A 228,050-nucleotide genomic window follows, 5' to 3' on the forward strand; every position below is an offset into this window, starting at 1 on the left:
ATCGGTGATCGCAATGTCACCACCGTGCCATGGCCGCTCGCCCCTCAGAGCAAGCGCCGTTCTCTCTCCAAAACTTTTTGCAGAACCTTCAGCACACTATCCTAGGCGCGAGTACCGTCTTCGCCGGCGTCTCAAGCCAGTCGACCACACGTTTGCGGTGCTCTAAGGGGGAAATCAATGAGATTGACGATTATTTGTGCGGCAATTGTGATGGCCGTATCCACCGCCGCCGTTGCACACGAGAAAAAGAGGGTGGTCAGTACACCAGTAACGTCGTGCTGCGCCGACCTGTCGGGCAGCACGATCAAGAAAAACAGGGAAACAAAATTGGACTGCAGTTCAACCGGAACTGTCTCCAGCGCGATTTCGAAAGACAAATCGGAGCCGCGCCTGGGATATGAAACGGTTAATCCTGCAATCATATCGATCTATTAGCTGAGGAAATACCAGGCAGGTCTATCGGCGCTCAGGCTTCGGGAGCAGGGCCTGGACCGACTCGCGGCCATTGCCTGCGGACCATATTCAAGCATCGATCAAGTCGGACGCCGCCGCGAAATCAGCCGTTAATCGCTTGGTGGCGGCGCTCGGCCTCGTTGCGCATGCCTGCGCTCAATGTTTGATGCGGTCACGCATTGCGTACCAAAGCATGCCGAGCACATAGAGCGGGCCGCGCAGCGTCGTGCCGCCGGGGAACGGCAGCGGGCTTAGGGTCGAAAACAGATCGAGCCGCGAAGCATCACCGGTGATCGCCTCAGCGAGCAGCTTGCCCGACAGCGTCGACAGGATCACCCCCTTGCCCGAATAGCCATGCGCAAAATAGACGTCGCCATAGCGACCGACATGCGGCAGGCGCGATGTCGTCACCGAGACCAGCCCGCCCCAGGCGTGATCGATGTGGCGGCCGCGCAATTGCGGAAAGGTGTTTTCCATGTGCGGCCGCACGAAGCCGGCAATGTCGGCGGGCGGCGACGGCGTATAGCGCTCGCCGCCGCCGAACAGCAGGCGTCCATCCGCCGACAGCCGGTAGTAATTGACGACGAAGCGCGTGTCGGAGACGGCCACATTGCTTGGGATGACGTCGCTCGTGTCGCCCAGCGGCTCGGTGGCGATGATGTAGTTGCCGACCGGCATGATGCGGCTGTTGACGCGCGGCTCAAGCCCGTGGAGCAGCGCATCGCCGGCCAGTACGACATGCCTGGCCCGCACCGAGCCTTTGGCCGTCGAAACCCGGGGGGAAGGTTCCCGCTCCAGCCGCAGCGCCACCGAATTCTCGTGGATGGTGACGCCCGCCGCAGCCGCGGCGCGAGCAAGACCGAGCGTGTAGTTCAGCGGATGCATATGGCCACCGAGCTTCTCGTACATCGCGCCGTGATAAGGTGTGTTCACCATTCCGCGCGCCTGCGCTGCCGACAGCATCTCGACATCATGAAAGTTCATCACCGTAGAAAGGCACTCGGCCTCTTCTTCGAGGTCGCGCAGGTCGGAACCGTTGACCGCACCGGCCAGATGGCCGGTGAGCCTGAGGTCGCAATCGATGGCATGGCGCTCGATCAGACCGAGCACGAGGGCCCGCGCCTCGAAGGCGAGATCGAACAGCGCCCTCCCCCGTTCCGGCCCATATAGCTTGACCAGCCCCTTGGCGCCCTTGCGCAGGCCGGGGATCATCTGGCCGCCATTGCGCCCCGACGCCCCCCAGCCGATCTTGCCGCCTTCGAGCAGCACCACCTTCAGGCCGCGTTCGGCTGCATGAAAGGCTGCGGAGAGGCCGGTACAACCGCCGCCGACCACCACCAGATCGGCGTCGACGTCGCCCTGCAGCGCCGGATGGTCCGGAGCCGGATTGGCCGTCGCGACATAGTAAGATTTGCCGATATCCAGGCCGGAGTTGAAGCCCCCAGAATTGAAGCTCATCATCACACCTTGAGCAGCAGATGGTCGCGTTCCCAAGAGGTGACGACGCTCTGGAAAAGGTCGAGCTCAACGCTCTTGACGCGCAAATAGGTCTGGAAGAAATCCTCGCCGAGCACCGCCCGAACCGGATCGCACGCAGCGAAGCGGTCGAGCGCCTCTTCCATGGTTTTGGGCAGCGTGCTCCTGCTGCGATAGGCATTGCCCGACGCTTCCGTCGAACGAGCGATCTTCTCCTCGACGCCGAGATAACCGCAAAGCAGCGAGCCGGCTATCGCCAGATAGGGATTGGCATCGGCGCCGGGCAGCCGATTTTCCACGCGCCGCTCGCCGGCCGGCACACGCAGGCCGCAGGAGCGGTTGTCGTGCGACCACTCGATGTTGGCGGGTGCACTGTGGTTCGGCCGGATGCGGCGGAACGAATTCACGTTCGGCGCAAACAGCGGCATCACCTCGGGAATGTATTTCTGCAGGCCGCCGATGAAATGCCCGAACATCTCGGTGTCGGCGCCGTCACGCCCGGCAAACAGCGTGTTGCCCGCCTCGTCGACGACAGACATGTGGAGATGCATTGAGCTGCCGGCTTGTGCGGCTATCGGTTTGGCCATGAAGGTCGCCTGCATGCCACCTTCCTGCGCGGCCTGGCGCGTCATTCGCTTGAACAGCAACACCTTGTCTGCCAGCGGCAGCGCGTCGCCATGCAGGAAATTGATCTCCAGTTGGGCCGTGCCCGATTCATGGATGAGCGTGTCGAGCGGCAGTCCGGCTGCCGCAGCATAGTCATAGAGGCGCCGGATCACCGGCTCGAATTGCTCCAGTGCCGCCATGTCATAGGGATGCTGCACGCTTTCGGAGCGGCCATTGCGCCCGACCGGCGCCGTCACCGGCCTGTCGGGATCGGGATTGGGCGCGGTGAGATAAAATTCAAGCTCCGGCGCCACCACCGCCCGCCAGCCGCGCTGGCGATATAGATCGAGCACCGCCCGCAACACGTGCCGCGGCGAAGCCATCCACGGCCGGTCGTGCATGTGGAACGCATCGGCGAAGACATAGGCCTTGCCTGGCCCGCCACCGGGCGCCAGACAGAGTGTTGCGAGATCCGGCACCATCCGCATGTCGGGGTCCTGGTAGGCGAACCCCTCGTCGACGGAACCGGAATAGCGGCCGTCGATGCTGACCAGGAACGCGCTGCTCGGCAGATAAAGTGCTCGGTCCTCGATCGCCTTGAGGAACTTGGCCGCTGGCAGGGCCTTGCCGCGCAGCACGCCGTTCATGTCGGGCACCAGGCACTCGACCTCGCTGACAGCGTGAGCGGCCAACCAGTCTTTCGGGTCGTTGGTGCCGTTCATGGTCGAGGCATCCGTTGTTGTGGTGTCAAGCATCAGGTCGGGTCCTTGCGAGAGCGAGAATGGCTTCGGCAGCCACGTCCGTTCCGGGTGTCAGCGCCATATGCACTGCATTCTCCCGGAGGCGTGCGCGCATTGCAGCATCGGCCATCAGGCCAAGAATGCTTCGCTCCAATTCGTCTTCCGTCCAGCCATCGCGGCTGATGTGGCGCCCGACGCCGGTTTCCTCGGCACGTTGCGCATTGTCATGCCCGTCCCAGCAATAGGGCATGACCAGCGACGGCACACCGAAACGCAGTGCTTCGCAAAAGCTGTTGTTGCCGCCATGATGAATGAAGAGGTCGCATTTCGCCACGACGGAAGGCTGTGGAAACCAGGCGTCGAGATAGACATTGTCCGGAACGGCCCGATAGCTGTCGCGCAGACCTCCGGCATTGACAATGAAGCGGGCCGGCAGCCTGTCGAAAACGGCGAGCATGCGCTGGATCAGGCCTACATCCATGGCGCCAAGACTACCGAAACTGACATAAACCAGCGGTCCGCCATTGCGCGGAAAGACCGGTACGTCGAACGGCCCTTCCGAGCGGACGCAGCCTTCGAGATAGACGAAGCTGGCAGGGTCGAGCGGCTCGGCGCGCTGCCTTCGCACAATCGTTGGGGTCAGCAGCAGATTGAGGGCGGGCGAAGGTTCTAGAAAAAGACCTGTTGGCAAGGGCGCAAGACCGGCGTCGGTCCGAAGCCGATTGAAGCGGTCATGGGCCGGAGCGACCGCTGCCAGGTAGCGCGCCTCGAACACCGCGCGGCTCGGGTCGTCGGCGGCGAGACCGGACAGATAGGGTGGCACATTGGCATCGGGAAGCTCGGTTTCGGCGCAGGAGACGACGCGCACCCACGGGCAGCCGGCTGTCGCCAATGCCGGGAACATGACGACGTTGTCGAGCACCACGGCGTCCGGCTTCAGCCGCGCCAGCAATTGGCGCAGCGGCGCCTCGGCGTTGACCGCAGTGTCTACGATTGCTTGCCAGGTCGGGGCAACGTAGGTTTCGAGCTGATCGATGGGGCTCAGCCTGAAATGCGGCAGATGACGGCGCACGAAGGCCTGCCAGTAGCTCTGGCGTTCGCTGTCGGTCAACGGATCGTCAGTAGGCAACTGGTATTCCTGAAACCCATAGTCGGCGAACACGCCAGAAAAGCCGGCATGGCAGATGAACACCGGACGGGCGCCACGAGCGCGCAGGGCCTGCGCTATGCCAACGCAATTCAGCGCAGCGCCGAAGCTCGCTTCCGGAAACAGTGCGATGGTCGGGCTGCCTTTGCGCATGATCCTCGTTATTCCGGCCGGCTGATCATGCCGAACAGCGCGGGCGCCCCGCGACTGGCCGCCTGCGGTCGCTGGCTGCGGGAAAGCCGCAGATGGACCCGAAGCAGATCGGCTGCAACCTCGTACTGCTGGCTCTCCAGATGGTCGAGTATGGTCAGATGCTCGCGCAATGATTGCTTCAGCCGGAAGACATTGACGCCGGCATACGTTCCCGGCAGCCGGCGCAGCCTGAGATGATCGGCCAACGCCTCGGCGACGAAGCGGTTGGCGGAGCCACCGGCGATCATCCCGTGAAAATCGATGTCCAGCCGTTGGAACTCTCTGGAATCGAATGCCGCGTCGGGCAGAGCCAGCAGCATTTCCATGCCCTGTCGCAAGGCTGCCGCGCGCGTCCCATCCAGCCGGAACCCAGGCGCCAGAAGGGCGGCGGGTTCCAGCAACAGCCGGAATTCATAGCTCTCCCCTTGTGCGCCAGGATCGTCCGGCACCCTCCTGAAAAGCCAGGACTGCCCCGGCGCGCGGTCCAGAAGATTTTCCTCGGCCAGTTTCTTCAGCGATTTTAGTACCGTCCTGCGCTCGGCATTATACCGTCGCATCAGCGCGCCGACGGTGACCGTCTGGTCCAGCCGGCGCGCCGAGCGGTCTCGCAGGATCATGTCGGCAAGTTCATCCTCCTCGGCGCTCGGCAGGTCGGCGGCGACGGTCGCCTGGCTCGTGAGGTCTACGGCCAAGCGATAGCCGGACTCAGCCTCCCATTGAACTACGCCTTTTTCAGTGAGCAGACGCAGCGCGGCCCGCACCGGAGTTCGGGATACGTTGCAGAGCGAAGCGATCTGCTGCTCCGGGAGATGAGCGCCGGGTTCAAAGCCGCGTTTCCGGGCCACATCGAGAATGCGCTGTGCAAGGTCGAGATGGTTGGTGCGGGGACGTCGAGCTGCAACTTGCATGGCAATTCTCATGAAGGACTTGGCGGCTGAGGTTTGGCCGATTGCCCTTGCGGATGCGATCGGCCGGGATTCACCGTAGTTGACAAATTATGGATTGACGTACTTTTTTCTGCAATAGTACTGTGAGATCAATCGGCAATAAAAGACCGGGGAACAGGATCAAAGCGGCTACGGCTGCAAGCGCTGGTCCGACGACTAAGTTCGATGATCAACCAGAATGGGAGTCTGTCATGACCACCACCACCCTGCGGCACCGTCCGTTAAGGAAATCCTTGATCGCACTTGGCCTTGGCCTGGCGCTGTCAGCGCCGGCGGCTGCCTCCGACCTCGTTATCTCCAACTGGGACGGCTACATGGCGCCGGATGCCATGAAAGCTTTCAAGGCGGCGACCGGTGTCTCCGGTGAAGTCGTGGTTCACGCCACTAACGAGGAGATCATGGGCAAGCTCGTCGCGTCCGGCGGCAAGGGCTATGACGTGGTCTTCGTCTCCTCGCCCTTCGCCGAAGTGCTGAACAAGCTCGGCCTGATCGAGGCGATCGACCATGCCAATATCCCTAACCTCGCCAATCTCTATCCCGAGGCGGCGAAGCTGCCGCACGACGCCGGCAACAATTTTTCCGTGCCCTACACTTGGGGCACCACCGGCCTTTGCTACCGTTCGGATCTGGTGAAGGCGGAGCCGGTGAGCTGGAACGACCTTCTCGCCCCGTCCGATGCGCTCAAGGGCAAGACGACGATGCTGGCGACCGACCGCTGGCTGCTTGCCGCCGGCCAACTCGCCAAGGGCTATTCGGTGAACGAGACCGATCCGGCAAAGCTCGGCGAAGTCAAGGACCTGCTGATCTCGGCCAAGAAGACCTTGCTGGCCTATGACGACACGACCTTTTATTCAAAGCTGGTCTCGGGCGAGGCGCTGATGGTTCAGGCCTGGGATGGCTGGTGCAATTACGGGATCGCCGAGAATCCACAAATTAAATACACCATACCGAAAGAAGGCTCGGATCTCTGGGTCGATACGATGGTCGTGATGAAGGCATCGGCCAACAAGGACGCCGCCTTCCAGTTCATCAACTTCATGCTGGACGCCAAGAACCACGCCTGGGCGGCCCAGAACATCGACTACAAGGTACCGAACAAGCCGGCTATGGAAAGCCTGCCGGCGGATTTTCTCGCCAAATTTCCCAATATGAGCATGCCGGTGGCAGAGTTGGTCAAGTTCGAGCAGTTGCGCGATGTCGGCGATGCCCAACGCGACTACTCGAAGATCGTCAGCGAAATCAAGGCTGCGCAATAACCGACATCAAAATCAGAGATCTCGGTCGACGGCGGGGTTTTCGCCGCCGACCGTTGAATGCGGTACCGCAATCTTGTCCCAAACAAGACTTCGCTCATCCTTGCTGATGACGCCGGCGCTGGCCTGGCTCACCGCCTTGATGGTCGTGCCATGCGCGCTGGTGCTGGCGCTCGCCTTCTTCCGGCGCGGCATCTATGGCGGCATCGATTACACTTTCACACTGGAGAATTTCGGGCTGGTGTTCGACCCGCTCTATGCCGGCATCTTCATCAATTCGGCGCGCATTGCCGGCACGGCAACCCTGGTCGCGGTGGTGATCGGCTATGCCGCCGCCTATGCGATCGCGGCAGCACCCCGGCAACTGCAGCCGGTGTTTCTGTTCTTTGCCGTCTTGCCCTTCTGGTCCAACTACCTGATCCGTACCTATGCCTGGATCGTGCTGCTCAACCGCGAAGGGCTGATCACACAACTGCTACGCTGGTTCGGCTACACCGGCGAGCCGCCGTCGATGCTTTATACCGAAGGCGCCGTCATCGCCGGTCTGGTCTACAACTATCTGCCCTTCGTCATCCTGGCCTGCTACGCGCCGCTGTCGCGGCTCAATCCGGAGCTCGCAGAGGCCTCGCGCGATCTCGGCGCGTCGGCCGTGACCACATTTCGCCGGGTCATACTGCCGCTGACCGTGCCCGGCATTGCCGCCGGGGCGGTTTTCGTCTTCGTGCTGTCGATCGGCAATTTCGTCACGCCGGCGCTGCTCGGCGGCGGCCGTTTCCAGATGATCGGCAATCTCGTCTACGACCAGTTCCTCACGGCTAATGACTGGCCCTTCGGTGCGGCACTGGCAATGGTGCTGATCGCCATCATGCTGCTGGTGCTGACGGCGCAGGCCCTGGCTGCTGATCGCGCCTCGGGCCGTACCGCCGAAGCGAGAGGAGGCGCCGATGGCTGAGCGCTCCCTCGCCACGAGGCGCGCGCTCTGGCTCGTGCTTTCACTGGTCCTGGCCTTCCTCTACATCCCGATCGCCGTGCTGGTGGCGCTGTCGTTCAACCAAGGCGGGCTGCCGACCGTCTGGTCGGGCTTTTCGCTGAAATGGTATGTCTCGCTAATCGGAAACGCCGCAATCCTTTCTGCCGCGCTCAACACACTGATCGTGGCGCTTGTCTCGACCGCCATCGCCACGCTGCTCGGCACGCTGCTGGCGATCGGCGTCGAAATACGCCAGCAATACGGCAAAGGTCTCGAGGCGCTGATCTTTGCGCCGATGATCATTCCCGACATCGTGCTGGCGATCGCGCTGCTCAGCTTCTTCTCGATGCTTGATCTCACCTTGGGCCTGCACACCATCATCCTCGCCCATGTCGTCTTCAATCTCGCCTTCGTCTGCTCCGTGGTGCGCGCGCGGCTGAAAAGCTTCGACTGGTCGATCGTCGAGGCCTCTGCCGATCTCGGTGCTTCCGCGCTCACGACATTTCGGCGGGTGACGTTGCCGGTGATCCTGCCTGCCGTCGTCGCCGGCGCGCTGCTCGCCTTCACCCTTTCGGTCGACGAATTCATCATCGCCTTCTTCACCGCCGGCGCCGGCCGCGCTTCGACCACGCTGCCGATGCAGATCTATTCGATGATTCGCTTCGGCGTCACGCCGGAGATCAATGCCTTGGCGACTATCGTCATGGCGGTCTCAATCACTGCGCTGACCCTGTCGCAGCGGCTCAACCGTGGGGTGATCGGCCAATGAACGAGCCCCGCACGCTGCTGGCGATCGACGACGTGTCGAAGAAGTTCGGCCGGGTGACGGCGGTCGACGGCGTTTCGCTGGATATCCGCGAGAACGAGTTCTTCGCCTTGCTTGGACCTTCGGGCTGCGGCAAGACAACGCTGCTGCGCATGCTGGCCGGCTTTGAGACGCCCAATGACGGGCGCATCCTGCTCGACGGCCGCGACATCGCCAGGACCCCGCCCAATAAGCGGCCCGTCAATCTGATGTTCCAGTCCTATGCGCTGTTTCCGCATATGAGCGTCAGGGCCAATGTTTCCTACGGCCTCGAAATGGAACGCTTGCCTGCAAAGGAAATCCGCTCCCGTGTCGACGCCATTTTGGCGACGACCGAACTCGTTGCCTTCGCCGACCGCAAGCCAGAGCAATTGTCCGGCGGGCAGAAGCAGCGCGTCGCGCTTGCCCGAGCGCTGGTCAAGCGACCACGGCTGCTTCTGCTCGACGAGCCTCTCGGTGCGCTCGACAAGAAATTGCGCGGGGCCATGCAACTGGAGCTGAAGCGGCTGCAGCACGAGGTCGGCATCACCTTCGTCATCGTCACCCATGACCAGGAGGAATCGCTCGTCATGGCCGACCGTATGGCAGTGCTCAGGGACGGCAAGCTGCTGCAATGCGATACACCCCATGCGGTCTACGAGCATCCGGGGGACCGTTTCGTCGCCGACTTCATCGGCGTCATGAATTTCGTACCGGGCAAAGCCGCCGGCGACGGCGTGCTGGCAAGCAACGGCGTGCGGATCGCCGGCGATGTTCCCGCAACACTTTCGCCCGGCGCTGCGGCGGTAGCTTCAGTGCGGCCCGAACGCATCCGGCTGTTCCCGTCGGCAGAAACGGCCAACCGTATCTTCGGCGCGGTCGAGGCGCTGGCCTATCAGGGACTCGATCTGCAGTTGCACGTCCGCACCGCCCTGTCGCCAAAGCCGTTCCTGGTGCGCGTCACCGCCGACGCCGCCGACCGCCGCCCGGTCTCGTCGGGCGATACAGTCGAGCTCGGCTGGGATGCGGCTGACGTCAGAATTTTCGCAGATTGATCGAAGGAGAACCTCTCATGGCGCAAAAGACGATCGCGTTCTTTCCGGAGGCCGCCTATGGCCCCGCGCTCAATTCCGTCGGCATAGCCCAGGCGATCGAGGCGCGCGGCCACAGAGCGGTGTTCCTGTCGGACCCCGGTTTCGTCGACGTCTACAAGGGCTACGGCTTCGAGGCTCATCCGGTGAACCTGTCCGAGCCGATGCCGCCGGAACAGATGGCCAAGTTCTGGGAAGACTTCATCAACGGCCACATCCCGAACTTCCGCAAATCGCCCTACGACCAGGTCGACAATTACGTGAAGGATTGCTGGACGGCGATCGTCAACAGCGCCAAATGGGCTGAGAAGGATCTGCCTGGCGTGCTTGCGACGATCAAGCCTGATGTCATCTGCGTCGACAACGTCATCCTGTTCTCGGCAATCAAGCAGTATGGCAAGCCCTGGGTGCGCGTCATCTCCTGCTCGGAAAACGAGATCGAGGACGAGGACATCCCGCCACATCTGTCCGGCTGCGGCGAGAACGACCACGCCTGCCATCGGCGTTACCGCGACCATTTCAACGCCGTCATCAAGCCGATCCATGACGACTTCAATGCGTTTTTGAAAGCGAACAACGAAGCGCCGTATCCGATCGGCCAGTTCTTCGAGGCCTCGCCGTACCTCAATCTGCTGCTCTATCCCGAGGCGGCGAAGTTCAAGCGCCGCTATCTGCTCGACCCGGCAAAATTCCAATATCTGGAAGGCTGCGTGCGGCAGGAGAAGCCCTACACCGTGCCGGTTTTTGCGAAGAATAATGACGGGCCGCTGCTCTATGTTTCCTTCGGCAGCCTTGGCGCCGGCGATGTCGATCTGCTGAAGCGCATCGTCGCAACGTTGGGCAAGACGCGCTACCGGGCGCTGGTCAATGTCGGCGGCTACAAGGAGCAGTACGCGCAAGTGCCCGAAAACGTCATCGTCGAGAGCTGGTTCCCGCAGCCCTCGGTCATCCCGCAGGTCGATGCGGTGATCCATCATGGCGGCAACAACTCGTTCACTGAGTGCCTGTATTTCGGCAAGCCGGCGATCATCATGCCCTACGTCTGGGACGGCCACGACAATGCGGCGCGGGTCGAGGAGACCGGCCACGGCTTCGGCATGCCGCGCTACGACTGGAGCGACGCCGAGCTCATCGCCAGGATCGAAACCTGCCTGACCGACCCGGCAATCAAGGCCAAGCTGGCCAAGACGTCGGCCCAGATGCAGTCGCAGAACGGCCCGGAGAAAGCGGCTGCTTTGCTGGAGAAATTGCTGTGATCTCAGCCCCACACCTCCACCAAGCCTCGACCCGCACCGACCTCGTCGACTGGGGCACCCAGCCCGACGCGCTGGAAGGCGCTTCGCACTCCACCGGCAGGCTGGTGCACAAGGGGCCGAACAACCAGCCGGAATCCGGCATCTGGGTCTGCACACCCGGTCGCTGGCGGCTGGCGATTCCGCGCGACGAATTGTGCCATTTCGTTGCCGGCCGCGCGACCTACAGATCGGACGACGGCGAGGTGATCGAGGTATCCGCCGCCACGGTTGTCATGTTCCCGGCCGGTTGGACCGGCGAATGCACCGTCCACGAGACCATCCGCAACGTTTACATGCTGGCCTAAAGCCGGCCACTGGAGCTCCCGACATGCCGACACCGATCATGAAATCGCCGCTCGCCCTCACCGACCTGGTCGACTGGGGCGTCATCCCCACCCTGATCGAGGGCGAATCCCACACTTCCGGCAAGCTGCTGCACAAGGGGCCGGAGGGCCGCTCCGAATGCGGACTGTGGGTCTGCACGCCGGGCAAATGGCGCTGCCACGTCACCCGCGACGAGTTCTGCCATTTCCTCGAGGGACGCTGCACCTATGTCCACGAATCCGGCGAGGTGATAGAGATCGAACCGGACACCGCAGCGTTCTTTCCGCAGGACTGGAAGGGCGTCTGCACCGTCCACGAGACCATCAAGAAAGTTTACATGATCCGCTGAACCTTCTCGATAATTCTACCCTACCGGACACCTGACGCCGTTTTCTCCGCTTCCGATGCTCACGGACTTTAATGTCCGCTCCGCTTCGGTTCTCGAAAACCACGCCGCCTGTCTCGGCAGGGTGAATTCTCAAAAAGGCTCCGTGCACACGGGAGGACAGAATGGACTTTTCACCTGACCGGCCGACCTTCTTCGTCAATCCGGATTATCGGCCAATGACCGGTGCGGCAAAACCGGTGATCGATCCGGCGACGCTCGAAACCGTCGGCGCGATCACCGCAGCCAGCGACGGCGAGATCGACGCCGTGCTCACCGCAGCGACCAAGGCGCAAACGGCCTGGAAAAAGCTCGACGCCAAGAGCCGTGCCCGGCATCTGCACGCCGTCGCGAACGCCATCGAAGCGGCCGACTTCACGCGCTGCGCCGAGCTGATGGTGCACGAGATGGGCAAACCCTATCCGGAGGCGATCGGCGAGATCGCCAATTGCGCGCCGATCTTCCGCTATTACGCCGAAATGGCGCGTGACGACGCCGGCAAGATCGCCGGCACGACGCAGGCCGGTTCGTTCCAGTATGCCTGCTACGAGCCCTACGGCACGTCGGTGCACATCATGCCTTACAATTTTCCGATCCTGTTGATGTGCTGGACCGTCGCCGCCTCGCTTGCCGCCGGCAATGCCTGCGTGATCAAGCCCGCCGAAGCGACAACATTGTCGACGCTGGATTATATGACCGTGTTCCGCTCCCTGCCGGAGGGCCTGGTTTCCTGCATGCCAGGCGGAGCAGCAACGGCGCAGGCGCTGATCGCCTCGGACCGCACGCATGCGGTTGCTTTCACCGGTTCGGTCGCCGCCGGCAAGGCTGTCGCCGTCGCATGTGCAGAGCGCATGAAGCCTTGCGTCATCGAGGCCGGCGGCAGCGATCCCCTGATCATCAGCCAACACGCCCCACTGGACGTGGCGGCTGCCGGCAGCGTCACGGCTGCCTTCCATCTCACTGGCCAGGTCTGCACTTCGGCCGAACGGTTCTTCGTGGTTGATGCCGTTCACGACCGCTTCGTCGATCTGTTTGCCGAGAAAACGCGCGCGCTGCGTATCGGCAACGGCCTCGACAAAACCGAAATCGGACCGCTGGTCAGCGAGGCCGCGCGTGCGAAGGTCATCCGGCTGGTCGACGATGCGATCCGCAGCGGTGCCAAAGCGATCACCGGCGGACGCATTCCGCCGGCACATAATGTAGGCTGGTTCTACGAGCCGACCATCCTGACCGGCATCACCGCCGATATGGCAATCGTGCGCGAAGAGTGTTTCGGGCCGGTCGCCGCAATCTGCCGGGTCAAGGATTTCAACGAGGCGATAGAGCTTGCCAACGACAGCCCCTTCGGTCTCGGCGCCTCGGTCTTCACCACCGATCTTGCCGAAGCGCATGAGGCCGCGGAGCGGCTCGAGGCCGGCATGGTCTGGGTCAACAATCCGCTGATAGACAATGACGCGTTGCCGTTCGGGGGCTGGAAGGCTTCGGGCCTCGGCCGCGAGCTCGGCCGCCAGGGTCTGGATGCATTCCGCCGCTCGAAGATGGTCATCATCGACCACAGACCGGAGATTCAGGGCTGGTGGTATCCCTATCCTGACAGCTGGTTCCGCGAGGCAGGCGGGCGCAAGCATGCTTGACACGACTATCTTCGGGCGTGCTGCTAGCTAATTGTTTAGGATATCCGTCTCCGCCGAATGCAGCCATATCGGGCGTGGCGCTGTAGCCGAAGGCTGGTGAGGTCGGAATCAGAAAGGCCACCTGCGCTCAACGGCCATTCGCCCGGCGGACCCGCCAGATGACATTACCGACGTCGTCGGCGACGAGCAGTGCGCCAGTCTGATCGATAGCGACGCCGACCGGCCGGCCCATCGCCTCGCCATTACGCCCGATGAAGCCAGTGAGCACATCTTCCGGAGGACCGCTCGGTTTGCCACCATGGAACGGCACGAAGATGACCTTGTAGCCGCTGTGCACGCTTCTATTCCACGAGCCGTGCTGGCCGACGAAGGCGCCGTTGCCGTAGGCCGGACCGAGCCGCGCGCCTTTGGAGAAGGTCAGTCCCAGCGAGGCGGTATGAGAGCCCAGGGCGTAATCGGGCTTGATCGCTGCCGCCACGAGATCGGGGCGCTGCGGCTTGGCACGTTCGTCGACGTTCTGTCCGTAGTAGCTGTAGGGCCAGCCGTAGAAAGCGCCGTCACGAACCGAGGTCATGTAATCCGGCACAAGGTCGTCGCCAATCTCGTCACGCTCGTTCACGGCGACCCAAAGCTGGCCAGTCTCAGGATTCCAGGAGAGCCCGTTCGGGTTGCGCAGGCCCGAGGCGAAGACCCGAGTGCGGCGGGTAGACCGATCCACTTCAAGGACAGCGGCGCGGTTCTTCTCCGCGGCTATGCCGTTTTCTCCAACGTTGCTGTTGGAACCAACGGTGACATAGAGCTTGCGTCCATCCGGAGTTGCGATCACGTCCTTGGTCCAATGATGGTTGAGGTCCCCGGCCGGCAAGTCGATGATCTTTTCCGGCGACGTGCTGACTCGGGTCTGGCCATTGGAGTAGGGGAAAGCGACGAGCGCGTCGGTATTCGCGACAAAGAGTTTGCCTTTGGACAGGGTCATGCCGAAGGGCGAATTGAGGCCTTCCGCGAACGTCGTGCGCACATCCGCAATGCCGTCGCCATCGGTGTCGCGCAGGAGCGTGATGCGGTTGGCGCTTTTGGTCGCGGCGCCGGCCCGCTTCATAGCCAGGTCCATGAAGACCTTTCTAAGACTGAAGCCTTCGTCATGCTTGGCAGGGGCATTGGTTTCAGCAACCAGCACGTCGCCGTTCGGAAGCACATGTAGCCAGCGCGGATGGTCGAGGCCGGTGGCGAAGGCGTTCACTGTCAGCCCCTTCGCCGGGGTCGGCATACCTTCTTTCTGCCAGCCTTTCGCCTCGGCGATGTTAACAGTCGGGATCAGCGTCGGTCTTGGTTTCGGTAAAGTGGGGTTGGGGCCATAGCCGGTTATTGCCCCGGTTTTTTGCGCCGGAATGCCAGCGCAGCTTGCCATGACGATGCCCAACACCGCTACGAGTACGCTTCCTGGGAAGCCGGCATGCATCGGACGTCCTCCGCATCGATTTGTGTCGCGCTCTTTGTGCAAACGGAAGTCAGTGGCTTATTCTTCCAATTGCTTCGAAACAGCGGCGCTCGTGATCCGAGGGCCAGGAATTCGCGACAGATCTGCGCTCGGTAGAAATATGGCGCGAGAAGATTGTGGCAACCGCGCGAATATCTGTCGCGCAATATGAATCTCACATTCGTATCGCGCGAAATCGGTACGGCTTGCGCTTTTCGGTATCGAGTTGCTCATGGGCCAACATGCGTTCGAATGGAAGGAGACCGTGAACGGCGGGACCCACAATGACCCACCGATTGCACCAGCTGGTGAAACAGCTGTTGTTGCTGCTTAGCAAGACGCTGCAAATCTGCTAAAGTCTGCGGTGGGAGGAGACGGATATCCAATCGCTGCCGATAGCACATCCAAGTGTAGCGAAGGCGACACCCGGCGCATCACTTCCGCTCGCCTATTCCCTCGCGACGCTCTGCTGGCTCCTGTCGGCCGGCGTCTATATCGCCGCCAAGTGGGTTGCCCCCGAGATGCCGCCTTGGGCGCTCTGCTTCTGGCGGCTGACGCTCGCGTGCGCGATCCTGCTGCCTATCGTCCATCGTCATCACGGGGCGATGCTCGTGCTGATCCAATCCCGGGTGATCGAGGTGCTGGTCATCGGCACTATCGGGCTAACCTTGTGTCAAGGCATGATCTACACGGGCCTCAACTACACCAACGCGACAACCGCCGGCATCATCATGGCGCTGTCGCCGATCATGACCATGGTGCTTGCCCGCTTCGTGCTCGGCGAGCCCCTCGGTGTCTGGAAAGCGCTTGGAGCGCTGGTCGCTCTGGCCGGGATGGTGGTGATCGTGGCGCGCGGCGACCTTGCCGCGCTGATGCAGCTGCAGTTCAATCCCGGCGAGTTGTGGATCGTCGGCAGCGCGTTTTGTTGGGGCCTCTACACCGTGCTGCTGCGTCGCGCCAAATTCGCTATCGAGCTTCTGCCGATGGTGGTCCTGCTGCTGGGAGCCGGCGCGCTGGCGGCACTGCCCTTCTATCTCTGGGAACTGTTTTCCGGGGATCGTTCGGCGCTGCATGCGAACGGCCTTCTGGCTCTCGCCTATGTTGCCGGCCCCGGCGGCGCTCTGATGTACTATCTCTACAACCGTAGCGTCGAGACGCTTGGTGCGGGGCGCGCCAGCATGCTGCTCTATCTCCAGACCGCCTTCGTCGCCGTTCTCGCTTATCTGGTCCTTGGCGAAAGCTTGCACGACTACGATCTCGCCGGCGCCGCCTTCATCATCGCCGGCCTGCTGCTCGCCACCGCGATCAAGCCGAGGCAGCGCACGGTGCGTGTCGCGTAGGCAAACATCAGTTCCGCTGCTTCGGCGAGCAGCTCGCAAAATCAGAGCGCAAGCCGGGTCACTGAAGCCGGCTGTTGTGGCGCAGCACGAGGCCGACCGCGCCGAGCAATGCATCGTTCTCCGTGTGCTTGCCAACGATTATCCGCGTGCGCAGCGCAGGCGCCACATCGCGGGACTTGATGAGCGTGTGGCGTTCATATGATGCGATCAGTGGCGCCAAGAGAATGTCGCCCGCCAAGGCCATGCGGCCGCCGATGATGATGAGCGGCGGATTGAGAACCGAACCGATCAGGCCAAGGCCACGGCCGGCAAACTCGGCGGTGTCCTCGATCATCCGCAGCGCCCTCACGTCGCCCTGCTCGGCCATCATGATCACGTCGTCCATCGTGACCGGCCGCCGCACGATGCGCGAAATCTGCTCGAGCGGTCGGGCAAAGCTGGCATAGAGCTCCAGGCATCCTCGATTGCCGCACCGGCAAAGGTCGCCGCCGGGATCGATGCTGATGTGCCCGAATTCGCCGGCGCCACCGGCGATGCCGCTCACCAGCCGACCGTGCTGGACAATGGCCCCGCCGACGCCCAGATCGACCTTGAACAGCACGAAATCGTCCTGGCCGACGGCCGCACCCCACATCAGCTCGGCAATGGCCGAGCAGTTGCTCTCATTGTCGGCGAAGATCGGCTGTTCGAGGACCGGCCCGAACACATCGCGGATGTTGACCCCGGCCCAGGTCGGAACGATACTCGCGCGCAGCACCACTCCTTCGCGGCTGACTGGGCCCGAGACGGAGACCCCAACCCCCAGGAGCCCCGCCATCGGCAGACCGTTCTCTTCGTAGCATCGGGCAATTACTGACTTGGCGAGCTGGGCCGCCTGCTGTGGCTGGTAGTCCAGACCCATGGGGATAGTTTGTTCGGCAACGAAAGAATGCGAGACGTCGGCGACGACGCACCGCATCTCGTCGAGGCCCAGATGGATGCCGACGCAGGTGCCCGCAGCGGGATTGAGCGTCAATGTCGTGGCAGGCCTGCCGATACCCCTCGCCGCGTCATGATGGGCCGAGGATTCGATCACCATCCCAGATTTTCTCAAGCCGTTGAGCGCGGTTGAAACCGTCGACCGCGCCAAACCGGTAATGCGGGTAATTTGCGACGCAGAAAGCACGCCGCGCTCACGCAGGCATCGGACGATCAGGCTCTCCGGCGACGCGGACGGCCTGTCGATCAGCCAATTTCTAAGCGAAGGTTTGTTCATGGTGAGCACAAAGCACGTTGACTGATAGCCCAGATATGTCATCTTGGAAAGAACGGAGATTACTGCATCTCGCCGGCCACGACCTCAAATCGCGGGCCACAAGCGGTCGATACGAACCGTGCATCACATATGGGAGTGAAACGATGAAATACCTGAGGACGGCCTTTGCGGCCGCTACCGCCTTCACCTTGATTACCGGAACAGCCCTCGCGGAGCCGAAGACCAACCTCTTGCATCAATGGGCCACCGGATCGGACGCCCAGGCTATCGCCAAGCTCGGCGAGATGTTTACCGCCAAGGGTGGCTCCTGGCAGCAGACCTCCATCGCAGGCCATACGGCCAATACCCTGGCCAAACTGCGTGCTGATGTGATCGCCGGCAACGCACCTCCCGCTGTGCAGCTAAAGGGCCCCGAGATCGCCGAATGGAACGAGACGGGCATGACAGCCAATCTCGACGACCTGGCGAAGGCGGAAAATTGGGAGAAGGTCGTCGCTCCCGAATTGCTGCCGGTGATGAAGCCGACTGGGAATTGGGTGGCCGCGCCGATGAACATCCACCGCATCAACTGGCTGTGGGCATCGCCGAAGGTCATGAAGGACGCGGGCGTCACCGAGATGCCGAAGACATGGGCGGAATTCAACGCCGCCTGCGACAAGATCGTGGCCAGCGGCAAGATCTGCATTTCGCACTCGACCGCCGACTGGACCGACTCGACCGTCTTCGAAGTGGTCGTGTACGGTCAGGACCTCGATCTCTACAAGAAAGCTTTCGTCGAGGGCGACGTCGATGCCATGCGCAGCGACGGCATGGTCAAGGCCTTCGAGCAGTTTCGCACCATGACCTCGAAGTACATGGACCCCGGCATGAACGGGCGTGACTGGGATACCATGTCGCATCTCGTCGGCCGCGGCGAGGCCGCCTTCCACATCATGGGCGACTGGACGATCGGCCTGCTGACGGCCGGCGGCTTCAAGGAGGGCACCGACTATGTCTGCGCTCAGGCGCCGACCGATTGGGGCAAGCCCGGTTTCATCCTGAATTCAGACTCGGTCGTGTTCTTCAAGCAGAAGGACCCGGACTATATCGAGGGACAGAAGCTGCTTGCCAGCATCATCCTGTCGCCCGAATTCCAGACCATTTTCAATCAGACCAAAGGGTCCATTCCGGCCCGCCTCGACGTCGATCTTTCGAACGGCTTCAATCCCTGCCAGCAACTCTCGCAAAAGGATCTGCAAGCCTCGATCGCCGCCGGCACGCTCGTGCGTTCGATGGCGCACAACATGACGGTGCCGCAAAAAGTCCGCGGCGCAATAATGGATAGCATCACGGAGTTTGTAGCAACGCCGGATATGAGTGCGCAGGACGCGGCCAATGCGATGGCGGATGCGGCCGAAGCGCAGAAGTGACGCTGCCGATGATGGCCGGGGGCGAAGCTCCCGGCCAGACCTCGCCGGAGCAGCCCGATGTCCACCCATGATCTGATTGTACCAGCCGCAGCTGCCGCGGCCCGCCCGTGGCGCGAGCGCCTGGGCACGATAGTGCCCATTCTGGTGCTGGCGCCGTCGATAGCGGCGAGTTTCATCTATGTTTTCGTCTTCACGCTCTGGACGCTCTACATCTCGCTGTCCAATTCGTCGCTGTTGCCGACCTATGGGTTCGTCGGCCTGGACAATTACGCTTCGCTCTGGGCAAACCGGCGCTGGAACATCGCCTATACCAATCTCTTCCTGTTCAGCGGCTTCTATATCGTTGGCTCGATGGCCGTTGGCCTGTTGCTCGCGATCGCGATTGACCAGCGCGTCCGCGGCGAGGCGGCTTGGCGCACCATCTTTCTCTACCCGTTGGCGGTGTCCTTCATCGTCACCGGAACGGTGTGGAGTTGGCTCTATAATCCTGTCGACGGTATCCAGGCCTTCGTTCGCGGGCTTGGCTGGACCGACTTCAGCTTCGCCCTGACGGCCAACCGCAACACTGCGATCTATGCGGTGATCATAACCGGTATCTGGCAGTCGTCCGGCTTCGCGATGGCACTTTTCCTGGCCGGTCTGCGGTCGGTCGATCCGGATCTCGTTAAAGCCGCGCAAATCGACGGCGCGTCGGTTTTCCGGACCTATCGGAGGGTCATCCTGCCAACCATCGCTCCGATATTCCTGGCGGTGGCGGTCATTCAGATACAATTCGCCATCAAGACCTTCGACCTAGTGGCGGCGTTGACGCGAGGCGGCCCAGGTGTGTCCACCACCTTCCCCGCCATCTATGTCTACGATCTGATGTTCCAGCGCGGCCAAATCGGCGAGGGTGCCGCCGCGGCGATGATGATGCTCGCGGCGGTCGCGGTGGTGCTGGTGCCTTACTCGTTGTGGATCGTCTGGCGCCGGCGGGCGGAGGGCCGCAATGGCTGAAATTGCTCCCGATGCCAGCTTTGATCCGGCCCGCCCCAATCCGACCGGCTTTGATCCGGAAGCTGCCGCGGCCACGCGCCGGCATTTCTGGAGCCGCTTCCTTGTCTATGCCGTGCTGACGCTTTTCGCGATCGTCTATCTCGTGCCGCTACTGGTGGTGATCTTCAACTCATTGCGCGAGCAGTCGGAGATTGCCCGCAACGGCCTCATCTCCGTACCGCGCAGCTTCCGGTTCGATGCGTGGGCGCAGGCCTGGGGATCCTACTGCGTCAGCGGTACCTGCGAGGGCATGAAGCGCAATTTCTTCAACTCGCTGGCGATGACGATCCCCGCCACCATCATCTCGACCATTCTCGGCGCCATGAACGGCTACATCCTCTCCAAATGGCGCTTCAGGGGTTCCGAACTGATCTTCAATCTGATGCTGCTCGGCGTATTCATGCCCGGCCAGATTTCGCTGATGCCGTGGGCGTTCCTGCTCGGCAAGCTCGGCCTGACCAATTCCACATATGGGCTGGTGTTGATCCACGTCGTCCAGGGCATCTCGTTCACCACCCTGTTCTGCCGCAATTTCTACGTCAGCATACCGGACGACCTGATCAAGGCGGCACGCATCGACGGCGCCGGCTTCTGGCGAATCTTCCGCAAGATCATCCTGCCCCTGTCGCCGCCCATCCTGATTGTCACTGTCATCTGGCAGTTCACCGGCATCTGGAACGAGTATCTGTTCGGCGTCGTCTTCACATCGGGCCAGCAGCAGCCGATCACGGCGGCGTTGGTCGCGCTCACGGCCGGCGGCACGACCGCACGTGCTTACGATGTGATGAGCGCAGCCGTGCTGATCGGCGCGTTGCCTCCGCTGCTGATCTATCTGTTTGGTGGAAAATACTTCGTGCGCGGCCTCACCCAGGGCGCCATAAAATGAGGCGTCGCCCATGTCCGCGTTGATGATCCGCAACCTTCACAAGAGCTACGGCTCGCTCGAGATTCTTGCCGGCATCGATCTCGAGGCTAAGACCGGAGAATTCGTCGCCCTTGTCGGCCCGTCGGGTTGCGGCAAGTCAACCTTGCTCGCCATGATCGCCGGACTGGAAACCGTCACGTCGGGCGAGATATGGATCGGCGACCGGCTGGTGAACTCGGTGCAACCCAAGGACCGCGATATTGCGATGGTGTTCCAGTCATACGCCCTCTATCCCACCATGACGGTGCGCCAGAACATCACCTTCGGCATGGAGAGCCGCGGCGTGCCAAAAGCGGCGCAGGCGGAAGCTGTCCAGCGGGTTGCCGCACTCCTGCAGATCGAACAGCTGCTTAAACGCAAGCCCGGCCAGCTCTCGGGGGGCCAGCGGCAGCGCGTTGCGATGGGGCGTGCCCTCGTGCGCGACCCGAAGCTGTTTTTGTTCGACGAGCCCTTGTCCAACCTCGACGCCAAGCTGCGCGTCGACATGCGTACCGAAATCAAGAAGCTTCACCATCGCGTCGGCAAGACCACGGTGTATGTCACCCACGATCAGGTCGAGGCGATGACGCTTGCATCCCGCATTGCGGTGATGAACCAGGGCTCAGTACAGCAGTTCGACACGCCGAAGCGGATCTACGACCGGCCGACCAACATGTTCGTTGCCGGTTTCATGGGATCGCCGGCGATGAATTTCATTCCCGCCCGGCTTACGGGCTCGACCAGCATCTCGGTACGCGCCGCTGACGGCAGCGACGCCAGCCTCGCCCTTGCCGCGCCGATGCCCGCCGGTGCGCCAAAGGACGTCGTGCTCGGTATCCGGCCGGAACACATCTACCGTTTCACGACCGATCTGAAGTCGCGCAAACCTGCTGTGGCGTCCATGCAGGCGCCGGTCGAATTGGTCGAGCCTACCGGGGCCGAGACGCTTGCCGTGCTCAGGCTGGGTGACCTGGAGATCACCGGCCGTTTCGAGCCGGATGACGCTCCCGTCATGGGCGAGACGATAACGCTCGGCATCGACATGTCGCGCGCCTGTCTGTTCGATCCAACAACCAAGGCGCTTCTGTAGTTTGATGTCCGTACAATTCGCGACTTATCCGAGCTTGACCGATCGGGTCGTGCTGATCTCCGGCGGCGCCTCCGGCATTGGCGCCGATATGGTCCGCGCCTTCGTGGCGAACGGCGCCCGGATAGCCTTTCTCGATGTGCAGGACGAACCAGCGGAGGCGTTGGTGCGCGAGCTCGCTGGTGCCGCCGGGCAGGCTCCGTTATATCTCCATTGCGATGTGACCGACGTCGATGCGCTAAAGGCGTCGGTAGCAGGCGTGCGCGCGCGGCTTGGTCCGGTCGCCGTCCTGGTGAATAACGCAGCCAATGATCAGCGCCATCCCATCGACGCGGTAACGACCGACTATTGGGACCGCAGCTTCGACGTCAATCTGAGGCATCACTTCTTCGCCGCGCAGGCAGTGCATCCGCATATGAAGGAACTCGGCTTCGGCTCGATCATAAACTTCTCCTCCATTGCCTGGCGGTTCGGAGCGGACCAGATGGTGGCCTATGCCACCGCCAAAGGGGCCGTGGTGGCGCTGACGCGTGCGTTGGCGCGGTCGTTCGGACCGGATAACATCCGCGTCAATGCGATCGAACCCGGCGCCGTCATGACCGAGCGGCAGCGCGAGCTGTGGTTCAAGACGCAGGAGGCAGTCGACCAGACGGTGCAGCGGCAATTGATCCGCCGCGTCCTGCTGGGCGAGGAGATTGCACGCACCGTGCTCTTCCTGGCGGCCGACGACAGCCGCATGATCACCAAACAGTCCATAACCGTCGATGCCGGTCTGCGCTAGTGACGCCTCTCCGCTCTCCATTGGAACCGCCAAGCTGATGTTTCGTCTCGGCCTCAACCCTTACGGACTGACCTACTATCTCGGCCTGCAGGGCCGCGGCACGCCGCGGCACAATCCGGACGGCGTGGGGCTGGAAGGCTTCATCACGCTGGCGCAGGAACTGGGCGCACGCACGCTCGAGATCTACGAACCGTGGTTGACCGACTTGACTGACGCCGAAATCGTCGCCCTGCGCAGGCGTCTTGCCGCGCTGGACACCGTCCCGGTGGTGAGCGGCGGACTTCTAGTGGCAGGTCCGCTGGACAACGCCTTTCGGGCTGCGCGCCTGCTCGAGGCGACGACGATCCGTATTGCACTGACGCCTGTCCTGTGCGGCGACCGCAATGCGTGGGGTCCGAAATGGAGCGAGTTCAACGCAACGATTCGCGCTGCCTTGACGGAATGGGGGCCGCGTGCGGCGGCCGAGGGACGCGTGCTCGGCATCGAGAACCATCAGGACTTCGGCAGCGACGAACTGGTTGCGTTCTGCGAACTCGGCGGGCCGGGTGTCGGCATCACCTACGACACCGGCAACACCTTTCCTGTCGGCGAGGCGCCGCTTGCCTTCACGCGCCGGATCGCGCCCCATGTCCGCCACGTTCACCTCAAGGACTATCGCGTCCAGTTCACGGATGAGGGCTACCGCCTGGTCCGCTGCGCGATCGGCGACGGCGCCGTGCCTTTCGCCGAACTGGCAGCCCTCCTTGGCGAGCACCACGACACGCTGACGGCGGTGCTTGAGCCAGGCGCGCTGGAGGCCCGTCACGTTCGCTGTCTCACCGACGACTGGTGGAACGGATATGCGCCGAAGACCGCCCGCGAATTCGCGGCCTGCCTGAGTGCTGCGCGCCTGAACCGCCTCGCGGACGACGCCGACTACCGCACGCCATGGGAGCGCGATGATGACGGTGCGCTCGTTTCGTACGAGCTCGACATGATCCGGCGCAGCGCCGCCAACATGATGAAATTCGATTTCATTGCAATGGAGAAATCAGCATGACTGCCCGAGAACTCAGCGGCCTGACCGCCTTCGTCACCGGCTCGGGACGCGGCCTCGGCCGCGTGATGGCCGACCGCTTGGCCGAACTTGGCGCAAACGTCGCGGTCCACGACTTCGATTGGGCCCGGCCATCTCAATATGGCGAATTCGCGGACCTCGGCGACTCTGCCAGGGGCTTGGAGAAGCATGGGACGCGCATCACCGCGGTTACCGGCAACATCGGCGACAAGCAAGCTGTCGCGGAAATGAAGAGGAAGATCGAAGCGGAGCTCGGCGACGTGCACGTCTTGGTAAACTGCGCCGGCGGCGACATCGGCGCCAAGGGCGTAAAGCCCAATCCCAACAACGCACTGGACATCGACTACGAAGACATCAAGGTTCTAACCGAGAACAACCTCATCGGCACGATGCTGGTCTGCCAGGCGTTCGTTCCGCCGATGGTCAAGCGTGGCTCAGGCTCGGTGATCAACATCGCCTCGGCGGCAGCGCATATCGGATGCTCGCCCGAGGTGGTCTACTCGACGCTCAAGGCGGCTGTCGTCCATTATACGCGCTGCCTCGCCAAGGAACTGATCGACGATGGCGTACGCGTCAATGCGGTGAGCCCCGGCGCCACCAAGACGGCACGGTTCCAGGCGAGCCGCGTGGTCGATCCGCAGCGCATGGATTCGAGCAAGAAATCGCTGAACCGGTATGCGGAGCCTGAAGAGATCGCCGAAGCGGTGGCCTTCCTCGCCGGTCCGCGCGCGCGCTTCATCAACGGGCAGGTAATCCGAGTCGATGGCGGTTTCACAATCTTTCCAGGTTAGGCCGCGATCGTCCATACCGGGTACCGGAAGCAACTTCGCCATCGCGCGCTGTAAATAGCTCCGCCCGAGTTCGGCCAGAACTATGCACTGCATTACAGTCGGAGCTTGACAAAAACTGCGGTATAGCGGGTATATTAATCGAATAATATGACACCATCCATTGTGAGGAAGGCGGGTGGCAAACCTGGGAGGAGACCAAGATGAGCCGCTACAAGTCAGTCGGATTCCTGCACGGCATGGTTTTGGGCGTGGCCCTGACGACCGCGACTGCGGCCCATGCCGAGACCTTGACGCTCTATTGGAACGCCGGCCACGCCTATCAAGCTTATGCCGATGCAATAGCAAAGTTCGAGGCCGATCATCCCGGATGGTCGGTGCAGTGGGAGAAATTCCAGTGGCCGGATATGCGCACCAAGCTGGTGGCGGATTTTGCGGCGAAGAGTCCGCCCGATCTCGTCGCCGAACCCGGCGGCTGGGTGCAGGAATTCGGCCAGCGGAATCTGCTGCGGCCGCTGAACGACTTCATCGAACAAGACGGCAAGGCGATCGGCTATCCCGACGACTGGCAAGCCTATTCCGTCGAGCGCAACAAACTCGGCGACCAGTACTATGGCGTCCAGATCCACCTCACCTGCGCCACCCTCGTGTACAACGTCGATATGCTTAAGCAGGCGGGCTTCGACGCGCCGCCTGCGACCTGGGAGGAGTTCCTGAAGGTTGCCAAGGCGACGACGACCGGCGCCCGCTTCGGCTTCGCTCCCAACCCCAGCATCGGATATTATTCGTCGTGGCTGCTGCAGAACGGCGTAAGCTATTACGATCCCAAGACAAACAAGGTCAATCTCGACAGTCCTGAGGCGATCGAAGCGATCCAGTTCCTCGCCGACCTGATCCACAAGGAAAAAGCAGCGACCAAGCCGGCGGCGGGTGCTGACTATGAGGGTCCGCAAAAGCTGTTCACGGCCAACCGGGTCGCAATGATCATAACCGGTCCGTGGGACGTGAAGCCGATCCGCTCGGGCAACCCGAAGCTCAACTGGGCGGTTGCGCCATCACTCAAGCACAAGGTGCAGGCGACGTTCGCGGGCGGCGTCAGCGTGATGATCCCTAAGGACGCCAAGCACCCGAAGGAGGCCTGGGAGTTGTTGAAGCGGCTCGTCGCGCTCGACACGGAACTGGCGGCTACCAAGGAAGCGGGCATGACGATGCCGCGCAAATCCTGGGCCGAAAACGCCGAGGTTCAGGCCGATCCGGTCATCGGCAGCTTCAGCAAATGCCTGCCTTACGCGCAAGACGTCACCGCCGAGCTGCGCCTCACCGGCAAGCACGCGCGAATCGAGAAGCTTCTGCAAAGTGCGCTCGAGGATATCATCTACAATCAGAAGCCAGCAGCCGAGATTATGCCGAAATTCGCGGCCGAGGCCAACGTCATCCTGGCCAACAACTAGGCCGATGTTTATCAGCGGCAGCACCGATACGGCCGATACGGACATTCGCGTCGGCGCGATGCCGACCCGGCGAGCTGCCCGCTTCAGCCGGCGCACCAGACAAACGCTTCTCGCTTACCTGCTGCTGTCGCCAGCAATCCTCTATTTCTCGGTCTATTTCTTCTATCCGATAGGACTGGAGTTTTGGGCGAGCCTGTACAGCGGCCAGCCGCTGATCGGCGAGAGCCGATTCGCCGGACTGGACAACTACGTTGCTGCCCTCGGCGACGCGCGCGTTCGGCAGTCGCTCTTCGTGACGCTGGCCTTCGCGATAGGCGTCACCGCGGCCAGCATCGCCATTGGCCTCGGACTGGCGGTCGTGCTCAACCGGCCGATCCCGGGGCGCACTCTGATCCGCGCAATCATCTTCTTTCCCTACATCACCTCCTTCGTGATCGTCGCGTTGATGTGGCAGGCAATTCTCGATCCCTACACTGGCATCTTGAACAGCTTCCTTGCCGAGCTTGGGCTGCCGACCCAGAATTGGCTCGGCGACACCTCGACCGCGCTGCCGACCCTCATCGCCATCACGGTGTGGAAGGATGTCGGCTATGCCATGCTGATCTACCTCTCCGCGTTGCAGTCGATCCCGTCCGACTTCTACGATGCCGCATCCATCGACGGCGCCACGCCGACGCAGCAATTCCGCTATCTGACCTGGCCGTTGTTGACGCCGACCACGCTGTTCATCGCGGTCGTCAGCACGATCAGCCAGCTACAGGAGCTGGCGCCGGCCTACCTGATAACCAAGGGCGGACCGGCCGACGCGACGCGGTTCTTCAGCCTGCACGTGTTCGAGGCAGCCTTCTTCGAGCTCAACATCGGCTACGCCTCGGCGCTGTCTTTCCTGATGTTCCTGCTGATCCTGGCCATCACCTTCGTTCAGTTCCGCCTGCTCAACCGCGAAACCACCTATTGAGATTGGCATGACATTCGCAAAAACGCTCCCGTCCTACCTACTGCTGCTCTTCTGCGTGGCGCTGTCGATCTTTCCGTTCCTTTACATGCTTTCGCTGTCGCTGCAGAGCGATGCCGACGTCTTCAGCGGCATTCCGATTCTGATCCCCGAGACGTGGCAATTCACGAATTACATCGACATCTGGCAAAAGGCGCCGTTCGCGCGTTTCACGCTCAACAGCTTCATCATCGCCGGCGGGATTACCTTCCTCCATCTGATCTTCGATCCGTTGATCGGCTACGTCTTCGCGAAAATGGAATTCGCCGGTAAGCGCGTCATGTTTGTCGCGGTGCTGTCGACGCTGATGATCCCATTCTTCATCCGCATGATCCCGCTCTATGTGCTCACCGCGCGGATGGGATGGCTCAACACCTATCAGGGCCTTATCCTTCCATTCGCCATGAGCGCCTACGGAATCTTCCTGATGCGGCAGTTCATCCGTCCGATTCCCGACGAGTTGCTTGACGCTGCACGGATGGACGGCTGCTCGGAACTCGGCCTTTACTGGCGCATCGTGCTGCCGCAGGTCCGTCCGGCACTGGCGACGCTGGCCCTCCTCACCTTCGTGTTCCAGTGGAACGAATTCCTCTGGCCGCTGGTCGCCGTCAACACCACCGAAATGCGGCCGATCACGACGGGACTGACGCTTTTCAACCAGGAATTCTTCACCCAGTGGAACCTGACGGCGACGGGCGGGATCATTCTCTTCATCCCGAGCCTGCTGCTGTTCCTCTTTACGCAGCGCTACTTCGTCCGCAGCGTGATGCTGGCAGGCATGAAATGACCATTCGGAGGCATTGCACCTATGACGTCCCGCCGACCGAACGTGATCGTCTTCTTCACCGACCAGCAGCGTTGGGACACCGTTGGCGTCCATGGCAATCCGCTCGAGCTTACGCCAAATTTCGACCGCCTCGCCGGGACCGGCACGTTCTTGGCGAATTCGTTTACATGCCAGCCCGTTTGCGGCCCCGCCCGCTCCGTCTTTCAGACGGGGCGGTACCCGACTACGACCGGCTGCTACCGTAACGATATCCCACTGCCTAAGAGCGAGCGCACGCTCGCGCATCATTTCGTCGCGGCAGGTTATGACACCGCCTACATCGGCAAGTGGCACCTGGGGTCCGCCGAGCCGGTCACCCAGGAAGAACGCGGCGGGTATCGCTACTGGCTGGCCTCCAACATCCTGGAGTTCACTTCCGGCCCCTTCGACACCGTCGTCCACGACAATGACGGCAAGGCGGTGAAGCTGCCGGGATACCGCGTCGATGCCCTAACCGACGCTGCAATCCGCTATGTCGCATCGAGGGAAGACGAGCCGTTCTTTCTATTCCTGTCCTTCCTCGAGCCGCATCACCAGAACCAGACGGACAACTACCCTGCCCCGCTCGGATACGAGGACAGGATCCGCAAGAAGCTCGCCATTCCCGGCGATCTCGCCGCACTTGGCGGCACGACAGCGGAACATTTCCCCGGCTATCTGGGCATGGTCGCACGCCTCGACGAGGCGTTTGGACGGCTGATCGAGGCGCTCTACAGCCTTGGCCGGCTTGACGACACGATCATCCTCTTCACCTCCGACCACGGATGTCACTTCAAGACCCGCAACAACGAATACAAGCGTTCCTGTCATGAGGCGTCGATCCGCGTGCCGACGCTATTCCACGGCCCCGGCTTCCAGCGCATCGGCATATATGAAGGCCTGGTCAGCCTCGTCGATCTCGCGCCGACCCTGCTCGCCGCGGCCGGCCTGAAAGTGCCCAATTCGATGCAGGGCGTCTCGCTGCTCGACGCACTGCAGGGCGAACGACCGCCGCGCGACGAGATATTCATTCAAATCAGCGAGCACCATGTCGGCCGCGCGTTGCGCACCAGACGGTGGAAATATGAGGTCGAGGCGCCGGGAAAAGACGGCTGGCGGGATTCCGGCAGCGATTTCTATGTCGAGGCGAGGCTCTACGACCTCGATGGCGATCCGAACGAGCTAACCAATCTCATAGCTTCGCCCGATCACGCAGAGACGCGTGCATGGCTGCGAGGCCGCATCGTTGCCCTGATGGAGGAGGCCGGCGAGGCAAGGCCCGAGATCCTTGCCGCCGGACATGGAAGCTGGAATGAAATCCGGCTGAGCGACAGCTGATCATGTCACGTCGCGCAGCGGATCCAACAATGCACGAGAGAAGTTCCGATCGCAGAAAGGCGCCGACCATGGCCGATGTCGCCCGGCGCGCCAATGTATCGACCGCTGCCGTGTCGTACCTGCTCAGCGGCGACAGCACGCGCCTGAAGTTCGTCGGCAAGGAGGCGCGGCAGCGCATCCTCGAGGCCGTCGCTGAGCTCAACTACGTGCAAAACCGCACCGCGCGGCAGCTGCGCCGCCAGCAGGCCGAGCGAATCTGCCTTGTACTGCCTCGTCTCGGCGTGCCGTTCAGCGACCGGATCGCGCAGGATATCCAATCTGCAGCAGCGCTGAGGGGATTTTCGACAATTATCACCGCGGGAGACACCTTCGAGCGAACCGACCGGATCGGGAGGGAAATCGAGAGCGGGCTGGCAGACGGCATTATCGCCGACTGGCAGCATCTCTCCGAGCCCGAGGTGATGGTCTTGGCCGCGCGCCTGGCGGCCGCGGGCCGGCCAGCGGTGATCTTCCATCCGACCATCGAGCCGGCAGGCTTCTCGGTTGTGCGCCAGCATACCGGCAGGGCCGTCTTCGAGGCACTCGACTACCTCTACCGAGCCGGCCATCGCTGCATCGCCTATATGGTGCATGAGCAAGCTGTGGACGGGAGCCGTCTCGCCGCCTATCGCAGCTTCCTGCAAGCACGCGGCCTTCCGCTGCGAGACGACCTGGTGATCGGCGGTGCAGAGGCGCGCAAGGCTGCGTTTGCCAATGCTACGGCGCTGGCCGCCCGCAAGGATCGGCCGACCGCGCTTTTCGTCGAATCCGATCTTGCCGCCGTGACCGCCCTGCACGCATTCGAGGAGGCCGGCCTCTCCGTGCCCGGCGACATTGCAGTCATCGGCTGCGGCAATATCGACGAGGGCGAATTCAGTCATCCGGCATTGACGACAATCGGCCCCAAAACTGCCCACTACGACCATCTTGCCGATCATCTGATCTCATTGATCTCGGCAACACCGGGCGCAATACCTACCCTTTTCAGCGTTTCGTGGCAGTTGGTCCGTCGCGCGTCCGCATGAGCAGGATCGCCGCTATTTGACGCCCACGCTTTCAGGCCAGAGGACCTGGATTTCCTTTGGCAGCGCATCCCGCACCTTTGCCGACTGGCCAAGGTCGATATGCCGTGCAAGCACACGCAGCACTGAGCGTGCCGCATCCTCGGGATCGACAGGACGGGTCGATTTCAATTCATCGGCGATGTGTTGCAGGAACTTCTCGAGCGAGCGTGTCTTGTCGGGCATGTCGGCGGGCCGATAGCGATCATAGTAGGCGCCGCGCACGAGCAGCGGCAGTTCCGCTCCCAATTTGGCCGCCAGTCCGATCTGCAGCCTGTCGCGAAGGGTTCGCAGAACGGCGCCCAATGTATGCCAGGCCACGTGTCGATCCGGACCAAGATCCGCCATGATCTCGTCAAGCCAGATGTTTGTTATTTGCAGCGTTTTGTCAAAAACGTCCAAGCCGGTTGCGCTCATCGTCGCCTCCTCGAAAGGTTCTGCGGGCGAAACGGCGACCGGAGATTATTGTTTCGTGATCCTGTGAAAATCGTCCTGGCAAAGCGGCGGAAACCGGTTCGGTCGGAGAGCCTGTCGGCGTCAGGTCTGCTCGACACTCTGCTTCTGCTGGATTTCGGCGATCTGTCGGAAGCGGCCGTTTTCCACCCCGTTGAGTGCAGTCACAGCGGCCAGATTGTCGCCCTTTTCATCCCACCGCACCGGCTCGCGATAGGCGATTCCCCTGAAACGGATATCGCGCACCGCCGCCAGAACGTCGCGCCGGCTCGGATATCCCTTGGATACAGTGCTGGCGTCTTTGATCGCGGCAAGGAGAAGGCAGGCCGAATCGTAGGCATTCACGGCATAATTGCGCTTCGGCTTCGCCGTCCGACGATCTCGCCAGCTTCGGCGAGCGTCGCTTCCAAGCAATCCCTTCGCGCGTCAACGACGCCCGTTCAACCTTCCCACAGTTGTATTCGGCGCCTGCGTTCCGATCATTAAAGTCGGCCTTGCTGATCCGAAAGGTGGTTGTCCTCCGCCTAACTGAGCTTGTGCTCATCGGTTCCGAACGCCGTCTCAGCAATGAGACCAGTCCTCACGTTGCCCCAGCCCGGGTATCTCTTGACTGACTGAGCGGCCCGCGCCGACAATGGCATTGGGAAGATGGCGGGATGGCGCCCACGGTGTTCGGCACCACTTGGCGATCAAGCTGCGAAAGGGCTGTCATGGATTGGAAGCTGGAACTGGTCCCGGTCCCCGTATCGGACGTCGATAGAGCAATTGCCTTTTATGTTGGGAAGGTCGGCTTTCATCTCGATCACGACCACACCGTAAGCGACGAGATACGTTTCGTGCAATTGACGCCGCCCGGTTCGGCCTGTTCGATTGCCATGGGCAAGGGCCTCGTCGACAGCCCCCCGGGATCCATAAGGGGCCTGCAACTCGTCGTGCCCGATATCGATGAGGCTCACCGGTACCTGGCCGCTCAAGGTATCGAGGTCAGCGATATCAAGGATTTTCCCTGGGGCAGATTTGTCTTCTTTGAGGATCCCGACGGCAACACCTGGTCTGTCCAGCAACTTCCACCTCGCAGCTGAGGTGGCGCGCTGCGGCACGGTCGTGCCCCGACACAGATAGCGCGGAATGCACGGTTCAATTCGAACGCATCCCGGCCTAACGCCTCTTCTCGTCGAAGGCGGCATTCCAATTGTGATAAGGCGCGCGATAGGTGGGGATGCGGTCCTCGACATCGGCAAGCGCTTCGAACGGTTTGTGCGGTTCGGCCTGATACCAGAAGGCGACCGACGAAATGTCGTCCGAGCGGCGATTGGCGTGACCGCGCTCGATGGTCACCCGGATGCGTTTGTGGAAGATGACCGGGTCCTCTATGTGCCAGCGATAGAGCGTAACCGGCTCGGTCCAGTTCGGCCCGCCGGCGGCGATGATGCCGTGATAGGGCGCGCTGTAGTCCTGTGTCGGGCACCATGCCGTGTTGAAATAGTCCTCGGTGCCGGTGCCGTGCAGCGTCGGCGGCCAGGCATCGTTGGCGGCGGGGCCGGTCTCGCCGCGATCGTCGATCAGTTCGGCCTTCGGTCCGATGCGCGGATCGGGCTTGCGCACTGTATCCGGCACGGAAATGCCCGGCTCGCCGTCGACGAAGATCATGTCGTCGCCCTCGCCATACCAGTCCCATAGTGCGGAACGCCGCCGCGAATAGACGGAATAGAGCACGCCGACATAGTGGCCGTGACCTTCCGCCTCCAGGATGGTGTAGTTGCCGTTCCCGTCGGTGTTTTCCCCGCCAAACAGGACCTGCTCGTTGGCCAGCCCCGTCTCGTCTATGCCGTCAGGTCGCTGCTGCCTGTATTGGGCGTGGAAGCGGCCCAGGCCTTCCTCGAGTTCCTCATGCAGTTCGAGATCGACATAGTAATAGAAAAGCAGGTCGTCCTCAGCCTCATTGGTGACGGTGAAGCGCATGTGGCTGGCAAACGGCATCGGAAAGTAGCAGTTGAAGGCCTTGCCATCCTCTGGACTTGCCTGCACCGGCAGGCTGGCAAAATTGCGGGTGCGGGCATGGCCTATGCCGAAGAAATCGCCGATCGGCGTTTCGATGCTCGGATGTGCCTCACCATCCCAATAGGCGCGCAATACGATCTTGCGCAGGAACGCCTCGCTCTCGCAGGCGAGCGTCGCCCAGATATGCGTGACGATGCCGGCACCGTCATGCTCGGCAATCACCACCGTCTGGCCGGGTTCGATGTGCAGCCGGTCGTCATTGCCGCCGGTGCGGTCGTAGCTTGAGAACCGGCGGGTTTTGGCGTCGCGCAATTTGGCGAGCCCGCGAAGCGGCGACAGGCCGGCATTATCCATGTGTTTCTCCTCTTGCTTCAGCGGTTATTTCAGGCCGCTTGTCTTGATGGATTCCATGATCTGGCGCTGGAAGATCACGAAGAGGACCAGCATCGGCACGGCGACGATGGTCGAGGCGGCCATGACATAATTCCAGGCGGCGGCGTACTGGCTCTTGAAGTTCGCAATGGCTACCTGCACCACCCAGAGGTTGAGGTCCGATGTGATCGTCAACGGCCACAGGAAAGCGTTCCAGTTGGCGAGGAAGAACAGGATCGCCAGTGCCGACAGGATCGGCCGGCTGAGCGGCAGGATGATGCTCCAATAGATGCGCCAGTAGCCGGCGCCGTCCATGATCGCGGCTTCTTCCAGTTCCCTGGGCAGCGACAGGTAATATTGCCTGAGCAGAAAGATGCCGAACGCGTTGAAGATCGCCGGAATGATCAGCCCGGCATAGCTGTCCAGCATGTGCAGCGTCCGCGTCAAAATGAACAGCGGCACGATGATGACTGGCAGCGACACCAGGAAGGTCGAGAACATGGCGAGGAACAGAATGTCGCGGCCCGGAAAACGCAGCCGTGCGAGCGAATAGCCCGCCATCGAATGGAAGAACAGCGCAGCAACCGTCACCGTCGCCGACACGAAGAACGAATTGAAGAGATAGCGCAGGAACGGCACCTCGGTCAGCACATAGAGGAAATTGCCGAGCGTCGGGCGTTCCGGAATGAGGCTCGGCGTGAAGACGTCGCTCGCCGGCTTGAGCGAGATGACCAGCATCCAGACAAGCGGGAATACCGTCATCAGGCCAAGTGCGGCGGTTGCCAGCATCCAGGCAAGTCTCGCCGCTCGTATCTGCGAACGGCCGGAAGGAGTTCGGCCGTCAGTCATGCTCGAAACGTCCGCCGCGCGTCAGCACGAAGAAGAAGACCGTGACCAGCATCAGCGCCAGCACCAGCAGCGATGCCATTGCCGACGCATAGCCGAAGGCGCCGAACTGGAACGCCTGCTTGTAGATGTAGATGATCAGCACCGAGGTCGAATTGACCGGCCCGCCTTTGGTCATCACATAGATCAGGTCGAAGACCTGGCCGCCGGCGACAGCCGCGACGAGCGAGACCAGGAGGACGAAGAAGCTGGTCGGCTTGAGCAAGGGCAAAGTAATGTACCAGAAGCTTGTCACCGGCCCGGCACCGTCGATCTTTGCGGCTTCGTAGTACTCTGCCGGGATGTCCTGGAGCCCGCCGAGGAAGATCAGCATGTAGAAACCCATCAGGAACCAGACGCTGACCAGCACCAGCGTGAACAGCGCCAGATTTGGATCGCCGAGCAGCGAAATTCCGCCGAGGCCGACGAGCGGCGCCAGCCGGCTGACGATGCCGACCTTTTCGACCAGCATGAGCTGCCACACGAGCGCCACCACGACCAGGCTGACCATCTGCGGCGCAAAGAACATCGAGCGCATGACCGCGTTGAAGCGGTTGGTCTTCTGCACCAGAAGCGCCAGTCCCAGTCCGGCGACGTAGAGCGCCGGCACCAGCATGACGGCATAAGCTACCGTCACCTTCACGGACGACCAGAACAGCGGGTCGCCCCACATGCGCCTGTAATTGCCGAACCCGACGAACCTGTAGCCGCCGAAGCCGTTGACCTCGAAGAACCCGACGGCGAGCGACAGCAGCATCGGCACGCCGACGAACACCAGCAGGCCAACCGCATCGGGCAGGACGAACAGCCATGCGGCGCAGCGCTCCCTTTGCTTGGCGGTGAGGCCGCGGGCGGAATTCGCGCCCGCGGCTGGCGGTTTCATCTGATCCATGCTGGAAAGGGCCTAAAGGATCGGCGCGCCGGAATAGGAAGCGAGGAACGCATCGAGTTGCTGACTGGCCGTCGTCGCCGCCTGCTGGGCATCAACCCCGCCAAGCTGTGCCGACTGGATGGCGTCGGAGATGATCTTGTAGGCCTCCGGCGGAACCCGCGGCTCGGCGCGCGTCCCCGGATGGATCTCCTTGGCGAAGGTGCCGAACTTGCCGGTGCTGAAGACATCGGCGCCGGCCTTCAGCGCGCTGTTGCGCGGCGGCATGTCGCTCTTGGCGACAGTGCACCAGTTGACGACCCGGTCGATCGATGCCGGATCCATTGAGGCCAGCGCCCAGGCGCAGAACTGGGCGGAAGCATCCGGGTTCTTGCCTCCGGCATTGGCGACAAAGGCCCAGCCACCGCCGACGGTGACGTATTTGCCATTGGCCGGTGTCGGCAATTTGAAGATGCCGTAGGGCACGTCCTTGGCGTTGTTGTCCATCGCCGAAATGCCCCAGATGCCGCAGTTCTGCATGGCGCACAGCCCTGCCCCGAGATTGGCGACTATGTCGAAGCCGCCGCCGACCACCTGACGCGGCGCCACGCCGGTATTGATGGCATCCTGCCAGAGTTTCAGCGCCTGGACGGTGGCCGGCGAATCGAAGGCGCTCTTGCCGTCCTTGCCCTGGAATTCGCCGCCGCCCTGCCACAGGAACGGATACCAGGTGAAGTTCTGGTAATAGCCGGGAGTCGTTTCGAACAGCACGCCGTAGCGACTGGGCGTCGTCAGCTTTTTGGCGATCGCCAACAGCTCGTCCCAGGTCTTCGGCACGTCGTTCTCGTTGAGCTTTGCATCCTCGAACGCTTTGACCGAATAGTAGAAGGCCATCGGCTCGACTTCCATCGGCACACCGTAGATCTTGCCGTCCACCATGCGGTTGGCGATGACGCTTTCCGGGAAATCGGCTTTGGCGGCATCTTCGATATGCGGCGTCAGGTCGGCAAGCACGCCGCCATTGTAATAACGCAGGAAATCGCCGGGGCTGATGAGGAAGATGTCAGGGCCCTCGCCCGACGCGAAGGCCGTTGCCAGCTTGGAACCGGAGATGTATTCGCTGTTGACGACATATTCGAGCTCGACCTTCTGGTCGTGGCCGTCGTTCCAGTCGGCCACCAGCTTTTCGAACCACTGGACCTGCGGCTTCACGTCTCCGCCAGGCGCATAGAACTGCCAGAATTTCAGCGGCGCTTCCTGAGCGCGCACGGCCATCCTGTTGATGAACGGGAAGCCTGTGAGGCCGGCGGCAGCGAAAGTGGCGCCGCCCTGGATCAGCCGACGGCGGTTCAGGCTGGCCAATGGCCGGTCGCGGGTCGTTTTGTCAGTCATCAATTCCTCCCTTGGATGTTGTTCGGTCGAACGTTGGCGAAGGGACCTCCGTTCCCTTTGCCGGCGTCTGGCGTCACGCGCTGTCGAATGGGCTCAACGCGCATGGGATCACTTCGGTGCGCGGCGCGCCCTCGACTTTGCCACCCAGCCGTTCGAGCAGCATTTCCGTGGCGCGCTTGGCAAGCATTGTCGGACTGTTGCCGACGCGGGTCAGCTTCGGCCTGACATATTCCAGTTGAGGCAGGTCATCGAAGACTGCGATGGCGATATCCTGAGGGATATTGATCCCATGGTCGTAGAATTCGGTCAGCGCACCGGAGGCCATTAGATAATTGGCGAAGAACATCGCCGACGGCAGGTTTCCGCCGTGCTTCTCCCTGAGCCAGGTGACCGCTTCCCGCCCTGACGGGGCAAGATAGCTTCCCTCGAACCGCAGATCGGCGGAGATTGGCACGCCATTGTCGGCGAGCCCTTTTTCGAAGCCGGCGGCACGCGCCATCGCCTCTTTGAAAAAGGATGGCCCGGTGACATGGGCGACGCGGCGGTGGCCCCTCTTCGCCAGATACTCGCCCATCAGATAGCCGCCGCCGAAATCGTCCAGCTGGACGCTGTCGACAGCATGGTTCGGCAGATGGCCGATGAAGACGGCGGGCAGATCGAGGCTGAGCAGTTCGCTGTGCATGCCGTGCAGCGCGAAGTCGGCAACGATGACGCCGTCGACCCGCTTGCGCCCTATCTGGCGCAAATACTCGCGGCCGTGATCCTGTGAATGTCCGCCCGGCACGTCGGTGTTGAAGATCAGCATGTCGAGGCCGACCACTTCGAGCGTCGACTGCGCCGTTTTCACCAGCTCCGGATAGAACGGGTTGCGGATGTCCGGGATCAGCATCGCGATGATGTTGGTGCGGCCGGTGCGCAGACTTTGCGCCTGCGGGTTCGGCGTGTAGCCGAGTTCGTCGATCGCCGCCTGTACGCGTTCACGCAGCGATTTCGATACCCGGTCCGCATGGTTGATGACATGCGACACGGTCGTGCGCGACACGCCCGCTCGCGTGGCAACTTTGGAAATCGTGCTCATGGTGACAGGTTATGAGCACATGAATGCATTTGCAAATCGATTTTACCGATGTCTCGCAAATTAGGGCCATCAGGCGGATTGCGCAAAATGCCAAAAGAAAAGGCGGGACTGTTAAGCCCGGCCAAGTGTGAAGGTCTATAACCTCCAGAGGGGAACGCGCCGGACGCAATGGGAGGAGACATCCGACGCAATTCGCATATGGGTCTGTATTGGTGGCGTTTCAACGATGCGGCAGTAGACCAACGGCGTTGCTGCCATAGAGCCAGAAACGCAAAGCATTCGAAGGGGGCGGTGGATCGCAGCTGCCAGTTGGACACAAAGGTCGCCGAATGCAGGGTGGCTCCTGGCATAGGGACTTCAGTCTGTAGGCCTATCGACCAAGGACCCGCACAGCCAAACTTTGGTCCGAGGCTGCTATCGCAAAAGCCCGAAATGCGAGAGTTTCAGGAACTGAGTTCCGAGGAGCCCCGTTGCGATGCCGACTGTTACAGGAGGCCGCCATGGACCCGAGCATTCACCAGGCACGTTGGCTGCTTTTTCCGTTATTTGGCCTGTGTTTCGGGATCGCGGCCATTGGATTTATTGTTGGCTGACAGTGGGAACTCGGCGCTATCGCGGAGAGACGCAACCACGGGAAGGCAAAAGGCTTGCGCAGTAAATAGTCCCTTCCTGCGCTAGCGAGACCCACCAGTTACCATCGTGGGACTGGTGGGCCTTGACGTTCCGGACGCAAACCATTGTTTTAAGCATCACACGAATTCGAACAGGAGGCAGTACGACAGAGCCGTATGATTAAGGGGAGTTCCGACATGCGACTGGCAAGTTCATTGATGACGACCCGGAAACGAAGGACCGGATCTTCACGAGGACGTCGTGTCGGCATTTCTGTAGTCGTCTTGACCTTCATTCTCGTCGTAAGCCCCTATCGCGTCGTGTTCGATGGATCATCGCAGCCGCTCGGCCCGCAGGCTGCCTGGGCCAAAGATGGCGGGAACGGCAACGGCAATGGCGGGAACGGGAACGGGAACGGGAATGGGAACGGCAATTCGGGCAATTCGGGTGGAAACTCCGGCAATTCGAACTCGAACGCTGGTGCCGGCAAGGGCAAAGCAAAGTCGCAGGACGACAATCTCCCTGATCCCGCCCCTGCGGTAAACCCCGATAGCAAGCCAAAACTCTTTGTCAACGCATCCACAGGAGACCGGGTCGAGGTGAGCGGCCCGAGCATTGGCGTGGTGCATTCGAACGGACTCAGCGAACGCATCGACAGCGACCAATATGAAATGCGGGATGCCGAGGGCCGCATCATCATTCGGCGCCTGGCGACGCGTTCCGATCGGGACAGGTTGCTTGGAATGATCAACTGAGGGCCAGTTCACATGGCCGCGCAGTGCGGCAATTTCGGCTCAAGCATGATCGCGAACAGGCGGATGGCGGCGCTCAGTCGCGTCGCGCAAGGTCATGGCAGCTTCGGTCCTGTTGCTGACGTTGAGCTTGGCCAGGATTCGCGTCATGTGGTGCTTTATCGTCTTTTCATGGAGGTTCAGCCGAAGCCCGATCCGCTTGTTGCTCAGTCCCGCGGCAACCAGCGTCAGGATCTCCCTTTCGCGGCTGGTGAGGTCGGCAAGTCCGTCAGCTTTCGCCGGCTCTTTTGATTGAGCCGAGAGATCGGCCAACAGGCGCGCCGACAATTGTGGACAGACATATCGTTCGCCCGACGCTACCGTGCGCAGGATCGCAGCCAACGTCCTCGACCCGACCCCCTTCAGAACATAGCCCCTTGCCCCGCTCTGCAACGCGGTCATCACGTGCTGGTTTTCTTCCGAAACGGTCAGCATCACAATTTTCAGTGCCGGATACCGCTCAAGGGCCGGTCCGATCACGCCAAGGCCACCTCCAGGAACCGAGATGTCCATCAGCAGAATGTCGGGCCGCTGGTCTTCGATTATCCGCAGGGCATCGTCTCTGCTGCTTCCTTCACCGACGATCTCGAACCCGCCGATCTGATCGAGCGTGCGCACAACGCCTTCCCTGAACAGCGGGTGGTCGTCGACGATGGCGAGCTTGATGGCTACTGTCATGTCTGCCCCATTTCAACGATGTTGAGGGCCATTCTTACGACTGTGCCACTCTGTGAGGAAGTCACGGTAAACTGGCCCCCGAGGCTTTCCACCCGCTCGCGCAGCCCAACGAGTCCCAGCCTCTCGGGACGCACGATTTGCGGGTCAAAGCCAGCGCCGGCGTCGGCCACTTCGATACAAACGCGCTCGCCGTCGAAATGTTTCTCGACCGACTGACCTTCACCTCCGGCATGACGGAATCCATTGTTCAGCGCCTCCTGGACGAAGCGGAAGATGCAGATCTTGGCCGCCGGCGACAACGGCGCATGGCCGCCGGTCATCGATAATCTCACTTTGACGCCGGTTCGTTCTTCGTGCGCCTGTACGGCTAGCTGGAGAATTTCACCCAGTTCGGCATGCTCGATATGCGGCAGGACAAGGCCCTTGCTGATGCTCCTGATCTCGCGCATGGCATCGTCCAGATGTGCTTTGATGGCCAGCAATTCCTGTGCACGCTTCGATTGCGGCGTAGCGGGATCGGCAATGACGGGGCTGTCGATCCCCAGCGCCGCGAGAGCAACCAATTGCGCGGGGCCATCGTGCAAGTCCGCACCGATGCGCCTGAGATAGCGTTCGTTAAGTGCGGTGGCACGCTGCGAGGCACGCTGCACCCGCAGCCTCAACAGTCTGTTTTGCGCAAGCAGATCGGAAAGCTCGGCAATGCGCTGCTTCAACGAGCGGCTCTGCGAACTGATCATGCGGCTGCCACGGAACACGATTGCCGACAGCCCGAGAAAGAAGGCCGCTGTGACGGCGGCAACGTCCAGCCAGGTTCGAATGAGCGCCTGATGCAGGTTTCTTTCAAAATCAGTGGCGACCTCGTAGAATTCCGAAACGGCCACCACTTCCCCCGACCATGGCTGCAGCACCGGATTGTAGATCTCGAGGAGATGCAAGCCGCTGGCCCTTTCGGCCTCGCTGTCCGGATCGTCGAGCTTGTCGAACTCCGAAACCATTTGGCCTGCGAATGCCGTCCGGAGATTGTCGCTGGGTTCAAAGCGCTTGCCGATCAATGTCTTGTCGGTCGAATACAGGATGGTTCCGTCGCGACGCCAGAGCTTGAAGGATTCGAGCCTTGTGCCGAGTGCCCCTTGTCCCAGCGTTTCATCGAGCGCATGGGCGACGCTCTCGTCGAGCACTTCGCTCTTGCGCATATCCGGTAGCAGCGGCGCGATAACGCTGTCCACGTAAAGAGCCGTCGCGGAAGCCGAATTCTGCGTGACCACGGTTTCTATATGGTTCGTGACGGAAATCCCCACCACCACCATGGCTGACAGGGAAAATAGACCGCCCGCGAGCAGGAACTGCGTTGCCAGCGACAGCGCATTCCAACGGTCAACAAGGCTTGTCAGCCTGTGTGGCTTGGTGTTCCGAATGGCCCGCTCGGCAGCACGCCGCACCAGTGGCGCGATTCTGGAGAGCCGGCTAATCCGTTGTCGAACGTCGCTGAAAGACGCCATCCTAGGTGTGTAACCGATCAATCGCGATGGAACTAGGGCCTGATGAGAGGGCGAACAGCGTATCCGGCGCTTTTTTGGGCAAACCGTCTCATTGCGTCGTTCGGTAAAGCTCGGACGCGGCCTGCTTCAGTGCCGCCCGTCCATCCGGCCTCAGATACATCATGTGCCCGCCCTCCAGCACCTCGGTGCGAATGGGCTTTGCGCCGGCAAGCGAAGGAATTTGACCAAGCAGGTAGCGCGAGCCCATGTACGGCGTCACCAGGTCGCTGTAGCCGTTGACGATCAGCACGCCGAGGCTGGGGTTTAGCACGCGCGCCTGTTGAAGGTCGTCCATGACACCCGCATAGCCCTGACGCGTCGCGCTCGTCCCATAGTCCCAATTGCCGCTGACTTCACGGTTGAGAAGCCGATAGCTGATATCCGTGCGGAAGTTCAATTCATCACGCACATAGCCGACGAAAGCGGAGGTGAGCGCCGGCACGCTTCGGTCGAGCACCGGATCGGGACCCTCGACTCCCAGGCTCTCTGGCGCCACGTCCGCTGTCGCGATGTTGCCGTCATAGGCGCTGAGAACATTGCCCTTTGCCCGTGCAAACTCCTTGGCGAACAGCCCTATGGGAATGCGTGCAAAGTGCCGCTGGACGAGATCGAGTGGCAGACCGGTGATTGCGGCGACACGCTGGCTCGCCAGGCGTCCACCCTGCTCCAGCCCACCTGCCAGCGCGGCCAGATAATCGCCGAGCGCATAGCGTTCGACTTCCGCCAGCCGCTCCTGCAGGGCCGGGCCGGAAACGCCTTCGCTGTGTAGGCGCACTGCAGCCAGCGACGGCAGTTCCAGCGCCCAGTGGAGCGGCTGGAACTCGTCCGGGCGCACCAGCGTGAATTCGAGCGCCGGCGAAATCAGCACGACGCCACTCGGGCTGATGCCGATGTCTTCCTGAAGCTTCCTGGCGAGCAATGCTGCTCGAAAGCCGCCATAGCTTTCGCCAGCCAGGAAGACAGGCGATGCCGTACGGTTCGTCTGCGCCAGATAGAGCCGGATAAACGCGCCTATCGACGCGGCGTCCTGGCTGACGCCCCAGAAGCTGTGTGCTTCCGTGCCGGGCGCTTCACGGCTGTAACCGGTTCCAACAGGGTCCACAAAGACCAAGTCGGTCATGTCGAGCCAAGTGTCGGGGTTGTCGAACAGCCTCTGCGGCGGCGGCAGGAAACTTCCATCGGCCGCCGTCGCCAGGACCCGCGGACCGAGCGCGCCGAGATGAAGATAAGCGGAAGCTGCTCCCGGACCGCCATTGAACACGAAGGTGATCGGGCGCCGCGGATCCGGTCCCGTTTCTTTCCCGGAATGCAGTGCATAGGCGATGTAGAAAATCTCGGCGGTGATATCGCCTTTGCCGGACGGCAATGACAGCGTGCCGGCCTTGGCCTCGTAATCGAGCGTGCGTCCGGCTATGAGGATCGAATGATCGGAAGTCTGCGGCGGTGGCAGGAGCGAGAGAACCCCGCCTGTGGGCGGCGGCCGCTGGGCCGTCTCCGCGTGACCCACCCCAACTCCGGCAACCAACAGCAGAAGAGCGAGGGCGATTTCTTGCAGCTTGATAGGCATGACGTCTCCGGAGCAATTGGCTGGAAACTAGCACACCGTCGGCCGAACCAAAGTCACAGCACCGTGCGCCAGTACATCTGACAAGAAGAGGGGTCGGATTTGGAAATCCGATGCCCAGGGCGGAAGATAGGGCGCGAGGGTCACGGCGGCAGCCTTAACCTCTTCCAGCAGATGCGTGCGGCGGAATGGCGGACCAAACGACTTCGTGAATTTTCTGCCGGTTGACTCGATTGGCCCACTTCCTAGGTTGGCATTCGGGGCTCCCGTGCAATCCGAAGTTGGTATGACATCTTTCCACACCCGAAAGCTTGCCTTTCTCCTTCTATCGGCAAGCGCCCCCATCCTGTCTTCCTGCGTCATGCCCGACGACACGTCGAGCACTGCGAAGGAAGACGCCACGGCGGCGGCAGCCCGCAGGGAGATGGTCGGCCTTAGCGAGGCGGACGTTCGAATGTGCGCCGGCTTTCCGACCGCCACTGCCGATGTCGGCAAATCCGGCCAGATCTGGACCTATCAGCGCGTCGTTCAACGCGGCAATCTCAACATTGTCGTTCCGACCGTGGCCATTGGCCCCGTCCCGGCGCTGGGAGGTTCCGTCAACGTCGCCCCCGGCGGCTATTGCAACACGCAAATTCGAATGGTTGACGGTCATGTTGCCGAGGTTGCCTACGCCGGCGACAACAACCTGCCGAACAACCGCGATGCGCTCTGTGTCAGCACGGTAGACGCCTGTGTCGCCTACGCCCGTCAGTATCATCCAGGCAGGACAATGGGCAGATAGCGGGATGAGTGGCATTGCCGCTGATCTGAACGCCTGAGATTTCTGGTTTGCCGGCTAGTGACTATCCTCGATCCCGATCGAGCATCACCGATTTGACCTGACATTCCCCGCTCTCAACCGCCGACCCCATCGCGAATAGTGGAGAAATAGCGGTCGGTTCCGACCTGCCCGCCCTTGAGGGCAATTTCCAGCCCATCGATCGCCTTAATGCTTGAATGCGCCACACAAAGTGGCGAGCCCGGCGATGCCGGCAGCGGCATTCGCACAGTCAGCGCGTCGACGCCCATCTGGCCAAGTGCATGGCTCGACGTGTCGCCGCCGGCGATGACCACGCGCAGTAGCTTCTCTTGAAGCGTCAGTTCGCGGAGAACCTCGCCAAGGCCGCGGCCGAGCTTATGGCGGGCGCCTTCCCGGAGATCGATTTCTGCACCGCGGTCGGCCGCAGGTCCGAGCGCGGTGTAGAGGATGACGCTGCGCCCGGCCCGTAGGCTGGAGCGGCCGGTCGCCACCGCGCGCGCAATCGCGTCGTTCGAAGCCTCAGAAACCAGTTCGACCGGGTCGAGCTCGATCCCGTCGAAGCCGTCGGCCAGAGCATGACGGATCTGTCGTTCCGTCGTCGGCGAGCAGCTCCCCGAGACCACGGCGATCCTGTCGGCAGCGCCCGGCGGCGAAAAGGCGGATTTGGTATGCACGATCCGGTTCGATGCCCATTCGACCAGCAAGGCATATTCGATGCCTGAAGAGCCGACGACGAAATAACCGCCCGCCTTGCGAGCGCGCCAAATCTCCTTGCCGGCAAGTGCCTGGGTTTCCAGGCTATCGACATCGACAAGCACGATACCTGAGCCATTCTCCACAAGCCGGTCGAATGCTTTCGACCGCGACGCAGACTGCAGCGTCGCCAGGTCGACCAGGCCCGAGGCGAGGCTGGTCTGGCGCGACAGATGGATCAGTAGGTCGGATTCGTCCATCGGCGTGGTCGGATGGCGGCTCATCACGGGATGGCGGTCGATGCGGAAATATTTTTCGCGATAGGCCGCGAACAGATGACCGAAGGCGGTGTAGCGCTTCAGCTGCGGCGCGCCGACCACCAGCGGCACGCCGTCTTGCCGGAAAACCGAGCGGCCGATTTCGATCGCCCGGCCGATGCTGCCGATTGCCGGGCTGGAATCGAAGGTCGAGCAGACCTTGTAGTGGCAGATCTCGGCGTTGACGGTCTTCAGCCAGGCGAAGGCATCTTGCAGATGCGTGTCCATCCACTGCGGCGTCTCGCTGCGGCTGGTGCCGGCCAGCCCGAGGGCGCGGCAATGCGCAAATTGCGAAAGCAGCGCCTCGTCCGGCTGGCGCATGAACAGGACGGTCGGCACGCCGCCGAGCTCGAGCGCCTCCATAACGTCGGTCGAGCCGGTCAGGTCGTCGCCATAGTAACTCAGAAGCAGGTTTTGCATGGCGTCAGGCCGCCTCGCCGCCGCCGAACTTCTCGATCGACCGCGCCAGCTCGACATGGCTCAAGGCATAATCCGCCAACGGAATGTCTTGGACCGCCGCCTGCCAGGCCTGCTGCACGGCGCGCACGCCGGCGCCCGGCCCGTCCGGGTGGCTGACGATGCCACCGCCGCAGAGATAGAGAAGATCGACCGTCCGGTCGGTTCGCTGGAAGGTTTCAGGCGCCTGCCCGCCCCACTGGCCGGAGCCGGCGACCGGCAATGCGCAATCGGCCGGCGAAAAGATCGGCGTGGTCACCGCCTTGAAGGATTCGACGAAGGACCAGTCGGGTTCCCAGTATTTCGAGGCGATGCCGTTGATCTGGAACTGGTCGACGCCGAGCAACCGCCAGAACTGCTGCCAGACCTTGAAATCCATGCCGAGGCCGGGATGGCGGGTGAGAATGTCCCAGCCATTGCGGTGGGCATGGAGCACCAGGCTGGAGCGCTTTCGGAGGTAAGCCATGCCACCAAAGCCGATCGAATTGATGTTGACCACCGCGCAATTGCCGCCGGCCTTTGCCACCAGATCGTGGTTTCGCATCATCTCGTCGGGATCGGCATGTGAAATGCCGAAGGCATACATGACCTTCTTACCGGTCTTCTGCTCGTGGTCGAGGATCAGCGGCATGATTGCCCTCACTCGCTCCGACAGCGGTGAATAGGCCGGGCTCATCAGCTTCTCGTCGTCCTTGATGAAGTCGACGCCGGCGGCAATCAGCTCTTGCGCCATTGCGGCCGTCTCGTACGGGCGGAGTCCCAGCGCCGGCTTGACGATGGTCCCGATGATCGGACGATCCGCGACACCGGTCAGCCTGCGGCTGCCCGTGACGCCGAATTGCGGGCCCGGATGCGCGCCCCGGTACTCCTCGGGTAGCTTCATGTCGACGACACGGATGCCGGACAGGCCCTTGATCGAAAAGGTGCCGCCGATGGCGATGGTCATCAGCGCCGACAGGTCGGTGCCGATGGCGTCCAGCGGAAAGGCGATATCGATGTCGGCGCGCTTGACCGGGCCGTTGCGTGCTTCGGGGCTTGCTCCGGAACCGGTTTCGGGAAGGGACGGCCGGTCCGCGTCCGGCAGATGCCGTATCGCCAGGACTCGCGCTGCGACCCTGGCCTTGAGCTCTTCGGTCTCGCCGGCCAGCGCGACGAAGGTTCCGGTCGACTGGTCGCTTGCAATCTTGGCCGCCAGCGCCTCGATATTGCCGGGCGTTTCGATGCGATAGGTAAGAACAATCATATTCGCGCGGCCTGCCGGGGAGGTTTCGAAAAAGGTTCCTTGGCCCTCGAAATCTGGTATAATGAGTACATAAGCATTGCAAGCCCTATCCGGCTTGGCGGTAAGGGCGAGCCGGCAGCAGGCGTTCCGGAATTCACGGCGGAAATGCTAGATAGGGGCCGGTCAAAGGAGTGATTCGCGACGATGAACCGTTCGGAGCCGATCGTCCGGCGCAAGCTTTCCGACGAAGTATTCTTGAGACTGAAGCGCCTGATCACCAGCGGCGAATTGCTGCCGGGTGACGACATGCCGTCGGAGCGCGAATTGATGGAGCGCTTCGAGGTCGGCAGGCCGGCGATCCGCGAGGCGATGCAGGCGTTGAGCAATATGGGGCTGGTCGCGATCTCGCATGGTGAGCGTGCCAAGGTGCTGCAGCTCACCGCCAAGTCGATTATCAAGCAGGTCGACGGCGCAGCCAAGATCATCCTGTCGTCATCGAAGGACACGCTCGAGCACCTCAAGAACGCGCGCATCTTCTTCGAGCGCGGCATGGTCAAGGAAGCTGCAGAAAAGGCCACAGCCGAGGACGTGCAGCGGCTGCGGGAAACGGTCGCCGAGCAGCGCAGCCATCGTGGCAACTCGGAAGCCTTCATATCCGCCGACATGAAATTCCACACACAGATCGCGGCAATATCCGGCAACCCGATCTATGTCGCCGTCAGCGAGGCAATGCTTGGCTGGCTAAAGGAATACCACACCGAAATGCTGATCTGGACCGGCAAGGAAAAGTTCACGCTGACCGAGCACGAAGAGATCGTCGGACGCATCGAAGCCAAGGATGCGGATGGCGCCGAGAAGGCGATGATCAAGCACCTCGAACGCTCGCGCGCGCTCTACGTGATGAATTCCGGCAACTGAAAATCAAGTGCAGGTCACGACCGGCGTCGCGGTCGGACCTTGTTCTCGGCCTACTGGCTGACCACAGATCAGCCTGAGCCCGGACCGACGCAGTTTTATGTTGCCGTCTGAATCCGGTGTATGTGCCGCGTTGTTTTCATTCAGCGATTTCAGCATTTGCATCTTCCCAGCCATGGGCTTCCACGGGCCGCTTCGTCCGCAGCCCGCATAGGCTCTCCTGGAGGCGCCCCGCTTGTTCTGGAACTGGCAATTCTTGCAAAGACTATGCTAGACTTGCCGCACGGCGAGAACGACACCGGGAGAACCGCAATGCCTGGCAGGAGCCTCCACGTTGTGATCTGGCTGCCGTGGAATTTCTATTCGGCCGTCGTCTCGACGCTCGTGGAAATGTTTCAGCTTGTGAATGACGTCTGCCGTTCACAGGTTCTCTCCTGTGAATTCGTTTCAAGAGGCGCGCCGTCGGCATCAAGCACAGGAATTTTCTTCCCGACGAAGGCTCAACCATCCCGGAAAATGGATGTCCTGATTCTCATTGCCATGCCGGGTGTCGAGATTCCGGAGCTTCTGCGCTCGCTCGACGAGGAGAGTGAACATTCAAAACCGCTGATCGCGCTCGCGCAACAGCAGGACGCAATCATCGCAGCACATTGCGGCGCGTGTTATCTGCTCGCCAATTCGGGATTATTGGACGGTAAACGCGCAACGATATCCTGGTGGCTGAAAGCCGAGGCAAGCCGCCGGTTTCCGCAAGTGCGATGGGACGCTTCCCGCCTGCTCATTCGCCAGGACCGCCTTTACACATGCGGAGGCGGGTTTTCCGGACTCGAACTCGCCAGGGCTTTGCTGATCGATCTGGGCTTCTCGAAGGAGGAGCGGATCATTCGAAAACTTCTGGTTCTTCCTCCGCCGCGCAAATTCCAGAGTCCCTACGAATTTTCTCTCGACGAAATTTCGAACGAGGCCAGCCCATTCGAGAACAAGCTGCGCGAGCTCTCGAACGACAAGATGTCGGAAATCGATCTGAAATTTCTGGCAACCGAATTGGGCATGTCTTCGCGAACCCTGTCTCGCAGATTTTTCGACGAACTCCAGACAACGCCGGGAAAATGGATCCAGGAAAGGCGGCTGGAGTTGGCAAAATCCATGCTTGAGGAAACGAAACTGAGCGTTTCAGAAATTTGCTATCGGGTGGGATATCAGGACGTCGCCTCGTTCAGCCGTCTTTTTTCCAAGACAACTGGAATGGCACCAGGCGAGTTTCGAAAGCAGATCCGGTGACAAGTCGGCAACGGAAGTGCTGCCGCTACGGGCAACTGCTGCCGAAGTGCGGCTATCCAAGAGCCTCGGCAAATGACTTCAGCCGATCCGGACGATTGCGTAGGGTGTCATCACAAGATGGTCTCGGCCCGACGTGTCTCGCGGAATCTTGCGCGACATTCGTCCATCCCAGATATTCAGAAAACCCTGATCGGAGCCGAGCCCGGAAACATCGACCGGAAAATCGTCCGGGGTAAGGTTCGCCAGCCAGACGATGATCTTGCCTGTCTGGGAGCGGCCGGCAAGTGCCAGCACCCGCCTCTCATCGGTCGTTGTCACCGCCACATGCGCATGGCCGGCCAGATCGCAAAGTCCTTTCACCGCGTGGAAAATCGGCCGGGGTGCACCTTCTTCGACAGGTTCGCCCGACGAGGCCAGTACGCCGAATGGTCCGGTGAAGCTGCAGAGCGTGAGCATTTCGAGCCCGGCCGGCGCAACGCGCGCGGCATAGCCGATCGTCCATGCGGCCCCGAACAGCCCGGCATGGCGAGGGTCGCGGTCAGCCATGGCAATGCGCTGATTGTCGGGATTGGCCTTGGTCGCGCCGCCATAAGGGTTCTGGCGCATGGCAATGGTCGACGGCCCGATCCGATAAGGTATTGTTCCGAAGATCGTTCGTACTGACGCCGTGATGAAAGGCAGTGCCTCCAGCGATTGCATGACGCTGAGATCGTCGGCGGCGTGCACGATCGGGCAGGTGCAATGCGTGACGAAATCGAGCGGGTCAGCCGGCACACGCTTGCGATTGAGTTCGGTGAAATAACTGAACATGCCGCCGCCGAGGCGGGTGTCGGGAAAGGCGCGCCGCGCCGCGGCATAGACGTCTTCGAGCGGTGGGCATTGCGGCCATGCGCTGCCCGGCGGCGTCGACTGCCGGTCGACCGAGGGCGAGACGGCAATGGCCGAAAGCTTGAGCCCGGCCTGGCGCACCATGTCGGCGACGCCTGAAAGCTCGGCGTCGAGATCGCCGTCGCCGCCAATGACACATTCGAGCGTTGTCCGGACTGGATAGGCGGCGGCGAGCTGGGCGTAGGCCCGCAAGGCGTCGAGTCCATGGCCACGCGTCGGGTCGTAATGGAACATCAATTGCTGCGGACCAAGCTCGGACAGCATCGGCAGCTTGCCCAGCGCCGCCTCGACCTCATCCGGATAGACGATCACGCCGATATCCGGCAGCCCCGGTCCGGCTTTGCCGAGCGTGACGCGAATTGGTTCGACGGTTGCCGCAGCCGCCGGCACTTTCCCGCGACCCGCTATCCGCAAGCTGATGGTTTGGCGGAAGGTCTCGCCGGCCGGCAGCACATAGGGCCATGGCAGCGCCAGCGGCCGAACATAGGTCTTGTAGGAGGCATCCGACCAATTGCGCTGGTCCTCCATCTCGAAAGTGTCGCCTTCCATCCGGCATTCGGCGGTGACGTTGGGCCGGACTTCATGAGTGATCGCCCGCAAATCCTTGAAAGGTTGCCAGGCATCGATCAGCTCTGGAAGCCGCGTCGCGACCACGCTGCCGTCGGTATGCTCTACCGTGACCGGGCTGCCGGCCAGGCCGGCAATCGGATGCAGGATGCAGAAGCCACAGCGATTGGTTTCGAAATCGCTGTCGGGAAGAGTGCTCACGTCGAAGACCAATTGGCCATCGGCGGAGCCCTTGATGGTTGCGCGGAAGTCGAGCCGGCTGCCGTCCGGTGCCCGGCAATTTGCCGAATAGCTGACGTAAAAAGCCTCGGCATTTTGTTCGATGGCAAGATCGGCCAGTCTCGGCTCGTAGGTGCCCCAGTCGCGATCCCTGACGATGTAGGCGATGGCGCGCAGAACTTCGGTGCCGCCATGCCGAATGCTGCGCAGATTGCCGTTGACGAAGTCCGCCGTCAGCGCGCCGGCGCGCAGCCTGACCGGTTCGGCTTCAACGGCACGTGTGCCGTAGAGCAGGAAGGCGTCGGCTGTCATTTCAGCAAGGCGTCGAGTTGCACCGGCTCCCGGCTTGCGGCGCCGGCATACGCCGCCTCTACCAGCGCCAATGTCTTGAGGTTGTCCGCGCCCGAGGTCGCGGGCTCGGTTCCGTTGGTCAAGCAATCGACCCAATGCCGCTGGATTGCGACGACGCTTTCCTGGATGTTGTGCCATGGTCGCGATGCCCAGGCCAGCAGCGGTGGCGAGACATCGCTGACGACCGTCCCGCTTCTTCCGGTGACGGTGAGCCGGTAGCCCTGCGCCAGCCGGATCGTGCCGTCGCTGCCGTCGATCTCGATCAGCGTCTCGGGGAACGGCTCTGTCGCGAGCTTGCTCGCGTAGCTGCAGTCGACCATGGTAGTGGCGCCGCTCGTGTGGTCCATCAGCATCGTCGCAACGTCCTCGCCGGCAATGCCGGGATTGATGCGCGCCGTTCGCGCAGTGACGGTCGAGACGTCGCCCAGCAGGAAGCGGGCGATGTCGAGGATGTGGATACCCAGATCCTCGATGATGAAGCGCTTTCCCGTCGCCAGATAAGGCTGGCCGGAAAACACGTCATAAGCCGAGCGGAACGAGATCCGTCCGAAAAAGGGGGTGCCGATTTCGGCGCTGTCGAGCACGGTACGCACCGCCTGGATCGGCGACTGCCAGCGAAAATTCTCATGCACCATCAGCGGCACGCCGGCGTCAGCACAGGCCTTTACCATCGCCTTGGCATCGGCAAGCGTCGGCGCAAACGGTTTTTGGCAGATTGCCGGAACGCCGTGCTGCGCCGCCATCTCCACGAGCATTCTGTGGCTTGGTGCGGTGGTGGCGATGTCGACGAAATCCAGCCTTTCGCCGGCAAACAGCGCTGCCGCGTCGGTATAGCGCCGCGCGACCCCGAACTGGTCGCCGACGATCCGTAGCCGGTCCGGATCGCGGTCGCAGATGGCGGTGATCGAGGCGCCCTCTATGTCGCGCCAGGCATGCATCTGGTTGACGGCAAAGAAGCCGCAGCCGATCAGCGCTCCACGCAGTTCCGCCATGTCAGCCGGCCTTTGCCATCTGCATCAGCGTGACACGGCTCTGCAGCCGGCGCTGTGCCTGATCGACGACGACGGCGACGATGATGACGAGGCCCTTGATCACCATCTGCCAGAACGAGCTCACTCCCATCATCACCAGCCCGTCGGAAAGGATGCCGATGACGAAGGCACCGACAATGGTGCCGCCGATCGTGCCGCGACCGCCCGACATCGAGGTGCCGCCGAGCACCGCCGCGGCAATGGCGTTCAGCTCGAAGCTCTCTCCGGTTGCCGGATGCGACGCCATCAGCTCGGACGAGATGATCAGCCCGACGATCGCCGCGCAGAAGCCGGAGAACATGTAGACGAACATCTTCACCATATTGACGCGGACGCCCGAAATCCGCGCCGCCCGCTCATTGCCGCCGACGGCGAAGATGTGGCGGCCGAGCGGGGTGTATTTGGCGAGATAGGCCGCCCCTACCGCAACAACGACCAAGATCCATATGGAAACCGGCAAGCCGAGCAGCCGGCCGGCGCCGAGGTAGCCGAACCCTGTGGTGCCGAGCTCGGGCTTGCCGACGAGATTGGGGAAAGTACGGCCGTCCGACGACAGCAGCGCCAGGCCGCGTGCGACATAGAGCACGCCGAGCGTGGCGATGAACGGCGCAACGTTAAGCCTGGTGATCAGCAAGCCGTTGACGGCGCCGATCAATATGCCGACCGCAAGCGTGATCAGCGCGATCTCGAAGACGTTGAAATAGATGGTATAGCCGACCTGCAGGTCGATGCCGTTCAACACGAGATAGCCGGCCACCATGCCGCACAGGCCGACGATCGAGCCGACCGACAGGTCGATGCCGCCGGTGATGATGACGAAGGTCATGCCCATTGCGAGGAATGCGTTCAGCGCCACGTGCTTCGACATCAGGATAAGATTGGCGGCCGATAGGAAATTGGGGGCGGCTATCGAGAAGAATAACAGCACGGCGATCAGCGCGATGAACGTCCTCGCCTTCATCAGCGTCAGCAGGACCGAGCCGCCCGACATGGAGTTGACCGCCGCCTTGGCTGGGATGTCAGTCATGCGCCTTGCTCTCCGTGCGGGACCGGTCCGTGGCCGAAGGCCGAGGCAGCGACGAGTGCGGCCTCCGTCGCCTCGGCGCGGTCGAACATGCCGGTCAGTTTTCCATTGCTCATCACCGCGATGCGGTCGGACAACGCCATCACTTCGTCGAGATCGGAGGTGGCAAACAGAATCCCGAGGCCGTCGCGCGACAGCTTGCGCATGGTGCGAAACACGTCGGCCTTGGCGCCGACGTCGATGCCGCGGCTGGGCTCGTCCATCAACAGCACCTTCGGGCCGGTGAGCAGCGCCTTGCCGATCACCACCTTCTGCTGGTTGCCGCCTGACAGCGACGAGACTTCCTGCGCCGGATCGGCGACCTTGATCGCCAGTTCGCGCACCGTCCGGACCACCGCCTGTCTTTCGGCGGCACCGCGAATGTGGAACAGGCGCACGAACCGCGACAGGCTGGCCAGCGTCAGATTGCTGGCGACGGAGAGGATCGACACCAGCCCTTCGCGCTGGCGGTCTTCGGGGATCAGCGCCAGGCCGCGCCGGATGCGCCGCGTCGTGTCGCGCTCGTGCACTTTTTTGCCGGCAATGAATATCGTGCCCGTCGAATGGCCGTGGCGGCCCATGATGCAGTCGAACAGCTCGCTGCGTCCGGCGCCCATCAGGCCATAGATGCCGAGAATTTCGCCGGCGCGCAGCGACAGCGAGACGTGATCGACCGCAAGCCCGCCGGTGACGCGCGGCAGGCAGATGTCCTCGGCGCGGAATATTTCCTCGCCCGGCACATGGCCGTCGGCCTTGGCGAAGTCCTTGGCGTCCGAGCCGATCATCTGCCGCACGATCCACTGGGTGTCGACGTCTTTCATCTCCGCCTGGCCGGTGATGCGGCCGTCGCGCAGCACCGTGATGGTGTCGCCGATGCGGATCAGCTCCTCGAGCCGGTGCGAGATGTAGACGATTGCCACGCCGCGTGCCTTGAGGTCGGCAATCACCTTGAACAGGATCTCGACTTCCGCCGCGCTGAGCGCCGAGGTCGGTTCATCCATGATCAGGATGCGCGCATCGAGCGAAACCGCCTTGGCGATCTCGACCAGCTGCTGCTGGCCGATGCGCAGATCCTCGACCAGCATGTCGGGCCGGATGCCGGCTTCCAGGCGTTCAAGGAACTCCGCCGCGCGGCGCTCCTGCTCCTTGCGGTCGATCTTGTGGAAGCGGTTGGTGATCTCGCGGGTGGCGAAAATATTTTCGGCGACAGTCAGATTGCCGAACAGATTCAGCTCCTGGAAAACCATGCCGATGCCGCGGCTCACGGCATCACCGGAAGACGAGAATGAAACCTCCTCGCGGTCCAGCAAGATGCGCCCGAGCGTCGGTTGCTCGACGCCGGCGATGATCTTCATCAGCGTCGATTTGCCGGCTCCGTTTTCGCCGACCAGCACGTTGACCGCGCCTTTGCGCACTTCGAAATTCGCCCGCTTGACCGCGACGGTGCCGGAATAGACTTTCGAGACGTCCTCCAGCTTCAGGATGACATCTTGATCGCCGGTCATGGCTTCGGCCCAATCTTTGCCGCCGCCGGCGTCACCAGCGGCAGGTCCTGGCCACTGCCCGGCGTATAGGCGCCAAGTACCTCGACGCTGCGGCCCTCGAGTGCCTCGCGCGGCAGCTTGGAAAGCACGGTCTTGTCGGCGTAGGCGTTGAAGGCCTTGCCGAACTGGGCGAAGTCGATCTGGTTGGTGAAATCGTTGAACTGGATGAAGTCGAGGCTGTCGCGCAGCGCGGTTCCGCGCATGGCGGGTCCGATCTGCACCCGCGCGTCCGCCTTGCCGTCGCCGTCGGCATCGACGTCCATCGTCGCCGCGCGTGACTGTGTGTTGGCTGCAACGACCTTGCCCTCGAGCCGAACCGCGAAGGTCCATGGCGAATTCGCCTGCTTCTTCGGGTTGCCGTATTTGGCGCCGGCAGCGGCGGGATCGGTCTTGGCCAAGGTGTGAACCTCGGCAAACGGCCCGGCCTTCTGCTGCAGATAGGGTATGACTTTCGCCGCCCAGATGTCCTCGACCATCTTGTCGGGATTGAACGCGGAGCCAGTGCCGCCGTTTTCCGCCGACGGCGTCGGCAGGATCTTGCAGGCGGTCAGGCTGCCTATTGCTGCGAGGAACGACGCGACAAGGATCGGCCGGGTCAGCGTGTTGAACATGTCGGCTCGTTCGGCATGGCAGTCAGGAGCACCCAGAGAAATGGAAGCAAGGGCGAAATGGAAGCAAGGGACGAACCGGAGGCTCGTCCCTTGCTGCTGATGTTACGCCGGCTCAGTTGGTGAGCGCGAACGTCTCCAGCTTGGCGGCATTGTCGCCATTGACCAGGACGCAGTCCATCAATTGCTTTTCCTCGGCCGGAGACTTCTTGTTTTTGATGAAGTCGTTGGCCTGCTCGACCGCCATCTGCGCCTGCGCGAAGGCCGGCTGCAGGACTGTCGCCTTGATGCCGCCGGAGGTGATCGAGTCGCGCACGTCGTTCGATCCGTCGAAGCCGACGACGATGACGTCCTTGCGGCCGGCAGCGGCAAGTGCCGCATAAGCGCCCATCGCCATCGTGTCGTTGCCGGAGATCACGCCCTTGATATCGGGATTGGCCTGGAGGATCGATTCCATCTTTGAATAGGCCTCGGTCTGGCTCCAATTGGCCGACTGCTGCGCCACCATCTTCAGGTCCGGATAGTCGTCGATGACGTCGTGGTAACCCTTGGAGCGGATGCCGGCATTGGTGTCGGATTCCTTACCGACGAGCTCGACGAAATTACCCTTCTCGCCCATCAGCTTGACGAATTCCTGCGCGCCGAGCTGGGCGCCCTGATAATTGTTGGAGACGATCTGCGCGACGGCAACGCCGGTGGCATTGATCTCGCGATCGATCAGGAAGGAAGGAACGCCTGCGTCCTTGGCTTTCTGCACTGCGGCGACGGTGGCGTCGGCGCCGGCATTATCGAGGATGATCGCCTTGGCGCCGCGGCCGATCGCCGTGTCGATCAATTCGGACTGCTTGTTGGCGTCGTCGTCATGGACGAGCACCAACGCCTCGTAGCCGAGTTCCTTGGCCTTGGCCTCCGCGCCGACAGCTTCCGCCTTGAAGAACGGATTGTCATGCGAGGGCGTGATGATGGCGATCAGATCCGCCGCGTAGGCGGGTGCGGCGGTGCCAAGCGCCAGCATGCCGGCAAAAGCCGCAAGCGTCATTCTGCGTGTCAGTTTCATGTATTCCTCCCGTTGAAAATCCGTGCCTTATCCCAAGGCTATATGCATTCGATTTCGTTAGCCGGCCGTAGGCGGCGGGTCGCGTCAGATTCACAAGCCCTTGGCCGGCTTCACCTCGACGGATCGCTCCCCCTATCCTCCACTCATCCAGCGCCTGATCCTGCTGCGAAGCTTGACGGTCCGATCCATCGAACAGCTAAGCCAACTGGTATAATGAGTCAATGACAATTTCAGGTGACATGTTCCGGAGAACGCGTCGCTGCCCTCAAGTGATGCGCTGAATGCTCGCGGCAATCTCCTCCGGCTCGAACACCCGCTTCCAGTCGTCGCGCATCAGCACCGGCTTGCCGAACTCTATCGCCTTGTTGCAGGCGTCGGAGAACACGCCTTTGGTCTCGCCGAAGATGACGGCGCCAAGCACGTTCATATGACCAAGCAGGAAGTCGAGCGCCGCCTGCTTGTCGACCCCGCGCGCCACCACCTCGTCGACCGCCTCTTTCATGACGACGAGCAGCGAAGCGCATACCGTTTCAGAAAGGCCGGGCTCGAGCAGGGCCATCTGATCGACCGTGACGCGATGCGAGCGCATGACCGGCGCCCAGATGATTTTTGCGATCGCCTCACCCTTGGCGAAATCCTCCTCCGGTCCCTGCATCAAGGCGCTGACCATATGCTGCTTGGCCTTGACGCCGCCGAAATAATCCTTCTTGGCCGCCATGTCGGTCTCGTCGTTGAAGATCGGCGGATGGCACGGGTGGGTGACGAAATAGGTCAGGTCCGGCCGCTTCGGCAAATGCCCGGCGAAAGGTGCCGCGGCGTCGAGCACGACGACCATGGTGCCTGATGCAAGCTTGCTCTCGATACTCGCCGCGACCTTGCCGATGTGCGTGTCCGGCACCGCCAGGATCACCACATCGGCGCCATCAAGCGCCTCATCGGCGCTGACGGCATCGATGCCGAGGCCCGACTTAAGCCGCTCGCGGCCGGCGTCGCTGACCTCGACATGGCGTATCGTATAGGGAGATCCGCGAAAATTGGTCGACAGACGGTAACCCATTTTGCCGCCCGCACCAAACAGCGCAATCGTTGTCATGTGTCCGTTACTCCTGAATTCCAACGACGGCCCTGCCGATCGTCATCCCATTGACTTGTATGCACATTGCCGCCGGTTGGCGGATTAGAAAACGCAGGGGAGCCGCCGCTCAAATGACGATGCCATGGACGATATCTCGGGCGCCCGGATGTCCAGCACAGCGCAGCTACGCGGAGCATGCTACCTTAGGTACACATTATACCAGCATACCAAATTGGCAAGCGGCCATGGCACGGCTCTGACCACTTGCTCGGCCGTCGTTTACCTCCTGTTCAACGGCAAGGAGCGATCATCGCGCTGAACCGCCGATCGGCGGGATGATTCGCAGCCGACAAAGGCCCATGCTCGAAACGTCACTCTACAGCCCGGTCAAGGCCTTCCTCGAAGGCCTGGGATTTATAGTCAAGGGCGAGATCGGCGGCTGCGATCTGCTGGCGCTGAGTGCCGACTCTCCACCGATCGTCGTCATCTGCGAGCTGAAGCTGAAGTTCAATCTCGAGCTCATCCTCCAGGGCATCGACCGTATGGCGGCGAGCGACGAGGTCTGGCTAGCGGCATGCATGTCGGCCCGTGGCAAGGGCCGTGAGAGCGATGTGAGATACCGCAATCTCTGCCGTCGGCTCGGCTTTGGCCTGCTTGGCGTGCGACCGAACGGCGAGGTTCAGGTGCTGCTCAGCCCGACGGCATTGGCTCCGCGTCGCGATCCCCGGCGCCGCTCGAAGCTAATTGACGAACATCGGCGTCGGCAGGGCGATCCTGTCGCCGGCGGCGGCTCGCGTGCGCCGATCATGACCGCTTATCGCCAGCAGGCGCTGGCATGCGCCGCAGCCCTCGCCGACGGCCCAAAGCGGCCGCGTGACTTGAAGCCCAACCTGCCGAACGCGCCTAAGATCCTGCTGCACAATGTGTATCGCTGGTTCGCACGCACCGATCGCGGGATCTACGAACTGACCGCTCAGGGCCGTGAGGCGTTGCAGCGCTGGCCGCAGCCCGATCGCAGCCACACCGCTGCCTGAGACAGGCAACGCCGGATTTCGCGCCCTGCTTTCCGCGACAATCACGGCTTTCGGCAAGACATCACCTCGGTCACGGAACCATATTTCGACACGATGGTTTTGTCGTCACCGAATTGATCGTCCGCTGAGCAAACGGAAGGAACGGCCATGCGCCTATCGACGACAATTGCCACACTTTCGGCACTGGCCCTTGCCTCGCCGGTCTATGCGCAATCCGTGGGACCAGAGCTTGCCCCTGTCCCGCCGACGGCCCCGCAAACCCTGCCGGAGCAAGCCACCCCCGAAGGGACCACTCCCGACCAGGCTACACCTGACCAAGCCTTCTCCGCCCAGAATTTCACCGCAGTGACAATCGTGGCGATGGAGGATCTGCCTCCTGACATCAAGGCACAGGCGGAGGCCGTCGTCACGCAGACCAGCGCCGAGGATTTGCGCATCCTGCAAAGTTCGATCGACGCATCGCCGCAGGCGGCATCGGCGCTGGCGGCGAACGGGCTTAATTCCACGCAGGTCGTGGCGGCCAATATCGACGGCGACGGCACGCTGACGCTGATCATCCAGACGACGACGTGAGCGGCTGAAAGCGGACAAGCCGGCTCCGGCACGGAAACGAAGGCCGCCCGATCGCGGAGGACTGTCATGGCCGAGGCTGCAGTTCGCAACTTCACCATCAATTTCGGGCCACAACATCCCTCCGCTCACGGCGTCCTGCGGCTGGTGCTCGAACTCGACGGCGAGATCGTGGAACGCGCCGATCCCCACATCGGCCTGCTGCATCGCGGCACCGAAAAGCTCATCGAGTACAAGAACTACCTGCAGGCCTTGCCCTATTTCGACCGGCTCGACTACGTCGCGCCGATGAACCAGGAGCATGCATTCTGTCTCGCCGCCGAGAAGCTCCTCGAAATATCGGTTACGAAACGCGGACAGCTCATCCGCGTGCTTTTCTGCGAAATAGGCCGGCTGTTATCGCACCTCCTCAACGTCACCACGCAAGCCATGGACATCGGCGCGTTGACGCCGCCGCTCTGGGGTTTCGCCGAGCGCGAGAAGCTGATGGTCTTTTATGAGCGCGCGTCCGGCGCCCGCATGCACGCGAATTATTTCAGGGTCGGCGGCGTGCATCAGGATCTGCCGCCGGAACTCCTCGACGACATCTGGAAGTTCTGCGATCCGTTCCTCAAGGTCTGCCACAATCTCGAAGAGCTGTTGACCGAGAACCGCATCTTCAAGCAGCGCAATGTCGATGTCGGGGTGATCGGCCTCGATGATGCCTGGGCCTGGGGCTTTTCCGGGGTGATGGTACGCGGATCGGGCGCGTCCTGGGACCTGCGCAAGGCGCAGCCATACGAATGCTATTCGGAGATGGATTTCGATATTCCGGTCGGCAAGCATGGCGACTGCTACGACCGCTATCTCGTACGCATGGAGGAAATGCGCCAGTCGGTCCGGATCATGCGGCAATGCCTGGAAAAGTTGCGCTCACCCGAAGGCCAGGGACCGGTCGCGATTCCGAACCACAAGATCACGCCGCCGCCGCGTGCCACGATGAAGCGCTCGATGGAAGCGACGATCCACCACTTCAAACTTTATACCGAAGGCATTCGCGTGCCGAGCGGTGAAGTCTATGCCGCCGTCGAGGCGCCGAAGGGTGAATTCGGCGTCTACCTCGTGTCGGACGGGGGCAACGTTCCCTACCGATGCAAGATCCGCGCACCTTCCTTCGCCCACCTGCAGGCGATGGATTTCCTGTCCCGAGGCCATATGATCGCCGATGTTGCCGCGATCATCGGCTCGCTCGACATCGTGTTCGGAGAAATCGATCGCTAGTTTAGCCAGGTCGCAGGATCTTCCCCGATCGCAGGATCATTTGTGTCGTTAGTAGCCGCGCAGGCAGGCCTGGACGGCGCTCGGCCGCCGGCCAGACGAAGGCCCTCACCTGCGGCGGGCCAGCTCAAATTCTCACATCAAAGACGGACGCATGGCCGCGACAAGGCGCAGCCAAGCGTCGAGGAGTTTCACAATCTGCGCGGCCCGACGGCGCACGAGCCCTTCCAAGTTCGGAAGCGCTCTCCACGGCGCGGAAAGAACGCGTGTTCCGCCGTTCCTCGTACCGCCTCAATGCACGATCAAGCCCTTCATCCAGGCAACAAATCTGTTGCCGCGAACTATCCCGCGCACCCTGGCAGCGGCCCATCTCGCTTGCATCGTAGCGCCGACATGGCAATGGCAGACGATTTGGTGCAACTGCCGGTCGCTCAGTTCGAAGAAGCGCTTTGCCTCACCATAGGTATCATCGCTGAGGCCCATGGCACGCAGAACCGGATCCTCGAAGGCGACAGTGAGCGGCGTGCCAGCGCCACGCGATCTGTCGCGCGCTTCCCTGTTCATATATTCGGTGCCTGGAAGCGCCCCAAGGCATCGCGTCGGGTTTTGTTCGAGAAGTTCCGCCCAACGTTCAATCCGCTGGGTTCGAGTCATCGCCGGATACGCCGCGAAGGACTCAACTTCCGCGACGGCCTGCAGTTGGTCGAGTGTTTGATGTTTCATGGTCGGCTCCTGTCGACAGGTGAATTCGCCCACGCCTACATGAGCAATTATCGCGCCATGGAGCGCTGACAAGGCCGGACCGCCGCAACATGAGGCGTACGGATCACCTGCCCCGTCGAAGCGGCGCTCGAATTCCGACGCGCCCCCGCCTGTGTTCGATGTCGACCCGTTAACCGAACCCGTTTCCGGACAGGAACTTTTGCGAAAGCTTGCCGTTTGGCTTTGCGTCCGCTTCGGCGGCTGCAATATCAATCTTGAAAGCAATTCCGTTGGACACGAAGCCTCAACGCGTCGAGCAAGACGTCGAGCCTGTAAATGAAACCCGGGAGCAACCGGCCCCGGTTCGAGAATCTCATGAGCGATCGGCAGAGCCCCGGCAGGAAAAACCCGACGGGAATCCCTCGCAACGAAAGGCCGGTCTGCTCGGCTTTCCCAGGCGCCATCCCTATGCGGCCGCAGCCATCGCGCTTGCGCTGTTGCTCGTCGCGGCAGGCATCGCGATCTGGTGGCTGAACGCTCGCCAGTACGAATCGACCGACGACGCCTTCATAGATGCGCGCACAGTGACGATCGGTGCGCAAATAGCCGGCCGCATTACCGAGCTGGCGGTTACCGACAATCAGCATGTACAGGCGGGCGATGTCCTCCTGCGTATCGACGACAGCGACTATCAGGCAAACCTGAAGCAGGGCGACGCCGGCGTCGCCGCGGCCGAGGCCGAAATCGTCAATGTCGCCGCCCAGATCGAGGCTCAAAACGCAAAGGTAAACGCTGCCCAGAGGCAGGTTGCACAGGCCAAGGCAGCGCTGGACTTCGCCAAGGCCGAGGATCAACGCAATCGCGAACTCCTGGCCAGGGGCACAGCAACGCAGCAGCAGGCGCAGCAGGCGGCATCGACGTTGCGTCAGGATCAGGCCGCGCTGGACAGCGCCGAGGCCAATGTAGCCTCCGCAAAAAGCCAGGTTTCGGTCTTGCAGGCACAGGCCAGGAGCGTCGAGGCGCAGCTCGAGCAGGCAAAGGCCAGCCAGGAGCAAGCCCGCACGACGCTGTCGCGCACGACTATCACAGCACCCGCAGCCGGGCGGGCAACGAGCATTTCCGCCGCGAACGGCACCTACGCCCAACCCGGCCAGGTATTGATGATGTTCGTTCCCGACGAGGTCTGGGTGAAGGCCAATTTCAAGGAGACGCAGCTCGATCTGATGCGGCAGGGACAGCCGGTCGACATCGACATCGACGCCTACCCGGACAAGTCCTTTCACGGCCGCGTCGACAGTATTCAGGCCGGCAGCGGCACCGCCTTCAGCCTCCTGCCGGCCGAAAATGCCACCGGCAATTATGTCAAGGTGGTGCAGCGCGTGCCGGTCAAGATCGTCTTCGACAAGCCGCCGGATGTGCTTCTCGGGCCAGGCCTGTCGGTGGTGCCGACGGTCAAGGTGCGATGAACGGCGAAACCGCCAGAAATCAGGGCGAAAGCCGATCCGCCGCCGGGACACACAATCCGTGGCTCATCGCCGTCGTCGTCTCCATCGCCACTTTCATGCTGGTGCTGGACACCTCGATCGCCAATGTCGCCCTGCGCAACATCGCTGGCAGCCTGGCGGCCGGAATGGACGAAAGCACCTGGGTGATTACCACCTATCTCGTTGCCAACTCGGTGATCATTCCGGTCAGCGGCTGGCTGGCAAGCGTCATCGGCCGCAAGCGCTACTACATGCTCTGCGTTGCGACCTTCACCGTCGCGTCGCTGCTGTGCGGACTGGCACCCAACCTGGAACTGCTCATCCTGTTCAGGGTCCTTCAGGGCCTCGGCGGCGGCGGCATGGCGCCAAGCGAGCAATCGATCCTTGCCGACACCTTTCCGCCTGAAAAGCGCTCGCAGGCCTTCGCGCTTTACGGCATTGCCGTCATCGTCGCACCGACGGTCGGGCCGACGATCGGCGGCTGGCTGACCGACCATTTCTCCTGGCACTGGATCTTCTTCATCAACGTGCCGTTCGGCATCCTGTCGCTGGCCCTGGTGCAATGGCTGTTGGTCGAACCGGACGTACTCGAACGCGAACGCAAGGAACGGCTGAAGGGCGGCCTGAAGATCGACGGGATCGGGTTCGTCCTGGTGGCGACGGCCTTGGGGTGCCTGGAGATTTTTCTCGACCGGGGCCAGCGCTACGATTGGTTCGCCTCGGATTTCATCACCACTTTCGCAGTGATTTCCGCGATCGCGTTCCTGCTGCTTATCCCATGGGAGCTCAGTCGCAGCGATCCGGTCGTCGACATGCGTCTGTTGTTCACGCGCCAGTTCGGCACGGCCTTCCTGGTCATGATGGCGGTCGGTGCTATCCTGTTCAGCACCACCCAGATCGTGCCGCAGCTGCAGCAGACGACATTTGCCTACACCGCGACGCTCTCGGGCCTTTCGATGATGCCGGGCGGCATCGCCATGCTGATCTTGATGCCGGTGTCCGGATTTGTAGGCAGCATCGTGCAGCCCAAATACCTGATCATGATGGGCATGTCGGTGGTCGCAGTGGCCCTCTGGCATATGACCTCGCTTACTCCGGACGCCAGCTTCCGCTTCTTTGCCTTTGCCCGTGTTTTCCTGATGGTCGGGCTGCCGTTCCTGTTCATTCCCATCTCGACCGCGGCCTATGTCGGCCTGCCCCCGCAGAAGACCAACCAGGCATCGGCGCTGATCAACGTTGCACGCAATATCGGCGGCAGCATCGGCGTCTCGCTGTCCAACACCGTCATTGCGCAAAGCTCCCAGATCCATCAATCGTATCTGGTCGGCCACACCGTGCAGTCGTCGCCCGCCTATCAGCAGGCGCTTCGGCAGGCGACCGAGCATTTCGTCGCCCAGGGTTCGCCGATGGTCGAGGCGAAGCAGCAGGCGATCGGCTGGCTTGGCCAGTTGATCGCCCGCCAGGCCACGCTGCTCGCCTATGTCGATGTCTTCCGCTACTGCGCGGTGGCAACCGCCCTGCTCGTTCCGCTTGCTCTGCTGCTGCGATCAAGCAAGTCGGGCAGCAGACAGGCGAATCCGGAGATGGGCTGACCAGAAGGCGGGAACCAGCTGACCCATTGCGTTGTTCTGCGCCAAGAGGAGATGATCACGATGGCCACTATTCCCACACCCGAGCCAATGCCGACCCCGGTGCCGCCGCCTCCCATCCCCGATCCCAAGCCCGTGCGTGAGCCGGACCCCGACAGGCTCCCCGACGAGGACCCCATTCCCAATCCGGATGAAAACGATATTCCGCCGAAGCGGGCGTTCAACATCTAGCCTATTAGATTTCGAGCACAGCGTAGGGGCGGCCGGTCGGCTTGGCGACATGCATGGCAACGTTATAGACCGTCGCCCCGCCCGGTGTGCGGCCCTCGTAGGCGCCGCGATGCGCATGGCCATGCACCACCGCGCTGACCTGGAACCGGTCTATTGTCTCGGCCAGGCGTGACGAACCGAGAAACGGGAAGATCTCCAGCGGCTCGCCTTCGACCGTCTCGACGACAGGCGCGTAGTGCAGAACGACAAGCGTGCGTTTGGCGCGGACCTGCCGCATTGCGTTTTCAAGCCGCATCGCTTCGTTCACGCTTTCCGCCACCATTGACTTGATCGCCGGTTCGCCGAAGGAGCCGAGCATGCGCGATCCAAAACCGCCAACGAAACCCTTGACCCCAACGAACCCGACCTCGTGAATCTCCGTCGCCTCGCCGTCGAGCAGGTGAACGCCCGCCTGACGCAGAATGTCGGTGACCTGCTCGACGGCGCCTGACTCATAGTCGTGATTGCCAAGTACGGCGACGACCGGGATCGTGCAGGCACGCAGTTCCTCGGCAAGGATTTCGGCCTCCCGAGGCTTGCCGAGATTGGTAAGGTCGCCCGTCAGCACGAGAACCTGGGCTGCACGCGACATCTCGCCGAAAAGATCGCGGTACGAGGCCTGGTCCTCCTTGCCGACATGCAGATCGCCAATGGCGGCGACTTTGAGTGCGCTGCCGTTTTCCGCCTTCGGCGAAGCAGTTTCGAGCTCGTCAGCCATTGCTATGTTCTCCTTCACCGCCGACGTCGGCAAAACCCCAGTCGTTGACGTCGATCTCATAGTCAGTTCGTGAAAGCATGCGCCCACGGCAGATTTTCATCCGGGAAGGTGGCAATTCGCGCTGCTTGGCCAGCCGGTCAAGCAGCTCGTCGAGCAGCCAGGCGGGCACGCGGCCCCGCTCCGTCGGATAGATCCATCGGAAGTTCAAGAGATGCATCAGCAGAACTTCCCAATGAACTTCCATGTAGGAAAGCAGCCTTTGCCAGTCGATCTGGTCGTGGGCCTTGAGGATGGTGTGCGAGATGTCGGCACCATCGTGGCGACCGCGGTCCTGGATGAAACTTTTGGACCAGATAAGCTCGGTGGGCCCGATGATCCGCACCTGGCTGCCCAGCAATTCGCCCTGACGGGCGTGCTCCAGCCACTGGTCGTCGACAGGCATGGTGCCGTTCATCGAGGCGAAAATGACGTCGAAAAAATGGGTGCCCTTGAACACTTTACCGAGCCACCGGTCGTCCTCGACCACGACGGCGTAGCCGATCTGCTTGAAATGGGCGAGGATGCGCGGGCAGTCGCCGGCCTTGCAGAAAATGTCGAGATCCTTGGTCTGGCGGATGATCCCGGTATAGGCGCTTACGGCATAGGTGCCGGCGACGAGAAAGGGGATGCCGGTCGCGACAAGTTCGCGGATCGCTTCGATATAAAAGACCTCCGCTTCGGCATTGCGAAGCGTCGGGGCGGCTTTTGGATCGACCGACGGAACGGATGCCGGGATCGCGCTTTCCGGTGGGGGATTAATGATCATAGCAATGGCTCCTGGCCCGGCAGACCAGCAGCCGCCTGTATCTAATAGCCAAGCATGCCCGATGGTTCCCGCCGTTACGCGGCACTGCCGCTCTCGCCTGCTGCATCAGGCGGACACGCCGCCGTGGGAGGCCTTCGAAGCGGTCATGGTTGTCGGCTGCGGCGCGGCCCTAAAATGATATGTGAGCGGTCATTTTTGACGTCAAGATCGCAGCGCGGTCAGCCTCAAGCACGTCGAGGCGGAGTGGGCCCGCTATCATCCTCGGGTCCGGAGAGGATTGGCTTCAACATGGTTCCCGAACTGTCGGAGGCGCTGCGCACTCGGCGCAACAGCCACTTGAGCGCCCGTGGCCAGACCGACTCTGTTTGCCGGAAAGCTGCAGGCGGCGTGGCGAAAAGGCCATTCTCCATTTTGTAGTCCCTCACTGTCTCAGTCCAATCAGCGTTCTTCAACGAGCAAAGCTTGTGTTGGTTCCGCGTCGCCATCGGCGGGAGCACGGGCTGGACAGGCGAAGTCATCGTTGGTGGGTTCGAGCGGACTAGCCCTCTGCAGCGAAATCAGTGGCCTCGGCGATCAAGTCGCGGAATTCAGCCCACTAGCCGGCGGGATTCAGCTCGTATCGTAATGCGCCGGCTCTGGACACGACCCGCGAAGGCTGAAATTGTGATCGGCATTTTCCAGTTGCAAATTTGGTTGGGCTCGGCGGGGATGGCGCTGGTTTCTGAAGACATTGCCAGCCATCCGGCACTGCGTCGCCATGTCCAGGCTCAGTCGCGGACGCTTCTCCAGACCTATGAAGCGAACCCGCGGCTGGCTTCCGTATTCGCCACGCAACAGCGTTGGCTGATGGCCCATATCGGCCTTGGCTTGTATTTCAATCCAGAGCCGGACGATCATCGCAAGGGCCTTACGTCCGCACGGTTCATGGACGACATCTGCCGGCATTCGGTGGCCAGCCGCAACACCGCCGACGCCTTCCTGAAGGAGATGCTGCATTACGGTTTCATCCGGCATCTGCCGATTAAATATGGGCGCGTCCGCCCGTTTGAGCCGGCCGCGGGCACTCTGGAGACGGTTGCCGGCTGGGTCATGGCTCATCTGAAAACGCTGGACAGCCTGGACGGTGGATTTCGACTGCCTGCATTCGTCGCACAACCGGATGTGCTCGCCAAACTGCAGCCACTGGTGGCCGACGGACTGCTTTCGTCGCATGCCGTGCGCGAGCCAAGACAGACTTTTTCCTTGTTCACCTGGCTCGACAATGGCGGCATCGTCATGGATTGGCTGATGTCCGGCGTCGACCCCGATCATGCCGACCTGGACCGAATCCCGACCGGTGTCGTCTCAATCGGGGATTTCGCGAACTGGCTCAAGCTTTCCCGCACTCACCTGTCACGCAAATTGCGCGATGCCGAGGAACTCGGCAGCATCGGCTGGCTGGGCCAGCGCGGTCACTCGGTCATGTGGGTGTCGAGCGAGTTCTATCAGGAATACATGACCGCCCAGGCGGTCAAGCTCGCCATCATCGATGCAGCCTTCGACAATTGTGTTGTAACTTCCGAAGCCAGCTGAACCGCGAGCCGACCGCCGTCGTGGCGGCTTTCGCGCCGCCGCGACGGAGGTCTGGCTTTTCAATCGATGTCGAACGACACGCCCTGCGCAAGCGGCAGCGCCTTGGAATAATTCACCGTATTGGTGGCGCGCCGCATATAGGCCTTCCAGGCATCGGACCCCGACTCGCGGCCGCCGCCGGTCTCCTTCTCGCCACCGAAGGCACCGCCGATCTCGGCCCCTGACGTGCCTATATTGACGTTGGCGATGCCGCAGTCCGATCCGTCGACGCTAAGAAAGCGCTCGGATTCCTGCAGGTCGCGGGTAAAGATCGAGGATGACAGCCCCGCTCCCACCGCATTGTGTTCTTCTAGCACGATGTCGAAGTCCGAATATTTCATCACATAGAGGATGGGCGCGAAGGTTTCCTCCGTCACCGGCGAAACCTGCCGCGGCATTTCGACCAGCGCCGGACGCACATAGTGGGCCTCGGGGTGACCGTTCTCGACCCGCATTCCGCCGGTTATCTTACCGCCATGCGAAGCCGCCTCCTCCAGCGCCTTCTGCATATTCTCGTAGGCAGCCTTGTCGATCAGCGGGCCAACCAGAGCGCTTGTCTCCAGCGGATTACCGACCGAGACGCTCTCATAAGCCTTCTTCAGGCGCGGAACGAGCTGGTCATAGACGCTCTCATGCACGAACAGGCGCCTGAGCGTCGTGCAGCGCTGGCCGGCCGTGCCCATGGCGCCGAAGGCGATAGCGCGGAGCGCCATGTCCAGATCGGCCGTCGGGCAGACGATGCCGGCATTGTTGCCGCCGAGCTCCAGCACCGCACGGGCAAAGCGCTTCGCCAGCCGTGGGCCGACATCCCTGCCCATGCGCGTCGAGCCGGTGGCCGAGACCAGCGGCACCTTCGGATGGTCAACCAGGATCTCGCCGACGGCACGGTCGCCGATCAGCACCGGCGCCAGGCCCTGCGGCGCGTCCGTGCCAAAACGCTTTACCGCGCGTGCAAAAATCGCTTCGCAGGCGAGCGCCGTCAGCGGGGTCTTCTCGGACGGTTTCCACACCACCGCGTCGCCGCAGACCAGCGCAAGTGCCGCGTTCCACGACCATACCGCCACCGGAAAGTTGAAGGCCGAGATGACGCCGACGACGCCCAGCGGATGCCAGGTCTCCATCATGCGATGGCCGGGACGCTCGGTGGCGATGGTCAGGCCGTACAATTGCCGGGAAAGACCGACGGCGAAATCGCAGATGTCGATCATCTCCTGCACTTCGCCAAGACCTTCGGATGGGATCTTGCCGACTTCGATCGATACCAACCGGCCAAGCTCGGCCTTGTGTGTGCGCAATTCCTCGCCGAGCAGCCGCACCAGTTCGCCACGCTTGGGAGCTGGCACCTGCCGCCACGCCAGGAAAGCTTTGTGGGCATTGTCGATGGTCGTTGCCGCATCGGCCGGCGAGATGGTCTTCAGCGCGGCGATCTGCTCGCCGGTTACCGGGCTGCGCACGATGAGGTCGCCGCCCGTAAGCGCGCCCTCGGCAACGCCCAGTTTCGCCAGAAGCCCGGCCGTTTCCTTCGCAATCGTCATTTCGTTCGTCCCTTTCAGATCCCGTCGCTCATATGGCGTCGGTCCAAGCTTTTCGCCATACCGGTTCCCTGCCGGTCGGCATACCAGGCGCTGTCATGGCGTGGCATTACGCGTTTCAGGGAGAAATCGCCACCCCGGCATGGTCCAAGCCGGCGTCCGACTGTTGAACCAGCCAGATAGAGCGAATCAGTGTGCCGTCTTGGCGGTTTCCCGCACGGCGCTTTCTTTCATCAGCCGGTCGATATGCATGCGGATATGCGCTGCCTCGGCGGCCGTATTGGCGAGCGCGATGGCGCGGTCGAAAGCGACACGCGCCTCCTCGCCGCGGCCAAGCTGCATCAGCAGTCCGCCCTTGAGGCCGAAGAAATGGAAATAGCCGGAAAGCCTTCCCTCCAGCGGCTCGATCATGGCGAGTGCGGCTTCCGGTCCACGCACCTTGGAGACCGCGACGGCGCGGTTGAGCGTCACCACCGGCGACGGCTGCATCTGCTCGAGCAGCCCGTAGAGCAGGTCGATCTCGTTCCAGTCCGTATCCTCGGGTTTTTCCGCCCGCGCATGCAGTGCGGCGATCGCCGCTTGCACCTGGTAGGGACCGGGCTTGCGATGGCGCAACGCCTTATCGACCAGCGCCAGGCCTTCATCGATCATCTTGCGGCTCCACAGACTGCGGTCCTGGTCTTCGAGCAGCACGATCTCGCCGTTCTCGTCGAAGCGAGCCGGCGAGCGTGCATGCTGCAGCAGCAACAGCGCCGTCAGCCCCATGATCTCCGGCTCGGTCTGGAACAGCCTGAGCAGCAGCCGGGCCAGCCGGATCGCCTCTTCGCAAAGCGGCGCTCGCGCCGAAGCCTCGCCGCTGTTGCTGGAATAGCCTTCGTTGAAGATCAAGTAGACCATGGCGGCGACGGCGGCGAGCCGTTCGGAGCGCTCGACCGCTCCCGGCGTCTCGAACGGCACCCCGGCGTCGGCGATACGCGCCTTGGCGCGCGTGATACGCTGCTCCATGGCGCTTTCACCGACGAGGAAGGCGCGGGCGATCTGCTTGACCGTCAGGCCGGAGACGATGCGTAACGCCACCGCGATCTGCTGTGTGGCCGGCAGGTCGGGATGGCAGCAGATAAACAGCAGCCGCAAAATATCGTCGCGGTAATGCGCGCCGTCCAGCCGCTCGGCGACGTCGCTCTCGGCATCCTCCAGATCGGAGATCTGGTCCTCCTCCGGCAGCGGCGCCTGCTTGGCGCGCTTGCGCACCGCATCGATGCCGCTGTTGCGGCCGACGAAAATCAGCCAGGCTGCCGGATCGCGCGGAGGACCGTTTTTCGGCCAGTTGTTCAGTGCCCTCAGGCAGGCGTCCTGGAATGCTTCCTCCGCCGCGTCGAGGTCGCGGAAGTAGCGCAGCAATGCCCCCATCGCCTGCGGGCGAGCGGTGCTGATTGCCGTGCTGATCCAGGCGAGTTCGGTCATGCGGAAACCTTGGCGGGATTGAAGAGCGAGACCGGCCGGATTTCATAGGAGCCGCCGCTCGGATTGACCTCGGAAAGCTCGCGCGCGAAGTCGACGGCCTCATCGAGATCGGCGCATTCGAGCGTGTAGAAGCCGAGGAACTGTTCCTTGGTTTCGGCAAACGGGCCGTCGATGACGATCGATTCGCCCTTGACCTTCCTCAGCGTCGTCGCCGCGGTCGTCGGCAAGAGCCGCGCCACCGGACCAAGCCGGCCCGCCTGGGCATATTTTTCCTGCACACCGATAAGCTTTTCCATGACTGCGTCGTCCTGCTCCTTGCTCCAGGAGCAGACGACGTCTTCAGAGGCATAGCAGAGGATCGCGTAGAGCATGGGTCGTCCTTTTCTCTGTCAAAGGACGAAACACTAGGACCGATGCCGACATGGCGTCGACAAAAAAAATACGCCCCCGGTCTGGCGTCATTCCCTCGCCTTCAGCCATCTCAAGACCAAGGCCTCCTCGTCGTCGAGCCCGGTGATCGAGCGCTTGCCTTTGTTGGCATCCGCCATTTCGTCCAGCAGCCGTCCTTCGGACCAGGCGCGAAACACTTCCGGATGGATGTAGCATTGGCGACAAACCGCGCGTGTGTTGCCAAGCCGATCGGCAACCTTGTCGATGACACTGTTCATCACCCTCTTTTGCTGCGCCTGGCTTTCCGGACGTTCGGTTTGCGCAAACAGCGACGCTGCATGGATGGTGCCACCCCAGGTTCTGAAGTGCTTGGAGCTGAACTCCGCTCCGGCATTTTCCCTGATATAGCGGTTGACGTCGTCTGAGCGCACCGGATGCCTGTTTCCGTCCTCGTCGAGATACTGGAACAGTTTTTGGCCCGGCAGGTCCTGCGCTCCACGCACGACCTTGGCAATCCGGCGATCGACAAGCTTCAATCTCCATTCCTTGCCGGATTTGCCGATGAAGGCAAAGCGCAGGCTCGAGCCCTTGATGTCGACATGACGGTCACGCAGCGTGGTCAGCCCAAAACTCTTGTTGTCGCGGGCATAGGCGGCATTGCCGACACGGATCATCGTGTTGTCGAGCAGCCAGACGATAGCCGCAACGACGCGTTCCAGCGGTAGGCCGTGACGGCGCAAATCGACGTCGATCTGCCGCCGCAGTTCGGGCAGGCTTTCGGCGAAGGCGACCAGGCTCGAATATTTGACGCCGTCACGCTCCTCCGCCCAGTACGGGTGATAGCGGTATTGTTTGCGTCCGCGCTGGTCCCGACCGGTCGCCTGGATGTGACCGTCGGCATCCGGCGAGATCCACACATCCGTCCAGGCCGGTGGAATGGCGAGCGCCTTGATGCGTACCAGCGCCTCCCCGTCGACAATCCGCCCGTCGGGTCCTTTGTACGAGAACCCCTTGCCCGAACGCAGCCGGCGAATACCGGGTTCAGTGTCGGTGACATAGTTGAGCGAGGCCCGAACGGCCGAGGCTTGCGCGCCGTTCTCCAGTGCCCCGTTCTGCGGCACCGCGTTTTTTGGTGCAGCTTTCCTTACAGCCGATCGGCCAGACGACCCGGATTTGTCCAGCATGTCCTCTCCACGGAATTTCCGTAGATAAGCCGCTTGCCGGCTGCGGGTTCCAACGCCTCTTGATCTCTTGGTTTCAGAACAGCCTATCGACGTCGCCGTGCAACGAAGACGTGAGTCGTCACGCCTTTTCGAGCACGACCGGAATGACGTCGACCGCCTGCTCGCCGACCTGCCCGCCCGTGGTTTTCAGCACGCCGACGATCGGCGCCACGTCGGAGTAGTCGCGGCCATAGCCGACCGTGATATGGTCGTTGCTTGCCCGCATGCCATTGGTCGGATCGAATTCCTGCCAGCCGGCATCGCGCCCGCACCACACCTTGACCCAGGCGTGCATGGCGTCGGCGCCTTCGAGCCGCGGCTTCCCGCGCGGCGGGATGGTGCGCAGGAACCCGCTGACATAGCCCGCGGGAATACCGAGGCCGCGCAGGCCGGCGATCATGATGTGGGAAAAATCCTGGCAGACGCCGCGCTTCAGGCCGAAGGCGTCGCTGGCCCGCGTCTGCACGGTGGTCGCCTCGCCGTCATAGGTGAAATCGCGGTGAATGCGGTTGCACAGAGCCATGGCCGTGCCGACTGTCGAACTGCCGGCACTGCCTTTCGCATAGGCAGTGATTGCCGCGTCGATGCCGGCATGATCGCTAGCGGCCAGAAAGTGATGCGGCGAAGCCGGCGCCAGCGAGTGCACGGCGCCGAGTTCTTCCCTCAGCCGGCGTATGTCCGGCGATACGTCGAGCCCGGGCTCCGGCCGCGATACCGACACACGCGCGCTCATCCTGATGTCGAGCGCATCATGCGCGTCACGAAAGGCGATCGAGGTGACACTGTTGCCGAAAAAGTCGGAAAAGTCGGAACGTTCGCTGGGCGCCGGCACAAAAGACAGTGAAGCGGCGATGACGCGCTGCACGCCAGGGATGGTCGGCGGCAGCACGCGCACCTGATGGCGGCCACCGCCGGCCGCCGCATCATAGTCGTAACGCAGGTGAAGCCTGATGTCGTAGAGCATGCGGTCTCTATCCGAAATAGGCTTTGGCGAGGCTGTTGTAGAGCCCGCCGATTTCATTGGCGAGATCGCCGAGGGCGTTGGCCGTCATGTCCGAGGGCTCCTTGATGGCGATCGACGTGTTGAGCTGCAGGATTTCCTTGGCCGCCGGCGACATATGGCCTTCAGCGCCGACAGCGGGCAGCAGCGCGATTTCGGCCTTCAGCCGTTCGAGCTGGAAAAGGATTGAGCGCGGGTTGAGCGGATCGAGCGCCAGAAGGTCGACCACCGTGCGCCGTCCCGCCTGCACCGGATATTGCCGACGGTGGGTCATGACGCTGTCGCCGATCTCCAGCATCATGTCGAGCGCACCTTCCGGCGCCTGGGCTCTGGTCAGCCGGGCGAGCGTGCGGGCTATCTGGATGCCGCGTTCGAGCCTGCGGCCGATTTCCAGGAAACGCCAGCCGGCAAAGCGGTACATGTTCTCGTGCAGCAGGCCGGAAAACCCGGCCAGCTTGCGCAGGATGACCGTCATTGCCCTTGTCGCGTCGTCGCCCGGCGCCACTGTCGCGGCAAATTGATGGATGGTCTTCGACAGATCCTTCAATGCCAGCCAGCCATCGGGCGAGAAGCGGTCGCGGATCTGCCCGGCGCTGTAAACGGCGCTGTCCAGCGTGCCGATGAGCCCCAGTGGAATTGCCGTCTCGACGTCGATGCCGAACGGCGCGAGATAGTCGCTGATATCCGCGAGCAGCGGCATCTCGGGATCGGATGTCTCGGCCAGCCGCACATGGTAGGCGCGCAGGATGCGCACCGTGTCTTCCGACCGCTCGATATAGCGGCCGAGCCATGTCAGGTTCTCAGCCGCGCGGCTGGGCAGGCTGCCGGGCAAGGTTCGGGTAAAGCTGTCGTGCTCCTGCGGCAGCAGCGTCTCGCGCTCGACCGGCCTGTCGCTGACCACCCAGACATCCGCCGCCTGGCCGCCGCGCTGCATGGCGATGGCCGTCGGGTCGAGCGAAAAGCCGACACGGGCAAAGCCGCCCGGCATCACCGTCCAGCCTTCCGGCGTCCGCGCCAGATAGACGCGCAGGCTTGCCGGCCGCGGCTTCAGCCAGCCGCCGACATAGACAGGCGTGGTCGACAGCGTCACCGCTTCCTGGCCGACGAAGTCGCCGCCGTCCCGTTCGATCCTGGCGACGAGCTCGGCCCGTTCCTCGACCGACAGCGCTGACCCGAGCTTGGTCGAGCCGTCGTCCTCGAAGGCAAGCCGCGTCGACAGCGCCGGGCCGATCACCATGCTATCGATGTTGGCGAGCACATGTTCACGCTCCGTCTCCTGCCCGCACCACCATGTCGCGACCGTCGGCAGCAGCAGTTCCTCGTTGCGCAGGGCGCGCGAAATCTTGGGCAGGAAGGCGAGCAGCGCGCGCGTCTCCATCAGGCCGGAGCCCAGTGCATTGACGGCCGAAATCGCCCCTTGCCGAACCGCCTCGACCAGCCCCGGCGTGCCGATCTGCGAGTCCGGCCGCAATTCAAGCGGATCGGCGAAGGCGGCGTCGAGCCGCCGCCACAAGACGCTCACCGGCATCAGCCCCGAAACCGTGCGCACCATCAGCCTGCCGCCGGAGACGGTCAGGTCCTCGCCCTCGAGCAGCATGATGCCGAGATAGCGGGCGATATAGGCATGTTCGTAATAGGTTTCGTTCAGCGGTCCCGGCGTCAGGATGGCGACACGGCCGCCGGCTTGCCTGGCCATGCCGATCAGCGCGTCGCGGAAGCGACGGAAGAAGCCGGCCAGGCGGTGCACATGCATCTCGCCGTAGATGTCGGACAGCGCCCTCGTGGTGGCGACGCGGTTTTCCAGCGCAAAGCCGGCGCCCGACGGCGCCTGTGTGCGGTCGCCAAGCACCCACCAGCGGCCGTCCGGGCCACGACCGAGCTCGAAGGCGCAGAAATGCAGGAAATGGCCGCTGGCCGGCCTGGTGCCGACGACCGGCCGCAAATATTCCGGGCTGGCCGCGATCAATCCGGCCGGCAGAATGCCTTTCTCGACCAGCCGGTTCGGCCCGTAAATGTCGGCGATGGTCTCCTCGAACAGATCGGCGCGCTGGACCAGGCCGGCGCTGATGTCAGCCCATTCCTGCTCCTCGATCAGCAGCGGCACATGCGCCAGCGGCCATTCCCGCTCGTTGGCGCCGGCCTTGTCATAGACGCGGTAGTAGACGCCGGCGTCGCGCAGGTATTGGTCGGCGCGGGCGAAGCGCTGGGCAAGCTTTTCCGGCCCCAGGTCCTCCAGCGCCTCGATGAAGTGCCGCCAGGCCGGCCGCGGATTGCCCGACGCATCGACCATCTCGTCGACGACGCCGTCGATCGGCTGATAGTGCTCCAGCAGACTGTGAGTCTGCGGCTTGCTGCGCAGCCTTTTGTGATTCCCCTTCGCCATGGCTGATCAGAGTCTTTGCGGCCGCCGAAGGTCAAGGGTCATCGGGAAATCTTCAGAGGCTTCTTCGTTGCGCAGCACATAGCTGGACGGCGTATGGCCACGCGGCTCGAAGCGGGCGAGCCGCCGCGCCTCCGCTTCGTTGCCATTGACCGGGAAGGTATCATAGCTGCGCCCGCCGGGATGTGCCACATGGTAGACGCAGCCGCCGACTGCGCGGCCCGACCAGCGGTCATAGATGTCGAAGACCAGCGGGGTGTTGACCGGCAGCGCCGGATGCAGGCCCGACGCCGGCTGCCAGGCCTTGAAGCGCACGCCGGCCACCGCGATCTCGCGGTTGTCGGTCACCTTCATCGGCACGACGCGGCTGTTGCAGACGACGGCGTGACGCTCCGGGTTGAGCCCCTCGGTCTTCACCTGCAGCCTTTCGACGGAGGAATCGACAAAGCGTACGGTGCCGCCGATCGCGCCTTGCTCGCCCATCACGTGCCACGGCTCGAGCGCCTGCCTGAGCTCCAGCTTGACGCCGGCATGCTGGACCTCGCCGCAGAACGGGAAGCGGAATTCGAGCTGGGCGTCGAACCATTCCGGACGGAACGCAAAGCCGTTCAGCTTGAGGTCGTCCAGCACATCGAGAAAGTCAGCCCAGACATAATGCGGCAGCATGAAACGGTCGTGCAGCGAAGTGCCCCAGCGCACGAAGCGGCCGTCGAGCGGGTTCTTCCAGGCCCGGGCGATGATGGCGCGCACCAGCAATTGCTGCGCCAGGCTCATGCGCGCGTTGGGCGGCATCTCGAAGCCGCGGAATTCGACCAGCCCGAGCCGGCCGGTCGGCCCGTCCGGCGAAAACAATTTGTCGATGCAAATTTCCGAGCGATGGGTATTGCCGGTCACGTCGGTCAGAAGATTGCGGAACAGCCGGTCGACCAGCCACGGCAGGGGTGCCGCGCCCTTGTCCGGATGCGGCACCTGCGCCATCGCGATTTCGAGTTCGTAAAGCGAATCGTGGCGCGCCTCGTCGAAGCGCGGCGCCTGGCTGGTCGGGCCGATGAACAGGCCGGAGAAAAGGTAGGACAGCGACGGATGCCGCTGCCATTGCAGCACCAGGCTCTTCAACAGGTCGGGGCGGCGCAGGAACGGACTGTCATTGGGCGTTGCGCCGCCGACGACGACGTGGTTGCCGCCGCCGGTGCCGGTGTGGCGGCCGTCGATCATGAACTTGTCGGCGCCAAGCCGCGTCTGCCGCGCCTCTTCGTAGATCGCCGTGGTCGTCGCCACGCAATCCTGCCAATTCGCGGCGGGGTGGATATTGACCTCGATGACGCCGGGATCGGGTGCGACACGGATGACATTGAGGCGCGGATCGTGCGGCGGGCCGTAGCCCTCGATATGCACAGGCAGGCCGATCGCCTTTGCCGCGTTCTCCGCCGCCGCCACCAGTTCGAGATAGTCCTCCAGCGCCTCGACCGGCGGCATGAACACACAAAGCCGTCCGTCGCGCGGCTCGACCGAAAGCGCTGTGCGCACAGCGCCGCCGATCTCGGTGATCTCCTGTTCGACGCGGTCTTGCTGGCCGGTAACGGCCGTGAAGGAGACCGCCTGCTGGCGTCGCGCCATTTCGTCGGCGCCTTCCAGTTCGGCCGCAGCCGGCGACGAAGCAGAACCGGGCAAGATCGCCTCGCGCGCCGGCAATGGTCCGCGCGGCAGCGATGGATCGACCGGGACTATGTAGGGGAACTGCGCCGGCGGCACATAGGGCAGCGTGCCGAGCGGCAGGCGGTAGCCGACCGGCGAATCGCCGGGCACCAGGAACAGCCTGCCGCGCCGCGTCTTCCACTTCTCCGAGCGCCAGCGCGGTCCTGACGCCTGGCTGTTCCAGCGCTGGACAGGCAGCACATAGCCGGACGGCTTGGTCAGCCCGCGTTCGAACACCCGCGCCATGCGGCTGCGCTCCTCAGGGTCCTCCAGCTTCGAATTGGAAGGATCGACGTTGTCAGGCAGCTTGCCTTCCTTGAGCAGCCATTCGGCCGGATCCTCATAGGCTTCGCTGACCATCGTCTTGTCGATGCCGAGTTCGTCGGCGATCGCCGTCAGCAGGCCTTCGGCCTGCTTCGGTCCGACATCCGCCTCGCTCTTTTCATGCGCGATCAGCGACGGGTCGCTCCACACCGGCTCGCCGTCGGTGCGCCAGTAGAGCGAGAAGGTCCAGCGCGGCAGGCTTTCGCCGGGGTACCACTTGCCTTGCCCGTAATGCAGGAAGCCGCCCGGCGCGAAGCGTTCGCGCAGCCGGCGGATCAGGGCATCGGCCTTTTCCCGCTTGGTCGGCCCGACGGCGGCGGTGTTCCACTCTGCAGCCTCGAAATCGTCGATCGAGACGAAGGTCGGCTCGCCGCCCATGGTCAGCCGCACATCGCCGGCCTGGAGCGCGGCGTCGACCTGGACCCCCAGCGCGTCCAGCGCCTGCCAGCTCTCGTCGGAGAACGGCTTGGTAATGCGCGGATGCTCGGCGATGCGGTCGACCCGCATGTCGAAACCGAACTCGACATTGGCGAAGCTCGCCATGCCGGAAATCGGCGCGGCATTGCGGAAATGCGGCGTTGCCGCGAGCGGCACATGGCTTTCGCCGGTGAGCAGGCCGGAGGTCGGGTCGAAGCCGATCCAGCCGGCGCCCGGCAGATACACCTCGCACCAGGCATGGAGGTCAGTGAAATCGGTCGCCGTGCCGGGCGGCCCGTCAAGAGCGACGAGGTCGGGCTTCAGCTGGATCAGATAGCCGGAGACGAAGCGCGCAGCGATGCCGAGGTTCCTCAGTATCTGCACCAGGAGCCAGCTCGAATCCCGGCACGACCCCTTGCCGGCGGCCAGCGTTTCCTCGGGCGAGAAGACGCCGGTTTCCATGCGCACGATATACGCGATCTCGCGCTGCAGCCGCGCATTGAGGTCGACGACAAAATTGACGGTGTTGGTCGGGTGGCGCGCGATGGTTTTCAGGAATGCCTCCAACAGCGGCCCCGCCGGTTCCGGCGTTCGGTAGATGGTCAGATCGTCCCGGATCTCTTCGGGGTATTCGAATGGAAACGTCTCGGCCGACGGTTCGACGAAGAAATCGAACGGATTGTAGACCGTCATGTCGGCAACGAGATCGACCTCGATCTTCAGTTCCGTCACCGGCTCGGGAAAGACGAAGCGGGCCAGGAAATTGCCGTAGGGGTCCTGCTGCAGATTGACGAAGTGATTTGCCGGCCCGACCTTCAGCGAATGGCTGAGCACCTTGGTGCGGGAATGCGGCGCAGGCTGCAACCTTATGACTTGCGGGCCTAATACGACCGGCCGGTCGTATTTGTAATGGGTCAGGTGATAGACGGCTGCCAGAATTGCCATGGTGCCCCTGAAGTCGGCGTTTCAAAAGGAGTTCGCTGAACCCTGACACGAATGCTGACCATTCTCCAAGCAGAGATGTTGCGCTGCACCTAAATCAAGCAGCTTGCATAGCTCACGAAACGGAGCGCCGACCCCGGGATTCCGCAGTGTGGCGGCAAAACGTTGCAACGCTGCAGAGCCGAAGTCCGGCGGGTCAGCACCGGGCGCTTCCCGCCGATATCGATGATCGGCAGCACACGCGATGCTTCGTCGAAAAGAGCTGAAAAGAAAAACCCGCCTCGGCGGACGGGTCGTTGGAGCCAATTAGCACCATACCGAAATTAGTAGCATAGCTGCCGGTACAAAGCAAGAACAAAATGTGGCATCGTCGACGAAAATTGCCGATCTCCCGCTTTGCGAGCGGAGATACCAGGCACGGGCATCCTGGAAGCGGAGAACACCTGAACCTAAAAGAACGCCTGCAATCCGGTCTGCGCCCGTCCGAGGATCAGCGCATGCACGTCATGCGTGCCCTCATAGGTGTTGACGGTTTCCAGGTTCTGGGCGTGGCGCATGACGTGGTAACCGATCTGGATGCCATTGCCGCCATGCATGTCGCGGGCCTGGCGGGCGATGTCGAGCGCCTTGCCGCAATTGTTGCGCTTGACGAGCGAGATCATCTCCGGCGCCATCTTGCCTTCATCCATCAGCCGCCCGACGCGCAGGCTGCCCTGCAGGCCGAGCGCGATCTCGGTCTGCATGTCGGCGAGCTTCTTCTGGAAAAGCTGCGTGCCGGCCAGCGGCTTGCCGAACTGCTTACGGTCGAGGCCATACTGGCGGGCGCGGTGCCAGCAATCCTCAGCCGCGCCCATGGCGCCCCAGGAAATTCCATAGCGCGCCCGGTTGAGGCAGCCAAACGGCCCTTTGAGACCCGAGACATTGGGCAGCAACGCGTCCTCGCCGACCTCGACGCCTTCCATCACCACTTCGCCGGTAATCGAGGCTCGCAGCGACAGCTTGCCGCCGATCTTCGGCGCCGATAGCCCGTTCATGCCCTTTTCCAGGACAAAGCCGCGAATCTGGTTGTCATGCGCGCCCCCACTTTCGTCGGACAACTTTGCCCAGACGACGAACACGTCTGCGATCGGCGCGTTGGAAATCCACATTTTCGAGCCGGAGATCCTGTAGCCGCTCGCGGTCTTCTCGGCCCGCGTCTTCATGCCGCCCGGGTCGGAACCGGCGTCAGGCTCGGTCAGGCCAAAGCAGCCGATCCATTCGCCCGACGCCAGCTTCGGCAGGTATTTCTTGCGCTGTTCTTCCGAGCCATAGGCATGGATCGGATACATTACCAGCGACGACTGCACGCTCATCATCGAGCGATAGCCCGAGTCGATCCGCTCCACTTCCCGCGCGACCAGCCCGTAGGTGATGTAGTTGGCGCCGAGCCCGCCATATTCTTCCGGGATGGTGATGCCGAGCAGACCGGCCTCGCCCATTTCGCGAAAGATCCCGGCGTCGGTCTTCTCCTCGAGATAGGCTTCCTCGATCTTCGGAGCGAGCTTGTCGGCGGCAAACGCGGCGGCGCCATCGCGCACCATGCGCTCGTCCTCCGAAAGCTGGTCCTCGATCAGGAAAGGATCATCCCAGACGAATGCGTTCTTGTCGGCGGCCATGGCTCTCGGTCTCCCAAACTCATGCATGTCGCCCAAAGCTTGCCCGCGGGCCTGACCCGAGGGTGTTCGGCAGCTTGGAGATAACGACATGCATCGAAACAGAAATCTTGAAACGCGCGGCTTATCGGCTCCCGTCCTGAAAAAATCAAACGAAATAGCTTCGCCGATCCATGAGCATTGGTGATGGATCATCAATGTCGAGCGCCGCCGTCTGACCTGGCGGCGCAGCCCGGCTCGCGAAATTACTTCCGCTTCAACGCATCGGCCAAAGCGGCGCCGAACGCGCCCTGCTGCACCGGCCGCTCCGGCTGGCGTTGGGGCGCGGGCGCGCGCGGCACCGGCCTGCTGCCATTGTCGCGCGGCTTCGGTGCGCCACCGTCGCCATCCTTGCGCATCGACAGACCGATGCGCTTGCGCTTGATATCGACGTCGACGACACGCACCTTGACCACGTCGCCGGCCTTGACCACCTCATGCGCGTCCTTGATGAACCGATCGGCCAGTTGCGAGACGTGCACCAGTCCGTCCTGGTGCACGCCGATATCGACGAAGGCGCCGAAGGCGGCGACATTGGTGACAGTGCCTTCAAGCTGCATGCCGGGCTTCAGATCCTTGATGTCGTCGATGCCATCGGCAAAAGTCGCGGTCTTGAAGCCGGGGCGCGGATCGCGGCCGGGCTTTTCCAGCTCCGCCAGGATATCGCGCACCGTCGGGAGGCCGAAGCGCTCATCGACGAAGACGCGCGGATCGAGCGCCTTGAGTGCGGCGCTGTCGCCCATCAGCGAGCGAACGTCGCGCCCGCAGGCCGCGACGATCTTCTTGGCCACGCCATAGGCTTCCGGATGCACGGCGGAGGCATCGAGCGGCTCGCTGCCGTCGGGAATGCGCAGGAAGCCGGCGCATTGCTCGAACGCGCGGGGTCCAAGGCGGGAGACCTTCAACAGTTCGCGACGGCTGGCGAACGGGCCGGTCGCGTCCCGGTGCGCAACGATCGCCTCGGCCAGCGATGCGCCGAGACCCGAAACCCGCCCCAGAAGCGGCGCTGAGGCCGTGTTGAGATCGACGCCGACGGCGTTGACCGCATCCTCGACCACCGCTTCCAGCGAGCGGCCGAGGCGGTACTGATCGACGTCGTGCTGGTACTGGCCGACGCCGATCGACTTGGGCTCGATCTTGACCAGTTCGGCGAGCGGATCCTGCAGGCGCCGCGCGATCGACACTGCCCCGCGCAGCGACACATCGAGGCCGGGAAATTCCGCCGCCGCCGTTGCCGAGGCAGAATAGACCGAGGCGCCGGCTTCGCTGACGATCACCTTGAGCGGCTTCGGCCCGGACCCGGCAGGCATGTCAGCCAGCATGTCGGCCACCAGCCTTTCGGTCTCGCGGCTGCCAGTGCCGTTGCCGATCGAAATCAGCTCGACCTTGTGCAGCCGGATGAGCTTGGCCAGTTCGGCCTGCGCGCCGCGCACATCGTTCTTCGGCGGGAACGGATAGACCGTTGTCGTCGCCAGCAGCTTGCCGGTGCCGTCCACCACCGCCACCTTGACGCCGGTGCGAATGCCCGGATCGAGCCCCATCGTCGGCCGCGAGCCGGCAGGCGCGGCAAGCAGCAAATCCTTGAGATTGCGGGCGAAGACATGGATGGCTTCTTCTTCGGCCCGCTCGCGCAGATCGCGCATCAGATCGAGCGTCAGGTGCAGCGACAGCTTTATGCGCCAGGTCCAGCCGGCGACCTCCATCAGCCAGCGGTCTCCCGGCAACTGGCGGCCGATGGCGTAGGCGTCGGCGATCATCCGCTCAACCGGTTTCACCGGAGAGGCGTCATCGGCATCGACTTCGATGTCGAGCGACAGAACCTCCTCGTTGCGGCCGCGCAACATGGCCAGCGCGCGATGGCTCGGCACGTTGGTCCAGCGCTCGACATGGTCGAAATAGTCGGAAAATTTCGCGCCGGCCTCCTGTTTGCCGTCGACGACGCGCGAGCGCAGGAAGGCGCGTTCCTTCATGTAGGTCCGCAATCTGCCGACCAGATCGGCATTCTCGGCGAACTGTTCGGACAGGATGTCGCGCGCACCCTCGAGCGCCGCCTTGGCATCGACGACGTCTTCGCTGATGTAGGCCAGCGCCAGCTCGGCGGGTACAGCCGTACGGTCGGCGAGAATAGCTTCCGCCAGAGGCCCGAGCCCGCGCTCGCGTGCGATCTCGGCCTTGGTCCGGCGCTTCGGCTTGTAAGGCAGATAGATGTCTTCGAGTTCGGCCTTGGTGCCGGCCGCAGCGATCTTTGCCTCGAGCTCCTCGGTCAGCTTGCCCTGCTCGCGGATCGAACCAAGGATGGTGTCGCGGCGCGCGTCGAGTTCGCGCAGATAGGCGAGCCGCTCGGCGAGGTCGCGCAGCTGCGTGTCGTCGAGGCCGCCGGTGACCTCCTTGCGGTAGCGCGCCACGAACGGCACGGTCGCGCCGTCGTCGAGCAAGCCGATCGCCGCCGCGGCCTGCTCGGGCCGCGCGGCGATCTCGGCGGCTATGATGGTTGCGATGCGCTTGATGTCGGCTGCCATGTCGGTCCTGCTATTCGTCGAAAAGAGACGCGACCATAGGCGCAGAGCACTGCCGCGCCAACTGCGCCATTTTCAACCCGGCGAGAGGTCCACAGGAAAGGTCGGGCTGTCTGGACGGATCAGACCATCCGGCTCAGCGCCTCGAAGAAAGAAATCATGTCCAGATCGAGCGGATCGTCGACCGGTACCGGCTGCGACGACATCTTTGCGATTACCATTTCGGCCTTCGGGTTGACGTAAAGCCACTGGCCGTGGATGCCGATGCCGCAGACGGCGCCGCTTGCCGCGCCCGTCTGGTACCATTTGTTGCGGTAGCGGCCACGCGGAAACAGGAACGCCATCGTGCCGCGCCGCCAGGCCTCGGCGTCACCGCCGGTTTCGGTCGTGTCGCGCACCCAGGCTTCCGGCACGACGCGGCGGCCATTGGCTGCGCCGCCTTGCCGCATCATCTCGCCGACGCGCGCAAGGTCGCGCGGTGTCACCGAAATGCCGCCGGCGGTACGCGCCGTTCCTTCCGTGTCGACTGTCACCGAGGCGTCGCTGACGGCGCCGAGCGGCTCCCATAATTTTTCGCGCATCAGATCGTCGAAACGCCGGCCAGAAGCACGTTCGAGCAGGATGCCGAGCAGGTCGGAATTGGGCGAACGGTAGCGGAACGTCCGGCCATGCGGCTCGGCCAGGCCCTGCAGCGTCGTGAGGAAAGTGGCCAGGCTCTCGATGCCGCCGCCTGGATTCCACAGCATGGCGCGGCGGTAGCGGGCGAAGGCGCTTTCCGGATCGAGATAGGCCTCTTCGAAATCGAGGCTGACACTCATGTCGAGCACGTGCCGCACACGCGCATCGCCATAGGCCGAGCCGGCGGCTTCGGGCAGATAGAGGCTTACCGGTGCCTGCGGATCGAAAATCCCCTCGCCTTCCAATATGCCGGCAACAATGGCGGTCAGCGACTTGCTGATCGAAAAGACGATGTGGCGCGCCCCAAACTCCATATGCGGCGCGAACCAGTCGCCGACGAATTTGCCGCGTTTCATGATCGTCAGCGCGTCGGTATCGGAGCGCCTGAGAAAAGCCGCGACCGTCTCCGCGCCGCCTGCAAGAGCGACCTTTTCGCCAAGTAGCCCGCCGAAATCCTGCGCCGGCGCCTCGCTGCTGCCCGGCTGTGCCGCCACGGCAGCGCTCGGCACCAGCTCGCCGACATTCTGGAACGACCACCGGCTGAACGGGCTTTCGCGCCAGTTGCCGAGCAGCAATTGCTTGCGGGCAAAGCCGTATCTGGTTTCGAACGCGGTCTTGCCGGTCATGGTGGTCCTGCGGATTTCTTTGAGGTTCAGGCGAGCGCCGCGGCAATGGCATGCACGGCCTTCAGCGTCGCCACCGAATAGCCGATGTTGGTGAAATCCGGATAGCTCGAAAGCTTCACCACGACCATTTTCGTATCCCAGTCGATATGGATCAGCTGCCCGAACACGCCCCGGCACATCAGCGCTCGCGAGCGCGGGTCCTCGATCCAGAACTGGTTGCGGTAGCTGCCTTCCGGCAGGCTGGGACTGAAATCCGGTCCATGCCTGCCATTGCGCGTCGCCTCGATCCAGTCGGCCGGCACGATGCCGCCTCCATTGTCGAGGATCAGCTGGCCGAAGCGGCCATAATCGCGCAGCGTGGCGTTGAAGCCGCCGTCGGCGACCGCATAACCGGCGCTGTCGACAGTGAAGCAGGCGCTTTCATCCGCGCCGAGCTTTTGCCATAGCTCTTCCGAAATCAGCTGCGCCAGCCTTTTGCCGCTCACCCGCTCCATGATGAAGGCAAGCACGTCGGTCTCGATCGAGCGGTATTCGAAGGCAGCGCCGTGCGGCCGGCTCTTTTCCTTGAGCCCCAGGATCAGTTCGAACATATGCGATGGCCAGCGGAAGACCGGATCGCTGCCCGGCGGCACCGGCTTCCAGCCAGTGGCGACATCGACCTGGCCGATGTCGGAATAGGGATCGGCGTATTCCTCGGAAAAGCGCACGCCGCTCGTCATGTCGAGCACATGCTGCACGCTGGCGCCTGCCCAGCCGGTCGCTTCCAGCTCCGGCAGATAGACCGTCGCCGGCAAGGCCGGATCGATCAGTCCGCGCCCGACCAATATGCCGAACACCGAGCCCGTGACCGACTTCGCCATTGACTGCGACAAATGCAGCGTGCGCTCGGTCATGCCGTTGAAGTAGCGCTCATAGGCGACCTTGCTGTCCTTGAGCACGAGAAACCCGTCGGTATAGGTCTCGTCGAGCAGCCCGGCGAGCGTCGTCGGCTGCCCCATGCTGTCGCTCACCGGCAGCGCGTCGAGATCGACCTCAGCTCGCTCCAGTCGGTGGCGATGGCCATTGCCGCGCCAGACTTCGATCGTCGGCAGGATTTCGCGAATATGCTGGAACGCCCAACGATTCCATGGCGGCCGGTCCCAGTCGAGCTTCGGCAGCACCATCCGCGGCGGCGAACCCTGCATGATCGGCGGCGCCGGTTCGCTGTTGCGATAGGAAATCATAGGCAGTCCGATCGCCGGGAAAAGGCCCGGCGGCAATTGCCGCCGGGTTTCGTCCGGATGTGGATTACTTCTGCAGTTCGGTCCAGATCTTGCTGTAGATGGCCTGCACTTCCTCGGAACACAATTTTTGCAGCTCGCCATGCGCCTTGACGTCTTCCGGGATGATGACTTCCGGCGCATCCTTCATATCGGCCGGCATGTACTTGTCGGAACCGGTAATGCCGTTGGCGTAGCGGTGGAAGGCGGATAGGCCGGCGGCGTTTTCCGGATCCATGATGAAGTTCTGGAACAGCTTGGCGTTCTCGACATTCTTTGCGTCCTTCAGGACCATGACATTGTCGCTCCAGAGGCCAAAACCTTCCTTGGGATAGAAATAGTGGATCTTGGGGTTCGCCAGCCGCTGGCGAAAGGCCGAGCCGTTCCAGTCGCTGGTCGCCTTGAAATCGCCGGCGCCCATTTTCTCGATGGTATTGTATTCCATCGCGATCCAGTTCGGCTTGGCAGCAACCAGCGTGTCACGCACCTTCTTCAGCGTTTCCTTGTCGCTGGCGCATTGCGCGCCGCCGACATATTTGGTCGCCGCGAACATGACGTCGTTCATTTCCGGCACGACGTTGACCTTGCCCTTCAGTTCGTCGGGTGTGTTGAAGATGATGCCCCAACTGTCCGACGGCCCCTTGTAGACATCGGTGTTCACCACGATGCCCACCGTGCCCCAGGCCCATGGCACGGAATATTTGCGGCCCGGATCGAAATCGGGATTGGCCCATTCCGGCGCCACGTTCTTGAAATTCTCCATCTTGCCGGGATCGGTCTCCTGAACGAGGCCTTCCTTGATCCAGATCGGCACGAAGGTTTGCGAAGGCACCGCGATGTCGAAGCCGGTGCCGCCCTGGCGAACCTTGGCCAGCGCCGTATCGTTCGAATCGTAATCGGTGATGGTCACCTTGACGTTGTATTTCTGCTCGAACTTCTTGATCACGTCGGGGCTGGTGTAGTTGCCCCAATTGTAGATGTTGAGTTCACCGTCGGCGCGAGCAAGGCTCGTCGAGGCGAGCAGCGCCAGCCCGATGGCGGTCGCCGATGTCTTCCAGTTCATGGTTTTAGCTCCCATTTTCATGTCTAGTCCCGTTTCCTGCTGATGAAGAAAAACAACGTCACGATGGCGACCGACAAGAGCAGGAACACGGTCGATATCGCGTTGATCTCCGGCGTTATCCCTCGACGTATCTGGCCAAGCATGTAGGTCGGCAGCGTGTCCTGGCCGCCCGATTTCACGAACTCGGTGATGACGACATCGTCGAGCGAGATAACGAAGGCCAGCATCAGTCCGGCCAGAATGCCGGGCCAAAGCAGCGGCAAGGTGATGCGGCGGAACGTCTTCCACGGCGTCGCATAGAGATCGGCGGCGGCCCGTTCCAGCGTCAGGTCCATGTTCTCCAGCCGCGCCCGGATCGGCAGGTAGGCGAACGGAATGCAAAAGGCCGTATGTGCCGCGATCAGGTAGCCGAGCCCGGAATAGCCGGTGAAGATCTTGATGCGCGAGAAAAAGATCAGCAGCGCCACGCCGGTGACGATCTCCGGCACCATCAGAGGCTGGTTGATGGCGGCATATTTGAAGGTCAGGCCGGGATAGGGCGGCGTGCGCGTGGTGGCGAGCGCCGCCATGGTGGCGAAGACGGTGGCCAGGATCGCCGCGATGGCGCCGATCTGAAAGGAGCGCAAGGTGGCGTCGATGACTTGCGTGTTCTGCCACGCCGACTGGAACCATTTGAGCGAGATGCCGCCCCATTCTGACGTCGAGGTCGCGGCGTTGAAGGCATAGACGACCAGCACGACGATGGGCAGATAGAGCACGACAAAGCAGGTCGCGGCGATCGCGGTGAATCCCGGCTGATGCTTGATTGCGAAGCTGCTAGCCATGACGCATCTCCGACCGGCCGGTGTTACGAACATAGGCGAGCAGCGCCACCATGACGATGATCATGACGGCGATGGACAGGGCCGAGCCGAGCGGCCAGTTGCGGCCTTGCCCGAACTGCAGCTCGATCAGGTTGGAGAGCATCATGTTCTTGCCGCCGCCCAATAGGCTCGGTGTGACGTAGGCGCCGAGCGCCGGAATGAACACCAGGATGGAGCCGGCGATGACGCCCGGCTTGACCAGCGGGAAAATGATACGCCTGAGCACCTGGAAGCGTGTCGCATAAAGATCGTAGCCGGCTTCGACCAGCCGGAAATCGAGTTTTTCCATGCTGGCGTAGATCGGCAGCACCATCAGCGGCAGATAGACATAGGCCATGCCGATCAGGATCGCCGTATCGGTGAACAATATCTGGATCGGCGCCGAGATGATGCCGAGCTTGAGCAGCACCGTGTTGATCAACCCCTCGTTGCGGATGATCTGCAGCACCGCGAAGGTGCGGATCAGCAAGTTGGTCCAGAACGGTATGGTGATCAGGAACAGCCAGAGATCGCGCGTCTTCTCGCTGCGCGTCGCCATGAAATAGGCAGTAGGAAAACCAAGCGCCAAAGTGGCGATCGTGGTGACGATGGCAAGCTTGATCGAGCGCCAGAAGATAGTGACATGGGCAGCGGCGAACGAAAGCGTGTCGTCGAAGATGTCGCGTTCCATGAACACCGATGTCCAGGCCTCGGGCGAGAATTGCCACTTCACGTCGCCATAGGGGCCGGGCGTCAGGAACGAATAGACCAGCACGATCAGCAACGGCCCGGTCGCTGCCAGGAAGATGATCAGCAGGGCCGGCGCCGACAGCAGCCAGCGGTCGCGGATGTCGCGCCGCTCGGCCGCCTTGGCGACTTCTTCCGCGCTCGCCATCAATCCCTCAGCACTTGCGCGGCGTCGTTGCCGATCGAGACGCCGACCTTGTCGCCTCGCTCGAAACCGCAGCCTGCGCTGCGCGTGTTCTGCTGGCGCACGGTGAAGGCTTCGCCGCTGTCCAGTTGGACATGAATATGCGTGTCGGTGCCGAAATAGACGATGTTTTCGATGGTTCCGGAAAGATCGCCCTTGCCGCCGGTCAGCTTGGCGTGTTCCGGCCTGACCACCAGCGTCGCATTCGCCTTCGGCTGGAAGCCCTCAGCCACCGTCGCGTCGATCGTCGCGCCGGATTTTAGTGTCGCGCGCGCCTTGCCGTTGCCGATGCCGGTGATGGCCGCGGTCAGGAAATTGGTTTCGCCGATGAAGTCGGCGACGAAGCGCTCGGCCGGCTTGTCATAGATGTCCCAGGGCGTGCCGACCTGCAGGATCTTGCCGGCCGACATCACGGCGATGCGGTCGGACATGGTCAGCGCTTCTTCCTGGTCATGGGTGACGAAGATGAAGGTGATGCCGGTCTGGTGCTGCAGCCGTTTCAGTTCGATCTGCATTTCCTTGCGCAGCTTGTAGTCGAGTGCCGACAGCGGCTCGTCGAGCAACAGCACTTTCGGCTGCGGCGCCAGCGCGCGGGCCAGTGCGACGCGCTGCTGCTGGCCGCCGGAGATCTGGCTGGTGCGGCGGCCGCTCAGCGCCTCCATCTTGACCAGCTTGAGCATCTCGGCGACGCGTGCCTTGATTTCGGCTTTCGGCTTGCCCAGCATCTCCAGGCCGAAGCCGATATTCTCGGCCGCCGTCATGTGCGGGAACAGCGCATAGGACTGGAAGACGGTGTTGACCGGCCGCTTGAACGGCGGCAGCGGCGCGATGTCCTGGCCGTGCAGCAGGATTTCGCCTTCGCTGGGGAAGTCGAAGCCGGCGATCAGCCGCAGCAGCGTCGTCTTTCCGCAGCCCGACGGCCCCAGCAGCGTGAAGAACTCGTTCTCGCGGATCGACACCGAAACCGTGTCGAGGGCGGCTACTTGTGCGTCCCCGGTACCGAACACCTTGCGGATGCCGCGGACCTCGATTGCACTCTTACCCGGTTGATCCGGCACGCATTACCCCATTTTCATATCCGCTCTTGATGGCGGATCCAGTTCCCATTCGATTGTCAGCATATGCCGGTCGGCTTGGCAACCATGCATCTGGGCCTCGGTTCAGAACGCAAGCCCCATGCCATAGTCAGCGCCATCATCAAACCTGATAAGTGATCTTGCCGCCGCAGATGGTGGTGACCGGATGCACCTTGTGCAGGGAAGCCGGCTGAATTACCTCAATATCGGCCGACAGCACCACCAGATCGGCCAGATAACCGGGTTTCAGCCGGCCCTTACGGTGCTCCATGAATTCGGCGTGGGCCCCTTCGACCGTATAGCCCGCAAGCGCTTCCAGCAGCGAGAAGCTCTGGTCGGGGTCGCCCTCTGCCCAAGGCTTGCGCAGCACCGCCGCCTGAATGCCCAGGATCGGGTCGACCCGCGACACCGGCCAGTCGGAAGCGAAAACGACATGCGCGCCAGCCTGCTTCAGCTTCCGCCATGCATAGCTCAGCGGCCATCTTTCGCGGCCGATGCGCGAAAGCGTCGGCTCCAGCGGGAAATCCATGGCGCCGGGCGGGTGCGGCGGCTGCATCGAGGCGATGACGCCGAGTTCGGCAAAGCGCGGCACGTCGGCGGCGGTAGTCACCTCGATGTGCTCGACCCGGTGACGGCTGTCGCGCCTGCCGTTCTTCCGCCGCGCCGCCTCGTAACCGTCCAGAACCGCGCGCACAGCGCCGTCGCCTATCGAATGCACGGCGATCTGCAGGCCGCGCCGGTCGGCCTCCACCGCCACCTCGGCGAAATGCTCTGGCGTGAACAGCGGCTCACCGCGCCAGCCCGGCCGGTCGGCATAGTCGTCGACCATGACCGCGGTCCAGCCTTCCAGCACGCCGTCGTAAAACATCTTGACCATGCCGGACGACAGCCATTCCGATCGGTAGGAGTTGGCCATGCTCGATGCCTTTTCCAGTTTGTCGAGCGTCATGAAGTTTTTGAAATGAAAGGGTATCTTGGTGCGGCAAAGCAGCCGCCCTTCCTGTTCCAGCCCGGCAAGCAGCTCAAGCTGGTAGAGGTTGCCGTCCATGTTCTGGATCGAGGTGATGCCGTGGCGGGCGCACCATTCCAGCCCGCGGTGCATCAGGTCGCGGTCGGCCGCGATTTCGGCCGACGAAGGGTACGGATCGGGCTCACCGCCTGTTGCAAGGCCGAGCCGCACGCGGTTCTGCCCGGAAAGCTCGAGGATCGGCCCGAACGCCTCGCCCTCGCGCAATTCGCCCGCCGCAAGGCCGTCCGCTCCCATGACGATCTCGTTGCCGGGACCGAGTTGATTGCCGTGCAGGATGCCAGCCAGTTCCAGCGCCTTGGTGTTGGCCCACATCGTGTGGTGGTCGGAGGCCGACATGGCGAAGGCCGGTCGGCGATGATGCGGTCGAGATGATGGCGGGTGACCGGCTCTTCCCCGGAAAGGATGGTGTAATCGACGCCGGCACCGAGCAGCAATCTGGCGTTCGGCCGCGCCGCCGCGTAGGCCCGGATCGCCTCGCTCAGCGCATCGAAGCCATGCACGCCCTGAAGGTGCAGATTGTCGAGTTCGGCCGCGCCGCCGAAAAGATGCATATGCGCTTCGATGAGGCCCGGCACCACCGATCCGCCTTGTGCATCGGTGATCTTCGTGGCCGGCCCTTTCAGCGCCTCGATGGTCCGGCGGTCACCGACCGCCAGGATGTTGCCGTCCTTTATCGCCACCGCCTCGGCCGCCGGATTGCCTTCATCCATGGTCAGCACGCGGGCATTGGTGACGATCAGGTCGGCATTTGAAGTCATGATTGCCCGCGGTTCCGTTGCGACGGCGACAGGCTAGACGACGGGCTGCGGTGTTAGCAAGCCATGCCTGGTCGGCCTAGCGCCTTGTGGAAGGCATTGCAGGACGGTTAGGGTTCGCCGCGTCTCACCACGGAAGGATTTTATGAAGACTGTGTTCTCGCCTCTCCACGCCGGTCATGCCGGCAATGTCGAACTGATCGCCGGTGCCATCGTGCCGGCTTTCGAAAAGCCCTCGCGCGCCGAGTTCATCAAGGCGCGGGTGGAGAGCGAAAAGCTCGGTCCGATCCTGCCGCCGGAAAGCCACGACCTCGCCGCCGCCAAAAAGGTCCACGCCAGCGACTACATCGATTTCCTGCCAAGCGTGTGGCCGTTCTGGGAAGAGTCCGGCCGCACGGGCTCGGCCATTCCCTTCACCTGGCCGACGCGCGGCCTGCGCGGCGACGTGCGCCCCAGAACCATCGATGCGCTGCTTGGCTTCTATTCCTTCGACGGCGGCGCAACGTTCGTCAAAGGCACATGGGACGCGATCAAGTCGTCCTATGACGTTGCGCTGACGGCGGCGGCCCTGGTCAAGGGCGGCGAGCCGTCGGCCTTCGCGCTCTGCCGGCCGCCTGGCCACCATGCCGGCGCGGCCTTCATGGGCGGCTATTGCTTCATCAACAACGCCGCCGTCGCCGCGCAATGGTTTTGCGATCAGGGCGCCAGGCGCGTTTCGATCCTCGATGTCGACTATCACCACGGCAACGGCACCCAGGAGATATTCTACCGCCGCGGCGACGTTCAGGTGCTGAACCTGCATGCCGATCCGATGACCGAGTATCCGTTCTTCCTTGGCCATGCCGACGAACGCGGCGAGGGCGGGGGCGAAGGCTTCAACCTCAACTATCCAATGCCTTTCGGCACCGGCTGGGATAAGTGGAACGCCTCGCTTGAGGACGCCTGCGCCAGGCTTTCGGCTTACGCTCCGGATGTCGTCGTGGTTTCACTCGGCGTCGATACGTTCGAGAAGGACCCGATCAGCCAGTTCAAGCTGAAGAGCGCCGACTATCCCCGGATCGGCCGCCGCATCGCCAGGCTAGCCCTGCCGACGCTGTTCGTCATGGAAGGCGGCTACGCCGTCGAGGAAATCGGCGTCAACGCGGTCGGCGTGCTGACCGGCTTCGAGGACCGCTAGAATCCCTGCGCTTGCGGCCCGCCAATTGTTGATCTCAGCGCCGCCCCTCATCACCCTGCCGGGCACTTCTCCCCGTATAGAGACGGGGAGAAGGGGCTGGCCGCAGCCTCGGCATCATTCCTGGAACGTTGGAGATTGGCGAAACCGTCGATGAGAGCGCCCCTCTCCCCGTCGCTATACGGGGAGAGGATGCCGGCAGGCAGGTGAGGGGCAGCGCAAACGCTCGAAGAGGTCTGAGTAAGGCCTGAATATCAACACACTCTAGAAGCGCCAGCGCCTGCAACTCATGTGGCCGCGCTCGGCGCCGCGACCGGCGGAGCTGGCCTGCGCGAGCGGCCGAGGTAATAGACCGCCGCCGCTGCAATGACGCCCGCTGCCAGGATGCCCGCCGCCAGCACCGGCCGGTACCAGAACCAGGCGATGGCCATCGTCGTCGCCCCGACCAGGATCGCCAGGAAGCAGGCGATGATGCCGGTACCCATCCGCGCCATGCTGCCTAGCAAAGGAATGACATCGAGGATGACGCCGATCGGCCCGAGCAGCAGGGCAAAGCCGATTGCCAGGAGCAGCACGCCGGCGGCGCGCAGCAGCCAGGTGATCAGCGTGTTCGCGCTGACCGCGTCGGCGAACATCTTTTCCGCCGGCACATTGCCGGTGTCGACCATCAGCAACTGGTCGCCGGCGATTGTCTGGTAGGGCTCGAAGCCGCCCCCCGTCTGGCGCGCGACGACGCTGACCACGCCGAGCGGCGCCAGCTCGTAACCGATGCGGTAGTCGCCCAGCGCCGGCGACGTGGTGTTGAAACCGAGATAGATTTTTCCGTCGACGATGTTGACCCGCTTGGTGCCGGTATAGGCGGCGTCAATGGCGGCCGACTGATCGGCGGACAGCGAGAAATTCTTGTCGCCGCCGACCAGGTCCAGCACGGGGCGGTCGAGCGTGAAAGCACCGAGCTTGCCGTCCGGAATCTGGAATTGCTTGCTGTGGATCTCCATCGGCGGATTCTCGTGGCCGTCAGGCTTCTTGAACTCCGACGAATTGATCTGGCTGTCGTCCCACACCTTCGAATAGCTGTAGGTCGTCACCGTCTCCTCGCCGCCGCCCAGCTTCTTCGTCGTCTCGGATTTCTCATCTTCTTTCCACTGGTACATCTCGGCGCCGCGCGACAGCCGCAACCCTTGAGCCGAAATGCCGAAGTCCGGATCGGCAAGGCCGCTGCTCGCCGTCACCGCCCCGGTGACATGGACAAGCTTGCCGTCATTGGCGGCATCGATGCTATCGGCGCCGACCGAGACCACCGCGCCCGATCCCTCGGCCAGCGAGCGCGCCGTCTGCACGGCCCGGCCCTCGTTCCAGAACAGGCCGATCACCATCAGCACGATCAGGAGCAGCCCGAAGACGACCCCGCCGACCGCGCGTTTGATCCGCCCGAACCACGAGACGGACGTCACTTCCTGAAATGAATCGCTCATTGTTTCCCCCGGGTTTCCCCTATTCCCCGAAACCAGTCTCGCGAAATCCGCGCCCTGCCGCGCAGCGGCAAGCAACCGGCCTCACCCCAAACCGGGGCGGACGCCCCATCCGTCCCGGTACCGGGAGCTTATCGCAATCGACGAGCTGCCGATACGGCACAGTTGCGATCCGATCCGGTTTCGCGGCGTAAAGCAAGGGTACAATCATCGCAGTTCGATTCGGATGGATCTCAGTATAAAAAAGAGAGATATTGGAAAAATAAATAGGACAATAACTCCGTATATGCTGCCGGCTATCAAAAATATGTTCTCATAAGGGTAAAATGCAGATATTAGACAAACGATAATATACAATACCACGTTATTTTCATACAATCTGTCACCAAGTATGTTCAACATAAGATATGTGTACAAAATAGCACATGTAAATATTTGTATTAAAGCCAGGTCGCTCATGCTCGCAAGCGGCCTAAAAAATACGTGAGGTATAGCCACTATCAGAATGGCAATCGACATCCCCTTGAGAACTCGCGCTTTCATTTCAGTCCCTCGGTAATTTCCTTCTGGCAATTTCCTACGTAGGGACCGCAGCTTGATCAAGACCGAACCGTGTAGCCTGAAGGGCCGGATTACCTTCATGCCAGCATCTGAATCAGCGCCCGCAGCGCCATGCGCCGACCGGCTCCGCGCTCGCTATCCTGTTGTTGGACCATGATTTTTTTCCAGAATGCGTTCGCCCTTTGGGACGTGATGTTCTATTTTGAATCCATGGCTTGAGGGGCCGATTCATCGGAAGAGCAAAAGCGTTTTGAGCCCGGGAAAGCATTTATGAGCGACGACACACCGGAAAGCGAAAGCGCCTCGGCGCTGGCGCCGTTCCGGCACGGCATCTTCCGGGCGGTGTGGTCGGCCAGCCTGGTCTCCAATTTCGGTGGCCTGATCCAGGGCGTCGGCGCCGCCTGGATGATGACGACCATCGCTACGTCCTCCTACCAGGTGGCGCTGGTCCAGGCCTCGACCACCTTGCCGATCATGCTGTTTGCGCTGCTGGCCGGCGCCATCGCCGACAGCTTCAACCGGCGCAAAATCATGCTGATCGCCCAGATCTTCATGCTCGTCGTCTCGGCCCTTCTCACCGTCTTCACCTATCTCGACCTGATGACACCGTGGACGCTGCTCGCCTTCACCTTCCTGATCGACAGCGGCACCGCGCTCAACAGCCCGTCCTGGCAGGCTTCGGTCGGCGACATGGTGCCTCGCACCAAGGTGCCGGCGGCGATCGCGCTCAACTCGATGGGCTTCAACCTGACGCGCAGCGTCGGCCCGGCGATCGGTGGCATCATCGTTGCCGCAGCAGGTGCCGCCGCGGCCTTCGCCGTCAACACGCTGAGCTATGTCGGCCTCATCGTCGTGCTGGCCCGCTGGAAGCCGGAACTGCCGGCATCGACCTTGCCGCGCGAGACGCTGGGCGCCGCAATGGGCGCCGGCCTGCGCTACGTCGCCATGTCGCCCAATATCGGCAAGGTGCTGGTCAGGAGCTCGGCTTTCGGCTTCAGCGCCGGCGCGGTTCTGGCATTGCTGCCGCTGGTCGCGCGCGACGTCGTCAAGGGCGATGCCTTGAGCTACGGCATCATGCTCGGCGCCTTCGGCATCGGCGCCGTCGGCGGCGCGCTGATCAGCGTCAGGCTGCGGCAGCTGCTGTCCAGCGAAACCATGGTGCGCATGGCATTCGCCGGCTTCGCGCTCTGCGCCTTCAATGCCGCGCTCAGCGAGAATGCCTGGCAGACGTCGCTCGGTCTGCTGCTCGGCGGCGCCTGCTGGGTGACCGCGCTGTCGCACTTCAACGTCACCGTCCAGATGTCGACGCCGCGCTGGGTGGTCGGCCGCGTGCTTTCGGTCTACCAGACCGCGACCTTCGGCGGCATCGCGCTCGGCAGCTGGGTCTGGGGTGTCGTTGCCGACGCGCATGGCGCCGAAGCCGCCCTGATGGCGGCCAGCGTCGCCATGCTGGCGGGAGGCGCCATCGGCCTGCTGCTGCCGCTGCCGCAGCAGGCTGTGCTCAACCTCGATCCGCTCAACCGCTTCCGGGAGCCGCATCTGGCGCTTGATCTCAAGCCGCGCAGCGGTCCCATCGCCATCATGATCGAATATGTTATCCGTAACGAAGACGTGCCGGAATTCCTCGCCACCATGGCCGAGCGCGGCCGCATCCGCCGCCGTGACGGCGCCCGCAACTGGACATTGGCGCGCGATCTCGAAAATCCGTCGATATGGATCGAGCACTACCACACGCCGACCTGGGTCGAGTATATCCGCCACAATCGGCGCGCCACCTACGCCGACGCGGTCATCGGCGAGCGCATAAGGGCGCTGCACAGCGGCAACGAGCCACCGCGCGTCCGCCGCATGATCGAGCGCCCGACGACTGCCGGCACGGCGCTGGTCATGCCGAAGGGACCGATCGAGCATTAAAGCATTTTGCAGCCAAGGGAATCACTTGACGTCGCAGAAATGCGGTTAAAACAAATAGATAAAGCGGGATGCACCGTTCAATTTGAACGCATCCCGCTCCAGCGCAATTCCAGGAAAAGTGTGAAACGGTTTCCGTCCGGAAGAGACAGAGCGGTTCGCCGTTTCCGTGAAACGATGAACCGCTCCAGCCACCCTGACGCCCTTCCGCTGGCGATTCGACTACATGAGCTCTATGACGAAATAATCGCCCTGCTGTATCCACTTTACCAGGAAGTTAATCGTCAGGTCGGTACCGCTCCAATACATCTCGACGGTTGATGGAGACGGCTTTATGAGGCCTCCCTCGATAAAGTCACTCGACCTCGTCCCAGATACGCCTGAGATGAAATTGAAATCCTGGAACTGGAATGTGACCTCGCAGCTGAGAGTGAACGGCGTGAACCCGCCGCCGGCCGGCTTGGGCAACGCGAACTGAACCAACGCCGGCTCTGCGTTCGGCTTTTCGGTCTTTGAAAAGCTGCCGGATGGCCCCTGCAGGTGCCAGGTGATTTCAGTGATTTCTTTCTTGGTGGCGTTGAACCAGAGACCCGTTGCTATCGTCAGCATCGCCGGCTTGACGACCGGCGCCGCAGTAAGGGGAATACTGATGGTCTCGGTCTTGTAGCCAACGGCTGCAACTTGCAAGCTGACCGATGCTTGGCCGGTCGGCGGAGATAGCGTGAACGCTGTGTTGGTGGCCCCGACCACCGCGCCCCCTTGCGATATGGTCCCTCCAACCGATTGGGACTTGTTATCGGCGTCGACTGCTTTGATGGTTATCGTCGCCGGCTGGCCCGCTATCAGGGACGGGGGAGCCGCGGAGAGCAGCATTTCCCCGAGGGTGACATTGACGGGAACTCTGGTGAGCGGAGACATCTTCGTGCACAATGTCTGCATCACCGTAATTTGGTCTTCTACCTTGAGCTCGCCCACGTAAATCCCGAAGAAGAGCGTCGTCCAACCAAGTGGCGTATCGCTGGCGCGCCACTTCCCGTTCACGAATACATGCACGCGCGCCCCGGGAATCACGCCTGATACGTAAATTAACCGCTGGAAGACCCGGACGGGCTGTTGAATATCCGGGGTCTTGAGTGGGGTCAGGTCGGACACTTTGATCGGACCCCCGACCCGAAGCGCGAGGGGCTGACAAGTAAGCTCCAGCTCGGCGTGAATGTGCTCGCCGGCGCGCAACGGCCGAAATGTCTCGACCCAGACGAGGCCGCCAAAACTGAATACGGGCTTGCTGATTACAGGAGAATCTGGCGCATCCGAGTACAAACGTACGACCGCGTTGTCGACGCTGTTGACGAAAGCGCCGCTTGCACATTCAAATGCAGGCTCCATGACGGTCGGCGGAAATACGCTGCCCTGGTAAGACCCTACCACCAGCAACTTATCCGATGTGGCTGTCTTGCCGCATAGCTCCTGGATGACGACGAGCGATGGAAACGGCGGCGAGGCCGGGATCAGGGCCGACACGTCGGGAATCCAGTATTGGCCGGAACTCACATCCTCGCCGACTCCGATTCTCCCGAGCACGGTAGCTGCACCCGAAGTCGGATCGACAAGTTGGATCGTCAATGTCGCGCCGGGCTCGAGATTGGAGATAGGCAAAGCACGGGCTGCCGGGCAGGAGTACTGTGAGGCGTCGATTACGGGCTTTCTAACCGGCAAGGTTTCGTCGACGATCACCGGAGGGGCAGATGACGGACTTGATGCATTGCAGCGCTCGAAGTGCTGCGTGGCGCTGAAGACATCCGGATTGTGCGCGGCACGGCCAAGCAGCGCCAGGAGGTTGGCACCGACGAAAGGATATTCCAGCACGTCGCCATTGAAGTGGACCTTCGTGGTGGCGCCTTGAGCCAACCCCCTGACGGGTACTGCTTGCGCGCACCCAGGAACCGGGCCGACTGCTGGTGCCGGCATGGTATTTTCCCGATACGGCGTCTGTTCGGCGGGCAAGCTCGGGGTCTGACTGCTCTTCACCTGTCCGGCAGGCGTCTGAACGGACTGCACTGCGCTAAGCACATCGTTGGCCTGGATCGCCCCCCGAATGCGCACTGGTACGACATTTCCGCGTGCAGTATCGCTGCCAATCAATGCGCCGCCGTTGAAAATCTCGACCGTGGCGCCAGGATAGGCTGCGCCTATCAGCACCCAGTCGACGCACTCGTGCACCTGACTCAAATACACCAATGGGCTTAGCGTCGAGGGATACCCGAGCACGACGATCGGGACCGGGCTTGGATCACTGGTTTCGGCGCCGAGCGTCCAGCGTGCGGTCAATGCATCCCCCACGTTGAGGGAGCCTGCGGCGACCGGCACAAAGGTACTGGTTGTGGCGCCGGCATTTACCGCAGGGACGGGTACGCCATTTACCAGGAGGGAAATGCTCGAGCCGGGAAGCGGCCCATCGATACGGACCGAGGTACTCAAGACCGACACGGGGCCAATCACAATTGGTGCAAGGAGCGTGCTCATGTTCGTTTCCCTCTCTGTACGGCGCAGACATGTCGTCTGGTTCGAAACAGGACATAGAGGGAGCGCACTTACGGATGACTTACGGATGGGTCGGCGCGGTGCTGGACTGCGCGCGCGTCCGCCGCATGATCGAGCGCCCGACGACTGCTGGCACGGCGCTGGTCATGCCGAAGGGACCGATCGAGCATTAGTGGCTGGCGGTGCGTCCAGTGGACGAGCAAAATGAAATTGCGGCGCCTGGCCTAATCCGCGAATGCACGAACAGGATGGCCATTGTGGAGAGACGGTTATATCAGTTGGTGTGACTATGACCACTAAGGGGAGACGATGCGTTACATACGTCCGCTTTCAATTGAAGACGCCGCCGGCCTGTTGGCCGGTTCAGCCGGCACGGCCGCCATCCTCGCCGGAGGCAGCGACCTCTTGGTGCGAATGAAAGGCGGCTTTATCGAACCCGACCTGATCGTCGACATCAAGGCGATCGACGGGCTTGGCGAGATCAGGGAAACAGCCGAGGGCTTCAGCATCGGCGCGGCGGTCCCCTGCGCATTGCTGGGCGAGAACACGGCCCTGCAGAAGGCATGGCCTGGCGTCGTCGAAGCGGCCAAGCTGATCGGCTCGAAGCAGGTGCAGGGACGCTGCACCATCGTCGGCAATCTGTGCAACGCCTCGCCGGCCGCTGACAGCGTGCCGGCGCTGGTGGCTGCTGGCGCCAAGGCGGTGGTCGTCGGCCCGGGAACCAGGCGCACGATTGCCGTCGAAGCGGTGCCGACCGGGCCGGGCAAGACGTCGCTGGCGAAGGGCGAGATCATCGAGGCAATCCTGCTCGACCAACGTCTGCCGCATTCGAGCGATGCCTATCTGCGTTTCATTCCGCGCACAGAGATGGACATCGCGGTGGTAAGCGCCGGCGTGAACTTGATGCTCGATGAGCAAGGTCGCGTCAAATCCGCCCGTCTGGCATTGGGCGCCGTGGCGCCGACGGTGATTCTGGTCGAGGAGGCCGCCGAGGTTCTCATCGGCTCCAAGCTGGACGAAGCCACGCTGGAGAGGCTCGCCAAGGTCTGCTCGGGCGCCTGCCGTCCGATCGACGACAAGCGCGGCACTATCGAATTCAGACGCAAAGTCGCGGGTGTGCTGGCCAAGCGGGCCGCCACGACCGCCTATGCACGCGCAGGAGGCAAATAATGGCTGGTGTGGCAGTATCAACGACAATCAACGGCGACAATGTCGAGTTCCTTTGCCAGCCGGACGAGACGCTGCTTGATGTCCTGCGCGATCGCCTGGGGCTGACGGGCGCCAAGGAAGGCTGCGGCACCGGCGACTGCGGGGCCTGCAGCATCATCCTCGACGATCGGCTGGTGTGCTCGTGCCTGGTGCTCGGCGCGGAGGCCGAGGGCCGGCACGTCGAGACCATCGAGGGCATGGCGCATGGCGACAGGCTGCATCCGCTGCAGCAGAAATTTCTGGAACACGCCGCACTCCAATGCGGCGTCTGCACGCCGGGCTTCCTCATGGCTGCCAAGGACCTTTTGGCCAAGAATCCCGATCCGACCGAGGAGGAGATCCGCTTCGGCCTCGCCGGGAACCTCTGCCGCTGCACCGGCTATGACAAGATCGTGCGTGCCGTTCAGGACGCCGCCAGCGTGATGAAGGGAGCATGACAATGAATTTCGATCCGCGTTACTCCGGACGCAATTTCACCTCTGTCGGCACGCGTCCCATCCGTCCCGACGGCGTCGACAAGGTGACGGGCCGCGCACGCTATGGCGCCGACTTCAACATGGCCGGGCAACTGGTCGGGCGCGTTCTCAGAAGCCCCTATGCGCATGCCACGATCAGGAAGATCGACACGTCGAAGGCGGAGAAGCTCGCCGGCGTCAAGGCCGTGATCACCGCGGCCGACCTGCCCGACCTCACCGACGGCGATGCCGCCATGTACGACATCCTCGACAACTGCATGGCGCGCAAGAAAGCGCTCTATGACGGCCATGCCGTGGCCGCGGTGGCTGCGGTCGATGCCCGCACGGCGAGGCAGGCACTGAAGCTGATCGAGGTCGACTACGAGGTGCTGCCGCATGTCACCGACGTCGACGAGGCGATGAAGCACTCCGCACCCCTGCTTAACGACGCCATCTTCACCGAAGGCCTCGAGCAAAAGCCGGTCAAGCCCTCAAACGTCACCAAGCGCACCCAGTACGGCCATGGCGACATCCATGAAGGTTTCGGCCAGGCCGATTTCGTCGTCGAACGCTCCTTCAAGACCGAGCAGACGCACCAGGGCTATATCGAGCCGCATGCCTGCGTGGCCAATGTCAGCTCCGACGGCACCGCCGACCTGTGGGTCTGTACGCAAGGCCATTTTGTCTACCGCCAACACTGCGCCCAACTGCTTGGCATGGAAGCCTCGAAGCTGCGCGTCACCTCGTCGGAGATCGGCGGCGGTTTCGGTGGCAAGACCCATGTCTGGGCCGAGCCGGTGGCGCTGGCGCTGTCGCGCAAGGCCGGCCGGCCGGTCAAGCTGGTCATGACGCGCGACGAGGTGTTCCGCGCCTCTGGCCCGACCAGCGCCACCTCGATCGACGTCAGGATCGGCGCCCGCAAGGACGGCACGATCACGGCGGCCGAGGCGACGCTGCGCTATTCCTGCGGCCCCTATGCCGGTATGTGGGCCGAGATCGGCGCCATGACGGCCTTTGCCTGCTACAAGCTCGAGAACGTCAAGACGGTCGGCTACGAAGTGCTGGTCAACCGGCCCAAGACCGCGGCCTATCGCGCGCCGTCGGCTCCGATGGCGGCGTTTGCGGTGGAAAGTGCGGTCGACGAGCTGGCCAAGGAGATCGGCATGGACCCCGTCGAGTTCCGGATCAGGAACGCGGCGCAGGAAGGCACCAGATCGTCCTATGGCCCGGTATACGGCCCGATCGGCATCGGGCCGACGCTGGAGGCGGTGAAGAATCACCCGCACATGAAGGCGCCGCTCGGCAAGAACCAGGGCCGCGGAATGGCCTGCGGCTTCTGGTTCAATTTCGGTGGCCAGACCTGCACCGACCTCAACATCGGCATGGACGGTTCGGTCTCGCTTGCCGTCGGCACTGTCGATGTGGGTGGTTCCCGCGCGTCGCTGTCGCTGGTGGCGGCGGAGGAGCTCGGTATCCCCTATGAGCAAATCAAGGCGGTGGTCGCCGATACCTCCAGCCTCGGCTACAACGATATGACGGACGGCAGCCGCGGCACGTTCTCGTCTTCGATGGCGACGATCTCCGCCGCCCGCAACGCCATCAAGATCCTGCGGGAACGCGCCGCACAGATGTGGGACATTCCCGTCGACGACGTGGTCTGGGAAAAAGGTCACGCGATTGCCAAGGGCGAGAAATACGGCAACCTTGCAGCATTGTCGCTGAAGGAGATCGCGGCCGCTTCCGGAAAGACGGGCGGACCCATCGCAGGCCACAGCGAGCTCGTCGCCGACGGCGCCGGCGTCTCCTTCGCCACCCATATCTGCGATATCGAGGTGGATCCCGAGACAGGCTTGACCAGGGTGCTGCGGTACACCGTCGTTCAGGACGCCGGCAAGGCGGTGCATCCGACCTATGTCGAGGGACAGTACCAGGGGGGTGCCGCACAAGGCATCGGCTGGGCGCTCAACGAGGAGTATATCTACGGCAAGGACGGGCGGCTGCAGAACCCTGGCTTCCTCGATTACCGGATCCCGGTCTGCTCGGACCTGCCGATGATCGACACGCAGATCCTCGAAATCCCCAATCCCAACCATCCCTACGGGGTGCGCGGCGTCGGCGAGACCTCGATCGTGCCGCCGCTGGCGGCGATCGCCAATGCGGTGTCGAACGCCGCGGGCGTGCGCATGACGCACATCCCGATGTCGCCGCCGCGCATCCTTGCCGCGCTCGAGGCAGAACGGGAGGGCTGATGGTCGAAGTGACGCTCTGGGGATCGCTTAGCGCGATCGCCGGAGGCAAGAGCAAGGTCGAGATCGAGGCGAAGGATATTCGGGAGCTGTTCAGGAAGCTGGCTGAACAGTATCCCGGCCTCGAGCCGTACATCGATCGCGGCATCGCCGTCGCCATCGACGGGACGATCTATCGCGACACCTGGTCGAAGGAACTGCCGGAAGGGGCGGAGATATTCCTGCTGCCGCGTCTTGCCGGGGGATAACTGGACAACCCTGTCCTACCCATTGACGACCAAGACATGGCCTGGGCTCGAGAAAAACCTCGGCTATCCACGAGAATTCTTGGCCAGTTCAGCCTGCGAGTTTGGCTCCTTTTCGATGACTGCTTCTGTGTCAATCACAGACATAGAGGCGAGCGAGCTACACGTCTGCTTTGAGGCGAAAGCAGCCGCCCGCAGCGTAGAAGTCAAAGGGCTTGGGTCAGAACCTACCATTTCCCAATGTCAGCTTCATGATCCATAGGCGCAGTCTTGGGGTCAGATGCGATGGCGGAGCGCCTCAACGATCACCGCCATCGCAGGCGAGAGCTGTCGCCTGCTCGGGTAGTAGAGGTGATAGCCCGCAAACGGCGGACTCCAGTCGTCAAGCACGAGCCTAAGGCATCCCTTGGCGATGTGGTGGCTGACGAGGTTTTCCGGGACATAGGCGATTCCGAAACCGCTTATCGCAGCCTCGATCATGGGAATGGACGAATTGAAGGTGAGTTGGCCTTCCACCCGCACACGAAGGTCGCGGCCATCCCTGGCGAATTCCCAGGCATATAATCCGCCGAACGTCGCCTGCCGCATATTGATGCAGTCATGATCGACCAGATCCTGCGGCGCGGTCGGAACCGGATGGCGGGAAAAGTACTCCGGCGAAGCCACGGCCACGAGCCTCCAATCCGGCCCGATGCGCACTGCGATCATATCCCTGTCGATGCTCTCACCAAGCCGCACGCCTGCGTCGAAACGCTCCTCCACAATGTTCTTCATGCCGTTGTCGCTGTAGAGCTCGACGCACACGTCAGGATAGTCGCTGAGCAAGGGCTGCAGCTTCGGCCAGACGGTCGTCTGGAGCGCATGGTCGGACAGCGTGATGCGGACCGTTCCGGAGGGCTTGTCGCGAAAGGCCACCAGACTTGCAAGGTCGGCTTCGATTTCCTCGAAGCGGGGAACAAGAGATTGGAAAAGTCGCTCGCCGGCCTCGGTCGGTGCGACGCTCCGCGTCGTACGCGTCAGCAGGCGGACGCCAAGACGAGCTTCAAGCTCCTTGATTGTCGAGCTCAGGGTCGACTGCGAGGTTCCGAGCTTGGCCGCCGCCTTGGTGAAGCTGCGCTCCCGGGCGACCGCCACGAACCAGAGCAAATCCTTCATCCCATCGCGCTGCATAGGGCACCTCCCGTCTGACATTTATATCATAAGCAGATAAGTCCATGCGAATTACTCAGTCTAATAGAATGGGTTCCTCTGCAATATCTTCCAGCATGGTGATGGGGATGGGCGGCTGATCCACCCCTCGCCTTGCAAGGACGTCAATTATGGAAACGACCTACGACACAAGGCTTGTCGAAGACCGCGCCGCATGGGGCGCGGTGCTGTCGATGGCTCTGTGTGTTTCCGTGCTCATCGCGTCGGAATTCATGCCGGTCAGCCTGCTGTCGCCGCTAGCGGCCGATCTCGGCATCACCGAGGGCCGCACGGGACAGGCGATCTCGATTTCGGGCGCTTTCGCCGTCGTGACCAGCCTGCTGGTCACCGGCCTCACGCGCCGGATCGACCGCCGACTGGTCGTGACCGGCTTCACCCTTCTCCTGATCGTGTCCGGGCTCGCTGTCACCTTCGCGCCGAACTACGCGTTCCTCATGGTCGGCCGGGCGCTGCTCGGCATCGCGATCGGCGGGTTCTGGTCGATGTCGACCGCGATCGTCATGCGCCTCGTGCCGCAAGATATGGTTCCGAAGGGTCTCGCCATGCTAAACGCTGGCAATGCCATTGCGGCCACCATCGCCGCGCCGCTGGGCAGTTTTCTTGGCGCCTATGTCGGCTGGCGCGGCGCTTTCTTCCTCGTCGTGCCGCTTGGGCTCCTGGCGCTGGTCTGGCAGTGGACAAGCCTGCCGGCGCTGCCCCCGCGCCGGAGGAAGCGTCCAGGCAATCCGCTGGCGCTCCTCGGCCGTCTTCCTGTCGCCACCGGCATGGCGTCGATCATGATGCTGTTCATGGGCCAGTTCGCGCTCTTCACCTATCTGCGGCCCTTCCTCGAGAGCGTCACTCAGCTCGACATCGCTGCTCTCTCGGCGATCCTGCTGGCGATGGGGCTGGCCGGGGTGCTCGGCACCCTCTGCATAGGCCGGCTTTTGCGCACGCGCCTGTTCAGCATCCTCATCGTCATCCCGCTGGTCATGGCCGCGCTGGCAGCTGCGCTCATCGCCCTCGGTGCCTTGCCGGTTCCGACAGCACTGCTGCTCGTTGCCTGGGGCTTCTTCGGCACGGCCGCGCCCGTTGGCTGGGGCACGTGGCTCTGCCGCACGTTGCCGGACGACGCGGAGGCCGGCGGCGGATTGCAGGTAGCCGTCATCCAGCTCGCCATCACCGGCGGCGCCGCCATCGGCGGCACGCTCTTCGATACGGTCGGCTGGTGGGGTGCATTCACTTTCGGCGCGGTGCTGCTCTGTGGATCGGCGCTCGCCGCCTTTGCAGCATCGCATTTGGCCCGGAGGTCGCAGCCATGACGGCAGCCATGACGATCGACCGTCCGGACCTCAGCCGCCGCGCGTTGCTCGGCGGCGCGCTCGCGGCAACGGTCCTGCCGCGGGCCGCCCGCAGCCAGCAGGGCAGCGACCCAGGCAGCCAGGAGCCCACCGACATGAAGATCAAGATGATTTTCAATGGCCGGACCATGACCGCCACGCTCTACGACAATCCGTCGGCGCGCGACTTCTTCACCATGCTGCCGCTCGATCTCACCATCGACGACTACGCGCATAACGAGAAAATCGCCTATCTGCCGCGCAAGTTGACTGAGGAGGGCAGCGGTCCGTTCGCCAACGAGCAGCCCTATGACCTGTGCTATTTCATGCCTTGGGGCAACCTGGCCATGTTCCACGCCGACTATCACCATCCCGGGCTGATCAGGCTCGGCCGCTTCGATGAGGGCGAGCAGGCCCTGCACATTCGCGGCGAGTTCCCGCTTCGCATCGAACGCATTTGAGGACTCAAAGGAGATCACCATGGAGATTCTTCGCGCAGGCACCAGGCCGTCTGGCAAGGGACCATCTGATTGGTTCACCGGCACGGTGCGGATCGATCCGCTGTTCAACCCGTTCGACGCCGCGCGCGTGCAGGGCGCACAGGTGACCTTCGAGCCCGGCGCCCGCACCGCCTGGCACACGCATCCGCTCGGCCAGACGCTGATCGTCGTTTCCGGCCTCGGCCGCGTGCAGCGCGAGGGCAGTGCGGTCGAGGAGATCCGGCCGGGGGACGTCGTCTGGTTCGCACCCGGCGAGAAGCATTGGCACGGTGCCTCACCCGAGACGGCCATGATCCACATTGCCCTCCAGGAGGTCAAAGACGGCAAGGTGGTGGACTGGCTGGAACACGTCAGCGACGCCGACTACGGCGCCTGACATCGATTGAACGAAAGGAAAGCAAAATGCTCGCAACCGTTCTTCATAAGCCCGGCGACATCCGCTGCGAGGAAGTCGCCGATCCGAAAATCATGCGGCCAACGGACGCCATCATCAAGCTCTCGGCGAGCTGCATCTGCGGCTCGGACCTGTGGCCCTATCGCGGGCTGCAGCCGGTCGACGGCCCGATGCATATGGGCCACGAATATTGTGGCATCGTCGTCGAGGTCGGCGCAGAGGTGCGCACGGTCCGTCCCGGCCAGTTCGTCGTCGGCTCGTTCTGCCTCTCCGACAATACCTGCCCGCATTGCCGCTTCGGCTTCCAGTCGTCCTGTGTGCAGCGCGAGTTCATGTCGGGCGCGCAGGCGCCTTACGCCCGCGTGCCGTTGGCGGATGGCACACTGGTCGCCACCGCCGAGGTGCCGCCGGCAGAACTCATCCCTGACCTGCTGGCTGTGTCCGATGTGCTCGGCACCGGCTGGTATGCGGCCGACGCAGCCGAGGTCCGAGAAGGATCGACGGTGGTGGTGGTCGGCGACGGTGCGGTCGGCCTGATGGGCGTGCTTGCGGCCAAGGAGATGGGCGCCGAGCGCATCATCGCCATGAGCCGGCACGCCAGCCGCCAAAAACTCGCCCGCGAGTTTGGCGCCACCGACATTGTGGCCGAGCGTGGCGAGGAAGGCGTCGCGCGCATCAAGGAGCTCACCAAGGACGTCGGCGCGGACTCGGTGCTGGAATGCGTCGGCACGGCGGAATCCTTCGACCAGGCGCTGGCCTGCTCTCGCCCCGGCGGCACCATCGGCTATGTCGGCGTGCCGCATGGCGTGAGCTTCGATGGCCAGAATCTCTTCTTCGGCCAGAAGCGCATGCTGGGCGGCCCCGCGCCGGTGCGCCGCTTCCTGCCCGACCTCATGGACCGTGTGCTCAAGGGCAGGATCAAGCCCGGCAAGGTCTTCGACCTCAAGCTGCCGTTGGCCGAGGTCGCTGAAGGTTACCGCGCCATGGACGAGCGGCGCGCCATCAAGGTCATGCTTTCGGTGTAAGCGAAGATTGGGCGGGACGGCCTGTCCGCACCCACAAACCAGAAAAGGAACAACGACATATGACGATGAGATTGAAGATCGCCGCCCTTGCGCTTGCGCTTTCGGTCGCCACGCCGGCTTTCTCCCAAGAGTCCCCGATCATTGGCGCATGGCGCATGAGGTCGCTCGAGGCCGGTGCCGAGGGAAACCTCAAGCCCGTGCCATATTCCGGCCAGGTCATCTTCACCGAGGCCGGCATCCTCTCGGTGCAGGCCCAGAACCCCGACGCTAAGGCGCCGGACACGCCTTACACGGCGAATGGCTACGAAGCCTATTACGGGCCGGTCGCCATCAACGACCAGGACAAGACCTTCGTCATCATGATCGAGTCCTCCCTGGTCCGCAACCTTGTCGGGAAGAGCATGAAACGCAAATTCGAAGTCTCGGACAACAAACTGGTCCTGACGCCGGACAATCCGGCCGAAGGCTGGCGCGTGACCTACGAACGTTACTGATCGGAACAGCCCGGCTGTCAACGTGTTATCGGTGGCCACAATGGCGCGGACTTCTGACCGAAATGGCGCGATGGCGGAACTGGTGCCAATCATGGCGGCTGTCTTCGCCGGCTTCCTCCTGATCGGCTTGGCGCTACCCGTCCTGCCGCTGCATCTTCACCAGCAGCTCGGCTTCGGCCCCTTCGCAGTCGGGCTGGTGACGGGCAGCCAGTTCGTCGCCTCGATGCTGTCGCGCATTGGAGCCGGAAATTATGCCGATGGGCACGGCGGCAAGCGGGCCGTCGTCGTCGGCCTCATTGCCGCTGTCCTGGCGGGGTTCATTTACCTCGGCTCGCTGGCATTGCTCGACCGGCCGGTAGCGTCCGCATCGGCGCTCTTCGCCGGCCGGGCGGTACTGGGCGCGTCTGAGAGCTTCATCATCACAGGCGGCGTCGCCTGGGGCCTCTCCCTTGCGGGCGGACAGAACTCCGGAAAGGTCATAGCCTGGGTGGGCACGGCGATGTTCGCAGCACTCGCGCTAGGCGCGCCGATCGGATCTGCGCTTTACGGGACGAGCGGCTTCGCCGCGATCGCACTCGCGACGGTCGGCCTGCCGCTTGCGACGCTGCTTGCCATCCTGCCTATGCGTGGCACCAGCCTCGCCGCGAGCGCCGCACGACAGTCATGGACGAGCGTGGCGCAAGCGGTCTGGCTTCCCGGCGTCGGAGCTGCTTTCAGCAGCCTTGGCTACGGCGCGATCCTGTCCTTTGGCGCGCTGCTCTTTGCCGAACGCGGCTGGCAGCCGGTCTGGCTTCCCTTCACCACTTATGCCGCGTCGCTGATCGCGGCAAGGCTGTGCTTCGGCCACCTGCCTGACAGGTTAGGGGGCGCGCGCGTCGCCGTGATCTTCGTGGCGGTCGAGGCGGCAGGGCTGATGCTGATCTGGCTTGCGCCCGGGCCCGTTCTCGCCGCCATCGGAGCGGGCCTGACTGGCCTCGGCTACTCGCTGGTCTATCCCGGTTTCGGTGCCGAGGCCGTAAGCCATCTTCCACCACGCAGCCGCGGCCTGGCCATGGGACTCTACACCGTCTTCCTCGACGTGGCGCTCGGCTTCGGCAGTCCGGCGCTCGGCTTGGTCGCTGGGTCGGCCGGGCTGCAATTCGTCTTCTTCGCCGTCGCGACGGCGACGCTTCCGGCGTTGGGCATCGCTCTGCTGCTGGGTCGCCGTAACGCTCCACCATAGAGCCGGATAGTCTGGGCTCGAGATGTCGCGCAACTACGATCGCTCCCGCTTCGCCCACGACCTTTTCGCCTCCGACATTATTGGCTTTGATCCAGCACTCGGCGATCAGCAGATCTTCGCCTACCTGCTGCCGCTCAAGCAGGTCGAGAGCAGCCGCAATCGATAATGTTCGACCGTCGTTTGGACGGACGGGGGTATCATCTCGCTTCCGGATGCTGTCCGCAGCTTCCACCGTTTGTCTCGATGCGAGCAGATCCTAGTCTTTCGTATAGTCAGGCCCAAAACGAGTCGGCAGGTTGTCGGCGAGTTTCAACCAAGGGAGCTTCTCCTCAAAAGCGACATGCAGCGTAGGTGCAAATTTTTCTGGCTCCTCCATCGCTGCCGCAAAAAAATGCATGACATCAGACATGTTCTTTGAGCGGAAGGACAGCGGCGTGCCACAGTGATCGCAAAATGTTCTTTCCACACCGGGAGAAGAGTTGAATACCTTCGGTAGCTTGCCCAGCCATCGCCATTGGCCGTTCAAGACGCCAATATAGGAGGTCATCGGCGCAGAACATTGCCGCCGACAACTTTCACAATGACAGACCACGCAGGCCTGTGCCGGGCCATCGACTTCAAAGGCAATAGCGCCACATAAGCAATGACCACGCATGCAAATTCTCCTTGAGCCAACAAGGACAGCTTCATGCCTGGGCGTGAGGGAGGCGCCATGAAATGCGTCGAGCTGGCGCCCAATTCCGACATTCGGCGCTGGCGATTGTCCTCGCGTGCGCGAGGCGTTGCCTCCAAGCTGCCTTCACTACCCCCTTTCGGCATATTGAAATGTTCGTAGAGTTTCTCCGCCGGGCCGCTGAATTCACGGCCTGGCAGGTCTATCGCAACCCGAACACTACAGTGGAATTGCGGTCACTTCCTTGGCCGTTCGGATCACGAACATCGTGTGGTATCGCGCGACGTTGCTTCGGTCTCGGAACAGTCGCTCGCATAGTGCATCGAACTCTACCATATCCGTCAGGCGGAGCATGAGGACGGCGTCGGTTTCGCCGCTCACACTGTAGGCCTGAGTGACGGCCGGTTCCTGAGCGGCCAACTCGAGAAAGTCCCGCATAAACTGCTCGCCATGACGCTCCAGTTCGACGGCGACGATCGCCTTCAAGCCCCGGCCAGCCTTTGCCGGTGCGAGAAGCGCGACAATGCGGCTGATGACACCGCTTTTCTTCAGTCGTCGTATGCGGCGCAGGCAGCTCGAAGGGGAAAGCCCGACTAACCCCGCCAGTTTGGCGTTAGTTCGTGAGGCATCATCCTGGAGCAGGTTGAGAAGCCTTCTGTCGATCTTGTCCATGTCGGTCGCGCTCATCGTCGGTGCGTTGCAATTTTATTGCACGGAATCGCAAACTTTGACCACAAATGCGAAGCGTCTCACGCTACTCAGATGGCTCCAGGGATGATGGAGCAGCATGATGGCAATTTGCGCCGCCTTCTATCGCAAGACTTTGGAGACGCTTGAAATCTATTGGGAACTGGTTCGCGTGATCGTTCCGGTTGCGATTGCCACGCGGCTGCTGCAGGACCTTGGCGTCATCCAGGCGATTTCTCCGTTCTTCTCCCCGCTCATGTTGCAGGTGGGGTTGCCACCTGAACTCGCCTTTGCCTGGCTGACGGGATTGCTGGTCGGGATCTGGGGCGCGCTTGTGATCGTATTCACCTTGGTTCCGGTTTCGGCGCTCAGCACTGCCGACATGACGGTTCTTTCGGCTCTCTTGCTGTTTGCACATGCCATTCCGATCGAGCAACGGATCATTCAGAGGGCCGGGCCGAGCTTCCTGGTCACCGCGGCGCTTCGTATTGGCGGGGGTTTGGTCTTTGCTGTCCTTCTGCATCAGATATTCGCCGTGACCGGATGGCTGTCAGGACCGGTGAAGCCGGCGTGGATGCCGACGAATGAAAGCACCGACTGGGGCGGCTTTCTCCTGGGTACGCTCAAAACCCTGGGCATCATGCTCGTTGTTCTGCTTGCGCTGAGCTGGGTGATCGAGCTTCTCAAGATGTCGGGCATTTTGGAGTGGATGAACAGAGGGCTTGCACCGCTCTTTCGGCTCGCCGGCATCGAAAAGCAGACGGTACCTTTCGCCGCTGTTGGCCTGTTTCTCGGGATTTCCTATGGCGCAGGACTGCTGATCCGCGAGGCGCGCACGCCTAGCGCGGAGCCGCGTCAGATATTCCTTGCCTGCGTGTTCATGGGTTTTGCCCATAGCCTCATTGAGGATACGTTGGTCGTTGTCACACTTGGCGCTGATGTTACGAGCGTGCTTCTCGGTCGCCTGGCGTTTGCCGTGGTCGCGACCGCCGTGATCGCAAAAGTAATCAAGGCGGTTCCCGACGCTCTTTTCTTCAAGACACTCTTCCACAAGGAAGAAGACAGTCCGCGCAATCGGATTTCGGAGCCGGCGATTAGCGGGCCGTTGACGTGAGCCCTCCTTACGCAGCAGCCGACATGTGTGTCGCATCGCTATCGGGAGAGGACGCGGCTACCCCTCGCCCGACAGATCGCGCCGCGCCTTGTCGAGTTCTTCGGCATAGCGCCGCATCAGGTGGCCTTCGGTCAACAGCCCGACCACCTTGCGATCGGTGAAATCCTCGACCACCGCCAATTCCTCGGCGCCGGCGCGCTGGAAGGTCTCGGCCGCCGACTGCACGTTCATGCTCGGCACCAGCACGCATCCCTGAATTTGGCGAAGGACAGCACCGGCAACCATGCCCGCGTGATGCTGCGGCGATAAACCCCATCTTCATCTCGGGGAGCCGCGTTGACGTAAACGTCAACCCGAAGCTATATGCGCCGGCGACCGTGATCGCGAAATGCGCAAGACGGCGACTTCGGCCAGATCGAAGTGTCCCGGATCGAAGTGCCAATGAGCGACAAACGCAACGAGACGAGGAGAACCGCCATGGGCGTTCAGGAAATTGCCGACAAGATCAGCGCGCGCGTGGCGAGTGCCGGGTTCGACCGTTCCGTGAAGTTCGATACCGGCGGCGACGGTGTCATCGTCATCGACGGCGCTGATGTCTCGACCATCGACGGGCCGGCCGACTGCACCATAAAGCTTTCGCTCGACGATCTGGACTCGCTGATATCAGGCGACCTCAACCCGACCATGGCCTTCATGTCCGGCAAGATAAAGGTCGAAGGCGACATGAGCGTCGCCATGGCGCTCAGCCAACTGATCGGCTGATCGCTTGAGGTGAAACAAGCCGCCGCACGATGGCGGGCGGCTTGCTTCGAACCATCAGGCAGCGAGCGGCAGTCTCTGCGCCTTCAGCTTGCGCCCTGCCGCCTTCAGCGTGCCTTGCGCGCCGTCGAGTGCGCCGACAACCAGTTCCCGCGCCAGCAGGCGGTGCCGCTCGTAAGGCCCCGGCATGGCCAGCGAGCCGGTCTTTGCGGCCGAAAACCCGAAGCGCTCGTAATAGGGCGCGTCGCCGACCAGCAGGATCGCCGCATGGCCAAGCCGCTCGGCCTCAGTGACCGCATGGCGCATCAGCGCCGAGCCGATGCCGGCATTTTTCAGCGCCGGGTCGATCGCAAGCGGGCCGAGCAGCAGCGCTGCCGTGCTGCCCTCGCCCAGCACCACGTCCCACAGCCGCACCGTGCCGGCAACAGTGCCCGACGCATCGCGCGCGACAAAGGCCAGGCCCTCCGAAGGCCGGCGGCCGCGCCGCAGCTTTTCCGACGACTTCTTCCGGCGCTTCGGCCCCATGGCGCGATCGAGCAAAGCCTCGCGAGCCGGGACGTCGGCGGCGGTTTCGGCGACGACCGCAATCTCCCCCCTCGAGGGGGAGATGTCGCCGAAGGCGACAGAGGGGGTTGTCGCGCGTGAAGCGCCGGCCTCCATCTGCGGCAGGAGGCCGAGTCCAGTCGAACCGACCCCCTCTGGCCGCTTCGCGGCCATCTCCCCCTCGAGGGGGGAGATTCCCACGCCTTCAACGATGAGATCTGCAATGTTCATTTCCGCGATCCTTCACAAGCGGATTGTTCCACAGGCGAGCCCGGGCGGGCGACAGGCGCCCACCGGGGATGATCTGAGCAACTCTTGCGAGCCCTCAGATCACGTAGGATCGGAGAGGCTCGAAGCCGTTGAAGGCGACCGAGGCGTAGGTCGTCGTGTAGGCGCCGGTGCCCTCGATCAGCACCTCGTCGCCGATGGTCAGCGATAAGGGCAGCGGGTACGGCGTCTTTTCGTACATCACGTCGGCCGAATCGCAGGTCGGGCCGGCGAGCACGCAAGGCGCGGTCTCGCTGCCGTCATGCGCGGTGACGATCGGATAGCGGATCGCCTCGTCCATGGTCTCGGCAAGACCGCCGAACTTGCCGATGTCGAGGAACACCCAGCGCACATTGTCGTTATCGGCCTTCTTCGAGATCAGCACGACCTCCGACTTGATCACCCCGGCATTGCCGACCATGCCGCGGCCCGGCTCGATGATCGTCTCGGGGATGGCGTTGCCGAAATGCTTCCTGAGCGCCGAGAAGATCGCCTGGCCATAGGCCTGCGCCACCGGCACATCCCTGAGATAGCGGGTCGGGAAGCCGCCGCCCATATTGACCATCTTCAGCACGATGCCTTCGTCGGCCAGCGTCGCGAACACCTTCTTGGCGTCGGCCAGCGCGCGATCCCAGGCGGTCAGGTCGGTCTGCTGCGAGCCGACATGGAATGATACGCCATGGGCGTCGAGGCCGAGCGCCCTGGCATGGCGCAGCACGTCGACCGCCATCGCCGGCACACAGCCGAACTTGCGCGACAGCGGCCATTCGGCACCCTCGCCGTCGGTCAGGACGCGGCAGAACACACGGGCGCCGGGAGCGACGCGGGCGATCTTCTCGACCTCCTCGACGCAGTCCACCGCAAACAGCCGGATGCCGAGCTGGTAGGCGCGCTGGATGTCGCGCTCCTTCTTGATGGTGTTGCCGAAGGAGATGCGGTCCGCCGGCGCACCGGCGTCCATCGCCATCTCGACTTCGGCAACGGAAGCGGTGTCGAAGGACGAGCCCATCGCAGCAAGCAGGCGCAGGATTTCCGGCGCCGGATTTGCTTTCACCGCATAGTAGATCTTGGAATCGGGAAGCGCCTTCTCGAAGGCGCGGAAATTGTCGCGCACGACATCGAGGTCGACGACGAGGCACGGGCCGTTCGGACGTCGGGTGGCGAGAAAGTCAAGGATGCGCTGGGTAGCCATCGGGGTCTCTCCATCAGCGCCTTTCGGCGCGCACAAAGGCTTGCGGACGCGGGCTCTCGGCCTCGCGAACACGCGGTGGACAAAGGCGGGACGGAAATCCATGGAACCAGCCGGTGGAGACCCCGGAACCATGAAGCGCCGTCTCGCGGCGGTGAACCTTGGCCTTGCCCGGCCTCGGTTCGCTTTGTCTGCCTTGGCTTGGATGGGAGACCCGTCCGCACTGCCGGCAATGAAGGTGTGCCTCTTCAGTAACCCCGGTCTTTGGACGACCGGCAGAACACCAGAAAGGCCCGCACCGTCGTTGCTTCAAGGTGTCCTCGGTTGGCGGTTGGCCGCTAAACCGACTGGAGGGGTTGGCTCCAGTTACCTTACCGATTGCCCTCACCATTCGAGGATCGGCGGACACCCACAGGCACGTGCGACTTTGGGCAAGCGCGATATAAGATCGAAAGATTTCACAATCAATAAAAATCGTATCGCAGGTTGTAAAATTTGTGGCATCGAACAATGCTGCGGGACCAGAAGAACAATGCTGCGGCAAGCACACCCGGATATCGAACGCATGACAGGCACTCGCGGCCCGCTGAACGCTTTTCTCGATCTTGATCAAGTCCCTGTTACCAATGCGCAATCCGGCCCGCTTGCCGGCTTGCGGTTGGCCGTCAAGGATATCTTCGACGTCGCCGGGTACCGCACCGGTTGCGGCAATCCGCAGAAATACCGCGAAGCCTCGCCGGCCACGGCCACCGCGCCGGCCGTCCAGACGCTGCTTGATTCGGGCGCCCGCTTCGTCGGCAAGACGCAGACCGACGAACTCGCCTTTTCCCTGCTGGGGCTGAACGCGCATTTCCCATCGCCGATCAATCCGGCGGCACCCGACCGCGTCACCGGCGGCTCGTCCTCGGGTTCTGCTTCTGCAGTCGCCGGCGGGCTGGCCGATATCGCCACCGGCTCCGACACCGGCGGCTCGATCCGTGCGCCGGCAAGCTTCTGCGGCCTGATCGGCCTCAGGACCACGCATGGCCGCATTTCGCTCGACGGCGCCATGCCGCTGGCGCCTTCGCTGGACACGTTCGGCTGGTTTGCCAGGGATATCGTCACCTACGAAAAGGTCGGCACGGTGCTGCTCGGCGACGATCCGCACCGCCACGAACTGGTACGCCCTCTTGCCCTCGACGCGCTGGACAGCCTCGTGCTCGGCCCGCTGGAGGCCGAGGAATATCGCGCCATGGTCCGCAGTGTCGCTTCGGTGCTGGGCGCGCCGCGCAGCGTTGGCCCGCTGTCGCATTCCACCGACGATCTTTATTGGTGCTTCCGCAAGCTGCAAGGCTATGAAGCCTGGCAAAGCCACGGCGCCTGGATCGCTGGCGGCGACCGCATGCTGGGACCCGGCGTCAAGGAGCGCTTCGAGCATGGCGCGACCGTCGGCCCGGCAACCGCGCAGCACGAAACGGAACGTCGCGTTTCGTTTCGCCTCGAGCTTACCGACCTGCTTGGCGAGGACGGCGTTCTTGTGCTTCCGACCGCTCCGGGTGCCGCGCCGCTCAAGGCCGAATTATTTGATGATTTGCAGATCTATCGCGAGCGCGCGCTGAGATTGCTGTGTCTTTCCGGCCTGTCTGGATTTCCGCAAATCACGCTGCCGCTCGGCAAGGTCGGCGGGGCGCCGTTCGGCCTTTCGCTGCTCGGTCCGAAGAACAGCGACCGGCAGCTAATTGCGCTGGCCGCCCGCATCCTTTCAGCCCACCAAGGAGGCGCATGACATGGATACGCTGACCCGCATGCGCGCCTTCATCGATGTCGTCGAGGCCGAAGGCTTTTCGGCGGCGGCACGCAAGATCGGCCGCTCGAAGGCGCTGCTGTCGAAATATGTGCGCGAGCTGGAGGACGAGCTCGGCGCGCTACTGCTCAACCGCACCACCAGGCAGTTCTCGATGACCGAAGCCGGCCACACCTATTACCGGCGCGCCTCGGAGATCGTGCGCGAGGTCGACAGCCTTGCCGATGCGGTGCGCGAATCCTCCGGCGACGTGCGCGGCAGGATCAAGCTGTCGGCGCCGCGCACCTTTGCCGACGCGCCGATCGGCCAATCGCTGATCGACTTCGCCAAGCAGCATCCCGACATCGTGCTCGACATTCATCTCGACGACCGCTTCGTCGATCTGGTCGAAGAGGGTTTCGATCTGGCAGTGCGCATTTCGCGGCTGGAAAATTCCTCACTGATCGCCAGGCGCCTGGCGCCGTTTTCGGTACGGCTTTGCGCGTCTCCCGAACTGATCGCCAAGCACGGCATGCCGGTCAGGGCGCAAGACCTTGCCCGCGTGCCTTGCATCATCGACACCAATGGCCGCTGGCTCACCAACTGGCCGTTCAAGGGCGACGGTGCCGATACGGTGAGTGTTTCGGTCTCCGGCCCGATCGAGGTCAACAGCCCGATGGCGGCGAGGGCGGCCGCCGTGGCTGGACTGGGGTTTTCCATCCTGCCGGATTTTATCGCCGCGCCCGACATCGAAAGCGGCAAGCTGGTGACTGCGCTGGATGACCGCATTCTGCCCGGCGGCGGCATTTTTGCTGTCTATCCGCACCGGCGCTATCTGCCTGCAAAAGTTCGCGTTTTCGTCGACTTCCTGGTGCAGTGGTTCAAGACGCTGGACAACGCATGAGCTTTCAGCCGCGTTGCGGTCCCATTTTCGCCCGCTTTCTGGTAACTGTCGGCAATTCACCGAAGCCGATTGAATCGCGACCGAGAATGCACCTGAAACGGCAAGCAATGATGCTGGCTTCGGCCTTGACCGCGACGTTTGCCGCCGTCGGACCGGCTGAGGTGCATCCCCACGTCTTCGCTGAAGCCCGCCTCGAAGTGGTCCTCGGCCCGGATCACCAAACTGTGAAGGCATTGCGCCATGTCTGGCGCTTCGATGATTTGTTTTCGAGCACGGTGATGATGGAGTTCGACAAGAATTCCGACCTGAAACTCGACGACAAAGAGCTGAAGGATGTCGCCGACACCGTCCATGCCTCGCTTGCCGAGTTCAACTATTTCCAGCTCGTCACCGTCGACGGCAAGGACGTGGCAATGACCCCGCCGCCTCATTTGATGGCCAATTTCGACAATGACCAGTTGATCATCCTGTTTGAATCTGAACCGAAGGTGCCGATCAAACTGAGCGGCAAGATAGATATCGGCGTCTACGACCCGACCTTCTACACCGCGATCGATTTCACCGAGGATGCCAATCTGCAGGTCGATGGGTTGCCGCCGACCTGCACCAGCAAGGTTGTCCGCCCGAACCCGGACGAGGCGATCGCCCAGAACCAGAAGACCCTGACCGAGGCCTTCTTCAACGATCCGACAGGCACCGACATGAGCAAGATCTTTGCCACCAAGCTTGAACTGACCTGTCAGCCGGAAGGATAGATCCAGTGACCAAACCGTCCCTGCGTTTGGCATTCGGTCTTCTGGCCGTCGCCTTTGTGATGACGCACTTTCTCGGCTCCGCCCACGCCCAGAGTTCACTCGGCATCGGCACGAATGACGGCATGGCTCCAACCGCCACCGGCCCGTTCGCCCACATCCTGATGTGGATCAATCTGCGCCAGCAGGAATTCTATCATGCGCTTGCCGGCGCGATGAAGGCGATGCGCCAGGACGGTAGCAAGTTGTGGCTGCTCATCGGCCTGTCCTTTGCCTATGGCATTTTCCACGCCGCCGGCCCCGGTCACGGCAAGGCGGTGATCTCTTCCTACATGGTGGCCAATGAAGTGGCGCTCCGGCGCGGCATCATGCTGTCCTTCGTCTCGGCCCTGCTGCAGGCGCTGACCGCGATCATGGTGATGCTGGTCGCCTATTTCTTGCTGCGCGGCACTGCTGTCTCGATGACAGACGCCGCATGGTTCCTCGAAATCATGAGCTATGTCTTCGTCACTCTGTTCGGCGCCTGGCTGCTGTGGCGCAAGGCCGGCCCGGCCATCCTTCGCCTGTTCGGCGCAAATCCGGGCTACAGCCTCTCGGCTGCCCATGCCGGCCATTCACATGCCGGCCATTCACATGCCCATGCGGCACATTCCCACGCGCTTGATGCGCATGACCACCACGATCATGCGCATGACCATCACGATCACGGCGCCCACGACCACGCCCATGCTGCGCACGATCACCACAGCCACGCGGCGGGCGAGGTCTGCGACACCTGCGGACACTCGCATGCGCCCGACCCGGCGCTGCTTTCCGGTGATCGCTTCGATTGGCGCACGGCCTGGTCGGCGGTGGCTGCCGTCGGTATCCGCCCCTGTTCAGGCGCGCTGATCGTGCTGAGCTTCGCCTTGCTGAATGGGCTGTGGTTCGGCGGCATCCTTTCGGTGCTGGCCATGGCGCTCGGCACCGCAATCACCGTCTCGGCCCTGGCGACGCTTGCGGTGACCGCGAAGAACTGGGCGGTGTATTTCGCCGGCGACGGCCGCATGGGCAACCGCATCCATTCGATCGTCGAGATCGGCGGCGCCGCCTTCGTCTTCCTGTTCGGCCTGCTGCTGCTCTCGGCCAGCCTGACTGGCGCCTGACCTCGTTGCGTCCGATCGGGGCGCTTTAACTAGGGATATTGCCCCCCAACTCGTCCTCGATATGGACGCGGATGATCTCGTCGAAGCTCGTTTCGGCGGCAAAGCCAAGCTCCCTCGAGCGCCGCGCCTCGAAGCGTGTCGGCCAGCCCTTGACGATCGCCCAGATCGTCTCGTCGGGCTCCTCGCGGATCAGTTTGGCCGCCTTGGCGCCGGCGACACGTTCCAGCGCCTCGATCTGCTCGCCGACAGTGACGGCAACACCCGGCATCGTCAGGTTGCGGCGCGGTCCGACGGCGGCGCCGTCGATCTGAGCCGCATGGATCAGGAAATTCACCGCCGAACGCGGGCTGGCGTGTGTGTGGACGACCGAGCGCGGCACCGGCAGGATCGCTTCATGGCCGCTCAGCGGCTCGCGGATGATACCGGAGAAGAACCCTGAGGCCGCCTTGTTCGGCTTTCCCGGCCTGACGCAGATGGTCGGCAGCCTGATGCCGATGCCGTCGAAGAAACCGCGGCGCGTATAGTCGGCAAGCAGCGCCTCGCCGATCAGCTTCTGTGTGCCGTAGGAGGTCAGCGGCGTCGGGTGGAACTCGTCCGGAATGATGTCGGGAAACGGTGCGCCGAACACGGCGATCGACGAGGTGAAGACGACGCGTGGCGTATAGGCGGCCAAGCGGATGGCATCGAACAGCGCCCTTGTGCCGTCGAGATTGACGCGATAGCCGAGATCGAAATTGGCCTCCGCCTCACCCGACACCACGCCGGCCAGATGGAAGATCACGTCGGGGCGCGGCGCGACCAGATTTGCGGTCGCTCCCGGTGCGGCAAGGTCGCCGGTGTGGAGGGTAATGCTGACACCTTCGAGCACCGGCGCTTGCGGCGGCACGATATCGTGAAGATCGAGCGCGGCGATCTTGCGGCCGCCGAGCGTCCCGTCCTTGGCCAACCTGGCGATGAGTTTGCGGCCGACCATGCCTGCCGCGCCGGTAATCAGAATGCGCATGTCACTTTCCCTTTTTGCGCTGGCTGCGGCTACGCAGCCAGAACACGACGAAGATTGCTACCATGAAGATCGCCGCGACGACGCCGGCAAGAACCGTCGAGACCTTGCCGACCGCCAGCATCACGGTTGGAAGATAATAGGCTGCGATGCCGAACAGCAGCAAAACCCAGGCGGCGCCGATCGCCGCATTGCGGGTGTCGCGGTCCATCACGCGGCGCCAGGGTGGCGAGAGTTCATGTCGATCGTTGCCAATGCCAGGAACTCCCGAAGTCAATGATAATGGCCGCGGTGCGGTGGCGTATCATGCGCATGCTCGTGCTCGTCATCATGCTCATGGCTGTCGGCACATCGGCCGAATTCCGGTTCGACCGTGGCATGGGCTATGCCATGTTCCGCCGCAAGCCGCTTCTTGATCGCGCTTACCGCCATATGCGCGTCGACGCCGTCATTGAGGCAGGCATGCAACGTCGCCATGTTGCTGGAGCCGTCGAGCGACCAGACATGCATGTGATGCACCTCGCGCACGCCCTTGACCGAGCCTTCGATGTCCCTCGCGATCAGGTCGCGGTCGAGGCTTGCCGGCACGCCCTCGAGCAGGACGTGAGCTGCCTCGCGCATCAGCGACCAGGCCGTGGACAGGATCAGCAGCGAGACCAGCATCGACAGGATCGGATCGATGGGCGTCCAGCCCGTCGCCAGGATCACCAGCGCCGCGACGATCGCCGCGGCCGAGCCGAGCAGGTCGCCGAGCACGTGCAGGATGGCGCCGCGCATGTTCAGGCTGCCGCGGTCGCCGCCATGCAGCACGTAGAACGAGCCGAGATTGACCAGCAGGCCGGCGATCGCGACGACCAGCATCGGCCCGCCGAGCACCGGAGCCGGCGCTTGCAAGCGGCCCCAAGCCTCGTAGACGATCCACAGCGCGATGGCGAAGATGGCGATGCCGTTGGTGTAGGCGACCAGCGTCTTGACCCGGCCGAAGCCGTAGGTGAGGCGCACGGTCGCCGGCCGGCTCGCAAGGTGAAGGCATACCAGGCAAGGCCGAGCGCGACGCAATCGGCAAGCATATGGCCGGCATCCGCCAGCAGGGCCAGTGAACCGGTGAAGATGGCGCCTAGCGTCTCCGCGACCATGAAGCCGGCGGTCAGGCAGGCAGCGATCAGCACGCGCTTCTTGTCGGTCGAGCCATGCACATGACCTGCGCCATGGCTGTGGTCGTGGCCCTGCGAAGCGTGGTCGTGGGAATGCGCCATCTATGAGCTCCTGCTAGAGCCTGGTCCATCCCGGCAGAATCGGGATGGAGGCTCTATCTTTTTATTTGACCATGATCTTTTCCGAAAACCGGATTCCACTTTTCGGGAGCATGGTCAGGCGCCGAACTCGGCGCGAAAATCCTCGAGCCGCCGCCTCTGCTGGCCATCGCTGTCGAAATTAGCCGGATCGAGCCACGCCTCATAGGCTCTGCGCAGATCAGGCCATTCCTTGTCGATGATCGAATACCACGCGGTATCGCGGTTTTCGCCCTTGACCACAAGATGCTGACGGAAAATGCCCTCGAACGTGAAGCCGAAACGTTCCGCCGCGCGCTTCGACGGCTCGTTTCGATTGTTGCATTTCCATTCGTAGCGGCGGTAGCCAAGCTCGTCGAAGACATACTTCATGAACAGGAACTGCGCTTCCGTCGCCGCCGGCTTACGCGAGATCAGCGGGCCCCAATAGATGTTGCCGATCTCGATGACGCCGTAGGCGGCGTCGATACGCATCAGCGTCTGCCGCCCGGCGACCTTGCCGCTGGCCTTGTCGATGACGGTAAAAAACAGGGGGTCTTCGCTGGCTTCGGCCTTGTCCAGCCATGGCTGGAAGGCGGCACGGCTCTCCGGCGGGTAGTCTGGCAGCCAGGCGAAGCGGCCGTCGACATCGGCCACCGACGAGGCCTCAAACAGGCCGTCGCCGTGCTTTTCGGCGTTGAGCGGCTCCAGCCTGACAGTGCGCCCCTCCAGCACCTTGCGTTCGGGCCGCGGGCGCGGTTGCCAATTCTTGAGATTTTCCGACACCGAAAACTCCAATCCGTTTGACTTTTGCGGGCGGACGCTCACAAAAACGCACGCTCGCTGAAAGAACCACACGGACGGGAAAAATGCTCCACACGATTTCGGCCTTCGACCGCCTCGGCGAGGAAAATGCGTTCGCGGTGCTGGCGCGTGCCACGGCACTTGCCCACCAGGGCCGCGACATTGTCAATCTCGGCATCGGCCAGCCCGACTTCAAGACGCCGCAGCACATCGTCGAGGCCGCGATCAAGGCGCTGCGCGACGGCCATCACGGCTATACGCCGGCCAACGGCCTGCTGGCGACGCGCGAAGCGGTGGTCCGCCGCACGCTGGCCACCACCGGCGTCGAAGTCTCGCCGGAAGCGGTGATGATCCTGCCCGGCGGCAAGCCGACCATGTTCGCGGCCATCCTGATGTTCGGCGAGCCGGGTGCCGAAATCCTCTATCCCGATCCCGGCTTTCCGATCTACCGCTCGATGATCGAGTTCACCGGTGCTGCCCCCATCCCGGTGCCGATGCGCGAGGAGAACGGCTTTGCCTTTTCGGCTGCGGAGACCTTGGCGCTGATCACCCCGAAGACCAGGCTGCTGATCCTCAACTCGCCCGCCAATCCGACCGGCGGCGTCACGCCTCGCGCCGAGATCGAAAAGCTGGTCAGGGGGCTGCAAGCGCACCCGGACGTCGCCATCCTCTCCGACGAGATCTACGACGTGATGACCTATGACGGCGAGACGCACTGCTCGCTGCTCGCCTTCCCTGAAATCCGCGACCGGCTGATCGTGCTCAACGGCTGGTCGAAGACCTGGGCGATGACCGGCTGGCGCATGGGCTGGTCGATCTGGCCGAATGGCGACAAGGGCGCGCATCTCTACGACAAGGTGCGCAAGCTCGCGGTCAATTGCTGGTCCTGCGTCAACGCACCGAGCCAGTATGCCGGCATAGCCGCCATCGACGGCCCGCAGGACGATGTCGACAAGATGATGCGCGCCTTCGACCGCCGCAGGAAGGTCGTGGTCGAGGGGTTGAATGCCTTGCCCGGCGTTTCCTGCATTACGCCGAAAGGCGCCTTCTATGCCTTCCCCAATGTTTCCAAGACCGGCTGGAAGGCCAAGAAGCTCGCCTCGGCTCTGCTCGAGGATGCCGGCGTGGCGCTGATCGGCGGCCCCGATTTCGGCATTCTCGGCGAAGGCTATGTCAGGCTGTCCTACGCCAATTCCGAGGAGAACATCCTGCGCGCGCTGGAGCGGATCGAGGCGTTCCTGGCGAAGTGAGGACGACGAAAGGAGAAGCCAGATGTTCTATGCCATTCTTGCCTATCACGAGGAAGAAGCGATTACGGCACTGACGCCTGAGCAGGATGCGGCGCTGATGACCGATCTTCTCCAGATCAACGATCGGCTCTACCGGCAAGGCACCCTTGGGCCGGCGGCCCGGCTCGGCGCGACACAAGACGCCTGCACCTTGCGCGGGCCAGGCACCGGAATGGTTATCGACGGCCCCTTCGCCGAGACCAAGGAACAATTGCTGGGGCTCTATGTCGTCGACTGCGCCACCCGTGACGCTGCCATCGACATTGCGCGCGACCTTCGCCGCGTCAATCCGACCGCCGTCTACGAAATCCGCCCGATTTCGCTATATTTACCCGGCGTGCCGCTTCCGGTCACCCGGCCCTGATTTAGGACCGGGTTGAGACCAATTTAGCCTCGCCCGACAAATGGCATCTTCGTCGCCATCACGGTCATGAACAGCACGTTGGCGTCGAGCGGCAGGCTGGCCATATGGAGGACGGCATCGGCGACGCGCTCGACATCCATCACCGCTTCGGCGGCAATGGTGCCGTTGGCTTGCGGCACGCCGACCGTCATCGCCTGCGCCATGTCGGTCAGCGCGTTGCCGATGTCGATCTGGCCGCAAGCAATGTCGAAGGGCCTGCCGTCCAGCGCCAGCGTCTTGGTCAGCCCGGTGATGGCGTGCTTGGTCGCCGTATAGGGCACCGAGCCCGGCCGCGGCGCATAGGCCGATACCGAGCCGTTGTTGATGATGCGGCCGCCCATCGGCTGCTGCCTGCGCATGGCGCCGAACGCGGCGCGAGCACACAGGAACGAGCCGGTGAGATTGACCCCGACGATGTCGTTCCACACGTCGACCGGGATGTCGTCGATCAACGTCGATTTGTAGCTCGTGCCGGCATTGTTGAAGAGCAGGTCGACGCGCCCGAAAGCCGCAGCCACCGTCTCGAACAGATCGTCGACCTGATCGGCCTTGCTGATGTCGCAGGCGAAGGCCAATGCCTTGGCCTGCGTCGGCCCGGCCGCGGCGATCGCATCCTCCAGCACCGGCTTGCGGCGACCGCAGAAGACCGTGTTCCAGCCGGCCTTGAGCAGCGCCGTGGCGACGCTTTTGCCGATGCCCGTACCGGCGCCGGTGACGATGGCGGTTTTAGAGTCGGTCATGGCTGTACTCCCTGAAAGGGATGAGGCATCGCAAATGACGGGAACCATGGCAAGCCGGCGCAACGGCGCGTGCTACAAAAAGGGCGGTCATTGGCGACCGCCCCTGATCCGAACCGGGCTTGGGAGGAGGAAAGCCGATCCGACTGCCTGAATCATGCGCCCACCGGATTAACGAGAAGCTAACGCCAACGGCGCACCGGGTTTCCGCCGCCCTACTTTCAAGCTACCAGCGCGAACCGCTCACCGGCTTGGCCGTGCTGCCCGCTGCCGGCACCTTCGCCGCCGTCACCGTCGCCTCGACATGATCGACCAGGGCGTCCGGCAGGCCGAGACGGCCGGCAAGCAGGTCGAGATAGCCGCGTTCGGCCCGCGTGTCCGGATCGATGGCAAGACGCGAGGCGGTGTAGAGTTCCAGCTTTTGCGCATCGGTCTTGGCCCCTGCGATCAGCACATCCAGATCGAGCGGCGCCTCGAGTTCCGACATCAGGAATTTCTCCGCTTCGGCGCCGACGCCGGCGAGGCTGAGCTTGCCGGCGATCTTCTGCCGCTCTTCGTCATCGACATGACCGTCGGCCTTCGCCGCCGAGATCATCGCCCTGACCAGCGTCAGCGTGAATTCGTCTTCGCCCTGCGGCGCTTGCGACGGATGGAACGCGGTATCGGCCGGCGGCGGCAGCAATTCCGGTTCGCCTGCAGCTTGCGTCTTGGCCGGCACGTTGCCGTTCTTGTAGTTCTGGTAGGCCTTGTAAGCGAGGCCGCCGATCGCAGCCAACCCACCAAGCTTCACCGCCGCACCGGTGACCTGGCGGCCTGGGCCGGTTCCGAGCAGCACCGCGGCCAGCGCACCGGCGGCAAGCGGATTGTCCTTGGCCATCTGCACCGCCTGCCCGGCCTTGTCGCGGACGGTCGATCCGGTGCCGGGAATTTGCGAGCCGAGCAGATCGTCGAGGAGCTTCTTGGGATCGAACATCTATGCCTCCAGAATTGGCCCGGCCGAAGGTGCGCGGGCAGGTTTGCACGTCGAAGACCTAGGTCCCGCAGTTTGACATTACAATGACGCGGCGCATCCTTTTGCCCGCTGCCACGCATGAGCTCGAATGGAGGTCTGCTGGGATTTCACGCGGAAATTAAAGTGCTGCAGCCTCCATCCGCGCCAAAAAACGCGTGTCGAAACCAGCTTCGACTTCGAGTAATGTCGCGGCACGTCGCTTGGGAGGAGCCTGGCATGACCGATGAGACAGACCGCCAGCCGGCACGCGATCCCCAGGAGCTGGAGCGCCTGCTGATTTCGCGGCAGTGGGTCGGAGACATTGACGGCATGGCCGCGCTTTTTGAGCCCCATGCAGTCATCGACAGCGGTGGCGGACAACTGACGTTCGGCCGCGAAGCCATCCGGGGGCTGTTCGCGGAGATCACCGCAACCGGCCGAAAATTTCAGTCCGGAGATCAGCGCCCGGCTGTCGTCAATGGCGACCTGGCGCTCACCTCGACCCGGCTTCCCGATGGTACCATCACCACCGAGGTCGCGCGCCGGCAGAACGACGGGACATGGCTGTGGGTCATCGATCGCTTCTCTGTTGCTTGACGTGAAGTTGCTTAACGTGAAGCTAACTTCCGATATGGCGATCGCCGCGCGCTTGCGCCAGCTCGACCTGGTGCTGGCGCTCGGCGTAGCGGGCGCGATCTTCGTCCGAGCGGGCATCGAAGCAATGCGGGCATGAGATGCCGGTGGCATATTCCGGCGACAGCCGGTCTTCTGCGGCCAGCGGATGCCGGCAGGCGCGGCAGAGTTCGGCGTCGCCTTCGAGCAGCCCGTGCGATACCGAAACGCGCTCGTCGAAAACGAAGCATTCGCCTTGCCAGAGGCTCTGTTCGGCGGGCACGTCTTCGAGATACTTCAGAATGCCGCCCTTGAGGTGGAAAACATCCTCGAAGCCGAGCGACTTCACATAGGCCGTCGCCTTCTCGCAGCGTATGCCGCCGGTGCAGAACATGGCGACCTTGCGCCCCTCGAGCTCATGCCGATGCTGCTCGACCCAGGCCGGGAATTCGCGGAAGCTGTTGGTGGTAGGATCGACAGCGCCCTTGAAGGTGCCGAGCGACACCTCGTAGGCGTTGCGCGTGTCGATGACGATGGTGCCCGTATCCGAGATCAGTGCATTCCAGTCGGCCGACGCTACATAGGTGCCTGCACCTGCCGCCGGATCGATATTGTCCACGCCCATGGTGACGATCTCGCGCTTCAACCGCACCTTCATACGATGGAACGGCATCGTTGCGGCGCTGCTGTATTTGATCTCGAGGCCGGCGAGACCGTCGATGGATTCGAGATGATCGATGAGCGCCGCGATTGCCGTTTCACTGCCGGCGACCGTGCCGTTAATGCCCTCACGCGCCAAAAGCAGCGTGCCTTTGATGCCGCGTGCGCAGCAGAAGGCGGCGAGCGGCGCGCGCAGCGCCTCGAAGGTGTCGAGCCGGGCGAAGCGGTAAAGCGCGGCAACGCGGAAGGCTTGGCTGGGAAGTGTCATCACCAAGCCACTAAACGCTCACGACAGCCGGATCAAGGCAGAGCCGGGAGCGGTCTGATCGCGGAAGGTTTCGAACACCACGCGTGACATCGCGACACGCCGCGTTTCGTGGACAGAAAAACCGCCTTCTGCTAACCGGTCGACTTGATCAACAGAGGAGAGACGACGAATGCCCAGCACGACCGAAAAGCTCCTGTCGCTCCTCAACGGCCAGCCGGTCATACCGGTGCTGAAGATCGCCAATCCCGCCGACGCGGTGCCGCTGGCCCGGGCGCTGGCCAGCGGTGGCCTGCCGGTGATCGAGATCACGCTGCGCACCGCCGACGCGCTGGAGGCGATCCGCCGGGTGGCAGGCGAGGTCGAAGACGCGGTCGTCGGCGCCGGCACCATCCTGGACGCCCGCCAGTTCGGCGAGGCGGCGGCCGCCGGTTCGAAGTTCATCGTCAGCCCCGGCATCACCCGCGAGCTTCTCGCGGCAGCCAAGGACAGCGACGTGCCGTTGCTGCCCGGCGCCATTACGCCGGGAGAGGTCATGGCCGCCCGCGAAGCCGGCCTGCGCTTTCTGAAATTCTTCCCGGCCGAACAGTCGGGCGGCATTGCCTCGCTCAAGGCTTTCGCCGCGCCGCTTGCCGACGTGAAATTCTGCCCGACCGGCGGTATCACCGGCAAGAACGCCGCCGACTACCTCAGCCTGCCCAACGTCATCTGCGTCGGCGGTTCCTGGGTGGCGCCGGACGATCTGGTCAAGGCCGGCAAATGGGACGAGATCGAAGCCTTGGCGCGCGCTGCGAGCAAGCTCGGGCGCTAGCACCTTCTGCATGAAGAAAACCGCCGCCGATCTGGCCGATCTGGTTCGCCGGCTGGTTCCCGCTCATGGGCTCGAACCACGATTCACGCCTTCAAAGGGCGCTGTCCTACCATTAGACGAAGCGGGAGAATGCCGACCAGTGGTTAGCATCCCTGGATGAATGAAGCCAGTGCCGGCGGTGGAGGCAGCCGCGCGAGGTGCCCAGCGCGGCCTACTCGGTCTTGAAGCGGGCCACCGACATGAACTTGACGGCTTTGCCGGTGAACCGGTTTGCGTCGGCCATCTCGTTGCCCGGCTGGAAGCCTATCGTATAGACCTCGCTCGGTGCCGTACGGACGAAGTCGTAGGCGTAGCGCGGCGCCGTTGTCGCATCTGAAACGGTTGCGACATACTCGCCGCTGTGCAGCGCCCACCGGGCGGCCTGCGGCGCGGCGGCGACCACCACCGGCTTGGGGCCGGGCTTCAGGTCGCGGGCGGTGGCCCTGGGTTCCTTGCGTGTGGTTTTCACGCCCGCTCCGATGACGGCCGCCGGATCGGAGCCTGCCGGGCGGGCAACGATGGCCTCGCGCGGCGATGCCCCGTCGCTCGATGCCCCGTCGTCGCTCGCCGGTTCCTCGAACACCGATGCTTGCTCGGAAAGCGACGCGACCTTGTATTCGTCGGTCGCGCTGACCCTTTCCAGAACGGCCTTGACCTCGTCGGGCTGGGAACTGTCGGGCCGCGCCGACGGCAATACCGAGAATGCGTCGGTGGCGGTGTTGCTCCGCTCGGCCGCACTCGCCAGCGCCAGCAACACTTGCTTGTCCTGCGGCGCAAGACCCGCCGGCGAAAGATCGGCCGGCAGCGAATGATCGGGCCGCCAGCTCGGCACGGGAATGTTGTTTGCAGCGACCTGCACCGGGCCGGCCGCAGCAGACGGGTCTGCTATGCCGAACGGAACATTTGCCGGTGCCACACTGGCCGGCGTCACGCTTGCCGGCGCTTGCGCGGTCGCCACCGCCTGTTCAGTCGATCCAGCCGCATCCGCCACGCCGAACGGAACGTTTTCAGGCGGCTGAGCGCCGACGTCGGTCTTCGGGCGCGGAGCAAAAGCCGGCAGCGGGATGCTGCGCGCAGGCAATGCCGCGATGATCGTCTCCGGCGTGTCGTTCTCCGGTTCAGGCGCAGGCGCCGGAGCATCGGCGACTTCCGGAATCTGAGCGCGCTTGGCATCCTGAGGCGCCACGATGGCAATGCCAGGCAGGTTGCTGCTCTTGGCGGACGGCGCCGGCTTCACGTTACGGGGCTTTGGCGCCGGCTCGGCCATCGCCACGTCGGCGCTGTCGTCCGCCTCGTCGTCGCCACCGCCGAAGAGGGCTGCCAGGAACCCACGGGATTTTTTGGCACCGCCGCTTGCGCTGGCGAGTTCGATGGCCGGCGCGCCGGCGCCCTTGCGGGCTTTGTAGGAGGCGAGCGCCTGTTGATAGCCAGGCAGCGGCTTGCCGTCGCTCGGCACATGCAGCGTCTTGCCGTTGGGGAACACGCGCGCCAGTTCCTGGCGGCTGATGCCGGGCCAGTGGCGTACATTGCCGACATCCATATGCACGAAGGGCGAGCCGGAGCTGGGATAGTAGCCGACGCCGCCGCCCTGCATCCTGAGGCCGACGTCGCGCAGCTTCTTCAGCGGCACGCCGGGAATATAGAAATCCATCGCCCTGCCGAGCATGTGCTGGCTCTTCTCGGCGACGCCCCTGCTGCGGCTGCGCAGCATCGAATTCGTGGCCGGCGAACGATAGCCGCAGACGACCTGGATGTAATCGGTGGCGCCGCTCTCCCGATAGGCCTCCCAGACCAGGTCCAGCAGGCGCGGATCCATCTTGGTCGGCTCGTTGCGACGCCAGTCGCGCAGGATGATGTTGATCTTTCGCAAGCCCGCCTGGTCGTAGCGGCCATTGCGCTTATAGACGATCTCCGCCTTTTCATGCGTGTGGAGATGATAGAGCTTCAGCGAACGTGTCTCGGCGCTGGCGCCGGTTGCCGCCGCTGCAAGGAACCCGACGGCAACAATCACCGCTGCCAGCCATCTCGGCCAGACGCTCATGTGATAATGCCGCCCGTTTTCGTGTCGTTCGATTCTGTTCAAATCAAAAGGCCTTGCAGGCTGCCGTTTTGTCCCCGGATTTGACCAAACGGATGCGTGGTGTGTGCATCCGAATATCGATCCTAATGGTTAATCATCGCTTATTGAAGCCGAAATGCGGTAACACGGTGGCGACATCCCGCCAAAAATATTGCGCAGGATATCTTGGTAAACCGCTGGTTTAGATCATGTTTTGGCGCCAGCTCGAAACACGATCTGTTACCGTCCGCCTTAATACGTGAACACTGTGGCGAACACATCATTTCGACGCGCAGTTGCGTGGAATGATGTCCGGATGAGAACCGGCCTGGCCCTGTGACTCAGGAAGCGAGCCGTTCGACGCGGCCGGTTTCCGGGTCGATGCCGTATTCCTTGAGCTTGCGGTAGAGCGTCGACCGGCCGATGCCGAGGCGGCGGGCGACTTCGCTCATCTGGCCGTTGTAGTGATCGATGGCGAGCTTGATCATTTCGAGTTCGACGTCGGCCAGCGCACGCACATTGCCGCGCTCGTCGAGCGCCCGCAGCGTGCCGAAACGAGGCTTGGCTGGTGCATCGGCGTCGGCGGCTGCGATGCCGCCAGCGGCGGATATGTTGTCGCGCGGCTGGCTGCCCGAAGCCACTCCGGAAGCTGGCCACCCTGGAGCTGGCAAGGCGATACCCGCATCGAGATTGACCGTGCCCTCGATTTGCGCCCGGATCTGCGGGAACTCTTCTTCGGTCAGCATGTCGCCGTCGGCAAGCACCGAAGCCCGGAAGACGGCATTTTCGAGCTGCCTTATGTTGCCCGGCCAGTCATAGGCCTGCAGCATGGCAAGCGCCGCAGCCGAGATGCCCCGCAGGCGGTGACGCGGATCGGCGGGCGCCACCTTCTCCATGAAGTGCTCGACCAGATAGGGGATGTCGTCGCGACGGTCGCGCAATGGCGGCACGAAGATCGGATAGACGTTCAGCCGGTAGAACAGGTCCTCGCGGAACTTGCCGTCCTTGACCTGCTGCAGCAGGTTGCGATGGGTTGCCGAGATCAGCCTGATGTCGACCCTGACGGCCGAGCGCCCGCCAACCGGATCGACCTCGCCGTCCTGTACGGCGCGCAACAGCTTGACCTGCACGTCGAGCGGCAGGTCGCCGATTTCGTCAAGGAACAGCGTGCCGGTGTGCGCTTCGACGAACTTGCCGGTATGTTTTTCGGTGGCGCCGGTGAACGAGCCCTTCTCGTGCCCGAACAGGATCGATTCGACCAGATTGTCGGGGATGGCGCCGCAATTGACGGTGACGAAGGGTTTCGAGCGGCGGTCGCCGCTGCCCTGGACGGCGCGCGCCACCAGTTCCTTGCCGACGCCGGATTCACCTTCGATCAGGATCGGAATGTTGGACGCCGCCGCCTTGCGGCCGAGCCGGATCACCCGATCCATCGCCGGACTGTGGGTGATCATGTCCTTGAATGTCAGATGGCCGCCACGCTGTCGTGACGAGCGCTTCACTTCGCCTTCGAGCGCTTCGACCTTGAGGGCGTTGCCGATCGACGCCTGCAGCCTGTCGGGAGAGGCCGGCTTGACGACGAAGTCGAAGGCGCCGTGACGCATTGCCGAAACGACGGTTTCGATGCCGCCCTGCGCGGTCTGCACGATGACGGGAATGTGGATGCTACGCTCGCGCATCGCCTTCAGCACGCCGATGCCATCGAGCCCGGGCATCATAAGGTCTAGGATGACCACCGACACGTCGCGCGCATTGGGTCCGTCGACAAACTCGAGACCCGCCTCGCCGCCATCGGCGACGATCGCGGTGTGGCCGAATTTCGTCACCGCCGCCTCGAGAAGCCTGCGCTGCACGGGATCGTCATCGACTATGAGTATGGAAGCTGCCATGACTGATCCGACCGTGCCCGCCCGAGAATGCGCCCTATGGATCATCTTGGCACAGGGTTCTAAATAAGCTTTCAAAAAACCCGGTGAATGAATTCCTTAGGATTTGACCGGCTTCTCGTTTCCTCGAATTTTTGTGTCTGGAAGGATCGGCAATGCGCATGGTTTTTGCTCGAAAGCTGGCGGCGGCGCCCGGTCAGGGCGTGGCGGAGCTTGGCGACCTGCCGGAATGGAATCTGGCCGATCTCTATTCGGGCATGGAAGCGCCCGAGTTGAAGCGCGACATCGCCAAGGCCGCCGTCGATGCCATCGCCTTCGAGAGCCGTTGGAAAGGCGCGCTCGCCGCCGAGGCCGGGCGTGGCAGCGCCGGCAGGCTTGGCGAGGCGCTTCAGGCCTATGAAGCGCTGGAGGAGCTGATCGGCCGCATCGTCTCCTATGCCGGGCTTGTCTATGCCGGCAACACGTCGGATCCGCAGCGCGCCAAGCTCTATGGCGACATCCAGGAAAAGATGACCGATGCCAGCGCGCACCTGCTGTTTTTCGCGCTCGAGCTGAATCTCATCGACGATAGCGCGATCGAAACCGCACTCGCCGCCGATCCGGCCTTCGCCCATTACCGGCCCTGGGTGCTCGATCTGCGCAAGGACAAGCCCTATCAGCTCGAAGACCGCATCGAGCAGCTCTTCCATGAAAAATCGATCACCGGGCGCGGGGCCTGGAACCGCCTGTTCGACGAGACGATGACCGATTTGCGCTTCGACGTCGACGGCGAGGAGCTGACGCTGGAGCCGGCACTCAATCGCCTTCAGGATGCCGACGGCGAGGTGCGCCGCCGGGCATCCGAGGCGCTGGCCACGACCTTCCGCAAGAATTTGCGCGTCTTCACGCTGGTCACCAACACGCTGGCCAAGGACAAGGAGATTTCCGACCGCTGGCGCGGCTTCGAGGACATTGCCGATTCCCGCCACCTCGCCAACCGCGTCCAAAGCAGCGTGGTGGATGCACTCGCCGCCGCGGTTCGCGACGCCTATCCACGCCTGTCGCATCGCTATTACGCGATGAAGGCGCGCTGGCTCGGCATGGAGGTGATGAACCACTGGGACCGCAATGCGCCCCTGCCGGAGACCCCGCAGGCGGTCATCGGCTGGGACGAGGCCAAGAACACCGTGCTTTCCGCCTACCAGCGCTTTTCGCCCGACATGGCGGAGATCGCCAGAACTTTCTTCGACCGCAACTGGATCGATGCACCGGTGAGACCCGGCAAGTCGCCTGGCGCCTTCGCGCATCCGACCGTGCCTTCGGCGCATCCCTATGTGCTGCTCAACTACATGGGCAAGCCGCGCGACGTGATGACGCTGGCGCACGAACTCGGCCACGGCGTGCACCAGGTGCTGGCCGGCGGCCAGGGCGCCTTGATGGCGTCGACGCCGCTGACGCTGGCCGAAACCGCATCGGTGTTCGGCGAAATGCTGACCTTCCGCTCGCTGCTCGAGCAGACCACCGACAAGCGCGAACGCAAGGCCATGCTCGCCCAGAAGGTCGAGGACATGATCAACACGGTCGTGCGCCAGATCGCCTTCTACGAGTTCGAGCGCAAAGTGCATGCCGAGCGCAGGAGCGGCGAACTGACCTCCGACAAGCTCGGCCAGTTCTGGTTGGAAGTGCAGGCGGAAAGCCTCGGGCCGGCGATCAAGCTGCGCGAAGGATACGAGATTTTCTGGACCTATATCCCGCACTTCATCCACTCGCCTTTCTACGTCTATGCCTACGCATTCGGCGATTGCCTGGTGAACTCGCTCTACGCGGTCTACCAGAACGCCGAGCGCGGCTTTCAGGAGAAATATTTTGCCATGCTGCGCGCCGGCGGCACCAAGCATCATTCCGAGCTTCTGGCGCCGTTCGGCCTCGACGCGGCCGACCCTGCCTTCTGGCAGATCGGGCTTGGCGTGATCAGCGGACTGATCGACGAGCTGGAAGCACTGGACAATTGATGCGCAACACTGGGTGATGCGCAACACCGGGTGACCGGGTTTTCCAGAACAGTTTAGCTGCAATGCATATTGGCGATGGTTCTATTCTTGTCTTGGATATTTGTTCTTAAATAACTTTCCATGGAAGTTTTCCGTTAGATTCCCGTAAGCTGTATGATAGCGTCCGCCCTCAAGCTCAGCCGGGCATGAATGGGTCAGGTCGGAAAATCCCGACCGGTCATGGCGTGTCGGCGGATGCGACAACGGCTGTTGGCCAGGGGCAAACCGGTCGCCGACGGCTCGATCGAAGCCGGCTGTTCTGCAAATTGCGGAACCACCATCGAATGGTCCTTCGCCGAGGTCATGGCTCTACAGGCCAGGGCGGACGGATCGGACTGGAGAGAGAAAGACAATGGGCACTTTTTTCTACATGCTCCTGGCGTTCCTGGTAGGTGTGTTGGTTGGCTGGTTCATTTGGGGACGCCTGCGTGGCGAACTCGACAGTTTGCGCGGCGATCTAGACCGCACGCGCAGCGAACGCGACAGATTGCGGGCCGATAGCGACCGTCTGACCGGTGAGTTGGATGCATGCGGCCGCGCCCGCGCCGATCTCGAACGCCGGCTGGGCGAGGCGAAAACCACCCAGGCGCCAACCGCGAAGGCGGCAACAGCCAAGGCGCCAGCCGCCAAGACCGGCGCGACCAAAGCCGCGATGCAGGCGCCGTCAACGCTGATGTCGACATCCGCACCAGCCAAACCGGCGCCGAAGAAATCTGCAACGGCGAAGGCCGCGACCGCGCCACGCGCAACTGCCGCGAAAACGGCAACGCCGAAACCGCCTGCATCGAAAGCGAGCGCCGCGCCGACGACCGCGCCAGCGGCAAGCAAGGCTGCGCCGGCGGCAAGCAAGGCCGCGCCATCTGCAAAGAAAGCCGCGACCGGCAAGGCAACAGCCACCGCGGCAGGCAAAGCCAACGATCTGCGTCGCCTGATCGGCATCGGCCCGACCAACGAGCGGCTGCTCAAAGGGCTTGGGGTCACGACCTATGCCCAGATCGCCGCCTGGACACCCGACGATGTCAAGCGGATCGAGGCGACGTTGAATTTCGACGGCCGTATCGAACGTGAACGCTGGATCGAGCAGGCGAAACTGCTTGCCGCCGGCGACGAAAAGGAATTTGCGCGCCGCTTCCCGACCGCGGGAGAAGCCAGCAACACCTGATCCATCGCAGGCGGCATCTGGAACAAGGCGGCGCCCACTGGCGCCGCTTTTGTTTTTGCCGCCGCGCCTTTGCGTCTTGAGACGCCGTTCCCTCGATTGCGCACGGTCGAGCCCCCATATAGATCGATCGCTGGTGACCGCAGCATCCGAGCCTTATGTCCCTGCCCTTTGCAATTTTCAGGAACGACGAGACCGCGCGGCAGCTCGTTTTCGACCGGCCGGCCGAGATAATCGCAGCGCATGGCGAGGCGGACTTTTTGCCGGCGCTGGAAGCCGCGCAGGCTGCACATGACGGCGGCAAATGGCTGGCCGGTTATTTCTCCTACGAGGCCGGTTACCTGCTCGAACCCAAGCTCGTTCCGCTGCTGCCGGCCGGCCGCCGCGCCCCGCTTTTCTGCCTCGGCGTGTTCGACGCGCCAGTCGAGGAGACGATCGCGCCAGGCGATCTGCCGGCTAGCAACGGCCCAATCTTCGACGCCAAGGCAGCCTGGTCTTCGGACGACTACGCCAAACGCTTTGCCAGGCTGCATGACCACATCCGCAAGGGCGACTGCTACCAGGGCAATCTGACCTTTCCGGTCCATGCGCAATGGTCGGGCGATCCGCTGGTCGCCTTCAACGCGCTGACCGAACGCCAGCCGGTGAAGTATGGGGCGCTGGTCGCGCTCGGCGATCCGATCGTCTTGTCGCGTTCGCCCGAACTGTTCTTCGAGGTGGACGCGGAAGGCATGATCGAGACGCATCCGATGAAGGGCACCGCGCCGCGCGGCGCAACAAAAGCCGAGGACGATCGCCTGAAAGCGTTCTTGCGCAACGACGAGAAGAACCAGGCCGAGAACCGGATGATTGTCGATCTCCTGCGCAACGACATTTCACTGATCAGCGAGGTTGGCACGCTCGATGTGCCGGAGCTTTTCCGCATCGAGAGCTACCCGACCGTCCACCAGATGGTGAGCCGTGTGCGGGCGAAACTCTTGCCCGGCCTCGCCATCCGCCAGATTTTCGCCGCGCTGTTCCCCTGCGGCTCGATTACCGGCGCACCGAAGATCCGCGCTATGGAGATCCTGCGCGAGCTGGAAGGTGGCCCGCGCGATGTCTATTGCGGCGCCATAGGCTGGATCGCGCCCGGCGGCCGGATGCGCTTTTCCGTGGCGATCCGCACCATCTCGCTCTTTGCCAATGGCGAGGCGGTCTACAATGTCGGCGGTGGCGTCGTCTTCGATTCGACAGCCGAAGAGGAGTACCAGGAGTGTCTGCTGAAAGCCCGTTTCGCGACGGGAACACTGCCGATTTCGAACTGATCGAAACAATGCGCTGGGAACCCGGCTCTGGCTTCCTCCGTTTCGACCGCCATCTCGCGCGGCTTTACGGCTCGGCAAGCGAACTCGGTTTCGCCTGCGATCCGCAAAGGGTCGGCGAAGCGCTGATGAATGCGGTCGGCCACCAACAGATCGCGTTGCGCACACGCCTCGTCCTGTCGCGCAAGGGCGAAGTCGCGGTTTCGGCGCAGCCTTACGAGCCGCTCGCCGCAGACAAGGTCTGGACACTTCAACTGGCACGGGTGCGGCTTGATTCGAGCGACACGCTGCTGCGTCACAAGACCAGCCGCCGACAACCCTATACGCGCGCCCGCGCCGAATATCTCGCCAGCCGCGCCGACGAGGTGCTGCTCGCCAATGAGCGCGGCGAAATCTGCGAGGGCACGATCACCAACGTCTTTGCCGATTTCGGCGACGGCGTGCTGGCCACGCCGCGGCTCGATTGCGGCCTGCTGCCTGGCGTCCTGCGCGGCGAACTGCTGGATCAAGGCCGCGCCGGTGAAGCGGTCTACACGTGGAACGAACTGAAATCGGCCAAGGCGCTGTTCGTCGGCAACTCGCTGCGCGGATTGATCCCGGCGCGGCTGGGCTGAAGCATCGGGAGACAACAATGTTCGTGGTTTCGCTGAACTACAAGGTGCCGCTGACCGAGATCGACCGCTTGCAGCAAGCACATGTCGAGTGGCTGAAGGCCTGCTATGCGCAAGGTATCTTTGTCGCCTCCGGGCCAAAGCGGCCAAGGACCGGCGGCATCATCATCGCGCGCGGTCCACGCGAGGTGCTCGATGCCAGACTGGCGGACGATCCCTTCGCCAAGGCAGGTGCCGCCGATTACGAAATCACCGAATTCACGGCGAGAATGGCCGCCGCCGCACTGGAAGCCTACAAAGAGGCATGAGTTTCCGCCCGCCGACCCACACACCCTATGACGGCTCGTCGAAACTGTTCACCATCGGGCTGAAGCCGCTCAATCTCGATAGCTGGATCGAGGTCGACGAATATCTGCTGCCCTACCTTGCCGAGAAACGCCGGCTTTACGCGGAAATTCCCGACAAGGTCTTTGTCGAGGAGCAAGCAACGCGCGACGCCCAGCGCGAAGTGCTCGATCTGCTCGGTGCGCATCTGGCGGCGAACTTTCCGGAGACCCACAGGCGTACCGACAATGCGATCGAGGTGATCGACGGCACCGACAATCTCGAGGGCTCGGGCACCCCAGCTTCTTTCAGCGATGCGCCGCTTATCGCCGCCTCGCTGCTCGTCCAGGAGGATTTGATCCTGATGCGCCGCGACGACAGCGGCTGGCGTCTGGCCGCCGGCTCGCTCTGCTTCCCCTCGTCATGGTCGCTGATCGAAAAATTCGGCAAGCCGCTGCAGCAGATCCACGCACCGGTACCGGGTTTCGGTCCAGGCACACGCCCGGCCGAGCTCATCAACCGCATGTTCGACGGACTCCAGGGCCAAGCCGTCGAGCGCTACAACTGGTCGATCCAGGCGGGCGACGCACTCTACCACCCGCTCTCCAACCTCGAACGCATCGACCGCGCCAGCAGTCGCCCGTCGAGATTCCCGGATGGCGACATCGACGCCCATGCCTTTATCCGCGTCGAGCGGCAAACGCTGAGAAAGCTCCCCGTTTCGGGCGACGTACTCTTCACCATCCGCATCCATCTCGACCCGCTCGCCGTGCTGGAGCGCCACCGCGACCGCGCGGCACTCGCGGCGTCCTTGGCCGAACAACTTCTGGCGCTGGACGAGGCACAACTCGACTACAAGGGGATGACCGCCGACCGTGACCGGCTGGTGGAAACACTGAAAATGATCGCTTTGGGGGAACAATGATCCAGCATCTTAGCAGGCCGGTCACGTTCATGGCCGCGATCCTGGTACTGTCGACAGCAGCTGAGGCGGTGCCGGTGACTTATGCCGGCAAGCTTGGAAAAAGCGATATCGTCGTCGAATTCACCGGCGACCCCGCGACCGCCGACGGCCCGCTGGCCGGCCGCTACTTCTACCGCTCGAAGGGCGTCGATATCCCGCTGCAGGCCAAGTTGCAGAAGGGCAGCAAGTTCGAACTGGCCGAGGAGGAGGCATGCGGCGCCGATAATTGCGATGACGGAAAGGCCGCGCCGATTGCCGCCGTCTGGCGCCTGGCCTCATCCAGTAACGGCAAAACCCTTGAAGGCAGCTGGAACGGAAAGAGGGCGCTACCGCTCAGATTGGAACGGGTCGCAAGTCGGCAAGTGACCGGGAACGAGCCCAGCACCCCGCTCGATCTCTACGATTTCAGCTTCATGAAGTTCTTCGGCAATGACACGCCGCTCACCATGGAAACGTCCCCTTATGACTATCTGCGGATGGACACTCAGCTCGATAACGGCAAGACGACTGGTTGGCCGGACGCAACCTACCGCTATGTCGTCGACCCCCGCACCAGGTTTGCCACGCCGCGCATTGTCGAACTGTCCGGCGACGTTCCGATCGAGGCCGCGAATGCTCTGCTGCAAGAGAGGCACTGGCGCGCAAACATCGGCGCACTGGGCTGCGTGGCGGCGCAATATGCCGGTTTCAACGAAGGCGGGCCGATTGACGGTATGAACGGCGGCACGCTCGGCGGCTATGAGGACAGCACATTCGAAGTGACCTCGCTGACGTCGCGGCTGATGAGCTGGCGGGAGTCCGGCAGCATCTTCTGCCGCGGAGCGCATCCGACCAACTATTCGGACGCCTACATCATGGATGTGCGGCGCGGCGTCCTGCTTGGCCTTCAGGACATTTTCTCGGATACGGTGGATGGCAAGCCCGGTCCTTCCCTGGCCTCCTTCGTCAAGCAGCGGCGCAAGAAACCGATCGATCAGACCGATATCGATCACGAAGCCGAATGCGGCATGGACGATCTCATCGGCGAATATCTAGCGGTCAGCCTCTGGCGTGAGGGCGACAAGCAGGTACTGGTGTTCGGGCTCCAGACCCTGCCGCATGCCATCCAGGCCTGTGCCGACGATCTGCTGGAACTACCGGTCTCCGAGGCACGTGACCTCTTCAAGCCTGCATTCGCAAGACTGGTCGAGCCGTAGCCGGGATGGCGCGGCGTGAGGCCGGCCGTCCGCTTTTCGCTTTATTGTGACAATGATCTATGGTTTGTCGCGCCGCGGCCAAGCCGCTGTTCCGAAGCGTTTTTTGAGGGAGTAATCGATAAATGGCGAACGAAAACTGGCCCGTTTACGGTGAGATCACCGGCCCTGTAGTGATGATCGGCTTCGGCTCGATCGGACGGGGAACGCTGCCGCTGATCGAGCGCCATTTCAAATTCGACAAGTCGCGCATGACGGTCATCGACCCGCGCGACACCGATCGTAAATTGCTCGACGAGCGCGGCATCACCTTCATGCAGGATGCGGTGACCAAAAAGAACTACAAGAAGCTGCTGACACCACTTTTGACCAATGGCGGCGGCCAGGGCTTTTGCGTCAACCTGTCGGTCGACACTTCCTCGCTTGAGCTGATGAAGCTCTGCCGCAAGCTTGGCGTCCTCTATATCGACACGGTGGTCGAACCCTGGCTCGGCTTTTATTTCGACGAGAAGGCCGACAACGCCTCACGCACCAACTATGCGCTGCGCGAGACCGTACGTACTGAAATCGCGAAGAACCCGGGCGGCACCACGGCGATCTCGTGCTGCGGCGCCAATCCCGGCATGGTCTCGTGGTTCGTCAAGCAGGCACTGGTCAACCTCGCCACAGATCTTGGCCTCGACTTCTCGGAACCCGCGCAGCACGATCGCGAAGGCTGGGCCAGGCTGATGAAGAAGGCCGGCGTCAAGGGCATCCATATCGCCGAGCGCGACACCCAGCGCACCAAGAAGCCCAAGCCGATGAACGTGTTCTGGAACACCTGGTCGGTCGAAGGCTTCATTTCGGAAGGGCTGCAGCCGGCCGAGCTCGGCTGGGGCACGCATGAGGCGTGGATGCCGAAGAACGCCAAAAGCCACAAGAACGGTTCGAAGGCCGCGATCTATCTGGAGCAGCCCGGCGCCAATACACGCGTGCGCACATGGTGTCCGACGCCCGGCCCGCAATACGGTTTCCTGGTGACACACAACGAAGCGATCTCGATCGCCGATTTTTTCACCTTGCGCGGCAAGAAGGGCAAGGTGCAATACCGGCCGACCTGCCATTACGCCTATCATCCCTGCAACGACGCCGTGCTGTCGCTGCACGAGATGTTCGGTGTCGCCGGCAAGGCTCAGCCCGTGCATCACGTGCTCGACGAAAATGAACTGGTCGATGGCGTCGACGAACTCGGCGTGCTGCTCTACGGCCACGCCAAGAACGCCTACTGGTACGGCTCGCAGCTGTCGCTGGCCGAGGCGCGCAAGCTGGCGCCCTATCAGAACGCCACCGGCATGCAGGTCACGTCGGCGGTGCTGGCCGGCATGGTCTGGGCGCTGGAAAATCCCGAGGCCGGCATCGTCGAAGCCGACGAGATGGATTACAAGCGCTGCCTCGACGTGCAGAACCCATATCTCGGGCCGGTCAGGAGCTATTATACCGACTGGACGCCGCTCGACAATCGGCCTGGTCTGTTTCCCGAGGATCTCGACACCAAAGACCCGTGGCAATTCCGCAACATCCTCGTTCGATAGCAGCGTTGCCTCGACACTCCGCCAGCTTGCAATCGCCCGGAAATCGGGCGATTGAAGAGGGGCGGCCTAGAGCGACGTGCGTCCATTTGGACGCACAAAGTACGCTCTAGCACTTTGAATGTGCGCATCGTGCTTTCCGAAAATCGGATCGATTTTGGGCCGATGCGAGAGGAGAGGATCTTGAAAATGACGATTGCGCAAAGACTGCTTTCGGCTGGCATTGCCGCGGCCGCTACGGTCGCGTTGGCGGCCTGCACGACAACCGGCCCAGGCGAGCCGCCGGTGATCACGGCCAAGGGGGTTGAAGGCTCCTGGATCGACGCGCAGGGCACGGGCTTGTCGACCTTCAAGGGCGGCAGCTTCGCGACGGTCGCCACCGATACCGGCCAGAAGCTTGCCGATGGCAGCTACACCATGACCGGCGGCACCTCGGTCGAGATCCATGGCACGTCGCTGATCCGCCAGACGCCGATCAGCTTCAACTGCCTGATGGTCTCCACCAGCCAGCTCAATTGCACCAGCGCGAGCGGGCAGAATTTTGTGCTGACCAGGCGCACCTGAAATTCGATTCCGAATTGACTTTGCAAAAGGCGGCGGCTTCAAGCCGCCGTCTTCTTTTTACGCCGGCAAAGCTGATGCCGATTTCCGCTTGCATCGACTGAAACGCGATGTGAACATGGCCCTAGAGGGCTGTTACATCCCAGTCAAACAAGAGCGTTAAACGCCTCTGGTCAAGTTATCCGGGAGACGAGAATGAAGAAGATTGCTGCCATCGCCGCGCTGTCGGCATCGGCGCTTGGCCTGTCGGCAGGGGTATCCTTTGCCGACTACACGCTCAACATCCTGCACATCAATGACTGGCACAGCCGCATCGAGAGCAACAACAAGTACGAATCGACCTGCTCGGCCGAGGAGGAGACCAAGGGCGAATGCGTCGGCGGCGCCGGCCGCCTGGTCACCGCGATCGCGCAGGAGCGCAAGAAGCTGGAAGGCCAGAACGTGCTGCTGCTCAGCGCCGGCGACAATTTCCAGGGCTCGCTCTTCTACACGACCTACAAAGGCAAGACCGAAGGCGAATTCCTCAACCAGATGAAATTCGATGCCGAGGCTCTCGGCAACCATGAGTTCGACGATGGCGAGTCGGCGCTGGCGCCGTTTCTCGACATGATCCAGTTTCCGGTGCTCGGCGCCAATGTGAAGGCCAATGCGCAATCCAAGCTCGGCGACCGCGTCAAGCCGTCGATCGTGGTCGAGGTCGGCGGCCAGAAGATCGGGATCGTCGGCGCGGTCACCAACGACACGCCGGAGCTTGCCACCCCTGGCCCGAACATTGCCATCGAAGACGACGTCAAGTCGATCACCGCTGAGGTCGAGAAACTGAAGCGAGAGGGCGTCAACAAGATCATCGCGGTCACCCATATCGGCTACAAGCGCGAGCGCGACGTGATCGCCAAGATCCCGGGCATCGACGTGGTGGTCGGCGGCCACAGCCATTCGCTGCTGTCCAACACCGACCCCAAGGCGGAAGGCCCATATCCGACGATGGTCGACAATCCGGACGGTTACAAAGTGCCGGTCGTGCAGGCGGCGTCCTATTCGAAATATCTCGGCGAGTTCAAGGTCGTGTTCGACGACAACGGCGTCGTCAAGGAGGCAAGCGGCGATCCCATCCATCTCGACAAATCGATCACGCCCGACCTCGCCGTGCTTGCCCGCATCAAGGAACTCGGCGCGCCGATCGAGGCCTTGAAGAACAAGGAAGTCGCCGAGACCACCAAGGCGATCGACGGCAGTCGCGAAAACTGCCGCGCCCGCGAATGCGAGATGGGCAATCTGGTCTCCGACGCCGTCCTCGACCGGGTCAAGGGCCAAGGTGTCGAGATCGTCATCTCGAATGGCGGCGGCTTGCGCGCCTCCATCGACCAGGGCACCGTCACCATGGGCGAGGTTCTCACCGTCCTGCCGTTTCAGAATACTCTGGCGACCTTCCAGATCTCCGGCAAGGATTTGGTTGCCGGCCTCGAAAGCGGCCTCAGCCAGGTCGAGGACGGCGCCGGGCGCTTCCCGCAAGTTGCCGGCCTGAAATACGCGTTCGACAAATCGGCGCCGCCTAACGGACGCGTCAAATCGGTCGAGGTCATGGAAGGCGGCGCCTGGACGCCGATTAAGCCGGACAAGGATTACCTGGTCGCCACCAACAACTATGTCCGCCAGGGCGGCGACGGCTACAAGGTGTTCGCCGAGAAGGCCAAGAACGCCTATGATTACGGCCCGGGGCTGGAACAGGTCGTCGCCGACTACCTAGGCGCGCACCGGCCCTATACGCCGAAGCTCGACGGCCGCATCACCGAGATCGCCGCGACCGTGGCCCCGGCCGCAGAACCTGCCAACCCTGCCGAACCGCCAAAACCTGCTGAGGCTGCGCCGGCAAAGCCCGTTGAGCCGGCAATGCCCGAAATGCCGGCCGGCTCCGGCGACATTTCCAAGACGCCGCCGGCCGTCCCGGCTGAAACAGCGCCGGCACCCGCACCCGCCGAGCCGGCCCAGCCGGCGGCACCTGCGGCTCCGGCCACACCGGCTCCGGCGACCCCTGCTCCGGCTGAGCCGGCACCGGCCGAAAGCAGCCATGTAATCGTCGCCGGCGATACCTATTGGGATCTCGCGGTGAAGGCTTATGGCGACGGCACCAAGTGGAAAATAATCTCCGATGCCAACAGAGCCTACGAGCCACGCCGCCTTCCGGTCGGCGCAACCTTGACGATCCCGGCGGCCTCGAAGTAATCCGGCCGCAGGAACGCAATGCACCCGCCCGGCAGACCGGGCGGGTGTTGCATTTCTGGGATAAGGTGCGGCCAGACGCAGCATTTGAAAACCGGCGCGGCATCGCTACTTTCGCCGCGGCACCGTTGGTTCGCGGTGTTGGAGAACCTTATGACGCTTGCCAACCCTGCTGAAATCAAAGCCGAGAAGACTGCCGCCTCGCCGTCGGCAGGGCGCCCTCTGGTCAGGACTGGCAAGGTCGGTGTCATGCTGATCAATCTCGGCACCCCGGACGGCACCGGGTTCAAGCCGATGTGGCGCTACCTCCGGGAGTTCCTGTCCGATCCGCGCGTCATCGAGCTCAACAAGGCGATCTGGTATCCGATCCTCTACGGCGTGGTCCTCACCACCCGGCCGAAGAAATCAGGGGCCAACTATGCCAGGATATGGAACCGGGAGCGCAACGAGTCGCCGCTGCGAACCTACACCCGCGCCCAGGCCGAGAAGCTCGGGCTCGCGCTCGGCGAGCTACCCAATGTCGTCGTCGACTGGGCGATGCGCTACGGCAACCCTTCGACCGAGAGCGTGGCCGAGAGACTGGTCGAGCAAGGCTGCGACCGCATCCTGTCTTTCCCGCTCTATCCGCAATATTCGGCGACGACGACTGCGACTGCCAACGACCAGCTGTTTCGCGCGCTGATGAAGATGCGCCGCGCCCCGGCCATTCGCAGCGTGCCACCCTATTACAACGAGCCGGCCTATATCGAGGCGCTCGCCCGTTCGATCGAAAAGCATCTGGCGAGCCTCGGATTCGAACCGGAAATTGTCATCGCTTCCTATCACGGCATTCCGAAACCCTATTCCGACAAGGGCGACCCCTACCAGGCCCATTGCCTCGAGACCACCCGACTGCTGCGCGAAAAGCTCGGCTGGGATGAAAACAAGCTGATTACCACCTTCCAGTCGCGCTTCGGCGCGCAGGAGTGGCTGCAGCCCTACACCGACAAGACGGTCGAAAGACTAGGGCGCGAAGGCGTGAAATCGGTCGCCATCGTCAATCCAGGATTTTCCGTCGACTGCATCGAGACGCTGGACGAGATCGGCAGGGAAGCGTCCGAGACCTTCCATCATGCCGGCGGCGAAAATTTCGCACACATCCCTTGCCTCAACGACAGTGCCGAGGGCATGGCGGTGATCGAGACGATGGTGCGGCGCGAGCTGTCCGGCTGGGCCTGAACAGATCACCCGTCTATGCACCCGCAATCCGTGATCACCTGATTGTAACATTGCTGAAACACACTTAAGTGTTTGATGGGAATCGGTCGCGTGGAATATCCAACATGGCCGGCCTTTGAGGGGAGAGCCAAATGGGTTTCAGTGGTTTTGATATCGCGCTTCTTGTTCTTGTCGCCCTTGTCGTGCTGGTGCTTGTCAAGGGCATCCGAACAATTCCGCAAGGCTATAATTATACCGTCGAACGTTTTGGCCGTTACACCAAGACATTGAACCCAGGCCTCAACCTGATCGTGCCTTTCGTCGACCGTGTCGGCGCCAAGATGAACATGATGGAGCAGGTGCTCGACGTTCCGACGCAGGAGATCATCACCCGCGACAATGCCACCGTTGCCGTCGATGGCATCGCCTTCTATCAGGTGCTCAACGCGGCGCAGGCCGCCTACCAGGTCTCCGGCCTGCAGAATGCGATTCTCAATCTCACGATGACCAACATCCGCACCGTGATGGGCTCGATGGACCTCGACGAACTTTTGTCGAACCGCGACGCCATCAACGAGCGCCTGCTGCGCGTCGTTGACGAGGCGGCGCATCCCTGGGGCATCAAGATCACTCGTGTCGAGATCAAGGACATCAACCCGCCGGCCAATCTCGTCGAATCGATGGGCCGACAGATGATGGCCGAGCGCAATAAGCGCGCGCAGATCCTCGCCGCCGAAGGCCTCAAGCAATCGCAGATCCTGGAGGCCGAAGGCCGCAAGGAAGCCGCCTTCCGCGATGCCGAGGCGCGCGAGCGCTCGGCCGAGGCTGAAGCACGCGCCACGCAGGTGGTGTCGGAGGCTATTTCCAAAGGCGACGTGCAGGCGCTCAACTACTTCGTCGCGCTGAAATACACCGAAGCGCTGACCAAGATCGGCTCAGCGACAAATAGCAAGCTCGTGCTGATGCCGATGGAGGCCTCATCGCTGATCGGCACGCTCGGCGGTATTGGCGAAATCGCCAAGGAAGTTTTCCGAAGCGAAGGCACCGCCGGTGCCGCACGACAGGCCGCCCGCCCGCCGGTCGTTCGTCCGAGCGAAACCTGAGGCTACAGCCATGCTCGACCGCATTGTTTCCGAACTCGGCCCGTGGAGCTGGATGGTCCTCGGCTTCGTCCTGCTGGTAATGGAGGTCATCGCGCCGGGCATTTTCATGCTGTGGATCGGCATTGCCGCGCTGTTGATCGGCGTCGTCTCACTGCTCATCTGGGATGCCGGTTTCTGGACCTGGCAAGTCCAGGTCCTCGCCTTCCTCGCGCTGTCGCTGGTCTCGGCCTATGTCGGCAAGCGGCTGGTGGGCGGGCGCCATGATGAAACCGACCAGCCCCTGCTCAACCGTCGCGGCGCACAGATGGTCGGCCGGACGGCGACCCTTGCCGAGCCGATCAAGGACGGGCGCGGCCGCATAAAGCTGGGCGACACGTTGTGGCGCGTCTCCGGCCCTGACCTGCCGGCCGGCACGCAAGTGCGCGTGACGGGCGCCGCTGATACCGACCTGGAACTGACGGTCGAGGCGGTCTAGAAGCCCGCTAGGCAGCACCGATACGCAGCAGGTCGTGCAGATGGACGAGCCCGATCGGCCGCCTGCCTTCGACCACCATCAGGCTGGTAATGGCCGAGTCGTTGATCGTCTGCAGCGCCGTCGCAACAAGCGTGTCGGGCGCGGCCATTTTCGGCTCTCTGGTCATCACCTGATCGACGCTCATGGCCAGGAGATCGCTGCCGATATGGCGCCTGATGTCGCCATCGGTGATGATGCCGATCAGCTTGCCGTCCGCGGCAGTCACGGCCACGCAGCCAAACCCCTTGCGCGACAATTCGAGGATTGCCTCGCGCATGCCGGTACCTGACGACACCAGCGGCAGCCTGTCGCCGACATGCATGATCTCGCGGATCTGCGTCAGGTTGGCTCCGAGCTGGCCGCCGGGATGGAACGTGCGGAAATGGTCCGGGGTGAAGCCGCGTGCCTCGAGCAGCGCGATGGCCAGCGCATCGCCCATCACCATTTGCAATAGTGTCGAGGTCGTCGGCGCAAGCCCGTGCGGGCAGGCTTCCGGTGCTCGCGGCAGCAGAAGCACAACGTCGGCCGCGCGCGCCAGAGCCGATTTTTCGCCCGCGGTGACCGCGACCAGCGGGATCGAGAAGCGCCTCGAATAGGCGATGATGCCCTTGAGCTCAAGGCTTTCGCCCGACCACGAAAGCGCGATTATGGCGTCGTTTCTGGCGATCATGCCAAGGTCGCCGTGATTGGCTTCGGCAGGGTGGACGAAAAAGGCCGGCGTGCCGGTCGAGGCGAGCGTTGCGGCGATCTTCGAGCCGATATGGCCGCTTTTGCCGACCCCGGTGACGATGACGCGGCCATCGATCTGCGACACCATGCCGACGGCTCGTGCGAACGGCTCGGCCAGCCCGTTTTCGAGAGCGTCTGCCAGTGCCGCGACGCCGGCCTGCTCCGTCGCCACGGTTCTCAGCGCCGAGGCAATCGCGGCCTGCCCGTCATGCCGCTTCCTGTCTGGGGATTTCACGTCCATGGACGATGCGATTAGCGCTTCGGCGCGCGCCTGTCCAACGGAATTGCCGTTCCGAACCTCCTGACGGGCCATGCCTCAACGCTCCGTTAACCATCCCCATTTACGGTTTCGTAAGTATGGCGCGCGTGCGCCGCGCAAGCAGTGGTGCCGATGTCCGGGTTTCAGCTTCAAAACAAAATGGGACGAAAGGGCAAGGCGGTCTGCGCTTTGCTGCTGGCAACCAGTGTCTTTGCGTTGTCGCGGCCGGCACTGCTTTGCGCCCAGGAAACCGAGCTGCGCGGCGAGGTTTCGGAATCGACAATCCTGGACGACCAGCAGTACAAGATCAGGCAATCGAGCATAGCCGGAACCCAAGCCGCACAGGCTGCTGCAACCGCCAACGACAATACGCCGCTGCCTACCTATCGCCCGGCCAGCCAAGGGGCGTTGCCTGACGACGGCACGGGCGAGGCGGCCACAACCGGCGGCACTTTCGATCAACCAGCGGCCAGCGGCGACCCATTTCCCGACAACCCTGCTCCGCCCCCCCGACGGCGGCCAAGCGCGACGCAACGCGCCGCCAATGCGGCCAACGCCGAAGACGAGACCGCTGACAGCCAGAAGCGCAAGAGAACCGCGACTGCAGCCGCGGCGGCGACCGACGACACCGATACCGCCGCCATAGACGAGCAGGATACGGTCAACCGCCGTGCCGTCACCATCGATTCCGCCGAGAGGCTCAAGCTCGACCCCGGCGCCGAGCGCACCGAAGCCATCGAAGGCCAGGACAAGAAGAACGAGGACGACCCGTTCGCCGCCACCGGCATCAAGCTCGGCTCCTTCGTGATCCGGCCGACGCTCGAGCAAGGCCTGACGTCTTCGACAAACGCCGATTCGAGCAGCCTCGGCAAGCCGGCCTTGCTGTCGGAAACGACGCTGCGCTTCAACGCCGTCTCCGACTGGCGGGAGAATTCGGCGACGGTTGAGGGCTATGGCATCTTCCGCGAAACCTTGTCCGGCTATGACATTCACGAGGCGCAAGGCCGCGTCGACGGCACACTCAACATCGATCTCGACAATGATCTGCGCGCCATCGCCAAGCTGGGCTATGAGGCCTTGCCCGAATCGGCCTCGGCGCCGGACGCGGTCGTCGGCGCCGTTGGCCAGCCGGTGCGCCAGACCGTGAACGGCAGTCTCGCCGTCGAGAAGGATGCCGGCAAAATGCGCTTCGCGCTGACCGGCGCGGTCGAGCACGACATCTTTGGCGACGCCAAGCTTTCGTCGGGCGGATCGCTGTCGCAGAAGGGCCGCGACTCGACGCTCTACACGGCCATTTTGCGTACCGGTTACGAGATCTCGCCTGCCATCACCCCGTTCACCGAAATCGAGATCGGCCGGCGCGCTTATGATTTGCGCGTCGATCCAAACGGCTTCCAGCGCTCCTCGACCAGGCTTGGCGCACGGGCCGGCGTCGAGCTCGATCTCCGCGAGAAGCTTGCCGGCGAGTTCTCGGTCGGCTGGCTGCGCGAAGCTATCGACGACGATGCCCTGCCGGCTATTTCGGGCGCGACGGTCAATGCCGATCTCAAATGGTCGCCGGAACGCGGCACCACGATCGGGCTCACTGCACAGACGACCGCCGAGAACACGACGAATGCGGGCGAAAGCGGCGACATGCTCTATTCCGGCAGCCTCACCGGCGAGCGGCAGATCCGCGCCAACCTGACCGGAAATGCCGCTCTCGGCCTTGAATGGCGCGACTATACCGGCTCCGACGATCATGATTTAACGCTGAGCGCCGAGGCTGGGCTGACGTGGTGGCTGAACCGCTACACCGGGCTCACCACCCGCGCCAGGACTGAAAAACTGACCAGCAACCTGGTTGGGCGCGACTACACGGCCAACAGTATCTTCGTCGGCTTGAAGTTGCAGCGCTAAATGCATGTCGCGCAAAAGTGTGCAGCGGTTTTGCGATAACGACTTGCGTAAAACAAGAACCTAAAGCGCGTCGCATGAGGCCGGTCGAACGCGGCGCGCTTTAGCCGATCAGCGCGGCAACCGGTGTTGAAACTACAAGGCTACGCCGCGGCGTTCTGGCGGCGCGAGTTCGTCGAGAAGCGTGCGAATGACACCGGCCATGCTGGCATTCATGTCTCTGCGCCACAGTGCGAAGGCAACGTTGGCCTCGACGAAGCCTTCGGGCGAGCCGCAGTCGAACGTTCGCCCGCGGTAGTGGTAGCCGTAGAAGGGCTGTTGCTTCTGCAGCTTCAGCATTGCATCGGTGAGCTGGATCTCGTTGCCGGCGCCTTTTTCCTGACCTTCGAGTATCTCGAATATCTCCGGCTGCAGGATATAGCGCCCGTTGATGTAGAGGTTCGACGGCGCCGTGCCGGTCTTCGGCTTTTCCACCATGCCGGTGATGCGGAAACCGTGATGCGCGTCCTCGCCGCGGCCGACAATGCCGTATTTGTGCGCCTCGGCCGGATCGCATTCCTGCACGGCGACGATGTTGTTGCCGGTCTCGGCGTAAAGCTCGACCATGTCCTTCATGCAGCTTTTTTCCGACTGCATGATCATGTCGGGCAACAGCAGCGCAAAGGGCTCGTCGCCGACGAGCTCGCGCGCGCACCAGACGGCGTGACCAAGGCCGAGCGGTACCTGCTGGCGGGTGAAGCTGGTCTGCCCCGGCGCCGGCTGCAGCCGCTGCAGGCGGGCGAGCTGGTCGTCCTTGCCGCGCTGCGCAAGCGTGTCGTAGAGCTCGAATTGGACATCGAAGTGATCCTCGATGACCGCCTTGTTGCGGCCGGTCACAAAGATGAAATGCTCGATCCCGGCTTCGCGCGCCTCATCGACCACATACTGGATGACCGGCCTGTCGACGACCGTCAGCATTTCCTTGGGAATGGCCTTGGTGGCGGGGAGAAAGCGCGTGCCGAGACCGGCAACCGGGAACACTGCCTTGCGAACTCTCTTCATGTGCCAATTATCCATTTGCATGCCTGTTCGGCAATCCCGATTCGAGACATTTTCATGCCGAAATCGAGGATTACTGAACGGCGGGTCAGAAATCTCAGCTGGTAAAGCATTGACGCATCTTTTCACCCCGGACGGCACCTATGGTAAACCAAATGCTAACCGGGTTCGGCGATGAATAGTCTTCCTGAGATGAAGAAGGAGGAAAAGATGTCCGTTCGCAACGCCGCAAGGCGCTTCACCAGCGTCCTGACGGCCGCCAGCCTCTCGCTTGCCTTGCTCATGCCCAGCGGGTCGGCTTTTGCCGATGCCGGCTTCCGCCAATGGGTCGCCAGCTTCCGTGCTACCGCCGTGGCGAGCGGCGTTTCCGGCTCCGTCTACGACCAGGCATTCAAGGGCATCAACGATGCTGACCCGGTGGTGCTGGAAAAGGCCCGTACTCAACCCGAATTCACCGCACCCGCTTGGGATTATTTCGACAACCGCGTCCATGACCAGTCGGTCGCCGTCGGCCAGCAGATGGCAAGGAAATGGAAGCCTTGGCTGGACAGGATCGAGGCAAGATACGGCGTCGACCGCTACATCCTGCTGGCCATCTGGTCTATGGAATCTAACTACGGCGAAACCCTCAAGCGCGATGATATCATGCGCAATGTGGTGCGCTCGCTGGCGACGCTTGGTTATGCCGATCCGAAGCGAGCGAAATTTGCCCGCACCCAGTTGATCGCGGCGCTGAAGATCCTGCAGACCGGCGACATCGACGAAAGCCATCTCAGCGGCTCATGGGCCGGCGCGATGGGCCATACCCAGTTCATCCCCACCAGCTACCAGTCCTATGCGGTCGATATGGACGGCAACGGCAAGCGCGACATCTGGAATTCGATTCCCGACGCACTGGCGACAGCCGCCAATTTGCTGAGGAAGAACGGCTGGCAGGCAGGCAAGACCTGGGGTTATGAGGTCAGCCTTCCGGACGGCAAGAAGCTGCCCGGAGGCTCGAAGTCGCTGTCGCAATGGCAGGCGCTGGGGGTCAGCCGTGCCAACGGCAAGCCGTTCAAGAACGGTGCGGACAAGGCGACGTTGAAGCTGCCCGGCGGCAGCGGCGGGCCGGCTTTCCTGATGATCAAGAATTTCTCGGTCATCAAGCGTTACAACAATGCCGACAAATATGCGCTCGCCGTGGGCCTTCTTGCCGACGAAATTGCCGGCTATGGCGGGCTTGTGCAGGACTGGAAGCGACCGTTTACCAAGCTCTCCTTCGAGGAAAGGCAGGAGCTTCAGAAGCGACTTTCCGAGCACGGCTATTACGACGGCAAGTTCGACGGCAAGATCGGTGACGGATCGAAAACCGCCATCATGGCCTTCCAGGCAAAGGCTGGCTTGACCCAGGACGGGTATCCGAGCAAGGAAGTGCTCAAATGGCTCAGGCAGAACTAGAGCCGGTTGCGGGATGGAGAGGGTGATTGGTTTCGGCTGCGCGCATCCGGTTAATCGTTCGTCGCGTGCCGATCCTCGTTCTGGCGATCGCCGTTCTGGCAGTCGGCGCCGCCAGTGCCTTTCATACCGCGGCCATGGCGCAGGAGCCGGAAAGTCGTGGCTGGTCGCTGCGCGACCTGTTGTTTCCGCGCAGAAGCGAGCGGTTTGAGCAGCCGCCGCCCGAATTCCAGAGAGAATTCCAGAGAACAAAGCCCAGGCCCAAGCTGAGAAAGCCCCGGTCAGTTAACCGGCCGCCGCCGGCCGAGCCGACAACCCCGGTGGCCGAGAAGGCGCCGGATGCACGCGTCGTTCTGGTGGTCGGCGATTTCATGGCGTCTGGGCTGGCTGAGGGGCTCGACGCCGCCTTTGCCGAAAACACCGGCGTCAGGATCGTAGTCCGTGCCAACGGATCGTCCGGCTTCGTGCGTGACGATGTCTACAACTGGCCAGACCAGGTCAAGTCGCTGATCGCCGCCGAAAAACCGGCAGCCGTCGTCGTCATGCTCGGATCCAACGACCGGCAGCAGATGCGCGTCGGCGATGTGCGCGAGCAGCCGCGATCCGAAACCTGGACCAAGGAATACGAGCGCCGGACCGAAGCGTTCGGCAAAGCCATCGCAGCAACCAAGGTGCCGTATCTGTGGGTTGGCATGCCGGCCTTCCGGGTCTCGAAAATGACCTCCGACATGCTGGCCTTCAACGACATCTTCCGCTCGTCCGCCGAAAGCCACGGCGGCGAATTCGTCGACGTCTGGGACGGGTTCGTCGACGAGAACGGCGCCTTCATCACCAGCGGACCGGACATCAACGGCCAATCGGTGCGCCTGCGCTCCGACGACGGCATCAACATGTCGAAGGCCGGCAAGCGCAAGCTCGCCTTCTATACCGAAAAGCCGCTGATGAAGATCCTTGGGCTGGCCGCGCCGGGAAGCGTGGTGACGGCTTCTGCCCCGGCCGGCGCTCCCGTCGAGGCGCCGGCACCTGCTGCGGCACCGATAGCTGTCGATCGCACCGTGCCGATGCTGCTCAGCGATCCGGCGCTGGACGGCGGCTCGGAACTTCTCGGCGCCGCCCCGCCGGCAAAAGCTGACAAGAATTTGCCGGGCGAAAGGCTGATCGTCGAGGGCAAGGCGCCCGACGCCTCACCGGGCCGCGCCGATGACTTCTCCTGGCCGCCCAAGACACAACCTGCGACGGCGGCCGCATCCGATACGACGACGGCGATCCGCCAGTAAACAGAACGTCTTCGGAACGGGCTCAGCGCGGCAGCACGCTCGATCCCATCAGCGCCTCGTCGATGGCGCGCGCCGCCTGGCGGCCCTCGCGGATCGCCCAGACGACCAGCGACTGGCCGCGCCGCACGTCGCCCGCCGCATAGAGCCTTTCGACGCTGGTCCTGTAGTCCCGGTCATTGGCCTCGACATTCTTCGAACGGCGGCTGTCGGTGACGATCTTCATCTGCCCGTCGAGTTCCGAGACCGGCCCGCGAGCGGCTGGCCCGGCAAAGCCGATGGCGATGAACGCGAGATCGGCGCGGATGACGAATTCGGTGCCGGCGATTGGCTTGCGCTTTTCGTCGACCTCGCAGCATTTGACCCCGGTCAGCTGGCCGTCCTCGCCGATGAATTCAAGCGTCGCCACCTGGAATTCGCGCTCGGCGCCTTCGGCCTGCGACGATGACGTGCGCATCTTGGTCGCCCAGTAGGGCCAGACCGACAGCTTGTCTTCCTTTTCCGGCGGCTGCGGCCGGATGTCGAGCTGGGTGACGCGCACAGCGCCCTGGCGGAAGGCGGTGCCGACGCAGTCTGAGGCAGTGTCGCCGCCGCCGACGACGACGACATGCTGGCCGCCGGCGACGATCGGGCGCGACGGCCATGCGACCGACTGGATCGGCTCGCCGCCGATACGCTTGTTCTGCTGCACCAGATAGGGCATCGCGTCGTGCACGCCGTCGAGATCGTCGCCCGGGATGTTGGCCGGGCGCGGCGTTTCGGAACCGCCGCAATAGAGCACGGCATCATATTCGGCGAGCAGTTCGGCGACCGGCTTGTCGACGCCGACATTGACGCCGCAATGGAAGCTGACACCTTCGCCCTGCATCTGCTCGATGCGCCGGTCGATATAATGCTTCTCGATCTTGAAATCGGGGATGCCGTAGCGCATCAGCCCGCCCGGCCGGCTCTCGCGCTCATAGACGTGAACGTCATGGCCTGCGCGGCCGAGTTGCTGGGCCGCCGCCATGCCTGCCGGCCCCGAGCCGATGATCGCGACGCGCTTGCCGGTCTTCCGTTCCGGCGGATAGGGCCGGATATGGCCGGTTTCATAGGCTTTGTCGGCAATCGCCTGCTCGATCGTCTTGATGGCGACCGGAATATCCTCGAGGTTCAGCGTGCAGGCTTCCTCGCAAGGTGCGGGGCAGATGCGGCCGGTAAATTCCGGAAAATTGTTGGTCGAATGCAGGTTGCGGATCGCGTTTTCCCAGTCGCCATTGTAGACGAGGTCGTTCCAGTCCGGGATCTGGTTGTGGATCGGGCAGCCGGTCGGTCCATGGCAATACGGAATGCCGCAATCCATGCACCGCGCGGCCTGTTTCTCGACCTCCTTGTCCGACATCGGCAGCGTGAACTCGCGGAAATGCCGGATGCGGTCGGAAGCCGGCTGGTACTTGTGCACCTGCCGGTCGATCTCGAGAAACCCTGTTACCTTGCCCATAGTCCAGTCCCTGCTGTCCGGAAGGCACGCCTGGCGACGCACCCGTTAACCTCATAAGGCAGCCGAGGCAACCTTCAGTCCGAGGTCAGGATTATTGATGAAGATGGTTGCCGGGACGCACGGCCTCCCGGCAATTTCCAAATCTATTCCGCCGCCACGTTCATGCGCATCCGCTCCATCTCGATCAGCGCGCGGCGGTATTCGACCGGCATGATCTTCCGGAATTTCGGCCGGAAAGTCGCCCAGTCGTCGAGGATTTCGCGACCTCGTACCGAGCCGGTGTAGTGGACGTGGTTGGAGATCAGCTGGTAGAGCCGCTCCTCGTCGTGGCTGGTCATATCGCCGGATACGTCGACACGGCCCTTATGGTCGAGATCGCCGCCATGGTGGAGCAGCTTTTCCATCAGGTCGTCCTCTTCCGGAACCGGCTCCAGCTCGACCATCGCCATGTTGCAGCGTTCGGCGAAATCACCCGCCTCGTCGAGCACATAGGCGACGCCGCCCGACATGCCGGCGGCGAAGTTGCGGCCGGTCTGGCCGATGACGACGACGATACCGCCGGTCATGTATTCGCAACCATGGTCGCCGACGCCTTCAACGACGGCGGCGACACCCGAATTGCGCACGGCAAAACGCTCGCCGGCAACGCCGCAGAAATAGGCCTCGCCCTCGGTTGCGCCGTAGAGCACGGTATTGCCGATAATAATGGACTCGGCAGCAACGATTTTCGTGTTCTCCGGCGGGCGGATGACAATGCGGCCACCCGACAGGCCCTTGCCGACATAGTCGTTGGCAGCGCCCACCAGTTCGAACGAGATACCGCGCGCCAGGAAGGCGCCGAAGGACTGGCCGGCCGTGCCGGTGAGCTTGACCGAGATCGTGTCCTCGCGCATGCCCTTGTGCTTGAAGCGCTTTGCCACCTCGCCCGACAGCATGGCGCCGGTCGAACGGTCGACGTTGCGGATCGGCAGTTCGATACTGACCGGCTGCCTGGCTTCGAGCGCCGGCTTTGCGAGTTCGATCAGCTTGCGGTCGAGCACGTCGTCGATCGGATGCTTCTGCCGCTCGGTCCAGTGCACCGCCTCGTGCGGCGCATCGGGCTTGTAGAACATCTTGCTGAAGTCGAGCCCGCGTGCCTTCCAGTGCTGGATCAGCTCGCGCTTTTCCAGAAGGTCGGTGTCGCCGATGATCTGGTCGAGATGGGTGTAGCCCATCTCGGCAAGTAGCGCCCGCACCTCTTCCGCCACATAGAAGAAGAAGTTGATGACGTGCTCGGGCGTGCCCTTGAAGCGCTTGCGCAGCACCGGGTCCTGTGTCGCGACGCCGACGGGGCAGGTGTTGAGATGGCACTTGCGCATCATGATGCAGCCGGCCGCGATCAACGGCGCGGTCGAAAAGCCGAACTCGTCGGCGCCGAGCATTGCGCCGATGATGACGTCACGCCCGGTGCGCAGGCCGCCATCGACCTGCAGCGCGACGCGCGACCTGAGGCCGTTGAGCACCAGCGTCTGGTGCGTCTCGGCAAGGCCCATCTCCCACGGGCTGCCGGCATGCTTGAGCGAGGTCAGCGGCGAAGCGCCGGTGCCGCCGTCATAGCCTGATATGGTGATGTGGTCGGCACGCGCCTTGGCGACGCCGGCCGCAACCGTGCCGACGCCGACTTCCGAGACCAGCTTGACCGATACGTCGGCCGCCGGATTGACGTTCTTCAGGTCGTAGATGAGCTGCGCCAGATCCTCGATCGAATAGATGTCGTGATGCGGCGGCGGCGAGATCAGGCCGACGCCCGGCGTCGAATGCCTGACCTTTGCTATGGTCGCGTCGACCTTGTGGCCCGGCAACTGGCCGCCCTCGCCCGGCTTTGCCCCTTGCGCGACCTTGATCTGCATCATGTCGGAATTGACCAGATATTCGGCCGTGACGCCGAAGCGTCCCGAGGCGACCTGCTTGATCGCCGAGCGTTCGGGGTTCTTGCCGCCGCCCGGCAGCGGCAGATAGCGATCGGCCTCTTCGCCGCCCTCGCCGGTGTTCGACTTGCCGCCGATGGCGTTCATGGCGCGCGCCAGTGTCGTGTGCGCTTCCCTGGAGATCGAGCCGAAGGACATCGCCCCGGTCGAGAAGCGCTTGACGATATCGGCCGCCGGCATCACCTCGTCGAGCTTGACCTTCTTACGCCCGGTCTCTTGCGCAAGCTTGATCTTGAACAGGCCGCGAATGGTCTGCGCCTGCGCCGTCTCGCTGTCGATCTGGGCGGAATAGTCCTTGAACGTCTCCCACGAGCCTTGGCGCACGGCGTGCTGCAAGGTCGCCACTGCGTCGGGCGACCAGATATGGGCCTCGCCGCGCATGCGGAACATGTATTCGCCGCCGACCTCGAGGCTGTTGCGCAGCACCGGGTCGTTGCCGAAGCCGTCGGTGTGGCGGCTGACCGTTTCGGCGGCGATCTCGTCCAGCCCGACGCCTTCGATCAGCGTCGCCGTGCCGGTGAAGTACTTCTGCACGAAGTCCGACTTGAGCCCGATGGCGTCGAATATCTGCGCGCCGCAATAGGACTGGTAAGTGGAGATGCCCATCTTGGACATCACCTTCAGGATGCCCTTGCCGATCGACTTGATGTAACGGGAGACGACTTCGTAGGCATCGACCTCCGCCGGCAATTCGCCACGCTTGTGCATGTCGAGCAGCGTGTCGAAAGCGAGATAGGGATTGATCGCCTCGGCGCCGTAGCCGGCGAGACAGCAGAAATGATGCACCTCGCGCGGCTCGCCGGATTCCACGACGAGCCCAACCGACGTGCGCAATCCCTTGCGGATCAAATGATGGTGCACGGCCGCAGTCGCCAGCAGTGCCGGAATGGCGATGCGGTCCGGGCCGAGCTGACGGTCCGACAGGATGATGATGTTGTAGCCGCCGGCGACCGCCGCCTCGGCGCGCTCGCATAGCCGGTCGATGGCGCCCTGCATGCCGGCCGCGCCTTCATTCGAACCGTAAGTGATGTCGATCGTCTTGGTGTCGAAACGGTCTTCGGTGTGGCCGACGGAGCGCAGCTTCTCCAGATCGCCATTGGTCAGGATCGGTTGGCGCACTTCGAGCCGCTTGCGGCGCGAATTGCCGACAAGATCGAAGATGTTGGGCCGCGGCCCGATGAAGGACACCAGGCTCATCACCAGCTCCTCGCGGATCGGGTCGATCGGCGGATTGGTGACCTGTGCGAAATTCTGCTTGAAATAGGTGTAGAGCAGCTTTGATCTGTCCGACATTGCCGAAATCGGCGTGTCGGTACCCATCGAGCCGACCGCTTCCTGGCCGGTGGTCGCCATCGGCGACATCAACAGCTTGGTGTCCTCCTGGGTGTAGCCAAACGCCTGCTGGCGGTCGAGCAGTGAGACATCCCTGCGCAGGGCGCGCGGCTCGACCGGGTTCAGATCCTCGAGGATGAGCTGTGTGTTGGCGAGCCAGCTCTTGTAGGGGTGCCTGGTCGCGATCTCCGACTTGATCTCCTCGTCGGAAACGATGCGGCCCTTGTCCAGGTCGATCAGCAGCATGCGGCCGGGCTGCAGCCGCCACTTCTTGACGATCGTTTCCTCCGACACCGGCAGCACGCCGGCTTCCGAGGCCATGATGACGCGGTCGTCGTCGGTGACGATGTAGCGCGCCGGCCGCAGCCCGTTGCGGTCGAGCGTGGCACCGATCTGGCGGCCGTCGGTGAAGGCAACCGCCGCTGGCCCGTCCCACGGCTCCATCAGGGCTGCGTGATACTCGTAGAAGGCCTTGCGGTCCTGACCCATCAGCTTGTTGCCGGCCCAGGCTTCCGGGATCAGCATCATCATGGCGTGGGCGAGCGAATAGCCGCCCTGCGTCAGGAATTCGAGCGCATTGTCGAAGCAGGCGGTGTCGGACTGCCCTTCATAGGAGATCGGCCACAGCTTCGAGATGTCGTTGCCGAACAGTTCGGAATCGACCGAGGCCTGCCGCGCCGCCATCCAGTTGACGTTGCCGCGCAGCGTATTGATCTCGCCATTGTGGGCGACCATGCGGTAGGGATGCGCCAGCTTCCACGACGGGAACGTGTTGGTCGAGAAGCGCTGGTGGACCAGGATCAGCGCCGTCTCGAAACGCGGGTCGGTGAGGTCCTTGTAGTAGGCGCCGACCTGATAGGCCAGGAACATGCCCTTGTAGACGATGGTCCGCGACGACATCGAGACGACATAGAAGCCGTTGTCAACGCCTTTGGTCTCCTCGTGGATACGGCCGGAAATGACCTTGCGCAGGATGTAGAGCCGCCGCTCGTAATCGTCGTCGTTCTCGATCTCGGCGCCGCGGCCCAGGAACACCTGCCGGTGCACCGGCTCGGAAGCGGCGATGTCGGGCGCCTTGGACAGCGATGAATTATCGACCGGCACGTCGCGAAAGCCGAGCAGCGGCTGGCCCTCGAGTTGCGCCACCTCGGCGATGATGCCTTCGATATGCGCCTGCAGCTCCGGGTCGCGCGGCATGAACACATGGCCGACGGCATAATGGCCGGGCTTCGGCAGTTCGACCCCTTGCTTGGCCATCTCCTCGCGGAAGAAGCGGTCCGGCAGCTGCACCAGCACGCCGGCGCCGTCGCCCATCAGCGGATCCGCGCCGACGGCGCCGCGATGCGTCAGGTTTTCGAGCACGGCAAGGCCGTCCTCGACGATCTGATGCGACTTCACGCCCTTCATGTTGACGATGAAGCCGACGCCGCAGGCATCATGCTCGTTGCGTGGATCATAGAGGCCGTGCGCGGCATAGCCGGTGCTGGTTCGCCCAATATTGGTCACGGACGGATTTTTGACGGCTGCCGCTTTCGTCTGCGCGGCCTTAGTCGCAGATGGCGTCATGTCCGTCATCGTCCTGTCCTCCGTTCCGTCCCCTTCGGGCGCTGGTTTCCGTCGGGAAGCGCGTGGCTCCCCTTTCAATCTTGCGGCACGTCTTGCGAAATTCTTGCCGACCGTGCGGCTTTCCGCATCGTTCGCATATGGTATTCGTACAGGCTGGAGCCAGACTGTCTAGCTGTCGCTCGCGGCAATGCCGCAGAGGCGCAATCATATGCCAATGCGGCCAGTTTTGTGCAACAAAATAAGACAGTACTACTGTCCTAAATTTTTATGACAGAAATTTTGGATGCACACAAGACCGATTCACAAAATTCTTGAAGCTTTCGCGACAGAAAATTGCGCGGAACGCCGTGTCAGCGTAGCCTTCAGTCGCTGCATCTACGCTCATGCGTTTCGCTGGCTTTAGCGGATTTTCGGCATCTGCCACTTGCGGCCGGCATGCGAAAGCGGCCAAGCTCGCATCGATTTCCCCAGCATAGGCAGACGCATGATTTTCGCTTCCGACAATTGGGCAGGCGCCCATCCCCGTATCGCTGCCGGCCTGTCGGCCCACGCCGACGGCTTCTCCACCGCCTATGGCGACGGTGCCCTCGACAAGGCCGTTTACCAGCGCTTCAATGAAATCTTCGAATGCGAGGTCGCGGTGTTTTTCGTCGCCACCGGCACCGCTGCCAATTCGCTGTCGCTGACTACCTATAACAAGCCAGGCGGCATTTCCTTCTGCCATCGCGAATCGCACGTCATCGAGGACGAATGCGGCGCACCGGAATATTTCACCGGTGGCTCGCGGCTTTATACAATCGAAGGCGCACTCGGCAAGATCGATGCCGGCAATCTGGAACGGGCGGTGGACCGTTTCGCACCCGAAAACGTCCATTCCGGGCGGCCGGTTGCCGTTTCGATCACTCAGTCGACCGAAGTCGGCACCGTCTACACGCTGAACGAAATCGCCAGGATTTCGGCGATCGCAAAGCAGCATGGACTGCCGCTGCACATGGATGGGGCCCGCTTTGCCAATGCGCTCGTCGCGCTGGAAACGACGCCGGCCGAAATGACCTGGAAGCATGGCGTTGACATCCTCTCCTTTGGCGGCACCAAGAATGGCTGTTGGTGCGCCGAGGCGATCGTGCTGTTCGACCTCGAGCGAGCCAAGGAATTGGCCTTTTTGCGCAAGCGCGCGGCCCAGCTGTTCTCGAAATCGCGCTTCATCGCCGCGCAATTCGATGCGTATTTCAGGGGTGGGCTATGGCTCGACACAGCACGGCACGCCAATGCGATGGCGGCACGGCTTGCCGCGGCGATAGAAGATTCCCCTTCGGCCCGGCTGGCCTGGCTGCCGCAGGCGAACGAGGTCTTCGCAGTCATGAAAAAGGCCGAGGCCGAAAGAATGCAAGCGGCAGGGGCGGCCTTCCACGACTGGCACAGGCCGCTCGGCTACGACAGCTACATTGGCGAAGACGAAGCGCTCTATCGCTTTGTCACCAGCTTCGCGACCACGCCCGACGAGGTCGACCGTTTCGGCTACCTGCTCGCCGGATAGCAAGCCTTGCCCACCAGCAAAAAGAGCGGCGCATTGCTGCACCGCCCTTTCTTCCCGGGGAGTTGGCGTCCCGGAGTTTAGCTGCCTGGCTTAGGCGGCAGTCTTGGCCTCGATCTGCTTGGCCTTGGCCGGAGCCGAGGTGATCGCGATCTTGCGCGGCTTCAGCTCTTCGGGGATGTTGCGCTTGAGGTCGACGAAGAGCAGGCCGTTCTTCAGCGCGGCGCCGACAACCTCGACGTGATCGGCAAGCTGGAAGCGGCGCTCGAAGGCTCGGCTGGCGATACCGCGATAGAGCAGTTCGGAGCCTTCGCCATTGCCTTCCTCCTTGCGCTCACCCTTGACGGTCAGCACATTGCGGTGAGCTTCGATCGAAATCTCATCTTCCGAGAAGCCGGCCACAGCCATCGAGATGCGATAGGCATCCTCCCCCGTGCGCTCGATGTTGTAAGGCGGATACGTCTGGCCTTCCGGCTGCGCAAGCGAATCGAGCATGGTGAACAGCCGGTCAAAACCGACGGTCGAACGGTAGAGCGGGGAAAAATCAACGTGACGCATGGTGTGTTCTCCTGTTGAGCAACAAGGTTGCGTATGGCCGGTGCGAAACCCGTGACGGCGTTCCGGATGGGCCAGCGGCCCCGACATTGGCGACCGCATGACAAATTTGGGAAGCCGGCGACGGCATTTCAAGATTTTCCCGCGTCCGAACGGGACCGGTCCCGGCCCACGTCCCGATGCCGATGAACGGCAGATGAACCATGGCTTCGGCGAGCGTTCAGCCAGGCGGCACTAAAACTGTCTCGAGATCACGAACAGGTCGCCGGAAAAGGCGACACGACGAGGCCGAACCGGGTGTAACGTCCCTTCCTCCCGGTCGACAGAGGCCGGAAGCACGCCAAGCCTGCTTCCGGCCTTACTTGTTCGCTGCCTGGGTCGACCTCCCCGGCGTCCCGAATTCCTTTGCTTTTGGCGCATGGGCGTTTATGCCTGATTTGCGCCCACGCCGGCACCGACACCAACCAAACACCGTATGACCGATCTTCTCCACCAGCCCCCTCTCTTCCACGAAACTCCGGGCAATCCGCTGCCGGAAAACACGGCCGGCGGCTTCTTCACCACGCGCGACGGCAAGAAGATCCGCTATGGGCTGTTTGCCGCGGTTGCCCGCCCGATGAAGGGCACCGTCGTCGTCCTGACCGGCCGCAACGAGTGCATCGAGAAGTATTTCGAGACCATTCGCAACCTTACCGACCGGGGCTTTGGCGTGGCAACCCTCGACTGGCGCGGCCAGGGCGCTTCCGACCGGCTGATCGGCGACCGACAGCGCGGCTTCGTCCGGAGCTTCTTCGACTACACCGGCGATCTGGAGCAGTTCTTCGAGGAGATCGTGCTGCCCGATTGCCGAGGACCCTACTACATACTGGCCCACTCGGCCGGCGCGGTGATTGCGCTGCTCGCCGCGCCCTCGATGGCGAACCGCGTGCGCCGCATGGTGCTGGTCGCACCGTTCTTCACCGTGCCCGACCTGCCGGTTACGATAAAAACCGTTCGCCGCACCTGTTCGCTGTTCTGCCTTCTCGGCCTTGGCCGGCTCTATGCCGCATGGGGTCCGCGACCGAAGGAATCAGTGCCCTTCGCCATGAACAAGCTGACCAGCGACCCGGCGCGCTATCGGCGCAACACGCTGATCTACGAAACCTATCCGCAGCTGGCGCTCGGCGGACCGACGATCCGCTGGCTGAAGGCGGCCACCGAGGCGTCCTTGATCGTCAGCGACCCGGATTTCATGGCCAAGATCCAGGTGCCCTTGCTGATGGTCGCCGCCGGCGCCGACCAGGTCGTCTCGACCAGGGCAGTCGAAGCCTATGCGAGACGTCTGCGCGTCGGCTCGCTAGTGATGATCGACGGCGCTCGTCATGAGATCCTCCAGGAAGCCGACCTCTATCGCGAGCAACTGCTTGCGGCATTCGATGCCTTCCTCCCCGGAACTGGTGACGTCTGAGCCGCATACCTGTCCGGCTTCAGCTCACGCGGGCAAAATCCATGATCCAGTTGGTCTCCCATGTCTTGCCGCCGTCCGGCGAAAAGGCCTGCTCCCAGCGTGCCGACCTGTCCGTGATCCGCGACCACAGGAAGCGAACCTGGATCGGCTGGCCGTCGAAGACGTCTTCGCACAAGAAGGTGCCGACACCCGCCACGAAAGTGCCGCGCATCGGAACATCGATGGTCGACGGATTGCGGCCGTCGATCCACCAGATCGACCATTGCCTCGCCGCCGGGTCGAAGGTCCGCAAGGTGGCGGCGCGATAGGGCCCGCCGGGCAATTCAATCCAATTGTCGTCGATATTGCCGAGGCCGCCAAGGATCGGCCGCACCTCGCACGTGCCGCCAAACACATCCCAGTTGCCGTCGCCCTGCAGCCGCTTCTGCAATCTTCGATGGCCGACGGTCCAGCGTCCGAAAAAGAAATCGAAATCGGCCCGCCCGTCCGCCGGAGCATCGGAATGGCTGGCTGCTGGCTGCGTCGGCATCTATGGTCCTCCCGGCTGACAGCGTTCCATAGCGCATGCCAACTGACATCATCCTGTCAGGAGGTATGGCAACGATCTCGCCTGGGCAGCATGCCCAATCTCAGCCGCGCAACGCCGCCATTGCTGCCGCGTGCAGCTCCGGTGTCGCCGCTGCCAGAATGTCGCCGCCCTTTTCCGCCGGTCCGCCTTCGAAAGTGGTGATGACGCCGCCCGCCTTCTCGATGATCGGGATCAGCGCGACGATGTCGTAGGGCTTCAATCCGGGATCGGCGACGATATCGACGCTGCCCGCCGCCACCATGGCGAAGGCATAGCAGTCGGTGCCGTAACGGGCGAGCTGGACCTGTTGCTCGAACAGGTCGTAGCGCAGGCGCGCGTCTCCCTTGAACAGCGCCGGCGTGGTGGTGAACAGCGTCGCCTCGGCGAGATTCGTCGTCTTGCGCGTCGCGAGTCTTCGCGGGCCACCGGGACCTTCATAATGCGAGCCGGAGGCATTGGCGTAGAACAGCTCGCCGGTGAAGGGCTGCGACATCATGCCGGCGACGGCATCGCCGTCGACCGTCAGTCCGACCAGCGTGCCCCATACCGGCAGGCCGGAAATGAAGGCGCGCGTGCCGTCGATCGGATCGATCACCCAGACATGCCGGCTGGAGATGTTTTCGCTGCCATGTTCCTCGCCGAGAATGCCGTGATCGGGGTATTGCGCTAATATCAGCGCCCGGATGGCGCGCTCGGCCTCGCGGTCGGCCTCGGTGACCGGGTCGAAACTGCCGCGCTCCTTGTTGGTGACCGCGCCCTGGTTGCGGAAGCGCGGCAAGGTCTCGGCTGCGGCGGCACGCGCAATGCGCCGCATGAACTCGATGCTGATGTCCAACTGATTCTCCCGCTCCAGCATGTTTGGAGAGACCCGTTTGCCTACGGATTTATGCCGAAACAAAGGCGTTCGGAGCCTTTCGCATGGTGCCAACTGTTGCTCGAATGCAACGCCGCCGTCATGGAAATGCAGTTTCCACTTCACAGTGAATTAAAAAAGCCGGAACGCGCCTTGACATTTGTGCAGCGCACAATACGTTTGTTCTCGGACAGGGGTTCCTGTCCATGCCCTCCTTGGGCGTTTCCTCCCTAGACTTCGACCGTGTCGTGCAAACGATGCGGTCTTTTTTTACGCTGCCGCATGAGCGGCGAATGCCGCGATTCCGGCGCTATTCGGCAGCCAGCGGCAGATCGACGAAATGATGATCCGGCATCGCCATCAGCTCGGCCGAAAACCGCGCCAGGTCGTCGGCCAACGCGTCGAAACCGGCCGATCTCTGGAACGTCCGCTCATTCATGTAGAGCCCGCGATTGACCTCGATCTGCAGCGCATGCAGATGGCGCACGGGGCGGCCATAGTGCTCGGTAATGAAGCCTCCGGCATAGGGCTTGTTGTGGGCGACGCTGTAGCCCATGCCGGTGAGCAGGCCGATCGCCGTCTCGGTCAACGCCGCCGCGGCGGAAATGCCAAAGCGGTCGCCGACGATGAAGTCCGGCCGCAATCCGCTGTCGCCGACCCTTATGCTTGCCGGCATCGAGTGGCAGTCAATCAGCACGGCGTAGCCGAAGCGCGCATGGGTTCTGGTCAAAAGCCGTTTCAGCGTCTCGTGATAGGGCTTGTAGACCGCTTCAATGCGCGCCACGGCTTCCGCCAGCGGCAAGCGGCCGGAATAGATGTCGAGCCCCTCGCCGACCAGCTTGGGCACGGTGCCGAGCCCGCCGGCCACCCGCGCCGAGCGGATGTTGCAGAATGACGGCACCGGTTCGGCGAACATGCGCGGGTCGAGTTCCCACGGCTCCCGGTTGACGTCGAGATAGGCGCGCGGGAAGTTTGCCGCCAGCATCGGCGCCCCGAGCGCGACGGCGCCGCCGAACAATTCCTCGACATAGCAGTCCTCTGAGCGGCGGATGGCGTTGCGGTCCAGCTTGGCCATAGCCATGAACCGGTCCGGATAGTAGCGGCCGCTATGCGGCGAGTTGAAGAGGAAGGGAACGCGCTGTTCGGCGCCCGATCGGATTTCGAAGGGTGGAACGACCGAAAAATCCTCGGCTGCCGTTTTCAATTTGAACGAACCCGGGAATACCAATGCATCATGATAGGAAAGTGCCACCTCGCCGCCCGCATGTCCACCCGCCGAAGCGCCAGCCAAATCAGGATTGTGCGGCCAACGTTCACTTGATGTTTACCGTCACCTCCTCATATACAGCATGGTTAACGGGCTTGCCGCACGGCATTGTCGGTTGGGTGATTCGGACGGGACAAGATGGCACGCATTCTGCTGGCGGAAGACGACGACGACATGCGCCGGTTCCTCGTCAAGGCGCTGGAGCGCGCCGGTTATCAGGTCAGCGATTTCGACAATGGCGCCAGTGCCTATGAGCGGCTGCGCGAGGAACCTTTTTCGCTACTTTTGACCGACATCGTCATGCCCGAGATGGATGGCATCGAGCTCGCCCGTCGCGCCACGGAGATCGATCCCGACCTCAAGGTGATGTTCATCACCGGCTTCGCCGCCGTCGCGCTGAACCCTGATTCCAAGGCGCCGAAAGACGCCAAGGTGCTATCGAAGCCGTTCCACCTGCGCGACCTCGTCAACGAAGTCGAAAAGATGCTGCAGGCCGCCTGACGCGTTTTTTCTCGCGCGACCCGGCAAGCCAGCCATTCTTTCGCTTTTCCCGCTATTGACGTGCCGAACCAAAAATGGTGTATGCGCGGCTTCGGATGGGCGTGTAGCTCAGCGGGAGAGCACTGCATTGACATTGCAGGGGTCACAGGTTCAATCCCTGTCACGCCCACCATCCAGATAATCCCTCGATTGGCCGTCGGTATTTTTCGTCGACTGACGTTCCCGGCCTATACCGGCCTCAGGCCGCACCGAGGCGCAGATCGCCGGTCTCGACGTGCTCCAGAAACCAGGCATAGGTCTGTTCCAATCCGCTGCGCAGCGAGTAGCGCGGGCGCCAGCCGGTGGCGAACAGACGCGACACGTCCATCAGCTTGCGCGGCGTGCCGTCCGGCTTCGTCGCATCGAACGTTATCGCGGCATCGGCGCCGGCGACCGACACGATGGTGCGGGCAAGGTCGGCAATGGTGATGTCTTCCCCAGAGCCGACATTGATGTGGCTGTCGCCCGAATAATTCTTCAGCAGCCAGACCAGCGCGTCGGCGGCGTCGTCGACATGCAGGAATTCACGCATCGGCGTGCCTGATCCCCACACCTCCAGGCTCTTGCGGCCGGCGCGCCTGGCCTCGTGCGCCTTGCGCATCAGAGCGGGCACGACATGGCTGGAATTGAGGTCGAAATTATCGCCCGGACCGTAGAGATTGGTCGGCATCGCCGAGATGTAGTCGACGCTGTATTGGCGCCGATAGGCCTGGCACAGTTTCAGCCCGGCGATCTTGGCGATCGCATACCATTCGTTGGTGGGTTCGAGCGGCCCGGTCAGCAAGGCGTCCTCGGAGATCGGCTGCGCCGCGAATTTGGGATAGATGCAGGATGAACCGAGAAACAGCAGCTTCTGTACCTCGTTGCGGAAGGCGCTATCGATGACATTGTTCTGCATGACCAGATTGTCCTGCAGGAAATCGACCGGAAGCCTGTTGTTGGCCAGGATACCGCCGACCTTGGCCGCCGCCATCACCACTGCATCCGGCTTGCGGTCGGCCATCCAGCGCCGCACGCCGGCCTGGTCGAGAAGATCGAGCTCGGCGCGCGAGGCGGTCATAACCTCGCAATCCTCGTCGGCCAATCGGCGCAGGATGGCCGAGCCGACCATGCCGCGATGTCCGGCCACGAAAACGCGCTTGCCCTGAAGGTCGAAGGTCATCAGCTTACCCCAATGCAGAACGGCAGCTTTGCCAGTTGGCCGGCGGAGCGCCGGATCGGCTTCTCTGTTGCCGGACGCATACCGCATACAGATTTGCCCAGACAAGGCAAATCGCAAGCTACCGAACCTGACTTTGGCTCGGACACCGCAGCGTTTGCGATCAGACGCCTGCTACCGCGCAGAGGCCTGTCATTCTGGCAATCGCGAGTTCGGGGTCGGCCAGCAACCCTGCCTGGTCGGCAAGGCGAAAGACATCGGCATAGTGACGGATGCCGCGCGCCGATTGCATGCCGCCGACCATCGAAAAATGCTCCTGATGGCCGTTCAGCCATGCCATGAAGACGATGCCGGCCTTGTAATATTCGGTCGGCACCTCGAAGATTTTGCGCGACAGCGGCACTGTCGGGGCCATCAGCGCGTCGTAGCCGGCGCGGTCGCCGGCGGCCAGCTTTGCCAGCGCTGCATTGGCGACCGGCGCGATCGCATCGAAAATGCCGAGCAGCGCGTGCGAATGTCTGTCGCCGTCGCCGGCGATCAGCTCGGGGTAATTGAAATCGTCGCCGGTGAACATCAGCACGCCCTCAGGCAGCCGGTCCCTGAGCGCAATCTCCTTGCCGACATCGAGCAGCGATATCTTTATGCCTTCGACCTTGCCGGCATGGCGTTCGATGATCGCGACCACCGTCTCCAGCGCAGTTTCGAAGTCGCTGCTGCCCCAGTAGCCTTTCAGCGCCGGGTCGAACATGTCGCCCAGCCAGTGCAGGATGACCTTGCCGGAGGCCTGGGACAGGATGCGGTCGTAGACGCCGATATAGTCGTCGGGGCCTTTGGCGACCGCCGCCAGCGCCCGGCTGGCCATCATGATCGCCTTGCCGCCAAGCCCTTCGATGAAGCCGAGCTGTTCTTCATAGGCCGCGATGACATCGTCTAGCCTGCTGGCGCCCCCCGGCGCCAGATGGTCGGTGCCGGCGCCCGACGCAAGATCGGCGCCTTCGACGCTGCGCGCCTCGGCGATCGAGCGGCGGATCAATTCCTTGGCATTCGTCCAGTCGAAACCCATGCCGCGCTGAGAGGTGTCCATCGCTTCGGCGACACGGAAGCCAAGCCGCCAGAGGTGATGGCGAAACGCCATCGTCTTGTCCCAGTCGACCGCGGGCCTCGACCACGGATCGGTCATGGCGAGGGGATCGGCAACGACATGGGCGGCGGCGTAGGCGATGCGCGAGAACCGCGCGCCGGCCACAGGCTGCACCGGCTGGCCGACAAGCCGGTAGCGGACACGGCCGGCGCCTTCCCCGGGCAAGGTGATGTCCATGGCTCTCTCCTTCCCAGCGCCTATTAAATGGAACGTTCCAACAAATCAAGATATTTTGCCCCTTGCCTCGTGCAGCGAAAATTGCTGCATCGCAGCAGCCGAAAGCCCCGCTTGCCAGAGAATTTGTGCCACCGAGCCGCATTTTTCTCGGTTCGCAAAAACGCGATTGACTCAAATGCGCCGCAGGGATTAGATCGTTCCAATAAAATCGCACAAGAAACCACCGGGAGGACAGATCTGGATGGCCAGCCGGGCCAAGGCAACGATACTCGACATCGCCCGTGAGGCGGGCGTGTCCAAATCGACGGTATCGCTGGTGCTGCAAGGCAGCGGGCTGATCCGGCCCGAAACCGCGCTCAAGGTGCGCAAGGCGATCGAGGACGTCGGCTATGTCTACAACCGCGGCGCCGCCAATCTGCGCAAGGCCCATTCCAACGTCATCGGCATGGTCATCAACGATCTCACCAATCCGTTTTTCGCCGAGCTCGCGGTCGGCATGGAGCGCGTCTTCCAGTCGGCCGGCATCGTGCCTTTCATCGCCAATACGGCCGAAAACCCGGTGCGCCAGGAAGAGGTTCTGAAATCGCTGATGGAGCAGGGTGTCGCCGGGCTCGTCGTGTCGCCGGCGCGCGGCACCACGCCTGGCGCGTTCCGTCGCCTTGAGACCGCAGGCGTTCCGGTCGTCTTCGTCATGCGCCGGCTTCCCGAAAGCCGTATCCCGGTGATCACGCCCGACAATCATCGCGGCGCCTATCTCGCCACCGCCCATCTGATCGGCAAGGGCCATCGCCGGCTGGCCTTCTTCGGCGGCTCGTCCGACCTTGTCGTCTATCACGAGCGCCTGGGCGGCTTTCGCGAGGCCTGTGAAGCGCTCGGCATCGAACCGGCCGACAGGCTGGTCTTCGAGGGCGAAACCAGCCGCAAGGGCGGTATTGCCTGCCTGGAAACCGCACTTGCCATGGCCGCGCCGCCGACCGCGGCCCTTTGCTTCAACGATGCGGTCGCCTTCGGCGTCTTGCTGGCGCTGCGCAAGCGCGGCCTGGAACCCGGCGCGGACTTTGCCGTCGTCGGCTTCGACGACGTCGCCGAGGCCGAGCACTATATGCCGGCGCTGACCAGCGTCGCGGTGAACACAGCCGGCCTCGGCGAGCGCGCCGCCCATGTCGTGCTGAAGATGATCCAGTCGCGTACCACGCGCGCCGAGGATCATATCGGCGCCGTCAACCTCGTGGTCAGGGAAAGCTGCGGCCCCGATCGCAAGGAGCATGGCTGCGCAGGAATGGGAGACGCGGCATGACCGTCAGTTGGGGGCTGATCGGCGCCAGCACGATCGCAAGACAGTTCATGATCGGCGCCATCCGCGCGCAGCCGGACGGCGAGATCGCTGCAGTGATGAGCTCCAGCCCGGAGCGCGCCGCCACTTACGCCAGTGAAAACCGCATTCCGGCGGCGGTCGCGACGATTGATGAATTGCTCGGCTCCGATATCGACGCCGTCTACATCTCGACCACCAACGAATTGCATCTCGAACAGGCACTCGCCGCCATCGAGGCGGGAAAGCATGTGCTTTGCGAAAAACCACTGGCGCTGACCAGCGCCGACGCGCGCAAGATGGTCGCGGTGGCCAGGGCCGCCGGCGTCGTGCTCGGCACCAATCACCACCTGCGCAATGCCGGCTCGCATCGGGCGATGCGCGAAGCGATCGCTGCCGGCCGCATCGGCAGGCCGATCGCCGCGCGCGTCTTCCACTCCGTCTATCTGCCGGAACACCTGCAGGGCTGGCGCATCACCAGGCCGGACGCCGGCGGCGGCGTGGTGCTCGATATCACCGTCCACGATGCCGACACGCTGCGCTTCGTGCTCGGCGACGATCCGGTCGAGATCTCGGCATTCACACAATCGGCCGGCATGGCCGCCGGCGGGCTGGAAGACGGCGCCGTGTGCCTCTGGCGCTTCGGATCGGGGATCATTGCCCAATCGCATGAGGGCTTCACCACCAAATTCGCCGGCACCGGCTTCGAGGTGCACGGCAGCGAAGGCTCGCTGATCGCCAAGGACGTGATGACGCAGAAGCCGCTCGGCTCGGTGTTGCTTCGCACGGCACAGGGCGAGGAGGAATTGAGCTTCGACCGCGAAGACCTCTATGCCCGTTCGCTGCGCGAATTCCACGCAGCGATCCGTGGCGACGGCCAGCCTTCCGCCACCGGCGAGGACGGCGTCTGGTCGCTGACATCAGCCGAGGCGGCATTGCAATCGGCCAGGTCCGGAAACGCCGTTGCCATCGACCCGAAGCTCGGGAGCGCCGCGTGAGCAAGCTCGTTTCAGCGGCTGAAGCTGCCGGCCTGATCAGGGATGGCATGGTCGTTTCCGTGTCATCGTCGAGCGGCCTCGGCTGTCCGGATGCGGTGCTGGCCGCCGTCGGCGAGCGCTTCGACGCGGAAGGCCATCCCAGGGACATCACGACGCTGCACCCGATCGCCGCCGGTGACATGTACGGCATCAAGGGCATCGACCATCTAGCCAAGCCCGGCCTGTTGAAGCGCACTTTGTGCGGCTCCTATCCGTCCGGGCCGTCATCGTCGGAACCGCCGCAGATCTGGAAGATGATCGGCGACAATTCGGTCGCCGCCTATAACGTGCCGTCCGGCATCCTGTTCGACATGCATCGCGAGGCCGCGGCCAAGCGCCCCGGCGTGCTGACCAAGGTCGGGCTCGATACCTTTGCCGACCCGCGCCATCAGGGTTGCGCCATGAATGCTGCCGCCAGCGAGCCGATCGTTTCGGTGCAGCAGTTCGATGGCGAGGAATGGCTCTATTTCCGCTCGATCGTACCGCAGGTCGCGATCATCCGCGCCACCACGGCGGACGAGCGCGGCAACCTTACCTATGAGCATGAGGGTGCCTATCTCGGCGGCCTCGAACAGGCGCTGGCCGCCCGCAACAATGGCGGCATCGTCATCGCGCAGGTCAAGCGCGTCGTCGAGAACGGCACGCTGAAGCCGCACAATGTGCGCGTGCCCGGCGTGCTGGTCGACCATATCGTGGTGGCGCCCGACCAGTTGCAGACGACGCTGACGCCTTACGATCCGGCCATCTCCGGCGAGATCTTCCGGCCGCTGTCGAGCTTTCGCAACGCCGAGATGAACGTCCAGAAGGTCATTGCGCGCCGCGTCGCCATGGAGCTTGCCGACGGCATGGCGGTCAATATCGGCTTCGGCATCTCGGCCAATGTGCCGCGCATCCTGCTCGAGGAAGGCCAGCACGGCAAGGTCACCTGGGTCATCGAACAGGGCGCGGTCGGCGGCGTGCCGCTGCTCGATTTCAAGTTCGGCTGCTCGTCGAACGCCGACGCATTCATGCCTTCACCGCACCAGTTCATCTATTTCCAGGCCGGCGGCTTCGACGCCTCGCTGCTGTCCTTCCTGCAGATCGACCGGCACGGCTCGGTCAATGTCTCGAAGCTTTCGGCGCGGCCGCATGTCACCGCCGGCGCCGGCGGCTTCGTCGACATCACCGCGCGGGCGAAGAAGATCGTCTTTTCCGGTTTCTTCAATGCCGGCGCCAAGTTGTCGCTTGCCGGTGGCGGCATCCGCATCGACCAGGAGGGCAAGGTCAAGAAAGTCGTCGGCGAGGTCGAGCATATTTCCTTCTCGGGCAAGCGTGCCGTCGCGCAGGGACAGGATATCACCTATGTCACCGAGCGCTGCGTGATGAAGCTGACGCCTGCGGGGCTGATGGTGACCGAGCTGGCGCTGGGCATCGACCTCGAGCGCGATGTGCTGGCGCAGGCCGAGATCCCGCTCGCCGTCGCCAACGACCTGAAAATCACGCCGGACGCGCTCTACCGGGACCGACCGATTGGCCTGTCGCTCAATGGTGGCGCGTCGCTTGGAGGCGCACATGGCTGAGCGTCTGGTAACCTTTGAAACCGACGGCTCCATCAGCACAATCACGCTGCGCCGGCCGGAGAAATTCAACGCGCTCGACATCCCGATGCTGCGGGCGCTGGAAGCAGCACTCGACGAAGCCGAGGCGGCGGACGGCGTCCGCGTCGTGCTGGTCTGCGGCGAAGGCAAGGGCTTTTGCGCCGGCGGCGACGTCGAGGCTTGGGCAGAAATGAGCGCTGCCGATTTCCAGGTGCAATGGGTGCGCTACGGCCACCGCGTCTTTGATCGGCTGGCGCGGCTGCGGCAGCCCACAATCGCCGTTCTTGCCGGCCATGCGCTGGGCGGCGGGCTGGAACTGGCGGCGGCTTGCGACTTTCGCGTGGCGGAAACACAGGTGAAGTTGGGGTTCCCCGAAACCTCGATCGGCGTCGTTCCCGGCTGGTCCGGCACCCAGCGCGCCGTGCGCCGCTTCGGTGCGCAGGCAGTGCGGCGGATGGCGCTCGGCGGCGAAATGTTTCTGGCTACCGAGGCTCTTGCTCTGGGGATTGTCGACCGGGTGGTCGAGACCGGTAAGGCGTTCGCCGAAGCCAAGGCCTGGGCCGGCAAGATCGCCGAGCGCGGCCCGCTCTCGACCGAAGCCGCCAAGCTGATGATTACAATCGCCGAGGGCGAAGAGAGTGCTGCCGCGACCGAAGCGCTGGCCAGCGGCTTCATCGCGCTGACAAGCGATCTCAGGGCCGGCGTCGAGGCTTTCAAGGCCAAGCAGAAGCCGGCGTTCTCAAGATCTTAGGAACCTGGAAATCACATGAACGCATCCCTCAACATCGCCATGCCCGCCGAGGCAGCCGCAGCGCCGAAAAGCTACCGGCTGCTGATCGGCGGCAAGTTCATCGACGCCCAGGACGGCCGCACACTCGAGCGCAGCAGCCCCGGCCACGGCTTCACCGTCTCGCGCTATGCACAGGCCGGCGCGGCGGACGTAGAGGCGGCAGTTCAGGCCGCGCACAAGGCCTTCGAGACCGGCCCGTGGCCGCGCATGAAGGCCGCCGAACGCGCCACGATCCTGCTCAAGGCTGCTGACCTGATCGAGGCGCGGCTGGACGAGATTGCCCGGCTCGACGCGCTGGAATCCGGCAAGCCGATTGCGCAGGCGCGCGACGAGATCGGCGGCGCCGTCGACATCTGGCGCTATGCCGCGGCACTTGCGCGGACGCTTCACGGCGAAAGCTACGCCAATCTCGGCGATGCCATGCTCGGCGTCGTGTTGCGCGAACCGATCGGCGTCGTCTCCATCATCACGCCGTGGAATTTCCCGTTCCTTATCGTCAGCCAGAAACTACCCTTCGCGCTCGCCGCCGGCTGCACGGCGATGGTCAAGCCGAGCGAGATGACCTCGGCCTCGACCTTTGTGCTCGGCGAGATCCTGATGCAGGCCGGCTTGCCGGACGGCGTCGTCAACATCCTTGCCGGGTTGGGCGCCGATGTCGGCGCACCGATGGTCAGCCATCCGCTGGTCGAGATGGTGTCGTTCACCGGCTCCACCCGCGTCGGCAAGATGACCATGGCGTCTGCCGCCAACTCGCTGAAGAAAGTCGCGATGGAGCTCGGCGGCAAGAACGGCCAGATCGTCTTTTCCGATGCCGACCTCGAGGCCGCCGCCGACGCGGCGGTGTTCGGCGGCTTCTTCAATGCCGGCGAATGCTGCAATGCCGGCAGCCGGCTGATCGTCCATGAGGCGATCGCCGACGAGTTCCTCGGCGCCGTCAAAGCCCTCACCGCCAAGGTGGTTGTCGGCGACCCGCTCGACGACCGCACCAAGGTCGGCGCGATGATCTCCGCCGACCATATGGCCAAGGTCACCGGCTACGTGACGGCAGCGGAAAACGGCGGCGGCCGGATCTGTAGCGGCGGCAATCAGCTTGCTTCGAGCGCCGGCCAGTATCTTGATCCGACCATCGTTCGCGACGTCACCGAAGACATGGCCATTGCACGCGAGGAAGTGTTCGGTCCGGTGCTCTCGGTGCTGACTTTTGAATCGATTGAAAGGGCGTTGCACATCGCCAACAACACGCCCTATGGTCTATCGGCGGGCGTGTGGAGCGCCAGCATCGATACCTGCATGTCGGTGGCGCGGAATGTGCGTTCGGGAACCGTTTGGGTGAACACATTCATGGAGGGTTACCCCGAACTGCCTTTCGGCGGCTACAAGCAGTCCGGTCTCGGACGCGAACTCGGCAAGCGCGCCGTCGAGGATTATACCGAGGAAAAGACAATCCAGTTTCATCGCGGCCAGCGCACCGGATGGTGGGTCGGCTGAGTTGGGAAGAACCCGGTGGGCATCCGCCGGTCGTGTAAGTTCAACAAGGGAGGAAGTACATGTTGCGCAAACTGCTTATCGGGACGGCTCTCGCATCGGGCGTTGCGTTCGCGGCCCATGCCGAGGACGTCAAGGAAGTCCAGATGCTGCATTGGTGGACGTCGGGCGGCGAAGCTGCCGCTCTGAACGTGCTCAAGCAGGATCTGGCCAAGGAGGGCTTTGCCTGGAAGGACGTGCCGGTGGCCGGCGGCGGCGGCGACGCCGCCATGACCGCGCTGAAGGCGATGGTGGCAGCGGGCAACTACCCGACCGCCTCGCAGATGCTTGGCTATACCGTGCTCGATTACGCCGCAGCCGGCGTCATGGGCGACTTGACCGAGACGGCGATAAAGGAAGGCTGGGACAAGTCCGTTCCCGCGGCCCTGCAGAAATTCTCCGTCTATGACGGCAAGTGGGTCGCGGCTCCGGTCAACGTCCACTCGGTCAACTGGCTATGGATCAACAAGGCGGTGATGGACAAGATCGGCGGCACCGAGCCCAAGACCTTCGACGACTTCATTGCGTTGCTGGACAAAGCCAAGGCGGCGGGCGTCATCCCGCTCGCGCTGGGCGGCCAGAACTGGCAGGAAGCGACAATGTTCGACTCAGTCGTGCTGTCGACCGGCGGGCCTGAGTTCTACAAGAAGGCCTTCAACGACCTCGACGAGGAGTCGCTGAAGTCCGACACGATGAAGAAGTCGTTCGACAATCTCGCCAAGCTCGTCACCTATGTCGACCCGAACTTCTCGGGCCGGGACTGGAACCTCGCCACCGCCATGGTCATCAAGGGCGATGCGCTGGTGCAGGTGATGGGTGACTGGGCCAAGGGCGAATTCAACGCCGCCAAGAAGGTCCCGGGCACCGACTTCCTGTGCTACCGCTTCCCGGGCACCGACGGCAGCGTCGTCTACAACTCCGACATGTTTGGCATGTTCAACGTTCCGGAGGACCGCAAGGCCGCCCAGATCGCCCTGGCCACCGCCACGCTGTCGAAGAGCTTCCAGTCGGCCTTCAACGTCGTCAAGGGCTCTGTTCCGGCCCGCACCGACGTGCCGGACACCGATTTCGACGCTTGCGGCAAGAAGGGCATGGCCGACCTGAAGGCCGCCAATGAAGGCGGCACGCTGTTCGGTTCGCTGGCGCAGGGCTATGGCGCGCCACCCGCGGTTGCCAACGCCTACAAGGATGTCGTCTCGAAATTCGTGCACGGCCAGATCAAGACCTCGGACGAGGCCGTGACCCAACTGGTCAGCGCGATCGAAGACGCCAAGTAGGCACCCGCCCATGCGAATGATCTCCCCGGCGCAAGCCGGGGAGATCCCCTGCGGCGAGGTTTTGCGGTTGCGCCGACCGGCACGCTTTCGTGCCGCAGAGCCCGAGACAGCAGAATTCCGGACCCGCCATACGGAATGGACAGATGAGCACAGTTGCTGAAACCAGTATCACGCTGACGCCGGAGCACGATGCCCGTCCGGGCGCCACGGTGCGCTCGCGCCTTCAGGACGCGCTGCCGAAGCTCGTGCTGGCGCCGAGCTTCGCCGCCACTATCGTCTTCGTCTACGGCTTCATCCTGTGGACGATCTATCTGTCCTTCACCAATTCCAAGACCTTTCCCTCCTATGCGATCACCGGGCCACGCGCCTATCAGCGGCTATGGCGCTGGACTTTCGAAAGCGATCCGCCGTCCTCCTGGTACACGTCGATCACCAATATGGGGATTTTCGGCTTCCTCTATATTTCCATCTGCCTGGCGCTCGGCCTGTTCCTGGCGATCCTGCTCGACCAGAAGATCCGCGGCGAAGGTGTGCTGCGGCCGATCTACCTCTACCCGATGGCACTGTCGTTCATCGTCACCGGCGTTGCCTGGAAATGGTTTCTGGACCCCGGCCTCGGCCTCGAGCAGACGCTGCACCAATGGGGCTGGACGAGCTTCCATTTCGACTGGATCAAGAACAAGGATTTCGTCATCTACACGGTGGTCATCGCCGGCGTCTGGCAGGCGTCGGGCTTCATCATGGCGATGTTCCTGGCCGGCCTGCGCGGCATCGACGGCGAGATCCTGAAGGCGGCGCAGATCGACGGCGCCACCACCTTCCAGCTCTACCGTCGCATCGTCATCCCGCTGCTGCGGCCGATCTTCCTGTCCGCCTTGATCGTCCTCGCGCATCTCGCCATCAAATCCTACGATCTGGTGGTCGCGCTGACCAGCGGCGGGCCGGGCGGTTCGGCCTGGCTGCCGTCCAACTTCATGTATGAGTACACTTTCAAGCGCAACGAGATGGCCGTCGGCTCGGCCAGCGCCGTGATCATGCTGATGACCATCACCGCGATCATCGTTCCCTATCTCTATTCCGAGCTTCGGGAGAAGCCGCGATGAGCGCCGTGGCCACTCCTGCTCGCCAGAGCACTGGCGGTATCAGCGCCAGGACGGTCAACCGTATTGTCATCTACGGGCTGCTGGCGCTGTTCGCGCTGTTCTATCTGATGCCGCTGTTCGTCATGCTGGTGACCTCGTTCAAAACCATGGACGAAATCCAGAACGGCAACATGCTGGCGCTGCCGCAGGAGCCGACCTTCGCACCTTGGATAAGGGCGTGGAGCGAGGTTTGCTCGGGTCTCACCTGCGTCGGCATGAAGGGTTATTTCTGGAATTCGATCAAGATGGTGGTTCCGGCCGTCATCATCTCGACCCTGCTCGGCGCGCTCAACGGCTATGTGCTGACGAAGTGGCGCTTTCGCGGGGCGACGCTGGTGTTCGGGCTGATGCTGTTTGCCTGCTTCATTCCGTTCCAGTCCGTCCTCTTGCCGATGGCAACGATCCTCGGCAGCCTCGGCCGGTTCGGCGTCAAGCTGCAGAACGCGACCGGCCTCACCTTCGGCTTCGGCAATCCGACCGTGAACCTGGTGTTCGTTCACGTCGTCTACGGCATCGGCTTCACCACCCTGTTCTTCCGCAATTATTACGAAGCGTTTCCGAACGAGCTGGTGAAGGCGGCGCAGATCGACGGCGCCAGCTTCTTCCAGATCTTCCGGCGCATCATGCTGCCCAACTCGCTGCCGATCATCGTGGTGACGGTGATCTACCAGTTCACCAACATCTGGAACGACTTCCTCTTCGCTTCCGCCTATGCCGGCTCAGGCGACGTGATGCCGATGACAGTGGCGCTGAACAATGTCGTCAACACCTCGACCGGCGTCGTCGAATACAACGTCAACATGGCGGCGGCGATGATCGCCGCGCTGCCGACGCTCCTCGTCTACGTGCTCGCCGGCCGCTATTTCGTGCGCGGCCTGATGGCCGGCGCCGTCAAAGGATAATCGCATGGCTTTTCTGGAAATTGACGGGCTGAAGAAGCGTTTCGGAGCGGTCGAGATCCTGAAAGGCATCGACCTCGACCTGGAAAAGGGCGGCTTCCTCGTGCTGGTCGGGCCTTCCGGTTGCGGCAAGTCCACGCTGCTCAACACTATTGCCGGCCTGGAAACCATCACCGAAGGGGAAATCCGCGTCGACGGACGCACGATCAACGATCTCCACCCCTCCAAGCGCGACATCGCCATGGTCTTCCAGAGCTACGCGCTCTATCCGAATATGACGGTTGCCGGCAATATCGCCTTCGGCATGGAGATGCGCGGCGTGCCGGCCGGCGAGCGCCAGAAGGCGATCGACAAGGTGGCGAAGGTCCTGCAGATCGGCCATTTGCTGAAGCGCAAGCCAAGCCAGCTCTCCGGCGGCCAGCGCCAGCGCGTCGCCATGGGCCGGGCGCTGGTGCGCGATCCAAAGCTGTTCCTGTTCGACGAGCCTTTGTCCAATCTCGATGCCAAGCTGCGTGTCGACATGCGCATCGAGATCAAGCGCCTGCACGCCACCACCGGCACCACCATCGTCTACGTCACCCACGACCAGATCGAGGCGATGACGCTGGCCACCAAGATCGCGGTGATGCGCGACGGCGAGGTGCAGCAGTTCGGCACGCCAGCCGAAATCTATAACAATCCGGTCAACCTGTTTGTTGCCGACTTCATGGGCTCGCCGGCGATGAATCTGATCCCGGCGACGATCGGCAGCAACGGCAGCGGCTTCTCCGTCGTCATGGAGCGCGAGGCGCGCCAGCCGATCTCGCTGCCGCTGGGCAATGCGCCGGCCGGCCTGTCGGCATTCCAGGGAAAACCGATCATCTTCGGCGTTCGCCCGGAAGCACTGACCGATCCCGAGGGTGCCGAACGCAACGCCTCGAACATCGCCCGCGCCGACTGTCACATCGAGGTCATCGAGCCGGCCGGCTCGGATACGTTCGCGGTCACCAATCTCGGCGGCAAGGCGGTGGTGGCGCGGCTGCGCGCCGATGCCAAAATCCAGCCCGGCACGGTCACGCCGCTCGCCTTCAACCTGACCAAGGCGGTGTTCTTCGATCCGGCGACCGAGAAACGCATCGTCTGACCGCCATGACAAATCCCGACATCGTCATCATCGGCTCCGGCATCGGCGGCGCCACGATCGCCTCCGGCCTTGCCGGCGGTGGCGCCTCGATCCTGATGCTGGAGCGCGGCGAACCACTGCCAGCAACGCCGCACACACGCGACACCCGCGCAATCTTCGTCGATGGCCACTATCGGCCGAAGGAGATGTGGCTCGAGGCCGGCGGAGCGCCGTTCAACCCGGGCAATTACTACTATGTCGGCGGCAATTCGAAATTCTACGGCGCGGTGCTGATCCGCTACCGCAGGGAAGACTTTTCGGAGATGGAGCACTATGGCGGCGTCTCGCCGGCCTGGCCGTTTTCCTACGAGGAATTCGAGCCCTGGTATTCCAGGGCCGAGCAACTTTTCCGCGTGCGCGGTGAACTCGGTGAAGACCCGACCGAGCCGTTCCACTCGATGCCCTACCCTTTCGGGCCGGTACCCGACGAGCCGCCGATCGCGCGTGCGCGCGCCGAGCTTAGGAGCCTGGGCCTGCACCCGGCATCGCTGCCGCTCGGCGTCGACATCGAAGCCTGGCTGAAAGACGGCAGCACGCCGTGGGACGCGTTTCCCAACACCGGCGTCGGCAAGGTCGACGCCCAAACGGGGCCGCTGACCGCCGCCCTTGCCGACCAGAACATCAAGCTCGAGACCGGCGCTCATGTCGAATATCTCGAGGCATCGCCGGATGCGAGGACGATCATCGCCGTCCATTATCGACAGAACGGTACGCTGAAGAAAGTCGCGCCGAAGCTGGTCATCCTATCGGCCGGCGCAGTCAATTCTGCCGCCATCCTGCTGCGCTCGCCCACCCCTCAGGGCAGAGGCGGCGGCAAAGGCCTGGCCAACCGCTCCGACCAAGTCGGCCGCAACTTCATGAACCACAATTCGAGCGCCATGCTGGCGATCGATCCACGCCGCCGGAACAAATCCGTCTACCAGAAGACGCTGATGCTGAACGATTATTATCTGTCCGACGGCAAGGGTGGCAAGCCGCTCGGCAATGTCCAGCTCCTCGGCAAGATCGACGGCAACATCCTCAAGGCCAATGTCAGGCGCGCGCCCAAATTCGCGCTGGATTTCATGGCCGGCCACGCCGTCGACTGGTATCTGATGTGCGAGGACCTGCCCGATCCCGAGAGCCGCATCATGATCGACGGCAAGGACATCGTCATGCAGTGGCGGCGCTCGAACATGCAGTCGCTCGACGGACTGACCAAGGTGATGCGCGAGAATTTCCGCGCCTGCGGCTATCCGATCGTCCTGTCGCGTCCGTTTGACAGGCGCACGCCCTCACATCAGTGCGGCACGGTGAAGATGGGCAACGATCCGGCGACCTCGCCGCTGGATCCGTTCTGCCGCTCCTTCGACCACAGCAATTTGTTCGTCGTCGATGCCGGCTTCCTGCCGAATTCGGCCGCCGTCAATCCGGCGCTGTCGATCGCCGCACAGGCGCTGCGCGTCGCCGATCATATCCGCAAGACGGAGCTTGCAACATGACCCGCCCGGCAGCGATCGTCACCGGCGGCGCGCGCGGCATCGGCCTTGCCTGCGCCGAGGCGCTGGCCGACGCAGGCTTCGACATCCTCCTCTCAGACCTTGCCGACGAAGCCGCCGACGGGCTCGCCGCCGACATCACCGGGCGCGGCGCGAAGTTCGCCTATGTCAGTTGCGACATCGCCGACCTCGACGGCCATGCAGCGCTGATCGATGCCGCGACAAGCGCCTTCGGTCGCATCGACTGCCTGGTCAACAATGCCGGCATCGGCGCCGTCCTGCGCGGCGATCTGCTCGAGCTCAAGCCCGAAAATTTCGACCGGGTGCTCGGCATCAATCTGCGCGGCACCGTATTCCTCAGCCAGGCCGTCGCCAAAGCGATGCTCGGCCTGCCAAGCGATGGTGCGAGATCGATCATCACCATCACCTCGGTCAGCGCCGCCATGGCCTCGCCGGAACGTTCCGATTACTGCATCTCCAAGGCTGGGCTTTCGATGTGGGTGAAGAACCTGGCGCTGCGGCTTGCCACCGAAAACATCGCCGTGTTCGAGGTGCGCCCGGGCATCATCCGCACCGACATGACCGCGGGTGTGACCGCCAAATATGACGGGCTGATCGACGGCGGGCTGGTGCCGGCGATGCGCTGGGGCGAGAGCGAAGATATCGGTGCCGCCGTGGCAGCACTCGCCGGTGGCAAGTTCGGCTTTTCGACCGGCTCGGTCATCAATGTCGACGGCGCGCTGTCGGTGCCGAGGCTATGAACAGGTGACGCCATGACCGACTACATAATCGTCGGCGCCGGCCCGGCCGGGTGCGTACTCGCCAACCGGTTGAGTGAAGATCCGTCGCATCAGGTGCTGCTGCTCGAAGCCGGCGGCAAGGACTGGCATCCGCTGATCCACATGCCGGCCGGTTTTGCCAAGATGACTAAGGGTATCGCCGCCTGGGGCTGGTCGACAGTGCCGCAAAAGCACATGAACGACCGCGTCTTCCGATACACTCAGGCCAAGGTGATCGGTGGCGGCTCTTCGATCAACGCCCAGATCTACACGCGCGGCAACGCCCGCGACTACGACGCCTGGGAGAAGGAAGAAGGCCTTGCCGGCTGGGGCTATCGCGACGTGCTGCCCTATTTCAAGCGCGCGGAGAACAACCAGCGTTATGCCAACGATTTCCACGGCGACCAGGGCCCGCTCGGCGTGTCGAACCCGATCGCGCCGCTGCCGATCTGCGAGGCCTATTTCCGTGCCGGACAGGAGATGGGCATCCCCTTCAATCCCGACTTCAACGGGGTAGCCCAGGAGGGCGTCGGTTACTATCAGCTGACGCAGAAGGACGCGAAGCGCTCCTCCGCCTCTGTCGCCTATCTCCGGCCGATCCGCGAGCGAAAGAATCTCACCGTCAGGACCGGCGTTCTGGTGACACGCATCGTCGTCGACAAGGGCCGCGCCGTCGGCGTCGAGATCGTCGACAGGCCGGGCGGCCAGCCAACGATCCTGCGCGCCGAGCGCGAGGTGATCGTCTCGTCCGGCGCCATCGGCTCGCCGAAGCTTTTGCTGCAGTCGGGCATCGGCCCGGCCGACCATCTGAAGGCGGTCGGCGTGACACCGGTGCACGATCTGCCCGGCGTCGGCTCCAACCTGCAGGATCATCTCGACCTGTTCGTCATCGCCGAATGCACCGGCGATCACACCTACGACAACTACGCCAAGCTGCACTGGACGGCTTGGGCCGGCCTGCAGTATCTGCTCCTGAAGAAAGGCCCAGTAGCCTCCAGCCTGTTCGAGACCGGCGGCTTCTGGTACGCCGATCCAACCGCCGCCTCTCCCGATATCCAATTGCATCTCGGCCTCGGCTCCGGCATCGAGGCCGGCGTCGAGAAGCTGAACAATCCGGGCGTGACACTGAACTCGGCCTTCCTGCGCCCGCGCTCGCGCGGCACCGTGCGGCTGAACAGTGCCGATCCCGCCGACCGCCCGCTGATCGATCCGAATTATTGGTCCGATCCCTATGACCGCGACATGTCGATCAAGGGGTTGAGGCTGGCGCGCGAGATCATGCGGCAGAAGGCGCTGGCCCCCTATGTGCTGCGCGAGGTACTGCCGGGACCCGACCTGCAGAGCGGCGACGAGCTGTTCGACTACGCCTGCCGCAGTTCCAAGACCGACCACCACCCGGTCGGCACCTGCCGCATGGGCTACGATGCGATGAGCGTGGTAACGCCAGATCTCAGGCTGCGCGGGATCGAGGGCCTGCGCGTCTGCGACGCCTCGGTGATGCCGCGCATCCCCTCCTCCAACACCAATGCCCCGACGATCATGATTGGCGAAAAAGGCGCCGATCTGATCCTTGGCCGCGAGCCGCTGCCGCCGGCGGTGTTTTCCACCAACCGAGCGGCATGAGGGACAAAGAATGATCAGGCACTGTGTCTTCGTCAGATTTCGCAACGATGTCGCCGACGCCGAGCGCGCGGCAATCCATGCCGATCTCGAAGCGTTGCGGGCGGTGATCGACGGCATGGGCAAGGTCGAATTCAGCGCCAATACCAGCCCTGAACCCTTCGCCCGCGGCTTCACGCACGGCTTCACCATCGACTTTCGCGACGCTGCGGCACGCGATGCCTATCTGGAGCATGAAGCGCATCAGCGAGCCGGCGCAAAACTGGTCGCGGCGCTCGAAGGCGGCACCGACGGGCTGATGGTGTTTGATCTGGAGATCGCGTGACTATCCCATTCTCAGCGCAACGACGCCGGCAACGATGCTAAGCACCGCGGCACCTCGCCATGCCGTCATCTTCTCGCCGAGCGCGAACACCGAGATCATCATGGCGAACAGGATCGATGTTTCGCGCAGCGACGCCACCGAGGCGATCGGCGCCTTGGTCATCGCCCACATCACGATCCAGTAGGCGCCGCCGCTGAGCACGCCGGTATAGATTCCGGCCTTCCAGTCGCGCGCCAGCACCGGCAGCGCCTGTGGGCCGCGAAAGACGACGCATAGCACCAGCGCCCACAGCGCATCGCAGACGAACAGCCAGGCGGCATAACTCGACGCGGTGGCGGCCAGCCGCGCGCCGCTGCCATCCGACAGCGTGTAGCTGGCGATGAAGATCGATGTGCCCAGCGCGAAGCCGACGGCGCGCAGGTTTAATTTCTCCAGATGCGCGCCGCCGCGAAACGACAGCACCAGCGTGCCCGCCGACAACAAGAGGATGCCGAGAATGGCGAGCGGCGCCGGCATCTCGGCAACCACCACAACGCCCCCCAAAGCGGCCAGCAATGGCGCGGTGCCGCGCGCCAGCGGATAGGTCTGGGCGAAATCGCCGGCCTTGTAGGCGCCGATCAGGAACGTCCTGTAGCCCATGTGGAAGACAACCGAGGCGAGGATGTATGGCCACACTTCCGGCTTCGGCACCTCGACGAAAGGCAACGTCACCAGCGCAGCGGCACCCATGCCGAGCGTCATCAGTGTGATCGACAGGAAACGGTCGAGATGGACCTTGACCAGCGCGTTCCAGATCGCATGCATGGAAGCGGCGGCGAGCACCGCGAAAAAGACAAACAGGCTCATCGGCGGTTCATCCGCCGCCCGTCCCGATGACGATCGGCGTCTCCAGGTCGATATCGACCCAGAGCGGAAAATGGTCGGAAGCGATTTGGCCGATATCGGCGCTGACCGAGCGCACGCGCCCGGCAAACATGCCGCCGACGAAGCAATGGTCGAGCCGGCGCTTTGCCAGCCTGCCATCGATAGTCTTCACATGGGTGTGGAAATCCGCTGTCGGTTCCATTGCGACGGCGGTGGGATCGACAAAACCGTCGAGATAGGCGGCACCGCGATGATAGGGCGCGCTGCCGACAATGCGCCGGTACTCGGCGCTATCCGGCTCCATGTTGAAGTCGCCCAACCAGAAAGCCGCTACGGGGTTTTCTGGCTCCTGTTCGCCATTGCTCCAGTTGCGCGCCGGCTCGTCGTCGGCGCCGCTCCATGGGCCGCCCTCGGACGGCGCGCGGCGATGCTCGGCGAGCAAATAGTCGATCTGCTCCAGCCGCTCCTCGGCCGCGATATGCGCCAGATGCAACGACAGCACCCGCACCGGACCGGCAGGGGTGCGGATCATGCATTCGAGTGCGGCATTGCGGGTGTTGAGCGGCCGCAGCGTGCGCCTGAGCGGCAGCGTATGCAGCCGCGACCAGACGATCGGAAGCTTCGACAGAACCATGGTGCCGAATTGCCGCCGCCGGTTGACGATGCGGCCTTCACGCCGGTGGCTGGCATCCACGTCGAAGGCCGGCCCGTAGACCCAATGATAGTCGGGCAGCAATTGCGAAAGAAGTTCCGGCTGGTCGTCCTCGTTGCTGCGCAACCAGTGCCGTTCCACCTCCTGCAAGGCGACGATATCGGCGCCGGCCACGACGTTGGCGCAACGCGCCAGGTCGTAGCGGCCATCGCTGCCGAAGCCGTACTGGATGTTATAGCTGACCAGCTTCATTGCTTATCCGGCTCAGTTTCCTGCTGGCAGTAGCCGTTCGCTGACAGCCTTGCAATGTGCAGCCGGGCGGAGGGAGCTTGGGCCAGATGCTAAGTGGTCAGCGGCTGGAACCGACCGGGCGGGGATGCTGCCAGTTCCGACCAGTCGATTTCTTCCTCAAGGCGGTGGTAGGCTTCGTCGCCGATCGTCCCGTCGATGCGCAAACGCTCCAGCGCATCGCGCTGGCTCTTGATGGCGTAAAGACGCAATCTGTCATACTCGGTCGCCGCCTGGGCATCCTCCGGGTTTTCGGCGATGGCGCGCTGGGCGGCATATTGCTCTCGCACCGCCCCGGCCGCGCTCGATGTCTTGCCGCTGAGCACGTCCAGCGCCGCCTGCATGATGGCGACGCGCGCCTGCGCCACCTCCCGGTCGACCGTCCGGTCGAGGTCGAGATTGAGCAGAAGCAGCAACGGTTTCAGGCTGACGCCTTGCAGCACCAATGTGCCGAGCACGACCGTGAAAGCGGCGAGCACGATCGGATCACGGCCCGGAAAGTCGGCCGGCAAGGCGAAGGCTGCCGCAAGCGTCACCAGGCCGCGCATGCCGCACCAGCCGATAAGCACGCCGCCGCGAAATGTCGGCGCGTCTTTTTGCCTGTCCTCGTCACCCAGACGTGCCAGCGCTCTGAGGATCGCGCCGCAGCCCAGCACCCAGACGAGCCGCGATACGATGACGACGGCCAGCACAGCCAGGGCAAAGACGAAGGCCTCGCTTTGCCCTTGCTCGGCAAGTCGGCCGACGATCGACCGCGCTTGCAGGCCCATCAGAACGAAGGCCAGCACGTTGAGCACGAACACCGCCGTCTCCCAGACCGAGTAGGAGCTGACACGATTCCTTGCCGGCATGCGGCGCGGCGATGTACGTGCGATCGTCATGGCATAGACGACGATCGTGATGATGGCGGAAAGCCCTATCCTATCGGCCAGGATCCAGACGCCGAAGGTTGAGGCGAATTGCACCACGGTGCCGCTCGCCGGGTCGTCGATGCGGCCGAGTATGGCGAGAGACAACCGGCCGAGCACATAGCCTGCGGCAAGGCTGCCGACCGTCGACAGCAGGATCATTGGAACGGCACTGCTCAACAGGATGGAGCCGGCGGCTGCGGAAACCGACATCCTGTAGATCAGCAGCGCCGTGGCGTCGTTGAGAAGGCTCTCGCCTTCCAGGATGGCGGTGATGCGGTGCGGCACCTTGAACTGTCCGAGCACGGCCGCCGCCGCCACCGCATCGGGCGGCGCTACGATCGCGCCGAGCGCTATGGCCGCGGCAATGGGCAGGCCTGCCATCGTCCAGCCGACCAGCGCGACCGTCACGGTGGTGAAGATGACGGCGCCAAGGGCCAGCAGGATGAGCGAAACCTTGTAGCGGTTGAGATCGCGCAGCGACGTGTCATAGGCCGCGTCGAGCAGAACCGGCGCGATGAACAGAGCGAGCGCCAGCTCCGGGTCGATCTCGATGGTCGGGGCAAACGGCAGGAAGGCGATGCCGGCGCCGGCCAGCGCCAGCAATGACGGATAGGGAATCTGCAGACGCCGCGACAGCGCGGTCAGGGCGACCGCGATGAGAAGCAGGACAAGGGTGAGTTCAAAAAGCGCCATGCCTTATCGTAGCGGTGAAGCCGGGCGATTGGCACTGCAAAAACGGCGACGGCTTTGGCTGCTCGTGAATGGTGAATGGTGAATGGTGAATGGCTGGGTGCAGAGGAATTTCGGCGCGTAAAGCGCATTCTTACTATTCACTATTCACTATTCACCATTCACTCTTCTCCTAATGCAGCACCAGCATGTCGCCCGACGAGAACGAAATCTCGGCCTTTTCGCCGACGGCCGGCGGCGGTGTGGCCGGACTGTTGAACGTGTCGAGCGAGACCGTGCTGCCGCCGATGCCGACGCGAACCCGGATGACCGAGCCGAGGAAATGCACCTCGGCGATTTCGCCCGAAAGGCTGGAATCGCGGCCGGGGTGTCGGCCGAGCGAGATCGCCTCGGGCCGCAACGCCAGCGACAGCGTGTCGCCGGATTTCGAGCCGTTGAGCTTGCCCTTGAGCGAGACCTCTTGCGAGTTGACGCGCACCTTGCCCGAAGCGGCGTCGGTGACCGTGCCTTCGAGCACGTTCAGCGTGCCGACGAAATTGGCGACGAATTTGGTTGCCGGCCGGTTGTAGATCTCGAACGGCGTGCCGACCTGCTCGGCCTTGCCGCCATACATGACGGCAATGCGGTCGGAGATCGACAGTGCCTCTTCCTGGTCGTGGGTAACGAAGATGGTGGTGATGCCGAGCTTCTTCTGGATCGAGCGGATTTCCTCACGCAGCGACACGCGCACCTTGGCGTCGAGCGCCGACAGCGGCTCGTCGAGCAGCAGCAGTTTCGGCTTGGGCGCAATCGCCCGCGCCAGCGCGATGCGCTGCTGCTGGCCGCCGGACAGTTGGTAGGGATAGCGGTCGCCCATCTGCGGCAGCTTGATGATGTCGAGCATCTCGGCAACGCGCCTGTCGGCATCGGCCTTCGGCATACCGGCGACCTTCAGCCCGAAGCCGATATTCTGCGCCACGGTGAGGTTCGGAAACAGCGCATATGCCTGGAACACCATGCCGATGTTGCGCTGGTTGGGCTTGAGCCGGGTGATGTCCTTGCCGGCCACGACGATCTTGCCGGCGGATGGGTCTTCGAAACCGGCGACCATGCGCAGCACCGTCGTCTTGCCGCAGCCCGAGGGGCCAAGGAAGGAGACGAATTCGCCCGGCTCGACGTCGAGGTTGAAATCCTGCACCACAATGGCGGCGCCGAAGGATTTCTGCACATGCTGGATTGAGAGGAATGGCTCGGCCATGGCTTTTTCTTTCGGCTTTTCGATCAGTTTGGGCGGTTCGCCGATCGCGGCGCGAAGCGCGACAGGATCTGGATCAGCGACATGCAGCCCCAGGTGATGGCGAAGGCGATGATGGCAAGCGCCGCCGGCTCGTAGGCGCGATTGGCGCCGACGTTCTGCAGATAGGGTCCGAAGGCAGGCCGGTTGAGCAGGCTGGCCATGGTGAATTCACCGATGACGATGGCGAAGGTCAGGAAGGCGCCCGACAGCACCGCGATCAGCACGTTGGGCAGGATGACCCGGGTGATGATCGTGCCCCAGCCGGCGCCGAGGATCTGCGCCGCCTCAGTCAGTGTCCGCACGTCGATTGTGCGAAGCCCGGTGTCGACGGCGCGATACATATAGGGCAGCGCGAGTGTCGCATAACCGATGACCAGCAAGGCATTGGCTCCTGTCTCGCTGGCCAGGAACGGCAGCGGTGAGTTCGACCCGTACATTCTGATGTAGCCGAAGACGATAACGATGGCCGGGATGACCAGCGGCAACAGCGTGATGAACTCGACGACGGGCCTTAGCTGCGGCAGCCGCAGACGAATCCAGTACGCCGCCGGCACCACCACCAGCACGCCAAGGACGATGGTGAAGATGGCGGCGACCACCGAATAGATGAAGGTCGCCTGGAAGCGGGGATCGCCGAGCACGACCTGATAGGCATCGAAGGAATACGCGCCGCGCCGCATGCGCATGGAGAATTCCACGGTCGCGATCAGCGGAATGAAGAAATAGGCCGCGCCCAGCGCGAAGACGATCCAGGCCCAGAATCTGCCGGACTTCATTTGAGCCACCTCTCAGAGCGCGTCCGGAACCAGATGTAGAAGACATTGGCCAGCCCGGTGATGACGATCATGCCGAAGGCGATGGCGTAGCCGAGATGGGCATTGTGCAGCACGTCACCGCGGATCTGCGCGTAGAGCAGGATAGGGACGATGTTAAGCGAGGAGCCGGTCAGAGCGTAAGCGGTGGCGATGGCACCGAAGGCGTTGGCGAACAAGAGGATGACAGTGCCGAGGAAACTTGGCCAGATCACCGGAATGACGACCATGCGCCAGAACTGCGCCTGGGTCGCGCCAAGCGTTGCCGCCGCTTCGCCCCATTCCTTCTTCAGCCCATCGATCGCCGGCACGATGATCACCACCATCAGCGGGATCTGGAAATAGACATAGGTCAGCGTCAGGCCCCAGAACGACAGGATGTTGAAACCATGGGCATAAATGTTGAAGCCGACCAAGACGTTGAGCAGCACCGTGGCGAGCCCGAGCCGGCCGAGCGTCGCGAGAAAGGCGAAGGCCAGCGGCACGCCGGCAAAATTGGAGGCCACGCCGGAAAAGGTCAGTGTCGCCGAGCGTATCCACTCCGGCAGCCCGCCGCGCACGATGGCGATGGCAATGGCAAGCCCCGCGAAAGCACCGATCAGCGACGAGGCGAGGCTGACCTTGATTGAGATCCAGTAGGCGGCAACGATCGACGGCTGCGCCAAGGCCGCTATGTTTTCGAAAGTGAATTCGCCGGCATCGTTCCGGAATGCGCCCAGCATCAGATAGAGCGTGGGCAGGATCAGGAACATGATGGCGAAGATGAAGAAAGGCGCAACGCCAAGCCATTGCGTCGGCAGCCTCATGCTGCGGGCGTCGGCAGGAGGCGCGGTCTTCCCGGCAACAGCGTGATCGGACAACGAGATATCGGTCATGCGCCGGCTACCGTCCTGGAGGTATGCCGGGCGGCGATCTACGCCGCCCGGCTGATCTCAAGTCTTACTTGACGTTGGCGCCGACGACGGCATCCCAGTTCTTGGTGATGGCTTCCTTGGCCTTGCCCTGCTCGTCGAGCGTCGGGAACACCGCGGCTGCATAGGACTCGGCCGGCGGCAGCTTGGCCATCACGTCAGCCGGGAGCTTGCCATTCTTGGCGAGGTCGTTGAAGCGGATCGGGTGACAATAGCCCTTCAGCCAGCCGATCTGGCCTTCGTCAGAATAGAGATATTCCAGCCATAGCTTGGCCGCATTCGGGTGCGGCGCGTAAGCACTAATCGCCTGAACATAGACGCCGGCGACGACACCGGTCTTCGGCACGACGACGTCGACCGGCGGATTGCCCTTCAGCGTATCACGGCCGGCAAGCGCGTTATAATCCCAGGTCACCAGGATTGGCGTCTGGCCTTGGGCAAGTGTCGCGGGCTTGCCGATGACCGGCACGAAATTGCCGGCGGCGTTGAGCTTCTTGAAGAAGTCGAGACCAGCCGTGCCGGCGGCTTCGCCGGCAGCCGCACCGCCGGAAAGGCCGGCGGCATAGACTGCCTGGATGGCCTGGTTCGAAGCACGCGGGTCACCGGCGAGCGCCACGGTATTGGCGAATTCCGGCTTCAGCAAGTCGGCCCAGTCTGCCGGCGCTTCCTTGACCAGGTCCTTGTTCACCAGAAACGAAAGCACGCCGTAATAGTCGCCGGTCCAGAAGCCATCGGCATCTTTGGCGCTGTCCGGGATCGAGTCCCAGGTTGATACTTTATAAGCCTGGATCAGGCCATCCTTCTTTGCGGTCGGACCGAAGCTCAGGCCGACGTCGATGACGTCGGGCGCCTGCGGGCCCTTGTTGTCCTTGTTGGCCTTGATCGCCTCGACCTCGTCGCCGGAGCCGGCATCGGGGTTGAGCTCGTTGACGGTGATCCCAGGATATTTTGCCTTGAAGCCGTCGATGACCGCGCCGTAGCCGCACCAGTCATGCGGCAGCGCGATGGTGGTGAGCTGGCCTTCAGCCTTGGCTGCGGCGACCAGTTCATCCATGGACTGGGCCGACGAGATGGCAGAGGTCGCCATCAGGGCGACGGCCGAAAGGGAAAGCAGTTTTCCCGTGAATTTGAACATGTGTTCTCTCCGTTGAACTGACGCCGTTGGACGCCTGCGATGCGGTATCGTTTTCGTGTGACAGCCAGATGAAAGCTTTGTGAAAGCGATGCCCCGCAGTATGAAAAAGTAAACTCTTTTTAACCGGCTGTAGCAATCGCTTCGCGATTCTTTTTCCGGCTAACTAGTTTCGATCTTGCCTTTCATCTTTCCCCCTTTCCTTTGCCTCTTTTCCCAAGTCGATTTCCGATGCGAAAATTGTCTCAGACGGTGCCGGCGATGGCGTTTTCGAGCAGCGTCAGCGCCGCCTTTTTGGTCAGCTTGACCGGGTTGCCGCCGGCGGTCGGATCGACCACCGCCATGTCGGCGATCAGGCCCTTGCGTCTCTTGTCCATGTCGAGCCCCTTGATCAGGCTGGGCAGCGCATGCGGCACCTTGAGCTCCTTGCGCAGCTTGATGATCGCCTTGGCAAAACCGTCGAAGCCGCCCTTGATGCCGCAATAGGCGGCGAGCCGGGCTATGCGCGGCTCGATCGCCTCGCGGTTGAAGGCCAGCACATAGGGCATGAACACGGCGTTGGTCATGCCGTGGTGGGTGTCGTAGAGCGCGCCGATGGGATGCGACAGCGAATGGATGGCGCCAAGCCCTTTCTGGAAGGCGGCCGCTCCCATGGCGGCGGCGCTCATCATGTTGGCGCGGGCGACCAGATCCTTGCCGTTGGCATAGGCTTTCGGCAGGTTTTCGAAGACCAGCCTTATGCCTTCCACGGCGATGCCGTCGGCCATCGGGTGATAGCCCGGCGCGCAATAGGCTTCGAGGCAATGGGCCAGCGCATCCATGCCGCTGCCGGCGGTGATGAAGCCCGGCATGCCGACCGACAGTTCCGGATCGGCAATGACGATCGCCGGCAAAAGCTTTGGATGGAAGATGACCTTCTTGGTATGGGTCGCTTCATTGGTGATGACGCCGGCGCGGCCGACTTCCGAGCCGGTGCCGGCCGTGGTCGGCACGGCGATGATCGGCGCGATCGCATCGGCATCGGCGCGCGTCCACCAGTCGCCGACATCCTCGAAATCCCAGACCGGCCGTGTCTGCCCGGCTTGGAAGGCGATCAGCTTGCCGAGATCGAGCGCCGAGCCGCCGCCAAAGGCAATGACGCCGTCATGCTTGCCCTTCTTGAACACGGCAATGCCGGCGGTCAGGTTGGAATCCACCGGGTTCGGCTTGACCTCGGAAAATACGCCATACGGCACCTTGGCGTCGTCGAGGATCTTCAGCGTCGAGGCCACCACCGGCAGCCTGGCCAGTCCCGGATCGGTGACGAACAGCGGCCGCTTGATGCCGGTCGCCGCCAGCACCTCCGGCAGCTCCTTGATGCGTCCGGCGCCGAAGCGGACGGTCGTCGGGTAATTCCATTTGGAAACGAGTTTTGTCATTTCGACCTTCTTGACTGCTTTCGTGCTCTCGGATGTCATTAGTTCACAAAGGTATTGGCCACACGGTCTGACCGCATCATGTACGGAATCCAGATGGCTGCGGCCCAGACGGAGCGGTAAATTCCGCGCATCGTTTCTCTGTCGAACGCATCAGCCAAGGTTGGAAAGCTCTCGCGAAAAACCAGATGCGCGGCCCATGGGTCGAGGATGGCATATACCGGCATCGCGACTGCCCAAATCATGTACCAGCCCGGGAATATCTCCCAGCGCTTGAACATGAAGAACAATAACAGGACCGGGGCTGTAAGGCTTAGAACGCCTGCTGTCACCAGTTCGGCAACGAGCAGCGCACCTTGAGAAAAACTGAAGGTCTGCCAGTCGAAGCCGAGATAGTCGGTATTGTGCAGTTGTACCAACCCCAGTATCGGCGTGAGCATCAACCCGAGCATCGGCAGGACAAGCCATCCGCCGATACCCTCGGGATCCTCACCATCTGGCAAAGCCGATTGTTGTGTATCCGCCACTACTCCCCCTCAACAGCGATCGCATGCTTGTCGATCGGCACCTTAGATCACCTCGCGCAAATGGTATGATTTCGGCCTGGTCAGATTGTCGTAGCCGATGGCCGACAATGCCGCGCCCTTGCCGGTGTGCTTGACGCCGGTCCAGACCAGCGCCGGATCGAGATAGTCGCAGCGGTTCATGAACACCGTGCCGGTCTCGACACGATCGCCGATCGCCGCCGCATGCTCAATGTCGCGCGTCCAGATCGAGGCCGTCAGCCCATAGGGGCTGTCGTTCATCAGCGCGATCGCTTCCTCGTCGTTGCGCACCTTCATGATGCCGACGATCGGGCCAAAGCTTTCCTCGCGCATGACGCTCATCTGGTGGTCGACCTGGGTCAGCACTTCCGGCGCCAGATAGGGGGAACCTTGCCTGTCGTTGGCCACCTTCATATTGATGTGTGCCCTGGCGCCCTTGCGCAACGCCTCGGCCTTCTGCTCGCGGATCAGGTCGGCGAAGCGCGCCTGCGCCATCGGCCCCATGGTGGTCGCCTGGTCGAGCGGATTGCCGACGACGTAGTTCCTGGTCTCGGCGATGAAGCCCTCGACGAATTCATCGTAGACCTTCTCGTGGACATAGACGCGCTCGATGCCGCAGCAGCACTGGCCGGAATTGTAGAAGGCGCCGTCGACCAGATTGGCAACGGCATGGTCCATCTTTGCGTCCGGCAGCACATAGGCCGGATCCTTGCCGCCGAGTTCGAGGCCGAGCGTCATGAAGGTGCCCGCCGCCGCCTTTTCGATGGCGCGGCCGCCGGCGACCGAGCCGGTGAAGTTGACATGGTCGATCTTGCCGGAGCCGAGCAGCCTTTCAGTCTGCGCGTGGTTCAGGACGAGGTTCTGGAACAGGCCCTTGGGCAGGCCGGCCTTATCAAACGCCTGCTGAAACCGTTCGCCGACCAACAATGTCTGTGCCGCATGCTTGAGGATGACGGCGCTGCCCGCCATCAGCGCCGGGACGATGGTGTTGACGGCGGTGAGATAGGGATAGTTCCACGGCGCGATCACCATGACGACGCCGAGCGGCATCTTCTTCACATAGCGCCGAAAGCCGTCCTTCGGGTTGGAGGCCATGACCGGCTTCAAGGCCGCCTCGGCGATCTCGACCATGTAGCTGACGCGTTCCCTGACGCCGCCGAACTCGCCGCCATAGCGCACCGGCCGGCCCATCTGCCAGGCGATCTCCGGCACGATCTCGTCGGTCATGGCGACCAGCGCTTCCAGCATGGCAAGCATGTACTTGCCGCGCTCGACGACCGGCGTCTCAGCCCACTTCTCCTGCGCCGCCTTGGCACGTTCGACCGCGGCACCGATCGCCTGGTCGATGGCAAGAGGCCGTTCGGCATAGATCGAACCGTCGACGGGGGATTTTATCTTCACGGTTTCCAAAGAGGTCTCCAAATCAACAAGGCACTGTTTTGACGAAGCCGGCCGCGCCATAGGCAAGGATTGCGCGATCGCGGGTGATGATCTCGAGGTTTTTCGAGCGCGCCGTGGCTATGATGATCCGATCCGTTGGATCGTTGTGAACGACGCCGGGCAGGAACGAAGACTCGACCAAAAGCTCACTGTCGATCCCCTCGACGCTCGCTGCCCCGGTCTGCACGAACCGTTCGAACCATGCGAGCGGTGACTTGATGAATGGCAACCGGCCCTTGGCTACAAGCATGCCGATTTCCCAGGCGGACATCACGGAAACGGCGATCACGCTGCCATTTTTGCGTGCGCTGGTCACCTTCTCGACCGCAGCCCTCGTGACCGGCTGCTCCGTTGACAGCAACAGCATGAAGCATGTGTCGAGCAGAACCCCCTCACTCGTCATAGACATTGCCCCAATCCGGATCGGCGGGCGCGGTATAGTCGACGTCCGGAAGCAGGGTGAGCGTCCCGGCCATGCATCCAAACAACGGATCGGCACCCCGAGGCGGCACGATGTACTCTTCCTTGTTGCCGTTCATGTCGTCCACGAAATCCACTTGCCCCTCCTTGAAACCAGACCGGCGATCAGGCTCCGACGGCCTCGCCGCATGATTGGAACTTCCGAGGTGCACCAATATCTCGCTCTCCTGCCGGTCGAGAATTTCAGCGATCTTGCGTATCTCGTCGACCTGCATACGCCGCTCACCGTTCAGTGTCCGCGACAAGGCGCTGTAGTGTATGTTCATGCGGCCGGCCATGCTGCGTACCGTGAGCTTGCGCTCGTTCATTCGACTCATGAACCACGCCTTGTCGACATGGGCTCTACCTTTGGGCAAACGCTGCCTCCTGCGTGTTGCTGGTGCGATACCCGCAACAATATTGCGTAAAGCGCAACGCCGTCAATACCGCTCGAACCCCCTGTGCAGTTCCCAGTCCGTAATCCGGCGGTCGTACTCCAACTGTTCCCAGTGTGCCGTGTGGACGTAATGTTCCAGCACATCGTCGCCGAGCGCCTGCCTCAGCATTTTCGATTCCGCCAGCGTCGCGGTGGCGTCGCGCAATGTCTTTGGAATTTCAGGCAGCTGCGAGGCCTGGTAGGCATCACCGACGAAGGGCTTCTGCAGTTCAAGCTTTTCATCGATGCCGGCAAGCCCGGCCGCGATCAGCGCGGCGAAAGCCAGATAGGGGTTCAAATCGGCGCCGCCGATGCGGCATTCCATGCGGATGCCCTTGGAGCCTTCGCCGCAAAGACGGAAGCCGGCAGTGCGGTTGTCTTCGCTCCACATGATCTTGGTCGGCGCGAACGTGCCGGCCTGGAAGCGCTTGTAGGAGTTGATGTAGGGCGCCAGGAACCAGGTGAATTCCTTGGCATATTTGAGCTGGCCGGCCGCCCATTGCTGGCCGAGCGTCGACAGCGTCCACTCGGCATTTTTGTCGTAGAACAACGGCGTCTTGCCGTCGGCGCTCCACAACGAATTATGGATGTGGCTGGAATTGCCGGCGAGCCCGTAATTGTACTTGGCCATGAACGAGATCGCCTTGCCTTCGGACTCGGCGATTTCCTTGGCGCCGTTCTTCAGGATGACGTGGCGGTCGGCCATGTCGAGCGCCTCGGCGTAGCGGACATTGATCTCTTCCTGGCCTGGCCCCCACTCGCCCTTCGAATTCTCGATCGGGATGCCGGCCGCCTCCATCTCGTTGCGCAGCCGGCGCATGACGCCTTCTTCCTTGGTGGTGATGCCGATCTGGTAGTCGCCGATATAGGGCGATGCCGTCTCGAGGCCCTGCCAGTGCTTCTTGCGGGCGGAATCGTAGGTTTCGCTGAACAGATAGAATTCGAGCTCGGAAGCGAAATAGCCGATATAGCCGCGATCCTGCAGCCGCTTGACCTGCTTCTTCAGCATGGCGCGCGGCGAATGCGCCAGGTCGTCATGGGTATGGTGGTCGAGCACGTCGCAGATCACCAGCGCCGTCTTTTCCAGCCACGGAACGCGCCGCAGCGTCGCAAGGTCCGGCTTCATGACGAAATCGCCATAACCCTTCGACCAGCTCGCCGCCTTGTAGCCGGGCACCGGTTCCATATCGATGTCTGCCGCCAAGAGATAGTTGCAGCCATGCGTCTCGTCATGCGCGGAATCGACGAAATAACGGGCCAGGAACCGCTTTCCCGCGAGCCGCCCCTGCATATCGACGATGCAGGCCAGCACCGTGTCGACCTCGCCGCTGGAGACCGCTTGCTTCAACTGATCGAACGAGAAATTTCCGGCCATTCCTTTGGCACTCCAGCGCTTGTCGTTTCGGGCTTGTCACTTTGAAAAGGAAACGAAAACCACGGCCGGCGCGAATGCCGGCCATGGTCATGAGAGGGGGTCAGGCGCCGGCTTCGCCGACAGCTATCTCGGCTGCCTTGATCGCCGCCTGACGCTTTGCGATCTGGTCGCCGATGGGCGGACCCTGGAAGCGGCGGTTCTCGAAACCGAACCAAAGCACCGCGGTCAGCACAATGAAGCCCAGGGTGATATAGAGCACTTTGTCGTTCGGCGGCTGGATGGCGATGTAGAAGATGATCGCCATGCCGATGACCGACAGGATGCAAAACAGCTTGAACAGGCCGGCGCCGAGGTTCCATGGGCCGGGGTTCGGCCATTTTTCCGTTCCGAAAGCCATCATGCCGAGCACGATCGGAATGATGAAGGACAGAAACAGGAACACCAATGTCGAATTGACGACGATGGTATAGATGTTCGTGCCGCCGACCGAGATGAACTGGGCAAGAAAGACATAGATGACCTCGAGCACAGCAGCCGTCCAAATCGCATTGACCGGCGTGCGCCAGGTCGGGCTGACCTTGGCTAGCGAGGCCGAGCCGACCGGCATGCCGCCGTCACGCGAGAAGGCGAAAAGCATGCGCGAGGCAGAGGTGACCGTTGCCAGACCGCAGAGGAACTGCGCGATCAGGATGCCCAGATAGAGCAGTGTCTTCAGCCACGCCGGCAAGATCGCGTCCATCGTGGCGAAGAACACGCTCCAGCCCTGCTTGGCGCCGGCCGCCAGATCCGGAATCGCCAGTACGATCGCGCACAGCATCACCCAGCCGATCAGCGACGACCAGACTACGGACGAAACGATTGCCCGCGGAACCGAGTGCGCCGCCCTCAACGTTTCTTCCGAAGTATGCGCCGACGCGTCATAGCCAGTGATGGTGTAAACCGGCAGTAGCAGGCAGAGCAGGAAGAGATACGTCATGGAATCGGACTGCGGGAAAACACCGCCGCCCGCGTCGCCCGAATAGTTCGTGAACGTCCACAGCCGCGTAATGTCGATCGCTGGAGCAAACATCAGGCAGGCGACGATCAGCACGGCTGTCGTTGCCAGGATCAGGAAGCCGGAGGCGTCTGTCAACATAGCCGTCAATTTGATGCCGAAATGATTGAGCAGCGCCTGCAACACGGTGATGAACGCGACAAACCCGACGATCTCACCAGGCGTGCCAGTCATGCCGAAGGCTCCGCCGAAAGTGCCGACGAAGAAGAAAGCAGTACCGATGTTGATGGCGCCGAGCACGGTGATCAGGCCGAGCAGATTGAGCCATGCGGTGAGCCAGCCAGTGAAACGGTTCCCTAGGATGGATGCCCAGTGATAGAGGCCGCCGGCGGTCGGAAATGCAGAGGCGATCTGGGCCATGGCGAGCGCGAAAAATCCCGAAACCATGCACCCGACGATCCAGCCGATACCAGCGCCCGCGCCACCGATGGACGACGTCGCTTGCGCGAAGGAATTGATGCCGCCTGAGAGGATGCAGATGATCGAGAACGAGATCGCGAAATTCGAGAAGCGGCTCATGCTTCGCGACAGTTCCTGAGCATAGCCCATTCCGTGGAGAACTTTCAGGTCCTCCTTCTTGTCAACTTCGCTGTAACCCGGTGCTACCATTTTAAAGTCCCCTTTTGGTTTCTTAGCTGGCCGATTGAACTGACTTTCCGACTGCGCTTGGTCTGGAGGCCTTGGCCGCTTCGGGCTCCAGATTGAGAAAAATACCGGTGAGCAGATCCGCCCATTTCCGCTGCCCGGCCGCGCCGGCGATCTCGTCGTTGCGGATTTCAATCATTGCGCAGGGCAGCCCGCGCGAGCGCGCATGGCGTTCCAGCGTGAAATAGACCCGGTCGGCCGGCGAATAGGGTTCGTTGACGCCGACGCTGACGCCGGCAAGCCGCTTCAGTGTCGCGATCAGCGGCGCCGCCAGCCGGCGATCCTCGTCGTGGATGATGCCGATGTGCCAGGGCCGGCTTTTGCCTTTGTAGAGCGGCGTGAAGGAATGGATCGAGACCAGCCTGGTCTCCCGCCCGGCCGCCAGGCGCTCGTCGATGACCGTTGCGATCCGCTCGTGAAACGGTCGCCACGCCAGCGCGATGCGCGCCTCCCGCTGGTCGGCCGAAAGTCCCTGGTTGGCCGGGACCACGGTTTTTTCGCTGGCGCTGACCGTCACTATCAGGTCCGGCGCGTCGAGCGGGCGGTTGCAGTCGATGATGAGCCGCGAGATGCAGGTCTCGACCAGCGTCGCATCGAGCGCCTCGGCCATGCGGCGCGCCACCGGCAAGGCGCCGGGATCCCAGGCGATGTGGCGGGAAAGATCCTCGGCGGCAAGGCCGAGCGTTCCGAATTCCGGTGGCAGGAAATTGGAGGCGTGGTCGCAGGTCAGCACGAAGGGGCTCGATCCGCCGGGGTTCGTCACCCTTACGGTTTCAGGCGATGCAAGGCTGGCGGGCCGTGCTGTCTCCATTGTCTGCTGTCCCCGGGGAGCGCTGTATCGTATGTTACGTATTTTGCCTCATTGCGTCCCTGCGGATGATTTCATACAGTTTGGCCGGCTTTGTCAAACGCGATTTCGATAATGCGGTAACGGCACGGCCAGGGTGGGGAAAAACATGGTTTCCAGCATTGCCGAACTGATCTCCGACCGCATGGGCACCATGCCGGCAGGCGAGCGGCGCGCAGCACAAACGCTGATCGCCAGCTATCCGCTGATCGGGCTGAAGACGGTCGCCGAATTCTCGGCTGCCGCCGGCGTGTCGTCGCCGACGATCCTGCGTTTCGTCGCCCGGCTCGGCTTCCAGAACTATCCGGAATTCCAGTCGACGCTGCAAGACGAACTGGCGGCGCAATTGCAGTCGCCGGCCTCGCGGACACTCAATTCCCCGTCGCCGGGCAGCAGCGCCGTGTCGCCGATGCTGGAGGCGACGCTCGACAATATGCGCGAGACATTCCGGCATCTCTCGGACAAGCAGCTTGCCGACATCGTCGCCAAGCTGGCCGACCGGCGCGGCAAGACATTCCTGATCGGTGGCCGCTTCACCGACCCGCTGGCGCGCTATATGGCGGCCCACCTTGCTATCATCAAACCCAACGTCTTCCATCTCGCCGGCCAGGAAAGCGTCTGGCGCGACCGGCTGATCGACATGGGCAAGCGCGACGTGCTGGTGATCTTCGACATCAGGCGCTACCAGGATAGCCTGGTCCGTTTCGCCGAGACCGCCAACCAGCGCGGCGTGCAGATCGTGCTGTTTACCGACCAGTGGCTGTCGCCGATCGCCCGCTTCGCCCGCCACGTCATTGCCGGGCGCACCGCAGTGCCTTCGGCCTGGGACTCATCCGCCGCACTTTTCGTCGTTGCCGAAACGCTGATCGGCGCCGTCACAAGGCAGCTCGAGGCCGACGGCGCCAAACGCATCCGCGAACTGGAAAGCCTGCGGTAGAGCCCCTCCGGAAAGGGACGCGTTTCGCTTCGGTCTAGTCCACTAAAAAACTGATCATCTGCAGGATCAGGATCAGCAAAAAGATGCCAAAGGCAGTCGCAAAAACCGCTGCCAGCAGGACGGTGCGTTGTTTCTTACCCATGGCTTTCCCCCCGAAAGCATAGTCCCCGTCCACGAATACGAATGTCAGTCCCGCCCCACTGCTCGGCCACCTCCCAACTCCTCAAGACCCGCCTGCGGCTTGGGCGGAGGAGTAATGACGACTTGCTTCACGTGCGAAATGAACCGCTTACAAGGTGCTCGCTAACGGAAATGGCCGCATCATTCATCCGACCCATGTCACGGCCGAACGGACACCTTGCCGCTGGGGCTTAACCATTTCAGCCGCAAAGCGCACCATCGCCTCGGTCCGGATACTTTAGCCGTGGCAAGGATAATCGTAGTTCGGCTAGCCTTGTCGACGCGACGCCGCTCGCTTGATAACCAGGCAAAAGCGCAGTGAACTGCGCGGAGGAATTCGATGAGCTATCTGGACGAGCTGTTCTCAGTCGCCGGCAAGACGGCGCTGGTCACCGGCGCCGCGACCGGCGTCGGCCGCATGGCGGCGACCGCTCTGGTCATGGCCGGCGCCACCGTGATGATCGCCTCGCGCAAGAGCGAGGATTGCGTCAGGGTAGCGGGCGAGTTGAACGGCCTTGGCGCATCCGGCCGGGCGGAAGGTTTTGCCGGCGACGTCTCCAGCGAGGCCGGCATTGCGGCGCTTGTGGCCGAGGTCAGGGCGCGGACCGAGCGGCTGCATATCCTGGTCAACAATGCCGGCATCTCGTGGGGCGCACCGCTGGAAAGCTTTCCCTACCATGCCTGGGCCAAGGTGTTCGGCGTCAACGTCACCGCGGTCTTCCACCTGACGCGCGAATTGCTGCCTCTGCTCGAGGCCGCCGCCAGCGATGCCGACCCGGCCCGGGTGATCAACCTCGGATCGGTGATGGGCACGCAGCCTTTGGCCGAAGATGCCTACTCCTACTCGGCCTCGAAGGCCGCGGTTCACCACCTGACGCGCATCCTGGCAATCGAGTTCGCCGCCCGCCGCATCACCGTCAACGCCTTTGCGCCTGGCCCTTTCCAGAGCCGGATGACGGCCTTCGCCACCGGCACCGAGGACCAGGCAAGACATATCGGCAACCACGTTCCGATCGGCCGCATCGGCGCACCGGATGACATTGCCGGCGCAACGCTCTATTTGTGCAGCCGGGCCGGCAGCTATGTCACCGGCGCCATCCTGCCGATCGATGGCGGGCAGTCGGTGCAACACGGGCTGACATTGTTCAAGGAATGAGACGCACGCCATCCGGCGAGTGAAATGCCGGGGGTGAAGATGGAGGACATCAGCGTGGAACCGATCAGTCTCGATGTGCTTCTGGCCAACGTCGGCAACGAAGTCGGCGTGTCGCCATGGCGGGTCGTCACCCAGCGCATGATCGACCAGTTCGCCGATGCCACCGACGACCATCAGTTCATCCATTGCGATCCGGAACGCGCCAGCCGCGAAACGCCGTTCGGCGGCACCATCGCGCATGGCTTCCTGTCGCTTTCGCTGTTGTCGGCGATGACCTTCGAAACCATGCCGCCGCTGGAAAACAGCAAGATGGGCGTCAATCACGGCTTCGATTCGCTGCGCTTCCTGGCGCCGGTGAAGACCGGCTCGCGCATCCGCACCCGTTTCGTGCTGGCCGACGTCAAGGTCAGGCCGTCGGGGTGGGTGCAGACGGCGCACGACGTGACGATCGAGATCGAGGGCTCGAAAAAACCGGCGCTGACCGCGCGCTGGCTGACGCTGACGCTGATCGAACGCCAGCCGGAAGCGGTCTGACTCTCGTCAGGCGGAGAAGCCTATCTGTGCCAAATCTATTTGGCGTCGGCCGCGACGTACTTCATGTGGCGGCTGACCTGCAGCGCAATGTAGACGACCAGTGAGCAACCGATTGGGAACACGATCTCGTTGAGGCCGGTTGCGATCGCCTGTGGCAGTGCGAGAGCAGCGTCGTTCGCCGCGGCCGTCTCAATGGTCAGCACCGTGATGCCGCCGCCGAATACCGCGCCTATCAGGGCGCCTGCCAGCGCGAAATGGAGCGGACGCCTTCGATGCCAGCGACGCCAGTGTCCAGCCGAGCAGCCCGTATTCGATCGCACGCAGCACACCGAGCGTCGTGAGCGACAGGATGGCTGGCTTTGCCGCCGCGTCCAGCGCGCTGACCATAACCTTTTGCCTCCCTTTGGCGATGCCCATCGCCAGTGGCGCCGAAATCGCACCGATCAGGCCACCGAGCGAGGCTCGCACCTTGGTGAGCGCCGTGCCGAGGCTGACGCCGGCACAGACGAAGAACGACCAGGTCACGCCTTGCGCCAGTTCGATCAGAACCTGCGTCGTCGCGGGGTAGGCACCTGCCGCAAATCTGACGGTCAGAATGAGAGCTTCCATGGCGAAGCCGAGCGCGATCGCCAGCCATGCGACAGTCAAGCTTCTGCTTCGTGCCACCCTTGCCCGACGCCGTACAGCGTATATATGCTGCATCCAGCCATCAGTCATAAGGCAGTAGAAAGTTGCAGCTAAGCGTCCAGGAGCGCCGCGAAAAACAAAAGGCCGAACTGCGTTCCGAACTTGTCGACGCCGCACACAAGCTTGTCCAGGAAGAAGGCTATGACGGCCTCACCATCCGCAAACTCGCCAAGCGCGTTGGCTATGCGCCGATGTCGGTCTATTCCTATTTCGCCGACAAGCAGGACATCCTGTTCGCGCTAGCCGAGGATGCCTTCGAGACCTTGGCCAGGCGCATCGCAAATCATACGGCCGACGACCCGATCGAGGCGCTCAAGGCGGTGCTTGTCGAATACGCCGCCTTTGGACTGGAAAATCCCAACGAATACCGCACCGTCTTCATGACCGAAAAAGTCAGGCCGCCAGCCGGAAAGACCTTCGCCGAAATGGAGAGCGGCAACCCGGCGATGAAAGTGCTGATCGCGAGGGTCGAAGCCTGCGTTGCCGCCGGCAGGCTCAAAGGCGATCCACGCGCCATCGCCACCATGCTGTGGGCGGTCGGCCACGGCGCCATCTCGCTGCTGATCACCTTCCCGTTCTACCCGTTCGGCGACCAGACGACGTTCATCACACGGATCGGCGACATCATGCTCGAAGCCATCGCCGCGCACGAGATTGCGCCGCTCACGCCGCCAGTCAACTGCTGAAGAGCGGCGCTCCTCCCGATCTGCAGGATCTTCTCCGAACTATCTGCGCTGCGGCGCCGAGCGTTCGGCAATTCTCCGTACGCGTACGATTTTGCTTGAACATCGGGAGTCCAGGGCGTATCTGTACGCGATGCCGTACATGTACGAATCCAATAACTGGAAACCGGAGACCGACGATGAAGAAGGCAATCCTCACGCTCGCCGCCCTGCTGGCGCTCTCTGGCGCCGCATTTGCCGACAGCAATCAGTCAGGCAAGCAAGAAGTGACCTGCATCGATACCAAGACCGGTGCGAAGCTTGATTGCGCGCCGACCGGATCGCTTGAAAAGGCCCACAAGGCCGGCAGCAAGGGCCCGAGGCTCGGCATCGGCATCGACCCGTGGATCGTGCCAAGCAGCTTCTGAGCCGATCGGCGACAATACGCGGTGAGGAAACGAAAGGGCGGCAGCAATTTCCGGCCGCCCATCGTGCCGGCCTCAGCCCTGCTTTTTGTCACCCCGCGCAGATCACTTCTTGCGCTTCTGTCCCACCACGCTTTTGGGCTTGCCGGGTCTTGCCGGTGCGCCGGGGATGGCCGTTCCGGTGATCGACACCGGATCGCTGGCCGGGAATGTATCCTCGAGGCCTTCCTCGAGTTCCTCTTCGATATCCGTCCCAGTGCGCTGCTCGTCTTCGAAAGAGCGCACGGCCGGCGTCTTGACCGGCGACTTCGGCGCGGAGTTCGGCGGCATTTGCATTCTCCCTCGGCTCGCTGTCGCAGAACGGTCGGGCGCGGCGAACATGCCTATGCTGCCGCGTCGCGCGCTGCCTCCGACAGAAAAGTAAAGACATAATCGGAAAAGGAACGCCAGCATTCGACGCGGAACGCGTCGGCCGCCGTGCGCAACAGCACGATTTCGACCTTGCCGAGAATGGTACGCGACGCCGCCCCGACCGGAAAGGCGTCGAGCGACAGATCCTGCGGGCAGCCGGCATTGATCGTCGCCGCGGCAGCCGGACCGGTAACCGATATGGCGACGTTGCGGTGCGAGATGCCGACCGCCGAATGCAGTACGGAAATGCTGGCGCAGTCGGCGAGCGGATCTTTTCCGCTCTCGTCGATGACCAGCCATTCGTCCGGCCCGAGCCACAAGGCCGTGCGTCCGGCCTTTGCCGCCGAGGTTTTCGGCCTTTGTGGCAGGACGACGCCGAGCGCTTTCGAAAGTGCCGCAATCGAGGCTTCCGGCGCGCGCAGCGATATGCGCTCGGCCGGCGGCAGCACGGCAAGTGTAACGCCGGCTGCGGAAAGCGACTGGCCGGCGAGAGCCGGACGGCGTTCGACTGAGGGTCCGGCGGCGTCGGTTTTCAAAGCGGCCTTAGCCATTGAGGCGCTCCCCCTTCTCGTCGAAGAACACCATGCCGGTGACCTCCACCTCGATCACCCCGTCCGGCATCGGCACATAGAGCGTCTCGCCCGTGCGATCGCGGCCGCCGGCGACCAGCCCCAGCGCGATCGAGCGGCCGCAATTTTGCGACCAATAGCTCGAGGTGACATGGCCAATCATCTTCATCGGGATTGCCTGCTTCGGGTCCGCGACGATCTGCGCGCCCTCCTCCAGCACCACCTTGGGATCCCTGGTCTTCAGGCCGACAAGCTGCTTGCGGCCCTTGGCGACCAGGTCCGGCCGCGCCATGCCGCGAATGCCGACGAAATCGGTCTTCTTCTTGCCGACGGCCCAGTCGAGCCCGGCATCGTTCGGCGTCACCGTCCCGTCGGTATCCTGGCCGACGATGATGTAGCCCTTTTCGGCGCGCAGCACATGCATCGACTCGGTGCCGTAGGCACAGGCTCCGTGCTTCTGGCCCTCGGCCCATAGCGCTTCCCAGACCGCCTCGCCATAATCGGCCGGCACGTTGACCTCGAAGCCGCGCTCACCGCTGAACGACATGCGAAACAGCCTTGTCGGCACGCCGCAGATCCTGCCTTCGCGCACCGACATATGCGGCAGCGCCTCATCCGACATGTCGATGCCCTCGACCAGCGGCGCAATGATGTCGCGAGACTTGGGTCCCTGCACGGCAATCACCGCCCACTGCTCGGTGATCGAGGTCAGCCAGACGTTGAGATGCGGGAACTCGGTCTGGAGATAGTCTTCCATATGGTTCATGACCCGCGGCGCGCCGCCGGTCGTCGTCGTCACATGGAAACGGTCGGGTGCAAGCCTGCCGACGACACCGTCGTCATAGATGAAGCCGTCCTCGCGCAGCATGATGCCGTACCGGCAGCGGCCGGGCTCGAGCTTCTCCCATGGATTGGTGTAGAGCAGTTCCATGAATTTGGCCGCATCCGGCCCGACCACCTCGATCTTGCCCAGCGTCGAGGCGTCAAACAGGCCGGCTGTCTTGCGCACCGTGACGCACTCACGATCGACGGCGGCATGTATGTCCTCGCCCGGCTTCGGGAAATACCAGGCGCGCTTCCATTGGCCGACATCCTCGAATACAGCGCCCTGGCGCTCGGCCCAGGGATGGATCGCCGTCTTGCGGGTCGGGTCGAACAGGGGACCCCGCGCGTGGCCGACGATCGAGCCGAATGTCACCGGCGTATAGGGCGCGCGGAACGTCGTCAGCCCGACCTGCGGGATCGGCTTGCCCAACGTCTCGGCGGCAATCGCCAGGCCGTGCATGTTGGAGGTCTTGCCCTGGTCGGTCGCCATGCCATTGGTGGTGAAGCGCTTGACGTGCTCGATCGAGCGCATGCCCTCATGCACTGCCTGGCGGATGTCCTTAGCGGTGACGTCGTTCTGGAAGTCGACAAAGGCCTTGACCGTCGTATCCGATCCGGCACCGGGTGCTGCACCCAGCATGCCGCGCGACCAGCTCTCGCCGGCGTCGACCTTCGGCTTGGTGCCCTTGGCCGGCCTGCTGCCGGCGTCCTTGGCCGCCTTGGCGCCCGCTGCATAGGCCTCGTCGATCGTCGTCGACAGCCCGTCGGTACCGTTGCAGGCGCCGACCGAGACGCAGTCCTGCGCATAAATTCCGGGCACGAAGCGCTTGGTCTCGTCATTGAAGGCGACCTTGCCGCGCGATTGCGAGAACAGATGCACCGATGGCGTCCAGCCGGCCGACATCAGAATCGCGTCAACCGGGACGGTGCGCTCGCCGCCGCCATTCTTCGGCTGCACAGTCATCGACGACACCCGCAATTTGCCGCCGGCGCGGATCACCGCGCGGCCGAAATTGACCTCGATGCCGAGCGCCCTCGCCTCGTCGATCGCCGGCCCGGTCGGGTTGTCGCGCAGGTCGACGATCGCCGCCACGTTGATGCCGGCCTTTTTCAGGTCGATCGCCGCCGCATAGGCGGAATCGTTCGCCGTATAGACGCCGAGATTCCTGCCGACCGCGACGCCGTAATGGTTGAGATAGGTGCGCGCCGCCGACGCCAGCATGATGCCCGGCCGGTCGTTGTCGGCAAACACCATGTGGCGCTCGATGGCGCCGGTCGCCAGCACCACGCGTTTGGCGCGAACCTGCCACAGCCGCTCGCGCGGCAGGTCGCGGCCGGGGTTCTGCAGATGGTCGCTGACGCGCTCGACCAGCCCGACGAAATTCTGCGCGTAATAGCCGAAGGCCGTGGTACGCGGCAGCACGCGGACATTGTCCATCGCGCTCAACTTGGCGAGAGCCGATTGCGCCCAGGAAAAGCCGTCCTGGCCTTCGATCTTCGCGCCGCTCTCGAAGCGCAGACTGCCGCCGAATTCCGCCTGCTCGTCGGCAAGGATAACGCGCGCGCCGGTCTCGGCCGCGGCCAATGCCGCGGCGATGCCCGCGGCACCGCCGCCAAGTACCAGCACCTCGCAATGGGCGAAGTGCGCCGAATAGTGGTCTGGATCCGGCTGGTCAGGAGCGACGCCGAGACCGGCGGCGGCGCGGATCTTGGGCTCGTAGAGGTTTTTCCACGCGGCCTTCGGCCACATGAAGGTCTTGTAGTAGAAGCCGGCCGAAAGCATCGGCGAGGCGATGCTGCTGACCGCACCGATGTCGAAAGCGAGCGATGGCCAGCGGTTCTGTGACTGTGCGGTCAGCCCGTCATAGAGCTCCTGCACCGTAGCTCGGACGTTCGGCGTCTTGCGTGCCGCGTCGCGCTTGATCTCGACCAGCGCGTTCGGCTCTTCGGCGCCGGCCGACAGCAAGCCGCGCGGCCGGTGGTACTTGAACGAGCGGCCGACGAGATGGACGCCGTTTGCAAGCAGCGCCGAGGCCAACGTATCGCCCTCGATGCCGGTATAGGGGCGGCCGTCGAAGCTGAAGCCAGCTATCTTTGCCTGTTTGAGCCGCCCGGCGCCGGCAATGCGGAACGTGGCGCTCATTTGGCGGCTCCCGGCAGCTTGGTGGGCTTCGGTTCGCCAGCCTTGTAGGTCATCAGGAACCTGTCGCTGACGGTGTCGCGCACGGCATTGAAGAACCGCGCGCAGCCATGCATGTGCCGCCAGCGCTCATAGATGATGCCTTTGGGATTTGAGCGGATGAAGAAGAACTTTTCGAAGTCATCGTCAGTCTCGCCGGCGATGTTTGGGGAACGCGCGATATGCGCCTCGCCGGCGTTGCGGAATTCGAGCTCCGGACGCTCTTCCTCGCAATAGGGGCAGCGGATGAGAAGCATGGTTGGTCCTACAGTTCGCCGTGGCCGACGCGAGCGCCGGCAGGTTGGTCGCAAAGCCTCTGGCCCATCGTCACGAAGGGGGCGACCAGCTGGATGCGCTCCTCGATGCTGGCTACCGGGCGGAAAAGGTCGCGATACACCATATTGCCGACCGAAAGCGTCATCGGTTCGGTCGTCACGATGACGTAGCGCCGCTCGAATTTTTCGCCTTCCTCGAGATCGGCTGGCCGGTTCTCCATGAAGGTGACCACTCTCTGACCGGCGCTCCAGGCGCAGGCGAGTACACCCTCGTCGACGGAAAACGGCCAATCCGCTTCATTGCCGGCGCGGCTGATGGGCTGCAGGCGCACCTCCTCTGGCGTGGGGATATGGAACAGGCCTTGCTCGCCGGCGAGCATCAGCGGCATGGCGACGGCCATCTCCGTCATCATCAGTGCGCCACCGCCGCCGCCGCCGCCTCGTCGATGAGGCGGCCGGTGCGGAAGCGCTCGATGGTGAAGGGCGCGTTGATCGGGTGCGGATCGTCCCTGGCGATCGTATGGGCAAAGACATGGCCCGAACCCGGCGTCGCCTTGAAACCGCCCGTGCCCCAGCCGCAATTGACATACAGGCCGGGCACCGGCGTCTTGGCCAGGATCGGCGAACGGTCAGGCGTCACGTCGACGATGCCGCCCCATGAGCGCAGCATCTTCATGCGCGTGAAGATCGGGAACATCTCGCAGATCGCGTCGAGCGTATGCTGTAATATGTGCAGCCCGCCGGTCTGCGAATAGGAGACATATTGGTCGGTGCCGGCGCCGATGACGAGCTCGCCCTTGTCGGACTGCGAGATATAGGCATGCACCGTGTTCGACATCACCACGCAAGGCACCACCGGCTTGACCGGCTCCGATACCAGCGCCTGCAGCGGATAGCTTTCCAGCGGCATACGCACGCCGGCCATGTTCATGATCACCGAGGAATGGCCGGCGGCGACCACGCCGACCTTCCTGGCGCCGATGAAGCCGCGCGTCGTCTCGACGCCGGTGACCGCGCCGTTCGGCGCCCGTTTGACGCCGGTGACCTCGCAATTCTGGATGATGTGGACGCCGCGCGCCGAGGCGCCGCGCGCATAGCCCCAGGCGACCGCATCGTGACGCGCCGTGCCGCCGCGGCGCTGGAGCGCTGCACCCATCACCGGATAGCGCGCATCGCGCGAAATGTTGAGCGGCGGACAGAATTCCTTGGCCTGCTCCGGCGTCAGCCATTCATTGTTTATGCCGTTCAGCCGATTGGCATGGACGTGCCGCTTCAGGACCTGGATGTCGTGGATGTTGTGGGCGAGCATCATGACGCCGCGCGGCGAATACATGACGTTGTAGTTGAGTTCCTGGCTGAGCCCGTCCCACAGCTTCAGCGCATGGTCGTAGATGCCGGCGCTTTCGTCATAGAGATAATTGGAACGGATGATGGTGGTGTTGCGGCCGGTATTGCCGCCGCCGAGCCAGCCTTTTTCCAATACCGCGACGTTGGTGACGCCGTGCACGGTGGCGAGATAATAGGCGGTGGCCAGGCCGTGGCCACCGGCGCCGACGATGATGACGTCGTACTCCTTCTTCGGCTCCGGTGAGGACCATTGTTCCTCCCAGCCCTTGTGACCGCGCATGGCCTCGCGGGCGATGGCGAATACCGAGTATTTCTTCAACGTCGCAGGCCTCGCAAATGACGGCCGGGCATTCACTCGAACGCCGGCGCGCGAGCTGTATCACTAGCGAAACGGCGCTGCCAGCCTTGCACTGTTTGCGACGGCGCTTGCCGTTTTGCGCCGTGGTGAAAAAGCCGCATCCGAACAGGTTGATGCAATTGCCTTCCACCGCTATCCGTCGCCTGACGATCGGAGGATTATGGCGGTGGGTAACGTCTGGTGGAACCTGACATTGCGCTTCTTGCTGGAGCTCGCCGCTTTGCTCGGCCTCGGCATGGCGGGCTGGAGCCTCGCAGCGGGCATGTGGAGTTGGATCCTTGCCGTGGCATTGCCGTTCGTTGCGGCCGCGCTCTGGGGAGTCTTCGCGGTGCCGAACGATCCGAGCCGCTCGGGGCGGGCACCGGTTCCGGTGCCGGGCGGTTTGCGGCTGGTGCTCGAACTCGTCATCCTGTTCGGCGGCGCTGCCGGATTCCACCTGGCCGGCTACACGACGGCCGGCATGGCCGTCGCCCTGCTGATCGCCGTCAGCTACGCATTTTCGCTCGATCGGCTCGGCTGGCTGCTTAGGCAATAGTGGCCTTGCACCGTTTGCGACGGCGCTTGCCGTTTGCGCCGTGCTTTCACTGGTCGCTGTTCTGAGCTTCGCTTTTCGTTGGGTCAGCCGGAGCACGCTTCACGATGCACGGCCCGATTGCATAGATCGATCGCAAATAACCCTCACGGCAATCGGTCGCGATTTTGCGAACTTCCGCGTCGTTCGACTGCTCCGCCATGGCAACGAAGCGCTCGACGATCACCTCGCGTGGCCTGATCGCCACTGCCGCCGCAAAGCGCCGCAAAACCGCATCCGGATGTTCGAGTAACCGTGGCAGGTCCTTGGAACTCGGCATGACATAGTGACCATAGGCGTCGACCAGTGTCGTGAAAGCTGAGTCCAGACGAAGCGCGGCGGCATTTTCCACCGCAAGCCTTAGCTGCCAGCGCTGTGCAAGGCAGATGAATTGGACGACCCTCCACCGAACGCCGGCATGTTCGTCATCCAGCCGCAGCATCACGCGGCCGAGAATGGTGCCGTCCGCAGGCGTGGTGCACCCTAGAAGCGCCTCGATCGCGTCGCACCGGATGCCCGAAGATTCGCTGTCGAGCAGATCGGCTATTTCCGCGACAACGCGATTCATCTTGTAGCTTGTTTTGGGACTGGCTTCGGCCACCAAGAAAGCGGCGGCGGCTTGGGTATGAAGGTTGCCGGACGTCAGCAGCGGCCGGAGATTTTCTATCGGAAAGCCTTTGCCAAATTCCGATTGAAGGGCGGACGTCAACTCGCTGTCGCCCTCGAAGCCGGGGGCCAACAACCTGCTCATTATGTCTTGGGGGGTCATTGGAATGGGTGGCGCGTCCACCCGCAAGGTTGAATGGTGACTTGGTAGCCCTCTGCCCCTCCGGCGTCAAGAAATCTTCGCAGATGCCTGCGCAAGTATCGGGTGGTCCGCACCGCCCCGATTTGCGACCAAGCATCCAATTGCCGGCCAGAACCGGCGCGAAAAAAGGATGCAGAAAATGTTCACACTCACCAACAAAGTCGCCATCGTCACCGGCGCCAGTTCCGGCATCGGCCGCGCCACGGCAAAGCTCTTTGCCGAGCAAGGCGCCAGGGTGGTCGTCGCTGCCCGCCGCCAGGCCGAACTCGATGCGCTCGTTGCCGAAATCGCGGACGCCGGCGGGACGGCCATTGCGCTTGCCGGCGATGTTCGCGACGAAGCCCATGCAAAAGCTCTTGTCGAGGTGGCGGTCGAGAACTTCGGCGGGCTGGATATCGCCTTCAACAATGCCGGCTCGGTCGGCGAGATGGGTCCGATTTCCGACCTCTCGCTGGAGGGCTGGCGAGAGACGTTGGACACCAACCTGACCAGCGCATTCCTCGGCGCGAAATATCAGGTGCCGGCGATGGTCGAACGCGGCGGCGGATCGCTGATCTTCACCTGCACTTTCGTCGGCCACACCATCGGCATGCCCGGCATGACCAGCTATGCCGCGAGCAAGGCCGGACTGATCGGATTGACGCAGGTGCTGGCCGCCGAATATGGCGCCAAAGGCGTTCGGGTCAACGCGCTGCTGCCCGGCGGCACCGACACGCCTTCGGCGACATTCAACACACCTGAATCGCGAGCGTTCGTCGAAAACCTGCATGCCTTGAAGCGCGTCGCCGAGCCAGAGGAGATCGCCCGCTCGGCGCTTTACCTGGCTTCCGATGCATCGAGCTTCACCACCGGCACGGCACTGTTCGCCGACGGCGGTGTCTCGATCACCCGCACGTGAAGCGTTTCGCGGTTGGCGTGGGCCTGCCAGCCGCAATGCCGGAAAAACCGGCCTTGCTTTTTCCGGCGATTTGACGATTCCGTCTTCTCCTCGAAAACGGGTTGGAAACATGCTGCTGATCAGGACCTATATCGCTGCAAGCGCAATCGAAGGCGTCGGCGTGTTCGCCGCCGAGCCGATCCGGAAAGGGGCGCAGATCTGGCGGCTCGATCCGGACTTCGACCGGCTGATCCCGATGGAAAGATACGAGACGGCGCCGCCGCACCTCAAGGAATTGCTCGACAGATATGCCTATCCCAGTCCGGACCGGCCGGGCTTCATGGTCTATGAGGTCGACAATGGCCGCTTCATGAACCACGCCGACAAACCGAACACCGACTTTTCGCAATATGGCGGCGCCACCGCGACCCGCGACATCGCCGCCGGCGAGGAAATAACCTGCGACTACGGCGAGTTCTTCGAGGGTTTCGAGCAGCTCCACCTGGCCACGGCGTAGCGGCGCCTATCTGGGCCGAGGCGAATTTTGTTCTTGCTTTGTGCCGGCAGCTATGCTACTAATCTCGATACGGTGCTGATTCACACCAACGACCCCCGCCGAGGCGGGTTTTTCGTTTCGGGATCGGCACCGTCTCTCAATCGGCTGTGGACAGCGCCCCTTGATTCTGCTATCAGCCGCCCCAATTCGTGGTGTAACGCGCCGCGGAGGCTTGCGGCTGTGGCCGCTTGCCTGTTGATTTCAAACCCGAAAGACAGGATTGCACGTGCAGGTACTCGTCCGCGACAACAATGTTGATCAGGCGCTTCGCGCGCTCAAGAAAAAGATGCAGCGCGAAGGCATCTTCCGCGAAATGAAGATGCGCGGACATTACGAGAAGCCCTCCGAGAAGCGCGCCCGTGAAAAGGCGGAAGCCGTGCGCCGTGCCCGCAAGCTGGCCCGCAAGCGCGCCCAGCGCGAAGGCCTGCTGCCGATGACGCCGCGTCCGGTCGCGGCCGGTGCTGCCGGTGCCGGTGCTCCGCGTCCGCCGCGGTTCTGACGTCAATTTTTCGTCCTTTTCCAAGGATATCCAAGGTGGCGCGATGCGGAATCGCCGCCACCTTTTTGTTGTGAGTTCGACCCGGTCCGAGAGGACCGGTTGGGAGAGATGCCGGTTCGGAGGGGGAACGGACCAGACGGCGCAGTAAGGACAGGGCAGACATGGACGCAATCACCGTAGAGCGCAGAACCGCGTGGCGCGGCCTCGCCCTGACGGCAGCCCTGCTTTCCGGGATGGCGCTTGCCAGCTGCCAGAGCGTTCCGACAGGCGAGTTCAACAACATCGACAAGGCGCAAGCCTCGAGCGAGAACATCTCCTCGCTGTCGGCGGTGATCCAGCGCAACCCCCAGGATCCGGAAGCCTACAATGTGCGCGGGTCGGCCTATGGCCGCGGCGGCCAGTACCAGGCGGCGCTGAAGGACTTCAACACCGCCATCCAGCTCAATCCGAATTTTTACCAGGCCTATTCGAACCGTGCGCTCATCCAGCGCTTCCTCGGCGATCAGGCGAGCGCGCTCGCCGACTACAACCGCTCGATCCAGATCAATTCCAACTATGACGCCGCCTATATCGGCCGCGGCAATCTCAACCGCAGAGCGGGCCGGGTCCAGGAAGCCTTCAACGATTTCCAGAAGGCCATCCAGCTCGACACGACCGATGCGCGCGCCTATCACAATCGCGGCCTGATCTACCAAAGTCAGGGCCAGCACGCCTTTGCCATCGAGGATTTCTCGACCGCCATTTCGCTGGCGCCGGATGCCTCCGAGCCTTACAACGGGCGCGGCCTCTCCTACCTTGCCATGAACGACGAGGACAATGCCTTCGCAGACTTCAACATGGCCATCAAGCTCGACGGCAAGAATGCCGAGGCCTGGTCCAACCAGGCGTTGATCTACGAGCGGCGCGGCGACAAGGTCAGGGCCGCGAAATCCTACCGCGAGGCCGTGCACCTCAATCCGACCTACCAGCCGGCCAAGGACGGCCTGGCCCGCACCAGTGCCGGCTGAGCGGCCGGTTAATCGGGCCTCCGTTTCCGCACTCCGACAACCCTGCGTTTAGCTTCGCCTTGCTGGCGCCAAGTTTTCGGCGGAACGCTCGGCGTGCTCAGCCGTTTGTACAAGGCAATTTCGAAAGGACCCTGCCATGATCAAGAAACTCGCTTGTGCCGCTGCTCTCGCCACGACCGTCGTTGCCGCTCCCGCCAGCGCCAGCAAGCTCCAGCTCGGCGTGCTCGACTGCACCATCGACGGCGGCACGGCCTATCTCGTCACCTCCAACAAGGGTGTTTCCTGTGTCTTTCGTCCGCATCGTGGCGGCCCCTCTGAAGTCTATACCGGGGTGATTTCCAAGCTCGGCGTCGATGTCGGCCGGACGCATCAGGGCCAACTGGTATGGGCGGTTCTGGCGGCGACCCGCAACCACGATGAAGGCGACCTTGCCGGCAGCTATTATGGCGTGAACGCCGAGGCCAGCGTGGTCACCGGTGGCGGCGCCAATCTCCTGGTCGGCGGCCTCGACAGCGCCTTTTCGCTGCAGCCGCTCAGTGTCCAGGCACAGACCGGCGTCAACCTGGCGGTCGCCGTCACTTCGCTGGACCTGATCCATTCGTTCAAATAGCGGCCTCTGGCAAATACGGCCCGTGGCCTTTCATCATGCGCCGGGATAGGACGGTTCCGCGCCGCGTAGTCGCCGGCGCGTGGCAGCCTTTTGATTGGGCGCCTTGCGGCTTCGAAATTGACCGATGATCGCGCGGTGGCGCCAAACTCATTCTGCGCGCAGCGCTTCGATCGGCTGTAGGCTTGCGGCCTTGCGGGCGGGATAGTAGCCGAAAAAGACGCCTACAGCCGCGGCAAAGCCGATAGCCAGCAGGACGGCGCTGAGATCGATGATCACCGGCCATTGAGCGATAGACCCAACGGCGATTGCAGCAACAATCCCAATACCAGCACCTAGAATACCCCCGAGCAGGGCAAGCGTTGCTGCCTCAACGAGAAACTGGGCAAGGATATCTCGCCGTCGCGCGCCCACCGCAAGCCGCAGTCCGATCTCGCGGACCCGCTCCGTCACCGTCGCCAGCATGATGTTCATGATGCCGATCCCGCCCACGACCAGCGAAATTGAGGCCACCGCCGAAAGCAGCAGCGACACCACGCGTGTGGTCGAACCTTCGGCATTCGCAGCTTCGGCGAGGTTGCTCACCATGAAGCTGTCTTCCTGACCTGTCCGCAACCGGTGACGCTGCCACAGGAGTTGGCGGATCGCTGCCATCGTGCCCTCGGCCGAGGTCCAATCGGCGAACTTGACGGTGATGTTGTGTACGAAGGTCGGATTGGCACGGCTCGTGCCAATGAACTGACGTCGCGCCGTCCTCAGCGGCACAAGTGCCACATCGTCCTGATCATCGCCCCACACGCTCTGGCCCTTCCGCTCCAGCAGTCCGATCACCGTGAACGGCACGTCGCGGATGCGGATCGCGGCGCCCAGCGGATCGGCTTTTCCGAACAACTTCTCCCGCATCGTCGTTCCGAGGAGCACCACGTTGGCGACGCGGTTGTTGTCCTCCGAGGTCATCTCCTGCCCGGCAATAACCCTCCACTCGCGCGCTGAGAAATATTCCGGCGTCACGCCGCGAAGCACGCCTTGCCAATTGGCGGAGCCGATCGTGAACTGCTCACGGGCGTAGAGGAGTGGCGCCGCCACCACGACGCCGGGGATTTCCATTCCGATCGCCGCCGCGTCCTCTTCACTCAGCCGCGGCGCGCCACCGGCCCCAAGCCGGACGCTGCCCATCTTCGCACTGCCCGGACTGACGCTGATGAGGTTGGCGCCGAGGCTGCGGATCTGCGCAGTGATCCGTTCGCGCGCACCAACCCCGATCGCGATCATCACCACGACAGCGGCCACACCGATGATGATGCCCAACATGGTGAGCGCGCTGCGCATATGATGGGAGCGTAATGATCGCAGGGCGGTTCTTGTGCTACCGGACATTGTTGTACGCCAGCGCTAGACGGCGAGTGTCATCCAAAGGTCGGACCTGCTGTATGACAGGGGTGTCTGACAGAACGCGGCCGTCTCGAAAGGCTACAATGCGATCCGTATGGGCAGCTATCTCAGCCTCATGGGTGACCAGCACAATCGTCAGGCCCTCTCCATTGAGTCGGCGGAAAATTGCCATGATCTCCAGCCCTGTCTGGCTGTCGAGCGCACCAGTGGGTTCATCGGCCAGTAACAGTAAAGGCTCCGTCACCAGGGCGCGGGCAATGGCAACGCGCTGCTGTTGTCCGCCCGAGAGTTCGGCAGGAGTATGTCTGGCTCGATCGGCGAGCCCTACCTTGGCCAGCATCGCCAGCGCTGCGCGCCGCCGCTCACCAGCCCACATGCGGCGATAGACAAGCGGCAGTTCCACATTTTCTAGTGCGCTGGCCCGCGGCAGCAGATTGAACGACTGAAACACGAAACCGATGTTGCGATTGCGGATCGCAGCGAGCTCATCGTGATGGAGTCCACCGACGTCTACCCCGTTCAGCCGATAACGGCCTTCACTCGGACTGTCGAGGCAGCCCAGTATGTTCATGAAGGTAGACTTGCCCGATCCTGAAGATCCGATCACCGCGACGAATTCGCCTCGTTGAATCGTCATGCTCACCCCTTCGAGCGCCCACACCGGCTCTCCGCCAACACGGTAGCAATGGCGCAGCCGGTCGACGTCAATCAGAGCCATGGATACCTGACCTCACCACAACCGGAACTTGACCAGGACGGAAGACGCGTCATCGTCCCGACGCGGAGTAGTAGCAAGCCCCGTAATGACCTGCTGCCCCTCAGTCAGGTCGCCTGCCAGCACCTCTGTTGCACGACCGTCGGTGATTCCAAGCCGGAGCGAGACAAGCTTCGGCTCGCGGTCTGGCCCAAATACAAATACCTCGCCCGGGCTTCCCGCCTCTACGCCCGTTTTGGCAATGGCCGGCGCGATCGATCGCGCCTCGTCCCCGGTATCACTCGGCGGCCGAAAACGCAGGGCCGCATTGGGCACTTTCAAGACCCCCTGTCGCTTAGCCATTACCACGCTCAGATTGGCGGTCATGCCGGGTAACAGCAGCTCATCGGAATTTTGCGTACCGACCACCACTATGTATGTGACGACGTTTTGAACGACCTGCGGTGCCTTGCGTATCTGTTTTACCGTGCCGGTGAAAATTCGGTCGGGATAGGCATCGGCAGTGAAAGTAACCGGCTGCCCGAGCGCAAAACGGCTAATGTCGGCTTCCACCACAGAAGCTTCCACCTGCATCTCAGTCAGGTCTTGAGCTATGGTGAACAGTATCGGGGTCTGCAGGCTAGCCGCCAGGGTCTGACCGCCACTGACGGCGCGATTGACCACTGTGCCGGTGACCGGCGCGCGTACATAGGTGCGGTCAAGATCAATTTGGGCCTGCTGAAGCACCGCTTCCTTCTGCTTCACCTGGGCAAGCGTGTTGGCGAGCTCCGCTTCTGCCATGTTGAGGGTCGCCTTGGCGGCTCGAACGACTGCCGATTGCGACAGTTCCTCGGCCTGGGCGGCAGTCGCCTGCGCCTTGGCAGAATTGTGTGCGGTATTCTCCCGCTCCCATTCTCCCACCGCGATGATCTTCTGTTTAGCCAGGGAACGTTTGCGGTTCACTTCCTGCGCCGCACCATCGAGCGCGATTTCGGCGCGTGTAGTCTGTGCGGCTGCAGAATCATATCTGGCCTCGGCGGTCTCCATCTCTGCCCTGGCCCGCTCGATCTGCGCCCGATGTACCGAAACCTGCGTTTGCGCCATCTCCCGTTCGGCAAGGGCTTGCGCTACTCTCGCTTCGTAAATCTCCGGCTCAACCCGGGCTATCACCTGGCCTTTGGTGACCTTGGAGTTGAAGTCGACATAGAGTTCCTTCACCCGACCCGAGAGCTGAGAACCGACTTCCACCATAACTAGCGCGTTCAGCGTGCCAGCCGCCTGCACCGTTGTGACGATATCGCCGCGCTCCACAGCTTGCGTGCGATAGGCGGGGGTATCGGGCCGGATGGAGGACGGCTCGAGGAGAGCTGAGAGCTGATTGAAGGCCGACAGAACCTGGCCGGAAGTCGCCGATGGTGTCGGTCCCATGGAACTCCCGGGCGTTACCGCCGCGCCGAGGATTACCGTAACGAACAAAACGCTGCGCATCATGTTCTGACCACCTCTGAGCCGGAAGGGAAAGGTAATCCCTTCCAGCTCTTTAATCTGCACTTGGCAGTGCCGCAGAGAAATTCTACAAACCTATAGAATAAACCCGTCAACAGCCAAATACATAGATGTTTATTCGAAAATTTCGGATATTACTACTTGCAGTGGCCGGGATTACCCTCGCAGGCCGTCTCGGTCTTGTTGCCAATGTTGCCTTGGCCTTCAGCCGTATCCTGCGTTGCCGTGCCGAATGCATTGCCATTCACATCCTTCTTTGTCTCCGTGCATACGCAGTCGGGAGTGGCGCCGGTCTTCGTGCAAGACGCCACCGTGGATCCCCCGGCGGCGCAGAAGTCTTCGCACTGTGTCTGCGATACGCCGGGACAGGTCTGCGCTAGCGCTCCGCCTGTTCCAAGCAACAGTGCCCCACCCATGAAAGCCGCAGCCGCGGCCACCTTTAAACCACTACATCTACATCCAATAATCATGTTCTCCTCCGATTTTGCCAGAGCTAGAGTGTGCTGCGCAGGCCATCTCTGGCACTGGTCGGCAGCATGAGGGCGCAACAAAGCCCTCGATTCGGCTCGATCGATTATGCTGTGGGGGATGCGGAAGTTATGAGGCCGCCAGCAACGGCTTTAAGCCGCCGGGCCTCCCAAGACTCTTTCGGGTGACAAGACTCTTTCGGATGAAGGGCCCTCTGCGGCGCACAGAATCGCCGCAATACTTGGCCTGCGCAAATCGGCAGCGCCCATTGTCGTGCTCCAGTACGACTGTAAGCGGGAATATTTCTTCTTGCTAATATATTAACCATATTTGCGGAAGCTGGCAACCAGTATCTGGGATATACGTCGGTTGAGGTGCTGCTAAATCGATTGGTAGAACGGCGTGAACATCGCAATCGGCGTCAGCCAGTATCAGTTGCGCCGCAGAGCGGGTTGATCGTGGAGCCGAGATGCACGATCACCCTGGCTTCCCGCCTGCATCATCATCTCAGCACACCGGAAAAACCGCTTGAACTCAACTGCGGTTGAGGTTTTACAAGCCGTCCCCGAAGCGCCGCGTGCCCATTTGGAGACGAAGAGCGCTCCAATATTTTAGACCAGCGTCTAGGGAAGCTCGGGGGACCGGATGACCAAGACAAGCACAAACAGGGTCGACTGGCGCGCGCTGTGGGCGAGCGGCGACCTGGCGCGCTTCTGCTTTATCGGCCTCGGCATCCTGCTGCACGCCACCAACGAAACCATGGTAGCAACGGTCATGCCAGCCATGGTCGGCGAACTTGCCGGCGTGCAACTGGTCGGCTGGTCGCTGGCGATCTACGAGCTCGGCGCCATCGTTGCCGGTGCGGCCGCCGGACGGCTGGTGAGCTATGTCGCGCTGCGTACCAACATGATGGTCGCCGCAATGCTCTATGCCGCCGGCGCGCTGGTCTGCGCCACCGCGCCTTCGATGCCGCTGTTCCTCTGCGGCCGCCTGATCGAAGGGCTCGGTGGCGGCGCGCTGGTGTCGCTCGCCTTCGTCTCGGTCGAGCGGCTGTTTGCCCGCGCGATCTGGCCGCAGCTTTTCGGCGTCATGTCGGCGATCTGGGGTGTCGCCGCCTTCAGCGGGCCGGTGCTCGGCGCGGTCATGACCGAATTGCTGTCCTGGCGCTGGGCCTTCGGCGTCTTTACCCTCGGAGGCACGGCCATGGCGCTGGCAAGCTTCCTTGTGCTCGATACGCCTGAAGCAACGAAGCCGCAGGCGACGGGCGGCTCGGCGCCGCCCTTCCCCTTTGCGGCACTTGGCTGCCTCGCCGTCAGCGTCGTGCTGATTGCCACTGCCGGCGTCGACATCGCCCTGCTGCGCTCGTCGCTGCTGCTCACCCTCGGCCTGATCGGCCTGGCGCTGTTTATCTATATCGACGCACTGAAGCCGCGCTCGCGCCTGTTCCCGTCGCGGCTGTTCTCATGGCGCTCGCCGGTCGGCGCGGGCATGACCATGGTCGCGGCGTTTTCGGTGGCGACCTGCTCGTTCGCGGTCTACGGACCACTGCTTCTGACCAGCCTGCACGGCATTCCGATCCTGACCACCGGCTACATCATCGCCGCCGAATCGATCGCCTGGTCGATCCTGTCGATCCTCGTCGCCAATGCGCCACCGGAGCGCCAGCGGCTGATCATCGTCGGCGGGGCGCTGATGATCGCCACGGGCGTCGCCGGTTTCGCCTATACGGTGCCGGCCGGCTCGATCCCGCTGATCCTGTTTTGTGCTTTGTTGCAAGGCGGCGGCTTCGGCATAGCCTGGCCGTTCGTCACGCGTGTCATCGTGGCATCGGCCAAGGAAGGCGAGCAGACGATCGCCTCGGCCGCCGTGCCGACCATGCAGCGCATCGGCTATGCCGTGGGTGCGGCACTGACCGGCATCGTCGCCAACGCCAGCGGCTTTTCCGAAGGCCTGAACCGCGAGGCCGCGGCGAACGTCGCCGCCTGGCTGTTCCTCGTGTTTATCCCGCTCGGAATCCTGGGATGCATTGCCGCCTTGCGGATTTCGGGGGCGCCGCCGGCGAAGCTGTCAATCTCCGTGGGGGAGATTGACTAGACGACGACCGTCTTCAGCCGGTCGGCGATTAGTGCCGCGAGCCGCGTCGCCACCTCGTCCTTGCTCATCTCCGGCCATTCCTCGACGCCGGCCTTCGAGACGATCCGCACCTTGTTGCGGTCGCCGCCCATCACGCCCGGAGAACCATCTTCATGCGAGACATCATTGGCGACGATAAGATCGGCGCCCTTTTTTGCGAGCTTGGCCTCGGCATTCCTGACCAGATCCTGCGTCTCCGCAGCGAAACCGACCACCAGCATCGGCCGCTTTTTGTGGTGCCCGACACCGGCAAGAATATCGGGATTTTCCACCATCTGCAGCGCGGGCGGCCCCTCGCCCGCCATCTTCTTGATCTTTTCCCCGGCCGAACTTTGAGTGCGCCAGTCGGCGACAGCCGCGACGAACACTGCCGCGTCGGCCGGCAGCAGCTGCTCGACGGCGTCCTTCATCTCGACGGCCGTTTCGACGTGCAGCGTGGCGACGCCGGCCGGATCGGCAATGCCGACCGGGCCGGAGACGAGACGCACATCGGCGCCGAGCCTGGCCAGCGCCGCCGCGATGGCGTGGCCCTGCTTGCCCGACGAGCGGTTGGCGATGTAGCGGACCGGGTCGATCGGTTCATGCGTCGGCCCGGAAGTGACGATGATTTTCCTGCCCGCCAGCGGCTTTGGCCGGCTGTCGAGCAGCGCCTCGATCGCGGCGACGATCTCCAGCGGCTCGGCCATCCGGCCCTCGCCCACCTCGTTGCTCTCGGCCATCTCGCCTTTCGCCGGGCCGACGAATGCGACGCCGTCCTTGCTCAGCGTCGCACGGTTGCGGCGGGCCGCCGGATGCGCCCACATTTTCGGGTTCATCGCCGGCGCCATCAAAACTCGCTTGTCGGTTGCGATGAGCACGGTCGACGCAAGGTCGTTGGCGTGGCCGTTGGCGAGCTTTGCCATAAGGTCGGCGGTGGCCGGCGCCACGACCACAAGGTCGGCCTCGCGCGACAGTCTGATATGGCCGACATCGTGCTCGTCCTGCCGATCGAACAGTTCGGTGAAAACATGGTCGGCGGACAGCGCCCCGGCCGACAGCGTAGTGACGAACTCCTGCGCCGCCGCGGTCATCACCACCCGCACTGCCGCACCGCGCTCGCGCAGCCGGCGGATCAGGTCGAGCGCCTTGTAGGCGGCGATGCCGCCGCCGATGATCAGCAGGATGCGCTTGCCGGAGAGGATGCCTCGCGGACTGGAGACGGCGACCACCGGCGTTGCTGGACTGTGCGAACTCGTCAGTTCGCGCAGTGTTTTCTCGATCTGGTCGATGCGACCGGCCGAACCGAACTGACCTTCGACCGCTGCGCGGATCATCGCCCGCGCTTGGTCTTCCATCGACCGGCCATTCTCCGCCGCCAGTCGGCGCAGCAGGTCCTTGACCTCGTCATCAAGGTTGCGGATCGTGATGCTGGCCATCTGATTGCACCTTGCCCGGAATTGCTGAGTGCAATGATAGCAATGCAATCACTTTGCAACAAGCGCTAGAATATACGCCAGGCGATATACACCAGCGTCAGCGCGATCACCCACAGCGCCAGCCGGCCGGAGCGGGTGTGGCGCGCCTCGGCCTTGCCGATCGCGTCCGCCGTCCCCTCGTCGAAGCGCAGGCCGTTTTCGGCCATCAGGTCGATCTCACGCGACAGCCGCTCGGTACGGGCTGCGAGGTCCGGTGCCTGGCGGGCCAGCGCCAGCAGCGCACTGGCACCGTCGCGCGCATCGGCCAGCAGGGCGCGCGGGCCGAGGTTGCGGGCAATCCAGCCGCTCACCACCGGCTCCGACGTCTTCCACATGTTGAAGGCCGGGTCGAGGGTGCGGGCGACGCCTTCGACGACGACCATGGTCTTCTGCAGCAGCACCAGTTCGGACCGCGTCGCCATGTCGAAGAGGTCGGTCACTTCGAACAGCAGCGTCAGCAGCTTGGCCATCGAGATGGTCTCGGCCGGCTGGCCGTGGATCGGTTCGCCGATCGCCCGGATCGCCTGGGCGAAAGCCGCGACATTGTGCTGGCGCGGCACGTAGCCGGCCTCGAAATGAACTTCGGCGACGCGCTGGTAATCGCGCGTGATGAAGCCGTAGAGGATTTCGGCGAGGAAGCGGCGCTCCTTCCTGCCGAGCCGGCCGGCAATGCCGAGATCGACGGCGACGATGGTGCCATCGGCTTCGATAAACAGGTTGCCCGGGTGCATGTCGGCGTGGAAGAAACCGTCACGCAGCGTATGGCGCAGAAACGACTGAACGAGGTTGGCGGCAATCGCCTTCAGATCGTGGCCGGCGGCGGTCAGGCCGGCAATATCGTTCATCTTGATGCCGTCGACCCATTCCATGGTCAGCACGTCACGGCCGGTGCGCTCCCAGTCGACCGAGGGCACGCGAAAGCCGGGATCGTCCTTGGTGTTTTCGCCGAGCTCCGAAAAAGCAGCCGCCTCCAGCCTCAAATCCATTTCGATCTTGGTGGTCTGGGCCAGTGTCTCGGTCACCTCGACCGGCCGCAGCCGGCGCGACGACGGGATGTATTTTTCCTGTAGCCGGGCGGCGAGGAAATAGCTCTCCAGATCGCGAAAGAAGCGGCGGCGCACGCCCGGCCGGATGACCTTCACCGCCACTCGCCTAACGACGCCGTCCTGCAGCGTTTCGGCGGTATGGACCTGGGCGATCGAGGCGGCGGCGACGGCCTCGCCGAAACTGACATAGAGCTCGTCGATCTTGCGTCCGAGCGAGGCTTCTATCGCTGCAACGGCCTCGGCCTTCGCAAACGTCTGCATCTTGTCCTGCAGCATGGCGAGATCGAGCGCTATGTCGTTGCCGACGACGTCCGGCCGTGTCGCCAGGAACTGGCCGAGCTTGACGTAGGATGGGCCGAGCCGCACGACCGCCTTGGCCAGCCTGTCGCCGCGCTCATAGGCAAGCGCGCGACGGCGGGTGAACAGCCGGGCCATGCGCCAGCCGAATTTCGGCAAGCCGAAGAGCTCGTCACCGGGCAAAGCCGCGATGACACCCTCGCGGACCAGCACCCAGCCGGCCCGTACGAGCCTGAAACCAGCGCCGATGCTGCTCATGGCTGGCTTTGCCCTGCCGGTTTCCTGAACTGGCGCAAGGCACGTCGGAAAATGCGGGCCAGCCTCAAAGCTTCCAGCCCGAATGAAGCGCGGCGATGCCGCCGGAATAATTGCGGAATGAGGCGCGCTCGAAGCCTGCGCGCGAAATCATCGCCGCGAAATTCTGCTGATTGGGAAACTTGCGGATCGATTCGACCAGATAGGAATAGGGCTCGTCATCGCCGGTCACCACCTTGCCGATCCGCGGAATGGCGTTGAACGACCATGCTTCATAGACCTTGTCGAGCAGCGGCATCTCGACCTCGGAGAATTCAAGGCAGAGAAAGCGCCCGCCAGGCTTCAGCACGCGATAGGCTTCGGCAAGCGCCACATCGATGCGCGGCACGTTGCGGATGCCGAAAGCGATGGTGTAGGCGTCGAAAGTAGCGTCGGCAAAAGGCAGTTCCTCGGCATTGGCTTCGACGAAATCGGTATTTGCCGACAGGCCTTTTTTCTCGGCCCGGTCGCGGCCGACGGCGAGCATCGAGCCGTTGATATCGAGAACCGTTGCATGAGAGTGCCTGCCGCTCGCCTCGACGATGCGGAAGGCGACGTCGCCGGTGCCGCCGGCAACGTCGAGAACGCTCCAGCCCGGCCGCTTCGGTGGATTGAGCCAGGCGACCATGGCGTCCTTCCACAACCGATGCAAGCCGGCCGACATCAGGTCGTTCATCAGGTCGTAGCGGTTCGCCACCTTGTGGAAAACATCATTGACCAGGGACTGCTTGTCGCCTGGCCCTACCCGCTTGAAACCATAGGAGGTTTCCATGCCGCCCGCAGCAGTGGTTCTTTCAACCGACATCGTTTTGATCCGCCATAAAATCGGCGGGACCATAGCCGATCGATGGTGCGGGCGCTATTGTTTAAGGCGCGGTGTTCGGCCGCGCTTCGAAGCAGGTTCCGGAAAAGTGTCACACGGTTTTCCGACAGGAACTTGCGTCATAAGAAAAAGCCTGACGGGATAATTGAATGCCTTTGAAAGCAGAACTGCACTGCCACATCGAAGGGGCAGCGGCGCCTGAACTCGTCCTCCGCCAGGCTGAGAAATACGGCAAGGATGCCTCGCCCTACATCCAGGACGGCTCCTTCGTCTGGCACGACTTCACCTCTTTCCTCGCCGCCTACGACTTCTCGTCGGACCTGTTCCGCACCGAAGAAGACTATGCGCGGCTGGCCGATCATTACCTGACCAGCCTCGCCCGCGACGGCGCCATCTATTCCGAGGTTTTCACCTCGCCCGACCATGCCAGCAAGGCCGGGCTGTCGCCGAAGGCCTATACCGACGCGCTCGGCGAAGGCATGGCCCGCGCCAAGGCGAAGACCGGCATCGAAGGCCGCATGATCGTCACCGGCGTGCGCAATTTCGGTGTCGAATCGATCGAGCGAGCGGCGCGTTTCGCCGCGCGCTGCGGGCATCCGCTGGTCACCGGTTTCGGCGTCGCCGGCGACGAGCGGATAGGCGACCTGGAAGATTATGTCAGGGCCTTCGAGATCGCCCGCGAGGCCGGCCTCGGCATCACCGTCCATGCCGGCGAATTGATGGGCTGGGAGAGCGTCGAGGCGGCACTCGACCACATCCGCCCGTCTCGCATCGGCCATGGCGTGCGCGCCATCGAGAACCCCGAGCTTGTGCGGCGCATCGCCGACGAAGGCGTCGTGCTCGAATGCTGCCCTGGCTCCAACATCGCCCTGAAAATCTTCGACAGCTTCGCCGACCATCCCTTCCCCGCCTTGCGGGCAGCGGGCTGCAAGGTGACGCTCAACTCCGATGACCCACCCTATTTCTGGACCTCGCTGAAACGCGAATACGACATCGCTGCCGAGCATTTTGCGATGGACGACAAGGCGCTCACCGCCGTCACCAGGACGGCCATCGAGGCAGCCTTCGTCGACAGGAAGACCAGGGCGGTGCTGCTGGGCAGGCTCGGCGCCAAGGGCAGGTGAATGGTGAATGGTGAATGGTGAATGGTTCACCCGGCGCTTCGGTTCGTCAACCGCGAGTTTTTCCGCGCAACCAAGGACTCGCAAACCAGTTCACTATTCACTATTCACCATTCACCATTCATTTGCGCAGTTGGAGAACACCATGAAGGGCGTCACCGTCGTCGACCATCCGCTTGTCCAGCACAAGCTGACCATCATGCGCAAGAAGGAAACCTCGACGGCCGGCTTCCGGCGGCTGCTGCGCGAGATCTCGCTGCTGCTCGGCTACGAGGTCACCCGCAACCTGGAACTGACGACGACGACCATCGAGACGCCGATCGAGACGATGGAGGCGCCGACGCTGGAGGGCAAGAAACTGGTCTTCGCCTCGGTGCTGCGCGCCGGCAACGGCTTGCTCGAAGGCCTGCTCGATCTGGTGCCGGCGGCGCGTGTCGCCCATATCGGCCTCTATCGCGACCATGAGACGCTGGAAGCGGTCGAGTATTTCTTCAAGGCGCCGGGCGACCTCGCCGACCGGCTGGTGATCGTCGTCGATCCGATGCTGGCGACCGCCAATTCGGCGATCGCGGCGATCGACAAGCTGAAAGGCCGCGGTGCCACCAACATCCGCTTCCTCTGCCTGTTGGCGGCACCAGAGGGCCTCGAGCGGTTTACCCAGGCGCATCCCGATGTTCCGGTCTTCACCGCTTCCATCGACCGCCAGCTCAACGAAAAGGGCTACATCATGCCGGGTCTCGGCGATGCCGGCGACCGCATGTACGGCACCAAATAGATCCGTTTACCGATTGTTTACGCAAACGGCTGGTTTCCGCACTCGTTAAAGCGGCAATCACCATGTCCGACTAAGGATCGGCAACCACAAAGGCCGGTCCATGCTGCGCAAGCTCCTCATCCTTGGCGTGTTTGCCGGAACGTCGGCATCGCTGCCGATCGTGTATCAGTCCAATTCACAGGTAATCGAGCGGCTGTTGAAATCCGCCATCGGAGCCAGGCCGGCCGACACACAAACCGACCTGAATCTCGCCGCCGTCCCGGACAGGCCCACAACGCCGCAGCCGCTCGGCCGCAAGGTCGTCGTCACCGCGGACTCGCGCGGGCATTTCATGTCGGTCTTCAAGTTGAACGGCCGCCAGATCGACGGCATGATCGATACCGGTGCCACGCTCGTCGCCATCAACACCTCGACTGCGCGCAGGATCGGCATTTCGCTCAATTCGACGGACTTCAGCCATCAGGTTAACACCGCCAATGGTGCGATCAAGGCCGCCGTGGTGACGATTGATCGCCTGCAGATCGGCAGGATCACCGTCGAGGGCGTCGAGGCCGTCGTGCTCGACGACAGGGCGCTGCACACCAACCTGATCGGCATGAGCTTTCTGCAGCGGCTCGAAAAATACCAGGTCGAAGACGGCAAGTTGCTGCTGGTTCAGTAGAACGTGATCCCGAACCGCAGGTCCGCGCCAGCGAAAAGTGGGGACCGGTTTTCGGACAAGATCGTGGTCCAAAGAAAGATAGAGCCCATCCGATACCATCGGAATGGCTCTACCCGCGCGGCAGGATCCGCCGGATGACGGTTTTCTCCGTGGCCGGTTTGGAAGTGCCGATGGTATAGGCCGAAAGCACGGCGGCCGCGGCCGCTTCGGCATCCTCGCTATTGCGGGCATGGACCAGCGCCAGCGCTTCGCCGGCCCGCACTTCAGCGCCGACCGGCAACAGCCTGGTGATGCCGACGGCGTGATCGATCCTGTCGTCGGGCCGCGTCCGCCCACCGCCAAGCCCGACCACGGCAAGCCCGATCTCGCGGGTCGCGATGCCGGTGACAAAGCCGTTCGCGCTCGCCTTGATGGCAAATTCCGTTGCCGCTTTCGGCAAATATTTTTCCGGATTGTCGACAAAGTCGGCGGGACCGCCAAGTGCCGCCACCATGCGCGCGAAGATGGAAGCGGCGCGGCCGCCGGCCAGCGTTTCGGCGGCGCGGCGCAGGCCGTCCTGGTTGGACGACACCAGGCCTGCCGATTGCAGCATCTCGGCGGCCAGCGCCAGCGTCACGTCCTCCAGCCGCCGGTCGCGAAAGCGGCCGGTGAGAAAATCGACGGCGTTGCGCACCTCGACCGCATTGCCGGCGGCGGACGCCAGCGGCTCGTTCATGCCGGTGACCAGCGCCGAGGCCTTAAGGCCGGCGCCATTGGCGACGTCGACCAGGCTGTTGGCCAGTGCGGTTGCGTCGCGCGATTTCTCCATGAAGGCGCCGTTGCCGACCTTAACGTCAAGCACCAGCGAATTGAGGCCGGCCGCCAGCTTCTTCGACAGGATCGAAGCAGTGATCAGTGGCACCGATTCCACCGTTCCCGTCACATCGCGGATGGCGTAGAGCCTGGCGTCGGCGGGTGCCAGATCGGCGGTCTGGCCGATGATGGCACAGCCGGTTTCGAGCACGGTCTTGCGGAAGCGCGCAACATCCGGCTGGCTGATATAGCCGGGGATCGCATCCATCTTGTCCAGTGTGCCCCCGGTATGGCCCAGACCCCTGCCGGAAATCATCGGCACATAGGCGCCGCAGGCAGCGACGATCGGCGCCAGCATCAAGGAGACATTGTCGCCGACGCCGCCCGTCGAATGCTTGTCGGTGACAGGGCCGGGCAGATCCGACCAGTCGAGCACATCGCCGGAATCGCGCATCGCCATAGTCAGCGCCACCGCCTCGTCGCGGCTCATGCCGTTGAAGAACACCGCCATGGCAAAGGCGCCGACCTGCGCGTCGGTGACTGTGCCGGCGGTCAGACCCTCGATGAAGAACGCTGT

Annotated in this window: 204 protein-coding genes, 2 tRNA genes and 3 pseudogenes (1 of these 209 running past the window's edge); 104 read left to right on the forward strand and 105 right to left on the reverse strand. The window is 62.9% G+C overall.

Annotated elements, in window-relative coordinates; genetic code table 11:
* Positions 1-131: 131 nt before the first annotated feature.
* The 5 genes from NKI59_RS04990 to NKI59_RS05010 form a co-directional block, all read right to left on the reverse strand.
* Entirely contained in the window at positions 132-377 is a 246-nt protein-coding gene (locus NKI59_RS04990; protein ID WP_352702742.1) for a hypothetical protein, read from the reverse strand.
* A gap of 232 nt (positions 378-609) precedes the next feature.
* A complete protein-coding gene (locus NKI59_RS04995; RefSeq protein WP_352702744.1) occupies positions 610-1,914 on the reverse strand; it encodes an NAD(P)/FAD-dependent oxidoreductase in 1,305 nt (434 codons plus the stop codon).
* Positions 1,914-3,290, reverse strand: a complete 1,377-nt coding sequence (locus NKI59_RS05000; protein WP_352702746.1) for a glutamine synthetase family protein — start codon at positions 3,288-3,290, stop codon at positions 1,914-1,916. Before NKI59_RS05000 ends, NKI59_RS04995 begins: the two co-directional genes overlap by 1 nt.
* On the reverse strand, positions 3,283-4,578 hold the full coding sequence (locus NKI59_RS05005) for a glycosyltransferase (RefSeq protein ID WP_352452939.1): 1,296 nt from the start codon (positions 4,576-4,578) through the stop codon (positions 3,283-3,285). Before NKI59_RS05005 ends, NKI59_RS05000 begins: the two co-directional genes overlap by 8 nt.
* 5 nt (positions 4,579-4,583) lie before the next feature.
* Positions 4,584-5,522, reverse strand: a complete 939-nt coding sequence (locus tag NKI59_RS05010) for a GntR family transcriptional regulator (RefSeq protein WP_352586687.1) — start codon at positions 5,520-5,522, stop codon at positions 4,584-4,586.
* Between the two features lie 230 nt (positions 5,523-5,752).
* Between NKI59_RS05010 and NKI59_RS05015 the strand changes: the two genes are divergently transcribed.
* From NKI59_RS05015 to NKI59_RS05050, 8 genes are all read left to right on the forward strand, one after another.
* Positions 5,753-6,817 (forward strand): polyamine ABC transporter substrate-binding protein, encoded by a 1,065-nt coding sequence (locus NKI59_RS05015; protein ID WP_352644203.1) that lies wholly within the window; start codon positions 5,753-5,755, stop codon positions 6,815-6,817.
* A gap of 106 nt (positions 6,818-6,923) precedes the next feature.
* On the forward strand, positions 6,924-7,766 hold the full coding sequence (locus NKI59_RS05020) for an ABC transporter permease (protein WP_352682101.1): 843 nt from the start codon (positions 6,924-6,926) through the stop codon (positions 7,764-7,766).
* On the forward strand, positions 7,759-8,553 hold the full coding sequence (locus NKI59_RS05025) for an ABC transporter permease (protein ID WP_352682047.1): 795 nt from the start codon (positions 7,759-7,761) through the stop codon (positions 8,551-8,553). Before NKI59_RS05020 ends, NKI59_RS05025 begins: the two co-directional genes overlap by 8 nt.
* Positions 8,550-9,623 (forward strand): ABC transporter ATP-binding protein, encoded by a 1,074-nt coding sequence (locus tag NKI59_RS05030; protein ID WP_352702748.1) that lies wholly within the window; start codon positions 8,550-8,552, stop codon positions 9,621-9,623. The genes NKI59_RS05025 and NKI59_RS05030 overlap by 4 nt, the downstream gene beginning before the upstream one ends.
* 17 nt (positions 9,624-9,640) lie before the next feature.
* Positions 9,641-10,915 carry a glycosyltransferase gene (locus NKI59_RS05035; protein WP_352682042.1) on the forward strand — a complete coding sequence of 425 codons (1,275 nt, stop codon included), beginning with the start codon at positions 9,641-9,643 and terminating at the stop codon, positions 10,913-10,915.
* The gene (locus NKI59_RS05040) at positions 10,912-11,259 is read left to right on the forward strand and encodes a cupin domain-containing protein (protein ID WP_352682040.1); all 348 of its coding nucleotides are present in this window, start codon (positions 10,912-10,914) and stop codon (positions 11,257-11,259) included. Before NKI59_RS05035 ends, NKI59_RS05040 begins: the two co-directional genes overlap by 4 nt.
* Positions 11,260-11,282: 23 nt before the next feature.
* Positions 11,283-11,627, forward strand: a complete 345-nt coding sequence (locus NKI59_RS05045) for a cupin domain-containing protein (protein WP_352682038.1) — start codon at positions 11,283-11,285, stop codon at positions 11,625-11,627.
* Positions 11,628-11,788: 161 nt separating this feature from the next.
* The gene (locus NKI59_RS05050; protein WP_352682036.1) at positions 11,789-13,297 is read left to right on the forward strand and encodes an aldehyde dehydrogenase family protein; all 1,509 of its coding nucleotides are present in this window, start codon (positions 11,789-11,791) and stop codon (positions 13,295-13,297) included.
* A 127-nt stretch (positions 13,298-13,424) separates the two neighbouring features.
* On the opposite strand, the gene NKI59_RS05055 is transcribed toward NKI59_RS05050, so the two are convergent.
* Positions 13,425-14,756, reverse strand: a complete 1,332-nt coding sequence (locus tag NKI59_RS05055; RefSeq protein WP_352702751.1) for a PQQ-dependent sugar dehydrogenase — start codon at positions 14,754-14,756, stop codon at positions 13,425-13,427.
* A 398-nt stretch (positions 14,757-15,154) separates the two neighbouring features.
* Between NKI59_RS05055 and NKI59_RS05060 the strand changes: the two genes are divergently transcribed.
* On the forward strand, positions 15,155-16,114 hold the full coding sequence (locus NKI59_RS05060) for a DMT family transporter (protein WP_352469816.1): 960 nt from the start codon (positions 15,155-15,157) through the stop codon (positions 16,112-16,114).
* A 58-nt stretch (positions 16,115-16,172) separates the two neighbouring features.
* Here the strand turns inward: NKI59_RS05060 and NKI59_RS05065 are convergent, their stop codons facing one another.
* A complete protein-coding gene (locus NKI59_RS05065) occupies positions 16,173-17,369 on the reverse strand; it encodes an ROK family transcriptional regulator (protein ID WP_352586671.1) in 1,197 nt (398 codons plus the stop codon).
* Positions 17,370-17,512: 143 nt separating this feature from the next.
* Here NKI59_RS05065 and NKI59_RS05070 point away from each other — a divergent pair, with 143 nt between their 5' ends.
* The 12 genes from NKI59_RS05070 to NKI59_RS05125 all read left to right on the forward strand — a co-directional run bounded on the left by NKI59_RS05070 (position 17,513) and on the right by NKI59_RS05125 (position 30,082).
* Complete coding sequence (locus tag NKI59_RS05070; protein WP_352682032.1) at positions 17,513-18,778, forward strand: ABC transporter substrate-binding protein; 1,266 nt, start codon at positions 17,513-17,515, stop codon at positions 18,776-18,778.
* 57 nt (positions 18,779-18,835) lie between these two features.
* Positions 18,836-19,774, forward strand: coding sequence for a carbohydrate ABC transporter permease (locus NKI59_RS05075; RefSeq protein WP_352682030.1), 939 nt, complete (start codon positions 18,836-18,838; stop codon positions 19,772-19,774).
* A complete protein-coding gene (locus tag NKI59_RS05080; RefSeq protein WP_023675507.1) occupies positions 19,767-20,699 on the forward strand; it encodes a carbohydrate ABC transporter permease in 933 nt (310 codons plus the stop codon). Before NKI59_RS05075 ends, NKI59_RS05080 begins: the two co-directional genes overlap by 8 nt.
* A gap of 10 nt (positions 20,700-20,709) precedes the next feature.
* Positions 20,710-21,807 (forward strand): ABC transporter ATP-binding protein, encoded by a 1,098-nt coding sequence (locus NKI59_RS05085; protein ID WP_023675506.1) that lies wholly within the window; start codon positions 20,710-20,712, stop codon positions 21,805-21,807.
* A gap of 4 nt (positions 21,808-21,811) precedes the next feature.
* Positions 21,812-22,585, forward strand: a complete 774-nt coding sequence (locus NKI59_RS05090) for an SDR family NAD(P)-dependent oxidoreductase (RefSeq protein WP_352682028.1) — start codon at positions 21,812-21,814, stop codon at positions 22,583-22,585.
* A 37-nt stretch (positions 22,586-22,622) separates the two neighbouring features.
* Positions 22,623-23,624: a sugar phosphate isomerase/epimerase family protein gene (locus NKI59_RS05095; RefSeq protein WP_352682026.1), complete on the forward strand. Its 1,002-nt coding sequence runs from the start codon at positions 22,623-22,625 to the stop codon at positions 23,622-23,624.
* Positions 23,621-24,433, forward strand: coding sequence for an SDR family NAD(P)-dependent oxidoreductase (locus NKI59_RS05100; protein ID WP_352702755.1), 813 nt, complete (start codon positions 23,621-23,623; stop codon positions 24,431-24,433). Before NKI59_RS05095 ends, NKI59_RS05100 begins: the two co-directional genes overlap by 4 nt.
* A 200-nt stretch (positions 24,434-24,633) precedes the next feature.
* Complete coding sequence (locus tag NKI59_RS05105) at positions 24,634-25,881, forward strand: ABC transporter substrate-binding protein (protein ID WP_352454143.1); 1,248 nt, start codon at positions 24,634-24,636, stop codon at positions 25,879-25,881.
* A gap of 4 nt (positions 25,882-25,885) precedes the next feature.
* Positions 25,886-26,839, forward strand: coding sequence for a carbohydrate ABC transporter permease (locus NKI59_RS05110; RefSeq protein WP_023675501.1), 954 nt, complete (start codon positions 25,886-25,888; stop codon positions 26,837-26,839).
* Positions 26,840-26,846: 7 nt separating this feature from the next.
* A complete protein-coding gene (locus NKI59_RS05115) occupies positions 26,847-27,662 on the forward strand; it encodes a carbohydrate ABC transporter permease (protein ID WP_023675500.1) in 816 nt (271 codons plus the stop codon).
* Positions 27,663-27,683: 21 nt separating this feature from the next.
* Positions 27,684-29,018 (forward strand): sulfatase family protein, encoded by a 1,335-nt coding sequence (locus NKI59_RS05120; protein ID WP_352702757.1) that lies wholly within the window; start codon positions 27,684-27,686, stop codon positions 29,016-29,018.
* Between the two features lie 68 nt (positions 29,019-29,086).
* On the forward strand, positions 29,087-30,082 hold the full coding sequence (locus NKI59_RS05125; protein WP_352682018.1) for a LacI family DNA-binding transcriptional regulator: 996 nt from the start codon (positions 29,087-29,089) through the stop codon (positions 30,080-30,082).
* Between the two features lie 12 nt (positions 30,083-30,094).
* Here NKI59_RS05125 and NKI59_RS05130 read toward each other — a convergent pair whose 3' ends face one another.
* Together NKI59_RS05130 and NKI59_RS05135 are read right to left on the reverse strand one after the other, a co-directional pair.
* Positions 30,095-30,535: a DUF2267 domain-containing protein gene (locus NKI59_RS05130; protein WP_352448133.1), complete on the reverse strand. Its 441-nt coding sequence runs from the start codon at positions 30,533-30,535 to the stop codon at positions 30,095-30,097.
* Positions 30,536-30,655: 120 nt separating this feature from the next.
* On the reverse strand, positions 30,656-30,916 hold the full coding sequence (locus NKI59_RS05135; protein WP_352682016.1) for a hypothetical protein: 261 nt from the start codon (positions 30,914-30,916) through the stop codon (positions 30,656-30,658).
* 311 nt (positions 30,917-31,227) lie between these two features.
* Between NKI59_RS05135 and NKI59_RS05140 the strand changes: the two genes are divergently transcribed.
* Positions 31,228-31,653, forward strand: coding sequence for a VOC family protein (locus NKI59_RS05140; protein ID WP_352469607.1), 426 nt, complete (start codon positions 31,228-31,230; stop codon positions 31,651-31,653).
* Between the two features lie 76 nt (positions 31,654-31,729).
* Here the strand turns inward: NKI59_RS05140 and NKI59_RS05145 are convergent, their stop codons facing one another.
* From NKI59_RS05145 to NKI59_RS05165, 5 genes are all read right to left on the reverse strand, one after another.
* Positions 31,730-32,926, reverse strand: coding sequence for a glycoside hydrolase family 172 protein (locus tag NKI59_RS05145; protein ID WP_352702760.1), 1,197 nt, complete (start codon positions 32,924-32,926; stop codon positions 31,730-31,732).
* A 24-nt stretch (positions 32,927-32,950) separates the two neighbouring features.
* Positions 32,951-33,793, reverse strand: a complete 843-nt coding sequence (locus tag NKI59_RS05150) for a carbohydrate ABC transporter permease (protein ID WP_352448136.1) — start codon at positions 33,791-33,793, stop codon at positions 32,951-32,953.
* A complete protein-coding gene (locus NKI59_RS05155; RefSeq protein ID WP_352448137.1) occupies positions 33,786-34,712 on the reverse strand; it encodes a carbohydrate ABC transporter permease in 927 nt (308 codons plus the stop codon). The genes NKI59_RS05150 and NKI59_RS05155 overlap by 8 nt, the downstream gene beginning before the upstream one ends.
* Positions 34,713-34,733: 21 nt before the next feature.
* Positions 34,734-36,089, reverse strand: coding sequence for an ABC transporter substrate-binding protein (locus NKI59_RS05160; protein ID WP_352702762.1), 1,356 nt, complete (start codon positions 36,087-36,089; stop codon positions 34,734-34,736).
* 73 nt (positions 36,090-36,162) lie between these two features.
* Positions 36,163-37,167, reverse strand: coding sequence for a LacI family DNA-binding transcriptional regulator (locus tag NKI59_RS05165; RefSeq protein ID WP_352454133.1), 1,005 nt, complete (start codon positions 37,165-37,167; stop codon positions 36,163-36,165).
* Between the two features lie 809 nt (positions 37,168-37,976).
* On the opposite strand from NKI59_RS05165, the gene NKI59_RS05170 reads away from it, so the two are divergent.
* The gene (locus tag NKI59_RS05170) at positions 37,977-38,534 is read left to right on the forward strand and encodes a hypothetical protein (RefSeq protein WP_352702765.1); all 558 of its coding nucleotides are present in this window, start codon (positions 37,977-37,979) and stop codon (positions 38,532-38,534) included.
* Positions 38,535-38,573: 39 nt separating this feature from the next.
* On the opposite strand, the gene NKI59_RS05175 is transcribed toward NKI59_RS05170, so the two are convergent.
* The 3 genes from NKI59_RS05175 to NKI59_RS05185 form a co-directional block, all read right to left on the reverse strand.
* On the reverse strand, positions 38,574-39,248 hold the full coding sequence (locus tag NKI59_RS05175) for a LuxR C-terminal-related transcriptional regulator (protein ID WP_352702767.1): 675 nt from the start codon (positions 39,246-39,248) through the stop codon (positions 38,574-38,576).
* Positions 39,245-40,687, reverse strand: a complete 1,443-nt coding sequence (locus NKI59_RS05180) for a sensor histidine kinase (protein WP_352702769.1) — start codon at positions 40,685-40,687, stop codon at positions 39,245-39,247. The genes NKI59_RS05175 and NKI59_RS05180 overlap by 4 nt, the downstream gene beginning before the upstream one ends.
* Positions 40,688-40,835: 148 nt before the next feature.
* Positions 40,836-42,353 (reverse strand): S10 family peptidase, encoded by a 1,518-nt coding sequence (locus NKI59_RS05185; protein ID WP_352702771.1) that lies wholly within the window; start codon positions 42,351-42,353, stop codon positions 40,836-40,838.
* A gap of 283 nt (positions 42,354-42,636) precedes the next feature.
* Here NKI59_RS05185 and NKI59_RS05190 point away from each other — a divergent pair, with 283 nt between their 5' ends.
* Positions 42,637-43,134: a hypothetical protein gene (locus NKI59_RS05190; RefSeq protein WP_352448144.1), complete on the forward strand. Its 498-nt coding sequence runs from the start codon at positions 42,637-42,639 to the stop codon at positions 43,132-43,134.
* Between the two features lie 113 nt (positions 43,135-43,247).
* Here NKI59_RS05190 and NKI59_RS05195 read toward each other — a convergent pair whose 3' ends face one another.
* On the reverse strand, positions 43,248-44,582 hold the full coding sequence (locus NKI59_RS05195) for a four-carbon acid sugar kinase family protein (RefSeq protein WP_352702773.1): 1,335 nt from the start codon (positions 44,580-44,582) through the stop codon (positions 43,248-43,250).
* 4 nt (positions 44,583-44,586) lie between these two features.
* A complete protein-coding gene (gene oiaX, locus NKI59_RS05200; protein WP_352702775.1) occupies positions 44,587-45,861 on the reverse strand; it encodes a 3-oxo-isoapionate-4-phosphate decarboxylase OiaX in 1,275 nt (424 codons plus the stop codon).
* 183 nt (positions 45,862-46,044) lie between these two features.
* Here oiaX and NKI59_RS05205 point away from each other — a divergent pair, with 183 nt between their 5' ends.
* Positions 46,045-46,758, forward strand: a complete 714-nt coding sequence (locus NKI59_RS05205; RefSeq protein ID WP_352633582.1) for a transcriptional regulator NanR — start codon at positions 46,045-46,047, stop codon at positions 46,756-46,758.
* Between the two features lie 333 nt (positions 46,759-47,091).
* Positions 47,092-48,036 carry a GlxA family transcriptional regulator gene (locus NKI59_RS05210; protein WP_352702778.1) on the forward strand — a complete coding sequence of 315 codons (945 nt, stop codon included), beginning with the start codon at positions 47,092-47,094 and terminating at the stop codon, positions 48,034-48,036.
* A gap of 78 nt (positions 48,037-48,114) precedes the next feature.
* Here NKI59_RS05210 and apnL read toward each other — a convergent pair whose 3' ends face one another.
* The 7 genes from apnL to NKI59_RS05245 all read right to left on the reverse strand — a co-directional run bounded on the left by apnL (position 48,115) and on the right by NKI59_RS05245 (position 56,457).
* Positions 48,115-50,022 carry a D-apionate lactonase gene (gene apnL, locus NKI59_RS05215; protein ID WP_352702780.1) on the reverse strand — a complete coding sequence of 636 codons (1,908 nt, stop codon included), beginning with the start codon at positions 50,020-50,022 and terminating at the stop codon, positions 48,115-48,117.
* Positions 50,019-51,053, reverse strand: coding sequence for a Gfo/Idh/MocA family protein (locus NKI59_RS05220; RefSeq protein ID WP_352702783.1), 1,035 nt, complete (start codon positions 51,051-51,053; stop codon positions 50,019-50,021). Before NKI59_RS05220 ends, apnL begins: the two co-directional genes overlap by 4 nt.
* 1 nt (position 51,054) lies before the next feature.
* Complete coding sequence (locus NKI59_RS05225; protein ID WP_352568081.1) at positions 51,055-52,119, reverse strand: ABC transporter permease; 1,065 nt, start codon at positions 52,117-52,119, stop codon at positions 51,055-51,057.
* On the reverse strand, positions 52,116-53,660 hold the full coding sequence (locus NKI59_RS05230) for a sugar ABC transporter ATP-binding protein (RefSeq protein WP_352702785.1): 1,545 nt from the start codon (positions 53,658-53,660) through the stop codon (positions 52,116-52,118). Before NKI59_RS05230 ends, NKI59_RS05225 begins: the two co-directional genes overlap by 4 nt.
* A complete protein-coding gene (locus NKI59_RS05235) occupies positions 53,657-54,310 on the reverse strand; it encodes a DUF2291 family protein (RefSeq protein ID WP_352702787.1) in 654 nt (217 codons plus the stop codon). The genes NKI59_RS05230 and NKI59_RS05235 overlap by 4 nt, the downstream gene beginning before the upstream one ends.
* Positions 54,311-54,422: 112 nt before the next feature.
* Positions 54,423-55,364, reverse strand: coding sequence for a D-ribose ABC transporter substrate-binding protein (locus tag NKI59_RS05240; RefSeq protein ID WP_023675475.1), 942 nt, complete (start codon positions 55,362-55,364; stop codon positions 54,423-54,425).
* A 265-nt stretch (positions 55,365-55,629) separates the two neighbouring features.
* A complete protein-coding gene (locus NKI59_RS05245; protein WP_352568083.1) occupies positions 55,630-56,457 on the reverse strand; it encodes a phosphogluconate dehydrogenase C-terminal domain-containing protein in 828 nt (275 codons plus the stop codon).
* A gap of 341 nt (positions 56,458-56,798) precedes the next feature.
* Here NKI59_RS05245 and NKI59_RS05250 point away from each other — a divergent pair, with 341 nt between their 5' ends.
* From NKI59_RS05250 to NKI59_RS05260, 3 genes are all read left to right on the forward strand, one after another.
* On the forward strand, positions 56,799-57,473 hold the full coding sequence (locus NKI59_RS05250; protein ID WP_352448155.1) for a DUF2161 domain-containing phosphodiesterase: 675 nt from the start codon (positions 56,799-56,801) through the stop codon (positions 57,471-57,473).
* 147 nt (positions 57,474-57,620) lie between these two features.
* Positions 57,621-58,046 (forward strand): hypothetical protein, encoded by a 426-nt coding sequence (locus NKI59_RS05255; RefSeq protein ID WP_352448156.1) that lies wholly within the window; start codon positions 57,621-57,623, stop codon positions 58,044-58,046.
* A 66-nt stretch (positions 58,047-58,112) separates the two neighbouring features.
* The gene (locus NKI59_RS05260) at positions 58,113-59,303 is read left to right on the forward strand and encodes an NADH-quinone oxidoreductase subunit D (RefSeq protein WP_352702790.1); all 1,191 of its coding nucleotides are present in this window, start codon (positions 58,113-58,115) and stop codon (positions 59,301-59,303) included.
* A 288-nt stretch (positions 59,304-59,591) separates the two neighbouring features.
* On the opposite strand, the gene NKI59_RS05265 is transcribed toward NKI59_RS05260, so the two are convergent.
* Entirely contained in the window at positions 59,592-60,023 is a 432-nt protein-coding gene (locus tag NKI59_RS05265) for a hypothetical protein (protein WP_023675469.1), read from the reverse strand.
* A gap of 476 nt (positions 60,024-60,499) precedes the next feature.
* On the opposite strand from NKI59_RS05265, the gene NKI59_RS05270 reads away from it, so the two are divergent.
* The 3 genes from NKI59_RS05270 to NKI59_RS05280 are packed head-to-tail and all read left to right on the forward strand — an operon-like array spanning position 60,500 to position 63,306.
* On the forward strand, positions 60,500-61,468 hold the full coding sequence (locus NKI59_RS05270) for an HlyD family secretion protein (RefSeq protein ID WP_352702792.1): 969 nt from the start codon (positions 60,500-60,502) through the stop codon (positions 61,466-61,468).
* Complete coding sequence (locus tag NKI59_RS05275; RefSeq protein WP_352448159.1) at positions 61,465-63,078, forward strand: DHA2 family efflux MFS transporter permease subunit; 1,614 nt, start codon at positions 61,465-61,467, stop codon at positions 63,076-63,078. Before NKI59_RS05270 ends, NKI59_RS05275 begins: the two co-directional genes overlap by 4 nt.
* Before the next feature lie 60 nt (positions 63,079-63,138).
* Positions 63,139-63,306: a hypothetical protein gene (locus tag NKI59_RS05280; protein WP_352448160.1), complete on the forward strand. Its 168-nt coding sequence runs from the start codon at positions 63,139-63,141 to the stop codon at positions 63,304-63,306.
* Between the two features lie 4 nt (positions 63,307-63,310).
* Here the strand turns inward: NKI59_RS05280 and NKI59_RS05285 are convergent, their stop codons facing one another.
* Both NKI59_RS05285 and NKI59_RS05290 read right to left on the reverse strand, forming a co-directional pair.
* Positions 63,311-64,063: a metallophosphoesterase family protein gene (locus tag NKI59_RS05285; RefSeq protein WP_352448161.1), complete on the reverse strand. Its 753-nt coding sequence runs from the start codon at positions 64,061-64,063 to the stop codon at positions 63,311-63,313.
* Entirely contained in the window at positions 64,056-64,868 is an 813-nt protein-coding gene (locus NKI59_RS05290; RefSeq protein ID WP_352448162.1) for a nucleotidyltransferase family protein, read from the reverse strand. The genes NKI59_RS05285 and NKI59_RS05290 overlap by 8 nt, the downstream gene beginning before the upstream one ends.
* Positions 64,869-65,576: 708 nt before the next feature.
* Between NKI59_RS05290 and NKI59_RS05295 the strand changes: the two genes are divergently transcribed.
* The gene (locus tag NKI59_RS05295) at positions 65,577-66,440 is read left to right on the forward strand and encodes a hypothetical protein (protein WP_352702795.1); all 864 of its coding nucleotides are present in this window, start codon (positions 65,577-65,579) and stop codon (positions 66,438-66,440) included.
* A gap of 59 nt (positions 66,441-66,499) precedes the next feature.
* Here the strand turns inward: NKI59_RS05295 and amaB are convergent, their stop codons facing one another.
* The 16 genes and pseudogenes from amaB to NKI59_RS05375 form a co-directional block, all read right to left on the reverse strand.
* A complete protein-coding gene (gene amaB / locus NKI59_RS05300) occupies positions 66,500-68,014 on the reverse strand; it encodes an L-piperidine-6-carboxylate dehydrogenase (RefSeq protein ID WP_352702798.1) in 1,515 nt (504 codons plus the stop codon).
* 186 nt (positions 68,015-68,200) lie between these two features.
* Positions 68,201-69,475: an RNA polymerase sigma factor gene (locus NKI59_RS05305; RefSeq protein WP_352448164.1), complete on the reverse strand. Its 1,275-nt coding sequence runs from the start codon at positions 69,473-69,475 to the stop codon at positions 68,201-68,203.
* Entirely contained in the window at positions 69,472-69,846 is a 375-nt protein-coding gene (locus NKI59_RS05310; RefSeq protein WP_292663532.1) for a YciI family protein, read from the reverse strand. Before NKI59_RS05310 ends, NKI59_RS05305 begins: the two co-directional genes overlap by 4 nt.
* Positions 69,847-69,933: 87 nt before the next feature.
* Positions 69,934-71,049, reverse strand: a complete 1,116-nt coding sequence (locus NKI59_RS05315; RefSeq protein ID WP_352702800.1) for a DNA topoisomerase IB — start codon at positions 71,047-71,049, stop codon at positions 69,934-69,936.
* A gap of 118 nt (positions 71,050-71,167) precedes the next feature.
* Positions 71,168-72,052 (reverse strand): transglutaminase family protein, encoded by an 885-nt coding sequence (locus tag NKI59_RS05320; RefSeq protein ID WP_352448166.1) that lies wholly within the window; start codon positions 72,050-72,052, stop codon positions 71,168-71,170.
* A gap of 7 nt (positions 72,053-72,059) precedes the next feature.
* Positions 72,060-74,471, reverse strand: coding sequence for a circularly permuted type 2 ATP-grasp protein (locus NKI59_RS05325; RefSeq protein ID WP_352448167.1), 2,412 nt, complete (start codon positions 74,469-74,471; stop codon positions 72,060-72,062).
* 6 nt (positions 74,472-74,477) lie between these two features.
* Positions 74,478-77,849 (reverse strand): transglutaminase family protein, encoded by a 3,372-nt coding sequence (locus NKI59_RS05330; RefSeq protein WP_352702803.1) that lies wholly within the window; start codon positions 77,847-77,849, stop codon positions 74,478-74,480.
* Between the two features lie 446 nt (positions 77,850-78,295).
* Entirely contained in the window at positions 78,296-79,501 is a 1,206-nt protein-coding gene (locus NKI59_RS05335) for an acyl-CoA dehydrogenase (RefSeq protein WP_352448169.1), read from the reverse strand.
* Between the two features lie 242 nt (positions 79,502-79,743).
* Positions 79,744-82,056, reverse strand: a complete 2,313-nt coding sequence (locus tag NKI59_RS05340) for a Tex family protein (RefSeq protein WP_352702805.1) — start codon at positions 82,054-82,056, stop codon at positions 79,744-79,746.
* A gap of 119 nt (positions 82,057-82,175) precedes the next feature.
* Positions 82,176-83,357 carry a serine hydrolase domain-containing protein gene (locus NKI59_RS05345; protein ID WP_352702807.1) on the reverse strand — a complete coding sequence of 394 codons (1,182 nt, stop codon included), beginning with the start codon at positions 83,355-83,357 and terminating at the stop codon, positions 82,176-82,178.
* 26 nt (positions 83,358-83,383) lie between these two features.
* Entirely contained in the window at positions 83,384-84,580 is a 1,197-nt protein-coding gene (locus NKI59_RS05350; protein WP_352702809.1) for a serine hydrolase domain-containing protein, read from the reverse strand.
* A 64-nt stretch (positions 84,581-84,644) separates the two neighbouring features.
* Entirely contained in the window at positions 84,645-85,679 is a 1,035-nt protein-coding gene (locus NKI59_RS05355; RefSeq protein ID WP_352702811.1) for an ABC transporter substrate-binding protein, read from the reverse strand.
* Positions 85,680-85,702: 23 nt separating this feature from the next.
* A complete protein-coding gene (locus NKI59_RS05360) occupies positions 85,703-86,503 on the reverse strand; it encodes an ABC transporter permease (protein ID WP_352448173.1) in 801 nt (266 codons plus the stop codon).
* Positions 86,496-87,416 (reverse strand): ABC transporter permease, encoded by a 921-nt coding sequence (locus NKI59_RS05365; protein WP_352448174.1) that lies wholly within the window; start codon positions 87,414-87,416, stop codon positions 86,496-86,498. Before NKI59_RS05365 ends, NKI59_RS05360 begins: the two co-directional genes overlap by 8 nt.
* Positions 87,416-88,510 carry an ABC transporter ATP-binding protein gene (locus NKI59_RS05370; RefSeq protein WP_352702814.1) on the reverse strand — a complete coding sequence of 365 codons (1,095 nt, stop codon included), beginning with the start codon at positions 88,508-88,510 and terminating at the stop codon, positions 87,416-87,418. The genes NKI59_RS05365 and NKI59_RS05370 overlap by 1 nt, the downstream gene beginning before the upstream one ends.
* Before the next feature lie 139 nt (positions 88,511-88,649).
* Positions 88,650-90,316 (reverse strand): annotated as a pseudogene (locus tag NKI59_RS05375) (amidohydrolase).
* A gap of 142 nt (positions 90,317-90,458) precedes the next feature.
* On the opposite strand from NKI59_RS05375, the gene NKI59_RS05380 reads away from it, so the two are divergent.
* Positions 90,459-91,490 (forward strand): histone deacetylase family protein, encoded by a 1,032-nt coding sequence (locus NKI59_RS05380; protein ID WP_352702816.1) that lies wholly within the window; start codon positions 90,459-90,461, stop codon positions 91,488-91,490.
* A 284-nt stretch (positions 91,491-91,774) separates the two neighbouring features.
* Here the strand turns inward: NKI59_RS05380 and NKI59_RS05385 are convergent, their stop codons facing one another.
* Entirely contained in the window at positions 91,775-92,962 is a 1,188-nt protein-coding gene (locus NKI59_RS05385; protein ID WP_352702818.1) for a TMEM43 family protein, read from the reverse strand.
* An 828-nt stretch (positions 92,963-93,790) separates the two neighbouring features.
* On the opposite strand from NKI59_RS05385, the gene NKI59_RS05390 reads away from it, so the two are divergent.
* A complete protein-coding gene (locus tag NKI59_RS05390) occupies positions 93,791-95,434 on the forward strand; it encodes an MFS transporter (RefSeq protein ID WP_352702820.1) in 1,644 nt (547 codons plus the stop codon).
* Positions 95,435-95,653: 219 nt separating this feature from the next.
* On the opposite strand, the gene NKI59_RS05395 is transcribed toward NKI59_RS05390, so the two are convergent.
* Positions 95,654-97,954 (reverse strand): hypothetical protein, encoded by a 2,301-nt coding sequence (locus tag NKI59_RS05395; RefSeq protein WP_352702822.1) that lies wholly within the window; start codon positions 97,952-97,954, stop codon positions 95,654-95,656.
* A 327-nt stretch (positions 97,955-98,281) separates the two neighbouring features.
* Between NKI59_RS05395 and NKI59_RS05400 the strand changes: the two genes are divergently transcribed.
* From NKI59_RS05400 to NKI59_RS05415, 4 genes are read left to right on the forward strand one after another with little or no spacing between them, the layout of a single operon-like run.
* On the forward strand, positions 98,282-99,142 hold the full coding sequence (locus NKI59_RS05400; RefSeq protein ID WP_352702825.1) for an FAD binding domain-containing protein: 861 nt from the start codon (positions 98,282-98,284) through the stop codon (positions 99,140-99,142).
* Positions 99,142-99,618, forward strand: coding sequence for a (2Fe-2S)-binding protein (locus NKI59_RS05405; RefSeq protein WP_023675443.1), 477 nt, complete (start codon positions 99,142-99,144; stop codon positions 99,616-99,618). Before NKI59_RS05400 ends, NKI59_RS05405 begins: the two co-directional genes overlap by 1 nt.
* 2 nt (positions 99,619-99,620) lie before the next feature.
* Positions 99,621-101,885: a xanthine dehydrogenase family protein molybdopterin-binding subunit gene (locus NKI59_RS05410; protein ID WP_352703168.1), complete on the forward strand. Its 2,265-nt coding sequence runs from the start codon at positions 99,621-99,623 to the stop codon at positions 101,883-101,885.
* The gene (locus NKI59_RS05415) at positions 101,885-102,130 is read left to right on the forward strand and encodes a MoaD/ThiS family protein (RefSeq protein ID WP_352702827.1); all 246 of its coding nucleotides are present in this window, start codon (positions 101,885-101,887) and stop codon (positions 102,128-102,130) included. Before NKI59_RS05410 ends, NKI59_RS05415 begins: the two co-directional genes overlap by 1 nt.
* 273 nt (positions 102,131-102,403) lie before the next feature.
* Here the strand turns inward: NKI59_RS05415 and NKI59_RS05420 are convergent, their stop codons facing one another.
* Positions 102,404-103,297 (reverse strand): LysR family transcriptional regulator, encoded by an 894-nt coding sequence (locus tag NKI59_RS05420; protein ID WP_352702829.1) that lies wholly within the window; start codon positions 103,295-103,297, stop codon positions 102,404-102,406.
* Positions 103,298-103,446: 149 nt separating this feature from the next.
* Between NKI59_RS05420 and NKI59_RS05425 the strand changes: the two genes are divergently transcribed.
* From NKI59_RS05425 to NKI59_RS05455, 7 genes are read left to right on the forward strand one after another with little or no spacing between them, the layout of a single operon-like run.
* Entirely contained in the window at positions 103,447-104,637 is a 1,191-nt protein-coding gene (locus tag NKI59_RS05425) for an MFS transporter (protein WP_352702831.1), read from the forward strand.
* Positions 104,634-105,116, forward strand: coding sequence for a cyclophilin-like fold protein (locus tag NKI59_RS05430; protein WP_502901023.1), 483 nt, complete (start codon positions 104,634-104,636; stop codon positions 105,114-105,116). Before NKI59_RS05425 ends, NKI59_RS05430 begins: the two co-directional genes overlap by 4 nt.
* Positions 105,117-105,135: 19 nt before the next feature.
* On the forward strand, positions 105,136-105,531 hold the full coding sequence (locus NKI59_RS05435; RefSeq protein ID WP_352681950.1) for a (R)-mandelonitrile lyase: 396 nt from the start codon (positions 105,136-105,138) through the stop codon (positions 105,529-105,531).
* Positions 105,532-105,557: 26 nt separating this feature from the next.
* Positions 105,558-106,574 (forward strand): zinc-dependent alcohol dehydrogenase family protein, encoded by a 1,017-nt coding sequence (locus NKI59_RS05440; protein WP_352702834.1) that lies wholly within the window; start codon positions 105,558-105,560, stop codon positions 106,572-106,574.
* A 59-nt stretch (positions 106,575-106,633) separates the two neighbouring features.
* Positions 106,634-107,068, forward strand: a complete 435-nt coding sequence (locus NKI59_RS05445) for a lipocalin-like domain-containing protein (RefSeq protein WP_352702837.1) — start codon at positions 106,634-106,636, stop codon at positions 107,066-107,068.
* 40 nt (positions 107,069-107,108) lie between these two features.
* The gene (locus NKI59_RS05450; protein ID WP_352702839.1) at positions 107,109-108,290 is read left to right on the forward strand and encodes an arabinose transporter; all 1,182 of its coding nucleotides are present in this window, start codon (positions 107,109-107,111) and stop codon (positions 108,288-108,290) included.
* Between the two features lie 22 nt (positions 108,291-108,312).
* Positions 108,313-108,456 carry a hypothetical protein gene (locus tag NKI59_RS05455; RefSeq protein WP_352702841.1) on the forward strand — a complete coding sequence of 48 codons (144 nt, stop codon included), beginning with the start codon at positions 108,313-108,315 and terminating at the stop codon, positions 108,454-108,456.
* A 90-nt stretch (positions 108,457-108,546) separates the two neighbouring features.
* Here the strand turns inward: NKI59_RS05455 and NKI59_RS05460 are convergent, their stop codons facing one another.
* Positions 108,547-108,945, reverse strand: a complete 399-nt coding sequence (locus NKI59_RS05460) for a GFA family protein (RefSeq protein WP_352448190.1) — start codon at positions 108,943-108,945, stop codon at positions 108,547-108,549.
* A 237-nt stretch (positions 108,946-109,182) separates the two neighbouring features.
* Positions 109,183-109,635 carry an Lrp/AsnC family transcriptional regulator gene (locus NKI59_RS05465; protein ID WP_352702844.1) on the reverse strand — a complete coding sequence of 151 codons (453 nt, stop codon included), beginning with the start codon at positions 109,633-109,635 and terminating at the stop codon, positions 109,183-109,185.
* 118 nt (positions 109,636-109,753) lie between these two features.
* Here NKI59_RS05465 and NKI59_RS05470 point away from each other — a divergent pair, with 118 nt between their 5' ends.
* Positions 109,754-110,764, forward strand: coding sequence for a nucleoside recognition domain-containing protein (locus NKI59_RS05470; protein ID WP_352702846.1), 1,011 nt, complete (start codon positions 109,754-109,756; stop codon positions 110,762-110,764).
* A gap of 57 nt (positions 110,765-110,821) precedes the next feature.
* Here NKI59_RS05470 and NKI59_RS05475 read toward each other — a convergent pair.
* A pseudogene (locus NKI59_RS05475) lies at positions 110,822-111,016 on the reverse strand (chloride channel protein); the annotation flags it as partial.
* Between the two features lie 225 nt (positions 111,017-111,241).
* Here NKI59_RS05475 and NKI59_RS05480 point away from each other — a divergent pair.
* A complete protein-coding gene (locus NKI59_RS05480) occupies positions 111,242-111,526 on the forward strand; it encodes an SCP2 sterol-binding domain-containing protein (RefSeq protein WP_352588487.1) in 285 nt (94 codons plus the stop codon).
* A gap of 54 nt (positions 111,527-111,580) precedes the next feature.
* Here NKI59_RS05480 and NKI59_RS05485 read toward each other — a convergent pair whose 3' ends face one another.
* Together NKI59_RS05485 and odc2 are read right to left on the reverse strand one after the other, a co-directional pair.
* A complete protein-coding gene (locus tag NKI59_RS05485; protein ID WP_352588490.1) occupies positions 111,581-112,183 on the reverse strand; it encodes a GNAT family N-acetyltransferase in 603 nt (200 codons plus the stop codon).
* A 208-nt stretch (positions 112,184-112,391) separates the two neighbouring features.
* The gene (odc2, locus tag NKI59_RS05490; RefSeq protein WP_023675424.1) at positions 112,392-113,525 is read right to left on the reverse strand and encodes an ornithine/lysine decarboxylase; all 1,134 of its coding nucleotides are present in this window, start codon (positions 113,523-113,525) and stop codon (positions 112,392-112,394) included.
* Positions 113,526-114,087: 562 nt separating this feature from the next.
* On the opposite strand from odc2, the gene NKI59_RS05495 reads away from it, so the two are divergent.
* The 4 genes from NKI59_RS05495 to NKI59_RS05510 all read left to right on the forward strand — a co-directional run bounded on the left by NKI59_RS05495 (position 114,088) and on the right by NKI59_RS05510 (position 118,085).
* Positions 114,088-115,287, forward strand: a complete 1,200-nt coding sequence (locus NKI59_RS05495) for an amidase (RefSeq protein WP_352702848.1) — start codon at positions 114,088-114,090, stop codon at positions 115,285-115,287.
* Between the two features lies 1 nt (position 115,288).
* Positions 115,289-116,188: a LysR family transcriptional regulator gene (locus NKI59_RS05500; protein WP_352588045.1), complete on the forward strand. Its 900-nt coding sequence runs from the start codon at positions 115,289-115,291 to the stop codon at positions 116,186-116,188.
* Between the two features lie 86 nt (positions 116,189-116,274).
* Entirely contained in the window at positions 116,275-116,943 is a 669-nt protein-coding gene (locus NKI59_RS05505) for a DUF1007 family protein (protein ID WP_352564924.1), read from the forward strand.
* Positions 116,944-116,948: 5 nt separating this feature from the next.
* The gene (locus tag NKI59_RS05510; RefSeq protein WP_502901024.1) at positions 116,949-118,085 is read left to right on the forward strand and encodes a nickel/cobalt transporter; all 1,137 of its coding nucleotides are present in this window, start codon (positions 116,949-116,951) and stop codon (positions 118,083-118,085) included.
* Positions 118,086-118,110: 25 nt separating this feature from the next.
* On the opposite strand, the gene denD is transcribed toward NKI59_RS05510, so the two are convergent.
* From denD to NKI59_RS05530, 4 genes and pseudogenes are all read right to left on the reverse strand, one after another.
* Positions 118,111-119,088 carry a D-erythronate dehydrogenase gene (gene denD / locus NKI59_RS05515; RefSeq protein WP_352702850.1) on the reverse strand — a complete coding sequence of 326 codons (978 nt, stop codon included), beginning with the start codon at positions 119,086-119,088 and terminating at the stop codon, positions 118,111-118,113.
* 1 nt (position 119,089) lies between these two features.
* A complete protein-coding gene (locus NKI59_RS05520) occupies positions 119,090-119,296 on the reverse strand; it encodes a hypothetical protein (RefSeq protein ID WP_352448198.1) in 207 nt (68 codons plus the stop codon).
* A 62-nt stretch (positions 119,297-119,358) separates the two neighbouring features.
* A pseudogene (locus NKI59_RS05525) lies at positions 119,359-120,341 on the reverse strand (cation diffusion facilitator family transporter).
* Between the two features lie 114 nt (positions 120,342-120,455).
* Complete coding sequence (locus tag NKI59_RS05530; RefSeq protein WP_352702853.1) at positions 120,456-121,142, reverse strand: GNAT family N-acetyltransferase; 687 nt, start codon at positions 121,140-121,142, stop codon at positions 120,456-120,458.
* Between the two features lie 83 nt (positions 121,143-121,225).
* Between NKI59_RS05530 and NKI59_RS05535 the strand changes: the two genes are divergently transcribed.
* Both NKI59_RS05535 and NKI59_RS05540 read left to right on the forward strand, forming a co-directional pair.
* On the forward strand, positions 121,226-122,410 hold the full coding sequence (locus NKI59_RS05535) for a pyridoxal phosphate-dependent aminotransferase (protein WP_352488769.1): 1,185 nt from the start codon (positions 121,226-121,228) through the stop codon (positions 122,408-122,410).
* A gap of 22 nt (positions 122,411-122,432) precedes the next feature.
* On the forward strand, positions 122,433-122,813 hold the full coding sequence (locus NKI59_RS05540; protein WP_352702855.1) for a YciI family protein: 381 nt from the start codon (positions 122,433-122,435) through the stop codon (positions 122,811-122,813).
* Positions 122,814-122,836: 23 nt separating this feature from the next.
* Here NKI59_RS05540 and NKI59_RS05545 read toward each other — a convergent pair whose 3' ends face one another.
* Together NKI59_RS05545 and NKI59_RS05550 are read right to left on the reverse strand one after the other, a co-directional pair.
* Positions 122,837-123,592 carry an SDR family oxidoreductase gene (locus NKI59_RS05545; RefSeq protein ID WP_023675411.1) on the reverse strand — a complete coding sequence of 252 codons (756 nt, stop codon included), beginning with the start codon at positions 123,590-123,592 and terminating at the stop codon, positions 122,837-122,839.
* Positions 123,593-123,815: 223 nt separating this feature from the next.
* On the reverse strand, positions 123,816-124,562 hold the full coding sequence (locus NKI59_RS05550; RefSeq protein WP_352682432.1) for a tellurite resistance TerB family protein: 747 nt from the start codon (positions 124,560-124,562) through the stop codon (positions 123,816-123,818).
* Positions 124,563-124,817: 255 nt separating this feature from the next.
* Between NKI59_RS05550 and NKI59_RS05555 the strand changes: the two genes are divergently transcribed.
* Complete coding sequence (locus tag NKI59_RS05555) at positions 124,818-125,177, forward strand: YybH family protein (RefSeq protein WP_352682433.1); 360 nt, start codon at positions 124,818-124,820, stop codon at positions 125,175-125,177.
* Between the two features lie 22 nt (positions 125,178-125,199).
* Here NKI59_RS05555 and trhO read toward each other — a convergent pair whose 3' ends face one another.
* Together trhO and NKI59_RS05565 are read right to left on the reverse strand one after the other, a co-directional pair.
* Positions 125,200-126,120 carry an oxygen-dependent tRNA uridine(34) hydroxylase TrhO gene (trhO, locus tag NKI59_RS05560; protein ID WP_502897341.1) on the reverse strand — a complete coding sequence of 307 codons (921 nt, stop codon included), beginning with the start codon at positions 126,118-126,120 and terminating at the stop codon, positions 125,200-125,202.
* Between the two features lie 18 nt (positions 126,121-126,138).
* Entirely contained in the window at positions 126,139-126,300 is a 162-nt protein-coding gene (locus NKI59_RS05565) for a hypothetical protein (protein ID WP_352588071.1), read from the reverse strand.
* On the opposite strand from NKI59_RS05565, the gene NKI59_RS05570 reads away from it, so the two are divergent.
* On the forward strand, positions 126,290-126,928 hold the full coding sequence (locus tag NKI59_RS05570; protein WP_352682438.1) for a 2-dehydro-3-deoxy-phosphogluconate aldolase: 639 nt from the start codon (positions 126,290-126,292) through the stop codon (positions 126,926-126,928). The genes NKI59_RS05565 and NKI59_RS05570 overlap by 11 nt on opposite strands.
* Positions 126,929-126,981: 53 nt before the next feature.
* Here NKI59_RS05570 and NKI59_RS05575 read toward each other — a convergent pair.
* The 3 genes from NKI59_RS05575 to NKI59_RS05585 form a co-directional block, all read right to left on the reverse strand.
* Positions 126,982-127,055, reverse strand: a tRNA-Gln gene (locus NKI59_RS05575).
* A gap of 84 nt (positions 127,056-127,139) precedes the next feature.
* Positions 127,140-129,008 carry a peptidoglycan L,D-endopeptidase MepK gene (mepK, locus tag NKI59_RS05580; protein WP_352702860.1) on the reverse strand — a complete coding sequence of 623 codons (1,869 nt, stop codon included), beginning with the start codon at positions 129,006-129,008 and terminating at the stop codon, positions 127,140-127,142.
* Positions 129,009-129,367: 359 nt separating this feature from the next.
* A complete protein-coding gene (locus NKI59_RS05585) occupies positions 129,368-130,915 on the reverse strand; it encodes a sigma-54-dependent transcriptional regulator (protein WP_352702863.1) in 1,548 nt (515 codons plus the stop codon).
* Positions 130,916-131,067: 152 nt separating this feature from the next.
* On the opposite strand from NKI59_RS05585, the gene NKI59_RS05590 reads away from it, so the two are divergent.
* The 13 genes from NKI59_RS05590 (at position 131,068) to NKI59_RS05650 (ending at position 145,618) form a co-directional block, all read left to right on the forward strand.
* Positions 131,068-132,903, forward strand: a complete 1,836-nt coding sequence (locus NKI59_RS05590) for a M3 family oligoendopeptidase (protein ID WP_352702865.1) — start codon at positions 131,068-131,070, stop codon at positions 132,901-132,903.
* Positions 132,904-133,294: 391 nt separating this feature from the next.
* Positions 133,295-134,104, forward strand: coding sequence for a helix-hairpin-helix domain-containing protein (locus tag NKI59_RS05595; protein WP_352702867.1), 810 nt, complete (start codon positions 133,295-133,297; stop codon positions 134,102-134,104).
* Between the two features lie 155 nt (positions 134,105-134,259).
* Positions 134,260-135,405: an aminodeoxychorismate synthase component I gene (locus tag NKI59_RS05600; protein ID WP_352702869.1), complete on the forward strand. Its 1,146-nt coding sequence runs from the start codon at positions 134,260-134,262 to the stop codon at positions 135,403-135,405.
* Positions 135,354-136,016 carry an aminotransferase class IV family protein gene (locus NKI59_RS05605; protein ID WP_352702871.1) on the forward strand — a complete coding sequence of 221 codons (663 nt, stop codon included), beginning with the start codon at positions 135,354-135,356 and terminating at the stop codon, positions 136,014-136,016. The genes NKI59_RS05600 and NKI59_RS05605 overlap by 52 nt, the downstream gene beginning before the upstream one ends.
* A 17-nt stretch (positions 136,017-136,033) precedes the next feature.
* A complete protein-coding gene (locus tag NKI59_RS05610; RefSeq protein WP_352448216.1) occupies positions 136,034-136,321 on the forward strand; it encodes a YciI family protein in 288 nt (95 codons plus the stop codon).
* A complete protein-coding gene (locus NKI59_RS05615) occupies positions 136,318-137,262 on the forward strand; it encodes a heme-dependent oxidative N-demethylase family protein (RefSeq protein ID WP_352702874.1) in 945 nt (314 codons plus the stop codon). The genes NKI59_RS05610 and NKI59_RS05615 overlap by 4 nt, the downstream gene beginning before the upstream one ends.
* Positions 137,259-138,497: a hypothetical protein gene (locus tag NKI59_RS05620; RefSeq protein ID WP_352702876.1), complete on the forward strand. Its 1,239-nt coding sequence runs from the start codon at positions 137,259-137,261 to the stop codon at positions 138,495-138,497. Before NKI59_RS05615 ends, NKI59_RS05620 begins: the two co-directional genes overlap by 4 nt.
* A gap of 122 nt (positions 138,498-138,619) precedes the next feature.
* The gene (locus tag NKI59_RS05625) at positions 138,620-140,065 is read left to right on the forward strand and encodes a homospermidine synthase (RefSeq protein ID WP_352576117.1); all 1,446 of its coding nucleotides are present in this window, start codon (positions 138,620-138,622) and stop codon (positions 140,063-140,065) included.
* Positions 140,066-140,251: 186 nt separating this feature from the next.
* A complete protein-coding gene (gene omp10, locus NKI59_RS05630; protein ID WP_023720183.1) occupies positions 140,252-140,626 on the forward strand; it encodes an outer membrane lipoprotein Omp10 in 375 nt (124 codons plus the stop codon).
* 192 nt (positions 140,627-140,818) lie between these two features.
* Complete coding sequence (locus tag NKI59_RS05635; protein ID WP_352702878.1) at positions 140,819-142,846, forward strand: 5'-nucleotidase C-terminal domain-containing protein; 2,028 nt, start codon at positions 140,819-140,821, stop codon at positions 142,844-142,846.
* Positions 142,847-142,996: 150 nt separating this feature from the next.
* Positions 142,997-144,061, forward strand: a complete 1,065-nt coding sequence (gene hemH, locus NKI59_RS05640) for a ferrochelatase (protein ID WP_352702880.1) — start codon at positions 142,997-142,999, stop codon at positions 144,059-144,061.
* A 131-nt stretch (positions 144,062-144,192) separates the two neighbouring features.
* Positions 144,193-145,143 carry an SPFH domain-containing protein gene (locus NKI59_RS05645; RefSeq protein ID WP_352702882.1) on the forward strand — a complete coding sequence of 317 codons (951 nt, stop codon included), beginning with the start codon at positions 144,193-144,195 and terminating at the stop codon, positions 145,141-145,143.
* 10 nt (positions 145,144-145,153) lie between these two features.
* Positions 145,154-145,618 carry an NfeD family protein gene (locus NKI59_RS05650; RefSeq protein ID WP_352454064.1) on the forward strand — a complete coding sequence of 155 codons (465 nt, stop codon included), beginning with the start codon at positions 145,154-145,156 and terminating at the stop codon, positions 145,616-145,618.
* A 7-nt stretch (positions 145,619-145,625) separates the two neighbouring features.
* Here NKI59_RS05650 and NKI59_RS05655 read toward each other — a convergent pair whose 3' ends face one another.
* Positions 145,626-146,627 carry a KpsF/GutQ family sugar-phosphate isomerase gene (locus NKI59_RS05655; protein ID WP_023675389.1) on the reverse strand — a complete coding sequence of 334 codons (1,002 nt, stop codon included), beginning with the start codon at positions 146,625-146,627 and terminating at the stop codon, positions 145,626-145,628.
* Between the two features lie 177 nt (positions 146,628-146,804).
* Here NKI59_RS05655 and NKI59_RS05660 point away from each other — a divergent pair, with 177 nt between their 5' ends.
* Positions 146,805-148,544 carry an outer membrane beta-barrel protein gene (locus NKI59_RS05660; RefSeq protein WP_502901026.1) on the forward strand — a complete coding sequence of 580 codons (1,740 nt, stop codon included), beginning with the start codon at positions 146,805-146,807 and terminating at the stop codon, positions 148,542-148,544.
* Between the two features lie 132 nt (positions 148,545-148,676).
* Here the strand turns inward: NKI59_RS05660 and galU are convergent, their stop codons facing one another.
* Positions 148,677-149,582 carry a UTP--glucose-1-phosphate uridylyltransferase GalU gene (galU, locus tag NKI59_RS05665; protein ID WP_352702886.1) on the reverse strand — a complete coding sequence of 302 codons (906 nt, stop codon included), beginning with the start codon at positions 149,580-149,582 and terminating at the stop codon, positions 148,677-148,679.
* A 207-nt stretch (positions 149,583-149,789) separates the two neighbouring features.
* Here galU and NKI59_RS05670 point away from each other — a divergent pair, with 207 nt between their 5' ends.
* Together NKI59_RS05670 and NKI59_RS05675 are read left to right on the forward strand one after the other, a co-directional pair.
* A complete protein-coding gene (locus NKI59_RS05670) occupies positions 149,790-151,016 on the forward strand; it encodes a lytic murein transglycosylase (RefSeq protein WP_352702888.1) in 1,227 nt (408 codons plus the stop codon).
* Between the two features lie 26 nt (positions 151,017-151,042).
* Positions 151,043-152,290 carry an SGNH/GDSL hydrolase family protein gene (locus NKI59_RS05675; protein WP_352702891.1) on the forward strand — a complete coding sequence of 416 codons (1,248 nt, stop codon included), beginning with the start codon at positions 151,043-151,045 and terminating at the stop codon, positions 152,288-152,290.
* Positions 152,291-152,312: 22 nt separating this feature from the next.
* Here the strand turns inward: NKI59_RS05675 and NKI59_RS05680 are convergent, their stop codons facing one another.
* Together NKI59_RS05680 and gltB are read right to left on the reverse strand one after the other, a co-directional pair.
* The gene (locus NKI59_RS05680) at positions 152,313-153,767 is read right to left on the reverse strand and encodes a glutamate synthase subunit beta (RefSeq protein ID WP_352448228.1); all 1,455 of its coding nucleotides are present in this window, start codon (positions 153,765-153,767) and stop codon (positions 152,313-152,315) included.
* A gap of 143 nt (positions 153,768-153,910) precedes the next feature.
* A complete protein-coding gene (gene gltB, locus NKI59_RS05685; protein ID WP_352702893.1) occupies positions 153,911-158,641 on the reverse strand; it encodes a glutamate synthase large subunit in 4,731 nt (1,576 codons plus the stop codon).
* 475 nt (positions 158,642-159,116) lie between these two features.
* Between gltB and NKI59_RS05690 the strand changes: the two genes are divergently transcribed.
* Complete coding sequence (locus NKI59_RS05690) at positions 159,117-160,169, forward strand: threonine aldolase family protein (protein WP_352702895.1); 1,053 nt, start codon at positions 159,117-159,119, stop codon at positions 160,167-160,169.
* Between the two features lie 90 nt (positions 160,170-160,259).
* Here the strand turns inward: NKI59_RS05690 and NKI59_RS05695 are convergent, their stop codons facing one another.
* Positions 160,260-160,724 carry an Hsp20 family protein gene (locus NKI59_RS05695; RefSeq protein WP_023675381.1) on the reverse strand — a complete coding sequence of 155 codons (465 nt, stop codon included), beginning with the start codon at positions 160,722-160,724 and terminating at the stop codon, positions 160,260-160,262.
* 472 nt (positions 160,725-161,196) lie between these two features.
* Between NKI59_RS05695 and NKI59_RS05700 the strand changes: the two genes are divergently transcribed.
* Positions 161,197-162,168, forward strand: coding sequence for an alpha/beta fold hydrolase (locus tag NKI59_RS05700; protein ID WP_352702897.1), 972 nt, complete (start codon positions 161,197-161,199; stop codon positions 162,166-162,168).
* Between the two features lie 19 nt (positions 162,169-162,187).
* On the opposite strand, the gene NKI59_RS05705 is transcribed toward NKI59_RS05700, so the two are convergent.
* The 3 genes from NKI59_RS05705 to NKI59_RS05715 form a co-directional block, all read right to left on the reverse strand.
* A complete protein-coding gene (locus NKI59_RS05705) occupies positions 162,188-162,697 on the reverse strand; it encodes a DUF1579 family protein (RefSeq protein WP_352702899.1) in 510 nt (169 codons plus the stop codon).
* Positions 162,698-162,797: 100 nt separating this feature from the next.
* Entirely contained in the window at positions 162,798-163,571 is a 774-nt protein-coding gene (gene hisN / locus NKI59_RS05710) for a histidinol-phosphatase (protein WP_352702902.1), read from the reverse strand.
* Between the two features lie 328 nt (positions 163,572-163,899).
* Entirely contained in the window at positions 163,900-164,841 is a 942-nt protein-coding gene (locus NKI59_RS05715) for an N-formylglutamate amidohydrolase (protein WP_352481931.1), read from the reverse strand.
* Positions 164,842-164,994: 153 nt separating this feature from the next.
* Here NKI59_RS05715 and cpdR point away from each other — a divergent pair, with 153 nt between their 5' ends.
* Together cpdR and NKI59_RS05725 are read left to right on the forward strand one after the other, a co-directional pair.
* Positions 164,995-165,357, forward strand: coding sequence for a cell cycle two-component system response regulator CpdR (cpdR, locus tag NKI59_RS05720; RefSeq protein ID WP_006199474.1), 363 nt, complete (start codon positions 164,995-164,997; stop codon positions 165,355-165,357).
* 97 nt (positions 165,358-165,454) lie between these two features.
* Positions 165,455-165,529 (forward strand) — tRNA-Val (locus NKI59_RS05725).
* 66 nt (positions 165,530-165,595) lie between these two features.
* On the opposite strand, the gene fcl is transcribed toward NKI59_RS05725, so the two are convergent.
* Positions 165,596-166,558, reverse strand: coding sequence for a GDP-L-fucose synthase (gene fcl / locus NKI59_RS05730; RefSeq protein WP_352702904.1), 963 nt, complete (start codon positions 166,556-166,558; stop codon positions 165,596-165,598).
* Positions 166,559-166,718: 160 nt separating this feature from the next.
* Positions 166,719-167,873, reverse strand: coding sequence for a dihydrodipicolinate synthase family protein (locus NKI59_RS05735; RefSeq protein ID WP_352702906.1), 1,155 nt, complete (start codon positions 167,871-167,873; stop codon positions 166,719-166,721).
* A 241-nt stretch (positions 167,874-168,114) separates the two neighbouring features.
* Between NKI59_RS05735 and NKI59_RS05740 the strand changes: the two genes are divergently transcribed.
* The 13 genes from NKI59_RS05740 (at position 168,115) to NKI59_RS05800 (ending at position 182,795) form a co-directional block, all read left to right on the forward strand.
* Positions 168,115-169,170: a LacI family DNA-binding transcriptional regulator gene (locus NKI59_RS05740; RefSeq protein WP_352702908.1), complete on the forward strand. Its 1,056-nt coding sequence runs from the start codon at positions 168,115-168,117 to the stop codon at positions 169,168-169,170.
* A complete protein-coding gene (locus NKI59_RS05745; RefSeq protein ID WP_352702910.1) occupies positions 169,167-170,183 on the forward strand; it encodes a Gfo/Idh/MocA family protein in 1,017 nt (338 codons plus the stop codon). Before NKI59_RS05740 ends, NKI59_RS05745 begins: the two co-directional genes overlap by 4 nt.
* The gene (locus NKI59_RS05750; protein ID WP_352702912.1) at positions 170,180-171,781 is read left to right on the forward strand and encodes an acyl CoA:acetate/3-ketoacid CoA transferase; all 1,602 of its coding nucleotides are present in this window, start codon (positions 170,180-170,182) and stop codon (positions 171,779-171,781) included. Before NKI59_RS05745 ends, NKI59_RS05750 begins: the two co-directional genes overlap by 4 nt.
* Positions 171,774-172,550 (forward strand): enoyl-CoA hydratase/isomerase family protein, encoded by a 777-nt coding sequence (locus tag NKI59_RS05755; protein ID WP_352702914.1) that lies wholly within the window; start codon positions 171,774-171,776, stop codon positions 172,548-172,550. The genes NKI59_RS05750 and NKI59_RS05755 overlap by 8 nt, the downstream gene beginning before the upstream one ends.
* Before the next feature lie 15 nt (positions 172,551-172,565).
* A complete protein-coding gene (locus tag NKI59_RS05760; protein WP_352702917.1) occupies positions 172,566-174,077 on the forward strand; it encodes an aldehyde dehydrogenase family protein in 1,512 nt (503 codons plus the stop codon).
* A gap of 59 nt (positions 174,078-174,136) precedes the next feature.
* Entirely contained in the window at positions 174,137-175,390 is a 1,254-nt protein-coding gene (locus NKI59_RS05765; RefSeq protein ID WP_031194023.1) for an ABC transporter substrate-binding protein, read from the forward strand.
* Between the two features lie 143 nt (positions 175,391-175,533).
* The gene (locus NKI59_RS05770) at positions 175,534-176,493 is read left to right on the forward strand and encodes a carbohydrate ABC transporter permease (RefSeq protein WP_023675368.1); all 960 of its coding nucleotides are present in this window, start codon (positions 175,534-175,536) and stop codon (positions 176,491-176,493) included.
* The gene (locus NKI59_RS05775; RefSeq protein ID WP_023675367.1) at positions 176,490-177,434 is read left to right on the forward strand and encodes a carbohydrate ABC transporter permease; all 945 of its coding nucleotides are present in this window, start codon (positions 176,490-176,492) and stop codon (positions 177,432-177,434) included. Before NKI59_RS05770 ends, NKI59_RS05775 begins: the two co-directional genes overlap by 4 nt.
* A gap of 4 nt (positions 177,435-177,438) precedes the next feature.
* The gene (locus NKI59_RS05780; RefSeq protein WP_023675366.1) at positions 177,439-178,554 is read left to right on the forward strand and encodes an ABC transporter ATP-binding protein; all 1,116 of its coding nucleotides are present in this window, start codon (positions 177,439-177,441) and stop codon (positions 178,552-178,554) included.
* A 5-nt stretch (positions 178,555-178,559) separates the two neighbouring features.
* On the forward strand, positions 178,560-180,074 hold the full coding sequence (locus tag NKI59_RS05785) for a GMC oxidoreductase (protein ID WP_352702919.1): 1,515 nt from the start codon (positions 178,560-178,562) through the stop codon (positions 180,072-180,074).
* Positions 180,071-180,832: a 3-ketoacyl-ACP reductase gene (locus NKI59_RS05790; protein WP_352702921.1), complete on the forward strand. Its 762-nt coding sequence runs from the start codon at positions 180,071-180,073 to the stop codon at positions 180,830-180,832. Before NKI59_RS05785 ends, NKI59_RS05790 begins: the two co-directional genes overlap by 4 nt.
* 12 nt (positions 180,833-180,844) lie before the next feature.
* Positions 180,845-182,473 (forward strand): GMC family oxidoreductase, encoded by a 1,629-nt coding sequence (locus tag NKI59_RS05795; protein WP_352702923.1) that lies wholly within the window; start codon positions 180,845-180,847, stop codon positions 182,471-182,473.
* Between the two features lie 10 nt (positions 182,474-182,483).
* Positions 182,484-182,795, forward strand: coding sequence for a Dabb family protein (locus tag NKI59_RS05800; RefSeq protein ID WP_352448247.1), 312 nt, complete (start codon positions 182,484-182,486; stop codon positions 182,793-182,795).
* Here NKI59_RS05800 and NKI59_RS05805 read toward each other — a convergent pair whose 3' ends face one another.
* From NKI59_RS05805 to NKI59_RS05875, 15 genes are all read right to left on the reverse strand, one after another.
* On the reverse strand, positions 182,796-183,641 hold the full coding sequence (locus tag NKI59_RS05805) for an EamA family transporter (protein ID WP_023675361.1): 846 nt from the start codon (positions 183,639-183,641) through the stop codon (positions 182,796-182,798). It abuts the gene before it with no gap.
* Positions 183,642-183,648: 7 nt separating this feature from the next.
* Complete coding sequence (locus NKI59_RS05810; protein WP_352702926.1) at positions 183,649-184,563, reverse strand: endonuclease/exonuclease/phosphatase family protein; 915 nt, start codon at positions 184,561-184,563, stop codon at positions 183,649-183,651.
* Positions 184,564-184,652: 89 nt separating this feature from the next.
* Positions 184,653-186,203: a cation:proton antiporter gene (locus NKI59_RS05815; protein WP_352568165.1), complete on the reverse strand. Its 1,551-nt coding sequence runs from the start codon at positions 186,201-186,203 to the stop codon at positions 184,653-184,655.
* A gap of 169 nt (positions 186,204-186,372) precedes the next feature.
* Positions 186,373-187,437 (reverse strand): ABC transporter ATP-binding protein, encoded by a 1,065-nt coding sequence (locus NKI59_RS05820; RefSeq protein WP_352702928.1) that lies wholly within the window; start codon positions 187,435-187,437, stop codon positions 186,373-186,375.
* A 23-nt stretch (positions 187,438-187,460) separates the two neighbouring features.
* Entirely contained in the window at positions 187,461-188,252 is a 792-nt protein-coding gene (locus NKI59_RS05825; protein ID WP_023675357.1) for an ABC transporter permease, read from the reverse strand.
* The gene (locus NKI59_RS05830; protein WP_023675356.1) at positions 188,249-189,163 is read right to left on the reverse strand and encodes an ABC transporter permease; all 915 of its coding nucleotides are present in this window, start codon (positions 189,161-189,163) and stop codon (positions 188,249-188,251) included. The genes NKI59_RS05825 and NKI59_RS05830 overlap by 4 nt, the downstream gene beginning before the upstream one ends.
* A 64-nt stretch (positions 189,164-189,227) precedes the next feature.
* Positions 189,228-190,334, reverse strand: coding sequence for an ABC transporter substrate-binding protein (locus NKI59_RS05835; RefSeq protein ID WP_352506366.1), 1,107 nt, complete (start codon positions 190,332-190,334; stop codon positions 189,228-189,230).
* A gap of 242 nt (positions 190,335-190,576) precedes the next feature.
* Positions 190,577-191,749 (reverse strand): iron-containing alcohol dehydrogenase, encoded by a 1,173-nt coding sequence (locus tag NKI59_RS05840; RefSeq protein ID WP_352702930.1) that lies wholly within the window; start codon positions 191,747-191,749, stop codon positions 190,577-190,579.
* A gap of 38 nt (positions 191,750-191,787) precedes the next feature.
* Entirely contained in the window at positions 191,788-192,273 is a 486-nt protein-coding gene (locus tag NKI59_RS05845) for a DUF2569 domain-containing protein (RefSeq protein WP_352702932.1), read from the reverse strand.
* Positions 192,274-192,315: 42 nt separating this feature from the next.
* Positions 192,316-193,752 carry an aldehyde dehydrogenase family protein gene (locus NKI59_RS05850; RefSeq protein WP_352702935.1) on the reverse strand — a complete coding sequence of 479 codons (1,437 nt, stop codon included), beginning with the start codon at positions 193,750-193,752 and terminating at the stop codon, positions 192,316-192,318.
* Positions 193,715-194,140 (reverse strand): type II toxin-antitoxin system VapC family toxin, encoded by a 426-nt coding sequence (locus NKI59_RS05855; RefSeq protein WP_352702937.1) that lies wholly within the window; start codon positions 194,138-194,140, stop codon positions 193,715-193,717. Before NKI59_RS05855 ends, NKI59_RS05850 begins: the two co-directional genes overlap by 38 nt.
* Positions 194,124-194,567, reverse strand: coding sequence for a helix-turn-helix domain-containing protein (locus NKI59_RS05860; RefSeq protein ID WP_352682532.1), 444 nt, complete (start codon positions 194,565-194,567; stop codon positions 194,124-194,126). Before NKI59_RS05860 ends, NKI59_RS05855 begins: the two co-directional genes overlap by 17 nt.
* A gap of 63 nt (positions 194,568-194,630) precedes the next feature.
* Positions 194,631-196,001 (reverse strand): glutamine synthetase family protein, encoded by a 1,371-nt coding sequence (locus tag NKI59_RS05865; protein WP_352702941.1) that lies wholly within the window; start codon positions 195,999-196,001, stop codon positions 194,631-194,633.
* 100 nt (positions 196,002-196,101) lie between these two features.
* Positions 196,102-197,664, reverse strand: coding sequence for an amino acid permease (locus tag NKI59_RS05870; RefSeq protein ID WP_352612946.1), 1,563 nt, complete (start codon positions 197,662-197,664; stop codon positions 196,102-196,104).
* A gap of 22 nt (positions 197,665-197,686) precedes the next feature.
* Positions 197,687-198,511, reverse strand: a complete 825-nt coding sequence (locus NKI59_RS05875) for an N-formylglutamate amidohydrolase (protein WP_352448256.1) — start codon at positions 198,509-198,511, stop codon at positions 197,687-197,689.
* 145 nt (positions 198,512-198,656) lie between these two features.
* Here NKI59_RS05875 and NKI59_RS05880 point away from each other — a divergent pair, with 145 nt between their 5' ends.
* From NKI59_RS05880 to NKI59_RS05890, 3 genes are all read left to right on the forward strand, one after another.
* Positions 198,657-199,484, forward strand: a complete 828-nt coding sequence (locus NKI59_RS05880; protein WP_352702943.1) for a MurR/RpiR family transcriptional regulator — start codon at positions 198,657-198,659, stop codon at positions 199,482-199,484.
* A 520-nt stretch (positions 199,485-200,004) separates the two neighbouring features.
* Complete coding sequence (locus tag NKI59_RS05885) at positions 200,005-200,820, forward strand: SDR family oxidoreductase (protein ID WP_352702945.1); 816 nt, start codon at positions 200,005-200,007, stop codon at positions 200,818-200,820.
* 39 nt (positions 200,821-200,859) lie between these two features.
* Positions 200,860-201,354 carry a MaoC family dehydratase gene (locus NKI59_RS05890; protein ID WP_352703172.1) on the forward strand — a complete coding sequence of 165 codons (495 nt, stop codon included), beginning with the start codon at positions 200,860-200,862 and terminating at the stop codon, positions 201,352-201,354.
* Positions 201,355-201,389: 35 nt separating this feature from the next.
* Here the strand turns inward: NKI59_RS05890 and NKI59_RS05895 are convergent, their stop codons facing one another.
* Positions 201,390-201,557, reverse strand: a complete 168-nt coding sequence (locus NKI59_RS05895; protein ID WP_352702947.1) for a hypothetical protein — start codon at positions 201,555-201,557, stop codon at positions 201,390-201,392.
* A complete protein-coding gene (locus NKI59_RS05900) occupies positions 201,544-202,002 on the reverse strand; it encodes a hypothetical protein (protein ID WP_352702949.1) in 459 nt (152 codons plus the stop codon). Before NKI59_RS05900 ends, NKI59_RS05895 begins: the two co-directional genes overlap by 14 nt.
* 83 nt (positions 202,003-202,085) lie before the next feature.
* On the opposite strand from NKI59_RS05900, the gene NKI59_RS05905 reads away from it, so the two are divergent.
* Positions 202,086-202,727 (forward strand): TetR/AcrR family transcriptional regulator, encoded by a 642-nt coding sequence (locus tag NKI59_RS05905; protein ID WP_023675343.1) that lies wholly within the window; start codon positions 202,086-202,088, stop codon positions 202,725-202,727.
* Between the two features lie 176 nt (positions 202,728-202,903).
* A complete protein-coding gene (locus tag NKI59_RS05910) occupies positions 202,904-203,131 on the forward strand; it encodes a DUF680 domain-containing protein (RefSeq protein ID WP_352702950.1) in 228 nt (75 codons plus the stop codon).
* A 102-nt stretch (positions 203,132-203,233) separates the two neighbouring features.
* Here the strand turns inward: NKI59_RS05910 and NKI59_RS05915 are convergent, their stop codons facing one another.
* The 6 genes from NKI59_RS05915 to NKI59_RS05940 are packed head-to-tail and all read right to left on the reverse strand — an operon-like array spanning position 203,234 to position 209,053.
* Positions 203,234-203,458: a hypothetical protein gene (locus tag NKI59_RS05915; RefSeq protein WP_023675341.1), complete on the reverse strand. Its 225-nt coding sequence runs from the start codon at positions 203,456-203,458 to the stop codon at positions 203,234-203,236.
* A gap of 53 nt (positions 203,459-203,511) precedes the next feature.
* Positions 203,512-204,090 (reverse strand): sarcosine oxidase subunit gamma, encoded by a 579-nt coding sequence (locus NKI59_RS05920; protein WP_023675340.1) that lies wholly within the window; start codon positions 204,088-204,090, stop codon positions 203,512-203,514.
* Positions 204,083-207,076: a sarcosine oxidase subunit alpha gene (locus NKI59_RS05925; protein WP_352702952.1), complete on the reverse strand. Its 2,994-nt coding sequence runs from the start codon at positions 207,074-207,076 to the stop codon at positions 204,083-204,085. Before NKI59_RS05925 ends, NKI59_RS05920 begins: the two co-directional genes overlap by 8 nt.
* A complete protein-coding gene (locus tag NKI59_RS05930) occupies positions 207,073-207,369 on the reverse strand; it encodes a sarcosine oxidase subunit delta (protein ID WP_352644114.1) in 297 nt (98 codons plus the stop codon). Before NKI59_RS05930 ends, NKI59_RS05925 begins: the two co-directional genes overlap by 4 nt.
* 8 nt (positions 207,370-207,377) lie before the next feature.
* On the reverse strand, positions 207,378-207,800 hold the full coding sequence (locus NKI59_RS05935) for a hypothetical protein (protein ID WP_352702955.1): 423 nt from the start codon (positions 207,798-207,800) through the stop codon (positions 207,378-207,380).
* The gene (locus NKI59_RS05940) at positions 207,800-209,053 is read right to left on the reverse strand and encodes a sarcosine oxidase subunit beta (protein ID WP_352702957.1); all 1,254 of its coding nucleotides are present in this window, start codon (positions 209,051-209,053) and stop codon (positions 207,800-207,802) included. Before NKI59_RS05940 ends, NKI59_RS05935 begins: the two co-directional genes overlap by 1 nt.
* Positions 209,054-209,252: 199 nt before the next feature.
* Here NKI59_RS05940 and NKI59_RS05945 point away from each other — a divergent pair, with 199 nt between their 5' ends.
* The gene (locus NKI59_RS05945) at positions 209,253-209,627 is read left to right on the forward strand and encodes a YrdB family protein (RefSeq protein ID WP_352448265.1); all 375 of its coding nucleotides are present in this window, start codon (positions 209,253-209,255) and stop codon (positions 209,625-209,627) included.
* A 46-nt stretch (positions 209,628-209,673) separates the two neighbouring features.
* On the opposite strand, the gene NKI59_RS05950 is transcribed toward NKI59_RS05945, so the two are convergent.
* Positions 209,674-210,402, reverse strand: coding sequence for a hypothetical protein (locus tag NKI59_RS05950; protein WP_352702959.1), 729 nt, complete (start codon positions 210,400-210,402; stop codon positions 209,674-209,676).
* A gap of 208 nt (positions 210,403-210,610) precedes the next feature.
* Between NKI59_RS05950 and NKI59_RS05955 the strand changes: the two genes are divergently transcribed.
* The 5 genes from NKI59_RS05955 to NKI59_RS05975 all read left to right on the forward strand — a co-directional run bounded on the left by NKI59_RS05955 (position 210,611) and on the right by NKI59_RS05975 (position 214,020).
* Positions 210,611-211,369 carry an SDR family oxidoreductase gene (locus NKI59_RS05955; RefSeq protein WP_352616367.1) on the forward strand — a complete coding sequence of 253 codons (759 nt, stop codon included), beginning with the start codon at positions 210,611-210,613 and terminating at the stop codon, positions 211,367-211,369.
* 109 nt (positions 211,370-211,478) lie between these two features.
* Entirely contained in the window at positions 211,479-211,865 is a 387-nt protein-coding gene (locus NKI59_RS05960) for an SET domain-containing protein (RefSeq protein WP_352454023.1), read from the forward strand.
* A 265-nt stretch (positions 211,866-212,130) separates the two neighbouring features.
* A complete protein-coding gene (gene rpsU / locus NKI59_RS05965) occupies positions 212,131-212,403 on the forward strand; it encodes a 30S ribosomal protein S21 (protein ID WP_023675331.1) in 273 nt (90 codons plus the stop codon).
* 161 nt (positions 212,404-212,564) lie between these two features.
* Positions 212,565-213,410, forward strand: a complete 846-nt coding sequence (locus NKI59_RS05970; RefSeq protein WP_352616371.1) for a tetratricopeptide repeat protein — start codon at positions 212,565-212,567, stop codon at positions 213,408-213,410.
* Between the two features lie 136 nt (positions 213,411-213,546).
* Positions 213,547-214,020 (forward strand): DUF992 domain-containing protein, encoded by a 474-nt coding sequence (locus NKI59_RS05975; RefSeq protein ID WP_023675329.1) that lies wholly within the window; start codon positions 213,547-213,549, stop codon positions 214,018-214,020.
* Between the two features lie 147 nt (positions 214,021-214,167).
* On the opposite strand, the gene NKI59_RS05980 is transcribed toward NKI59_RS05975, so the two are convergent.
* Genes NKI59_RS05980 through NKI59_RS05990 form a run of 3 tightly spaced genes read right to left on the reverse strand, consistent with a single transcriptional unit; the run spans position 214,168 to position 217,654 of the window.
* Positions 214,168-215,328, reverse strand: coding sequence for an ABC transporter permease (locus tag NKI59_RS05980; protein ID WP_352702962.1), 1,161 nt, complete (start codon positions 215,326-215,328; stop codon positions 214,168-214,170).
* 55 nt (positions 215,329-215,383) lie between these two features.
* A complete protein-coding gene (locus NKI59_RS05985; protein WP_352454020.1) occupies positions 215,384-216,127 on the reverse strand; it encodes an ABC transporter ATP-binding protein in 744 nt (247 codons plus the stop codon).
* Between the two features lie 12 nt (positions 216,128-216,139).
* Positions 216,140-217,654, reverse strand: coding sequence for an efflux RND transporter periplasmic adaptor subunit (locus NKI59_RS05990; RefSeq protein ID WP_352702964.1), 1,515 nt, complete (start codon positions 217,652-217,654; stop codon positions 216,140-216,142).
* 1,068 nt (positions 217,655-218,722) lie between these two features.
* Here NKI59_RS05990 and NKI59_RS05995 point away from each other — a divergent pair.
* A complete protein-coding gene (locus NKI59_RS05995; RefSeq protein ID WP_352702968.1) occupies positions 218,723-220,171 on the forward strand; it encodes an MFS transporter in 1,449 nt (482 codons plus the stop codon).
* Here NKI59_RS05995 and coaBC read toward each other — a convergent pair.
* The 3 genes from coaBC to ubiE all read right to left on the reverse strand — a co-directional run bounded on the left by coaBC (position 220,168) and on the right by ubiE (position 224,106).
* Positions 220,168-221,625, reverse strand: a complete 1,458-nt coding sequence (coaBC, locus tag NKI59_RS06000) for a bifunctional phosphopantothenoylcysteine decarboxylase/phosphopantothenate--cysteine ligase CoaBC (protein WP_352702969.1) — start codon at positions 221,623-221,625, stop codon at positions 220,168-220,170. The two genes, NKI59_RS05995 and coaBC, sit on opposite strands and share 4 nt — an antisense overlap.
* 65 nt (positions 221,626-221,690) lie before the next feature.
* Complete coding sequence (gene ubiB / locus NKI59_RS06005; RefSeq protein ID WP_352702970.1) at positions 221,691-223,265, reverse strand: 2-polyprenylphenol 6-hydroxylase; 1,575 nt, start codon at positions 223,263-223,265, stop codon at positions 221,691-221,693.
* Between the two features lie 64 nt (positions 223,266-223,329).
* Positions 223,330-224,106, reverse strand: coding sequence for a bifunctional demethylmenaquinone methyltransferase/2-methoxy-6-polyprenyl-1,4-benzoquinol methylase UbiE (ubiE, locus tag NKI59_RS06010; RefSeq protein ID WP_352698522.1), 777 nt, complete (start codon positions 224,104-224,106; stop codon positions 223,330-223,332).
* 167 nt (positions 224,107-224,273) lie between these two features.
* On the opposite strand from ubiE, the gene NKI59_RS06015 reads away from it, so the two are divergent.
* From NKI59_RS06015 to NKI59_RS06025, 3 genes are all read left to right on the forward strand, one after another.
* On the forward strand, positions 224,274-225,248 hold the full coding sequence (locus tag NKI59_RS06015) for an adenosine deaminase (protein WP_352454014.1): 975 nt from the start codon (positions 224,274-224,276) through the stop codon (positions 225,246-225,248).
* A 142-nt stretch (positions 225,249-225,390) separates the two neighbouring features.
* A complete protein-coding gene (upp, locus tag NKI59_RS06020; RefSeq protein WP_023675320.1) occupies positions 225,391-226,020 on the forward strand; it encodes a uracil phosphoribosyltransferase in 630 nt (209 codons plus the stop codon).
* Positions 226,021-226,120: 100 nt separating this feature from the next.
* The gene (locus NKI59_RS06025; RefSeq protein ID WP_352702971.1) at positions 226,121-226,681 is read left to right on the forward strand and encodes a TIGR02281 family clan AA aspartic protease; all 561 of its coding nucleotides are present in this window, start codon (positions 226,121-226,123) and stop codon (positions 226,679-226,681) included.
* Positions 226,682-226,790: 109 nt separating this feature from the next.
* Here NKI59_RS06025 and deoA read toward each other — a convergent pair whose 3' ends face one another.
* Positions 226,791-228,050, reverse strand: partial view of a thymidine phosphorylase gene (deoA, locus tag NKI59_RS06030; protein ID WP_352702973.1) — the 3' portion only. 60 nt of this gene lie beyond the right edge of the window; only the last 1,260 of its 1,320 coding nucleotides appear in the window; the start codon falls outside the window, past its right edge; its stop codon occupies positions 226,791-226,793.

Source organism: Mesorhizobium sp. M0598 (assembly GCF_040320865.1).
In the GTDB taxonomy this organism is placed as follows: domain Bacteria; phylum Pseudomonadota; class Alphaproteobacteria; order Rhizobiales; family Rhizobiaceae; genus Mesorhizobium.

What these genes read in the sequence shown, in the direction of transcription:
- NKI59_RS04995 (WP_352702744.1), bottom strand. Translation starts at nt 1,914, where the DNA reads ATGATGAGCTTCAATTCTGGGGGCTTCAACTCCGGCCTGGATATCGGC.
- NKI59_RS05000 (WP_352702746.1), bottom strand. Translation starts at nt 3,290, where the DNA reads ATGCTTGACACCACAACAACGGATGCCTCGACCATGAACGGCACCAAC.
- NKI59_RS05010 (WP_352586687.1), bottom strand. Translation starts at nt 5,522, where the DNA reads ATGCAAGTTGCAGCTCGACGTCCCCGCACCAACCATCTCGACCTTGCA.
- NKI59_RS05015 (WP_352644203.1), top strand. Translation starts at nt 5,753, where the DNA reads ATGACCACCACCACCCTGCGGCACCGTCCGTTAAGGAAATCCTTGATC.
- NKI59_RS05020 (WP_352682101.1), top strand. Translation starts at nt 6,924, where the DNA reads ATGACGCCGGCGCTGGCCTGGCTCACCGCCTTGATGGTCGTGCCATGC.
- NKI59_RS05025 (WP_352682047.1), top strand. Translation starts at nt 7,759, where the DNA reads ATGGCTGAGCGCTCCCTCGCCACGAGGCGCGCGCTCTGGCTCGTGCTT.
- NKI59_RS05030 (WP_352702748.1), top strand. Translation starts at nt 8,550, where the DNA reads ATGAACGAGCCCCGCACGCTGCTGGCGATCGACGACGTGTCGAAGAAG.
- NKI59_RS05035 (WP_352682042.1), top strand. Translation starts at nt 9,641, where the DNA reads ATGGCGCAAAAGACGATCGCGTTCTTTCCGGAGGCCGCCTATGGCCCC.
- NKI59_RS05045 (WP_352682038.1), top strand. Translation starts at nt 11,283, where the DNA reads ATGCCGACACCGATCATGAAATCGCCGCTCGCCCTCACCGACCTGGTC.
- NKI59_RS05050 (WP_352682036.1), top strand. Translation starts at nt 11,789, where the DNA reads ATGGACTTTTCACCTGACCGGCCGACCTTCTTCGTCAATCCGGATTAT.
- NKI59_RS05055 (WP_352702751.1), bottom strand. Translation starts at nt 14,756, where the DNA reads ATGCATGCCGGCTTCCCAGGAAGCGTACTCGTAGCGGTGTTGGGCATC.
- NKI59_RS05065 (WP_352586671.1), bottom strand. Translation starts at nt 17,369, where the DNA reads ATGAACAAACCTTCGCTTAGAAATTGGCTGATCGACAGGCCGTCCGCG.
- NKI59_RS05070 (WP_352682032.1), top strand. Translation starts at nt 17,513, where the DNA reads ATGAAATACCTGAGGACGGCCTTTGCGGCCGCTACCGCCTTCACCTTG.
- NKI59_RS05075 (WP_352682030.1), top strand. Translation starts at nt 18,836, where the DNA reads ATGTCCACCCATGATCTGATTGTACCAGCCGCAGCTGCCGCGGCCCGC.
- NKI59_RS05080 (WP_023675507.1), top strand. Translation starts at nt 19,767, where the DNA reads ATGGCTGAAATTGCTCCCGATGCCAGCTTTGATCCGGCCCGCCCCAAT.
- NKI59_RS05085 (WP_023675506.1), top strand. Translation starts at nt 20,710, where the DNA reads ATGTCCGCGTTGATGATCCGCAACCTTCACAAGAGCTACGGCTCGCTC.
- NKI59_RS05090 (WP_352682028.1), top strand. Translation starts at nt 21,812, where the DNA reads ATGTCCGTACAATTCGCGACTTATCCGAGCTTGACCGATCGGGTCGTG.
- NKI59_RS05095 (WP_352682026.1), top strand. Translation starts at nt 22,623, where the DNA reads ATGTTTCGTCTCGGCCTCAACCCTTACGGACTGACCTACTATCTCGGC.
- NKI59_RS05100 (WP_352702755.1), top strand. Translation starts at nt 23,621, where the DNA reads ATGACTGCCCGAGAACTCAGCGGCCTGACCGCCTTCGTCACCGGCTCG.
- NKI59_RS05105 (WP_352454143.1), top strand. Translation starts at nt 24,634, where the DNA reads ATGAGCCGCTACAAGTCAGTCGGATTCCTGCACGGCATGGTTTTGGGC.
- NKI59_RS05110 (WP_023675501.1), top strand. Translation starts at nt 25,886, where the DNA reads ATGTTTATCAGCGGCAGCACCGATACGGCCGATACGGACATTCGCGTC.
- NKI59_RS05115 (WP_023675500.1), top strand. Translation starts at nt 26,847, where the DNA reads ATGACATTCGCAAAAACGCTCCCGTCCTACCTACTGCTGCTCTTCTGC.
- NKI59_RS05120 (WP_352702757.1), top strand. Translation starts at nt 27,684, where the DNA reads ATGACGTCCCGCCGACCGAACGTGATCGTCTTCTTCACCGACCAGCAG.
- NKI59_RS05125 (WP_352682018.1), top strand. Translation starts at nt 29,087, where the DNA reads ATGGCCGATGTCGCCCGGCGCGCCAATGTATCGACCGCTGCCGTGTCG.
- NKI59_RS05130 (WP_352448133.1), bottom strand. Translation starts at nt 30,535, where the DNA reads ATGAGCGCAACCGGCTTGGACGTTTTTGACAAAACGCTGCAAATAACA.
- NKI59_RS05140 (WP_352469607.1), top strand. Translation starts at nt 31,228, where the DNA reads ATGGCGCCCACGGTGTTCGGCACCACTTGGCGATCAAGCTGCGAAAGG.
- NKI59_RS05145 (WP_352702760.1), bottom strand. Translation starts at nt 32,926, where the DNA reads ATGGATAATGCCGGCCTGTCGCCGCTTCGCGGGCTCGCCAAATTGCGC.
- NKI59_RS05150 (WP_352448136.1), bottom strand. Translation starts at nt 33,793, where the DNA reads ATGACTGACGGCCGAACTCCTTCCGGCCGTTCGCAGATACGAGCGGCG.
- NKI59_RS05155 (WP_352448137.1), bottom strand. Translation starts at nt 34,712, where the DNA reads ATGAAACCGCCAGCCGCGGGCGCGAATTCCGCCCGCGGCCTCACCGCC.
- NKI59_RS05160 (WP_352702762.1), bottom strand. Translation starts at nt 36,089, where the DNA reads ATGACTGACAAAACGACCCGCGACCGGCCATTGGCCAGCCTGAACCGC.
- NKI59_RS05165 (WP_352454133.1), bottom strand. Translation starts at nt 37,167, where the DNA reads ATGAGCACGATTTCCAAAGTTGCCACGCGAGCGGGCGTGTCGCGCACG.
- NKI59_RS05170 (WP_352702765.1), top strand. Translation starts at nt 37,977, where the DNA reads ATGCGACTGGCAAGTTCATTGATGACGACCCGGAAACGAAGGACCGGA.
- NKI59_RS05175 (WP_352702767.1), bottom strand. Translation starts at nt 39,248, where the DNA reads ATGACAGTAGCCATCAAGCTCGCCATCGTCGACGACCACCCGCTGTTC.
- NKI59_RS05185 (WP_352702771.1), bottom strand. Translation starts at nt 42,353, where the DNA reads ATGCCTATCAAGCTGCAAGAAATCGCCCTCGCTCTTCTGCTGTTGGTT.
- NKI59_RS05190 (WP_352448144.1), top strand. Translation starts at nt 42,637, where the DNA reads ATGACATCTTTCCACACCCGAAAGCTTGCCTTTCTCCTTCTATCGGCA.
- NKI59_RS05195 (WP_352702773.1), bottom strand. Translation starts at nt 44,582, where the DNA reads ATGCAAAACCTGCTTCTGAGTTACTATGGCGACGACCTGACCGGCTCG.
- oiaX (WP_352702775.1), bottom strand. Translation starts at nt 45,861, where the DNA reads ATGATTGTTCTTACCTATCGCATCGAAACGCCCGGCAATATCGAGGCG.
- NKI59_RS05205 (WP_352633582.1), top strand. Translation starts at nt 46,045, where the DNA reads ATGAACCGTTCGGAGCCGATCGTCCGGCGCAAGCTTTCCGACGAAGTA.
- apnL (WP_352702780.1), bottom strand. Translation starts at nt 50,022, where the DNA reads ATGACAGCCGACGCCTTCCTGCTCTACGGCACACGTGCCGTTGAAGCC.
- NKI59_RS05220 (WP_352702783.1), bottom strand. Translation starts at nt 51,053, where the DNA reads ATGGCGGAACTGCGTGGAGCGCTGATCGGCTGCGGCTTCTTTGCCGTC.
- NKI59_RS05225 (WP_352568081.1), bottom strand. Translation starts at nt 52,119, where the DNA reads ATGACTGACATCCCAGCCAAGGCGGCGGTCAACTCCATGTCGGGCGGC.
- NKI59_RS05230 (WP_352702785.1), bottom strand. Translation starts at nt 53,660, where the DNA reads ATGACCGGCGATCAAGATGTCATCCTGAAGCTGGAGGACGTCTCGAAA.
- NKI59_RS05235 (WP_352702787.1), bottom strand. Translation starts at nt 54,310, where the DNA reads ATGTTCAACACGCTGACCCGGCCGATCCTTGTCGCGTCGTTCCTCGCA.
- NKI59_RS05240 (WP_023675475.1), bottom strand. Translation starts at nt 55,364, where the DNA reads ATGAAACTGACACGCAGAATGACGCTTGCGGCTTTTGCCGGCATGCTG.
- NKI59_RS05245 (WP_352568083.1), bottom strand. Translation starts at nt 56,457, where the DNA reads ATGACAACGATTGCGCTGTTTGGTGCGGGCGGCAAAATGGGTTACCGT.
- NKI59_RS05250 (WP_352448155.1), top strand. Translation starts at nt 56,799, where the DNA reads ATGCTCGAAACGTCACTCTACAGCCCGGTCAAGGCCTTCCTCGAAGGC.
- NKI59_RS05255 (WP_352448156.1), top strand. Translation starts at nt 57,621, where the DNA reads ATGCGCCTATCGACGACAATTGCCACACTTTCGGCACTGGCCCTTGCC.
- NKI59_RS05260 (WP_352702790.1), top strand. Translation starts at nt 58,113, where the DNA reads ATGGCCGAGGCTGCAGTTCGCAACTTCACCATCAATTTCGGGCCACAA.
- NKI59_RS05265 (WP_023675469.1), bottom strand. Translation starts at nt 60,023, where the DNA reads ATGAAACATCAAACACTCGACCAACTGCAGGCCGTCGCGGAAGTTGAG.
- NKI59_RS05275 (WP_352448159.1), top strand. Translation starts at nt 61,465, where the DNA reads ATGAACGGCGAAACCGCCAGAAATCAGGGCGAAAGCCGATCCGCCGCC.
- NKI59_RS05280 (WP_352448160.1), top strand. Translation starts at nt 63,139, where the DNA reads ATGGCCACTATTCCCACACCCGAGCCAATGCCGACCCCGGTGCCGCCG.
- NKI59_RS05285 (WP_352448161.1), bottom strand. Translation starts at nt 64,063, where the DNA reads ATGGCTGACGAGCTCGAAACTGCTTCGCCGAAGGCGGAAAACGGCAGC.
- NKI59_RS05290 (WP_352448162.1), bottom strand. Translation starts at nt 64,868, where the DNA reads ATGATCATTAATCCCCCACCGGAAAGCGCGATCCCGGCATCCGTTCCG.
- NKI59_RS05295 (WP_352702795.1), top strand. Translation starts at nt 65,577, where the DNA reads ATGGCGCTGGTTTCTGAAGACATTGCCAGCCATCCGGCACTGCGTCGC.
- amaB (WP_352702798.1), bottom strand. Translation starts at nt 68,014, where the DNA reads ATGACGATTGCGAAGGAAACGGCCGGGCTTCTGGCGAAACTGGGCGTT.
- NKI59_RS05305 (WP_352448164.1), bottom strand. Translation starts at nt 69,475, where the DNA reads ATGACCGAACTCGCCTGGATCAGCACGGCAATCAGCACCGCTCGCCCG.
- NKI59_RS05310 (WP_292663532.1), bottom strand. Translation starts at nt 69,846, where the DNA reads ATGCTCTACGCGATCCTCTGCTATGCCTCTGAAGACGTCGTCTGCTCC.
- NKI59_RS05315 (WP_352702800.1), bottom strand. Translation starts at nt 71,049, where the DNA reads ATGCTGGACAAATCCGGGTCGTCTGGCCGATCGGCTGTAAGGAAAGCT.
- NKI59_RS05320 (WP_352448166.1), bottom strand. Translation starts at nt 72,052, where the DNA reads ATGCTCTACGACATCAGGCTTCACCTGCGTTACGACTATGATGCGGCG.
- NKI59_RS05325 (WP_352448167.1), bottom strand. Translation starts at nt 74,471, where the DNA reads ATGGCGAAGGGGAATCACAAAAGGCTGCGCAGCAAGCCGCAGACTCAC.
- NKI59_RS05330 (WP_352702803.1), bottom strand. Translation starts at nt 77,849, where the DNA reads ATGGCAATTCTGGCAGCCGTCTATCACCTGACCCATTACAAATACGAC.
- NKI59_RS05335 (WP_352448169.1), bottom strand. Translation starts at nt 79,501, where the DNA reads ATGGCCGCCGACAAGAACGCATTCGTCTGGGATGATCCTTTCCTGATC.
- NKI59_RS05340 (WP_352702805.1), bottom strand. Translation starts at nt 82,056, where the DNA reads ATGGCAGCCGACATCAAGCGCATCGCAACCATCATAGCCGCCGAGATC.
- NKI59_RS05345 (WP_352702807.1), bottom strand. Translation starts at nt 83,357, where the DNA reads ATGACCGGCAAGACCGCGTTCGAAACCAGATACGGCTTTGCCCGCAAG.
- NKI59_RS05350 (WP_352702809.1), bottom strand. Translation starts at nt 84,580, where the DNA reads ATGATTTCCTATCGCAACAGCGAACCGGCGCCGCCGATCATGCAGGGT.
- NKI59_RS05355 (WP_352702811.1), bottom strand. Translation starts at nt 85,679, where the DNA reads ATGAACTGGAAGACATCGGCGACCGCCATCGGGCTGGCGCTGCTCGCC.
- NKI59_RS05360 (WP_352448173.1), bottom strand. Translation starts at nt 86,503, where the DNA reads ATGGCTAGCAGCTTCGCAATCAAGCATCAGCCGGGATTCACCGCGATC.
- NKI59_RS05365 (WP_352448174.1), bottom strand. Translation starts at nt 87,416, where the DNA reads ATGGCGAGCGCGGAAGAAGTCGCCAAGGCGGCCGAGCGGCGCGACATC.
- NKI59_RS05380 (WP_352702816.1), top strand. Translation starts at nt 90,459, where the DNA reads ATGAAGACTGTGTTCTCGCCTCTCCACGCCGGTCATGCCGGCAATGTC.
- NKI59_RS05385 (WP_352702818.1), bottom strand. Translation starts at nt 92,962, where the DNA reads ATGAGCGATTCATTTCAGGAAGTGACGTCCGTCTCGTGGTTCGGGCGG.
- NKI59_RS05390 (WP_352702820.1), top strand. Translation starts at nt 93,791, where the DNA reads ATGAGCGACGACACACCGGAAAGCGAAAGCGCCTCGGCGCTGGCGCCG.
- NKI59_RS05395 (WP_352702822.1), bottom strand. Translation starts at nt 97,954, where the DNA reads ATGAGCACGCTCCTTGCACCAATTGTGATTGGCCCCGTGTCGGTCTTG.
- NKI59_RS05400 (WP_352702825.1), top strand. Translation starts at nt 98,282, where the DNA reads ATGCGTTACATACGTCCGCTTTCAATTGAAGACGCCGCCGGCCTGTTG.
- NKI59_RS05405 (WP_023675443.1), top strand. Translation starts at nt 99,142, where the DNA reads ATGGCTGGTGTGGCAGTATCAACGACAATCAACGGCGACAATGTCGAG.
- NKI59_RS05410 (WP_352703168.1), top strand. Translation starts at nt 99,621, where the DNA reads ATGAATTTCGATCCGCGTTACTCCGGACGCAATTTCACCTCTGTCGGC.
- NKI59_RS05415 (WP_352702827.1), top strand. Translation starts at nt 101,885, where the DNA reads ATGGTCGAAGTGACGCTCTGGGGATCGCTTAGCGCGATCGCCGGAGGC.
- NKI59_RS05420 (WP_352702829.1), bottom strand. Translation starts at nt 103,297, where the DNA reads ATGCAGCGCGATGGGATGAAGGATTTGCTCTGGTTCGTGGCGGTCGCC.
- NKI59_RS05425 (WP_352702831.1), top strand. Translation starts at nt 103,447, where the DNA reads ATGGAAACGACCTACGACACAAGGCTTGTCGAAGACCGCGCCGCATGG.
- NKI59_RS05430 (WP_502901023.1), top strand. Translation starts at nt 104,634, where the DNA reads ATGACGGCAGCCATGACGATCGACCGTCCGGACCTCAGCCGCCGCGCG.
- NKI59_RS05435 (WP_352681950.1), top strand. Translation starts at nt 105,136, where the DNA reads ATGGAGATTCTTCGCGCAGGCACCAGGCCGTCTGGCAAGGGACCATCT.
- NKI59_RS05440 (WP_352702834.1), top strand. Translation starts at nt 105,558, where the DNA reads ATGCTCGCAACCGTTCTTCATAAGCCCGGCGACATCCGCTGCGAGGAA.
- NKI59_RS05445 (WP_352702837.1), top strand. Translation starts at nt 106,634, where the DNA reads ATGACGATGAGATTGAAGATCGCCGCCCTTGCGCTTGCGCTTTCGGTC.
- NKI59_RS05450 (WP_352702839.1), top strand. Translation starts at nt 107,109, where the DNA reads ATGGCGCGGACTTCTGACCGAAATGGCGCGATGGCGGAACTGGTGCCA.
- NKI59_RS05455 (WP_352702841.1), top strand. Translation starts at nt 108,313, where the DNA reads ATGTCGCGCAACTACGATCGCTCCCGCTTCGCCCACGACCTTTTCGCC.
- NKI59_RS05460 (WP_352448190.1), bottom strand. Translation starts at nt 108,945, where the DNA reads ATGCGTGGTCATTGCTTATGTGGCGCTATTGCCTTTGAAGTCGATGGC.
- NKI59_RS05465 (WP_352702844.1), bottom strand. Translation starts at nt 109,635, where the DNA reads ATGGACAAGATCGACAGAAGGCTTCTCAACCTGCTCCAGGATGATGCC.
- NKI59_RS05470 (WP_352702846.1), top strand. Translation starts at nt 109,754, where the DNA reads ATGGCAATTTGCGCCGCCTTCTATCGCAAGACTTTGGAGACGCTTGAA.
- NKI59_RS05480 (WP_352588487.1), top strand. Translation starts at nt 111,242, where the DNA reads ATGGGCGTTCAGGAAATTGCCGACAAGATCAGCGCGCGCGTGGCGAGT.
- NKI59_RS05485 (WP_352588490.1), bottom strand. Translation starts at nt 112,183, where the DNA reads ATGGAGGCCGGCGCTTCACGCGCGACAACCCCCTCTGTCGCCTTCGGC.
- odc2 (WP_023675424.1), bottom strand. Translation starts at nt 113,525, where the DNA reads ATGGCTACCCAGCGCATCCTTGACTTTCTCGCCACCCGACGTCCGAAC.
- NKI59_RS05495 (WP_352702848.1), top strand. Translation starts at nt 114,088, where the DNA reads ATGACAGGCACTCGCGGCCCGCTGAACGCTTTTCTCGATCTTGATCAA.
- NKI59_RS05500 (WP_352588045.1), top strand. Translation starts at nt 115,289, where the DNA reads ATGGATACGCTGACCCGCATGCGCGCCTTCATCGATGTCGTCGAGGCC.
- NKI59_RS05505 (WP_352564924.1), top strand. Translation starts at nt 116,275, where the DNA reads ATGCACCTGAAACGGCAAGCAATGATGCTGGCTTCGGCCTTGACCGCG.
- denD (WP_352702850.1), bottom strand. Translation starts at nt 119,088, where the DNA reads ATGCGCATTCTGATTACCGGCGCGGCAGGCATGGTCGGCCGCAAACTC.
- NKI59_RS05520 (WP_352448198.1), bottom strand. Translation starts at nt 119,296, where the DNA reads ATGGACCGCGACACCCGCAATGCGGCGATCGGCGCCGCCTGGGTTTTG.
- NKI59_RS05535 (WP_352488769.1), top strand. Translation starts at nt 121,226, where the DNA reads ATGCTCCACACGATTTCGGCCTTCGACCGCCTCGGCGAGGAAAATGCG.
- NKI59_RS05540 (WP_352702855.1), top strand. Translation starts at nt 122,433, where the DNA reads ATGTTCTATGCCATTCTTGCCTATCACGAGGAAGAAGCGATTACGGCA.
- NKI59_RS05545 (WP_023675411.1), bottom strand. Translation starts at nt 123,592, where the DNA reads ATGACCGACTCTAAAACCGCCATCGTCACCGGCGCCGGTACGGGCATC.
- NKI59_RS05550 (WP_352682432.1), bottom strand. Translation starts at nt 124,562, where the DNA reads ATGTTCGATCCCAAGAAGCTCCTCGACGATCTGCTCGGCTCGCAAATT.
- NKI59_RS05555 (WP_352682433.1), top strand. Translation starts at nt 124,818, where the DNA reads ATGACCGATGAGACAGACCGCCAGCCGGCACGCGATCCCCAGGAGCTG.
- trhO (WP_502897341.1), bottom strand. Translation starts at nt 126,120, where the DNA reads ATGACACTTCCCAGCCAAGCCTTCCGCGTTGCCGCGCTTTACCGCTTC.
- NKI59_RS05570 (WP_352682438.1), top strand. Translation starts at nt 126,290, where the DNA reads ATGCCCAGCACGACCGAAAAGCTCCTGTCGCTCCTCAACGGCCAGCCG.
- mepK (WP_352702860.1), bottom strand. Translation starts at nt 129,008, where the DNA reads ATGAGCGTCTGGCCGAGATGGCTGGCAGCGGTGATTGTTGCCGTCGGG.
- NKI59_RS05585 (WP_352702863.1), bottom strand. Translation starts at nt 130,915, where the DNA reads ATGGCAGCTTCCATACTCATAGTCGATGACGATCCCGTGCAGCGCAGG.
- NKI59_RS05590 (WP_352702865.1), top strand. Translation starts at nt 131,068, where the DNA reads ATGCGCATGGTTTTTGCTCGAAAGCTGGCGGCGGCGCCCGGTCAGGGC.
- NKI59_RS05595 (WP_352702867.1), top strand. Translation starts at nt 133,295, where the DNA reads ATGGGCACTTTTTTCTACATGCTCCTGGCGTTCCTGGTAGGTGTGTTG.
- NKI59_RS05600 (WP_352702869.1), top strand. Translation starts at nt 134,260, where the DNA reads ATGTCCCTGCCCTTTGCAATTTTCAGGAACGACGAGACCGCGCGGCAG.
- NKI59_RS05610 (WP_352448216.1), top strand. Translation starts at nt 136,034, where the DNA reads ATGTTCGTGGTTTCGCTGAACTACAAGGTGCCGCTGACCGAGATCGAC.
- NKI59_RS05615 (WP_352702874.1), top strand. Translation starts at nt 136,318, where the DNA reads ATGAGTTTCCGCCCGCCGACCCACACACCCTATGACGGCTCGTCGAAA.
- NKI59_RS05620 (WP_352702876.1), top strand. Translation starts at nt 137,259, where the DNA reads ATGATCCAGCATCTTAGCAGGCCGGTCACGTTCATGGCCGCGATCCTG.
- NKI59_RS05625 (WP_352576117.1), top strand. Translation starts at nt 138,620, where the DNA reads ATGGCGAACGAAAACTGGCCCGTTTACGGTGAGATCACCGGCCCTGTA.
- omp10 (WP_023720183.1), top strand. Translation starts at nt 140,252, where the DNA reads ATGACGATTGCGCAAAGACTGCTTTCGGCTGGCATTGCCGCGGCCGCT.
- NKI59_RS05635 (WP_352702878.1), top strand. Translation starts at nt 140,819, where the DNA reads ATGAAGAAGATTGCTGCCATCGCCGCGCTGTCGGCATCGGCGCTTGGC.
- hemH (WP_352702880.1), top strand. Translation starts at nt 142,997, where the DNA reads ATGACGCTTGCCAACCCTGCTGAAATCAAAGCCGAGAAGACTGCCGCC.
- NKI59_RS05645 (WP_352702882.1), top strand. Translation starts at nt 144,193, where the DNA reads ATGGGTTTCAGTGGTTTTGATATCGCGCTTCTTGTTCTTGTCGCCCTT.
- NKI59_RS05650 (WP_352454064.1), top strand. Translation starts at nt 145,154, where the DNA reads ATGCTCGACCGCATTGTTTCCGAACTCGGCCCGTGGAGCTGGATGGTC.
- NKI59_RS05655 (WP_023675389.1), bottom strand. Translation starts at nt 146,627, where the DNA reads ATGGACGTGAAATCCCCAGACAGGAAGCGGCATGACGGGCAGGCCGCG.
- NKI59_RS05660 (WP_502901026.1), top strand. Translation starts at nt 146,805, where the DNA reads ATGGGACGAAAGGGCAAGGCGGTCTGCGCTTTGCTGCTGGCAACCAGT.
- galU (WP_352702886.1), bottom strand. Translation starts at nt 149,582, where the DNA reads ATGAAGAGAGTTCGCAAGGCAGTGTTCCCGGTTGCCGGTCTCGGCACG.
- NKI59_RS05670 (WP_352702888.1), top strand. Translation starts at nt 149,790, where the DNA reads ATGTCCGTTCGCAACGCCGCAAGGCGCTTCACCAGCGTCCTGACGGCC.
- NKI59_RS05680 (WP_352448228.1), bottom strand. Translation starts at nt 153,767, where the DNA reads ATGGGCAAGGTAACAGGGTTTCTCGAGATCGACCGGCAGGTGCACAAG.
- gltB (WP_352702893.1), bottom strand. Translation starts at nt 158,641, where the DNA reads ATGACGGACATGACGCCATCTGCGACTAAGGCCGCGCAGACGAAAGCG.
- NKI59_RS05690 (WP_352702895.1), top strand. Translation starts at nt 159,117, where the DNA reads ATGATTTTCGCTTCCGACAATTGGGCAGGCGCCCATCCCCGTATCGCT.
- NKI59_RS05695 (WP_023675381.1), bottom strand. Translation starts at nt 160,724, where the DNA reads ATGCGTCACGTTGATTTTTCCCCGCTCTACCGTTCGACCGTCGGTTTT.
- NKI59_RS05700 (WP_352702897.1), top strand. Translation starts at nt 161,197, where the DNA reads ATGACCGATCTTCTCCACCAGCCCCCTCTCTTCCACGAAACTCCGGGC.
- NKI59_RS05705 (WP_352702899.1), bottom strand. Translation starts at nt 162,697, where the DNA reads ATGCCGACGCAGCCAGCAGCCAGCCATTCCGATGCTCCGGCGGACGGG.
- cpdR (WP_006199474.1), top strand. Translation starts at nt 164,995, where the DNA reads ATGGCACGCATTCTGCTGGCGGAAGACGACGACGACATGCGCCGGTTC.
- fcl (WP_352702904.1), bottom strand. Translation starts at nt 166,558, where the DNA reads ATGACCTTCGACCTTCAGGGCAAGCGCGTTTTCGTGGCCGGACATCGC.
- NKI59_RS05735 (WP_352702906.1), bottom strand. Translation starts at nt 167,873, where the DNA reads ATGGACATCACCTTGCCCGGGGAAGGCGCCGGCCGTGTCCGCTACCGG.
- NKI59_RS05740 (WP_352702908.1), top strand. Translation starts at nt 168,115, where the DNA reads ATGGCCAGCCGGGCCAAGGCAACGATACTCGACATCGCCCGTGAGGCG.
- NKI59_RS05745 (WP_352702910.1), top strand. Translation starts at nt 169,167, where the DNA reads ATGACCGTCAGTTGGGGGCTGATCGGCGCCAGCACGATCGCAAGACAG.
- NKI59_RS05755 (WP_352702914.1), top strand. Translation starts at nt 171,774, where the DNA reads ATGGCTGAGCGTCTGGTAACCTTTGAAACCGACGGCTCCATCAGCACA.
- NKI59_RS05760 (WP_352702917.1), top strand. Translation starts at nt 172,566, where the DNA reads ATGAACGCATCCCTCAACATCGCCATGCCCGCCGAGGCAGCCGCAGCG.
- NKI59_RS05765 (WP_031194023.1), top strand. Translation starts at nt 174,137, where the DNA reads ATGTTGCGCAAACTGCTTATCGGGACGGCTCTCGCATCGGGCGTTGCG.
- NKI59_RS05770 (WP_023675368.1), top strand. Translation starts at nt 175,534, where the DNA reads ATGAGCACAGTTGCTGAAACCAGTATCACGCTGACGCCGGAGCACGAT.
- NKI59_RS05775 (WP_023675367.1), top strand. Translation starts at nt 176,490, where the DNA reads ATGAGCGCCGTGGCCACTCCTGCTCGCCAGAGCACTGGCGGTATCAGC.
- NKI59_RS05780 (WP_023675366.1), top strand. Translation starts at nt 177,439, where the DNA reads ATGGCTTTTCTGGAAATTGACGGGCTGAAGAAGCGTTTCGGAGCGGTC.
- NKI59_RS05785 (WP_352702919.1), top strand. Translation starts at nt 178,560, where the DNA reads ATGACAAATCCCGACATCGTCATCATCGGCTCCGGCATCGGCGGCGCC.
- NKI59_RS05790 (WP_352702921.1), top strand. Translation starts at nt 180,071, where the DNA reads ATGACCCGCCCGGCAGCGATCGTCACCGGCGGCGCGCGCGGCATCGGC.
- NKI59_RS05795 (WP_352702923.1), top strand. Translation starts at nt 180,845, where the DNA reads ATGACCGACTACATAATCGTCGGCGCCGGCCCGGCCGGGTGCGTACTC.
- NKI59_RS05800 (WP_352448247.1), top strand. Translation starts at nt 182,484, where the DNA reads ATGATCAGGCACTGTGTCTTCGTCAGATTTCGCAACGATGTCGCCGAC.
- NKI59_RS05805 (WP_023675361.1), bottom strand. Translation starts at nt 183,641, where the DNA reads ATGAGCCTGTTTGTCTTTTTCGCGGTGCTCGCCGCCGCTTCCATGCAT.
- NKI59_RS05810 (WP_352702926.1), bottom strand. Translation starts at nt 184,563, where the DNA reads ATGAAGCTGGTCAGCTATAACATCCAGTACGGCTTCGGCAGCGATGGC.
- NKI59_RS05815 (WP_352568165.1), bottom strand. Translation starts at nt 186,203, where the DNA reads ATGGCGCTTTTTGAACTCACCCTTGTCCTGCTTCTCATCGCGGTCGCC.
- NKI59_RS05820 (WP_352702928.1), bottom strand. Translation starts at nt 187,437, where the DNA reads ATGGCCGAGCCATTCCTCTCAATCCAGCATGTGCAGAAATCCTTCGGC.
- NKI59_RS05825 (WP_023675357.1), bottom strand. Translation starts at nt 188,252, where the DNA reads ATGAAGTCCGGCAGATTCTGGGCCTGGATCGTCTTCGCGCTGGGCGCG.
- NKI59_RS05830 (WP_023675356.1), bottom strand. Translation starts at nt 189,163, where the DNA reads ATGACCGATATCTCGTTGTCCGATCACGCTGTTGCCGGGAAGACCGCG.
- NKI59_RS05835 (WP_352506366.1), bottom strand. Translation starts at nt 190,334, where the DNA reads ATGTTCAAATTCACGGGAAAACTGCTTTCCCTTTCGGCCGTCGCCCTG.
- NKI59_RS05840 (WP_352702930.1), bottom strand. Translation starts at nt 191,749, where the DNA reads ATGACAAAACTCGTTTCCAAATGGAATTACCCGACGACCGTCCGCTTC.
- NKI59_RS05850 (WP_352702935.1), bottom strand. Translation starts at nt 193,752, where the DNA reads ATGGCGCGGCCGGCTTCGTCAAAACAGTGCCTTGTTGATTTGGAGACC.
- NKI59_RS05855 (WP_352702937.1), bottom strand. Translation starts at nt 194,140, where the DNA reads ATGTCTATGACGAGTGAGGGGGTTCTGCTCGACACATGCTTCATGCTG.
- NKI59_RS05865 (WP_352702941.1), bottom strand. Translation starts at nt 196,001, where the DNA reads ATGGCCGGAAATTTCTCGTTCGATCAGTTGAAGCAAGCGGTCTCCAGC.
- NKI59_RS05870 (WP_352612946.1), bottom strand. Translation starts at nt 197,664, where the DNA reads ATGGTAGCACCGGGTTACAGCGAAGTTGACAAGAAGGAGGACCTGAAA.
- NKI59_RS05875 (WP_352448256.1), bottom strand. Translation starts at nt 198,511, where the DNA reads ATGGAGACAGCACGGCCCGCCAGCCTTGCATCGCCTGAAACCGTAAGG.
- NKI59_RS05880 (WP_352702943.1), top strand. Translation starts at nt 198,657, where the DNA reads ATGGTTTCCAGCATTGCCGAACTGATCTCCGACCGCATGGGCACCATG.
- NKI59_RS05885 (WP_352702945.1), top strand. Translation starts at nt 200,005, where the DNA reads ATGAGCTATCTGGACGAGCTGTTCTCAGTCGCCGGCAAGACGGCGCTG.
- NKI59_RS05890 (WP_352703172.1), top strand. Translation starts at nt 200,860, where the DNA reads ATGGAGGACATCAGCGTGGAACCGATCAGTCTCGATGTGCTTCTGGCC.
- NKI59_RS05910 (WP_352702950.1), top strand. Translation starts at nt 202,904, where the DNA reads ATGAAGAAGGCAATCCTCACGCTCGCCGCCCTGCTGGCGCTCTCTGGC.
- NKI59_RS05915 (WP_023675341.1), bottom strand. Translation starts at nt 203,458, where the DNA reads ATGCCGCCGAACTCCGCGCCGAAGTCGCCGGTCAAGACGCCGGCCGTG.
- NKI59_RS05920 (WP_023675340.1), bottom strand. Translation starts at nt 204,090, where the DNA reads ATGGCTAAGGCCGCTTTGAAAACCGACGCCGCCGGACCCTCAGTCGAA.
- NKI59_RS05925 (WP_352702952.1), bottom strand. Translation starts at nt 207,076, where the DNA reads ATGAGCGCCACGTTCCGCATTGCCGGCGCCGGGCGGCTCAAACAGGCA.
- NKI59_RS05930 (WP_352644114.1), bottom strand. Translation starts at nt 207,369, where the DNA reads ATGCTTCTCATCCGCTGCCCCTATTGCGAGGAAGAGCGTCCGGAGCTC.
- NKI59_RS05935 (WP_352702955.1), bottom strand. Translation starts at nt 207,800, where the DNA reads ATGATGACGGAGATGGCCGTCGCCATGCCGCTGATGCTCGCCGGCGAG.
- NKI59_RS05945 (WP_352448265.1), top strand. Translation starts at nt 209,253, where the DNA reads ATGGCGGTGGGTAACGTCTGGTGGAACCTGACATTGCGCTTCTTGCTG.
- NKI59_RS05955 (WP_352616367.1), top strand. Translation starts at nt 210,611, where the DNA reads ATGTTCACACTCACCAACAAAGTCGCCATCGTCACCGGCGCCAGTTCC.
- NKI59_RS05960 (WP_352454023.1), top strand. Translation starts at nt 211,479, where the DNA reads ATGCTGCTGATCAGGACCTATATCGCTGCAAGCGCAATCGAAGGCGTC.
- NKI59_RS05970 (WP_352616371.1), top strand. Translation starts at nt 212,565, where the DNA reads ATGGACGCAATCACCGTAGAGCGCAGAACCGCGTGGCGCGGCCTCGCC.
- NKI59_RS05975 (WP_023675329.1), top strand. Translation starts at nt 213,547, where the DNA reads ATGATCAAGAAACTCGCTTGTGCCGCTGCTCTCGCCACGACCGTCGTT.
- NKI59_RS05980 (WP_352702962.1), bottom strand. Translation starts at nt 215,328, where the DNA reads ATGTTGGGCATCATCATCGGTGTGGCCGCTGTCGTGGTGATGATCGCG.
- NKI59_RS05985 (WP_352454020.1), bottom strand. Translation starts at nt 216,127, where the DNA reads ATGGCTCTGATTGACGTCGACCGGCTGCGCCATTGCTACCGTGTTGGC.
- NKI59_RS05995 (WP_352702968.1), top strand. Translation starts at nt 218,723, where the DNA reads ATGACCAAGACAAGCACAAACAGGGTCGACTGGCGCGCGCTGTGGGCG.
- coaBC (WP_352702969.1), bottom strand. Translation starts at nt 221,625, where the DNA reads ATGGCCAGCATCACGATCCGCAACCTTGATGACGAGGTCAAGGACCTG.
- ubiB (WP_352702970.1), bottom strand. Translation starts at nt 223,265, where the DNA reads ATGAGCAGCATCGGCGCTGGTTTCAGGCTCGTACGGGCCGGCTGGGTG.
- ubiE (WP_352698522.1), bottom strand. Translation starts at nt 224,106, where the DNA reads ATGTCGGTTGAAAGAACCACTGCTGCGGGCGGCATGGAAACCTCCTAT.
- NKI59_RS06015 (WP_352454014.1), top strand. Translation starts at nt 224,274, where the DNA reads ATGCCTTTGAAAGCAGAACTGCACTGCCACATCGAAGGGGCAGCGGCG.
- upp (WP_023675320.1), top strand. Translation starts at nt 225,391, where the DNA reads ATGAAGGGCGTCACCGTCGTCGACCATCCGCTTGTCCAGCACAAGCTG.
- NKI59_RS06025 (WP_352702971.1), top strand. Translation starts at nt 226,121, where the DNA reads ATGCTGCGCAAGCTCCTCATCCTTGGCGTGTTTGCCGGAACGTCGGCA.